198 protein-coding genes, 1 tRNA gene and 1 pseudogene (2 of these 200 only partly in view) are annotated in these 229,406 nt (G+C 65.9%); 109 read left to right on the top strand and 91 right to left on the bottom strand.

Features of this window, described 5'->3' with window-relative positions:
- On the bottom strand, positions 1-104 hold the 5' portion of the coding sequence (gene ykgO, locus ABE571_RS02375; RefSeq protein WP_057628212.1) for a type B 50S ribosomal protein L36. Its footprint begins 22 nt before the window's first position; only the first 104 of its 126 coding nucleotides appear in the window; the start codon lies at positions 102-104; its stop codon lies off the left edge, out of view.
- A gap of 194 nt (positions 105-298) precedes the next feature.
- On the opposite strand from ykgO, the gene cmk reads away from it, so the two are divergent.
- The 8 genes from cmk (at position 299) to galU (ending at position 8,603) form a co-directional block, all read left to right on the top strand.
- On the top strand, positions 299-979 hold the full coding sequence (cmk, locus tag ABE571_RS02370) for a (d)CMP kinase (protein WP_046273768.1): 681 nt from the start codon (positions 299-301) through the stop codon (positions 977-979).
- Between the two features lie 194 nt (positions 980-1,173).
- Positions 1,174-2,859, top strand: a complete 1,686-nt coding sequence (gene rpsA / locus ABE571_RS02365; protein ID WP_121042136.1) for a 30S ribosomal protein S1 — start codon at positions 1,174-1,176, stop codon at positions 2,857-2,859.
- An 87-nt stretch (positions 2,860-2,946) separates the two neighbouring features.
- Positions 2,947-3,252: an integration host factor subunit beta gene (locus tag ABE571_RS02360; RefSeq protein ID WP_019183098.1), complete on the top strand. Its 306-nt coding sequence runs from the start codon at positions 2,947-2,949 to the stop codon at positions 3,250-3,252.
- A 98-nt stretch (positions 3,253-3,350) separates the two neighbouring features.
- Positions 3,351-3,635 (top strand): LapA family protein, encoded by a 285-nt coding sequence (locus tag ABE571_RS02355; protein ID WP_313212332.1) that lies wholly within the window; start codon positions 3,351-3,353, stop codon positions 3,633-3,635.
- A 6-nt stretch (positions 3,636-3,641) separates the two neighbouring features.
- The gene (gene lapB / locus ABE571_RS02350) at positions 3,642-4,820 is read left to right on the top strand and encodes a lipopolysaccharide assembly protein LapB (protein WP_121042140.1); all 1,179 of its coding nucleotides are present in this window, start codon (positions 3,642-3,644) and stop codon (positions 4,818-4,820) included.
- Between the two features lie 3 nt (positions 4,821-4,823).
- Positions 4,824-5,798 (top strand): glycosyltransferase family 4 protein, encoded by a 975-nt coding sequence (locus ABE571_RS02345; RefSeq protein ID WP_313212330.1) that lies wholly within the window; start codon positions 4,824-4,826, stop codon positions 5,796-5,798.
- Positions 5,799-5,814: 16 nt separating this feature from the next.
- Positions 5,815-7,722 carry a nucleoside-diphosphate sugar epimerase/dehydratase gene (locus tag ABE571_RS02340; RefSeq protein ID WP_313212328.1) on the top strand — a complete coding sequence of 636 codons (1,908 nt, stop codon included), beginning with the start codon at positions 5,815-5,817 and terminating at the stop codon, positions 7,720-7,722.
- Positions 7,722-8,603, top strand: coding sequence for a UTP--glucose-1-phosphate uridylyltransferase GalU (gene galU / locus ABE571_RS02335; RefSeq protein WP_346465213.1), 882 nt, complete (start codon positions 7,722-7,724; stop codon positions 8,601-8,603). The genes ABE571_RS02340 and galU overlap by 1 nt, the downstream gene beginning before the upstream one ends.
- Before the next feature lie 359 nt (positions 8,604-8,962).
- Here galU and ABE571_RS02330 read toward each other — a convergent pair whose 3' ends face one another.
- Genes ABE571_RS02330 through ABE571_RS02320 form a run of 3 tightly spaced genes read right to left on the bottom strand, consistent with a single transcriptional unit; the run spans position 8,963 to position 13,273 of the window.
- The gene (locus ABE571_RS02330) at positions 8,963-10,171 is read right to left on the bottom strand and encodes an acetyl-CoA C-acyltransferase (RefSeq protein WP_121042146.1); all 1,209 of its coding nucleotides are present in this window, start codon (positions 10,169-10,171) and stop codon (positions 8,963-8,965) included.
- Between the two features lie 22 nt (positions 10,172-10,193).
- A complete protein-coding gene (locus tag ABE571_RS02325) occupies positions 10,194-12,566 on the bottom strand; it encodes a 3-hydroxyacyl-CoA dehydrogenase/enoyl-CoA hydratase family protein (protein ID WP_346493107.1) in 2,373 nt (790 codons plus the stop codon).
- Positions 12,567-12,610: 44 nt separating this feature from the next.
- Positions 12,611-13,273 (bottom strand): TetR family transcriptional regulator, encoded by a 663-nt coding sequence (locus ABE571_RS02320; RefSeq protein WP_313212322.1) that lies wholly within the window; start codon positions 13,271-13,273, stop codon positions 12,611-12,613.
- Positions 13,274-13,593: 320 nt separating this feature from the next.
- On the opposite strand from ABE571_RS02320, the gene ndk reads away from it, so the two are divergent.
- The 13 genes from ndk (at position 13,594) to guaA (ending at position 28,113) form a co-directional block, all read left to right on the top strand.
- A complete protein-coding gene (ndk, locus tag ABE571_RS02315; protein ID WP_008265389.1) occupies positions 13,594-14,019 on the top strand; it encodes a nucleoside-diphosphate kinase in 426 nt (141 codons plus the stop codon).
- A gap of 10 nt (positions 14,020-14,029) precedes the next feature.
- Positions 14,030-15,235, top strand: coding sequence for a 23S rRNA (adenine(2503)-C(2))-methyltransferase RlmN (gene rlmN / locus ABE571_RS02310; RefSeq protein ID WP_346465208.1), 1,206 nt, complete (start codon positions 14,030-14,032; stop codon positions 15,233-15,235).
- The gene (gene pilW / locus ABE571_RS02305) at positions 15,222-16,019 is read left to right on the top strand and encodes a type IV pilus biogenesis/stability protein PilW (RefSeq protein WP_313212319.1); all 798 of its coding nucleotides are present in this window, start codon (positions 15,222-15,224) and stop codon (positions 16,017-16,019) included. Before rlmN ends, pilW begins: the two co-directional genes overlap by 14 nt.
- 6 nt (positions 16,020-16,025) lie before the next feature.
- Positions 16,026-16,889: a RodZ domain-containing protein gene (locus ABE571_RS02300; protein ID WP_313218068.1), complete on the top strand. Its 864-nt coding sequence runs from the start codon at positions 16,026-16,028 to the stop codon at positions 16,887-16,889.
- Positions 16,890-16,948: 59 nt separating this feature from the next.
- Positions 16,949-17,587 (top strand): tetratricopeptide repeat protein, encoded by a 639-nt coding sequence (locus ABE571_RS02295; RefSeq protein WP_019183086.1) that lies wholly within the window; start codon positions 16,949-16,951, stop codon positions 17,585-17,587.
- The gene (gene bamB / locus ABE571_RS02290; RefSeq protein ID WP_313212316.1) at positions 17,587-18,795 is read left to right on the top strand and encodes an outer membrane protein assembly factor BamB; all 1,209 of its coding nucleotides are present in this window, start codon (positions 17,587-17,589) and stop codon (positions 18,793-18,795) included. Before ABE571_RS02295 ends, bamB begins: the two co-directional genes overlap by 1 nt.
- Positions 18,796-18,807: 12 nt before the next feature.
- Positions 18,808-20,199 carry a ribosome biogenesis GTPase Der gene (gene der, locus ABE571_RS02285; RefSeq protein ID WP_259261070.1) on the top strand — a complete coding sequence of 464 codons (1,392 nt, stop codon included), beginning with the start codon at positions 18,808-18,810 and terminating at the stop codon, positions 20,197-20,199.
- A gap of 136 nt (positions 20,200-20,335) precedes the next feature.
- Positions 20,336-21,475 (top strand): molybdopterin-synthase adenylyltransferase MoeB, encoded by a 1,140-nt coding sequence (moeB, locus tag ABE571_RS02280; RefSeq protein WP_346493106.1) that lies wholly within the window; start codon positions 20,336-20,338, stop codon positions 21,473-21,475.
- 251 nt (positions 21,476-21,726) lie between these two features.
- Complete coding sequence (locus ABE571_RS02275) at positions 21,727-23,553, top strand: monovalent cation:proton antiporter-2 (CPA2) family protein (protein WP_313212314.1); 1,827 nt, start codon at positions 21,727-21,729, stop codon at positions 23,551-23,553.
- A gap of 139 nt (positions 23,554-23,692) precedes the next feature.
- Positions 23,693-24,574, top strand: coding sequence for a bifunctional methylenetetrahydrofolate dehydrogenase/methenyltetrahydrofolate cyclohydrolase FolD (folD, locus tag ABE571_RS02270; protein ID WP_152150574.1), 882 nt, complete (start codon positions 23,693-23,695; stop codon positions 24,572-24,574).
- 127 nt (positions 24,575-24,701) lie between these two features.
- Positions 24,702-24,860 carry a hypothetical protein gene (locus ABE571_RS02265; protein WP_346493105.1) on the top strand — a complete coding sequence of 53 codons (159 nt, stop codon included), beginning with the start codon at positions 24,702-24,704 and terminating at the stop codon, positions 24,858-24,860.
- 118 nt (positions 24,861-24,978) lie between these two features.
- Positions 24,979-26,436, top strand: a complete 1,458-nt coding sequence (gene guaB / locus ABE571_RS02260; RefSeq protein ID WP_123729717.1) for an IMP dehydrogenase — start codon at positions 24,979-24,981, stop codon at positions 26,434-26,436.
- Between the two features lie 111 nt (positions 26,437-26,547).
- Positions 26,548-28,113, top strand: a complete 1,566-nt coding sequence (gene guaA, locus ABE571_RS02255) for a glutamine-hydrolyzing GMP synthase (RefSeq protein WP_346482202.1) — start codon at positions 26,548-26,550, stop codon at positions 28,111-28,113.
- 94 nt (positions 28,114-28,207) lie between these two features.
- Here guaA and ABE571_RS02250 read toward each other — a convergent pair whose 3' ends face one another.
- Positions 28,208-29,092, bottom strand: coding sequence for a LysR family transcriptional regulator (locus tag ABE571_RS02250; RefSeq protein WP_346463084.1), 885 nt, complete (start codon positions 29,090-29,092; stop codon positions 28,208-28,210).
- 96 nt (positions 29,093-29,188) lie between these two features.
- On the opposite strand from ABE571_RS02250, the gene ABE571_RS02245 reads away from it, so the two are divergent.
- On the top strand, positions 29,189-29,635 hold the full coding sequence (locus ABE571_RS02245) for a PACE efflux transporter (RefSeq protein WP_346463086.1): 447 nt from the start codon (positions 29,189-29,191) through the stop codon (positions 29,633-29,635).
- A 129-nt stretch (positions 29,636-29,764) separates the two neighbouring features.
- On the top strand, positions 29,765-32,230 hold the full coding sequence (locus tag ABE571_RS02240; RefSeq protein ID WP_346493104.1) for a M20/M25/M40 family metallo-hydrolase: 2,466 nt from the start codon (positions 29,765-29,767) through the stop codon (positions 32,228-32,230).
- A 162-nt stretch (positions 32,231-32,392) separates the two neighbouring features.
- Here the strand turns inward: ABE571_RS02240 and lpdA are convergent, their stop codons facing one another.
- The 4 genes from lpdA to ABE571_RS02220 are packed head-to-tail and all read right to left on the bottom strand — an operon-like array spanning position 32,393 to position 37,448.
- Complete coding sequence (gene lpdA, locus ABE571_RS02235) at positions 32,393-33,799, bottom strand: dihydrolipoyl dehydrogenase (protein ID WP_346493103.1); 1,407 nt, start codon at positions 33,797-33,799, stop codon at positions 32,393-32,395.
- A gap of 3 nt (positions 33,800-33,802) precedes the next feature.
- Positions 33,803-35,146, bottom strand: a complete 1,344-nt coding sequence (locus ABE571_RS02230; RefSeq protein ID WP_070427217.1) for a dihydrolipoamide acetyltransferase family protein — start codon at positions 35,144-35,146, stop codon at positions 33,803-33,805.
- A gap of 3 nt (positions 35,147-35,149) precedes the next feature.
- On the bottom strand, positions 35,150-36,193 hold the full coding sequence (locus tag ABE571_RS02225) for an alpha-ketoacid dehydrogenase subunit beta (RefSeq protein WP_070427218.1): 1,044 nt from the start codon (positions 36,191-36,193) through the stop codon (positions 35,150-35,152).
- A 4-nt stretch (positions 36,194-36,197) separates the two neighbouring features.
- The gene (locus ABE571_RS02220) at positions 36,198-37,448 is read right to left on the bottom strand and encodes a 3-methyl-2-oxobutanoate dehydrogenase (2-methylpropanoyl-transferring) subunit alpha (RefSeq protein ID WP_346493102.1); all 1,251 of its coding nucleotides are present in this window, start codon (positions 37,446-37,448) and stop codon (positions 36,198-36,200) included.
- Positions 37,449-37,710: 262 nt separating this feature from the next.
- Between ABE571_RS02220 and ABE571_RS02215 the strand changes: the two genes are divergently transcribed.
- On the top strand, positions 37,711-38,622 hold the full coding sequence (locus ABE571_RS02215) for a LysR substrate-binding domain-containing protein (protein WP_346493101.1): 912 nt from the start codon (positions 37,711-37,713) through the stop codon (positions 38,620-38,622).
- Here ABE571_RS02215 and ABE571_RS02210 read toward each other — a convergent pair.
- The 8 genes from ABE571_RS02210 to ABE571_RS02175 all read right to left on the bottom strand — a co-directional run bounded on the left by ABE571_RS02210 (position 38,592) and on the right by ABE571_RS02175 (position 50,998).
- Positions 38,592-39,788: a hypothetical protein gene (locus ABE571_RS02210; protein WP_313212687.1), complete on the bottom strand. Its 1,197-nt coding sequence runs from the start codon at positions 39,786-39,788 to the stop codon at positions 38,592-38,594. The genes ABE571_RS02215 and ABE571_RS02210 overlap by 31 nt on opposite strands.
- The gene (bla, locus tag ABE571_RS02205) at positions 39,785-40,789 is read right to left on the bottom strand and encodes a class A beta-lactamase (protein WP_313212688.1); all 1,005 of its coding nucleotides are present in this window, start codon (positions 40,787-40,789) and stop codon (positions 39,785-39,787) included. Before bla ends, ABE571_RS02210 begins: the two co-directional genes overlap by 4 nt.
- On the bottom strand, positions 40,786-41,829 hold the full coding sequence (locus ABE571_RS02200; protein WP_313212689.1) for a DUF1611 domain-containing protein: 1,044 nt from the start codon (positions 41,827-41,829) through the stop codon (positions 40,786-40,788). Before ABE571_RS02200 ends, bla begins: the two co-directional genes overlap by 4 nt.
- 192 nt (positions 41,830-42,021) lie before the next feature.
- A complete protein-coding gene (locus ABE571_RS02195) occupies positions 42,022-44,229 on the bottom strand; it encodes a TonB-dependent receptor (protein WP_346463096.1) in 2,208 nt (735 codons plus the stop codon).
- A 514-nt stretch (positions 44,230-44,743) separates the two neighbouring features.
- Complete coding sequence (locus ABE571_RS02190; protein ID WP_313212691.1) at positions 44,744-46,075, bottom strand: peptide MFS transporter; 1,332 nt, start codon at positions 46,073-46,075, stop codon at positions 44,744-44,746.
- A 19-nt stretch (positions 46,076-46,094) separates the two neighbouring features.
- Positions 46,095-48,095, bottom strand: coding sequence for a serine hydrolase domain-containing protein (locus tag ABE571_RS02185; protein WP_346493100.1), 2,001 nt, complete (start codon positions 48,093-48,095; stop codon positions 46,095-46,097).
- On the bottom strand, positions 48,092-49,090 hold the full coding sequence (locus ABE571_RS02180; protein ID WP_346481308.1) for a dipeptide epimerase: 999 nt from the start codon (positions 49,088-49,090) through the stop codon (positions 48,092-48,094). Before ABE571_RS02180 ends, ABE571_RS02185 begins: the two co-directional genes overlap by 4 nt.
- Before the next feature lie 33 nt (positions 49,091-49,123).
- Entirely contained in the window at positions 49,124-50,998 is a 1,875-nt protein-coding gene (locus ABE571_RS02175; RefSeq protein ID WP_346482210.1) for a serine hydrolase domain-containing protein, read from the bottom strand.
- A 389-nt stretch (positions 50,999-51,387) separates the two neighbouring features.
- Here ABE571_RS02175 and ABE571_RS02170 point away from each other — a divergent pair, with 389 nt between their 5' ends.
- Positions 51,388-52,023 carry a cupin domain-containing protein gene (locus tag ABE571_RS02170; protein WP_070427228.1) on the top strand — a complete coding sequence of 212 codons (636 nt, stop codon included), beginning with the start codon at positions 51,388-51,390 and terminating at the stop codon, positions 52,021-52,023.
- Between the two features lie 12 nt (positions 52,024-52,035).
- Here the strand turns inward: ABE571_RS02170 and ABE571_RS02165 are convergent, their stop codons facing one another.
- The 3 genes from ABE571_RS02165 to ABE571_RS02155 all read right to left on the bottom strand — a co-directional run bounded on the left by ABE571_RS02165 (position 52,036) and on the right by ABE571_RS02155 (position 56,945).
- Positions 52,036-55,155 carry a discoidin domain-containing protein gene (locus tag ABE571_RS02165; protein WP_346493099.1) on the bottom strand — a complete coding sequence of 1,040 codons (3,120 nt, stop codon included), beginning with the start codon at positions 55,153-55,155 and terminating at the stop codon, positions 52,036-52,038.
- A 135-nt stretch (positions 55,156-55,290) separates the two neighbouring features.
- The gene (locus tag ABE571_RS02160) at positions 55,291-56,598 is read right to left on the bottom strand and encodes a HipA domain-containing protein (protein ID WP_346493098.1); all 1,308 of its coding nucleotides are present in this window, start codon (positions 56,596-56,598) and stop codon (positions 55,291-55,293) included.
- The gene (locus tag ABE571_RS02155; protein ID WP_313218099.1) at positions 56,595-56,945 is read right to left on the bottom strand and encodes a helix-turn-helix transcriptional regulator; all 351 of its coding nucleotides are present in this window, start codon (positions 56,943-56,945) and stop codon (positions 56,595-56,597) included. The genes ABE571_RS02160 and ABE571_RS02155 overlap by 4 nt, the downstream gene beginning before the upstream one ends.
- Positions 56,946-57,277: 332 nt before the next feature.
- Here ABE571_RS02155 and ABE571_RS02150 point away from each other — a divergent pair, with 332 nt between their 5' ends.
- The gene (locus tag ABE571_RS02150) at positions 57,278-58,444 is read left to right on the top strand and encodes a nucleotide sugar dehydrogenase (RefSeq protein WP_346482212.1); all 1,167 of its coding nucleotides are present in this window, start codon (positions 57,278-57,280) and stop codon (positions 58,442-58,444) included.
- A 114-nt stretch (positions 58,445-58,558) separates the two neighbouring features.
- On the opposite strand, the gene ABE571_RS02145 is transcribed toward ABE571_RS02150, so the two are convergent.
- The 7 genes from ABE571_RS02145 to ABE571_RS02115 are packed head-to-tail and all read right to left on the bottom strand — an operon-like array spanning position 58,559 to position 65,020.
- A complete protein-coding gene (locus tag ABE571_RS02145; protein ID WP_313219175.1) occupies positions 58,559-59,446 on the bottom strand; it encodes a DMT family transporter in 888 nt (295 codons plus the stop codon).
- A 32-nt stretch (positions 59,447-59,478) separates the two neighbouring features.
- Positions 59,479-60,528: a UDP-N-acetylmuramate dehydrogenase gene (gene murB, locus ABE571_RS02140; protein WP_102788374.1), complete on the bottom strand. Its 1,050-nt coding sequence runs from the start codon at positions 60,526-60,528 to the stop codon at positions 59,479-59,481.
- Positions 60,525-61,580: a quinone-dependent dihydroorotate dehydrogenase gene (locus ABE571_RS02135; RefSeq protein WP_313212675.1), complete on the bottom strand. Its 1,056-nt coding sequence runs from the start codon at positions 61,578-61,580 to the stop codon at positions 60,525-60,527. The genes murB and ABE571_RS02135 overlap by 4 nt, the downstream gene beginning before the upstream one ends.
- A gap of 9 nt (positions 61,581-61,589) precedes the next feature.
- On the bottom strand, positions 61,590-62,360 hold the full coding sequence (locus ABE571_RS02130) for a class I SAM-dependent methyltransferase (RefSeq protein WP_346482213.1): 771 nt from the start codon (positions 62,358-62,360) through the stop codon (positions 61,590-61,592).
- A 7-nt stretch (positions 62,361-62,367) separates the two neighbouring features.
- Complete coding sequence (locus tag ABE571_RS02125; protein WP_313212673.1) at positions 62,368-62,652, bottom strand: DUF4190 domain-containing protein; 285 nt, start codon at positions 62,650-62,652, stop codon at positions 62,368-62,370.
- Between the two features lie 50 nt (positions 62,653-62,702).
- Positions 62,703-63,488 carry an SDR family oxidoreductase gene (locus ABE571_RS02120; protein WP_346493097.1) on the bottom strand — a complete coding sequence of 262 codons (786 nt, stop codon included), beginning with the start codon at positions 63,486-63,488 and terminating at the stop codon, positions 62,703-62,705.
- Positions 63,488-65,020 carry an aldehyde dehydrogenase family protein gene (locus tag ABE571_RS02115; protein ID WP_319623922.1) on the bottom strand — a complete coding sequence of 511 codons (1,533 nt, stop codon included), beginning with the start codon at positions 65,018-65,020 and terminating at the stop codon, positions 63,488-63,490. The genes ABE571_RS02120 and ABE571_RS02115 overlap by 1 nt, the downstream gene beginning before the upstream one ends.
- 322 nt (positions 65,021-65,342) lie before the next feature.
- Here ABE571_RS02115 and ABE571_RS02110 point away from each other — a divergent pair, with 322 nt between their 5' ends.
- The 12 genes from ABE571_RS02110 (at position 65,343) to ABE571_RS02055 (ending at position 80,460) form a co-directional block, all read left to right on the top strand.
- The gene (locus tag ABE571_RS02110) at positions 65,343-66,815 is read left to right on the top strand and encodes an undecaprenyl-phosphate glucose phosphotransferase (RefSeq protein WP_346493096.1); all 1,473 of its coding nucleotides are present in this window, start codon (positions 65,343-65,345) and stop codon (positions 66,813-66,815) included.
- A 141-nt stretch (positions 66,816-66,956) separates the two neighbouring features.
- Positions 66,957-67,391 carry a low molecular weight protein-tyrosine-phosphatase gene (locus tag ABE571_RS02105; protein ID WP_346493095.1) on the top strand — a complete coding sequence of 145 codons (435 nt, stop codon included), beginning with the start codon at positions 66,957-66,959 and terminating at the stop codon, positions 67,389-67,391.
- 58 nt (positions 67,392-67,449) lie between these two features.
- Positions 67,450-69,660 carry a polysaccharide biosynthesis tyrosine autokinase gene (locus ABE571_RS02100; RefSeq protein WP_346493094.1) on the top strand — a complete coding sequence of 737 codons (2,211 nt, stop codon included), beginning with the start codon at positions 67,450-67,452 and terminating at the stop codon, positions 69,658-69,660.
- A 286-nt stretch (positions 69,661-69,946) separates the two neighbouring features.
- The gene (locus ABE571_RS02095) at positions 69,947-71,212 is read left to right on the top strand and encodes a glycosyltransferase WbuB (protein WP_346493093.1); all 1,266 of its coding nucleotides are present in this window, start codon (positions 69,947-69,949) and stop codon (positions 71,210-71,212) included.
- Entirely contained in the window at positions 71,209-72,327 is a 1,119-nt protein-coding gene (gene gmd, locus ABE571_RS02090) for a GDP-mannose 4,6-dehydratase (RefSeq protein ID WP_346493092.1), read from the top strand. The genes ABE571_RS02095 and gmd overlap by 4 nt, the downstream gene beginning before the upstream one ends.
- Before the next feature lie 9 nt (positions 72,328-72,336).
- Positions 72,337-73,512 (top strand): hypothetical protein, encoded by a 1,176-nt coding sequence (locus ABE571_RS02085; RefSeq protein WP_346493091.1) that lies wholly within the window; start codon positions 72,337-72,339, stop codon positions 73,510-73,512.
- Entirely contained in the window at positions 73,502-74,722 is a 1,221-nt protein-coding gene (locus tag ABE571_RS02080; protein ID WP_346493090.1) for a glycosyltransferase, read from the top strand. The genes ABE571_RS02085 and ABE571_RS02080 overlap by 11 nt, the downstream gene beginning before the upstream one ends.
- 125 nt (positions 74,723-74,847) lie before the next feature.
- Positions 74,848-75,990: a hypothetical protein gene (locus tag ABE571_RS02075; RefSeq protein ID WP_346493089.1), complete on the top strand. Its 1,143-nt coding sequence runs from the start codon at positions 74,848-74,850 to the stop codon at positions 75,988-75,990.
- A gap of 34 nt (positions 75,991-76,024) precedes the next feature.
- Entirely contained in the window at positions 76,025-77,155 is a 1,131-nt protein-coding gene (locus ABE571_RS02070) for a glycosyltransferase (protein WP_346493088.1), read from the top strand.
- A 594-nt stretch (positions 77,156-77,749) separates the two neighbouring features.
- Complete coding sequence (locus tag ABE571_RS02065) at positions 77,750-78,334, top strand: putative colanic acid biosynthesis acetyltransferase (protein ID WP_346493087.1); 585 nt, start codon at positions 77,750-77,752, stop codon at positions 78,332-78,334.
- Entirely contained in the window at positions 78,327-79,262 is a 936-nt protein-coding gene (locus ABE571_RS02060; RefSeq protein ID WP_346493086.1) for a glycosyltransferase family 2 protein, read from the top strand. Before ABE571_RS02065 ends, ABE571_RS02060 begins: the two co-directional genes overlap by 8 nt.
- Before the next feature lie 253 nt (positions 79,263-79,515).
- On the top strand, positions 79,516-80,460 hold the full coding sequence (locus ABE571_RS02055; RefSeq protein ID WP_346493085.1) for a GDP-L-fucose synthase: 945 nt from the start codon (positions 79,516-79,518) through the stop codon (positions 80,458-80,460).
- A gap of 112 nt (positions 80,461-80,572) precedes the next feature.
- Here the strand turns inward: ABE571_RS02055 and ABE571_RS02050 are convergent, their stop codons facing one another.
- The 6 genes from ABE571_RS02050 to ABE571_RS02025 form a co-directional block, all read right to left on the bottom strand.
- On the bottom strand, positions 80,573-82,654 hold the full coding sequence (locus ABE571_RS02050; protein ID WP_346493084.1) for a YjbH domain-containing protein: 2,082 nt from the start codon (positions 82,652-82,654) through the stop codon (positions 80,573-80,575).
- 50 nt (positions 82,655-82,704) lie between these two features.
- Positions 82,705-83,484, bottom strand: coding sequence for a capsule biosynthesis GfcC family protein (locus ABE571_RS02045; protein WP_346493083.1), 780 nt, complete (start codon positions 83,482-83,484; stop codon positions 82,705-82,707).
- Positions 83,481-84,128, bottom strand: coding sequence for a YjbF family lipoprotein (locus tag ABE571_RS02040; protein ID WP_346493082.1), 648 nt, complete (start codon positions 84,126-84,128; stop codon positions 83,481-83,483). The genes ABE571_RS02045 and ABE571_RS02040 overlap by 4 nt, the downstream gene beginning before the upstream one ends.
- A 55-nt stretch (positions 84,129-84,183) precedes the next feature.
- Complete coding sequence (locus ABE571_RS02035) at positions 84,184-85,290, bottom strand: polysaccharide biosynthesis/export family protein (protein ID WP_346493081.1); 1,107 nt, start codon at positions 85,288-85,290, stop codon at positions 84,184-84,186.
- A 92-nt stretch (positions 85,291-85,382) separates the two neighbouring features.
- A complete protein-coding gene (locus ABE571_RS02030; RefSeq protein ID WP_346493080.1) occupies positions 85,383-85,721 on the bottom strand; it encodes a hypothetical protein in 339 nt (112 codons plus the stop codon).
- A gap of 117 nt (positions 85,722-85,838) precedes the next feature.
- Positions 85,839-86,441 carry a phosphatase PAP2 family protein gene (locus ABE571_RS02025; protein WP_346493079.1) on the bottom strand — a complete coding sequence of 201 codons (603 nt, stop codon included), beginning with the start codon at positions 86,439-86,441 and terminating at the stop codon, positions 85,839-85,841.
- Positions 86,442-86,565: 124 nt separating this feature from the next.
- On the opposite strand from ABE571_RS02025, the gene ABE571_RS02020 reads away from it, so the two are divergent.
- Positions 86,566-86,642 (top strand) — tRNA-Arg (locus ABE571_RS02020).
- A 266-nt stretch (positions 86,643-86,908) separates the two neighbouring features.
- Here ABE571_RS02020 and ABE571_RS02015 read toward each other — a convergent pair.
- Positions 86,909-87,280: a hypothetical protein gene (locus tag ABE571_RS02015; RefSeq protein ID WP_346493122.1), complete on the bottom strand. Its 372-nt coding sequence runs from the start codon at positions 87,278-87,280 to the stop codon at positions 86,909-86,911.
- A 156-nt stretch (positions 87,281-87,436) separates the two neighbouring features.
- Between ABE571_RS02015 and ABE571_RS02010 the strand changes: the two genes are divergently transcribed.
- The 10 genes from ABE571_RS02010 (at position 87,437) to ABE571_RS01965 (ending at position 94,024) form a co-directional block, all read left to right on the top strand.
- Positions 87,437-87,925, top strand: a complete 489-nt coding sequence (locus ABE571_RS02010) for a YetF domain-containing protein (RefSeq protein ID WP_313218138.1) — start codon at positions 87,437-87,439, stop codon at positions 87,923-87,925.
- Positions 87,926-88,017: 92 nt separating this feature from the next.
- Positions 88,018-88,257, top strand: coding sequence for a hypothetical protein (locus tag ABE571_RS02005; protein WP_313211837.1), 240 nt, complete (start codon positions 88,018-88,020; stop codon positions 88,255-88,257).
- Positions 88,258-88,449: 192 nt separating this feature from the next.
- On the top strand, positions 88,450-89,613 hold the full coding sequence (locus ABE571_RS02000; RefSeq protein ID WP_346463154.1) for a zinc-dependent alcohol dehydrogenase: 1,164 nt from the start codon (positions 88,450-88,452) through the stop codon (positions 89,611-89,613).
- A gap of 1 nt (position 89,614) precedes the next feature.
- Positions 89,615-90,607: an acyl-CoA dehydrogenase gene (locus tag ABE571_RS01995; protein WP_346493078.1), complete on the top strand. Its 993-nt coding sequence runs from the start codon at positions 89,615-89,617 to the stop codon at positions 90,605-90,607.
- Positions 90,595-91,353, top strand: coding sequence for a PIG-L family deacetylase (locus ABE571_RS01990; protein WP_346493077.1), 759 nt, complete (start codon positions 90,595-90,597; stop codon positions 91,351-91,353). Before ABE571_RS01995 ends, ABE571_RS01990 begins: the two co-directional genes overlap by 13 nt.
- Positions 91,341-91,937, top strand: a complete 597-nt coding sequence (locus tag ABE571_RS01985) for a class I SAM-dependent methyltransferase (RefSeq protein WP_346465232.1) — start codon at positions 91,341-91,343, stop codon at positions 91,935-91,937. The genes ABE571_RS01990 and ABE571_RS01985 overlap by 13 nt, the downstream gene beginning before the upstream one ends.
- Complete coding sequence (locus ABE571_RS01980) at positions 91,934-92,647, top strand: glycosyltransferase (RefSeq protein ID WP_346493076.1); 714 nt, start codon at positions 91,934-91,936, stop codon at positions 92,645-92,647. Before ABE571_RS01985 ends, ABE571_RS01980 begins: the two co-directional genes overlap by 4 nt.
- Positions 92,647-92,916, top strand: a complete 270-nt coding sequence (locus ABE571_RS01975) for a PQ-loop domain-containing transporter (protein ID WP_313218149.1) — start codon at positions 92,647-92,649, stop codon at positions 92,914-92,916. The genes ABE571_RS01980 and ABE571_RS01975 overlap by 1 nt, the downstream gene beginning before the upstream one ends.
- A 169-nt stretch (positions 92,917-93,085) precedes the next feature.
- A complete protein-coding gene (locus tag ABE571_RS01970) occupies positions 93,086-93,535 on the top strand; it encodes a PA2169 family four-helix-bundle protein (protein WP_019183020.1) in 450 nt (149 codons plus the stop codon).
- Between the two features lie 201 nt (positions 93,536-93,736).
- Entirely contained in the window at positions 93,737-94,024 is a 288-nt protein-coding gene (locus ABE571_RS01965) for a hypothetical protein (RefSeq protein WP_046272599.1), read from the top strand.
- A 54-nt stretch (positions 94,025-94,078) separates the two neighbouring features.
- Here the strand turns inward: ABE571_RS01965 and ABE571_RS01960 are convergent, their stop codons facing one another.
- Entirely contained in the window at positions 94,079-94,567 is a 489-nt protein-coding gene (locus ABE571_RS01960) for a GNAT family N-acetyltransferase (protein ID WP_346493075.1), read from the bottom strand.
- 103 nt (positions 94,568-94,670) lie between these two features.
- Between ABE571_RS01960 and ABE571_RS01955 the strand changes: the two genes are divergently transcribed.
- The 6 genes from ABE571_RS01955 (at position 94,671) to thrC (ending at position 101,498) form a co-directional block, all read left to right on the top strand.
- Positions 94,671-95,360 (top strand): AraC family transcriptional regulator, encoded by a 690-nt coding sequence (locus tag ABE571_RS01955; RefSeq protein ID WP_313218151.1) that lies wholly within the window; start codon positions 94,671-94,673, stop codon positions 95,358-95,360.
- Between the two features lie 67 nt (positions 95,361-95,427).
- Positions 95,428-96,375, top strand: coding sequence for a DMT family transporter (locus ABE571_RS01950; protein WP_313211821.1), 948 nt, complete (start codon positions 95,428-95,430; stop codon positions 96,373-96,375).
- Between the two features lie 129 nt (positions 96,376-96,504).
- The gene (locus tag ABE571_RS01945) at positions 96,505-96,633 is read left to right on the top strand and encodes a hypothetical protein (RefSeq protein WP_313211819.1); all 129 of its coding nucleotides are present in this window, start codon (positions 96,505-96,507) and stop codon (positions 96,631-96,633) included.
- A gap of 89 nt (positions 96,634-96,722) precedes the next feature.
- Positions 96,723-99,245, top strand: a complete 2,523-nt coding sequence (gene thrA, locus ABE571_RS01940; RefSeq protein ID WP_346493074.1) for a bifunctional aspartate kinase/homoserine dehydrogenase I — start codon at positions 96,723-96,725, stop codon at positions 99,243-99,245.
- Entirely contained in the window at positions 99,242-100,174 is a 933-nt protein-coding gene (locus tag ABE571_RS01935) for a homoserine kinase (protein ID WP_346493073.1), read from the top strand. Before thrA ends, ABE571_RS01935 begins: the two co-directional genes overlap by 4 nt.
- A gap of 31 nt (positions 100,175-100,205) precedes the next feature.
- A complete protein-coding gene (thrC, locus tag ABE571_RS01930) occupies positions 100,206-101,498 on the top strand; it encodes a threonine synthase (RefSeq protein WP_346481220.1) in 1,293 nt (430 codons plus the stop codon).
- A 7-nt stretch (positions 101,499-101,505) separates the two neighbouring features.
- On the opposite strand, the gene ABE571_RS01925 is transcribed toward thrC, so the two are convergent.
- Positions 101,506-102,267, bottom strand: a complete 762-nt coding sequence (locus tag ABE571_RS01925) for a helix-turn-helix domain-containing protein (RefSeq protein WP_019183011.1) — start codon at positions 102,265-102,267, stop codon at positions 101,506-101,508.
- 141 nt (positions 102,268-102,408) lie between these two features.
- Between ABE571_RS01925 and hisS the strand changes: the two genes are divergently transcribed.
- The 15 genes from hisS (at position 102,409) to ABE571_RS01850 (ending at position 116,284) form a co-directional block, all read left to right on the top strand.
- On the top strand, positions 102,409-103,806 hold the full coding sequence (gene hisS / locus ABE571_RS01920) for a histidine--tRNA ligase (protein ID WP_341986726.1): 1,398 nt from the start codon (positions 102,409-102,411) through the stop codon (positions 103,804-103,806).
- Positions 103,803-104,096, top strand: coding sequence for a hypothetical protein (locus ABE571_RS01915; protein WP_314404750.1), 294 nt, complete (start codon positions 103,803-103,805; stop codon positions 104,094-104,096). The genes hisS and ABE571_RS01915 overlap by 4 nt, the downstream gene beginning before the upstream one ends.
- Before the next feature lie 170 nt (positions 104,097-104,266).
- Positions 104,267-104,587: a YerC/YecD family TrpR-related protein gene (locus ABE571_RS01910; protein WP_346482241.1), complete on the top strand. Its 321-nt coding sequence runs from the start codon at positions 104,267-104,269 to the stop codon at positions 104,585-104,587.
- A gap of 12 nt (positions 104,588-104,599) precedes the next feature.
- Positions 104,600-105,511 (top strand): ATP phosphoribosyltransferase, encoded by a 912-nt coding sequence (hisG, locus tag ABE571_RS01905; protein ID WP_102788409.1) that lies wholly within the window; start codon positions 104,600-104,602, stop codon positions 105,509-105,511.
- Positions 105,508-106,803 carry a histidinol dehydrogenase gene (gene hisD / locus ABE571_RS01900; RefSeq protein ID WP_346465121.1) on the top strand — a complete coding sequence of 432 codons (1,296 nt, stop codon included), beginning with the start codon at positions 105,508-105,510 and terminating at the stop codon, positions 106,801-106,803. Before hisG ends, hisD begins: the two co-directional genes overlap by 4 nt.
- Positions 106,800-107,888, top strand: coding sequence for a histidinol-phosphate transaminase (hisC, locus tag ABE571_RS01895; RefSeq protein ID WP_346493072.1), 1,089 nt, complete (start codon positions 106,800-106,802; stop codon positions 107,886-107,888). Before hisD ends, hisC begins: the two co-directional genes overlap by 4 nt.
- Complete coding sequence (gene hisB / locus ABE571_RS01890) at positions 107,885-108,958, top strand: bifunctional histidinol-phosphatase/imidazoleglycerol-phosphate dehydratase HisB (protein ID WP_070472965.1); 1,074 nt, start codon at positions 107,885-107,887, stop codon at positions 108,956-108,958. Before hisC ends, hisB begins: the two co-directional genes overlap by 4 nt.
- Complete coding sequence (hisH, locus tag ABE571_RS01885) at positions 108,955-109,557, top strand: imidazole glycerol phosphate synthase subunit HisH (RefSeq protein ID WP_313211798.1); 603 nt, start codon at positions 108,955-108,957, stop codon at positions 109,555-109,557. Before hisB ends, hisH begins: the two co-directional genes overlap by 4 nt.
- Positions 109,554-110,288, top strand: a complete 735-nt coding sequence (gene hisA / locus ABE571_RS01880) for a 1-(5-phosphoribosyl)-5-[(5-phosphoribosylamino)methylideneamino]imidazole-4-carboxamide isomerase (RefSeq protein ID WP_313211796.1) — start codon at positions 109,554-109,556, stop codon at positions 110,286-110,288. The genes hisH and hisA overlap by 4 nt, the downstream gene beginning before the upstream one ends.
- On the top strand, positions 110,282-111,058 hold the full coding sequence (gene hisF, locus ABE571_RS01875) for an imidazole glycerol phosphate synthase subunit HisF (RefSeq protein ID WP_346465117.1): 777 nt from the start codon (positions 110,282-110,284) through the stop codon (positions 111,056-111,058). The genes hisA and hisF overlap by 7 nt, the downstream gene beginning before the upstream one ends.
- Before the next feature lies 1 nt (position 111,059).
- Entirely contained in the window at positions 111,060-111,686 is a 627-nt protein-coding gene (hisIE, locus tag ABE571_RS01870; RefSeq protein WP_346493121.1) for a bifunctional phosphoribosyl-AMP cyclohydrolase/phosphoribosyl-ATP diphosphatase HisIE, read from the top strand.
- A 92-nt stretch (positions 111,687-111,778) separates the two neighbouring features.
- The gene (locus ABE571_RS01865; RefSeq protein WP_319623952.1) at positions 111,779-113,377 is read left to right on the top strand and encodes a calcineurin-like phosphoesterase family protein; all 1,599 of its coding nucleotides are present in this window, start codon (positions 111,779-111,781) and stop codon (positions 113,375-113,377) included.
- Positions 113,378-113,522: 145 nt separating this feature from the next.
- Complete coding sequence (locus ABE571_RS01860; RefSeq protein ID WP_346465115.1) at positions 113,523-114,524, top strand: glucokinase; 1,002 nt, start codon at positions 113,523-113,525, stop codon at positions 114,522-114,524.
- Between the two features lie 33 nt (positions 114,525-114,557).
- Positions 114,558-115,556 (top strand): N(4)-(beta-N-acetylglucosaminyl)-L-asparaginase, encoded by a 999-nt coding sequence (locus ABE571_RS01855; protein WP_346465113.1) that lies wholly within the window; start codon positions 114,558-114,560, stop codon positions 115,554-115,556.
- Positions 115,553-116,284, top strand: a complete 732-nt coding sequence (locus tag ABE571_RS01850; protein ID WP_313211786.1) for a copper homeostasis protein CutC — start codon at positions 115,553-115,555, stop codon at positions 116,282-116,284. Before ABE571_RS01855 ends, ABE571_RS01850 begins: the two co-directional genes overlap by 4 nt.
- Positions 116,285-116,363: 79 nt before the next feature.
- Here the strand turns inward: ABE571_RS01850 and ABE571_RS01845 are convergent, their stop codons facing one another.
- A complete protein-coding gene (locus tag ABE571_RS01845; RefSeq protein WP_346493071.1) occupies positions 116,364-119,447 on the bottom strand; it encodes a TonB-dependent receptor in 3,084 nt (1,027 codons plus the stop codon).
- Positions 119,448-120,016: 569 nt separating this feature from the next.
- Here ABE571_RS01845 and ABE571_RS01840 point away from each other — a divergent pair.
- From ABE571_RS01840 to ABE571_RS01815, 6 genes are all read left to right on the top strand, one after another.
- Positions 120,017-122,503: a GH92 family glycosyl hydrolase gene (locus tag ABE571_RS01840; protein WP_346493070.1), complete on the top strand. Its 2,487-nt coding sequence runs from the start codon at positions 120,017-120,019 to the stop codon at positions 122,501-122,503.
- A gap of 118 nt (positions 122,504-122,621) precedes the next feature.
- Positions 122,622-123,665, top strand: a complete 1,044-nt coding sequence (locus ABE571_RS01835) for a LacI family DNA-binding transcriptional regulator (protein ID WP_346481334.1) — start codon at positions 122,622-122,624, stop codon at positions 123,663-123,665.
- 44 nt (positions 123,666-123,709) lie between these two features.
- Positions 123,710-125,020, top strand: coding sequence for an L-fucose:H+ symporter permease (gene fucP, locus ABE571_RS01830; RefSeq protein WP_346481209.1), 1,311 nt, complete (start codon positions 123,710-123,712; stop codon positions 125,018-125,020).
- 7 nt (positions 125,021-125,027) lie between these two features.
- Positions 125,028-126,023: a carbohydrate kinase gene (locus tag ABE571_RS01825; protein ID WP_346493069.1), complete on the top strand. Its 996-nt coding sequence runs from the start codon at positions 125,028-125,030 to the stop codon at positions 126,021-126,023.
- A complete protein-coding gene (locus ABE571_RS01820) occupies positions 126,020-127,213 on the top strand; it encodes an AGE family epimerase/isomerase (RefSeq protein ID WP_346493068.1) in 1,194 nt (397 codons plus the stop codon). The genes ABE571_RS01825 and ABE571_RS01820 overlap by 4 nt, the downstream gene beginning before the upstream one ends.
- A gap of 200 nt (positions 127,214-127,413) precedes the next feature.
- A complete protein-coding gene (locus ABE571_RS01815) occupies positions 127,414-130,083 on the top strand; it encodes a glycoside hydrolase family 2 protein (RefSeq protein WP_346493067.1) in 2,670 nt (889 codons plus the stop codon).
- A 303-nt stretch (positions 130,084-130,386) separates the two neighbouring features.
- On the opposite strand, the gene mtnC is transcribed toward ABE571_RS01815, so the two are convergent.
- The 5 genes from mtnC to ABE571_RS01790 all read right to left on the bottom strand — a co-directional run bounded on the left by mtnC (position 130,387) and on the right by ABE571_RS01790 (position 135,497).
- On the bottom strand, positions 130,387-131,085 hold the full coding sequence (mtnC, locus tag ABE571_RS01810) for an acireductone synthase (RefSeq protein ID WP_346493066.1): 699 nt from the start codon (positions 131,083-131,085) through the stop codon (positions 130,387-130,389).
- A 3-nt stretch (positions 131,086-131,088) separates the two neighbouring features.
- On the bottom strand, positions 131,089-131,652 hold the full coding sequence (locus ABE571_RS01805) for an acireductone dioxygenase (protein ID WP_313211777.1): 564 nt from the start codon (positions 131,650-131,652) through the stop codon (positions 131,089-131,091).
- A gap of 117 nt (positions 131,653-131,769) precedes the next feature.
- The gene (locus tag ABE571_RS01800) at positions 131,770-132,411 is read right to left on the bottom strand and encodes a methylthioribulose 1-phosphate dehydratase (protein WP_123729133.1); all 642 of its coding nucleotides are present in this window, start codon (positions 132,409-132,411) and stop codon (positions 131,770-131,772) included.
- Positions 132,412-132,524: 113 nt separating this feature from the next.
- Positions 132,525-133,949 (bottom strand): amino acid permease, encoded by a 1,425-nt coding sequence (locus ABE571_RS01795; RefSeq protein ID WP_313211775.1) that lies wholly within the window; start codon positions 133,947-133,949, stop codon positions 132,525-132,527.
- 69 nt (positions 133,950-134,018) lie between these two features.
- On the bottom strand, positions 134,019-135,497 hold the full coding sequence (locus tag ABE571_RS01790) for an amino acid permease (RefSeq protein ID WP_313218194.1): 1,479 nt from the start codon (positions 135,495-135,497) through the stop codon (positions 134,019-134,021).
- Between the two features lie 185 nt (positions 135,498-135,682).
- Here ABE571_RS01790 and ABE571_RS01785 point away from each other — a divergent pair, with 185 nt between their 5' ends.
- Positions 135,683-136,267, top strand: coding sequence for an NUDIX hydrolase (locus ABE571_RS01785; protein ID WP_346493065.1), 585 nt, complete (start codon positions 135,683-135,685; stop codon positions 136,265-136,267).
- Between the two features lie 126 nt (positions 136,268-136,393).
- Here the strand turns inward: ABE571_RS01785 and serA are convergent, their stop codons facing one another.
- Positions 136,394-137,635, bottom strand: a complete 1,242-nt coding sequence (gene serA / locus ABE571_RS01780) for a phosphoglycerate dehydrogenase (RefSeq protein ID WP_313212845.1) — start codon at positions 137,633-137,635, stop codon at positions 136,394-136,396.
- Positions 137,636-137,840: 205 nt separating this feature from the next.
- On the opposite strand from serA, the gene ABE571_RS01775 reads away from it, so the two are divergent.
- From ABE571_RS01775 to ABE571_RS01765, 3 genes are all read left to right on the top strand, one after another.
- Positions 137,841-139,229, top strand: coding sequence for an FAD-binding oxidoreductase (locus ABE571_RS01775; RefSeq protein WP_313218197.1), 1,389 nt, complete (start codon positions 137,841-137,843; stop codon positions 139,227-139,229).
- A 61-nt stretch (positions 139,230-139,290) separates the two neighbouring features.
- Positions 139,291-139,587: a DUF2388 domain-containing protein gene (locus tag ABE571_RS01770; protein WP_272713931.1), complete on the top strand. Its 297-nt coding sequence runs from the start codon at positions 139,291-139,293 to the stop codon at positions 139,585-139,587.
- On the top strand, positions 139,587-141,404 hold the full coding sequence (locus tag ABE571_RS01765; protein WP_346493064.1) for a DUF4105 domain-containing protein: 1,818 nt from the start codon (positions 139,587-139,589) through the stop codon (positions 141,402-141,404). Before ABE571_RS01770 ends, ABE571_RS01765 begins: the two co-directional genes overlap by 1 nt.
- On the opposite strand, the gene ABE571_RS01760 is transcribed toward ABE571_RS01765, so the two are convergent.
- Both ABE571_RS01760 and ABE571_RS01755 read right to left on the bottom strand, forming a co-directional pair.
- The gene (locus tag ABE571_RS01760; RefSeq protein ID WP_346493063.1) at positions 141,382-142,449 is read right to left on the bottom strand and encodes an ATP-binding protein; all 1,068 of its coding nucleotides are present in this window, start codon (positions 142,447-142,449) and stop codon (positions 141,382-141,384) included. The two genes, ABE571_RS01765 and ABE571_RS01760, sit on opposite strands and share 23 nt — an antisense overlap.
- Complete coding sequence (locus tag ABE571_RS01755; protein WP_313212835.1) at positions 142,449-143,198, bottom strand: response regulator; 750 nt, start codon at positions 143,196-143,198, stop codon at positions 142,449-142,451. Before ABE571_RS01755 ends, ABE571_RS01760 begins: the two co-directional genes overlap by 1 nt.
- 222 nt (positions 143,199-143,420) lie before the next feature.
- Here ABE571_RS01755 and ABE571_RS01750 point away from each other — a divergent pair, with 222 nt between their 5' ends.
- Together ABE571_RS01750 and ABE571_RS01745 are read left to right on the top strand one after the other, a co-directional pair.
- The gene (locus ABE571_RS01750; protein WP_313218204.1) at positions 143,421-143,816 is read left to right on the top strand and encodes a nuclear transport factor 2 family protein; all 396 of its coding nucleotides are present in this window, start codon (positions 143,421-143,423) and stop codon (positions 143,814-143,816) included.
- 103 nt (positions 143,817-143,919) lie between these two features.
- Complete coding sequence (locus ABE571_RS01745) at positions 143,920-144,663, top strand: MliC family protein (protein ID WP_346465093.1); 744 nt, start codon at positions 143,920-143,922, stop codon at positions 144,661-144,663.
- A gap of 60 nt (positions 144,664-144,723) precedes the next feature.
- On the opposite strand, the gene ABE571_RS01740 is transcribed toward ABE571_RS01745, so the two are convergent.
- From ABE571_RS01740 to ABE571_RS01710, 7 genes are all read right to left on the bottom strand, one after another.
- Complete coding sequence (locus ABE571_RS01740) at positions 144,724-145,185, bottom strand: hypothetical protein (protein WP_346462198.1); 462 nt, start codon at positions 145,183-145,185, stop codon at positions 144,724-144,726.
- Positions 145,175-145,741, bottom strand: a complete 567-nt coding sequence (yeiP, locus tag ABE571_RS01735) for an elongation factor P-like protein YeiP (RefSeq protein ID WP_121036675.1) — start codon at positions 145,739-145,741, stop codon at positions 145,175-145,177. The genes ABE571_RS01740 and yeiP overlap by 11 nt, the downstream gene beginning before the upstream one ends.
- Before the next feature lie 68 nt (positions 145,742-145,809).
- Positions 145,810-146,580 carry an SDR family NAD(P)-dependent oxidoreductase gene (locus ABE571_RS01730; RefSeq protein ID WP_102788428.1) on the bottom strand — a complete coding sequence of 257 codons (771 nt, stop codon included), beginning with the start codon at positions 146,578-146,580 and terminating at the stop codon, positions 145,810-145,812.
- A 52-nt stretch (positions 146,581-146,632) separates the two neighbouring features.
- Complete coding sequence (locus tag ABE571_RS01725; RefSeq protein WP_313218208.1) at positions 146,633-149,221, bottom strand: EAL domain-containing protein; 2,589 nt, start codon at positions 149,219-149,221, stop codon at positions 146,633-146,635.
- Positions 149,218-150,111 carry a hydroxymethylglutaryl-CoA lyase gene (locus tag ABE571_RS01720; protein ID WP_313212825.1) on the bottom strand — a complete coding sequence of 298 codons (894 nt, stop codon included), beginning with the start codon at positions 150,109-150,111 and terminating at the stop codon, positions 149,218-149,220. The genes ABE571_RS01725 and ABE571_RS01720 overlap by 4 nt, the downstream gene beginning before the upstream one ends.
- 168 nt (positions 150,112-150,279) lie before the next feature.
- Positions 150,280-150,666, bottom strand: coding sequence for a VOC family protein (locus ABE571_RS01715; protein ID WP_313212724.1), 387 nt, complete (start codon positions 150,664-150,666; stop codon positions 150,280-150,282).
- Between the two features lie 11 nt (positions 150,667-150,677).
- Positions 150,678-151,466 (bottom strand): enoyl-CoA hydratase-related protein, encoded by a 789-nt coding sequence (locus tag ABE571_RS01710; RefSeq protein ID WP_313218210.1) that lies wholly within the window; start codon positions 151,464-151,466, stop codon positions 150,678-150,680.
- Positions 151,467-151,580: 114 nt separating this feature from the next.
- Between ABE571_RS01710 and ABE571_RS01705 the strand changes: the two genes are divergently transcribed.
- Genes ABE571_RS01705 through ABE571_RS01695 form a run of 3 tightly spaced genes read left to right on the top strand, consistent with a single transcriptional unit; the run spans position 151,581 to position 153,948 of the window.
- Positions 151,581-151,838 carry a FeoA family protein gene (locus ABE571_RS01705; protein WP_313212722.1) on the top strand — a complete coding sequence of 86 codons (258 nt, stop codon included), beginning with the start codon at positions 151,581-151,583 and terminating at the stop codon, positions 151,836-151,838.
- On the top strand, positions 151,835-153,694 hold the full coding sequence (locus ABE571_RS01700; RefSeq protein ID WP_313212721.1) for a ferrous iron transporter B: 1,860 nt from the start codon (positions 151,835-151,837) through the stop codon (positions 153,692-153,694). The genes ABE571_RS01705 and ABE571_RS01700 overlap by 4 nt, the downstream gene beginning before the upstream one ends.
- Positions 153,694-153,948, top strand: a complete 255-nt coding sequence (locus ABE571_RS01695; protein WP_346462201.1) for a DUF6587 family protein — start codon at positions 153,694-153,696, stop codon at positions 153,946-153,948. Before ABE571_RS01700 ends, ABE571_RS01695 begins: the two co-directional genes overlap by 1 nt.
- A 45-nt stretch (positions 153,949-153,993) precedes the next feature.
- Here ABE571_RS01695 and ABE571_RS01690 read toward each other — a convergent pair whose 3' ends face one another.
- Both ABE571_RS01690 and ABE571_RS01685 read right to left on the bottom strand, forming a co-directional pair.
- Positions 153,994-154,575, bottom strand: coding sequence for an NAD(P)H-dependent oxidoreductase (locus ABE571_RS01690; protein WP_346462202.1), 582 nt, complete (start codon positions 154,573-154,575; stop codon positions 153,994-153,996).
- A 54-nt stretch (positions 154,576-154,629) separates the two neighbouring features.
- Complete coding sequence (locus tag ABE571_RS01685; RefSeq protein ID WP_346493062.1) at positions 154,630-155,031, bottom strand: MerR family transcriptional regulator; 402 nt, start codon at positions 155,029-155,031, stop codon at positions 154,630-154,632.
- 192 nt (positions 155,032-155,223) lie between these two features.
- On the opposite strand from ABE571_RS01685, the gene dapB reads away from it, so the two are divergent.
- The 8 genes from dapB (at position 155,224) to ABE571_RS01645 (ending at position 165,040) form a co-directional block, all read left to right on the top strand.
- Positions 155,224-155,961, top strand: a complete 738-nt coding sequence (gene dapB, locus ABE571_RS01680; protein ID WP_346493061.1) for a 4-hydroxy-tetrahydrodipicolinate reductase — start codon at positions 155,224-155,226, stop codon at positions 155,959-155,961.
- Positions 155,962-156,202: 241 nt separating this feature from the next.
- On the top strand, positions 156,203-157,333 hold the full coding sequence (gene carA, locus ABE571_RS01675) for a glutamine-hydrolyzing carbamoyl-phosphate synthase small subunit (protein WP_313212716.1): 1,131 nt from the start codon (positions 156,203-156,205) through the stop codon (positions 157,331-157,333).
- A complete protein-coding gene (locus ABE571_RS01670; RefSeq protein WP_346462690.1) occupies positions 157,333-157,887 on the top strand; it encodes a hypothetical protein in 555 nt (184 codons plus the stop codon). The genes carA and ABE571_RS01670 overlap by 1 nt, the downstream gene beginning before the upstream one ends.
- 54 nt (positions 157,888-157,941) lie before the next feature.
- Positions 157,942-161,184 carry a carbamoyl-phosphate synthase large subunit gene (gene carB / locus ABE571_RS01665; RefSeq protein ID WP_313218218.1) on the top strand — a complete coding sequence of 1,081 codons (3,243 nt, stop codon included), beginning with the start codon at positions 157,942-157,944 and terminating at the stop codon, positions 161,182-161,184.
- A gap of 8 nt (positions 161,185-161,192) precedes the next feature.
- Positions 161,193-161,657 (top strand): transcription elongation factor GreA, encoded by a 465-nt coding sequence (greA, locus tag ABE571_RS01660; RefSeq protein ID WP_026069738.1) that lies wholly within the window; start codon positions 161,193-161,195, stop codon positions 161,655-161,657.
- A gap of 5 nt (positions 161,658-161,662) precedes the next feature.
- Entirely contained in the window at positions 161,663-162,583 is a 921-nt protein-coding gene (locus ABE571_RS01655) for a phosphoglycerate mutase (protein WP_346493060.1), read from the top strand.
- Between the two features lie 155 nt (positions 162,584-162,738).
- A complete protein-coding gene (recJ, locus tag ABE571_RS01650; protein ID WP_313212712.1) occupies positions 162,739-164,403 on the top strand; it encodes a single-stranded-DNA-specific exonuclease RecJ in 1,665 nt (554 codons plus the stop codon).
- On the top strand, positions 164,396-165,040 hold the full coding sequence (locus tag ABE571_RS01645) for a hypothetical protein (protein WP_346462204.1): 645 nt from the start codon (positions 164,396-164,398) through the stop codon (positions 165,038-165,040). Before recJ ends, ABE571_RS01645 begins: the two co-directional genes overlap by 8 nt.
- Before the next feature lie 39 nt (positions 165,041-165,079).
- On the opposite strand, the gene ABE571_RS01640 is transcribed toward ABE571_RS01645, so the two are convergent.
- Complete coding sequence (locus ABE571_RS01640; protein WP_346493059.1) at positions 165,080-166,129, bottom strand: DUF1176 domain-containing protein; 1,050 nt, start codon at positions 166,127-166,129, stop codon at positions 165,080-165,082.
- Between the two features lie 148 nt (positions 166,130-166,277).
- Between ABE571_RS01640 and ABE571_RS01635 the strand changes: the two genes are divergently transcribed.
- Positions 166,278-169,157 (top strand): VIT domain-containing protein, encoded by a 2,880-nt coding sequence (locus tag ABE571_RS01635; RefSeq protein ID WP_346493058.1) that lies wholly within the window; start codon positions 166,278-166,280, stop codon positions 169,155-169,157.
- Here ABE571_RS01635 and ABE571_RS01630 read toward each other — a convergent pair.
- Positions 169,096-170,109 (bottom strand): phosphatase PAP2 family protein, encoded by a 1,014-nt coding sequence (locus ABE571_RS01630; RefSeq protein ID WP_346493057.1) that lies wholly within the window; start codon positions 170,107-170,109, stop codon positions 169,096-169,098. The genes ABE571_RS01635 and ABE571_RS01630 overlap by 62 nt on opposite strands.
- A 190-nt stretch (positions 170,110-170,299) precedes the next feature.
- Here ABE571_RS01630 and ABE571_RS01625 point away from each other — a divergent pair, with 190 nt between their 5' ends.
- Positions 170,300-171,169 carry a LytTR family DNA-binding domain-containing protein gene (locus ABE571_RS01625; protein ID WP_313218226.1) on the top strand — a complete coding sequence of 290 codons (870 nt, stop codon included), beginning with the start codon at positions 170,300-170,302 and terminating at the stop codon, positions 171,167-171,169.
- 50 nt (positions 171,170-171,219) lie between these two features.
- On the opposite strand, the gene ABE571_RS01620 is transcribed toward ABE571_RS01625, so the two are convergent.
- Positions 171,220-171,969, bottom strand: a complete 750-nt coding sequence (locus ABE571_RS01620) for a M48 family metallopeptidase (RefSeq protein WP_313212485.1) — start codon at positions 171,967-171,969, stop codon at positions 171,220-171,222.
- Positions 171,970-172,173: 204 nt separating this feature from the next.
- Between ABE571_RS01620 and prfB the strand changes: the two genes are divergently transcribed.
- From prfB to ABE571_RS01600, 4 genes are all read left to right on the top strand, one after another.
- Positions 172,174-173,299 (top strand): peptide chain release factor 2 gene (prfB, locus tag ABE571_RS01615; protein WP_346462210.1). Its coding sequence is split into 2 segments (ribosomal slippage): positions 172,174-172,248 and positions 172,250-173,299, totalling 1,125 coding nucleotides; the frame shifts between segments, so codons are not numbered across the junction.
- A 125-nt stretch (positions 173,300-173,424) separates the two neighbouring features.
- Complete coding sequence (lysS, locus tag ABE571_RS01610; protein ID WP_176989075.1) at positions 173,425-174,942, top strand: lysine--tRNA ligase; 1,518 nt, start codon at positions 173,425-173,427, stop codon at positions 174,940-174,942.
- A 201-nt stretch (positions 174,943-175,143) separates the two neighbouring features.
- Positions 175,144-176,283, top strand: coding sequence for a two-component system response regulator (locus tag ABE571_RS01605; RefSeq protein WP_313218230.1), 1,140 nt, complete (start codon positions 175,144-175,146; stop codon positions 176,281-176,283).
- Between the two features lies 1 nt (position 176,284).
- Complete coding sequence (locus ABE571_RS01600) at positions 176,285-178,459, top strand: ATP-binding protein (RefSeq protein WP_313212482.1); 2,175 nt, start codon at positions 176,285-176,287, stop codon at positions 178,457-178,459.
- A 50-nt stretch (positions 178,460-178,509) separates the two neighbouring features.
- Here ABE571_RS01600 and ABE571_RS01595 read toward each other — a convergent pair whose 3' ends face one another.
- The 6 genes from ABE571_RS01595 to bamE all read right to left on the bottom strand — a co-directional run bounded on the left by ABE571_RS01595 (position 178,510) and on the right by bamE (position 186,064).
- The gene (locus ABE571_RS01595) at positions 178,510-179,379 is read right to left on the bottom strand and encodes a crotonase/enoyl-CoA hydratase family protein (protein WP_313212481.1); all 870 of its coding nucleotides are present in this window, start codon (positions 179,377-179,379) and stop codon (positions 178,510-178,512) included.
- Between the two features lie 158 nt (positions 179,380-179,537).
- On the bottom strand, positions 179,538-181,214 hold the full coding sequence (locus ABE571_RS01590; RefSeq protein ID WP_346493056.1) for a long-chain fatty acid--CoA ligase: 1,677 nt from the start codon (positions 181,212-181,214) through the stop codon (positions 179,538-179,540).
- 199 nt (positions 181,215-181,413) lie between these two features.
- The gene (locus tag ABE571_RS01585) at positions 181,414-182,079 is read right to left on the bottom strand and encodes a hypothetical protein (RefSeq protein ID WP_346462211.1); all 666 of its coding nucleotides are present in this window, start codon (positions 182,077-182,079) and stop codon (positions 181,414-181,416) included.
- The gene (locus tag ABE571_RS01580; protein WP_313218235.1) at positions 182,079-182,450 is read right to left on the bottom strand and encodes a type II toxin-antitoxin system prevent-host-death family antitoxin; all 372 of its coding nucleotides are present in this window, start codon (positions 182,448-182,450) and stop codon (positions 182,079-182,081) included. Before ABE571_RS01580 ends, ABE571_RS01585 begins: the two co-directional genes overlap by 1 nt.
- Positions 182,451-182,682: 232 nt before the next feature.
- Positions 182,683-185,439: an aconitate hydratase AcnA gene (gene acnA, locus ABE571_RS01575; RefSeq protein WP_346462214.1), complete on the bottom strand. Its 2,757-nt coding sequence runs from the start codon at positions 185,437-185,439 to the stop codon at positions 182,683-182,685.
- A gap of 247 nt (positions 185,440-185,686) precedes the next feature.
- Complete coding sequence (bamE, locus tag ABE571_RS01570; RefSeq protein WP_346462216.1) at positions 185,687-186,064, bottom strand: outer membrane protein assembly factor BamE; 378 nt, start codon at positions 186,062-186,064, stop codon at positions 185,687-185,689.
- A gap of 200 nt (positions 186,065-186,264) precedes the next feature.
- Here bamE and ABE571_RS01565 point away from each other — a divergent pair, with 200 nt between their 5' ends.
- From ABE571_RS01565 to acnB, 3 genes are read left to right on the top strand one after another with little or no spacing between them, the layout of a single operon-like run.
- On the top strand, positions 186,265-186,489 hold the full coding sequence (locus ABE571_RS01565; protein WP_123729167.1) for an AbrB/MazE/SpoVT family DNA-binding domain-containing protein: 225 nt from the start codon (positions 186,265-186,267) through the stop codon (positions 186,487-186,489).
- A 7-nt stretch (positions 186,490-186,496) separates the two neighbouring features.
- The gene (locus tag ABE571_RS01560) at positions 186,497-186,895 is read left to right on the top strand and encodes a type II toxin-antitoxin system VapC family toxin (protein WP_313212487.1); all 399 of its coding nucleotides are present in this window, start codon (positions 186,497-186,499) and stop codon (positions 186,893-186,895) included.
- 49 nt (positions 186,896-186,944) lie between these two features.
- The gene (gene acnB / locus ABE571_RS01555; protein WP_346493055.1) at positions 186,945-189,530 is read left to right on the top strand and encodes a bifunctional aconitate hydratase 2/2-methylisocitrate dehydratase; all 2,586 of its coding nucleotides are present in this window, start codon (positions 186,945-186,947) and stop codon (positions 189,528-189,530) included.
- Between the two features lie 103 nt (positions 189,531-189,633).
- On the opposite strand, the gene ABE571_RS01550 is transcribed toward acnB, so the two are convergent.
- Entirely contained in the window at positions 189,634-190,887 is a 1,254-nt protein-coding gene (locus tag ABE571_RS01550; protein ID WP_346493054.1) for a LysR family transcriptional regulator, read from the bottom strand.
- Between the two features lie 101 nt (positions 190,888-190,988).
- Between ABE571_RS01550 and ABE571_RS01545 the strand changes: the two genes are divergently transcribed.
- The 6 genes from ABE571_RS01545 (at position 190,989) to ABE571_RS01520 (ending at position 197,369) form a co-directional block, all read left to right on the top strand.
- The gene (locus ABE571_RS01545) at positions 190,989-191,660 is read left to right on the top strand and encodes a 4-carboxy-4-hydroxy-2-oxoadipate aldolase/oxaloacetate decarboxylase (RefSeq protein WP_313212473.1); all 672 of its coding nucleotides are present in this window, start codon (positions 190,989-190,991) and stop codon (positions 191,658-191,660) included.
- The gene (locus tag ABE571_RS01540) at positions 191,653-192,708 is read left to right on the top strand and encodes a 4-oxalomesaconate tautomerase (RefSeq protein ID WP_313212472.1); all 1,056 of its coding nucleotides are present in this window, start codon (positions 191,653-191,655) and stop codon (positions 192,706-192,708) included. Before ABE571_RS01545 ends, ABE571_RS01540 begins: the two co-directional genes overlap by 8 nt.
- Positions 192,709-192,750: 42 nt before the next feature.
- A complete protein-coding gene (gene dctA, locus ABE571_RS01535) occupies positions 192,751-194,064 on the top strand; it encodes a C4-dicarboxylate transporter DctA (protein ID WP_313218241.1) in 1,314 nt (437 codons plus the stop codon).
- Positions 194,065-194,140: 76 nt separating this feature from the next.
- Positions 194,141-195,436: a carbohydrate porin gene (locus tag ABE571_RS01530; RefSeq protein WP_346493053.1), complete on the top strand. Its 1,296-nt coding sequence runs from the start codon at positions 194,141-194,143 to the stop codon at positions 195,434-195,436.
- A 23-nt stretch (positions 195,437-195,459) separates the two neighbouring features.
- Positions 195,460-196,482, top strand: coding sequence for an amidohydrolase family protein (locus ABE571_RS01525; protein WP_313212469.1), 1,023 nt, complete (start codon positions 195,460-195,462; stop codon positions 196,480-196,482).
- A gap of 11 nt (positions 196,483-196,493) precedes the next feature.
- On the top strand, positions 196,494-197,369 hold the full coding sequence (locus ABE571_RS01520) for an amidohydrolase family protein (protein WP_346462219.1): 876 nt from the start codon (positions 196,494-196,496) through the stop codon (positions 197,367-197,369).
- Positions 197,370-197,390: 21 nt separating this feature from the next.
- Here the strand turns inward: ABE571_RS01520 and ABE571_RS01515 are convergent, their stop codons facing one another.
- Genes ABE571_RS01515 through ABE571_RS01500 form a run of 4 tightly spaced genes read right to left on the bottom strand, consistent with a single transcriptional unit; the run spans position 197,391 to position 202,247 of the window.
- On the bottom strand, positions 197,391-198,461 hold the full coding sequence (locus ABE571_RS01515; protein ID WP_346462221.1) for a chemotaxis response regulator protein-glutamate methylesterase: 1,071 nt from the start codon (positions 198,459-198,461) through the stop codon (positions 197,391-197,393).
- The gene (gene cheD / locus ABE571_RS01510) at positions 198,458-199,054 is read right to left on the bottom strand and encodes a chemoreceptor glutamine deamidase CheD (RefSeq protein ID WP_121036713.1); all 597 of its coding nucleotides are present in this window, start codon (positions 199,052-199,054) and stop codon (positions 198,458-198,460) included. The genes ABE571_RS01515 and cheD overlap by 4 nt, the downstream gene beginning before the upstream one ends.
- Positions 199,051-199,911, bottom strand: a complete 861-nt coding sequence (locus ABE571_RS01505) for a CheR family methyltransferase (protein WP_313212465.1) — start codon at positions 199,909-199,911, stop codon at positions 199,051-199,053. Before ABE571_RS01505 ends, cheD begins: the two co-directional genes overlap by 4 nt.
- Before the next feature lie 53 nt (positions 199,912-199,964).
- The gene (locus tag ABE571_RS01500; protein WP_346493052.1) at positions 199,965-202,247 is read right to left on the bottom strand and encodes a methyl-accepting chemotaxis protein; all 2,283 of its coding nucleotides are present in this window, start codon (positions 202,245-202,247) and stop codon (positions 199,965-199,967) included.
- Positions 202,248-202,298: 51 nt separating this feature from the next.
- Here ABE571_RS01500 and ABE571_RS01495 point away from each other — a divergent pair, with 51 nt between their 5' ends.
- Entirely contained in the window at positions 202,299-202,469 is a 171-nt protein-coding gene (locus tag ABE571_RS01495; RefSeq protein ID WP_313211890.1) for a hypothetical protein, read from the top strand.
- Here the strand turns inward: ABE571_RS01495 and ABE571_RS01490 are convergent.
- The 23 genes and pseudogenes from ABE571_RS01490 to ABE571_RS01380 form a co-directional block, all read right to left on the bottom strand.
- On the bottom strand, positions 202,466-204,826 hold the full coding sequence (locus tag ABE571_RS01490; RefSeq protein ID WP_313211888.1) for a methyl-accepting chemotaxis protein: 2,361 nt from the start codon (positions 204,824-204,826) through the stop codon (positions 202,466-202,468). The genes ABE571_RS01495 and ABE571_RS01490 overlap by 4 nt on opposite strands.
- Positions 204,827-204,922: 96 nt before the next feature.
- Positions 204,923-205,306 carry a hypothetical protein gene (locus tag ABE571_RS01485; protein WP_088435034.1) on the bottom strand — a complete coding sequence of 128 codons (384 nt, stop codon included), beginning with the start codon at positions 205,304-205,306 and terminating at the stop codon, positions 204,923-204,925.
- Positions 205,307-205,479: 173 nt separating this feature from the next.
- Entirely contained in the window at positions 205,480-205,971 is a 492-nt protein-coding gene (locus ABE571_RS01480; RefSeq protein WP_121036718.1) for a chemotaxis protein CheW, read from the bottom strand.
- Between the two features lie 182 nt (positions 205,972-206,153).
- Positions 206,154-206,933 (bottom strand): flagellar regulator YcgR PilZN domain-containing protein, encoded by a 780-nt coding sequence (locus tag ABE571_RS01475; protein WP_346481186.1) that lies wholly within the window; start codon positions 206,931-206,933, stop codon positions 206,154-206,156.
- Between the two features lie 182 nt (positions 206,934-207,115).
- On the bottom strand, positions 207,116-209,359 hold the full coding sequence (locus ABE571_RS01470; protein WP_346481185.1) for a methyl-accepting chemotaxis protein: 2,244 nt from the start codon (positions 209,357-209,359) through the stop codon (positions 207,116-207,118).
- Between the two features lie 386 nt (positions 209,360-209,745).
- The gene (locus ABE571_RS01465) at positions 209,746-211,722 is read right to left on the bottom strand and encodes a chemotaxis protein CheA (RefSeq protein WP_313211879.1); all 1,977 of its coding nucleotides are present in this window, start codon (positions 211,720-211,722) and stop codon (positions 209,746-209,748) included.
- Between the two features lie 45 nt (positions 211,723-211,767).
- Complete coding sequence (locus ABE571_RS01460; protein WP_088435039.1) at positions 211,768-212,133, bottom strand: response regulator; 366 nt, start codon at positions 212,131-212,133, stop codon at positions 211,768-211,770.
- Complete coding sequence (locus tag ABE571_RS01455) at positions 212,130-212,438, bottom strand: STAS domain-containing protein (protein ID WP_313211878.1); 309 nt, start codon at positions 212,436-212,438, stop codon at positions 212,130-212,132. Before ABE571_RS01455 ends, ABE571_RS01460 begins: the two co-directional genes overlap by 4 nt.
- Positions 212,439-212,508: 70 nt before the next feature.
- On the bottom strand, positions 212,509-213,666 hold the full coding sequence (locus tag ABE571_RS01450; RefSeq protein ID WP_346493051.1) for a chemotaxis protein CheW: 1,158 nt from the start codon (positions 213,664-213,666) through the stop codon (positions 212,509-212,511).
- Entirely contained in the window at positions 213,663-214,445 is a 783-nt protein-coding gene (locus ABE571_RS01445) for a ParA family protein (RefSeq protein WP_313211876.1), read from the bottom strand. Before ABE571_RS01445 ends, ABE571_RS01450 begins: the two co-directional genes overlap by 4 nt.
- A gap of 161 nt (positions 214,446-214,606) precedes the next feature.
- Positions 214,607-215,452: pseudogene (motD, locus tag ABE571_RS01440) on the bottom strand (flagellar motor protein MotD); the annotation flags it as partial.
- A 1-nt stretch (position 215,453) separates the two neighbouring features.
- Positions 215,454-216,194 (bottom strand): flagellar motor protein, encoded by a 741-nt coding sequence (locus tag ABE571_RS01435; RefSeq protein WP_121036725.1) that lies wholly within the window; start codon positions 216,192-216,194, stop codon positions 215,454-215,456.
- Between the two features lie 113 nt (positions 216,195-216,307).
- Positions 216,308-218,140 (bottom strand): chemotaxis protein CheA, encoded by a 1,833-nt coding sequence (locus ABE571_RS01430; RefSeq protein ID WP_346493050.1) that lies wholly within the window; start codon positions 218,138-218,140, stop codon positions 216,308-216,310.
- Positions 218,141-218,145: 5 nt separating this feature from the next.
- The gene (locus ABE571_RS01425) at positions 218,146-218,760 is read right to left on the bottom strand and encodes a protein phosphatase CheZ (RefSeq protein WP_346465046.1); all 615 of its coding nucleotides are present in this window, start codon (positions 218,758-218,760) and stop codon (positions 218,146-218,148) included.
- Entirely contained in the window at positions 218,760-219,152 is a 393-nt protein-coding gene (cheY, locus tag ABE571_RS01420) for a chemotaxis response regulator CheY (protein WP_019182908.1), read from the bottom strand. Before cheY ends, ABE571_RS01425 begins: the two co-directional genes overlap by 1 nt.
- A gap of 16 nt (positions 219,153-219,168) precedes the next feature.
- Positions 219,169-219,915, bottom strand: coding sequence for an RNA polymerase sigma factor FliA (locus tag ABE571_RS01415; RefSeq protein ID WP_019182907.1), 747 nt, complete (start codon positions 219,913-219,915; stop codon positions 219,169-219,171).
- Positions 219,912-220,799, bottom strand: a complete 888-nt coding sequence (locus ABE571_RS01410; protein WP_313211874.1) for a MinD/ParA family protein — start codon at positions 220,797-220,799, stop codon at positions 219,912-219,914. The genes ABE571_RS01415 and ABE571_RS01410 overlap by 4 nt, the downstream gene beginning before the upstream one ends.
- A complete protein-coding gene (gene flhF, locus ABE571_RS01405; RefSeq protein WP_346465044.1) occupies positions 220,786-222,432 on the bottom strand; it encodes a flagellar biosynthesis protein FlhF in 1,647 nt (548 codons plus the stop codon). The genes ABE571_RS01410 and flhF overlap by 14 nt, the downstream gene beginning before the upstream one ends.
- A 149-nt stretch (positions 222,433-222,581) precedes the next feature.
- Entirely contained in the window at positions 222,582-224,663 is a 2,082-nt protein-coding gene (gene flhA, locus ABE571_RS01400; protein WP_183073735.1) for a flagellar biosynthesis protein FlhA, read from the bottom strand.
- A 17-nt stretch (positions 224,664-224,680) separates the two neighbouring features.
- Complete coding sequence (gene flhB / locus ABE571_RS01395; protein ID WP_313211872.1) at positions 224,681-225,811, bottom strand: flagellar biosynthesis protein FlhB; 1,131 nt, start codon at positions 225,809-225,811, stop codon at positions 224,681-224,683.
- A gap of 234 nt (positions 225,812-226,045) precedes the next feature.
- Entirely contained in the window at positions 226,046-228,190 is a 2,145-nt protein-coding gene (locus tag ABE571_RS01390; RefSeq protein WP_313211897.1) for an EAL domain-containing protein, read from the bottom strand.
- 205 nt (positions 228,191-228,395) lie between these two features.
- On the bottom strand, positions 228,396-229,187 hold the full coding sequence (fliR, locus tag ABE571_RS01385) for a flagellar biosynthetic protein FliR (RefSeq protein ID WP_313211871.1): 792 nt from the start codon (positions 229,185-229,187) through the stop codon (positions 228,396-228,398).
- 10 nt (positions 229,188-229,197) lie between these two features.
- Positions 229,198-229,406, bottom strand: the 3' portion of a protein-coding gene (locus tag ABE571_RS01380; protein WP_019184809.1) for a flagellar biosynthetic protein FliQ. It continues 61 nt past the right edge of the window; the window shows 209 of its 270 coding nt (coding positions 62-270); its start codon lies beyond the right edge, outside the window; it ends in the stop codon at positions 229,198-229,200.

The following is a 229,406-nucleotide window of genomic DNA, read 5'->3' as shown; positions in this document are numbered from 1 at the left end:
CGCGGGTTCGACTTGCAGATCACGAAGATCTTGCCGCGACGACGGACGACCTTGCAGTCGCGGTGACGGGTCTTGGCCGACTTCAGGGAAGACAGGACTTTCATTGCATACCTCGGCGTAAACGTTGGATTCGGTTGGAGCGCGGCCGCGATATGCAGATGACAATCGGCAGGTGACGCCCGTTCAAGCCCGCCATTCTACCGGCCTTTTTCCCATCCTTTCAAGTGGTTGGGCCAAAAAAGTCTCAGGGCGCCCCGGGCAGGGGCTAGAATGGGCGGTCACATCTACCGGGAAACCCATGAATCAGCTTCCATCCGTGCTCACCATCGACGGTCCTTCCGGGGCCGGCAAAGGCACTGTCAGCCGCATTGTCGCACGCCGCCTGGGCTGGCATTACCTGGATTCGGGCGCCCTGTACCGGGCGGTGGGCGTGGCCGCCAGCTGGGCTGATATCGATACCTCCGACGCCTCGGCGCTGGTGCGCTGCACCTTCGACACCCACGTGCGCTTCGTGGAATCGGCCGATGGCGGGCTGCGGGTGCTGGTCAACGAGACCGATGCCACCGACGAGCTGCGCCTGGAGACCACCGGCGCGCTGGCCTCGGCCATTGCCGCCATCCCGGAGGTCCGGGCGGCGCTGAAAGAGCGCCAGCGCGCATTCAGGATGGAGCCGGGGCTTGTCGCCGACGGACGGGACATGGGTACGGTCATCTTCCCGGACGCTCCATTCAAGGTGTTTTTGACCGCCAGCGCCGAGGAACGGGCCGAGCGGCGGCATAAGCAGTTGAAAGACAAGGGTGTTTCGGTTAACTTTGACGACCTCCTGCGCGAGATCATGGCCCGCGACGCCCGTGATGCACAGCGCACAGTGGCGCCCCTGAAGCCGGCAGACGATGCCGTCGTCATCGACACCAGTGGTATTGGCATCGACGCTGTCGTTGCCAAGGTATTGGATCTGCTTCCGGTTTCGGGTGCCTGATCCGTTGTAAAGGAGGGCCGTCAATCCATCGACGGTGTCGCACCATCGCAAGGCAACAAAAGCTCCGTCCCGCAATGATGCGTGGCGGTTTTCCTACTTAACACACGACCTGCCTTACCGGGGTCGACCAACAGGCGGGCAGTAAGCGGTTCCCTTCGGGGGCCAATGCCCATGTGTCCAACAGAGTAAATCTAATGACCGAATCATTTGCAGAGCTGTTCGAAGCCAGTCAGGCCAATCTGGCCAAGCTGAAGCCGGGCTCGATCGTCAGCGGTGTCGTTGTTGAAGTCCGCGGCGATGTCGTGGTGATCAACGCCGGCCTGAAGTCCGAAGGCATCGTGCCGATCGAACAGTTCCGTAACGACGCTGGCGAGATCGACGTTGCTGAAGGCGACGTCGTCAAGGTCGCCCTCGATTCCATCGAGAACGGCTTCGGTGAAACCGTTCTGTCGCGTGAGAAAGCCAAGCGCGCGATGGTGTGGGACGAGCTGGAAGAAGCGTTGGAAAAGAACGAAACCATCACCGGCCGCATCAGCGGCAAGGTCAAGGGTGGTTTCACCGTGGACATCAAGGATGTCCGCGCGTTCCTGCCCGGTTCGCTGGTGGATGTGCGCCCCGTGCGCGACCCGGCCTACCTGGAAGGCAAGGAGCTGGAATTCAAGCTCATCAAGCTGGACCGCAAGCGTAACAACGTCGTTGTGTCCCGTCGTGCAGTCGTCGAAAGCGAGCATTCGGAAGAGCGCGAGCAGCTGATGGACAAGCTGCAGGAAGGCGCGATCCTGAAGGGTGTCGTCAAGAACCTGACCGATTACGGCGCATTCGTGGACCTGGGCGGTATCGACGGCCTGCTGCACATCACCGACATGGCCTGGAAGCGCGTGCGCCATCCGTCCGAAGTCGTGAACGTCGGCGACGAGCTGGACGTGCGCGTGCTGAAGTTCGACCGCGAGCGCAACCGCGTTTCGCTGGGTCTGAAGCAGCTGGGTGAAGATCCGTGGGACAACATCGCCCGTCGTTACCCGGCCAACAGCCGCGTCTTCGGCAAGGTCTCCAACGTCACCGATTACGGCGCATTCGTCGAGATCGAGCCGGGCGTCGAAGGTCTGGTGCACGTCTCCGAAATGGATTGGACCAACAAGAACGTCAACCCGTCCAAGGTTGTGCAGGTCGGTGACGAAGTTGAAGTCATGGTCCTGGACGTCGACGAGGAGCGTCGCCGCATCTCGCTGGGCATGAAGCAGGTTGCCGCCAATCCGTGGGAAACCTTCGCTGCCATCCACAAGAAGGGCGACAAGGTGTCGGGCCAGATCAAGTCGATCACCGACTTCGGCATCTTCATCGGCCTGGACGGCGGTATCGATGGCCTGGTGCACCTGTCCGACATCAGCTGGAACACCACCGGCGAAGACGTGGTCCGCAACTACAAGAAGGGCGACAACCTGGACGCAGTGGTCCTGGCCGTCGATCCGGAGCGCGAGCGCATCAGCCTGGGCGTCAAGCAGCTGGAGCAGGATCCGTTCGGTCAGTACATGGCGGCCAACCCGAAGGGTTCCAAGGTCGAAGGCGTGGTCAAGGAAGTGGACGCCAAGGGCGCTACCATCGAACTGGCTGACGGCATCGAAGGCTACGTGGCCGCTCGCGACGTTGCGAACGAGCGCGTGGACGACGCGACCCAGTTCCTGAAGGTCGGCGACAAGGTGGAAGCCAAGTTCGTGGGCATGGATCGCAAGGGTCGTACCCTGCAGCTGTCGATCAAGGCCAAGGACGACGCGGAAATGCGCGAAGTGCTGGAGGAATACCAGTCCTCTTCGGCTTCCAGCGGCACCACCCAGCTCGGCGCGCTGCTGCGTGCACAGCTGAACGGCAACAAGTCCGAGTAATCGGTCTGTCGCTGTCGTAGTTTCCTGGGCGGCCCGGACATCAGTCCGGGCCGTTTCAGGGTCTGAGTTCCTCCCCAAGAGCCCGTAATGACCAAATCCGAGCTGATCGAAATCCTGGCGCGCCGACAGGCGCATTTGAAGTCGGACGATGTCGATCTGGCCGTGAAGTCGTTGCTGGAAATGATGGGTGGGGCGCTGGCCGGCGGGGATCGCATCGAGATCCGCGGGTTCGGCAGTTTTTCGTTGCACTACCGGCCCGCACGGCTGGGGCGCAATCCCAAGACCGGGGAATCGGTCGCGTTGCCGGGCAAGCATGTCCCGCACTTCAAGCCGGGCAAGGAACTGCGCGAGCGCGTCAGCGCCGTGGTGCCGCTGGAAAGCGATCCTGCGTAGAGCCGACCGTTGGTCCGCTGCTTTTTTCGTTCCGGGCCTCTTTGTCCCGCTGCTCTATATTCCGCTACTCTTGAATCTCCCGGAACTGGAGCTGCTGCATGAACATCGTACGTCTGCTGATCCTGCTGGCGGTTCTGGTCGTGGGTCTCATCATCGGCGCCCTCAACTCGCAGCCGATCATCATCAGCCTGGGCTTTACCCAGATCAATTCCACCACCGGCGTGGCGATCATCATCGCCCTGTTGTCCGGTGCAATCATCGGCGGCGGCCTCGTGCTCGCCAGTGTGGTGATCCCGTTGTACGCCAAACTGCGCCGTGCGCAGAAGGCCGCGCCTGCCGTGGTCGTGGCACCCCCTTCTTCTTCTACATTCGACGGACGCTGAGCGCCGATGGAATTTGTCTCCGAGTGGTTCTGGTTCTTCCTGTTCCTGCCCCTGGCCGCGTTGTCGGGCTGGGTGATCGGGCGTCGCGGCGGTCAACGCCATGGCGACAACCAGGTCAGCCATCTGTCCAGCACGTACTTCCGCGGCCTGAACTATCTGCTCAACGAGCAGCCGGACAAGGCGATCGAGCTGTTCCTGCACATCGCCGAACTGGACAAGGAAACCTTCGAGACCCAGGTCGCGCTGGGCCATCTGTTCCGCCGCCGCGGTGAGGTTGATCGTGCGATCCGCCTGCACCAGGGCCTGGTCAACCGCGCGGACCTGAGTGATCAGCAGCGTGTCCAGGCACTGCTGGCGCTGGGCGAGGACTACATGAAGTCCGGCCTGCTTGATCGCGCCGAAACCGTGTTCACCGAGCTCGCCCAGATCGACCAGCGCGCACCGCAGGCGCTCAAGCACCTGATCGGCATCTACCAGGCCGAGCGCGACTGGGAAAAGGCGATCGACAACGCCAGCCGCTTCGAAGAGGTCACCGGCGAGCCGATGGGCAAGCTGATCGGACAGTTCGAATGCGAGCTGGCCGAGCGTTACCGTGGCGCTGGCAAGATCGAAGAGGCCCGCGCGGCCATCGCGCGCGCCTACCAGGCCGATGCGATGTCGGTGCGGGCCGGCATCATCGAAGGGCGCCTGGAGAACGATGCGGGCAATGCCGAAGCCGCCGTGCGTGCCTTCGAGCGGGCCGCCCGCAACGATCCGGAGTACCTGCCGGAAGTGCTGCAGGCGCTGATGCAGAACTACCGCAAGGTCGGCGACCTCGGTGGCGCGCGCGCGTTCCTCTCGGAGATGACCGAGCACTATCGCGGCATCGCCCCGGTGCTGGCCCTGACCCAGCTGATGGAAGAGCAGGAGGGTGTCGCTCCGGCGCGCGCCTACCTCGGCCGCCAGCTCAAGGATCGTCCGTCGGTGCGTGGCGAGTCGGCCCTGATCGACCTGACCCTGGCCGAGGGCGCGGATTCCACCGCGACCCTGCACGACCTCAAGCACATCACCGACCAGTTGCTGGTCCGCAATCCGGCGTACCGCTGCACCCGCTGTGGCTTTGGGGCGCGCACGCATCACTGGCAGTGCCCGAGCTGCAAGGAATGGGGCACCGTCAAGCCGCTGCTCAACTACGCGGTGCTCTGAACCATGATGGTCGCCTGGATGGCGGGGCTGCTGGCGGTGCTGGCGGTATCGGCGGGCCTCACCTGGGGCGCACGCGCCTATGCGCTGCGCCGCAATCTACTGGATGAGCCCGGCGAGCGCCGCAGCCACGGGGTGGCGACGCCACGCGGCGGCGGCATCGCGATCGTGCTGACCCTGCTGCTGGCCTGCGTGGTCGCCGCGGTGATCTGGCCCACGGCCGGGCTCACCCTGGCGGTATTCGCGCTGGGGCTGGTGCTGGTCGCGGGCATCGGTTGGTGGGACGACCATCGGCCGCTGCCGGCGGTGCGTCGCCTGTTGGTCCATGTCATCGCGGCCGCGCTGCTGGCTGGGTTGGTCTGGCACGCCAGTGGCAATCCCTGGCAGGCGCTGCTGGCGCTGTTGTTTGCCACTTCGTTGATCAACATCTGGAACTTCATGGATGGGATCAACGGGATAGCCACCACGCAGGCGATCCTGGCCGGTCTCGCGTTCGCCCTTGTCCTGCCGCCACCTTACGGGCTGGCCGGCGTGGTGTTGGGGCTGGCCTGCCTGGGCTTCCTGCCGTTCAACTACCCGAAGGCGCGCATCTTCATGGGTGACGTGGGCAGCGGGGCGCTGGGCTATGCGATCGCGGCGCTGGTCTGTCTGGTCAGTGTGCGCACCGATATCCACTGGCTGCTGTTGCTGGTGCCGCTTTCGGCCTTTCTTGTGGACGCAGGCTTCACATTGCTTTCGCGCATCCTGTCCGGACAGCGCTGGATGGAACCCCACACGCAGCATCTCTATCAGCGCGCGGTGAAAGGTGGTGCAAGCCACACTTTCGTCACCGGGATGTATCTTGTTTTTGGAATATTCAGTGCGGCAGTGTTTAATGCATGCACGAATTTGCAGCCGAGGTGGGAGGCTGCCGTGGCCATCGCGTGGTTGATCTTCGCGTCCGGCCTTTGGCTGCTCCTGCGCAAGGGAATGCGCAACTAGAAGGATTACGTTGTTTATGACGCCTTGGCAGGACCGACTTACCGGCTTGATGCCCCGCGCGGCCATCGTCGCCCACGACCTGTTCATGGTCTGGGCGTGCTGGCAGTTGCTGCACGCCGGACGCTACTCGATGCTGGTCGACGCGCCGGCGTTGCCGCTGTGGAACATCGACACCTCGCTGGTGCTGGTCATCCAGGCCGTGGTGTTCTGGCGGGTGGGCCTGTACCGCGGCCTGTGGCGCTTTGCCAGCGTCGCCGATCTGCTCAATATTTTCAAAGCCAGCTTCATCGGCCTGCTCGCCATCGTGGTGGCCTTGGCGTACAAGCGCTTTGAAGGCGTGCCGATGTCGGTGCTGGTCATCTACCCCTTCGCGCTGTCCGCGCTGCTGGGCGCGCCGCGCCTGCTGTACCGCGCATGGAAGGACTATCAGGCGCTGCAGTCCGACGTCACCGCGCGCCGTGTGCTGATCCTGGGTGCCGGCCAGGCGGCCGAGGCCCTCGTCCGCGACCTGCGCCGCTCGGGTGATTTCGAGCCGGTCGGCCTGCTCGACGACGCCCCTCATCTGCAGGGCGCCAAGCTGCAGGGCCTGCCGATCCTGGGCACCCTGGAAGATGCCCCGGCCGTGGTCCGCGAGACCGCCGCCAAGCTGCTGGTGATCGCCATTCCCTCGCTGGATGCCGTGGGCATGCAGCGGGTGGTGGCCATCTGCGAAAGCACCGGCGTGCCGTTCCGGATGGTGCCCAAGCTCAACGACATCCTGCTGGGTCATTCCTTGCCGGGTGAGCTCAAGGAAGTGGCGATCGAGGACCTGCTCGGCCGCAAGCCGATCCTGCCGGACTGGGCGCTGATCCGTGGCTGGCTGGGCGGGCGCACCGTGCTGGTCACCGGCGCGGGCGGTTCGATCGGTTCGGAGCTGTGCCGCCAGTGTGCACGCCACGGGGCAGGGCGCATCGTCCTGGTGGAGATGAGCGAGCTGCTCCTGCTCACCATCGAGGCGGAGCTGCAGCGCAGCTTCCCGGATCTGGTGGTGGAAGCGGTGCTGGGTGACTGCGGCGACCCCGCGGTGATCCGCCATGCGCTGTCGCTGTCACGGGTGGACTCGGTCTTCCATGCCGCCGCCTACAAGCAGGTGCCGGTGCTGGAGCGCCAGCTCCGCGAGGCGGTGCGCAACAACATCCTCTCCACCGAAACGGTGGCGCGTGCCTGCGTCGAAGCGCGCATCGAGCATTTCGTCTTCATCTCCACCGACAAGGCGGTCGATCCGGTCAACGCCCTGGGTGCCAGCAAGCGCTACGCGGAGATGATCTGCCAGAGCCTGGACCAGAAGACCAGCCACACCCGTTTCGTGACCGTGCGCTTCGGCAACGTGCTGGCCTCGGCCGGCAGCGTGGTGCCGGTGTTCCGCGAGCAGATTCTCAAGGGTGGCCCGGTCACCGTGACCGACCCGGAAGTCACCCGCTACTTCATGACCATTCCCGAGGCCTGTCAGCTGATCCTGCAGGCGGCCGCGTCGGCCTCGCATGGGGCGATCTATACGCTGGACATGGGCGAGCCGGTGCCGATCCGCGTGCTGGCCGAGCAGATGATCCGCCTGGCCGGCAAGCAGCCGTACAAGGACATCGCCATCGTCTATACGGGCCTGCGCCCGGGCGAGAAACTGCACGAAACGCTGTTCTATTCCGACGAAGATTATCGTCCGACCGCGCACCCGAAGATTCTCGAGGCCGGCGTACGCACGTTCGCGCGCGAACAGGTATTGGCCAATGTGCCGAAACTGCGCGAGGCGATTGCCAGCTACGATACTGATGCGATCAACAGCATTCTGTTTGCGACCATGCCGGAATTTTCTCCGCTGCAACAGGACGATCACGTCAGCTCTGCTAAAGTGCTCGCCTTTCCGGCGCGTGAGGCCACTAGGTTCTGATGAGCAAGCGTATTCGCAAGGCGGTATTTCCTGTCGCAGGGTTGGGAACGCGATTCCTTCCGGCTACCAAAACCGTTCCGAAGGAAATGCTGCCGATCATTGATCGGCCGTTGATCCAATATGCCGTGGATGAGGCGATCGAGGCGGGCTGTGACACGCTGATCTTCATCACCAACCGCTACAAGCATGCGGTCGCGGATTATTTCGACAAGGCCTACGAGCTGGAGCAGAAACTCGAGCGCGCCGGCAAGCAGGAGCAGCTCGAACTGGTTCGCCATGTGCTGCCCAATGGCGTGCGCGCCGTGTTCGTGACCCAGGCTGAAGCGCTGGGCCTGGGCCATGCGGTGCTGTGCGCCAAGGCGATTGTCGGTGACGAGCCGTTCGCCGTGCTGCTGCCGGACGATCTGATCTGGAACCGCGGCAACGGTGCGCTCAAGCAGATGGCCGACGCCAACGAAGCCACCGGCGCCAGCATCATCGCGGTCGAAGACGTACCGCATGACAAGACCGGCAGCTACGGCATCGTGGCCACCGAAGCCTTCGACGGCCGCCAGGGCAGGATCAGTGCCATCGTCGAAAAGCCCAAGCCCGAAGATGCCCCGAGCGACCTGGCCGTGGTCGGCCGTTACGTGCTCAGCCCGAAGATCTTCGAGCTGCTCGAAGCAACCGGGACCGGTGCAGGTGGCGAGATCCAGCTGACCGACGCGATCGCCGAGCTGCTCAAGACCGAACGTGTCGACGCGTTCCGCTTTGAAGGCCGTCGCTTCGACTGCGGCACCCATCTGGGCCTGGTCGAAGCCACGATCCGCTTTGCGCTCGACAACGAGAAGCTGGCCGGTCCGGCGCGCGAAGTGCTGCAGAAGATGCTGGCTGAAGGCTGAGGACGAGCTGCCGCCGCGCGATGCAGCGGCGGTAGTGCCGGCCGCTGGCCGGCTCCTCAAGCAGCGGTGGTAGTGCCGGCCGCTGGCCGGCTCCTCAAGCAGCGGTGGTAGTGCCGGCCGCTGGCCGGCTCCCGGCAGAACAGAAAAGGGCAGCCGCGAGGCTGCCCTTTTCATTTCCGACCGTGCACCGACCAACGGTCGGTGCCTACCCGTTGCATTGGTGCCACCGGTTGGGCCGGTGATACCCGTTGCATTGGTGCCACCGGTTGGACCGGTGATACCCGTTGCATTGGTGCCACCGGTGGGGCCGGTTATCCGCCGCATCGGCGCCGACCCGTGGGCCGGCACCGATCAATGCCTTACAGCGATTCGAAGATACCCGCCGCGCCCATGCCGGTGCCGATGCACATGGTCACCATGCCGTACTTCTGCTGACGACGGCGCAGGCCGTGCAACAGGGTGGCGGTGCGGATCGCGCCGGTGGCGCCCAGCGGGTGGCCCAGGGCGATCGCGCCGCCCAGCGGGTTGACCTTGGACGGGTCCAGGCCGCAATCGCGGATCACCGCCAGCGACTGTGCGGCGAAGGCTTCGTTGAGCTCGATCCAGTCCAGCTGGTCCTGGGTCAGGCCGGCCTGCTTGAGCGCCTTGGGGATCGCGGCGATCGGGCCGATGCCCATCACTTCGGGGCGCACACCGGCGACCGAGAAGCTGACGAAGCGGGCCAGCGGGGTCAGGCCGTAGTCCTTGATCGCCTGCTCGGAGGCCAGCAGCACCGCACCGGCGCCATCGCTCATCTGCGAGGAGTTGCCGGCGGTGACCGTGCCGCCGAACTGGCCGTTGCGGAACACCGGGCGCAGCTTGGCCAGGCCTTCAGCGGAGGAATCCAGGCGCGGGCCTTCGTCGGTATCCACGATCTTGTCGCGGGTGATGATGCGGCGGCCGTCGGCCAGGTCCGGCTGGCGGGTGCGCACGTCGTACGGGCTGATCTCGTCCTTGAACTCGCCGTTCTGGATCGCGGCGATGGCCTTCTGGTGCGAGGCGAGGGCGAAGGCGTCCTGCTCCTCACGCGAGACCTTCCATTCTTCGGCGACCTTCTCGGCGGTGATGCCCATGCCGTAGGCGATGGCGACGTGGTCGTTGTCGAACACGCTCGGTGCCATGGCGATCTTGTTGCCCATCATCGGCACCATCGACATCGACTCGGTACCACCGGCCAGCATCAGGTCCGAATTGCCCAGACGGATCTGGTCGGCGGCCATGGCCACGGCCTGCAGGCCGGAGGAGCAGAAGCGGTTGACGGTCTGCGCGGCGATGGTGTCCGGCAGGCCGGCCAGCAGCACGCCGATGCGGGCCACGTTCATGCCCTGCTCGGCTTCCGGCATCGCGCAGCCGATGATCGCGTCATCGATGCGGTTGAGGTCGATGCCCGGCGCCTGTGCGACCACGGAGCGGAGCACATGGGCCAGCATGTCGTCGGGACGGGTATTGCGGAACACGCCCTTGGGCGCCTTGCCCACCGGGGTACGGGTGGCGGCGACGATGTAGGCGTCCTGGATTTGCTTGGTCATTGCAGTGATCTCTCTAAAAGGGTCAGTTGCGCAGCGGCTTGCCGGTCTTGAGCATGTGCGCGATGCGGGCCTGGGTCTTTTCCTGCTGGGCCAGTTCGACGAAGTGCTTGCGCTCCAGCGTCAGCAGCCACTCTTCGTCCACCAGCGTGCCGCGATCCACTTCGCCACCGCACAGCACGGTGGCGATGCGCACGGCGATCTCGTAGTCGTACGGGCTGATGAAGCGGCCTTCCAGCATGTTGACCAGCATCATCTTGAACGTGGCGATGCCGACGTCACCGGCGACCTGGATGCGGCGGGCCGGCATCGGCGGACGGTAGCCACCTTCGGCCAGCGCCAGCACTTCGGCCTTGGCGATGTGCAGCGTCTCGAAGCTGTTGAACGCCACCTTGTCGGTCGCGCGCATCAGGCCCAGTTCCTTGGCGTTGACCGCCGAGTTGGAGACCTTGGCCATCGCGACGGTTTCGAAGGTCTTCTTCAGCTCGGCGAACACGTCACCGCCTGGACCGGCGGCCTGCGAGGCGCGCACGGCCAGTTCCTTCAGGCCACCACCGGCCGGCAGCAGACCCACGCCCGCTTCAACCAGACCGATGTAGCTTTCCAGCGCGGCCACGCTCTTGGCGCTGTGCATCTGGAACTCGCAGCCACCGCCCAAGGCCAGGCCGCGCACCGCGGTCACCACCGGCACCAGCGAATACTTGATCGCCTGGCTGGTGCGCTGGAAGTTGTGCACCATCTCTTCGAACTGGTCCACCTTGCCGGCCTGCAGCAGGCCGAGCGCACCGGACAGATCGGCGCCGGCGGAGAAGGGTTCCTTCTGCTGCCAGATCACCAGGCCCTTGTAGTCCTGCTCGGCGCGCTTGATCGCTTCCTGCAGGCCGTTGAGCACGTGGTCGGACACGGTGTTCATCTTGGTCTTGAAGCTGACCACCGCGATGCCGTCGCCGTCGTGCCACATGCGCACGCCGTCGTTCTCGAACACGGTTTCGCCCGGGCTGAAGGTCTCGCCCAGCAGTGGATCCGGGAAGCGCTGGCGCTGGTACACCGGCAGCGCCGAACGCGGCAGCTTGGCATTGCGCGACGGGCTGTAGCTGCCTTCGGCGGCGTGCACGCCGTCGCGGCCATCAAACACCCAATCGGGCAGCGGTGCGCTGCTCATGCTCTTGCCGGCCACGATGTCATCGGCGATCCACTGCGCGACCTGCTTCCAGCCGGCGGCCTGCCAGGTTTCGAACGGGCCGAGCGACCAGCCGTAGCCCCAGCGGATGGCCAGATCGACGTCGCGCGCGGTTTCGGCGATGTCGGCCAGGTGGTAGGCGCTGTAGTGGAACAGGTCGCGGAAGGTCGCCCACAGGAACTGCGCCTGCGGGTGCTGGCTTTCGCGCAGCTTGGCGAACTTCTCGGCCGGGTTCTTGATCTTCAGGATCTCGACCACTTCCGGTGCGGCGGTGCGGTCGGCGGTGCGGTAGTCCTGCTTCTCCAGGTCCAGCACCACGATGTCCTTGCCGACCTTGCGGAAGATGCCGGCACCGGTCTTCTGGCCCAGCGCGCCCTTGGCGATCAGCGCGTCCAGCCACTTCGGCGACTTGAAGAATTCATGCCACGGATCGTTGGGCAGGGTGTCGCCCATGGTCTTGATCACGTGGGCCATGGTGTCCAGGCCGACCACGTCCGAGGTGCGGTAGGTGGCGGACTTCGGGCGGCCGACCAGCGGGCCGGTCAGGCCGTCCACTTCATCGAAGCCCAGTCCGAATTCCTGGGTATGGTGGATGGTGGACAGGATCGAGAACACGCCGATGCGGTTGCCGATGAAGTTCGGGGTGTCCTTGGCGTACACCACGCCCTTGCCCAGGGTGGTGACCAGGAACGCTTCCAGGCGTTCCAGCACGGCGGCGTCGGTGGTGGTCGCCGGGATCAGCTCGGCCAGGTGCATGTAGCGCGGCGGGTTGAAGAAATGCACACCGCAGAAGCGGTGGCGCAGCTGCTCTGGCAGCACGTCGGCGAGCTTGTTGATGCCCAGGCCCGAGGTGTTGGAGGCCAGCACGGCGTGATCGGCCACGAACGGGGCGATCTTCTTGTACAGGTCCTGCTTCCAGTCCATCCGTTCGGCGATGGCCTCGATGATCAGGTCGCAGTCCTTCAACTGCTCCAGGCCGGTTTCGTAGTTGGCCGGCGTGATCGCCTCGGCGTAGGACTTGCTGGCGAGCGGGGCAGGGCTGAGCTTGCCCAGGTTGGCAATCGCCTTGAGCACGATGCCATCGGCCGGACCTTCCTTGGCGGGCAGGTCGAACAGCACGGTGTCGACGCCGGCGTTGGTCAGGTGGGCCGCAATCTGGGCACCCATGACGCCGGCACCCAGCACGGCGGCACGGCGGACTAGCAGGGAGTTGGACATGTCGATAAGCCTTTGGTTGTCTGGAAGCCGGTCAACGCCCGGCTCTACGGGGTGGAAAGGGAGGTCGTCGAAGCGCTCGAGGCCGCGCTGGCGCGGAATCCGGCTTCGGCGAAATGAATCAGTTCCTGGGCGGCATGGGCACGATGCGCCGCTTCGGTGACACCGGCGGGTCGCTTGATCAGGCCGAAGTCGGCCATCGCGTAAGTCAGCGAGCCGGCGAGGAAATCCAGGCGCCAGTACAGCTCTTCCTTGCTCAGCTCCGGCACGCAGGCGGAGATCGCCTTGCCGAAGTCGCGCAGGACGTGGCCGTAATGGTCGGACAGGAACTTGCGCAGGTTGTCGTTCTTTTCGGCGTAGGCGCGGGCGATGACCCGCACGAACGCGCCGCCGGTCTGGCGGTCCTGGGCCATTGCCAGGGCCGGCTCGACGAAGGCGGCCAGCACCGGGCGCAGCGCGCCGGGGTGCTCACGGCGTGCAGCCTCCAGCTGGGCCAGGCGGGCCGAGGTCATCTCGTCCATCCGGCGGCGGAAGACCTCGTTGACGAGGTTCTCCTTGGAGCCGAAGTGGTAGTTGACCGCGGCGATGTTCACATCGGCCTGGCTGGTGACCTGGCGCAGCGAGGTGCCCGCGAACCCGTGCAGGGCGAACAGTTCTTCAGCGGCGCCGAGGATGCGGTCCTTGGTGGAGAAGTGGGCAGGTTTGGCCATGGGGCAGGGCAGTTCAATCAAACGATTGTTTGATATTAGACCTGCGGCTGCGGCATCGCATTGTGCGGCGCAGCAGAAATAGGCCTCCGTTCATCCGCCCGCTCGGTAGTGCCGGCCGCTGGCCGGCAACCCTTCATTCCCTGAACGGGGCGAGCGATCCCATGCGGTCCAAGCCTGCCACGCATGGCGTAGCACTACCGGAGATGGGGAGGACACGTTAGAATTGGCGCACGTATATCAGGCTAAGCCCGCGTTTTGACGCGGGTTTTTTTCATGTTAACCTCGGGCCGATCAAGTGGCCCGCCCAACGGAGTATTCCCATGGCGCTGGAGCGCACCCTTTCCATCATCAAGCCGGACGCCGTCGCCAAGAACGTCATCGGCGAAATCTACGCCCGCTTTGAAAAGGCCGGCCTGAAAGTCGTCGCCGCCAAGTACAAGCAGCTGTCGCGCCGTGAAGCCGAAGGCTTCTACGCCGTGCACCGCGAGCGTCCGTTCTTCAACGCGCTGGTCGAGTTCATGATCTCCGGCCCGGTGATGATCCAGGCGCTGGAAGGCGAGAACGCCGTGCTGGCCCACCGCGACCTGCTGGGCGCCACCAACCCGAAGGAAGCCGCCGCAGGCACCATCCGCGCCGACTTCGCTGAATCCATCGATGCCAATGCCGCCCACGGCTCGGACTCGGTTGAGAATGCCGCGATCGAAATCGCCTACTTCTTCGCCGCGACTGAAGTCGTCTCGCGCTGAGAGTGATGCCGTGAACGAGGTCGTACAGCCAACCGCCATCCCATCCGTGCTCGTCTCGAGCCCGGCTGTGGCCAAGCAGAACCTGCTCGACCTCGATCGCGAGGGTCTGGAGCGCTTCTTCGCCGAGACACTCGGCGAAGCGCGCTACCGTGCCCACCAGGTGATGAAGTGGATCCACCATCACTACGTCACCGATTTCGATGACATGACCGACCTCGGCAAGGCGTTGCGCGCCAAGCTCAAGCAGCATGCCGAGGTGCTGGTTCCGAACATCGTGTTCGACAAGCCCTCCGCCGATGGCACCCACAAGTGGCTGCTGGCCATGGGCACCGACGGCAAGAACGCGATTGAAGCGGTCTACATCCCGGACAAGAACCGCGGCACGCTGTGCGTATCGTCGCAGGTCGGCTGCGCGCTGAACTGCACCTTCTGTTCGACCGCCACCCAGGGCTTCAACCGCAACCTGTCCACCGCCGAGATCATCGGCCAGGTGTGGGTCGCGGCGCGCCATCTGGGCAACATCCCGCACAAGCAGCGTCGTCTCACCAATGTGGTGATGATGGGCATGGGCGAGCCGTTGATGAATTTCGACAACGTCGTGCGCGCCATGAGCGTGATGCGCGACGATCTGGGCTATGGCCTGGCCAACAAGCGCGTGACGCTGTCCACCTCCGGCCTGGTGCCGCAGATCGACCGCCTCTCCACCGAGAGTGACGTGTCGCTGGCGGTGTCGCTGCATGCGCCCAACGATGCACTGCGCGAGACCCTGGTCCCGCTCAACAAGAAGTACCCGATCGTCGAGCTGATGGCCTCGTGCGCACGTTACCTGCGCGCCAACAAGCGCCGCGAATCGGTCACCTTCGAATACACCCTGATGAAGGGCATCAATGACCAGCCAGAGCACGCCCGCCAGCTGGCGCGGCTGATGCGCCAGTTCGACAACGCCGTACAGGCCTCGAACTCGGGCAAGGTCAACCTGATTCCGTTCAATCCATTCCCGGGCACGCGCTATGAGCGCTCCGGCGAAACCGACATCCGCGCCTTCCAGAAGATCCTGCTCGATGCGAAGGTGCTGACGATGGTGCGACGCACCCGTGGCGACGACATCGATGCCGCCTGCGGCCAGCTCAAGGGCCAGGTCATGGATCGCACGCGCCGCCAGGCCGAGTTCAATAAAACGCTGCAGGACGGGAAAGGCCGGGATGCGGCTGCCTGATTGCCGATTGCCAGCCGTTGTTTTCCTCGCGCTGGCAGTGGTCGGCTGTGGCAAGCAAGGCATCAAACCGCCGTCCGGGCCCCTTGAGGTCGCGCCGACCTATGAGGCCCGGGACAACCCTGAGATCCGCAAGCGCGTGAACTACCAGGACCAGATGGTCCTGGCTGGCGAATCGCTGCGCGCAGGTGCCCCGGATGCCGCCGAGAAGCGGGTGCGGGCGGCCATGAAGATCGATGCGCGGCGTCCCGAGGCCTACATGCTGCTGGCGGCCATCGCCGCCCAGCGCGGCAACGAGGCCGAGGCCGGCCAGCTGTACGCCAAGGCCGCTGAGCTGGGCCCGGAGCGCGGCGACGTCCTCAACAATTATGGCGCGTGGCTATGTGCTCATGGCCGGCCGGCCGAGTCGCTGGTCTGGTTCGACCGGGCGCTGCAGGCCCCGGGCTACACCACGCCGGCGTCCGCCCTGGCCAATGCCGGTGGCTGTGCGCTGGACGCAGGCCAGCCCGAACGGGCCGTGCCGGACCTGCGACGGGCGCTTGAGATAGATCCCGTCAATGCCTATGCGCTGGAGTCGATGGCCCGCAACGAGTACGCCCAAGGGCGCTATTTCGAGGCGCGGGCCTTTTCGCAACGGCGTTTGACGGCTGCACCGGCCACACGTTCCGTGTTACAACTTGCCTCTCAAATCGAGGCGCGGCTTGGCGACAGCGTGGCATCCGGTCGCTATCTGCAGCGAATTCATGACGAATTTCCGCAGGATGCGGCACCTAATCCCCGGGGTTGAAGCATTGTGATTGATGACCAGACTGTGAACGCTTTTGATACTGCGGCCGGTTGCGGAGCTCGTCTTCGCCAGGCCCGGGAAGCGGCCGGACTGACCCTGGAGGCGGTGGGGCAGCAGCTGCATATGCCGGTTCAGGTACTCAAGTCCCTCGAAGAAGAACAGTGGCAGCGTCTCGGCGCGCCGGTCTTCGTCCGCGGCCAGCTGCGCAGTTATGCCCGCCTGCTCAAGGTGGACATCGGCGAGATCCTCGAGCAGGCGCATATCGGGCCGATCGTGCCGCCGCAGCTGGTCAGCCACACCCATACCCCGCGGGCCCGGCGCATTGCCGAGAGCCTGGGGCGTCGTGTCCTGTATGTCGGCATCACCGCCGTTCTGGCCGTGCCGGTCTGGTTCGCCACCCGCGGCCATTTCGATGGCACGGCGACCACCCCGAACACCGCCTCGCTGGATGTGATCCCGGCGGCGGTACCGGTGGCCGGTGGCGACACCCCGGACCCGGCCGCACCGGTGGCGGTCGAAGCGGCCAAGCCTTCGGCACCGGCGGCGCCGTATCTGGCATCGCTGACCCCGGTTCCGCGTCCGGCCGCTGCGCCGGCATCGCAGGCCGGCGCCCTGAGCCTGCAGTTCAAAGGCGACAGCTGGGTGGATATTTCCGGGCCCGACGGCACCACCGTCGAAAAGGCCCTGATCAAGTCGGGCGAGACCCGCAGCTTCGCGCCAGGCCAGGTGGCCCGCATGGTGCTGGGCAATGCATCGGCGGTCGAGGTTCAGCAGGCCGGCACTATCGTCGACCTTTCGCCGTACCAGCGAGCCAACGTGGCACGCTTTACGGTATCCTCTGACGGCTCCGTGGTCCCAGTTTCGCACTGAACCGCGTTTCCCCAATCCAATTCAAATAGCTCCTCCTCATGGGCGGGGCGAGAGTACGCATGGCGATCGACGACCTGCTCGACGAGCACGAACAAAGTGAACGCGTCCGCGGCTGGCTGCGGAAGAACGGTGTCAGCATCCTCGCTGGCGTAGCCATCGCGATTGGTGGCATCTGGGGCTGGAAAGAGTGGCAGACCCGGCACAGCAACAGCCTGGCCGGCGCCAACGTCCAATACCAGATCGTCCTCAAGAGCCTGGAAGAAAAGGATCTGGAGCAGGCCGCCAAGGGTGTGAAGGACCTGGAAAGCGGCAAGGCCAACATCTATGCCGATCTGGCCGCACTGCAGCTGGCCAAGGCCCAGGTCGATGCCGGCAAGAACGAAGATGCGCTGGCGACCCTGCGCGCGATCAAGGCCGACCCCGAATTCAAGCCGGTGATCGAGCAGCGCGTTGCGCGCCTGCTGGTGGCCACCGGCAAGACCGAGGATGCGATCAAGCAGCTCGGCACCGCAACCGACAGCGCCAGCCTGGAAATCCATGGCGACGCACTGATGGCGCAGGGCAAGCGTGATGCCGCCCGCGAGCAGTATGAGAAGGCGCTCAAGACGCTGGACGTGGCAGCGCCCCAGCGGCGCCTGCTGGAAACCAAGTTGACGGATGCCGGTGGCACCGTCACCGATCCTGCGGAGTCGGTGTAATGAATCAGATGGTCATGATCAAGCGCGTTGCCACGGTCGCCCTGTTGGGCATGGCCCTGACCGGCTGCAGCACGATGAAGGGCTGGTTCGCCGGCAAAGATGCGGCGGCCAAGAAGGCGCTGGAGCCGGCCGAGCTGGTCAAGTTCGATGCCACCGCCAAGGTCGACAAGATCTGGACGGCCAACGTCGGCAAGGGTGAGAAGCGCATCGGCGTCCGTCAGGGCCCGGTGGTCGCCGATGGTCGCGTGTACGCGGCCGCCATCTACGGTGGCGTGCATGCCATCGACCTGCAGACCGGCAAGAAGATCTGGACCTATGAACCGGCCAAGGTGAAGAAGCAGCCCAAGCTGCGTCTGTCCGGTGGCCCGGGCGTGGGTGACGGCCTGGTCGTCATCGGCACCCTGGATGGCGAAGTCATCGCGTTGAACGCGGCCGACGGCACTGAGAAGTGGCGTGCCAAGGTGCCGGGTGAAGTGATCTCCGCGCCGGCCGTGGGCCAGGGCATGGTGTTCGTGCGCAGCAACGACGGTCGCGTGACCGGCCTGGATGCCGAAAATGGCACCCAGCGCTGGTTCAACCCGCGCGAGCTGCCGGCACTGACCGTGCGTGGCAACGCGCCGGTCGTCGCCGGCCCGGGCGTCCTGTTCATCGGTAACGACGACGGTTCCATCGCCGCGCTGGCCATGCAGGACGGCCGCACGCTGTGGGACCAGATGGTCGGCACCGGCGAAGGCCGTACCGAGCTGGAGCGCATGGCCGATATCGATGGCGCCCCGGTGCTGGAAGGCAATACGCTGTTCGTCAGCAGTTTCAAGAACCAGACCATGGCGATCGAAGGCCCGACCGGCCGTCCGCTGTGGGCACGTGATCATGGTGGCGCCGGTGGCGTGGCCCTGACCTCGAGCAATGTGTTCGTCACCGACAACAAGGGCGGCGTGTTCGGCCTGGACAAGGCCAGCGGTTCGGCCATGTGGTCGCAGACGGGCCTGGCCCGTCGTTCGCTGACCGGTCCGGTCATCCACGGCGATTACGTTGTGGTCGGTGATTACAAGGGGTATCTGCACTGGTTGCGGACCGATAACGGTGAGTTCGCGGCGCGCGCCAAGAGTGGCGGCGACGCCCTCCTGGCACAGCCGGTAGCTGCCGATGGGATTCTGCTGGTGCAGAACGTTGATGGAAAGCTGACCGCGTTCCGGTTGGCACAATAAGGAGTTACCGCGATGCTGCCCTTGGTCGCCCTGGTTGGACGGCCGAATGTCGGCAAGTCCACGCTGTTCAATGCGTTTACCCGTACGCGCGACGCGCTGGTCCATGACCAGCCCGGCGTGACCCGGGACCGTAATTACGGTGTTTGTCGTCTTGATGAAGACCACCCGTTCCTGGTGGTCGATACCGGCGGTATCGCCGGTGAAGAAGAAGGTCTGGCCGGCGCTACTGCCCGCCAGGCCCGCGCCGCCGCCGCCGAGGCGGACCTGATCCTGTTCGTGGTCGATGCCCGTGAGGGCCCGATGGACGACGAGATCCTGTCCTGGCTGCGCAAACTGGCCCGTCCGACCCTGCTGCTGATCAACAAGATCGACGGCATGAACGAAGACACCGTGCGTTCGGAGTTTGCCCGTTACGGCTTCAGCGAAATGCTGACCGTCTCGGCCGCGCACCGTCAGGGCCTGGATGATCTGCTGGACGAGGTCGTGGAACGGTTGCCGGAAGAGGGCACCACCGAGACCCTGGACACCGATCCGAACCGCATTCGCATCGCCTTCGTCGGCCGCCCCAACGTGGGCAAGTCGACGCTGGTCAATCGTCTGCTCGGCGAAGAGCGCATGATCGCCTCCGAAGTGCCCGGTACCACCCGTGATTCGATCGCGGTGGACATGGAGCGTGACGGGCGCGAGTACCGCCTGATCGATACCGCGGGCCTGCGTCGCAAGGCGCGCGTCGAGGAAGTGGTCGAGAAGTTCAGCGTCATCAAGACCCTTCAGGCCATCGAGCAGTGCCAGGTCGCGGTGCTGATGCTCGATGCCTCTGAAGGTGTCACCGATCAGGACGCCAGCGTGCTGGGTGCGGTGCTCGATGCCGGCCGTGCGTTGGTGGTGGCGATCAACAAGTGGGATGGCCTGACCGATTACCAGCGCGAGCAGGCTGAAGCACTGGTGTCGCGCAAGCTCGGCTTCGTGCCGTGGGCCGAAGTGGTGCGCATCTCGGCCAAGCACGGCTCGGGCCTGCGTGAGCTGTTCCGCTGCATCCACGCCGCGCATGCCTCGGCGACGCATGAGTTCAGCACCAGCGAAGTCAACAAGGCGCTGGAAACGGCCTACGAGACCAACCCGCCGCCGGCGATCCGTGGTCACGTGTCCAAGCTGCGCTACGTGCATCCGGGCGGTTCCAACCCGCCGACCTTCATCGTCCACGGCACCCGTCTGAAAGACCTGCCGGAGTCGTACAAGCGCTATCTGGAGAACTTCTTCCGCAAGCGCTTCAAGCTGGTCGGCACGCCCGTGCAGTTCATCTTCCGCGAGGGTGTGAACCCGTACGAGGGCAAGAAGAACGTGCTCACCGAACGTCAGCTCAAGCGCAAGCGCCGCTTGATCAAGCACGTCAAGGGCAAGTGATGCAGAAAGAGCCGGCGCAAGCCGGCTCTTTTCATTGGAGCTGCCGGCCAGTGGCCGCACGTAGCGGTAGTGCCGGCCGCTGGCCGGCAACCCGGACGAACCGGCGGCCGGCGCGCCCGTGCGCGATAATCCCCGCATGAGCACGATCCCCGAACTCACCCCGGCGCAGGCCCGCGAACGTCTCGCCCAGGGCGCGCTGCTGATCGACGTCCGTGAGGCGCACGAGCGTGCCACCGGCATGGCCGAAGGCGCCCTCGGCATCGCCACGGGCGATCTCCAGGCCGAACCCGGCACGCACCTGCCGGCCATCGACCGCGAGGTCGTCCTGATCTGCCAGAGCGGCAAGCGCTCGATGGAGGCCGCGAACGTCCTGGCCGGTCTCGGCTATACGCATGTCGCCTCCGTCCACGGCGGGACGTCCGCGTGGCGCGCTGACGGGCTGCCGTTGGTGCAGCCGATGCAGAGCGACGCCGAGCGCGATTTCAACGAACGGTACTCGCGTCATCTGCTGTTGCCGCAGGTGGGTGTCCAGGGCCAGAAGACGCTGCTCGCCTCGCGCGTGCTGGTGCTCGGCGCCGGCGGTCTGGGCGCACCGGCCAGCTTCTATCTGGCCGCGGCCGGGGTAGGGCACCTGCGCATCGCCGACGACGACGTGGTGGATCGCAGCAACCTGCATCGGCAGATCATCCATACCGATGCCAGCGTCGGCGAGCCCAAGGTGCGCTCCGCCCGCGCGCGCCTGCTCGCGCTCAATCCTTCGCTGGATGTGGACGCCGTGCAGGCGCGGGTCACCTCGGACAACATCGATGCGCTGCTCGAGGGGGTCGACGTGGTGCTGGATGGCTCGGACAACTTCCCGCTGCGTTATCTGCTCAACGATGCCTGCCTCCAGCACGGCATCCCGCTGGTGTATGGCGCGGTGGAGCGCTTTACCGGCCAGGTCAGTGTGTTCGATGCCGGTCGCCAGCGTGGCACTGCGCCCTGCTACCGCTGCCTGTTCCCGGAGCCGCCGCCGCCCGAGTTCGCGCCCAACTGCTCGGAGGCCGGGGTCCTCGGCGTGCTGCCGGGCATGGTCGGTCTGCTGCAGGCCACCGAAGTGCTCAAGCTGCTGCTCGGCATCGGCGAGCCACTGATCGGGCGCCTGCTGACCTTCGATGCGCTGGGCATGCGCTTCCGCGAGACGCGGCTCAGGCCGGACCCGGCCTGTCCGCTCTGCGCGCCCGGGCGCGCGTTCCCTGGGTACATCGATTACGCCGCGTTCTGCAGCGGCGCGTAGATCCACGCCATGCGTGGATGCGGTTCGCCGGGACGCTATGCGTGGATGCCGTTGGCGAGGGGCCGCCGGGTGACCGCAGCCACGCGTGGCGTGGCTCTACCGGTGGGTTCGGTGGCGATTTCGGGACGATGCGGCATCCAGATTCAATATCGTTCTGAATTCAGCACGATAAAACGCATCATCCGCGCTATTGCCCTCCACCGCTTTGCCCTATCGTTGACCCATCTTGTGTAGTCCGGGGAAACAACCGCATGGCGGTGGAAGCAGGTGCCAGTGAACTGGTGAAAGTCGTCGCTCTGCTGGGCGCGGCAGTGGTCATGGTGCCGCTGTTCCGCCGGCTCGGGTTGGGCTCGGTGCTGGGCTATTTCGCCGCGGGCCTGGCCATCGGCCCGTTCGGGTTCGGCTGGTTCTCCGATCCGCAGGCCATCCTGCATACCGCCGAGCTCGGCGTGGTGATGTTCCTGTTCGTGATCGGCCTGGAGATGCGGCCCTCGCACCTGTGGAGTCTGCGCAACGAGATCTTCGGCCTGGGCACGCTGCAGATCGTGGTCTGCGGTGCGGTGCTGACCGGCGTGTGCATGCTGCTCGGCTTCCCCTTGCCGGTGGCCTTCATCGGCGCCGCCGGGTTCGTGTTGACCTCCACCGCGGTGGTGATGCAACTGCTCGCCGAACGCGGCGACATCGCGCTGCCGACCGGCCAGAAGATCGTCTCGATCCTGCTGTTCGAAGATCTGCTGATCGTGCCGCTGCTGGCGGTGGTCGCGTTCATGGCGCCGGTACACAGTGATGCGGGCGAGAGCTCGCGCTGGGTCACCGTGGGTATCGCTGCCGGTGCGATCGTCGGCCTGGTGCTGGTCGGCCGCTTCCTGCTCAATCCGTTGTTCCGCATCCTCGCCGCCGCCAAGGCGCGCGAGGTGATGACGGCCGCTGCCCTGCTGGTCGTGCTCGGCGCCGCGCTGCTGATGCAGCTGGGTGGGTTGTCGATGGCGATGGGCGCGTTCCTCGCGGGCGTGCTGCTCAGCGAATCCACCTTCCGCCACCAGATCGAAGCGGACATCGAGCCGTTCCGCGGCATCCTGCTCGGCCTGTTCTTCCTCAGCGTCGGCATGGCGTTGGACCTCACCGTCGTGGCCAACAACTGGCCGCTGATCGTCTCCGGCGTGTTCGCGCTGATGCTGGCCAAGGCGGTCTGCATCTACGTGGTCGCGCGCATCCTGGGCAGTGATCATCGGCAGGCGCTGGATCGTGGCGTGGTGATGGCGCAGGGCGGCGAGTTCGCCTTCGTGCTGTTCTCCGCCGCGGCGGTGGCCGGTGTGATCGACGTACAGGTCAATGCCAATCTGACCGCGATCGTGGTGCTTTCGATGGCACTGACGCCGCTGTTCGTGCTGCTGCACGACAAGCTGATGCCGGACCGGGAAGTCTCGCTCGATGGCGTCGAAGAAGCCGACGGTTTGTCCGGCAGCGTGCTGCTGATCGGCTTTGGTCGCTTCGGCCAGGTGGCGAGTCAGTCGCTGCTGGCGCGCGATGTGGATGTGACCATCATCGACAACGACGTGGACATGATCCACAACGCCGAGCGCTTCGGGTTCAAGATATACTACGGCGACGGTACCCGGCTGGATGTACTGCATGCGTCCGGCGCGGGGTCGGCGCGTGCGATCGCGGTGTGCGTCAACAGCGACCAGGATGCCGATCGCATCGTCGAGCTGGTCACCCACGAGTTCCCCCAGGCCAAGCTGCTGGTGCGCTCGTTCGATCGCGAGCATTCGCTGCGCCTGATCCATGCCGGCGTGGACTTCCAGATCCGCGAGACCTTCGAGTCGGCGCTGCAGTTCGGCCAGGCCGCGTTGATGGAGCTGGGTGCCGATCCGGACGATGCGCGTGAGATCGCCGAGCAGATCCGCGAGCGTGATGCGGAACGCTTCGAGCTGGAGATGGCGGGCGGAGACCTGCGCGCCGGGGCGCACATGGTGTTCGGCACGGCGCTGCCCGGCGTGCCCACGCCGACCCCGTTCACCGCGCCCAAGCGCAAAGCGCGCACGCTCAACGCGGACGAGGTGCCGGAAGAGGAATGAGGCTCCGGTAGTGCCGGCCGCTGGCCGGCACCCAGATGGGCCCATCCCACGCGCCGGCCAGCGGCCGGCACTACCGGTGGGCGGGGCGGGCCGAATCAGGGACAATAGCCGACCGTCGCCCCCACGCCTGCCGCCCTCGATGAGCTCACCGACTTCCGACACCGCTTCTTCCGCCCGCATTCTCGACGGCCGCCGCATCGCCGAAGACCTGCTGGACAGCCTCAAGGTCCGGGTGGACGCCCGCCTGGCTGCCGGTGGCAGCCGTCCGGGCCTGGCCGTGGTGCTGGTCGGTGGCGATCCGGCGTCGACCGTGTACGTGCGCAACAAGCGCCGCGCGGCCGAAAAAGTGGGCATCGAAGCTTTTGATTACGATCTGCCGGCCGGCACCACCGAGGCCGAGCTGCTGACGTTGATCGACCAGCTCAACGCCGATCCGAAGATCCACGGCATCCTGGTCCAGCTGCCGCTGCCGGGCATCCCGGACGCCAATCGCCTGATCCACCGCATCGACCCGCGCAAGGACGTGGACGGCTTCCACCCGGAAAACGTCGGCCATCTGGCCCTGCGCGAGTTCGGCCTGCGCCCGTGCACGCCGCGCGGCATCGTGACCCTGCTGGGCCATACCGACCAGCCGGTGCGCGGTCGCAACGCCACCATCGTCGGTGTCAGCAACCACGTCGGCCGCCCGATGGGCCTGGAGCTGCTGATCGCCGGCTGCACCGTGACCAGCTGCCACAAGTTCACCCCCAAGGACGTGCTGGAGCAGTCGGTGCGCAACGCCGACATCCTGGTGGTCGCCGTGGGCCGCCCCGGCATCGTCCCGGGCGAGTGGGTCAAGCCGGGCGCCGTGGTGATCGACGTGGGCATCAACCGCCTGGATGATGGCCGCCTGGTCGGCGATGTCGGCTTCGAGGCCGCCGCCCAGCGCGCCAGCTGGATCACCCCGGTCCCGGGCGGGGTAGGGCCGATGACCGTGGCCACGTTGATGCAGAACACGATCGAGGCAGCCGAGGCGTTCTGACCGCCCTGTGCGGCCCCACGGTCGGCGCCTGCTGCGGCCGCGATCCCGGGCCGACCGACACCTGCCGCCCCTGGTAGAGGCGAGGCGGGGGGGGGGGGGGGGGGGGGGGGGGGGGGGGGGGGGCCCCGTGGGGCGGCGACCAGCGGCGGAGACACCGCTCTACCCGATCCAGGCGCAGCCGACCAACGGTCGGCTCTACCCGATCCAGGCGCAGCCGACCAACGGTCGGCTCTACCCGATCCGGGCGCAGCCGACCAACGGTCGGCTCTACCCGATCCAGGCGTAGCCGACCAACGGTCGGCTCTACCGGGTTCGTCGGCGCGACACAGCGTCGCACCTGCCCCCTGCCAAAGACGCCCGAATCAGGGTAAAATGTCGCGCTTCCCCACATCTCGGGTATGCCGATGCTGCGCATCCAGGCTGAAGCTCTCACCTACGACGACGTCTCCCTCGTCCCCGCTCATTCCATCATCCTGCCCAAGGATGTCAGTCTGGAAACGCGCCTGACGCGCGACCTGCGGCTGAAGCTTCCGATCCTCTCGGCTGCCATGGATACCGTCACCGAAGCCCGCCTGGCCATCGCCATGGCCCAGCTCGGCGGCATGGGCATCATCCACAAGAATCTGAGCGTCGAGCAGCAGGCTGCCGAAGTGGCCAAGGTCAAGAAGTTCGAGGCCGGCGTCATCCGCGACCCGATCACCGTCGGCCCGGAGACCACCATCCGCGACGTGCTGGCCCTGACCCAGGCGCGCAACATCTCCGGCGTGCCGGTGGTGGACGGCGGCGGCCAGCTGGTCGGCATCGTCACCCACCGTGACATGCGCTTCGAGACCGAGCTGGACGATCCGGTCCGCCACATCATGACCAAGAAGGATCGGCTGATCACGGTCAAGGAAGGCGCGGCCTCCGATGAAGTGCTGCAGCTGCTGCACCGCAACCGCATCGAGAAGATCCTGGTCGTCAACGATGAGTTCGCCCTGCGCGGCCTGATCACCGTCAAGGACATCCAGAAGAACACCGATTACCCGAACGCCGCCAAGGACACCGCCACCCGCCTGCTGGTCGGCGCGGCCGTCGGCGTCGGTGGCGATACCGACCGCCGGGTCGAGGCGCTGGTCGCCGCCGGGGTGGACGTGCTGGTGGTGGACACCGCGCACGGCCACTCGCAGGGCGTGCTGGACCGCGTCAGCTGGGTCAAGAAGCACTTCCCGCAGGTGCAGGTTGTCGGTGGCAACATCTGCACCGGTGAAGCCGCACTGGCGCTGCTGGACAGCGGCGCGGACGCAGTCAAGGTCGGCATCGGCCCGGGCTCGATCTGCACCACGCGCGTCGTCGCCGGCGTTGGCGTGCCGCAGATCACCGCGATCGACCTGGTCGCCGAGGCGCTGCAGGACCGCATCCCGCTGATCGCCGACGGTGGCATCCGCTACTCCGGTGACATCGGCAAGGCGCTCGCCGCCGGTGCCTCCACCATCATGATCGGTGGCCTGCTGGCCGGTACCGAGGAATCGCCCGGCGAGACCGAGCTGTTCCAGGGCCGCTCCTACAAGAGCTACCGCGGCATGGGCTCGCTGGCCGCGATGGAGAAGGGCTCCAAGGACCGCTACTTCCAGGACGCCTCCAGCGCCGACAAGTTGGTGCCCGAAGGCATCGAAGGCCGCGTGCCGTATCGCGGCCCGGTCGGCGGCATCATCCACCAGCTGATGGGCGGCCTGCGCGCCACCATGGGTTACGTGGGCTGCGGCACCGTCGAAGACATGCGCAGCAAGCCGAAGTTCGTCAAGATCAGCGGCGCCGGCCAACGTGAGAGCCACGTCCACGACGTGCAGATCACCAAAGAGCCGCCGAACTACCGCGCCTGACGCGGCATGAGCAAAGAGGAACGAGGAAGCTGATTCCCGTTCCTCTTTCTCTATCGGCCGCCGGTAACGACGCTGTGTTTCCCGTATTTACTCCTGCATTGCCCGGGCACCATGACCAACATCCATAACGACAAGATCCTCATCCTCGATTTCGGCGCCCAGTACACCCAGCTGATCGCGCGCCGCATCCGCGAGCTCGGCGTGTACTGCGAAATCTGGGCGTGGGACCACAACCCGGCCGACATCGCCGCGTTCGGCGCCAAGGGCATCATCCTGTCCGGCGGCCCGGAATCGACCACGCTGCCGGGCGCGCCGGCCGCACCGCAGGAAGTGTTCGACAGCGGCCTGCCGATCTTCGGCATCTGCTACGGCATGCAGACCCTGGCCGCCCAGCTCGGTGGTGCCACCGAAGCGGCCGACCAGCGTGAGTTCGGCCATGCCGAAGTCAACGTCGTCGCCCCGGATGCGCTGTTCAAGGGCCTGAGCGACCACGGTGGCGAGCCGAAGTTGAATGTCTGGATGAGCCACGGCGACCACGTCTCCGTCGCGCCCCCGGGCTTCACCGTCACCGCCGTGACCGATCGCATCCCGGTGGCCGCGATGGCCAACGAAGAGAAGCGCTGGTACGGCGTGCAGTTCCACCCGGAAGTGACCCACACCCTGCAGGGCCAGGCGCTGCTGCGCCGCTTCGTGGTGGACGTGTGCGGCTGCGAAACCCTGTGGACCGCCGCCAACATCATCGACGACCAGATCGCCCGCGTGCGCGAGCAGGTCGGCGATGACGAAGTGATCCTGGGCTTGTCCGGCGGCGTCGATTCGTCCGTCGTGGCTGCGCTGCTGCACAAGGCGATCGGTGACAAGCTGACCTGCGTGTTCGTCGATACCGGCCTGCTGCGCTGGCAGGAAGGCGACCAGGTGATGGCGATGTTCGCCGAGCACATGGGCGTCAAGGTGATCCGCGTCAACGCGGCCGACCGTTACTTCAGCAAGCTCGAAGGCGTGAGCGATCCGGAAGCCAAGCGCAAGATCATCGGCAACCTGTTCGTGGACATCTTCGATGAAGAATCCACCAAGCTGAAGAATGCCAAGTGGCTGGCGCAGGGCACCATCTACCCCGACGTGATCGAGTCGGCCGGCAGCAAGACCGGCAAGGCCCACGTGATCAAGAGCCACCACAACGTCGGCGGCCTGCCGGAGCACATGAAGCTGGGCCTGGTCGAGCCGCTGCGTGAGCTGTTCAAGGACGAAGTGCGTCGCCTCGGCGTCGAGCTCGGCCTGCCGCGCAGCATGGTCTACCGCCATCCGTTCCCGGGTCCGGGCCTGGGCGTACGCATCCTCGGCGAAGTGAAGCGCGAATACGCCGAGCTGCTGGCCAAGGCCGATGCCATCTTCATCGACGAACTGCGCAAGGCCGATCTGTACGACAAGACCAGCCAGGCGTTTGCCGTGTTCCTGCCGGTGAAGTCGGTGGGCGTGGTCGGTGATGCGCGTGCGTATGAGTGGGTGATCGCACTGCGCGCGGTGGAGACGATTGATTTCATGACGGCGCATTGGGCGCATCTGCCGTATGAGTTCCTGGGCACGGTGAGCAACCGGATCATCAATGAGCTGCGGGGAGTGTCGCGGGTTGTTTATGACATCTCGGGGAAGCCGCCGGCGACGATCGAGTGGGAGTGAGTCAGCGTCCAGCCCTGGCTGGTATCTAGACACACGGACGTACACGGAAGCCCGCAGAAATGCGGGCTTTTCTGTTCTCCTCGGGTGTACGGGGTCAGAGGTGGTCGCGCATCAGCGCGATCACATCGCCAGCGGCACGTCGCACCGGCTTCCTGCGCAGCCACACCAGGTGCACCGGCATCGTCACGCCGTTCTCCAGGTTGTCGAACGCCAGCACTTTCACGCGTCCAGCAGAAACGGCGACCTCAACGACATCCGCCGGCAGGTTGGCCCAGCCAGCACCGCGTTCCACCAGCCCCAGCGCAGCCTCCACAGAGTCCACATGCCAGCGGGCGTCGGACACCAGCAGCCGACGATCTGCGACGTCGTCGTCTGGCCCAGCCACCACGATCTGGCGGCTGCCGCTGAGATCCTCCAGACGCCGAAGGCCCGCCGGGAGACCGGGCGTGTCCGCCGTGGCCGAAGCGACGGCGATGAAAAGAACGTTGGTGACATAGGTGAAGGCCTCTTCTCGATCCACCTCCGTGGAGACGGGCAGCAGGACCAGATCGGCCCGCTCCTGGTGCAGCATCTCGCGAACCTGGTCCTGGGGCAGTCGAAGCAGGTTCACCCGCAGCAGAGGGTACCGACAGCCCACCCGGGCGAGCGCCTCCAGCAACGTCTGGTCCGGAACGCCGGCGGCGACAGCGACGGTCAGAGTGCTCTCCAGATTCTGCGAAAGCTCCACGGCATGGATCTGCAACAGCCGCAACCTGCTGGCGACGGAGCGCGCGTGGGGCAGCAGGGCCAGTGCTTGTGCGGTCGGTAACGCCTCGCGGCGCGAGCGGTCAAACAGTGGATAACCCAATCCGGCCTCGATGTTTGCGATGCCCATGCTTACTGCGGAGGGCACCCGACGCAGCGCGCGGGCCGCGCCGGAGAAGGAGCCGTGGTCGACCACAGCGAGGAAGAGATCGATGTCATCGCTGGAGAGGGACATATATCTTTCAATAATTCTGAAAGGAGATGACTTTTTCAGTCAGTAATTCTGAATATAGCATCACACCCTTCGCCAGTGACCGAGCAGGAGGATGTGATGCAGGGCGTAAAGCGCAAGGTGATCTACGTCGGGGGCTATGAGCTTCTGGGACTCGCGGTGGGAACGATGGTCATGACGGTGCTGACCGGCAAGTCACCGGCCACGACCGGACTGCTGGCGCTGATGATCACGGGGATAGCCACGGTATGGAACGTGAGCTTCAACTACCTGTTCGAGGCATGGGAGCGGCGCCAGCGCGACCGCACCCGCACGGTACGCCGACGTGTGCTGCATGCCGTGGCGTTCCAGCTGACCCTGGTGTGCTTTCTGGTCCCGCTCATCGCATGGTGGCTGGGCATCACGCTGACGCAGGCGTTCGTACTGGACCTGGTGTTCATCGTCTACATCCCTTTTTATACGTTCGCCTACAACTGGGCGTTCGACCGGTGCTTCGGCGTTCCCAGTTCCGCAGTGAATCACGAGGGGAACCCGCATCTTGGCTGATCAGAAAATTGTTTGACATATCGGAAATTGCTTTGTAATCCTGTGAAGGTCCCCTTGCTGGATTGCCCCTGTGCTCCTTATCCCGCGCCTCTGCAGCCTGGCGAATGACCTAGACCACAGGGTGCGCGCATGAGCGCGCTCCGGTCATCCCGCGGCGTCGCACGCTACACGCTGCCACTGCTGCTCCTCAGCATCGTCATCGCCGCCTGGTCCGCCTGGAGCGCGCAGAAAACCCCGCCGCCAAAGCCAGCCACCATCGCCACCACCGAGTTCTCGGCCGCACGTGCGATGCAGCACTTGAGCTGGATCGCGGCCGAGCCGCATCCCACCGGCTCAGCGGCTGCGGCAAGGGTTCGCGACCAATTGGTGAACCACCTGCAGCAGGCCGGACTCCAGGTATCCGTGCAGCGTGGCCAGGCAGCCGCCGAGTACGGTTCGGGCGACGGACGTGGTGTGCGCGCCGCCAATGTCGAGAACGTGGTTGCGGTGCTGCCGGGCCGCGATCGCAGCCTGCCGGCGGTGCTGCTGATGGCGCACTACGATACCGTTCCCCATTCGCCCGGCGCAGCCGACGATGGCCTCGGCGTGGCGGTGATGCTGGAGATCTCGCGTGCGCTGCAGAACGATCTGCGGCAGCGTGACGTGGTCTTCCTGTTCACCGATGCGGAGGAGGCCGGCCTGCTTGGCGCGCGTGCGTTCTTCGCCTCGCATCCGCTGTCGTCGCGTATCGGCACGGTCGTCAATCTGGAAGCCCGCGGCAGCAGTGGCCGTGCGGTGCTGTTCGAAACCGGGCCGGGCAACGCGGCGCTGCTGGGCACGTTCGCCAAACTCGCGCCGCAGCCGCTGGGCAATTCGCTGACCGGTTTCGTCTACCGCTACATGCCCAACGGCACCGACTTCACGGTGCCGGCGCAGAAAGGTATTCCCGGCCTCAACTTCGCGATCATCGGCAGCCAGATCGACTACCACGCCGCCACCGCGAGCGTGGCCAATCTCGACCCGGGCAGCGTGCAGCACATGGGCGCGCAGGTGCTGCCGCTGGTGCGCCGGCTGGCGACCTCGGCGACACTGCCGACCTCCACCCAGGATGCGATCTACAGCGATCTTCCTGGTGGCTGGATGATCAGCGTGCCGGTGTGGTCAGGCTGGTGCGTGCTGGCGTTTGGGCTGCTGGTCCTTGTCGTGGTCGCACGGCGTGCCACGTTCAACCTGGGCGGATGGCGCGGCGTGGTCAGTGGTGTGGCGTGGTGGCCGCTGGCGCTGCTGTCGGTCGCGCTTGCGGTGCGTGTGTCGTACCGGCTGCTGGGCGGTGGCGATGCCACGCTGGTGAACAATCGCGACCTGCTGGCGGCATTCTCGACGCTGGCGGCGGGCGAGGGGCTGTTGTCCATCGGGGTGGTGGTGGCGTTGGGTGCATTGCTGGCCTGCCGGGCCGCGCGCAAACCGGCTGCCGCACTCGCGCTGCTGGCCGGTGCGTGCGCCTCACTGCGGGGTGGGTTCGATGTGATCGGGCTGGTGCTGGGCGTGCTGGTTGCGCTGCTGGCCTGGACAAGCGCGGGAACCGCTGCACGCGGTGAAAGCGTGCGGCTGGGCGCCTTGCTGGTGGCCTGGATCATCGGCGCGGTCGTGCAGGTGCTGGCGCCGGAGCTGGCACCGTTGCTGCTGTGGCCGCTGCTGGCGGTGGCCGCGGTGGTCTGGCTGCTGCCGGCGCATGCGCCGCTGTCCGCATTGCGTGTCCTTGCCGCGGCAGTGATCACCGCGTTTGCTCTGGCGCACGTCTTCCACTTTGCCCTGCAGCTGTTCGAGGCGATCGGCTTCGGCACGCCGGAGGTGCTGGCGTTGCCGTTCGCGTGGCTGGCCGTATTGCTGCTGCCGTGGGTACGTATAGCCGAGGGTGGACGCGGGTTCGCGATCGCTGCGCTCGTGACGCTGCTGGCGGCTGCGGGTGTACTGGCCGCCGCGTCATTCACCGAGGCGGACCGCACGCGCTACCCCGAGCTGTCCCAGGTGCTGTTCGTTGCGGACCCAGACAACCAGCACTACCACCGCGTCAGTTCACTGCCGCAGCTGTCTGACTGGAGCCGGCGTGCGTTGGGCGGCGCGCAGGCTGAACCTGCCCGCCTGCCGATTCCTGCGATGGATCTGACATCTGTCTGGGCAACGACGGCGGACGCCATTGCGGTGCCAGGGCCGGTGCGTTTCGAGCGCTCCTACGATGCCGATACGGGCCAGGCGATATTGCGCGTGCTGGCACCAGCAGGCACGCGCGAACTCCGTGTACGGCTCAAGAGCGGGGCAGTCGTGCGCAATGTGCAGCTGCAGGGCGAGGACGCGCCCCTGCTGGACGAGGCAGGTCGCTGGTCACGACTGCGTTGGCAGGCGCCGGGCCCGGACGGGATCGAGCTGCGCTGGCCGGCAGACAGTGGCCCGGTCGAGGTGCAGGCCGCAGCCGGGATCGATGGCTGGCCCAAGGATGCGGCGCCATTGCCTGCGCGGTCTGCGCACATCGTGCCGTGGTCGACCTCGGACATGACCTGGATTCTGGGCGCGACGCGCGTGAGCCGGGAGGGCGGCGCGCACCAGGGTGGGCGCTGACGCCCGACGGGATGGAGGGCGTGTGGCCCCTCCGTCACGGCCAGCCTCCACTGCTGCCCGTTGCGATCTACCAGAACCGATGCAAACAAACGGCCCGCAGTGCGGGCCGTTTGTTTTGGTGCTGCAAAGCGTCCGAGCATGGCTCGGACCTACAGACCTGCCTCAGATATGCAACGCATGCCCCAACGCACGCAGCGCCGCTTCCTGCACCGCCTCACCCAGGGTCGGGTGCGGATGGATCGTGCCGGCGATGTCTTCCAGCGTGGCGCCCATCTCGATGGACTGCACGAAGGCGACCGACAGTTCCGAGACCTGCACGCCCACGGCCTGCCAGCCGAGGATGCGGTGGTCGCTGCTGCGTGCGACCACGCGCACGAAGCCATCGGTGGATTCCAGCGACATCGCACGGCCATTGGCCGCGAACGGGAACAGCGCGACCTTGGTCTCGATGCCCTGTGCCTTGGCCTCGTCCGGCGACAGCCCGACCACCACGATTTCCGGATCAGTGAAGCACACCGCCGGAATCGCGGCCGGCACGAAGTGGCGCTTCCTGCCGCTGACGATCTCGGCCACCAGTTCGCCCTGCGCCATCGCCCGGTGCGCGAGCATCGGCTCGCCGGCGACATCGCCGATGGCCCACACGTTGCGCATCGAGGTCTTGCACTGGTCGTCGATCTTGATCGCCTTGCCGGTCAGATCCAGCTGCAGCGATTCCAGATTGAAGCCGTCGGTCTTCGGGCGACGGCCGACCGCAACCAGGATCTGGTCGGCGTCCAGCGCGATTTCGTTACCGTCCTTGTCGCGCACGCGCAGCTGGCCGTTGTCGGCCAGGCCAAGCACGCTGTGGCCGGTCAGCAGCTTCACGCCGGACTTCTCCAGGTGCGTGGCGACCGGCTTGGTCAGCTCGGCATCGTAGGCCGGCAGGATGCGTTCCTGGGCCTCGACCACCGTCACTTCGCAGCCCAGCTTGCGATACACCGTGCCCAGCTCCAGGCCGATGTAACCGCCACCGACGACGATCAGCTGCTTGGGCAGTGAGGTCGGCGAGAGGGCTTCGGTGGAGGAGATGACCTTGCCGCCGAACGGCAGGAACGGCAGTTCCACCGGCACCGAGCCGGTGGCCAGCAGCAGGTGCTCGCAGGTGATGCGCAGCGTGCCGCCGTCTTCGGCGGCACCGGCGATCTCGACGGTCTTGCCGTCGACGATCATGGCCCAGCCCTTGATCAGCTGCGCGCCGTTCTTCTTCAGCAGTGCGCTGACGCCGCCGGTCAGCTTCTTGACGATGCCGGCCTTCCACGCGACGGTCTTGGCCAGGTCCAGCGACGGCGCCTGCACGCTGATGCCCAGCGGCGAGGTACCTGCCGCATAGGCGGTGACCTTGGCGAACTCCTCGGCGGCATGGATCAGCGCCTTGGAGGGAATGCAGCCGATGTTGAGGCAGGTGCCACCCGGATTGACGCCCTCGACCACGACGGTCTTGACGCCGAGCTGGCCGGCGCGGATGCCGGCGATGTAACCGCCGGGGCCGCCGCCGATGATCAGCAACTGGGTTTGAAGGGTATTGGACATCGCTTACTCCACGAACAGCAGGGCCGGGGTTTCCAGGCGCGTACGGATCGCCTGCACGAACTCGGCCGCATCCATGCCATCGACGATGCGATGGTCGAACGAGGACGACAGATTCATCAGCTTGCGCGCCACCACCTGGCCCTCGCGGAACATCGGGCGTTCAATGATGCGGTTCACACCGACGATCGCCACTTCCGGATGGTTGATGATCGGGGTCGACACCACACCGCCCACCGCACCGAGGCTGCTGATGGTGATGGTCGAGCCGGACAGCTCCTCACGGGTCGCCTTGCCCACGCGCACGGCATTGGCCAGGCGCGCGATCTCGGTGGCGGTCTGCCACAGATCCAGCGACTCGGCATGCGCGACCACCGGCACCGACAGGCCGACCTCGCTCTGGGTCGCGATACCCAGCTGCACGCCCTCATAGCGGGTCACGATGTTGGCCTGGTCATCAAAGCGGGCGTTCATCTGCGGGAAGTCGCGTGCGGCCAGCACCACGGCGCGTGCCAGCAGCGGCAGCAGGGTCAGCTTGCCGCGCTCCTTGGCCCAACGTTCGTTGAGCTTGGCACGCAGGGCTTCCACTTCCGTGACGTCGATTTCTTCCACATAGGTGATGTGCGGAATGGTCGTCCAGGACTGCTGCATCTTCTGCGCGATCTTGCGGCGCAGGCCGATGATCGGCACCTGCTGCTCGCCGGTGCGGCGCGCGTAGCTGCTGCCGCCGGCACTGCCACCGACCGGCTGCGCCTTGCCACCGGCGGCGGCGTAGGCATCCAGATCGGCCTGCAGGATGCGGCCGCCCGGGCCGGTGGCCGGCACGTAGCGCAGCTCGATGCCCAGGTCCCAGGCGCGGCGACGCACGGCCGGCGAGGCCAGCGGGGCTTCACCGGCGTTGAGCACGCCGTTGGTGACCGCGCCACGCGCGTCCTGCTTGGCGGCGCAGGCAGGTGCGGAGGCAGCGGCGGCCTTGGCCGGCGTCGCAGCCGGTGCGGCCTCGGCGGCGGTGGCAGGTGCAGCGGCCGGTGCAGCCGCCTTGGGCGCAGCAACCGGTTCGGCCGGCGCGGCAGCAGCCGGTGCACTGGCAGCACTGGCATTGCCGGCGCCTTCCACTTCCAGGCGGATCAGCTCGCTGCCGACGGCCATCATCTGGCCGGGCGTGCCGCCCAGCGAGACCACGGTGCCTGACACCGGCGAGGGGATCTCGACCATGGCCTTGTCGGTCATGACCTCGGCCACGACCTGGTCTTCGGCGACCGGGCCGCCGACCTCGACCTTCCAGGTGATCAGTTCGACTTCGGCGATACCTTCACCGATGTCCGGCATCTTGATGACGTGATGTCCCATGGTTCAGTCCTCCAGCACGCGCTGCATTGCATCGATGACCCGGGACGGACCCGGGAAGTAGTCCCATTCCTGCGCGTGCGGATACGGGGTGTCCCAGCCGGTAACGCGTTCCACCGGGGCCTGCAGATGGTAGAAGCAGTGCTCCTGCACCAGCGCGACCAGCTCGGCGCCGAAGCCGCAGGTGCGGGTGGCTTCGTGCAGCACGATGCAGCGGCCGGTCTTCTTGACCGAATTGACGATGGCGTCCAGGTCCAGCGGCCACAGGCTGCGCAGGTCGATCACTTCAGCATCGATCCCGGCATCTTCAGCGGCGGCCTTGGCCACCCACACGGTGGTGCCGTAGGTGATGATCGTCAGTGCCTTGCCTTCGCGGGCGATGGCGGCCTTGTCCAGCGGCACGTTGTAGTAGCCCTCCGGCACCAGGTTGTCCGGGTACTTGGACCACGCGGTGACCGGGCGGTCGTGGTGACCGTCGAACGGGCCGTTGTACAGGCGCTTGGGCTCCAGGAAGATCACCGGATCGTCGTTCTCGATCGAGGCGATCAGCAGGCCCTTGGCGTCGTACGGGTTGGACGGCATGACCGTGCGCAGGCCGGTGGCGTGGGCGAAGATCGCTTCCGGGCTCTGGCTGTGGGTCTGGCCACCGTAGATGCCACCGCCGCACGGGGTGCGGAACACCAGCGAGGAGGTGAAGCTGCCGCCGGAGCGATAGCGCATGCGCGCCGCTTCGGACACGATCTGGTCGTAGGCCGGGTAGATGTAATCGGCGAACTGGATTTCGGCGACCGGGCGCAGGCCGTAGGCGGCCATGCCGATCGCCGCGCCGGCGATGCCGTTCTCGGAAATCGGCGCATCGAACACGCGCTGCTTGCCGTACTTGGTCTGCAGGCCGTCGGTGCAGCGGAACACGCCGCCGAAGTAGCCCACGTCCTGGCCGAAGACCACCACGTTGTCGTCGCGTTCCAGCATCACGTCCATCGCCGAGCGCAGCGCCTGGATCATGGTCATCGGCGTACCGCCGGTGTTGTTCTGTTCAATCCCGCTCATGTGTTCAGACTCCCAACTGCTGACGCTGGCGACGGAGGTGTTCGGGCATGTCCTTGTAGACGTCTTCGAACATGAGGGCCGCGCCGGGACGGTTGTCGCTGCCGAGCAACCCGTGGGTCTCGGCTTCCTTGAGGGCACGCAGGATCTCGGCATCCAGTTCGGTGCGCAGTTCGTCGTGCTGCTGCTCGCTCCACAGGCCGCGCTTGATCAGGTGCTGCTTCAGGCGGTCGATCGGATCGCCGAGCGGGAACTGCTGGGCATCATCGGCGGGGCGGTACTTGGACGGATCATCCGAGGTCGAATGCGGCCCGGCGCGGTAGGTCACCCACTCGATCAGGGTCGGGCCGAGATTGCTGCGGGCGCGTTCGGCGGCCCAGCGCGAGGCGGCGTACACGGCCAGAAGATCGTTGCCGTCCACACGCAGCGACGGAATGCCGTAGCCCACGCCGCGCGCGGCGAAGGTGGTGTTCTCACCGCCGGCAATCGCCTGGAAGGTGGAGATCGCCCACTGGTTGTTGACCACGTTGAGCACGACCGGCGCGCGGTACACGTGCGCGAAGGTCAGCGCGGCGTGGAAGTCGCCTTCGGCGGTCGCGCCATCACCCACCCATGCGGTGGCGATGCGGGTGTCGCCCTTGATCGCCGAGGCCATCGCCCAGCCCACTGCCTGGATGTACTGGGTGGTCAGGTTGCCGGAGATCGAGAAGAAGCCGTAGTCCTTGTACGAATACATGATCGGCAGCTGGCGGCCCTTCAGCGGGTCGGCCGCGTTGGACAGCACCTGGCAGATCATGTCGACCAGCGAGACTTCCTTGGTGATCAGGATGCCCTGCTGGCGGTACGTCGGAAACTGCATGTCGTCATCGCGCAGCGCCAGGGTCTGGCCGACCGCGATCGCTTCCTCACCCAGACACTGGATGTAGAACGAGGTCTTCTTCTGGCGCTGGGCGATCAGCAGGCGGGCGTCATAGGCGCGCGTCTTGAGCATGGCGTGCATCGCACGCAGCAGCACGGTGTCGTCGATGTCGGCGGCCCACGGGCCCACGGCGTCGCCGTTGTCATCCAGCACGCGGATCAGCTGGCCGGTCAGCGGTGCGGTCTGGCTGGCGCTCACATCCACGGGCGGTTTGTCGACCGCGCCGGCGGGGCTCAGCTTCAGATAGGAAAAGTCGGTGGCCTCGCCGGGACGGGCGCTGGGCTCGGGCACGTGCAAACGCAACGGTTCACGCGTGGCGGGGATCTGGGGTGATGACATGTCAGGGGCCTCGCTGGGCTTGGGTCATGGAGCTACAGGCATACCGCAGGCGGGGGGCAACGGTAATGGCGATGTTGGCGCGCCGACATCCGGGCGGGATCTCGTCGCGAAGCGGGTAAGGGCCAGCGCTTGCAAGGCGGCTGGGGCCATGGCGCATTGCACCCGGTGTGAAGTCTAGAGGCACAGCGGCTTATCGTAAATTTGTTTAATTGCGTATGAGGTATTGTTTATTCAGATATCCTCATTCTGCGGGAGCCCGTGCATGCAAATCCCAGCCAACATGACCCTGCGCCAGCTGCGGTACTTTGCCGAAGCGGCCGAGTTGGGGCAGTTTTCGCAGGCTGCGCGCAAGCTGCACGTCTCCCAGTCGGTCATCACCACCGCGGTCGCCCAGCTGGAAACCTCGCTGGGGCTGAAGCTGTTCGACCGCATGCCGCACGGGGTCGGATTGACCGCCGAGGGGCACCGCTTCCACCAGCATGTGCGGCACATCCTGGATACGTTGCAGGACGCGCTCAGCGAGCCGATGTTCCTGGCCAACACGCTGCCGGGCCGGGTGAGGATCGGCGCCTCCTACACGGTGCTGGGCTATTTCCTGCCGAGCCTGCTGGCGCGCTTCAAGCGCTCCTACCCGCAGGTGGAAGTGGACCTGGTCGACATGGACCGCGCGGCGATCGAACAGGGCGTCAGCAGTGGTGAGCTCGATTTCGGGCTGTGCATCATCTCCAACATGGCCGAGCCCTATGTGCTGCGGCGCCAGGTCCTGATCCGCTCGCGCCGCCAGCTGTGGCTGGCCGAGTCGCATCCGCTGCTGCAGCTGCCGGTGATCAGACCGGCCGACGTCGAGCCGTACCCGTACATCATGCTGATGGTCGACGAAGGGCAGGAGTCGGCGATGCGCTACTGGCGCTCGGTCGGGCGCGAACCCAACGTGGTGTTCCGCACCTCGTCGCTGGAAGCGCTGCGTGGCATGGTCGCCTACGGCTTCGGGGTCAGCATCCTGTCGGACATGGTCTATCGACCGTGGTCGCTGGAGGGGCGCCGGATCGACGTACGCACCCTCACCGATGCGGTACCGCCGATGGAAGTCGGCCTGGTCTGGCGCCCGGACGAAGACCTGTCCGCGCCGGCACGCGCACTGCATCAGTTCCTGGTCTTCGCCTGTGGCGGATGAGCGCCGATGGCATCGGCCAGCGCGGGGCGCGGATCGGGCAGTTCACCCACGGGCGCGGTGAAGGCCTGCCCGCGGCGTGACCAGATCTGCCACGCCGAATAGGCCAGCAACGGCACCACGTAGGTGGCCAGGATGGCGTAGGCCAGCAGTCGGTAGCCCTTTGCGATCAGTGCGACCAGGCCGATGCCATCGGCCATGAACACGGCCATCAGCAGGATCGCCACGATGATCGCCACGCGGACCCCGCGCTTCGGTGCGGTACCGGTGCGTTCCTTCCAGTTGACGCTGATGCGGCCGTCCACCGAGGCCATCAGGGTGACGCCGGTTTCGACCAGGGCCACCATGATCATCAGGCGGAACAACAGCTGGAACCACGGCAGGCCGAGCTGGCCAAGCATGAGGTCCGACGGCAGCGGCGCGTCGGCGATGTCCGGCAGGAACGCGATCATGCAGACGTAGAACACGATCGCCGGCAGGATCGCCAGCGGGCCGGCCAGGGCGCCTGCGATCACCGCATCGCGCCGACACAGCAGGTGGCGCACGACCAGCAGGATCGAGACCGCCGCGAACATGTTGTAGCCGGCGTAGGTCACGCCGTTGAGCACCCAGTCCTTGCCCAGTTCATGGGTGTTGGAGAGCTGTGCCATCGCGCCGCCACCGAAGCGGTACAGGATCAGGCACGCGGCAATGGCGTAGACCAGATACATGAAGGCCGACATCAGCTTGAACATACGTTCGACGGCATTGGTGCCGGCCTGCACCACGCCGGTGATGATCGCCACCAGCAGCAGGGTGCCCACGATGCGCGGCCAGCCGAACATGGTCGCGGCCAGTTCGCCGGCGGCGGCACCGAACACGGCCAGCACCACCACGATCAGCGCCAGGTAGGCCACCTCGAAGGTCCACCAGCCACGGCCGAGCAGATGCCGGAAGAAGGTGCGGTAGTCGTTGGCACGGATCGCCCGTGCCAACAGGAACGTCAGGATGCAGATCACGCTCCAGATCAGCATCGACAACACCATCGCCGCCAGGCCGCCCCAGGGGCCCGAGGGCAGGAAAAACTCCGCCAGCTCACGGCCGGTGGCGTAGCCGCCGCCGATCACGGCCGACTTGAACGCCAAACCGGGCAACAGATACCGCTGGAACCGGCTGGCGGCGGCGGTCACTTGCGGGCGGCCGTGGGCTGCAGCAGGTAGAAGTCACGCACGGTGCGGGCGATCTCGGCGATCACACGCTCACGTTCGCTGCGCGGGGCATTGCTGGCTTTGACGAACACGGAGATCGCGAACTGGCTGCCATCGGGCAGGGTGACCACGCCCACATCGTTGACGGTGCCGGCCACGGTGCCGCTCTTGTCGGCCACCTTGGTGCCCGGCGGCAGGCTGCCCCGCAGGCGTGCACTGCAGGTGCGGCAACGTTCCATGATCTGCACCAGCACCTCGGTGCTGGCCGGACTCAGCGCCTTGCCGGTGAACAGCTGGGTCAGCAGGGTCGACATCGCCCGCGGCGTGGAGGTGTCGCGCGGATCCTTGTCGAAGGCTTCATTGCCGGATTTGGTGCGCTTGACGACCTCGGGGTCGAGGGTCAGTTCGGCCACGCGCTCCTTGGTCAGCGGCTCGTCACCGAGGCCGAAGATATCGCTGAGCAGCTGCCGGGTGTTGCGATCCAGGCGCTGGCCTTCAATGCCCTGCGCACGCAGCCAGGCAGTGACCGCAGCCGGCCCGCCAGCCTGCGCCACCAGCACGTCGGTGGCGGTGTTGTCGCTCTGGGTCAGCATGACCTCCAGCAGGTTGTGCACCGACAGGCTCACGCCGTCGTGGATGAAACGATCGGCGATCACTTCCGAATCGACATAGAACGATTTCGGCACCGGCACCATCGTGGTCAACGCCAGTTCGCCGGCATCGACCTTGGTCAGGATCACGGCCGCCACGGCGACCTTGAACGTGCTGGCCATCGGGAATGCTTCGTCGGGATTGAGATGGACCTGCGCCCCCTTGCCATCCAGGCGCCACGCCGAGACACCCACCTTGCCGTCGACCAGGGTAGCCAGGCGCGCGACTTCGGTTTCCACCGGGCTGGTCTTGCTGGCGCTGAACGCGGCGAGCGGACTCAGGCCCAGCAACGCGGCAACGCACAGGCTCAAGGTACGGGATGTCATCTTCATGCGATGCAGGCCTCCAGCAAACGGTTGAATTCCCCATCTTGCCGCATCGGGTCGGCCACCGGCAGACCAAGACGCGCGCTGACCTCGGCACAGGCGGCCGATGCCGCGGCCTCGGTCATGCCATGGGTGTTGAGACTGACGCCGACGCAGCGGATATCAGGATTGGTACGGCGTCCCAGCTGTACGGTCAACGCGATCACCTCTTCGATGGAGGGCAGCGGATAGTCCGGATACCCCAGCACGTGCTTGCGCCCCGGCTGGTGGCAGACCACGAACACATCCGGCTGGCTGCCATGCAGCAGACCGAGGCTGACGCCGGCGTAGGCGGGATGGAACAGCGAACCCTGGCCTTCGATGACATCCCAGTGATTGTCGGCCGCATTCGGGCTGAGCAGTTCGGCGGCACCGGCCGAGAAATCGGCGACCACCGCGTCCATCGGAATGCCGCTGCCGGCGATCAGGATGCCGGTCTGGCCGCTGGCACGGAAGTCGGCATCCACGCCGAGTCCACGCAGGCCGCGTGCCAGCGCCAGCGCGGTGTACTTCTTGCCCAGCGCGCAGTCCGTGCCGACGGTCAGCACGCGCTTGCCGGTGCGCTTGCGGCCGTTGCCGACCGGGATGCCGCGCGGCGGCACGCGCACGTTGATCAGCTCGCGTCCGTGGCGTTCGGCCGCGGCAGCCAGTTCCGGAATGTCATCCAGCTTCTGGTGCATGCCACTGACCAGGTCCAGGCCGTTTTCCAGTGCGTCCACCAGCGCCGGCAGCCACTGCGAGGGAATCACCCCACCGCCGTTGGCCACGCCGATCACCATCGCACGGGCACCGGCGGCGCGCGCCTGCGCGGGGGTCATGCTCGGCAGGCCGGTGGTGATCGGGCAGCCGGGCAGGCTCCACTCGGCCACGCACACTTCCGGCGCCCAGTCGTGCAGGCCAATCGCGGTCTTGGCGAAGCCCGCTTCGGTGGTATCGCCCAGGAACAGCAGGTACGGCTGGGGGAGGGCGGCGAGAGCCTGTACGGCTGCGGTGGGCGTTGCGCTCATGAGGGATCCAGTAGTCGGCGGAGAGAAGAGAGGGGAGGCATTCACGACGAGGGGCTCGCAGTTGTTAGACCTGGTTGGATCTGTATAAGTCCTAATCAGAGAATATGCAACCCAATCAGGATAATCCTTTAGTCTCTTCCGACGGTGGGCCCGGCGACGGCGTGCGCGCCACCGGGCACGGCGCTACGGCACTCAGTAGCGATAGTCGATCGACATGCCGATCGTGCGGGGCTGCAGCGGCACGCCGGTCACCGCGACGTAGCGGTTGAGCGCGTCCCGCACCGAGCCGGTGGAGACGTAGGCACGCTCGTCGGTGGCATTGCGGGCGTACAGGCGGACCGTCCAGGTCATGTTGGTCAGCTCGGCATGCAGGTCCAGCGCGTTGTAGCTGTCGATGTCGTACGCGCCGGCCACGCGCTCGCCGGTGACCCGGTAGCCGGCGCCGACCCGGCCCTGCCACTGGTCGCTCACATCGAAGTCGTAGTCGATCGTGCTGGACCAGCTCAGGCGCGGCGTCATCGGCATCCGGCTGCCGGACACCAGTCCGCTGGACGGCGGTACATCACCGATCTTCGAATCGATGTAGGCGGCATTGAGGCCGATCGTCAGGCGCTCGGCCGGGCGGACCATGAAGCTCAGTTCCGCCCCCTGGCTGCGCGCGCTGCCGGCGTTGCCCATCCAGCTCAGGCCGTTCTCGGAAACGCGCACCTGGATGTCGTCCCAGTCGATCCGGAACAGCGCCAGGTCGATCATCGCGCGGCGGTCCCAGAAGTGCGATTTGAAGCCGAGCTCGAGGTTGTCCAGCGTGTCGGCCTTGGTCATCGGCACCACGCCGGAGGTCGATACGTTCGGTCCACCCGGGCGATAGCCGGTGGCGTAGCGCGCGTAGATCATCGAACTGTCGTTGAGGTGCCAGCGCGAGGCCAGCTTCCACGTGGTCACGCTGTCATCGGCGGAGTCGGCCAGATCGATCGGCCGCGGGCCGTACAGCAGCCCGGTGCTGTGCTGTTCGAAATCCTGCTGGTTGCGCGCGTGCCGCACACCGGCGGAGACATCGAAGCGTGGGCTGAACTTATACGTGACGTCGGCGAAGATCGCCTGCTCGTCATAGGTGCCGGGCAGGCTGGCGGCACCGGGGTTGAACGGCAGCGGGACGCCGTTCGCATCGTAGGCACTGACCTGCTGGCGGTTGGTGTTCTTCTCGCCGGTGAAGAAGGTGCCGAGCAACCATTCGAAGCGCTCGTTCTCCTTGGAGTTCAGGCGGAACTCCTGGGTCCACTTGCGCGTGCCGAGGAAGACATCGAACTGGGCCTGGCCGGCCGGGTACGGGGTCAGCAGCGGCCAGGCCACGCCATAGACCAGCGTGGAATCCTGCACTTCGTCCATGCGGGTTTCGGAGAAGCTGGTGGCGGAGACGAAATCGACGTTGCCCAGATCCCAGTCCAGGATCGCCGAGTAGTAGTCGGTTTCCATCCGGTACGGCGTGGCGCGCTGGAGGATGCCTTCGAGCGGGCCGCGGATCGGCTCCAGCGTGGGATAGGTCAAGCCCACCGCACTGGAGTTGTCGGCATCCACGATCTGCGACAACGCCTGCACGCGCAGGTTGGCGGTGTCGCTGATGCGCCAGGTCAGCGCCAGGCGGGAGGCCAGCTGGTAGTAGCCGTTGCTGTCCTTGGCGTCCTCGCCGGTGAGGTCGGGTTGATCCACATAGCCGGGCGTGCCCTGGCGCGAAAGGCTGGCGCGCAGGCCCAGCTTGCCTTCGATCAGCGGCACGTTGAACGAGGTGCGCACGCCAGTGCCCACGTCGCCCGCTTCCTTGGTGGCATTGACGTCCATGCCGGCGCGGAACTCGAAACCATCCGGATCAGCCGCCTTGGTGACGTACTTGAACAGGCCGCCCATCGAGCTGGCGCCGTACAGCGTGCCCTGCGGGCCGCGCAGCACTTCCACGCTCTGGATGTCATACGGCAGCAGATCCAGTGCATAGGTGGTCGCGCGCTGCTTGTTGCTGCTCGGGCCGATCGGGGTGTCATCGATGTAGGTGCCGATGATCGAGCCACCGCCGAGGGGCGCGACACCGCGCAGTGCCATCGTGGTCTGACCCGGTGCGCCGCCGCTGTCGACCTGGAAGCCCGGTACGTAGGCGGCGAAGTCGTTCAGGCGGGTGGCGCCGAACGCCTCGAGACGTTCTTCGCTGATCACGCTGACCCCGGCCGCCACCTCCATCACGTTCTCGGCGCGCTTCTGTGCGGTCGCCACCACGCGATCAAGCTCCACCACATCGGGTGTGCTGCGGCTGCCATCGGCGTCGGCATCCTGGGCCATCGCCGCGGTGGCAAGGCCCATGCAGCACAGGGTGACGGTGGAGGCGAGGATCGAACGTTTCATCGGCTTGCGCATGTGGCGGGCTCTCCGGAATCAGCAACGGGGTCAGGCAGGAAAAACGACGGCCGTGCACGGCGGTAACCGCCGTGCAGGGGTAGGGACGCGCGCGCTGTCGCAGCCGCGCCGGGTTGGCACGTCGGTAAGGGGAGGGGGCGTGGGGGAAGGAAACGGCAGGTAACGGGCGTTGGCAGGTGCAAGGCCGTGTTGCTGGCCAGCGGCGCGATGGGCGCGGAAGCCCGCGGTCAGTGCGGGCGCGCGGGCATACCGGCGGCTGGGGTCGTACGGAAACTGATCGGGCATTTCGACATCCCTACAAATCCTAGGCAAGGAATATTTAGCCTGATCAGGTATAAGTCAAGCGCAATCAGAAAACATCGTCCCATTGCGGACTATTGCGCTGCAACAATTCAGCGGGTGCCGAACGGCGTTGCCGGGCGGCCTGATCTGTCCCAGGGGCGTACGCCGGGAAACGGGTCGCTATCGACCGCGATCGTCGCTGCGGCCGATCGCCCTGCTCAATGCTGCCGGCTCAACCCGACGTCACCGCACCGTCGGCCGCGGCGGCACGCTGTGGTGCAGGTGCAGCATTGCCGGCGAGCAATGGTCGGGCACGTCGCTCCAGGCGCAGCATCAGCACCGCAACCAGCATGCAGGTGCCGGCCATCAGCGAGAAGAAGACGGCACTGGAGAGCGTTGACCACAGCGTGCCGACCGCGCCGGCCAGCAGATTGCCGCCGAACGAGGCCAGGAACCAGAACGCGATGATCGTGGCACCAAAACCGACCGGCGCCAGCCGTGCGAACAGGCCCAGTCCCACCGGCAGGATGAAGAGCTCGCCGAAGGTGAAGATCGCAAAGAACAGGACGGCCCACAGCCAGCCCACCTTGGCCGACGGTTCACCGCCCAGCATCGCCACCAGGGCAAAGGACAGGCCGACCACCGCAGCACCGATCGCCATCTTGGTCAGTGCGGCCGGCTCGCGGCCGTTGCGGGCCTGGCGGGTCCAGTGCTGCACCAGCATCGGCGTGATCAGGAACACCAGCAGCGGATTGAGCGAGAAGAACCAGGTCATCGGCAGGGTGAAATCGGCGGTGAGCACGCGGTCCACGCCGGTATCGAGCCAGATCGCGATGGTGTTGCCGATCTGCTCGTAGGCCAGGCGGAACACCACGATCAAGCCGGCAATCATCGCCATCACCTGCAGCAGCGGGCGGTAGGCTGGCTGCCACAGGGCGGAGAAGGGCAGCGTGGCGCGTTCGCTGCGCGGCGGATCCGGCGGCAGATGGCGGCGGCCGGTGATGTAGATCACCAGGCCGAGCAGCATGCCGATGCCGGCCGCGGAGAAGCCAACGTGCCAGCCATACACCTCACCCAGCGTGCCGCAGATCAGCGGGGCGAGAAACGCACCGAGGTTGATGCCCACGTAGTACACATTGAACGCCGAGCCACGGCGCGGATCATCGCGCTGGTACAGATCGCCGACCTGGCCGGGCAAGGTCGGCAGGAACAGCCCGTTGCCGAGCACGATCGCCAGCAATGCCGGATACAGCAGTGCATCGAAGGCCATCAGGAAGTGGCCGAACGCCATGATCGCGCCGCCCAGGATCACGGCCCGCCGCTTGCCCAGCCAGCGATCGGCGAGCATGCCGCCGAACACCGGGCTGAGGTAGGCCAGCGCCGTGTACAGGCCGTAGACCATCGAGGCCTGTTCCTGCGAGAACAGCAGCTGCTTGGTCATGTAATAGACCAGCAGCGCCCGCATGCCGTAATAGGAGAACTTCTCCCACATCTCGGTGAGGAACAGGATGGTCAGGCCTGGCGGTTGCCCGAACCAGGCCTTGCGCGGTGCATCGAGGGTCATCGGGCAGGGCGTCCGTAGGTCAGAGCTGCAGACCGGTGCTGATCAGGCGCTGGGTAATGGCGACGAACGCCACCACCACGCCTGCCAGTGCGACCACCCAGGCACCGTAGCGGCGCACGCGCGGCCAGCTGGCCGGCGCGCGGACGGCCACCCAGACCAGTGCGAGGGCGGCGATAACGCTGAGCCAGGACAACGCCTGCACCAGGATCAACGGCCCGTTGGTGTACGAGGAGATCGCGCCCGGACCAGCGATCGATTTCACGTACAGCGCCCAGGCGACGACGGTGCCCAGCTGCGTGGTGATCGACAACGTCTGCAGCCAGCGCAGGCCGCGGCGTTCTGCCGGCGCGCCGACACGGTAGTAGCGGCGCACGAACACGCCCCCGATGCGCAGCACGGCCGACAGCGTCAGCAACCCCAGCGCGACGAACAGCGCCGGGCGCAGCCACGCCGGCGAACGCCAGCCCGGAATCGGTTCAAAGCCGAACACCGAGGCGAACGGGCCACCGGAGAAGTACACCGGCCGGCCGTCCTTGACCTTCACTTCCAACAGGCCGCGGCCGTTTTCCTGCTGCCACAACCACGGCGACACCTCGCGCCAGCGCAGCAGCTGGCCGTTGAGGCCCTTCTGGCCATCCACGGTGATGGTGCCGTCATCCTGCGGGTGCACACGGATCGGTGCGAACAGCGTCAGCATGCGCAGATACGAACTGTCCGAACGGCGCGTGCTCTGCCAGCTCGTCCCGGCCAGCGCAGCGGCGTGCTCGCGGGCCGTGGCAGCATCCACGCCCGGGCCGGCGCGTTCGATCGGCAGGGTCGGCAGGAAATTCTCGACGAAGCGCTCCCACACCTGGGCGCGCAGGGCAGAACCGGCCGCATCACGCCCCACGCTGTTGGTGGAAACGAAGACGCCGATGTTGCGTTCCGGGATCATCCACAGCCACGAGTAGAAGAACAGCATCGTGCCGCCGTGCGAGCGCGTGTCGTAGCCCCCGGTGTCCGAGGCCATCCAGCCCAGGGCCATGCGCGGCAGATGCGGCAGGATCGCCGGCTGCGGGGTCAGCATCTGTGCGTTGGTCTCGGCGCGCATGATGCGCTGGCCGTCGAGCTCACCATGATTGAGCGTGGCCATCATGAAACGTGCCATCGCCGAGCCGGAGGCATACAGACCGCCCACGCCCGGCGCGGTGTTCTTCTCGGCCGGATAGCTTTTGCCCGAGCCCAGCAGATAGCCCTTGGCGGCATGCGGCAGCAGCTCGGCCGGCAGCTTCTGTTCGAAGCTGGCGTACTGCATGTCCAGCGGCTGCAGGATGTGCTGCCTGGCGTAGTCCTCGAAGCGCTGGCCGCTGACCCGCTCGACGATGTACGAGGCGATGCCGGTGGCGTAGTTGGAATACGCCGGCGTGGTGCCCGGTGCGGAGATCTGGTTGGGCACCCATTCCTTGAGGTAGTTGTCGCGGTTGGCCGGATGGTCCGGGCCGAGCACGATCAGGTAGCGCATGCGCTCTTCCAGACCGCTGGTGTGGGTCATGATCTGGCGCAACGTTATCGGCTCGCCCTTGGCCGGGACCTTGATGTCCAGGTAGGTGTTGATGTCGGTGTCCAGGTCCAGCTTGCCCTGTTCCACCAGCTGCATCACCGCGGTCCAGACGAACAGCTTGGAGATCGAGCCCGGGCGGAACAGGGTGGTCTTGGGATCCACCGGCGTGCGCTTTTCAACATCGGAGAAACCAAAGCCACGCTCGGTGACGACCTTGCCGTTCTCGACCACGGTGACCACGGCGCCGGCGAGATCGCCCTGCGCCATCAGATAGGGCACCAGGCCATCCAGGAACGTATCGACACGGGCCGCATCCAGCGTGCCGGTGGCAGCCGGTGCGGGCGTGAGGGTGTCCGGCGTCTCGGCAGCCACCGGTGCGGCGGGTGTCGCGACGGGCGTGGGTGCCTGCGCATGCAGCGGCGAGAACGCGGCGGTGGAGGCCAGCAGCAGGCCGCAGATCAGGGGGCGCCAGAGACTCATGCCTGCACTCCCTTGCCCCACACGGCATCTTCGCAATGCACCAGGCCCTCGTCGTAACGCAGGCCCGGCACGCGGTCGTCGCGCAGGAACAACGGGCCATCCAGATCCACCACGTCGCAATGCTGGCCCACGATGAAGGCCGGTCCCATCGCCCAGCTGCTGCCGATCATGTTGCCGACCATCACCTGCATGCCCAGCGAGCGTGCCTTGCCGACCATCGCCAGGCTTTCGGTGAGGCCGCCGGCCTTGTCGAGCTTGATGTTGATGACGTCGAACAGACCTGCGAGCGCTTCGATCTCTGAAACGTCCTGCACGCTCTCGTCGGCGGCGAACGGCAGCGGCCGCGCGAAGCCGTTGAGCTCGGCTTCGCGACCGCGCGGCAGGGGCTGTTCCAGCAGCTTGATGTCGTTCTCCAGCAGCACCGGAATCAGCGCATCGAGCACATCCACGCTGTAGCCCTGGTTGGCGTCCACGCCCATCCACACCTCCGGGCGCACCTTGCGCACCGCGCGCACGCGCTCGATGTCGATATCCAGGTCACCGCTGAGCTTGAGCTTGAGTGCCTTGGCCGGCGCATAGCGTCCGGTGGCGATCGACTGCATCGTCGCCGGGTCATCGGCGCCCAGCGTCCAGGTGGTCAGCAGCGGCCGGGTCTGTGAGAGTCCGGCCAGCGCCCAGGCATGCTTGCCGGTGCGGCTTGCTTCCAGATCCCATAGCGCGCAGTCCAGCGCGTTGCGCGCACCGCCGCGGGGCAGCAGCTGCTGCAGTTCGGCGCGGGTGATGCCGGCTTCGATCCGCGCACGCAGCAGTTCCAGCGTGGCCAGCATCTGCTCGGGCGTGTCATTGAAGTAGTACACGCCGCTGGCTTCGCCACGGCCGCGATGGCCGTCCTCTTCCAGTTCCACGCGCAGCACCGGCGCGTTTTCGAACACGTAACCGCTGATCCGGAACGGGGCCAGCAACGCAAGCGAGTCGATCTGCAGGGTCAGTTTCACAGGATGTCTCCAGCCCCAAGGCGGGGCCATGGGTCAGTAGTTGAGAGCGAAGTCGGCCAGGCCCATCAGGACCAGGGCGTAAGCGAGCACGCAGGCCGACAGCAGCAGCAGCGCGGCCCACAGGCGCGCCAGCCAGCCGCGTCCAGCGCGGACCGTCTGCACCAGGTTCCAGGCCGTTGCGCCGATTCCGCCGATGATCGCGATCACCGTGGCGATGCCCAGCCCGATCACCGCCGGATCCAGACGATCATCCAGGCGCGCGAAATCGGCCGACGCCCAGGCCATCACGGCCATCGCGGCGGCAGGCACCAGCAGCAGGAGCCAGCAGGCGGCGCGGCTCAGGCGATAGGCCAGCACGGTGCTGCGCGGCCAGCCCAGCACGCGACCATGGCGGCGGCGGACGAACGCGGCGATCGGCCACGCCAGCGCGGCCAGTGCCAACACCGCCACCGCAGCGGTCAGCAACGGCTTGAGCCACAGCGCCGAGCGGAAGCCTTCCGCGACCAGGAACACGTTGAACGGGGAGGAGGAATCCACCGCGAAGCCGACCGGCTTGCCGTCCTTGAGGATGGCGGCCAAGCGCAGTTCGCTGTTGTTCGCCTGCCACAGCCACGGTCCGATCGGCTTGAAGGTGGTCGGCTGCCCGTTGGGCTGCTTCAGGCGCGGCAAGCGCAGGCTGCCATCGTCGAGGGCTTCCAGGCGCGTCTGGGTGAGGATGCCGGTGCGGCCGATGCCGGTCTCGGCGCGACGCGAATCGAGATAGCTCGGTGCGGCCAGCTGGCGGGCCTGCGCCTTGGCCAGCGCCGCGTCGACGGCCGCTGCCGGGGCCGCGGTGCCCGCCGGGAAGTAGCGGTCAGCGAAGTTTTCCAGCAGTTCACGCCGGATCGGGCCGGTGATGCCATTGGCGCCGGCGCTGTTGAGCGAGACGAACAGGCCGACATCGTGATCGCGGAACAGGAACAGCTGTGAGTGGAACGAGTAGGTGTCACCGGCGTGTGACACCACGCGCTGGCCGTTGACATCGATCTCGTAGAAGCCGAGCGCCATGGTGTTCAGTGGCGGCGCGAAGCGGGTCTGCGGGGTCAGCATCAGCTGGCTGGTCGCGGCCTTCAGGATGGCGGTGTCGTGACCGCCGGCCGCACTGAGGTGCGCGATCATGAAGCGCGCCATGTCGCTGCCGGTGGCCGAGAGGGCGCCGGCCGGCGCGGACGGGGTCACTTCGAACTCACGCGGCTTGCCCGAGCCGAGGGCATAGCCCTTGGTGACCAGGGCGCGCAGCGCCGGCGGCAACGGCTGGCGGAAGCTGGCGTGCTGCATCTGCAGCGGCACGAAGATGTGCTGCTCGACATACTCGGCGAAGGGCTGGCCCGACACGCGCTCGACGATGTAGCCGGCCAGGCTGGTGCCGTAGTTCGAGTACGCGGGCACGGTACCGGGCGCGAAGATCTGCGCCGGCACGCGGCGCTTGAGGTACGGCCCCAGTTCAATGCCACCGGCTTCGGCCACGGCCTCGCTGGTCCACATGTACTTGATGTTGGCCTCGAAGCCGCCGGTATGCGTCATCAGCTGGCGCAGCGTGATCGGCAGGCCGCGTTCGGGCACCTTGAAATCCAGGTACTGGTTGATGTCCGCGTCCAGATCCAGCTTGCCCGCTTCCACCAGCTGCATCACCGCGGTCCAGGTCATCAGCTTGGAGACCGAGGCCATCCGGAACAGCGTGCGGTCCGGATCCACCGGCGTCTGCTTGGCCACATCGGAGACGCCGTAGCCGCGGCGGACCAGGATCTTGCCGTCCTTGACCACGGTGACCACCGCACCGGCGATATCGCCGCGTGCGATGGCATACGGCATGAAGCCATCCAGCCAGGTGGTCGCATCGTCGGCGGTCAGCCGGGCAACGGAATCCACGCCGGCAGGCGGTGTGGCCGCCTGGGGTGGGGAGGATGGCCGCTGTGCGTCGGCCTGGAAAGACAGCAACAGCCCACAGCACAAGCCGACAAGCCCTGACAACGCACGCATGTGACGATCCCCTTCAAACCATCTCAATCAGACAACAATATTCCTGATCAGAGAAATGTCAAATGCGCGTGATCGCGATTGGATCGCGCAAACCGGGCTGAATGTGACGATTGGATGCCCAGCGCAGGCCGTTTTTTGACCATTGAGAACGTTTTCAGGGCGCAGAGAAGCGCTTAACGCGGCGAACGCGACAAGAAAGCATCCTGATCAGGATGGCATTCATCTCTACGTAGTATCGTATCGGCAACTTCACCAGCAATAGCCCAAAGGTCCTGTCGATGAGCCCCAAAAGCCCGACGCTCGGAACCCTGCTGCGCGGTCTGCGCACCCGCCAGGGATGGACGCTCAAGGAAATGAGCGAGCACACCGAAATTCCGCTGTCCACGTTGTCCAAGATCGAGCATGACCGCTTGACCTTGACCTACGACAAGCTGCAGCACCTGTCCCAGCGCTTGAACCTGCGCATGTCCGAGCTGTTCTCCGAGCCGGAGACCGACAGCGCGCCCAAGCCGGTCACCGCGCGGCGCAGCCTCGGCTCGCTCGACAAAGCGCTGCGGGTGCAGACCGACAACTACGATTACTACTATCTGTGCACCGAACTGCGGCGCAAGCGGATGATCCCGATCCTCACCAAGGTGCGGGCCAAGACCACCGCCGAGTTCGGTGAGCTGGTCCGCCACCCGGGCGAGGAGTACGTGCATGTGATCGAAGGCCGCATCCAGGTCCACACCGAGTTCTACGATCCTGTGGTGCTGGAGACCGGGCAGGGCATCTACATCGACAGCCAGATGGGCCACGCCTACATTGTCGATACCGGCTGCGAGGAAGCGGTGCTGCTGGCCGTCTGTGCCAGTGCGGACGAGGATCTGATGGAATCGCTGATCACCCTGCATGAGCAGGAGGGCGGGGTCTGACCTTCCCCAGTCTCACCACGTCGCCTCCAGCCGGCGGAACGGCTGCGTGAGCAGTACACCGCGTGCGTCGTAGTCAGTGAGCTTGCGCCCATCCACCCGCACGGACGTCGGGCGTGTCCGGCTCGGCCACCACACCCGCACCGCGGTGTCCTTGCGCAGTCCCTTGCCCAGCGTGACCTGCAGCGCTCCGTCGCGCTGCCGGGCCTGCAGCGCCAAGGTGCCATAGGCGGTCGGCAGGCGATCCACGGCCAGCCCATCGCCGACCAGCCATGACGGCGGGGTGCCGGGCAGCAGTGACAGTGCGTCATCGTCCTCGCGCATCAGCATCCCGAACAGCGTGCGCCCGTATTCGGCACCGATCCAGGTATGCGGCATGTCGCCGAGGTAGCGCGGAAAGCGCAGCCGCGAGTGCACCACCTCGGCCAGTACCTGCCATTCCAGCGGGCGGCGGTCGTGCAGCAGGCCCTGCAGCAGTTCGTCGGCCGCCTCGGGCTGGTCCAGGTGCACGTAGCTCAGCACGTTGCGGATTTCATACGGCGTGTAGGCGTACAACGCGCCCGGCTCGCCGCGCTTGCGCACATCCTGCAGATACCGCGCGAACGTGGTGCGCAGTGCCTCCGCCGGCAACACATCCTGTGCGCCGGTCGGGTCGAGCGCGATCGACACACCGGTCGGGTCGCCATCGCCAAGGTCGGCCGAAGAGGGAATGAAGTCGATGCCCTTCCACGCCATCGTGGCGCGGATCGAGGCAGCCAGCGCATCGTGCAGGGCGGCGTACTGTTCGCGCGCCCATGCGGCGGTTTCGTGATCGCCGAGGGATTCGGCCAACCACGCGCCGTCATGCCAGCCCTTCAGGCCCCAGTAGTCGTCCCAGTAGCTGTGCGTGGGCGACGGGTAGCCCTCGTGGCTGATCGATGGCGCCAGGATGCCGGCGAAGCGTTCGGGCGCGGGCTGGCTGGCCATGTAGCCCGGCACCAGCGTGCGCTCGCGCAGTTCCTGCAGGAAGCGCATCGCTGCTTTCACCTTGGGCAGGTAGGCGCGCACCGATTCCGGGCCGCCATCCAGCCGCGCGACGTCGGCGACCAGACTGATGTACTGGCCTTGGCTGTCGTATTCGATATCCGAGCCGAAGCCGGTGTTGACGCTGCCGTCGTCGTTGAGGATCGGCGAGACCAGGCCGTTGGCGTGCACGCCGTGCTCGCTGTACCAGGCGAGGTAGTCGCGCGCGACCTGGGATTCGCCCATGCGCAGCAGCACCGCCGAGGTGGCCATGCCGTCGCGGATAAAGGAGCGGTTGTAGTTGCGCGGGCCGGGCTGCATCGCCGGGCCGGTCTGGTTGATCAGCATGTAAGCGGCCTGCGCGCGCAGCATGTCCACCAATGAGGGATCAGGCAGGCGCAGGCCGACCTGGCCCAGGCGCGCCTGCCAGTCGTCCGACGCACGTTTGGCCAGCGCCTCGTACGCGGCATCGGGTGCACGGGGTATGCCGGAGAGACCCAGCGCGGGCGCATCCGGCAGGGAGCCGTCTTTGGCTGCTGCCGCGGTGCCGAGCGGGAAAGCGACCACCACCGAGTGGCTGGCACCGGGCGCAAGCTGCACGCGGTAGGCCAGCGCCGCGGAGGCCAGGCCATCGGCATCGCGTGCATGCATGGCGGCGGGCAAGGTGCCGCTGGCGATCGCCGCGGTGATCTCGCTGCTGCCGTCCTGGCCGAACGGTGCCGCACCGGCCGCATCCACCGGCGTCAGCGATTGGAGAAGGGCGCGACCGTTGATGCGCACACGTTGCCCTTCGATGGCGACCTCGCGGATCGGTGAGAGGCCACCGTTCTGCCACGGCGGATTCATCTGCATCGGCCGTACCGCCAGGGTCAGGGTGCCGTCAACGGGCGCACTGCCGGTGTTGCGCAGGCGGTGACGCACGAAGGTGACCGGCTGGCCATCGAGCTCGACCGCAAACGCTTCGCTCTGCAGTTCCAGCCCGGGTTGTGGCGACCAGGTGGCCGAGGGCATCGGCTTCCAGCCGTCGCGCAGTGCGTGCTGCACCGGTTGGTCGGCGGCGCCTGCGGCAACACCGTCGGCATTGCGCCAGATCGGCTGCACCAGCGGTGCGCCCTTGAAGGCCTCGAGGTTGCCGTACTCGTCGAAGATCGATTTCTGCCGGCCGGCATGGATGCCGACTGCGGTCCAGTAGGTCTGCTGCAGGTGCAGCGAGGCCGGGAACAACGCGCGCTGCGCGCCACTGGCGGCAATCTGGTAACGCTTCATTGGCGTCATCACCGCCTTCGGCCCGAGCAGGCGCAGGCGGTCGACCTGCGGCGCGTCGCCCTCCACCGTCAGGCGCAGCGCCGTGGCGGTCACGGCCGCAGTGCCGGCCAGCCAACTCTGCTGGCGTGCAGCGGCCTGCGGATCGCGCGCAAGCTCCATCCAACTGCCCTGCGCATCACGCGCCTGCAGCCGTGCGGCGCCATGCGCGCCTGTCCAGTCCACGGCCAGGCCGGTGGTAGCCACGGCACGCGGCAAGGTGATCTCAAGCCTGTGCGTACCGTCCTTGCCACGTGGAATCGTGACCGCGCTGCCGCCTTGCCACAGCGCCGCGGCCTGGGCTGCATCCACCCCGGCCACACGCGCACGGGTGGTGCTGTCCAACGGCTCCAGTTCGAAGATCGACACGCCCCAGTCCGACGTGCGCTCCGGGCTCGCCAGGCGAAGGTAGCGGGCCTGGCGTGGCGCGAAGTAGAGCGTCTCGATACCGCCGAGTGAATCGCGCATGGTGTAGGCCGGCTGCCACTGCTGGCCGTCCAGCGAGGTCTGCAGGGTGTAGCCCTCGGGATTGGAAACGTCCCAGGTGATCTGCGCGCCGCTGAGCGTGCTCGGCGTGCCCAGGTCCACCTGGAACCAGTGGCCGGGGCTGAAGGCGCCGCCGGTGACTGTCTTCGGGTCGCCATCGATCAGGTGGCTGACCGCCATCGCCGGCACCTGCTGGGAGGAACTGCTGGCCTGCCACTGGCTGCGCGGCGGCAGGGTCTGGGCGGCAGCGCCTAAGCTCAGCGCGAGCGCAGAGAAGAGCAGGGTAGCGGCCATGACGCGGCGCGGCCGGTGCACAACAGTCGAACGGTCAGCATGCAGCCCCATCAACGTGCTCCTGATCTGAAACGACCCCGACGGCGGGGTAGAGGTCACGCTAGCAGGGGCTGTAACCGTTTACATGACGCGTCGCAATATCGAACGCGGCATCAGGTGAGTGGATTTGCGATCGGCTCGCGCGCGTCAGCGAATGTCCGTGCGCAGGCTGCCGCGGATCTGATCGCGCCAGACCCCGGCGACGCCGGCCTCGTCGGCAAAGTGCGGCCAGCGCAGCACGCTGTGCCGGACCTGCTCAATGATGTCCCGGGCGCGGCGGGCATTGATCGAGGCGGTGGCGGCGCATGCGGCCAGGTCGGCCACGTCGAACCCCTCGCGCTTGCCGTTGATCGACATCTGGTGCCGGGCCGTCCAGTCGCCGTCCGGGTTGTACGCCCAGGTGATGTCGAACGCCGGGGACAGCGACCATTGGCCCTGCCGGTCCATCAGGTAGGCGATGTTCTTGACGTGGTCGTCCTGGTTGCGCGCGATCACGTTGAACACCATCCGCCGGAACTGTTCCTCCAGCTGCGCCATGGGCAGGCGCAACTGACGCATGACCAGCAAGGCCTGCTCGTAGGAGTAGGCAGTGGGATCATTGAAGTCGAAGTGGGCCATCGCCGCCAACGACTGCATGTGGCGCTTGCCCCCTGCATCGGTGCGGTCGAAGCGCTGGGTCATGAAGTGGCGGCGGCCGCCTTCCTCGAGCAGTCGGCACTCGCTGATCTGGATGCCTGCATCACGCGCCATCAGTGCGTAGGCGTACTCGACCACGCCGTAGCCCTTGGGGTCCGCCAGTTCCTTGTCGCGGTTGTTCTGCACGCCATCGAACTTGAGCAGCCAGTAGCTGAAGCCTGGCGCCGCCGCGGCCTGGCCCGATCGGACTTCGCCGGTGCCTTCGTTCCAGGCAATCACAGCCTTGGCCCGTGCGCCACCGGCCGAGGTACCCACGCGCAGAATGTCGCGCAGCGCATCCGCACGGTCTTCATCGCCGAACGAGGCGCGCAGGTTGTCGCGGTTGCTCAGGACCTCGGTGGCCAGCGCAACCAGGGCATCGATCTGGATCTTGTGTGCCGTGCGGACGCGCGGCCCATGCACAGGCGAGAACTCCAACGCCCCCATGCCGCGTGTGCCGGTGTAGCAGAGCCGCTCCACCGCATTGAAGCTGTCCGGGGTGCGGCCCTGGGTGGCCAGCCACGCGTTGATCAGGGTATTGCCGTACTTGTCCGGCAGGGCGTCGGCGAGCAGGCCGGGCAGGCCATGGAAGCCGGAAGGGTTGAGGGAGGGGAAACCGTAGATCCGATCCGCCGCGAGCGGCATGGTCAATGGGGCGACCTCAATGCTGGAACGTGCGAAGGCCGGGTCGTAGGCAAATTGTGCGATCCGCTCGCCGTCGGCCAGCGTTACCGCGCCGATGCGGCTGCCCCACAGGCGCACCTCGGCCGTGGTGCTCATTGCTCATCGCCCCAGGTCCACGGCTTGGCCGGTGCCGCCGCGGCCGCCCCCGGTCGCGCGCGCTGGCGCGGGTGGCCGCGGCGCTTCAGCAGATCGAGCGGATTGGGGCCGTCGCTGGGCAGCATCACGTCCAGCGCATCCAGCCTGCCGAGGGCCCGCAGGCAACGGATCAGGTTGGCCAGCTGGGCGGGCGTGCCGTCTTCGAGCCGCTGCACGGTGCGCTTGGAGACGCCGGCCGCATCAGCGAGCTGTTCCTGGGTGATGCCCTGCGACAGGCGCATGCGGGCAAGGCGGTGCCCGAGCTCCACCAGGACAGCCTCGTCGGTCATCAGATGTGTGATCGTCATAAAGTGACCCTCTTGACGCTTTAGCATCCACTATTTGGATACGGCGTCAAGCATGACGCTTTGTGGCACTTAAATGATATTAATATAAAGCGTCACATATGGCTATTTAACTTGAAAAAATGGCATAAAGCGCCACCAATGACGTTTAACGATACATGTATTAACTGGGGCCATTGGGACCCCGAAACCCTGCGCTCGCACGATGGGCGCCGGCCAGGCAGCGCCAATCACAGGGATCGGGTCGAAATGCCGCCCACCTGCGCCGGCGTTCAGTGCACGGCGTTTGCTAAAATTCGCAGTTCACTCTGGACGCTGTAAAAGAAGGACCTTGAATGAAGATTGCCGTCGCCGGTACCGGGTACGTGGGCCTGTCCAACGCGGTGCTGCTCGCACAGCATCACGAGGTGGTGGCGCTGGACATCGATCCGGCCAAAGTGGCGATGATCAATGCCCGCCAGTCGCCCATCGAAGATGTCGAGATCGAAGACTTCCTAGCCAACCGCGCGCTGAATCTCACCGCGACGCTGGATCCGGCGCAGGCCTATGAGGGCGCAGATTTCGTCATCGTCGCCACGCCGACGGATTACGACCCCAAATCGAATTACTTCAACACCGGCTCCGTGGAGGCGGTGATCGGCGATGTGCTGCGGATCCATCCGTCTGCCGTCATCGTCATCAAGTCGACCGTGCCGGTCGGCTGCACGGCCGCGTTGCGGGCCAAGTTCAACACCGACGCCATCCTGTTCTCGCCGGAGTTCCTCCGCGAAGGCCGCGCGCTGCATGACAACCTGCACCCGAGCCGGATCATCGTCGGCGAGCGCTCCGAGCGCGCCGCGGTATTCGCCGAACTGCTGAAGGAAGGCGCGATCAAGAAGGACGTGCCGGTGCTGTTCACCGACGCGACCGAGGCGGAGGCGATCAAGCTGTTCTCCAACACCTACCTGGCAATGCGGGTGGCCTACTTCAACGAACTGGATACCTACGCCAGTTCGCACGGGCTGGATACGCGCCAGATGATCGAGGGCGTCAGCCTGGATCCGCGCATCGGCGGTCACTACAACAACCCGTCCTTCGGCTACGGCGGCTACTGCCTGCCCAAGGATACGAAGCAGTTGCTGGCGAACTACAGCAAGGTGCCGCAGAACCTGATCCACGCCATCGTCGAGTCCAACCGCACGCGCAAGGATTTCATCGCCGATGACATCGTGGCCCGCAATCCGAAGGTGGTGGGCATCTACCGGCTGGTGATGAAGGCCGGCTCGGACAATTTCCGCGCCTCGGCGGTGCAGGGCGTGATGAAGCGGGTCAAGGCAAAGGGCATCGAGGTCATCGTCCACGAGCCGGTGCTCACCGAGCCGACGTTCTATCGCTCCCGCGTGGTGAACGATTTCGCGGCGTTCCTTGCCGAGGCGGACATCATCGTCGCCAACCGGCTGACGCCGGAGCTGGAGGGCGTGGCGGACAAGGTGTACACGCGGGATCTGTTCGGTTCGGATTGAGCCTGGAGAGCATCCACGCATGGCGTGGATCTACCCGCAGGCGACCGTTTGTCGCGGGAGGGCCACGCCGTGCGTGGCCGACTGCTCCGGGCCCCGCATCACCCCATGCGGGGGCTATTCCCCCGGCTTGGCGGCCGCTGTGACTGCCTGTGATTTCGCCCGCCGTGCCAGCGTCGCTTCGCGGTGGGCGATGTAGGCGTTGGCGCCGAGGATGATGCCGGCGCCGATCACGGTCCAGCGGTCCAGCGCTTCATTGAACAGCAGCCAGCCCAACAGGCTCACCAGCGGCAGCTGCATGAAGCTGATCGGGGTCAATGCGGAGACCTCGCCCAGGCGCAGCGCACGGGTCCACAGCAGCTGGCCCAGCGTGCCGAGCACGCCGGTCGCGACCAGCCAGACCCACGCCAGGCCGGTCGGCCAGACCCATACAAACAGCGCGGGCACCAGCGACAGCGGCACCCAGAACACATAGGTGTAGAACACCACCGTATCGGCACTGTCCACGCGGGTGAGCTGCTTGATCTGGATCGCCACCAGCGAACTCAGCACCGCGGCGCCCACGGCGACCAGGGTGCCGGGGGTGAAGCTGGTCGAGCCCGGGCGCACGATGATCAGCACGCCGATGAAGCCGATGATCACCGCCGCCCAGCGGCGCATGCGCACGGTTTCGCCCAGCCACAACACGGCAGCGATGGTGACGAACAGCGGCGTGGAGTAGGAGAGCGAGATCGCCTGGGAGATCGGCAGATGCCCGATCGCCCAGAACGCGCACAGCATCGAGGCCAGCCCGATCGCACTGCGCAGGAAGTAGCGCGGCAGCTGCTGCGTCTTCAGCGGTGCACTGCCGGGACGGATCAGCATCGGCAGCAGCGCCAGCAGGCCGAAGGCGTTGCGGAAGAACGCAACTTCCTGGGTCGGCACGTACCGGGTGGCGTAGCGGATCGCAATCGCCATCAGGCCGAAGGCCAAGGTACTGCCGAGCATCAGCAAGGCGGCCCGCAGCGGCGTGGCCACCGGTAACGCGGGGGCGGGGTTCACCACTGTGCGCCGATCAGCCTGGGCTCGGGTTCGATCGGCACGCCGAACTTCTCCAGGACCGAGGCGGAGATCCGCCGCGCCAGCGCGAGCAGTTCTTCACCGGTGGCCTGGCCATGGTTGACCAGTACCAGCGCATGGCTTGGCGCCACGCCGGCATCGCCATCGCGATAGCCCTTCCAGCCGCAGCTTTCGATCATCCAGGCAGCGGAGATCTTGCGGCGGCTGTCGTCGTCGGCCGGGAACACCGGCAGCTCGGGGAAATGCTGCAGCAGCACCTCCACCTGTTCCAGTGGCAGGATCGGGTTCTTGAAGAAGCTGCCCGCATTGCCGAGCACGTCCGGATCGGGCAGCTTGCGGCGGCGGATGTTGATCACCGCGTTGGCCACATCGGCGGCCACCGGCAGTTCAACGCCCATCGCCTCCATTTCTTCGGCGATCCCGGCATAGCCCAGGCGCAGGCCATGCAGCAGCGGCAGCCGCAGTTCGATCGCGGTGATCAGGTAACGGTCCGGGTCGTGCTTGAAGATGCTGTCGCGGTAGGCGAACTGGCAGCCTTCCGCATCGAAGCGCACCCAGTCGTTTTCGTGTCGGTCCCAGGCATCCACGGCCTGGATGAACTCGCCGACCTGCGCGCCATAGGCGCCGATGTTCTGGATCGGTGAGGCGCCGGCAGTGCCGGGGATCAAGGCCAGGTTCTCCAGCCCGGAGAGGCCGTTCTGCAGCGACCACATCACCAGCCCATGCCAGTTCACGCCGGCACCGGCGCGCACGATGGTGTGGTCGGCGCGGTGCTCCAGGATCTCGATGCCGCGGTTGGCGAACACCAGCACGGTGCCTTCCACGTTGTCGGCGATCAGCACATTGCTGCCGCTGCCCAGCACCAGCAGCGGCTGCTCTGCGACGCGTGGCAGGGCCAGCACCTCCGGCAATACGGAGGGATCGAACACCTCCAGCAGCTGCGCTGCCGTGGCGTCGACATGGAAGGTGTTGAGCGCCTTCAGCGAGGCGTTTTCAGTGATGGCCCAGGCAGTCATGGCGTCGTTCACAGTGGTGCCACCGCGCCGCGGCTGGGCGCCTCTCTGCGGCGGCGGATCGCCTCCACGCAGTCATGCACCAGCTCCGGGCCACGGAAGATCAGGCCGCTGTAGCACTGCACCAGTGCGGCGCCGGCGGCCATCTTGGCCACCGCATCCGCGCCGGATTGAATGCCGCCCACGCCGATCAACGGCATCGACTCGGGCAGGCGTGCACGCAGGCGGCGCAGCACCAGGGTCGACTGGCCCAGCAGTGGCGCACCGGACAGGCCGCCGGCTTCGCTCGCTCGCGGGTCACCGGCCACCGCACTGCGGTCGATGGTGGTGTTGGTGGCGATCACGCCGTCCACCTTGAGCTCACCGAGCACGCGCGCGGCGGCATCGATGTCGCGGTCGCTCAGGTCCGGGGCCACCTTGACCAGCATCGGCACGCGCCTGCCGTGCTGGGCGGCCAGGCTTTCCTGGCTTTCGCGCAGCTGCGAAATCAGCTGGCGCAGCGCGGTCTCTTCCTGCAGCTCGCGCAGGCCGGCGGTGTTCGGCGAGGAGATGTTGACGGTGATGTAGTCGGCCAGCGGATACACCTTCTGCAGGCAGTGCTGGTAATCGTCGAACGCCTGCTCGTTGGGGGTGTCCTTGTTCTTGCCGATGTTGATGCCGAGCAGGCCGGTGCGGCGCTTGGCGCGCTCGACATTGCGGACCAGTGCATCCACGCCCAGGTTGTTGAAGCCCATGCGATTGATGATGGCCTGGTGGTCCGGCAGCCGGAACAGCCGCGGCTTCGGGTTGCCCGCCTGCGGGCGCGGGGTGATCGTGCCGATCTCCACGAAGCCGAAGCCCAGGGCCAGCAGCGCATCGATGTGCTCGCCGTTCTTGTCCAGGCCGGCGGCCAGGCCCACGGGATTCGGGAAACTCAATCCGAACGCGGTGGTCGGCAGCGGGTCGATGCGGCGGCCCATCAGCGGCGTGGTGCCGGTGCGATAGGCCAGGTCCAGCGCGCTCAGGCCAAGGCCGTGGGCGCGTTCTGCATCAAGGGCGAACAGGAAGGGGCGGGCAAGCGAGTACATGGCGTTCAATCAGTCCAGCGTGCCGACAAAGGCACGGGTTTGGTATTCAAAGGCAATCTGGCCGTCCACCGCATGGGCGTCGAACAGCTGTTGCAGTGCATCGAGCATCGCCGCGTGGCGCGGGTGGCCGGCCTGCGGTGCATAGGAAGAGGACAACAGGCGCCCGCGCAGGCCGTCGTAGTCCATGCGCTGCACGTTCGGCAGGCGGGCCATGCCGCGCAGGCCTTCGCCGAACCACGCGCGCATGGTGTCATCGTCCTGGTAGCGCTCGGCCACCTCGGTGTAGTCGGTGCCGAACTCCAGCAGCAACTGTTCGTAGCCGATCAGGAACGGCGAGGCATCGAGCAGACGCGAGTTCCAGAACACCAGCGCCATGCCTTCGGGCTGCAGGATGCGCGCCCATTCGCGGCGCACCGCGGTGGTGTCAAACCAGTGGAAGGCCTGCGCGGCGGCAACCAGGCCCACGCTGTTGTCGGCCAGGCCGGTCGCCTCGGCGGTGCCGTCGGCGACCTTCAGGCGCAGATAGTCCGGCGCAAGCAGCTGCTCGGCCGCCTCGCGCATGGCCGCGTTCGGCTCCACCGCGATGACCGGGTGGCCAGCGGCCAGGAACAGCCGGGTGGAAATGCCGGTGCCGGCGCCGATGTCGGCGACCAGGGTCTCGGTGGGTACACCGATGTCCTGGTGCAGCCAATCCAGCAATGCCGGGGGATAGTCGGGACGGTAGCGGACGTAGTCGGCCACCCGACTGCTGAAGCGTTCGGTCGAATCCGAGCGGCTCATGTGCACCTCACGATTGGGTAGCGGCAAACCAGGCCAGTCCGCCGAAGAACAACAGCACCACCACCAGGGCAAGCAGACTGCCGATCACGATGATCCAGCCCAGGATCAGGCCGGCCAAGGCCATGCCGTCGCCTTCCAGCTCCAGTGGGCGGCGGCGGATCTCGGCGCGGGCCAGGTGGCCGGTGATGATCGCCGCGACGCTGCCGATGAAGGGCAGGGCGGTCCAGCCGAGGATGCCCATGATCAGGCTGACCACGGCCATGGCGCTGGTTTGTCGGGGCGGAAGGCTCATGCAGGTCCTGGTCGCGGTGGGGTGGTTCGATGATAGGGCCAGCGGCGGGTTTATCCCATCAGGACCTGGCCACCATCGACATTCAAGGTGTGCCCGGTGATCCAGCCCGCCAGGGGCGAGCACAGGAACAACGCGGCGTTGGCGACGGCCGCCGGCTCGCCGAAGCGACCGAACGGAATCTTCGCCAGGGTGTTTCGATACAGCGCCGGGTCCTGTTCGCGCCGGCGCGCCCACAGCCCGTCCTCGAACTCGATCGAGCCCGGGGCGATGGCATTGACGCGGATTCGTTGCGGCGCAAGGGCCAGAGCCTGCGAGGTGGTGTAATGCATCAGCGCGGCCTTGGCCGCCGCATACGGTGCGCCACCCGGGCGCGGCTGCTGGGCGGCGATCGAAGCCAGGTTGAGAATGCAGGCATCGCTGGACTGTTGCAGCCAGGGCAGCGCCAGCCGCGAGGCACGCACCGCCGACATCAGGTCGACGTTCAAGCTGGCCTCCCAGCCCGCCTCATCGTCGGCCATGCCATAACCGGTCGCGTTGTTGACCAGTACGTCGATGCCGCCCAAGGCCTGCGCAGCATCGGCCAGCCAGCGGCCGATGTCGTCCAGCCGGGAGAGGTCGGCACTGACCGTATGCACGGCCAAGCCGAGCGCCCCGGCATCCTCACGCAGCGCGGCCAGACCGGCCTCACCGCGTGCGCAGACCGAGACGCGGGCGCCTGCCGAAGCAAACGCCAGCGCCATGGCGCGCCCCATGCCCTTGCTGCCACCGGCAATCAGCACCCGGCGCCCGGTGAACTCCAGGCGCGGGCCGGCCGGCAGGTGGGGCACGGGATCCATCACAGGTCGAACTTGATGCCCTGGGCCAGCGGCAGCGAGTCGGAGTAGTTGATGGTGTTGGTCTGGCGGCGCATGTAGACCTTCCAGGCATCCGAGCCGGACTCACGGCCACCGCCAGTGTCCTTCTCGCCGCCGAACGCACCGCCGATCTCCGCACCCGAGGTGCCGATGTTGACGTTGGCGATGCCGCAATCCGAACCGGCTGCCGACAGGAAGCGCTCGGCGGTTTTCAGGTTGGTGGTGAAGATCGAGGAAGACAGTCCCTGCGGCACGCCGTTCTGCATGTCGATCGCCTCGTCCAGCGTGCTGTACTTCATCACGTACAGGATCGGGGCGAAGGTCTCGTGCTGGACGACCTCGTCGCTGTTCTTCAGGCCGGTCACGATGGCCGGCAGCACGAAGTTGCCGGCGCGGTCGATGCGGGTACCGCCGGTCTGCACGGTGCCGCCGCTGGCCTTGGCCTTCTCGATCGATGCCAGGAACTGCTGCACGGCGCCGTCGCTGTTGAGCGGGCCCATCAGGTTGGCCGGGTCGGTCGGATCGCCGATCTTGCCTTCCACCTGCTTGTACGCCTTGATCAGCGTGGCCAGCACGTCGTCATGGATGGATTCGTGCACGATCAGCCGGCGCGTGGTGGTGCAGCGCTGGCCGGCGGTGCCGACCGCGCCGAACACGATGCCCGGGATCGCCAGCTTCAGATCGGCGGTTTCGTCCAGGATGATGGCGTTGTTGCCGCCCAGTTCCAGCAGGCAGCGGCCCAGACGGTGGGCGACCTTCTCGGCGACCTGGCGGCCCACCTGGGTGGAGCCGGTGAAGCTGATCAGCGGCACGCGCTTGTCGGCCACCATCTTCTGCGACAGCTCGGTGCCGGCATCGTTGATCAGGAAGAACAGGTCCGGGAAGCCACCGTCGCGCAGCGCCTCATTGCAGATGCGCATGGAGGCGATCGCGGTCAGCGGCGTCTTGTTGGACGGCTTCCACAGGCAGATGTCGCCGCAGATCGTGGCCAGGAACGAGTTCCAGGCCCACACCGCGACCGGGAAGTTGAACGCACTGATGATGCCGACCAGGCCCAGCGGCTGGTACTGCTCATACATGCGGTGGCCTGGGCGCTCGGAATGCATGGTGTAGCCATAGAGCATGCGGCTCTGGCCCACGGCGAAATCGGCGATGTCGATCATCTCCTGCACTTCGCCATCGCCTTCGGGCTTGCTCTTGCCCATTTCCAGCGCGACCAGCGAGCCCAGGGCGTCCTTGTTGGCGCGCAGGGCTTCGCCACACAGGCGCACGGCTTCGCCACGGCGCGGGGCCGGGGTGGTGCGCCAGACCTTGAAGGCCTCCTGGGCGCGGGCGACGATGGTTTCGTAGTCGGCGTCGGTGGTCGCGTAGACCTTGGCGATGGCTTCGCCGGTGGTCGGGTTCACCGGGGTGATCACACCGGCATCGGTGGCCGAGGACCACTCGCCGTTGCCAAGGTAGGTGCCAGCGTTGGTCGCGTCGAGGCCGAGGGCCTTGAGCAGGTCAGAGGACATGCAAACTCCTGTTGCGTTGCGTTTGTAAGGCGCTGGCCGCTGGCAGGGTGGGGGGGCGGCAAGCTGAACATTGAATGGTAACAGAGCCAGCAATGGGACCTGCCGGGACTTTGACGCGCAAGCGTACGGGCGACAATGGACCTTATGTCATTGATTTTAATGGGAGGGTGAATAAGTTCAGGTTGCCGGACGGTCATCTTTGTGAGAAGTCTGTAAGATTGGCGCCGGTTTAGTGACCAGACATTCGCTCAAGGTCTTGTGAAACGACGGGGAGGTCGGTTGCACAAGCCGGAACGGGAGGCCGTCCCGGCGGTCATCCCTGATGGAGAAATTGCCTTTGCTACATGGATCCGTAGAAGAGTTGACCGCGCGGCGTGGACGCCAGCGTGTGACTGCCGAGGCTAGGGCTGCACTCGATGTGTGGCTGCGAGTGGGAGATTTGCTGTTGGTGCCAGGCGCCGCGGCGTTAACCCATATCGTCACTTACGGCTGGCTGGTGCCTACGCATCCGCAGCGGGTGGTGTTCGGCGCAGTGCTGCTCTGTACCCTCGTCTCCTTCGGCGTGGCGCCGGTCTACCGCGATTGGCGTAACCGCGGGCTTCTCGCCGATTTGTGGACTCTGTTCCTTGGCTGGACGGGCGTATTCGCTCTGTTCTCCATGTACGCGGTCCTGATCGATATGGCAGACACGGTGCCCGCTTTATGGCTGGTCGGCTGGTACTCGTTGGCCCTCGTTGCCATGAGTGCCACCCGTATAGGCATCCGCTTCCGCTTGCATTGGTTGCGGGCGCGTGGGCTGGATCGTCAGCGTGTCCTCCTGGTTGGCCTGCGTGCACCGGCATTGAAAGTGCATCGTCTGTTACGCAGCCGCCCGGAAATTGGCAAAGAGGTAATCGGATACTTCGCGGGTCCGGACGACATTGCACTGCGTAGAGAGGGGGCGGATGCACCGAAACATTTGGGTGATCTGGATGGCCTCGAGGCCTATCTAGACGCCCATCGCGGCCAGATCGAGCAGATTTGGGTGTCGCTACCGCTAGGTGGCCGTGCACGGTTGAAAGACGTACTGCGCTTGCTGGAGCGCTATCCCGTGCAGGTACGGCTCGTGCCGGATATCACTGGCTTGGGTGCGCTCAATCCAGGCGTGCATCAGGTCGGCAACGTGCCGATGATTGGTGTGCGCCAAGGTGTGGTGGAGCCGCGTTTCATCATCATCAAGCGTGTTGAGGACTTTCTGGTCGCTGGCATTGCCGTCATCCTGCTGTCGCCCCTGTTGGGCGTCCTGGCCCTTGGAGTCAAGCTGAGTTCGCCTGGGCCGATACTGTTCCGGCAGAGGCGCCATGGGCTGGATGGCAAGGAATTCTGGATGCTCAAGTTCCGTTCGATGCGCGTGCATGCCGAAGCGCCCGACAAGGTGACGCAGGCTATTCGCAACGATCCGCGGGTCACCCGGTTTGGTGCATTTCTGCGTCGTAGCAGCCTTGATGAGCTGCCGCAGTTCTTCAATGTGTTGGGTGGAAGCATGTCGGTAGTTGGGCCGAGGCCGCATGCGGTCCAGCACAACAATCAATACGAGCGGCTGATCGAACGTTACATGCATCGTCACTACGTCAAGCCGGGCATCACGGGCTGGGCCCAGGTCCACGGGCTTCGAGGGGAGACGCCCCAGTTGCGGCAGATGAAAAAGCGCGTGCAGTACGACATCGACTACATCCGGCGGTGGAGTCCGTTGCTGGATGTGCGGATCATTGCGCTTACGGTGTTGAAGGTGTTGGGGCAGAGGACGGCCTATTGAGTGGTTTGTAGGGCGAATTTGCGAAGTCAATCAATGAATCAATGTTAAAGGCTGCTTTGTCAGCCCTTCCGTGCGGTATTCTGTGCGATTGGCGCTGCTTGGGTCTGGTCGCGGCTGCACAGGTGTCTACAGGATAGTGTGGTGTTCAAAAATATTCTTTTTGTATGTGTTGGAAATATTTGCAGAAGCCCTTCAGCTGAAGTGATGCTTCGAAGCGTCGTGGAAAATGGTGCTATCCAGGTGTCATCTGCAGGACTGGGTGCGTTAGTGGGGCATAGCATCGATCGTACTGCGCAGGCGCTGCTACTAGAGCAGGGCCTAGATGGTAGTGCGCACGCGGCCCGGCAGATCAGCCCGGAAATCTTGGCCCAAGCGGACCTTGTTCTAACTATGGAGCGAAAGCACGTGCGCCGTATCGCCGAAATTGCTCCAGAAGCATCTGGTAAGACATTTCTACTTGGAAAGTGGCAGGACGAACGCGAAGTGCCAGACCCCTATCGTCAGCAACGACCTGCCTTTGAACACGTCTACAGGCTAATGGCCGAAGGCGTCGAAAGCTGGCGCCGACATCTCTGACGTTTCTTCCTGAACTCTCGTCCCAACACTCATTACCTCTGCTGTGATATCTCCTGCCATGAATACTGATTCGCGTAATGCTGCATCGGACGTCAATGATGAGATAGATCTGCGCCAGATACTCGGTACGCTGATCGACCATCGCTGGTGGATAGCCATCATCACGGGGCTCTTCTTCGCTGCCGCCGCCGCGTATGCGCTTCTCTCTCAGCCCGTGTACCGTGCCGATGCCATAGTCCAGGTTGAGCCGAAAGCTCCTTCCCTGCCAGGCCTTGCTGATATTAGCCAATCGCTAGGTATGAGTGGTGGTGCTGCTGAGGCGACTACAGAGATAGCTCTGATCACCTCGCGAGCCGTGGTGGGAAGCGCGGTAAATGCACTTGGACTGGATGTAGTAGTTGAGCCTAATCGCTTTCCTCTGGTCGGTAGCTACTTGGCTCGCAAGGCGGAGGGGGCAGCCCCTGGCGAACTCGCCGATGCACGTTTCGGTATGAGCAGATTCGGCTGGGGCGGGGAAGAGCTCAAGATTTTTCAATTGGAAGTGCCCCCCAAACTCATTTCTCAAGACCTGACGTTGGTGGCAGGAAAAGGTGGCGAGTACGCGCTGTTGGACGATGGCGGAAGCCTGCTGCTGAAGGGGGTCGTTGGGGTGCCCGCGAAGAACGGTAGCGTTGTGATGCAGGTGGAAGAGTTGAAGGCGCATCCAGGAATGCGCTTCAACATCGTAAAACAACGCCATCTTCAGGTTGTTAGCCGGTATCAAAAATCCATCTCGGTCGGCGAGTCCGGCAAGGATTCAGGGATCTTGACTCTTGCCTATGAAAACGCCGATCCAGTTTTGGCTCAGACGTTCCTTCAGTATGTAGCGAAGGCGTATGTCCGGCAGAACGTGGAGCGTAATTCTGCGGAAGCGTCGGCTCAGCTGACTTTTGTGAAAGAAGCATTGCCCAACGTCCGCAATCAGGTGGACGCTGCGCAAAAGGCGCTAAGTGCGTATCAAACGAAGGCTAATTCCGTAGACCTGACTCTTCAGACTAAAGGGCTCCTGGATCAAGAGGTGGCGGTTGAGACCAGTATTCAGCAGTTAAGAATGCAACAGGCGGAAATGGATCGTAAGTTCACTCGCGATCATCCTGCATATCAGGCGTTAATGCGCCAAATTGGCGATCTCGAGGGTAGGAAGAGTGGGTTCCAAGGTCAGGTTAAACAACTTCCTGAGGCACAACAGCAGCTTCTTCGACTTACCCGCGATCTTCAGGTCAGCAACGAGATGTACACGGGAATGTTGAACCAAGCGCAGCAGTTGGACGTCGCGCGCGCGGGCACGGTAGGCAATGTGCGGATCGTCGATGCCGCTGAGGTCGATGCCTCCATGCCTGTCAAGCCTCGCAAAGCGATGATTGTTTTGATGGGCACTCTGCTAGGTGGATTCCTTTCCATTGCCCTGGTGCTGTTGAGGCAAATGCTAAATCGTGGCGTCGAGGACCCAGCTCAGATTGAAGAACTGGGCCTTCCGGTCTATGCCTCCATTCCCGTCAGCGTGCAGCAGAGCGCTGATTCAGTGCGAGGAAAATTTAGGGCGGACGGAAAGCTGCATCTGCTTGCGGTCAAAGACCCGGCCGACCTTGCGATTGAAGCAGTACGTAGTCTTCGCACCAGTCTTCATTTTGCTAGATTGGAGGCAAAGAACAACATTGTCCTCATCTCTGGCGCAAGTCCGAACGCAGGCAAGACGTTCGTATCCTCGAATCTTGCAGCTGTCATCGCACAGGCAGGGAAGCGAGTTTTGATAATCGATGCGGATATGCGTAAGGGCACGCTGCACAGGGCTTTTGGCGTTCCTCAAACGCCCGGATTATCCGACCTTCTTGTTGGAAAGGCGGAGCGATCTGACGTTATACGTGGCCTCCCTGGTTTGGATAATCTGAGCTTCATCTCGCGCGGCGATGTGCCTCCAAATCCGTCCGAGTTGCTAATGCATTCAAACTTCACTCGCCTACTCGACGAGGTGTCGTCCAACTATGATCTTGTGATCATTGACACGCCACCTATATTGGCCGTAACCGATGCGGCGATTATTGCCCATCATGCGGGGACATGTTTAATGGTGGCGCGATTTGGGCTTAATCAGGCAAAAGAATTGGCATTGGCTAAGCATCGGTTTGAACAGAATAATGTTCGCATCAAGGGTGCTATTTTCAATGCAGTTGAGCGTCGCGCCACCGGATATTATAGTTACGGATACTACGAATATAAATCAACCCAATAATTTATAGGTAATGTTGTCGCATGCTCGGAAGCGGCATTTAGTTCATTGAAATGTGGTGGATGCTTCTTTCCGCGACGATATGGTTGAGATTTGTAGCAGGCGCCCAGTTTATTTGGTTGCCGACTAGATCTAAGACTGCCCTCTTGCATCGTTATGAGCGCTTAGTGGAATAGTGGTATTCGTTATAAGCGCAACGCGAGCTGCAGTGACCTTGTAGTATTTGTACGCAAGGCCAACGTCTCCTCGATGGTCGAGCGGCTTGGCCTGTTTCCAGTATGGAGGCCTCTTGGCAAAGATTCTGATTGCGGGAATTAATTTCGCCCCTGAGAACATCGGAACAGGGAAGTACACGGGCGAGATGGCGGCGTGGTTGGCCGGGGAAGGACATAAAGTGCGCGTAGTAACCGCGCCTCCATACTATCCTGCCTGGAAGGTTGTGGCCGGCTATCGACGGTTTTGGTGGTCGCGAGAAATCATTGACGGCGTCGAAGTGTTTCGCTGTCCTATCTGGGTGCCAGCCAAACCGAGCGGCCTAACTCGCATCATCCATTTGGCTAGTTTTGGCGTTTCATCACTACCGATACTGCTCGCGTCTGTGTCATTTCGTCCGGACGTGATCATAAACATCGCGCCGACGCTAGTTAGCGCTCCTGGAGTTCTGGCGGCAGCCAAGTTATGCCGCTCAAGGACGTGGTTGCACGTGCAAGATTTCGAGCTGGATGCGGCCCTAGACATGGGCATCGTTGAAGTGGGTGCGGCAAAGAAAGCAGCCCTAGCGATTGAGCGCTTGCTGCTGCGCCAGTTTGATCGGGTTTCCACGATTTCCGATAAAATGCTTGAACGAATCCTGGCGAAGGGTGTTGCGAAAGGCGCATCAGAGTATTTCCCCAACTGGGCCGATATCGACGGTATTCATCCGCTTGTGAAAGTTAGCTCGTATCGTGCTGAGCTAGGGATCCCGCTGGATGACGTGGTAGCACTTTATTCCGGGAATATGGGGCTGAAGCAGGGTCTGGAGCAATTAGGTGAACTTGCCCATGCAACTGCAGACCTCACTAAACTCCACTTCGTGTTCGGCGGCCAAGGGCCGGGGCGTGCAGTTCTAGAAAACATGTGTTCGGGCCTGAAAAACGTACACTTTCTTGATTTGCAGCCTGTCAGTCGGCTAAACGACTGGCTCGGGCTTGCAGACATTCATTTGCTACCTCAGCGCGCAGACGTCGCCGATCTTGTTATGCCATCTAAGTTGACTGGCATGCTGGCAAGCGGCCGCCCGATTCTGGCAACGGCCCATCCCGGCACAGGCGTTGCGGATGCACTGCGATGTAGCGGCATAGCTGTGCCGCCTGGCAATACAGAAGCGCTTGCATACTCATTGCGTTCATTAGTCTCTTCGGCTGAAACTAGAAAGCAACTCGGGCAGGCGGCGCGTGCTCAGGCAGAGAGTACACTGGCGCGCGGCGCCATTCTCGGGCGCTTTCAACAAAAGATGCTCTCCCTGCTGGCGCAAGATGCGACCAGCGAAACTTCGACTGACACGGATCCAGCATGACCAAGCGCGCACTAATCACCGGAATCACTGGCCAGGACGGCTCATACTTGGCAGAGCTGCTTCTTGAAAAGGGATATGAGGTCCATGGTATCAAGCGACGCTCATCTTCATTCAATACTCAGCGCGTAGATCACATTTACCAAGACCCCCACGATTCCGGGGCGCAAATGCATCTGCATTACGGGGATCTAACGGACAGTAGCAATCTGACCCGCATCATCGCGGAGGTCGAACCGGACGAAGTATACAACTTGGGCGCCCAAAGCCACGTTGCTGTCAGTTTCGAGGCGCCCGAATACACCGCCGATGTCGACGGAATGGGTACTCTGAGGCTATTGGAAGCTATTCGCTTTCTGGGTCGCGGAGACAAGACCAGGTTCTACCAGGCCTCCACCAGTGAACTGTACGGGTTGGTGCAACAAGTCCCCCAGACTGAATCGACGCCCTTCTATCCGCGTAGCCCTTATGCCGTGGCTAAGCTTTATGCGTACTGGATCACGGTTAACTATCGCGAAGCCTACGGAATGTACGCATGCAACGGAATTCTCTTCAATCATGAGAGCCCCCGGCGCGGTGAGACTTTCGTTACACGTAAAATCACTCGAGGATTGGCAAACATTGCCCATGGACTCGAGAGCTGTCTCTACCTAGGCAACTTAGACGCGCTTCGCGACTGGGGCCATGCTAAAGACTACGTCCGCATGCAGTGGATGATGCTGCAGCAGGACTCACCACAGGACTATGTAATCGCAACTGGAGTACAGTACAGCGTTCGCCAGTTCATCGAGCTCTCAGCAAAAGAGTTGGGCATTACCCTCGTGTTTGAGGGCAGCGGTGTAAACGAGCGTGCCGTAGTTTCCTCGGTTGATGGCTCTAGGGCTCCAGCAGTTCGGCCCGGTGATGTCCTTGTACAAGTGGATCCACGATACTTCCGCCCTGCCGAAGTCGAAACTCTCTTGGGCGACCCTGCTAAGGCCAAAGACGAACTCGGCTGGGTCCCGCAGATATCGTTGCAAGAAATGGTCCGTGAGATGGTTGATAACGATTGGTCGCTGGCCGCGCAACAGGTGGTGCTCCGTGCGAACGGGTATCGCGTGAATTCTAGTAAAGAGTAGCGCCGGCTTATGCTCGGTAAGAACAGTGGTCCAGCCTTTTCTCTATTCGCAAGGGTAGCTGCAGCGGGGTGCCAAGGTGTTTTTCTCGTGCTCCTTGCCCGGTCGGCTAGCCTTGCAGAGTTCGGCATATACTCGACCATTTGCGCGGCGGGGGCAATTGTTATCGGGCTGGTCGGACTGGGCCTGCCAATCCGAGCACTTCAGCTCAGGGCTGATCAAGCAGACCTGGGTGGCAGCTATCTGGGCGCGGCAGCAATTCTATCTGCCACATCTTGTCTAGTCTGCCTGGTTATTAGCACGGCCATTGCGGGCCATATCTCATGGATTGGATTCGCAGCATCTTGTTTTACCGCTGCTGAGCTGCAGAACAACATTGCCCAGTCTTATCTTTACGGAATGAAGAGAAACCGAGACGCTGATGTGTTCACTATGTTTCGACGGTTGCTGCCCCTCGGTGCTCTGGTGGTTGGGTGCTCCTATTCAGATAGCGGCCTGATTTTCCCCCTCGTATCGTTCAGTTTCGTTGCGGCGTGGCTATGGGGCGTGTTCAGGTTCGCCGGGCGATACCATTTTTCTAATATACGAAAAGATGTGTTCAGAGGCGGCAGTGATTACTGGTTGATAAACGTGTGGGCGATGCTGCAGCAATTGGATGTGATACTAATAAATACATTCTTTGGTTCGTATCTTTCTGGTTTGTATGCGAGTGCGGTGAGGCTGGCAAGTCCTGTTCATATTGTCACTTCGGTGGTGACTTCCCGACTCGTTCCAAATCTTACGCACGCACCGGATCCGACTGCCCGAAGTATCGCGTGGCGGCAGGTATATGTGCCGTTGCGGGCATTGCTGGCATTAGCACTGATATGCTCGCCAGTGCTGTTTTGGCTCGCCCCCTTAATCTTCGGGTTGCCGAGCTCGGCGCTCAATCTGATGTACGTTGCAGCGTTCGGGGCCGCCATACTGAGCCTGTACTCGCAGGTGATGTCCTCAGCTCTCTACACTCAGGGGATGGCTTCCGTTGTGCAGCGCTATACGAAAATTGCCGTACTCTTCGGACTATCGCTGGTTGCAGTTGGTGGATTCTTCGAAAACTACGCTGTGGCTGGAGCGGGAATCCTGTGTTCACAACTTGTTCTGTCCTTGTTGCTACTGAAAGCAAAGAATGAATTCGAACATGCGAAATAAGCTTGGGAAAGTCTTAGTAGTTTTCTCTGATGATGGCTTGGGAGGCACCAGCCGGAGCGCGCTTACCTCATGCGACTCCTGGCTTTCGCTGGGATATGGCGTAGCCATATATGCTGCGAAGGGTGTCGCTGAGTCGAGACAAGCTTCTTTCGAATCAAAGGGGGCAATGCTTGGCCACCTCTCTGATGTCTGTTGGAGCGAGATAAAAGTCGTCCACTTTCACTATTCGAGTTATTCCGCCGGTCAGCAGGCAGCTATTGATGCACTAATAGAAAGTGTTAGCGCGTACAGTGGCCCCTCACCAATTCTGATTGTAAACAACATATTTGCAATCCCCGACAATGCCTTCAATCGCTGGCCTGGACGCTGGTGCACAACCGTCCTTGGTCGGTGGGCTGCAGTCCAGTATGAGCTCAGCAGCCTTCGGCTGGGCAGCATTCCATTTGTAGTTGGAAATGGCCAAGACGCAGAATTTTTCCGACGGCCATCCATGATTGAGCGTATTGAGGCGAGGCTCGCGCTTGGTATCAACGACAATGAGCGCGTGGTCCTCCGTATCGGCTCCCCGCATGAGGGGAAGTGGTCGCAATCATACTTGGCTCTTGCGGACGCTTGTGCCGAGGTGGGGAGCACGCTAATTCTTGTAGGCGCGCCCGTCTCGCTGCAGCTCGCTCTGCGAGATCGGGCGAGCTGCCGCTTAGTTAATCGCGTCGATGACGACACTCATCTTCGTGACTTTTACTGGGCTAGTGATTGCTTTGCTCTCGATGCACAGCGCGGCGAGTCTTTCGGGAACGTGATTCTCGAAGCACTCTGCACCGGATTGCCAGTGGTATATCGCGCGCGAGAATTCAGAGACAATACTCCGTGGGAATTTCGCTCTATCCAAGGCTTTTCATATGCTGGGAGAAAGCAGGCTTTTATTCGCGAGGTGATCGATGTCCACCTGGCCAGTAGCGCGCGTGGCGATCGAGCTTTCGACGTGGCGCATACTTCTATAAGTGATCGATATTCTGTTTCAGCCGTATCTCGAATACTGGGATCAATTGTTAACCAAATTAAATCACATCCGCACGATGGAAAAATCTCCGGAGCACGTGATTCCAATATCTCAGTGTTGCAACTTGGTAAAGTCTCGGTGCTCCACAATCCAATAATCTCTTACTTAAAGCAACTCCGATTGAAGGTCCGCGGCAAATGGAGATTCTAAACTACCTACTGTCGACAATCATAGTGCTTGTGTCCGCGATGATGTCGGTGAGGGTGTTCCGATCAGGACGTTTAACATACTGGTCGGGTGTCCAATTCGGATACTCATACTTTGTAGGAGCTCCCGTGCTCCTTTCTGCTTTGTTTGGATCCATTAAGCAGATTGACGTCCCAATTGCCAACATGTCTATTTCGGGTGGATCCGGCATCTATCTCGTTTGCGCACTCGTCGCATGCATAATCTTCATTATTCCTGACAAGTATATAAAGTTTAAGACCTGGCGCTTTAGTGCTCCGGTTGATTCGCTGAGGTTTCTTTATTCCTACTCGATTTTCTATATCATATTCACGGCGTACGGCTTTGTGTCATCGGGAAAGCTGTCCGGTGGGCACTGGTATAGTAGTCACGGCGAGGCCATGCAGGGTGATGCAGTAGCGGTCGCATTGTTGCAGATTAAGAACGTAATGCGATTCACGCTCCCATTTCTTCTCCTTTTCTATCGAAAGAATTATCGAATATCACATGCGGTGTTTGCTTGTTCTCTTCTCGCGATATCGGTCCTTGAGTTGATCGTGTCGGGCAATAGAATTATTACGTTGACATGCATTATTGCCTACGCGCTTGCCTATCGCACCATACCTGCTAGGAGTTACGTCATCCTTCTGCTTGCAGCCCCAATCATTATCCAGGCGAACTCGATCTTTCCCATCGTCCGAGGCATGATGTGGAGTGATGGGTTAAACTATCAGCAAATGAGTTACGCAGTTAAGGCTGCCAATGGGCATTTGGGTACTGCGGAGGGTCGGGATATTCAGTTGATGCTATCCTCTTCATTTGAGGCGAGCAATCTCAATATGGCTAATATGGTCGTTGACAGCTACCCGTCAAAATACGACTACTTGATGGGTGATACCTTCATAGTTCGTCCTCTCACCTTCTATCTCCCAAAGGCTATATGGCCAGATAGACCGGAGGGCTTCGGTCTAACCCTAGGTCGGTTGTCTGGATTGAACGTCGATGGAATTGCACTTAACTCGACGTATATCGGTGAGGCGTATGCAAATTTTGGCCCACTATCCGTGTTCCTTCTTCCTCTGATCCTCTGGGGTCTGTCAAACATCTTTAGAGCATTCGACTCTGAGGCGGTTCAGTCCATGGCGTTCGCCGTCGGCTTTGCGGGCTGGAGATTTGATTTGGTTTTTTCCGTAGTGGCGTTTTTGACGTTTCTCGCTATCTGGCAAATCTCAAAGCTGAGGGTGCGCCGGTGAGTTCTGCGGAATATAAAGGGGATCTAGGACGATCATGAATGTAGCAATAATCTATCACCAGTTTCCACATTATCGAGCTCCCGTGATGCGGGAGTTGGCGTTGCGTGGCCACCACGACTATGTCTTTTATGGTTCTGAGAAAGATTTTGACGGGATAAAGGCGTTTAAGGGTGACGAGGCGGTAGCAGTTTCATTCTTGGACGTGTCCCGTACAAAGAGGGGATTCAGGTTTAAAAATTATGTTCACATTGCCACGGATAAATCCACCGAAGTTCTGGTGATCTTGGGGAATCCGAACATCTTCGCCACTTGGGTGCTAGCGATCTTGGGTCGAATGAATGGGAAGAAGGTGGTCTTCTGGGCACATGGCTGGCTTGCGCAGGAGTCTTTGTCTAAAAGATGGCTTAGGCGGATGTATTATCAGCTGTCCCACTCATTGTTGGTTTACGGGGATCGGTCTAAAGCTATAGGTGTTTCGCAGGGTTACAACCCTGATCGCGTTCGTGTTGTTTACAACAGCCTCGATTACGAGACTTCCACGCGGGTTTTTGAACATATTGAAAGTGGTGCTGATGGAGACGTTAGCTGCGCTCGGCAGCTATTTAGTGATCCACTTCGTCCGCTTATCATTTGCACTGCTCGTTTAACTGAACTGTGTCGGTTCGATGTTCTTCTCCAGGCTGCGGAGCAGCTTAGACATATGGGGCACGAGGTAAATGTGTTGTTGGTCGGCGACGGCCCTTCGCGCCATGAGCTTGAGCAGCTAGCGCTTCAACTCGAGCTCAGCGTGCATTTCTATGGCGCTTGCTATGATGAGGCAGTTCTCGGGCGATTGATATATTACGCGGATGCAACTGTTTCTCCCGGTAAGATAGGATTAACGGCCATTCATAGCCTTTCGTACGGTACGCCGGCATTCACACATGGAGATATGGACCGTCAAATGCCTGAGGTTGAAGCTATCACTCCGGGGGTGACTGGCGACTTCTTTTGTCGAAATAGTGTCGACGATCTAGCGCTTGTGCTGAAGCGCTGGTTCGAAAGTGGAAACGATCGCGCGCAAGTCAGAAGAGAGTGCCGATCAACTATCTCTCAGAGGTGGAACCCCGCTAAGCAAAGAGAGTTGATTGAGAGTGCACTGGACTCCATTCGGTGGGGGGCGTAGCAGCCATGGTCATGGACAAAAGAGGGCAGGTTCCTGAGGTTCCTTCACCTGCTCGGGTAGGCGTGGATGCTCTCCGTATGTGCGATCGTGAAATTGATACGCGGATTAAGAAGCTTGCTAGGAAGCCGCTCAATGCGCTGAAGAAGATGCGGCTTCAATTGGCTGAGGTGGGGCGTGGCGTGCAGTTTGGAAGTGGAGTTAGGATTCCACGGGGGAGTCGTCTTGGTCACTTCTGCTACGTTGGAAGCGGATTTGACTCTCCTAGTCCGGTATCGATAGGAGATCTTTGTATGGTGTCCACGTCGGTGAAAATTGTGGGAAACGATCATGGCGTGGGTAATCCAGCGCTCCCTACGCGGTTGGACTTTCAATGGCGTCATAGGGTAACTACCATTGGCGCCGACGTCTGGATAGGCCATGGTGTAATCCTCAGGTCCGGGATCAGCATCGGTACTGGGTCTGTGATTGCGGCGGGTGCGGTTGTGGTCAAGGATGTACTCCCTAATTCCGTAGTAGGCGGAAACCCTTGTAAAATCATTAGAAGAAGGTTTTCGGATGCGGATTGGTCCCTATATCTTGCAACCATGGGCGTAGATGATGCCACTTGACTATGCAGTTTCGAACGCGACCTCTGGAGGTCCCTCATTCTCATTGGCGAATAGGGCTCGACGTGTCCTTTGGAACCTGAGTTGGATCCTGCTAGCGAGTTGGACGCCGGCTCCGCTTCACCGCTGGCGTGTTCTTCTGCTGAACATCGCTGGAGCGAGAGTGCATCGGACTGCCCATGTGTATGGGTCTGCCCGGGTCTGGTATCCGCCGTACCTGCGATTGGACGCTCATTCGTGTCTTGGGCCCCAGGTGAAGTGCTACAACATGGCGCCCATCGAGCTCGGTGTAAGAGCAGTTGTAAGTCAAGGTGCGTACTTGTGTGCCGGCACTCACGACATTGATGATCCAACCCATCAGTTGATAGCCAAAGAGATTTCAATTGGTGAAGGTGCTTGGGTGGCCGCGGAGGCGTTCATCGGTCCAGGGGTAAGGATCGATAGCGGTGCGGTAATTGGAGCTCGCGCCGTTCTCTTCAAAGATGCTGTATCACTCGGTGTATATGCGGGTAACCCGGCACAGCTAGTTAGACGTCGTAGAGTTGCGAAGGAATCGGAGAGCTCGCGTGAGTGACGTCACCGTAATTATCTTGACATTCAACGAGGAAATGCATATCGCGCGTGCGCTGGCTTCGGTCGCGCCGTTTGCTTCTCAAGTACTCGTTGTTGATTCAATGTCTACCGATCGAACCGCAGAGATCGCCCGAAGCCACGGCGCCAAGGTGCTTTTCCACGCGTTTGAGAACCAGGCGAAGCAATTCCAATGGGCATTGGAAAATGGGGGCGCCGCAACCGAATGGATAATGCGCCTTGATGCGGACGAAGTGATCGAGCCTGGTCTGTGTGCAGAGATCGTGGAGAGACTTCCGTCTCTGCCCGAGTCGGTGACCGGAGTAAATCTTAAGCGCAAGCATATATTCATGGGAGCTTGGATAAGATACGGAGGCCGTTATCCGTTGCTGATGATGCGGTTATTTAGAAGGGGCAAGGCTCGAATCGAGGATCGTTGGATGGACGAACACATTGCTGTGACAGAGGGCGTCACAGTGACATTTGACGGGTGCTTTGCTGATCACAATCTAAATAACGTAAACTATTTTATTGATAAGCACAACAAGTATGCGACGCGCGAGGCTGTGGAGGTGTTAAATCATCGATACGGGCTATTTACTCGTGAAGATGTAATCACGTTGCGTGGCTCTTCGTACCAGGCGTTCTTCAAGAGGCTGTTGAAGGAGCGAGTGTACAATCGCGTCAGTTATCCGCTAAGTTCGCTATGCTATTTCGTCTGGCGTTATTTTGTGCAGCTTGGCTTCCTGGATGGTCGGTCTGGCTTGGTTTATCATTTTCTTCAGGGTTACTGGTACCGGTTCCTGGTAGGTGCGAAAGTGGACGAACTTGATGCTGCGATCGCAGGTCTTGACGATCCCGACGAGATCAGGAACGAGCTAGGTCGGCTGACCGGACTTCGACTTGACGTCGATCGCGCTGGCGCACCCTAATCGCCAGGATGGAATCTAGTTTCGAGAATAAAAGCGAGCAAGCTGCGGGCCTTGCCGCGCTCGCTACCTATTCCGTGAAAAAGAGCTCAACCTAGCTCGGGACTTGGTGTGTTAACCATAATATATGCGTGGCAGTGCCTGGTGGATCCATATGGCGGCGCATGATGGAATTCGTGGGTTTCTTCTTTTCCGCTCTGTCGCCGGTTAGGTACTCCTGCGTACGAAGCTTTTCAAAATATAGGTCAATTTAGAAATGAATAGAGAATGTCGAATTTTCGTTGCGGGTCATCGCGGATTGGTGGGTTCAGCGATTGTTCGCAGGCTTGGGGCTCTCGGATTCGAAAATATTCTGCTGGCAGGGCGCGACATACTCGATCTGCGTGATCGCCAACAGGTGGATGATTATTTTCGAAAGCAGAAGCCCGAAGTTGTATTCCTTGCGGCTGCTAAGGTCGGTGGCATTCAAGCCAACAGCACCTATCCGGCTGAGTTCCTGTTGGAGAACCTTCAGATTCAGAACAACGTGATTGATTCTGCTTATCGAAGCGGTGCGAGCAAGCTGACGTTCTTGGGGTCTTCCTGTATCTATCCGAAGTTCGCGGAGCAGCCCATCCGGGAGGAATCGTTGCTGACCGGTGCATTGGAGCCGACCAACGAGTGGTATGCGGTTGCTAAGATCGCGGGTATCAAGCTCTGTCAAGCCTATCGTCGTCAATATGGCTTCAATGCTATTAGTCTCATGCCGACCAATCTGTATGGGCCGGGAGACAACTTTGATCTTAGTAATTCTCATGTGCTGCCGGCACTCATCCGGAAATTCCACGAGGCCAAGTTAACGGGTGCTGCAGAGGTGGTCGTGTGGGGCTCGGGCACCCCCCGCCGAGAATTCCTACACGTTGACGATATGGCCGCTGCTGCAGTTTTCTTGACGGAGTCCTACGACGGGGAGGAAATCGTCAATGTCGGGGTCGGTGAAGATGTCAGCATTGGCGAGCTTGCGGAGATGGTGAGGGATGTTACAGGTTACGCAGGGAATATCATCAACGACAAAAGTAAGCCTGACGGTACGCCCCGGAAGCTGCTCGATGTTACGCGGCTTCGGTCACTTGGGTGGGAAGCCTCGGTTGAGCTGAAGACCGGTATTGCTGAAACGTACCGGTGGTATCTCGAGAATGAGAATTCCATTCGCTCTTTTTGATTGAAACTACATTAACGAAATGTGCTGAGCGACGAGAGGGGGGGGGGGCACCCCCTCCTCTGCCGGAAGATGTCACCTGCTGATGTGCAGCGCATTCCTTTGTTGTTTGGGATCAATTGCCAATGGTGCTGAGGTTATCGAAGAAGAAATCTGGGTCGCGCTCAGATGTCATTTGATAAAGGCCATAGCTTCTTGCCAACCTGGCGCCACCGTCGCGGTAGAGCGGATTCCACGTGAAGTTCGCGCGTGCACGAGTAGACCTCGGTAGCATGAAGTCGAAGGGAACTGATACAAAGATCCCTTTGTCAAAACTCCCTTCTCCGAAATCGGCTGACGACACATCTGTCTTCGTGGCGTATGCGCCCATGCTTACCCCATTAGTAAATGCTCTGGATATTGCAAAAGTTGCGCCGACATCTTTTGCTAAATATCGACCAACACTCACCGTGGATACAATTTTCTGCTCGCGCCCCCAAGAGTAGTAGAAGCTCGCATGCCCGGTGGCGACGCTGTAGTCGCGAAAACTCAATCGTTGGTCGAAGCCACGTTGCTTCACCCAGTTGAGTTCTGCGCCAATCGCCCATCGCTCATTTAGTGGGCGATAGAGGATCTCTGCTCCCAGGCCTCCGTACATCGGCTCCAACAAGCCACCATATGCACTTCCATAGAGATCTCGAGACAACTGTCGAGTTGCTGTGAGCTGTAACGAGGGCAGTGTGAGATCTTCGGTGGTCAAGTACTGGCGGACATACGTGCGAACCCGGGGAAGGTTACTTGGGGCGTCATACCGAAACTTATCGTAATTGTTGTAAGCGTTATAGCTAACGGTGCCATTTAGCCAAACGTTGTGAGTGAACTGAAGGTTCGCTGTGTACGTTGCGGCGACTTGGTACAGAATGAACCCGTCCGGGCCACCTAAAGACTGCCTATATCCAAGATTCGCTGCGCCTTCAAAATGCTTAATAGGAGCTTGGTATAAGAGAGTGCGGGGCGTAGAGGACGGTGCGGCCATTTCGATATGTCGTGCAAGATCGCTTGCTGCCAAGCGTTGATCTACATAGCTGGCAAACGCCGCGCGTTCTACGCTAACGTCTACTATGGGCGCGCCTAGGCGAGTGCTGCGAAGCGTCACCCAATCGATGGAATCGTCCAGGTGCGCATCCATTACACGAACCGTGCGGCCCACTCCCTGGGCCGGATAGAAGAACCGGCGCTGTTCGCCAGACACGAGCACCTCGCTCCCGCGCTGTGAAATGGTCTGGACCCTCACTCCGGCGTTGGATTCTAGATCTGCCGCAACTGCTTGCCAGTTGACTGGATCATTCTTATCGTCAACGGAGTAATCAAGTTGAGCGCGGGCACGCATAGGAGACGCTGCTGGATCCAGCGACTTAGATACCGACCGTGCACGCGCTAGGTTCGAGTGAAGTGTCAGCCCAAGCATGGCGGTGTTGCCCCGTTCCCAGCCCACATGAACTTGAAGACTATTGTTGAGTCTATAAGACGCTCCAATATTGATCGGCGTACGCTGTGCCAGATTGTTCTTCTGAGGCTCGTGTCTATAATCGTTGCCGTCGTACTCAAGCTTTAGCTGCAGTGGCTGCCAAGGGGTCTGATATGACACACCTCCGAAAACTCCGACGGGCCCTCTAAATAGGCCCTGGCTATTGATCTTGCCGGCGCGCGAACCTTCTCTGCGATCTTCAAAGTCATCGCTTAGCACCGTCAGCGGGTTTCGGAAATCTCCGCGATTGCCGATGTATCCAGTAGCTAGCCCGACACTGACGTCGACCGCGCCCAGTCGCTTGTTGGCCACTAGGTACTCACTAGAGAATAAACCAGTGCCGCCGATGTCTCGAAATCCCGCAGAGATTTCTGGCATCCGCGATCCCTCCTGCGCCAGGCGGATCTTCAGATCAATTGATTTATCTTTGTTGTTCTGGTCTCCGCTCAGCCACTCCGGCCCGTATCGACGATTAGCGACAGATACGTAGCGAAATCCACCTTCCAGCCAAGGCAATGGCTGTAGTACCACGCTGTAGCGGCTGTTTGGTGATGTGTGACTTGCTGTGAAGCTTAACTCGCCCTCATCGGCCATCCGGGCAGTCGGGGTCTGCAGCAGGCCGATGCCACCCCAATCACTGGCAGTAGGAGCGGGTGCGCTCTGTGCGTAAAGGGCGGAAGTGATGCTCATGCTTAGCAACGCAAGACCCATTCGGGCTGTCCGTGTTCTGGAAGAGCGGTTCACTTTGTTGCTCCGGGCGCATCAAGCACCTGGGTGGCGAGGAATCGGGCGGCATCCTCGTTAAAAGTGGAATTTACGTCGCGCAGAGATTTAGCGTCGAGCGGAACATAGAGGAGGGCCCCCGGCGCGAGCGCGGATGCAGGGCTGCGGTTCCAAAGAGCGATACCGAGCTTCTCCACGTGGCCGTCTGGTTGAATAACAAACAGGTGATCCTGGCTTGCGGCGGGCATGGTTGTGCACTGCCTCGCGTAACTGAGGGGCGGCATTAGCGGTCGATGCGGGATCGTGCAAGGCTGCTCCACTGCACCCAGCACGGTTACTGTGTCGGGTCTGGCTGGGTAGTACAGCTTGTCCCCTTCATTCAATGGGCGATTGCCGCTAAGGTCCATCTCCAGAGCACGCGGCCCAAGCGCTTGGATTACGCGACCGGTCACTGGCATCGCCGAGAGTTCCTTGGCTATAGCCAGTGCTGCTGAGGCCGCGTCCGGATCGAGATTCTCCCGGCTTTCAAGTACTTCCAGATCAAATAGTATCCCCGCTTTGAGCCGAGTCTGGGCGACGATTTCGCTACGCCTCAGCAAAGCAGTTCCGAGGATGTAGCTATCTTTGTCTGGCGCGCCTGCAAGTGCCGCATCAGACAGACGGGAACCACTGGCACACGTGACTGAGCCCGGATTGCGGACTTTGCCGAGCACTTCGACAGTGATTAGCTGCGCGGCAGACACAGGAACAGAAGTGGCCGCGCAAAAGGCGAGGACGGCCAGACGCAATGTGATCAACGTTTCAGATCCGGGGAGTAAGGTTTGAGCTGGATGATTTCGAGGCTCGCATCGGGCGCAAGCGCCTGCACACTCTTCCAGATGAACCCGTTTGACGGGTCAACCCAGTACTGGTTGTCGTGTTTCCAGCCTTGCCCTATCAGGCGCTCGCGAATATGTAGCAACAGTAGAGATCTGCCGAGAATTTGGACGTTCTCGGTGCCGATGCGTTCGAGGGTGCCGCTAATCTGCACCCCAAAGCGGTAGCCGGGCATCATGTCGTAGCGGCGCTGGACCTTAATGGGTGATTGAATGCGGTGAAGATTACGGAAGGGATTCTCACCCTCAATGCGCATAGACTGTAGCTGAGGCGTGCCGCCGTGTGTGCCCACAAGCAGGCCATCTTCAAGGAACACAATGCTACGGTCATTGCTGTACCAAGCTTGTCGATCGCCATCAAGGTTGCCCAAGACCAGTACTGCACCTCCACGAGGGCCGGTGACCTTGATCTGGGGATAGCGGTTTGCGGCCACGTCCGCGACGGTTGGCTCTACATCTGGCATACCCTGCATGGCTATCTGCACCGTCTTGACGCTGGTGCGGCCGACAACGCCGCAACCTGGCAACGCGATTGCAATCACCAAGATCGCGGCGAGGCCGCGCACACCATGATTCCGTTGCAACGCAACGAGAGCGCTCCTGCTCATCATTCGCCTGCCGTTAATTGTCGAGATCGTTGCGCGCGCTTGCGGCGTTGCTGATGATCGAGGTGAAGGGAAGCAGTTGATTCACAAATCGGCTCCAACGGGTCACGCCGGCGGCGCCGACGAAAACCACGTCTCCAGGCAGAAGTTCAAATTGGCTGGCAACGGCGAAGGCGCTTGGAGATTTTGCTTCCAGCTGAAAAACACTGGAGGGAGCACTTTGCAGGTCGCTTGAGCCCCGAATGACGTAGACTGCGTTTCCGTTGGAGGTGGATTGCTGCAGGCCGCGCGCCCGACCAAGCGCTTGGCTCAGCGAGATGTCACTAGTCTTGAAATTGACGGCACCAGGTTGGTTGACCTCACCAACTACAAAAATCTCTTTGCGATCAAGATAAGGGACGTACAAATGATCGTTTGCTTTTAGGAAGACGTTTGTTGCGCCGCCGCCCTGGCGACCAAGACGGTCGAGGTCAATGGTATAGGTCGTACCGTCGCGAGTAAGGCGAACGCCCGATAAATCGGCTTGGATCGGGTCGAGACCTGATTGACTGATCGCGTCACCCAGCGTTAGAGCGGTAATGGTCAGGGGGACCGTGGCAGCTTGGCGGGACGCCCCTGTGACCCAGACGCGTTGGCTGCCGTAACTGAGCATAGATACGTCCACCTGTGGTGCTTCGATATAGCGCGCCAGCTTGGTTGTGATCTCTTCGCGCAGCTCAACTGGAGTCTTGCCGGCAGCCGCAATCTTCCCTATGTAAGGGTAGAAGAGGGTGCCGTCGGATTGCACGGGCCGCCCTGCGGCGTTGAGTTGTTGCTGAGCTCCTGCTGGAACAGTCAACTCAGGATGATCCCATACTGTGATGTACAGGCTATCGCCAGCGCCGATCCGATATGGCCCTGGTTGATACTCGGTAAGGGCCTTTGGTAGCGACGGAACGTCGCGCGCAGCCCGATCCATGGCGATTAACTTGGGAGTGATTGCGATCAGCTCGATCTGATCATTCCCGACTGGTTGGTCATCGCGAGCCACCGAGCTGGAGCGCATGTGCTGGCCGGGGGCCCAAACGCAGCCGGACAGGGTGAGGGCGAGTGCCAGAGTGGCGCCGAAACGCTTGCAGTCCATCGATGATTCTTCCTGGCCCTATCGGGCAAAAGAAAAACCCCCGCCGGACCTGCGCCCGGCGAGGGCGTAATGACCTAATGCCCGCTAAGGGATCAGTTGGTGGTGCCGGTGGTGCCGGTGGTGCCCGTCGTGCCGGTGGTGCCGGTCGGCGGCGGGGTGGTGCCACCGCCATTGTTGTTGCCAGCGTCGTCGCTGCTGCTATCTGACGCAACACTGTAGACAACTGCAGCTACCGCAACGCCGGCGCCAATCATGGCGGCAGTAGTGAGGGCGCCCGTAGCGGCGCTGGTGGCGCCGCCAGTCCCCGCAACTTCTGCGCTGGTGGCAGCGGTGGTGCCTTCAGCACCAGCAGACTGCTCAACCTGGGCTTCCTGAGCCAGAGCCATCGGGGAGAAAGCCACGAGGGCGAGAGCGGCAAAGATCTTCTTCATAACGGGGTTTCCTACTCCGTGAGGTAAATTTTCGCCGTCATCTTCGCGCTGAACGCTATTCAGTGTCAAGTCGGTTTGAGCGCCTGGGCTGGGTTCGTTGCACTCAATATTTGACGCCTATCGCACAAAATGATGTCGATTGAAGACTTGGTCGCGGCCTGAGAGCTCGGTCGCAAGGCGTATGACGACATCGTGGGTGCGGACCGTGGGCATCAGCATGGGAACTGCCAGACCCACTACAACTGACGCGGCAAGAGTGGGTAGGGGTGTTGTCCAGCCTGTGGCGCGCGCCGAGAGGGCGAAAACCGTCGCCGCCGTGCCCAGCAGCCACCCACTCACCACCTCAGATGCGGAGTGGGCGTTAAGGGGTAGACGCGAATAGGCGACCATGGCGGCAAGCAGCGACCCGAGCAGTGCCCAAAAAAGGGGTTTCGGGAGCCGACCAAATGCGGCGAGATAAAGCGCGACCGGATAAACCACTGCCGTCATGGTGGCGTGACCGCTGAATCCAGTGAAGTCCAGCCGGGCCCAACCAATACCCCAACCCAGAAAGGCCAGTTTAGAAGCCAGCGTAAGCCCAGCGGCAACGGTCAAGCCGACCGCCCAGCGAAACCTGAGCGCGCGGGCCGCTTCGGGGCCAAGCATAATAAGCACCAGACTCAGGGGCAACAGCCAGCGGCTGTCGCCGAGTTGGGAGAGGGTGACCCAAAGAGGATGCATCCATGTCACTCGTCGCAGGGGACGGAGGAGCATAGGGCAGTTGCCGCTGTCGGGGATGAGTGGCGGGCAACCGGACGAGCATGGATGAGGCCCCTCGTTTGCCTGTATCCTTTACGCCCTCCGTGGCCCCGTAGCTCAGCTGGATAGAGCGTCCCCCTCCTAAGGGGAAGGTCGCCCGTTCGAATCGGGCCGGGGTCACCATCCACCTCCGTTGAGACACGCGATGCCGGCGGCGGATTGCTCCACAGCCGTGCGAATCCGGTGGGGCCGATAGGCCACTGGCGCTCACACCTTCCCCGGCCGCTCATAATCCTCAGGCGTAGCCCCATGCTCCGCCTCCGGCATGTCCTTGTCCTTCCACCGGGCGTCATCGTTCCTCAGCTTGTCCGGCGTGTGGCTCTTCTGCTGGTCGTCTTCTTTCGTAGCGGGCGCTCGCGGTGCAGTAGTCATGACATGTCCCCGTTTGGTCAGCGATCCAACGTCTGCTTGCCAGACGTACCACCCTGCCCAAAGTTCGGCTGGGTGATGCCGTCATCCTCGCGGACGCCATCCGGTTCCCCTTCACCCGCCGTGCCACCCTTGCCGTGGCCGCGCTGGTTGTAGCCCTCGTTCTCCGTCTTCAGCCGCGCTGCATCCGGATCTTTCTCGTCCTTGTCATCCGTCGGCGGCTTGGCCGCAACGAACGGAGAGATCGGGTCACTGGCCGGGAACGTCTCTTCCAGCGCTTCGTCATGGTTCTCCGAGGTGCGCTGCTTGTCGACCGTGCCTTCCGCCGGCGGGCAGTTGTGCGCGGCGTGAGCGTCTTCGGTGGAGGCGGGCGGGGTTTTGTCGTGCTGCATGGTGTGTCTCCTGCGCGAACGGGTAGGGCGGTGATGCCTCGACGCTAGCCCTGCCGCTGTTACGAAGGAGCGGGGGTGCCGTGAAGGGCGGGTGCTCCCATCGGCTTCACCCGGGAGTTCCTATCGTCCAGACCTCGCCACACGGAGGCTGCCGCGATGCATGAGATGTTCGAGCTGGGAATGGAATGGTGGGAGTTCGTGGTCCGCGCGGTTGCGGTGTATGTGGTGGTCCTGTTGCTGACCCGCATGAGCGGCAAGCGTTCGATGGGGCAGTCCACCCCGTTCGACATCCTGGTGATCGTGCTGCTGGGCACGGCCGTGCAGAACTCGCTGATCGGTGAGGACACCTCGCTGCCCGGCGGGCTCATTCTGGCCGCGACGCTGATCGGTCTGAACTGGTTCGTCGGCTTTCTGGGGGCGCGCAGCAAGCGCCTCAACGAGATCGTGGAAGGCGTGCCGGTGGTGCTGGCGCGGCACGGCACGATCTACTGGGAGCAGGTGAAACGCTGCAATGTCAGCCCGGCGGATCTGGAAGTGGCGATGCGCGCCAACGGCTGTGAAGGTTTCGGGCAGGTCGACCTGGCAGTGCTGGAAACCTCCGGCGAGATCACGGTGAACAAGCGCCGCGCCGACGGCGATGACTGAGCGGGAGCGCTCGTCGGTCACGCTCGCCCTCGCTGGATGTTGACGGTGCGCCGCGTAGCGTCGGGCGCAGTCCCACAACAGGAACACACGCGATGTACATGGCACTGGACAGTGAAACGATGGCCCCATTCGATGATGTGATCGCCCAGGTGCCGGACCCGACCCCGGAACCCGTGCCGCCCGCGCCGCCGGTGGAAGAGCCCGGCCGTGGCGATCCGCCTGCGCAGGAGCCGCCGCAGGAAATCCCACCGGAGGGCGACCCCGCACCCGCATCGCCGCCGCAGGAACTGCCGCCGGACCCGGAGACGCCTTCGGCGCCCTCGGTGGAGTAAGCGACCGTCGCGTGCGGCGCTCGCCGCGCGCGCAGAATGAATGATTCAGTCCTCATGCGCTGCGCAGCGCCATGCGCGCCAGCCTCTGCAGGGCGGCGCGCTGATCCGGATAGACACGCCGCACACGGTGCGGTCACGACGCTGCCACGCCGTACCACGTACCACAGAGGTACTTGGATAACGGAGTCTGCTATGCGCGCACTGACTTACCACGGCAGCAAGGATGTACGGGTCGATACCGTGCCCGATCCCGCGCTGGCCGCCCCGGATGACATCCTCCTGCGCGTGACCGCCACGGCGATCTGCGGCTCGGACCTGCATCTGTATCGCGGCAAGATCCCGGATCTGCATACCGGCGACGTGCTCGGCCATGAGTTCATGGGCGTGGTGGAGGAGGTGGGTGCGGGCGTGATCGATCTGCGCCCGGGCGACCGCGTGGTGATTCCGTTCGTGATTGCGTGTGGTGAGTGCTTCCATTGCCGGCTCGCCGAGTTCGCGGCCTGCGAGACCACCAACACCGGCAAGGGCGCCGCGGTGAACCAGAAGGGCATCCGCCCGCCGGCAGCGCTGTTCGGCTACAGCCATCTCTATGGTGGTGTATCCGGCGGGCAGGCGGAGTTCGTGCGCGTACCGAAGGCCAATGTCGGGCCGTTGCGTATTCCGGATGCGCTGTCCGATGAGCAGGTACTGTTCCTCTCCGACATCCTGCCGACCGGCTACCAGGCCGCGATCAACGCAGGCGTGAAGCCGGGTTCCACGGTGGCGATCTTCGGTGCCGGCCCGGTCGGGCTGATGAGTGCGGCCTGCTGCCGCCTGCTGGGGGCGGAGACGATTTTCATGGTCGACCACCTGCCGTATCGCCTGGCCTTCGCGCAGCAGACCTACGGCGTGACCCCGATCGATTTCACCCAGGTGGAGGATCCGGCGGAATACATCATCACCCAGACAAACGGCCGCGGCGTGGATGCCACGATCGAAGCGGTCGGCTTCGAGGCCGAGGGCAGTGCGCTGGAATCGGCGCTGACGACGCTCAAGGTGGAAGGCAGCAGCGGCGTGGCGATCCGCCAGTGCATCGCTGCGACCCGTCGGGGTGGCACGGTGAGCATCCCGGGCGTGTATGCCGGCTTCATTCACGGCTTCCTGCTCGGCGATGCGTTCGACAAGGGCCTCACCTTCAAGATGGGGCAGACCCATGTGCAGAAGCTGATGCCAGAGCTGCTCGACCATATCGGCGAAGGCCGGCTGGATCCGGGCGTGATCGTGACCCACCGGCTGTCGCTGGAAGACGCGGTGCGTGGCTACGAGATCTTCGACCGCAAAGAGGAGGATTGCCGCAAGGTGATCCTGACGCCCTGACATGAATGCCGTGGCTTCTCTTGTACCGCCGGCGGCACCGCCGCCGGTGACCGATGGCGACGACCTGCAGGCGCAGGCCCGCGCCTGGATCGAGCATCAAGCCTCGTTGCCACGCCCTGGCAGCGGGGACACGCTGTTGCGCTGGCAGGCGCTGGCGCATATCGCCGCGCGGGATCTCTGCCTGGCCAAGGTGCTGGAAGCACATTACGACGCGCAGGCGATCCTGGAAGAACTGGGCGCCGCGATGCCGGACCACGATCGGCTGGGCGCGGTATGGGCGGCAGAAGGGCCGGCGGCGACCCTGCGCTTTGATCGCGCCAGCGGCACGCTGTCCGGTGACAAGCCGTGGTGCTCCGGTGCCGGCTGGGTGGACCATGCGCTGGTGACGGTGCGCGATGACGGGCGCTCGCGGCTGTTCCTGGTGCCGGTGCGCCGGGCCAACGTGCGTTTCCTGCCGCAGTCGTGGCAGGCCACGGGCATGGGGCGGGTGCCGAGTGGGACCGCCTGTTTCGACCAGGTGCCCGCCGTCGAGATCGGCGCGGCGGATGCCTATCTGCAGCGTCCGGGGTTCTGGCATGGTGGCGCAGGCATCGCGGCGTGCTGGTTCGGCGGGGCGAGCGCGTTGGCCGAGCCATTGCTGCACAGCGCGCGCGCCGACGAACCGGGCACGGCGGCCGGCCTGCTGGGTGAGATCGATCTGGCGCTGTCGCCATGCGCCTCACTGCTGCGCGAGCTGGCCGCGCTGATCGATGCACAGCCCGACCAACCCCATCAGCGTGAGATCGTGCGGGCCCGCAGTGCGGTGGAGCGCGCCGCCTCCCTGACGCTGGATCGGGTCGGTAGGGCGCTTGGGCCGGGCCCGATGTGCATGGACCCGGGGCACGCCCGGCGCTGGGCTGACCTGACCGTCTTCATCCGCCAGAGCCATGCCGACCGCGACTGGCAGCATCTTGGCAACCTGATGCATCGCGAGGGGCGTACGTGGACGCTGTGAACCGTCAGATCGAAGGCGGCGGCGTGACCGAGGCGCAGTGGGCAGCATCGCCGTGGTTGCAGTCGCTGCCGCTTGCGTCCCCTGCTGCGCTGTTCGGCGATGCGCGTCGGCTGGTGGTGGTGTCGCCGCACCCGGACGATGAAGTGCTCGCCTGCGGCGGCCTGATGTCGCTTGCGCACCAGACAGGGCTGGCGGTCACGGTGGTCTCGGTGACGGACGGCGAAGCCTGCTATCCCGATCAGCCTGCGTGGTCGCCCGAGCGGCTGCGCGTGGCCCGTGCCGCTGAGCTGGACGATGCGCTGCGTTGTCTGGGCTTGGCGAGCGCAGCGCGGATTGCCTGGCACATCGGCGATGGCGCCGTGACGGCCAGCGAGGCATGGATGGGCGAGCAGCTGGCGGCTTTGCTGCAGCCGGACGATCTGGTGCTGGCGCCGTGGCGCCTCGATGGGCACCCGGACCATGAAGCGGTCGCGCGTGGCTGCGTGCAGGCCTGCACCGCGCGCGGCGCCGCGTTGAAGGAATACCCGGTGTGGGGCTGGCATTGGCTGGACCCGCAGGCGGCACCGTCCGCTTGGGCGCCGGCGACGCGCTATGCGTTGGAGGACGACCTGCTGGACCGCAAGCGCAACGCGATCCAGCAATTCGTGACCCAGACCGGCGCGGTGGCGGGGCTCGAGTGCGAGCCCATCCTGCCTGCCGCTGTGCTGCAGCGGTTTGAACGGAACTACGAGGTATTGATCGGATGAGTGATGTCGCCTACTTCAACGCGTTGTATGAGAAGGAGGACCCCTTCCAGTACCGGACCCGCTGGTACGAGCAGCGCAAGCGCGCGCTCACCTTGGCCAGCCTGCCGCGCGAGCGCTTTGGCCGTGGCTGGGAGCTGGGGTGCTCCAACGGCGTGCTGACCGCGGCCCTGGCCGAGCGCTGCGATCACCTGCTCGCCACCGACCTGAGCGAAGGCGCTGTCGCCGCGGCGCGCGCGATGACCCGCCGCCACGCGCACGTTTCCGTCGAGCAGGCGCGTCATCCACACGACTGGCCAGCAGGCAGGTTCGACCTGATCGTGGTGGGTGAAATGGGTTACTACCTCTCACAAGACGACATGCGTCAGCTGGCGGCGCAGGTGGTTCAATCGCTCACGCCGCAGGGCGTGGTGATCGCCTGCCATTGGCGCGTGCCGTTCGAGCAGGCGCGCTGCAGCGCCGCGTTCGTGCACGCGCAGTTTGATGACAGCCTGCCACGCCTGTTCTCGTATCGCGACGAGGACATGCTGCTGGAAGGCTGGTCGGCCGAGACCACCTCGGTGGCCGAACGCGAGGGCCTGCGATGATTGCCGTGACCGTTCCCGCGCACAACGAAGAGCAAATGATCGCGGCCTGCCTGCAGTCGCTGCAGGTGGCGGCGCTGCATCCGGCCCTGCGCAACGAGCCGGTGGTGATCGTGGTGGCGCTGGATCGGTGCCGTGATGCCACGGAATGGATCTGCCAGCGCATGGGCGTGGAAGCGGTCAGCGTGGACGCCGGGTGTGTCGGTGTCGCACGGGCGGCGGCGAGTGAGCGCGCGTTGGCGCTGGGGGCCCGCTGGATCGGCTGCACCGACGCGGACAGCGTGGTGCCGCCGGACTGGCTTGCGCGCCAGCTGCAGTGTGGTGCGAATGCCTTCTGTGGCGTGGTGGCGGTGGGTGACTGGTTGGACTACCCGCAGGCCGTGCGCGAGCAGTTCCTGCAGGGCGAGCATGCGGTGGATGGGCACCCGCACGTACACGGCGCGAACATGGGCTTCAGCGCAGTGGCGTATCGGCAGTCCGGCGGCTTTGCGCCGCTGGCCACCGGTGAGGACGTCGCGCTGATCCAGGCCATGCACGGGGCCGGCATGCAGGTGGCGCGGCTGGCCAGCCCACGGGTGATGACCAGCGCACGCCGTCACGCGCGTGCACCGCACGGTTTCAGTGACTTCCTGCGCCGCCTGGAACAGCGCGTTGGCTTGGCGGCAGATGAGGTGGCGGGCGACGTGGCGCCGCTGTCACTGCTGGCGCGCTGATGGCCCCCATTGATCTGCTCGGCTGGGCGGCGACCGCCGTGCTGATCGCCACGCTGTGGCGGCAGATATGGAAGCAGTGGACGGCCGAGGATGCACAGGCGGTATCGACGTGGTTGTTCGTTGGCCAGATCACGGCCTCGGTGTTGTTCATTGCGTACAGCGCGGCGACCGGCTCGATCGTTTTCGTGGTGACCAATTCGCTGATTCTGCTCACGGCGATTGCCGGGCAATGTCTGGCCTGGATCAAGCGCAGACGGGCAGGGAAGTAACACGCATTTCGCGCCTCGACGACGCGCCGTGCACATCTGTCGCGCAGTGCGTTGAGCTCGCTGAACACTCGCATTTCAGTGTCACGCCGACTTCATGGCCGATGCGGAAAAGTCGACTCACCCCGACAACAACACACGGGCCAAACCGGACCAACAGGAGTACATCGCAGTGAATACCGAATCGAAGACCGCGCATAACTTGAACGACCTGATCGAAATCGCCCGCGATGGCCAGGAGTTCTACACCGAGGCCGCAGGCAAGGTCGAAGATGCCGAGTTGGCGGCGCTCTTCACCCGTATCGCCGGTGTCAAGAATGAGATCGTCCGCTCGCTGAGCGCCACCGTTGTCGCCGCGGGCGGCAAGCCGGCCGACCATGGCACCTTCGTCGGTTCCATGCAGCAGTTCTACGGCAAGGTGCGCGCCACCCTGGGCGACAAGCAGTACGGCTACGTGGCCGAGCTGGAAGAATCCGAAGATCGCCTGCTGAAGGCGTTCAAGGACACCCTGACCGACGCCGACACCTCGCCGGCCGCGCGCCAGGAAGTCCAGCGTCTGCTGCCGCAGGTGCAGGAATGCCATGCCGTCATGCGCGACCGCAAGCACGCCATGAAGCACTGAGTTTCAGACAGGCGGTGCGCTGGCGATTCCCCACGGTTGCCAGTAGTCCGCTTCCTGGAGCGGTACCCGAACAGCCCCGGCCCCGCCGGGGCTGTTCGTTTTTGCCCGACACTGCCGGGTGGCTGCCAGCGTACCGGACGGCCCCGAACGGTAGTGGGGGAATTGGTGCATACTCGGGACAAAGAGCCGCTTGGATTTGTCATGGAACACATGCGTTGGCTGACGCTTCGTCTCAGCAACAATCAATCCATCGGCCCGAAGGTGCTGATGGACCTGTGGGCCAACGCGTGCGAGACCAATCAGTCCTCGGTGACCCGCGAAACGCTGCCCGGGAAATCGACCTCCTACGCCCTGCACGCACCGACCTCGCTGGCCTATCCCAAGCGCGCGGAGCTGCGCATGCGCAAGCTGCTGGAAGAGGCCGGATACACGTTCACGCTCGGCTCGCTGGCCGACCGCCCGGCACCGCAGCCGGTGCGCTTCCGCTGACGCCGTTCACCGGCGTCGCATTCATTCTTCAACCAAGGTGCCGCAACCGCGCGTTCAGTCGACGCGGTCGGCGGCCACGCTGCGGACCATGATCCGGACCGGCATGCCCGCGGCATGCTGCAGTGATTCCAGCGGTGCCCAGCCCAGCCGGCGATACAGGCCCCCATCATCGGCTTCGGTCTGCAGGTAGAGATCGCGTACGCCAAGCGCGCGACCGCGCACCAGCAGTTCTTCGATGACTTTCTCGGCCAGGCCGCGCCCGCGGTGCGCCGGATGGACATAGACGCCGCCCAGCCAGTGCAGTCGTTCGGGGCGCTCGGTCCGCTCATGGAACTTGAGCTGCGCTGCGGCGACCGGCACCGCGTTATCCAGTGCGATCAGCAGCAGGGGCAACTCGTCGTCCTGCAGGAACACTTCCAGCCGCTGCTGCTGATCGAGCAGGGTCAGGTCCGGCACGTGGCGTCCCCATTCCTGGAAATACCACTCGGCCAGGATCGGCAGCAGGTCGGGGCGGTCACTGAGAGGAACGATGGTGCAGGCCACGGTGAACGCTCCATGTTGGACGGGTCGGCTGCCATGGTACGCGGATGCGCGGGCGTTTCGCCGCCGCTTGCAGCGGCCTTCACCCAGCGCGCAGACTATCCCCATGCACGCCAGCGCCTGCCACCTGCGGTGTTACGGAACGTCCACCGATGTGGACCGGCATGACTTTGCGCAATGGGTGCTGCCGCTGCGCGGCGATCTGGAGGTCGAGGTCGATGCGTTTGGCGGCCGCCTGGATGTGCTGCAGGGGGCCTTCGTGGCGCCCGGCGAGGGACATGCCCAGACCGGCGATGGCGATCATCTGATGGTGATCGTCGATTGCCCGGCGGGGGTGATCGATGACCACACCCTGGAGCACCTGCGCCGGCAGCGTTGGCTGGCACTGCCGAAGGGAGTGCGCCAGCGCCTGGCCGGTGCGCCCGCACACGGCAGTGAGGGTCTGCTCGCGACCCTGCTGCAACAGTACGCGCCCGCTGGCAGCGCGGCACGCCTGCATGCCCTGTGTACCCGGCTCTCGGCCAACCCCGGCGCGGACTGGAACGTGGCCCGCATGGCCGCGCTGGTCGGCATCAGCGGCAGCCGCCTGCATGCGGCCTTCGTCCAGGAATTCGGGGTGCCTCCCCAGGCGTGGCTGAGTGCCTGCCGGTTGCGCTGGGCCAAGCACCGGCTGCTCACCAGCAGCGACAGCATCGCCACGATCGCGCTGGATGCCGGCTATTCCGAGCACAGTGCGCTGACCCGAGCCCTGCGCCGGGAAACCGGGCTGACCCCGCAGGCCTTCCGGCGGCAGTAGCCTCGGTCAAGACGTCGCGGTGCGCGGCTTCTACACTGCGCGGCCAATGCATACCGCGTGAGCCGCAATGAAACGATCGATGGGAGTGGGCATCGCCAACGGCATTGCCGCCGGCGCGCTGTGGGGCGTGGTGTTCCTGGCCCCGGCGATGCTGCACAGCTTCAACGCGGTACAGCTCTCCGCCGGCCGCTATCTGGTCTACGGCCTGATTGCCGTCGTTCTGCTTGCGCCGCGCTGGCGGCAGCTCAAGGAGCGGCTGGCCTGGGCCGAGTGGCGGGGTCTGTTGTGGCTGAGCCTGGCCGGCAACCTGGTCTACTTCCTGCTGCTGGCCAATGCCGTGCAATGGGCCGGTGGTGCGGCCGCCTCGCTGATCGTGGGATTGATCCCGGTGGTGGTGACCCTGGCCGGCGTACGCGAGGAAGGCGCGGTGCCACTGCGTCGCCTGGCCCCGGCGCTGCTGCTGTGCCTGCTTGGCGTGGCGCTGGTGGGCTATGAAGCCTTGATGGCCGAACATGCGCAGGGCTCGGCCGGGCGCCGGTTGCTCGGGCTGCTGTGCGCGGTCGGCGCGTTGCTGTCCTGGGCGGTGTACTCCATCGGCAACAGCCGCTGGCTGGCGCGCCGGCCGGATCTGTCCGGGCATGACTGGTCGCTGCTGACCGGCATCACCACCGGCGGGCTCGCGCTCGTGCTGGTGCCCAGTGCGTTTTTGACCAGCGCGACGGTGCATCCGCCGGGCGAGTGGCTGAACTTCTGGCTGATCAGCGCGGGCGTGGCGGTGGTCGCCTCGGTGCTCGGCAATGCCTGCTGGAACCGCGCCAGCCGCAACCTGCCACTGACCCTCACCGGGCAGATGATCGTCTTCGAAACCCTGTTCGCCCTGCTGTATGGCTTTGCCTGGCAGCAACGCTGGCCGACGCTGATGGAAACGGTGGCCATCGTCTGCCTGGTGTCGGGCGTGCTGATGTGCGCGCACGCGCATCGGCCCCCTGCGGCGGTGGCGGAGCATGTGGGGTAGGGCAGGCCTTGCCCCGGCTGGATGGTCACAATCGCAACTTGTTGGCCGACGATGGCCGCGATTTACGTGCCGCGATCTTTTGCAGCGCAGCACTTGACAAGCAGGGCGGTGGCGTAGTTTTCTTGATCCATGGTCATCACCGCTGCCCACGCCTACCTGCTCGTTCCCGCCTCCGCGGGCGGCCAGGCCGTGTCGACCGGTACCACCATCATTACCACCGCCACCACTCGCCCGGTGCGGCCCGTCGTCTTCGCGTAATTTCCGAAAACCACGGCCCCGCACCCAGATCAGGTGGCGGGGGAAACTCTCAAACCTGATGTGACGCGGGGCCTCCCATCGAGGTCAGCATGTCTTCTGTCGCCGCTTCCGCTCCACCTTCCGCCCAGCCCGCCGTCTCCGTCGCCGCGCGGGCCGGCGTGACCACCGTGGTCCACAAGTTCGGCGGCACCTCGGTGGCCGATGCCGAGCGCTATCGTCATGTGGCGCAGCTGCTGCTGGCGCGTGAGGAGACGATGCAGGTCACCGTGGTCTCGGCGATGAAGGGCGTTACCGATGCACTGATCGGGGTGGCCACGTTGGCCGCGGAAGACGGCTCGGCCTGGCGCGAACAGTGGCACGCCTTGCGGGCACGTCATCGCGGTGCCGCCGTTGCCTTGCTCGGCGAGCACGCCGGGGCGACGGTGGAGTGGCTGGACCAGCGCTTCGATCAGTTGGCCGAGGTGCTGGGTGCGCTGGCGGTGATCGGCGGCCTGCCCACCGAAGTGCTGGACCGCGTGCAGGGCATGGGCGAGGTGTATTCGGCGCAACTGCTCGGGACGTACCTGCAGACGCTGGGCGAAGACTGCGCGGTGCTGGATGCGCGCGATGTGCTGGTGATCGAGCGCGGTGAACTGGGCGTGGACGTGGACTGGGCGCGCAGCGCCGAGCGCCTGGCCCAGTGGCGCCTGCAGCATCCGCAATCGCGCATCGTGGCCACCGGCTTCGTCGCCCGCGACCGCCAGGACCGCATCACCACGCTGGGCCGCAACGGCAGCGATTACTCCGGGGCGATCTTCGCCGCCTTGTTCAACGCCGACGAGCTGCACATCTGGACCGATGTGGACGGCGTGCTCTCGGCCGACCCGCGGGTGGTGCCCGAGGCGGTCCAGCTCGAAGCGCTTAGCTACGACGAAGCCTGCGAGCTGGCCTACTTCGGCGCCAAAGTGGTGCACCCGCAGACGATGTCGCCGGCGATCGAGCGTGGCCTGCCGATCATCATCCGCAACACCTTCCACCCGGATCATCCAGGCACGCGCATCACTGCCGAGCGCACCGCGTCCGGTCCGATCAAGGGGCTGACCCTGAGCCCGGACCTGGCCGTGATCAACCTGGAAGGCACCGGCCTGATCGGCGTGCCCGGCACGGCCGAGCGCGTCTTCGCGGCGCTGCGCAATGCGCATGTGTCGGTGGTGATGATCTCGCAGGGCTCCTCCGAGCACTCGATCTGCTGCGTGGTGAAGCAGGCCGAGGCGGTGCGGGCGCGCGAATCGCTGCTGCAGGCCTTTGCCCATGAGCTGAGTCTGGGCCAGGTGCAGCGCGTGCAGCTGACCGACAACGTGAGTGTGCTGGCCGCCGTGGGCGATGGCATGGCCGGCCAGCCCGGCGTGGCCGCGCGCCTGTTCGAGTCGCTGGGCCGCGCGCAGGTGAACATCCTGGCGATCGCGCAGGGCTCCTCGGAGCGCAACATCTCGGTGGCGGTCGACAGCCGCCATGCGACCAAGGCGCTGCGCGCGGCGCATGCCGGGTTCTGGCTGTCGCCGCAGACGTTCTCGGTCGGTGTGATCGGCCCGGGCAATGTGGGTGCGGCGCTGCTGGACCAGCTGCAGGCCGCCCAGGTACAGCTGCTCGGCCGCGCCAATGTGGATCTGCGCCTGCGTGCGGTCGCCTCGCGCAGCCGCATGGTCCTGGACGAGCGCGGCCTGAAAGGTGACTGGCGCGCGGCGCTGTCCGGCCCGGCGCAGCCGAGCGATCTGGACGCATTCACCGAACACCTGGTCTCCGCCCATCTGCCGCACGCCCTGATCATCGATTGCAGCGGCAGCGCCGACGTGGCCGACCGCTATGCCGGCTGGCTGGCCGCAGGCATCCACGTGGTCACCCCGAACAAACAGGCCGGTGCCGGCCCGCTGGAGCGCTATCACGCGATCCGCGAGGCAGCGGCTGGCAGTGGCGCGCGCTTCCGCTACGAAGCCACGGTCGGTGCGGGCCTGCCGGTGATCACCACGCTGCGCGACCTGGTCGACACCGGCGATGAGGTGCTGGCGATCGACGGTATTTTCTCCGGCACGCTGGCGTGGCTGTTCAACAAATACGACGGCCAGGTGCCGTTCTCCGCGCTGGTCAGCCAGGCGCGTGGCATGGGCTATACCGAGCCGGACCCGCGCGATGATCTTTCCGGCGTGGATGTCGCGCGCAAGCTGGTGATCCTGGCGCGTGAGGCGGGCCGTGAGCTCAGCCTGGCGCAGGTGCGCGTGGAAAGCCTGGTGCCCGAAGCACTGCGCCAGGCCAGTGTGGACGACTTCATGGCGGGCCTGCCGCAGATCGATGCGGTGTTCGCCGAGCGCCTGGCAGTCGCCAAGGCGGACGGCGCGGTGCTGCGCTATGTGGCGCGCCTGACGCCGGACGGGGCTGAGGTCGGCCTGGTCGCGCTGCCGGCCGGGCATGCCTTCGCGAACCTGCGCCTGACCGACAACGTGGTGCAGTTCACCACGCGCCGCTACTGCAACAATCCGCTGGTGGTGCAGGGCCCGGGCGCCGGGCCGGAGGTGACCGCCGCCGGCGTGTTCGCCGATGTGCTGCGCGTGGCGGTGGGCGAAGGAGCACGTCTGTGAGTGAGGGCAGGAGGACGGAAGCACGCGCGTTTGCGCCGGCCTCGGTCGGCAACGTGGGGGTCGGGTTCGACATCCTTGGGCACGCCATCGAGGGCGTTGGCGATACTGTGACAGTGCGGTGGATCGACGAGCCCGTGGTTCGCATCCACGCGATCCGCGGCACCACGGTGGATCTGCCACGGGTGGCCGAGGACAACACCGCCGGTGCGGCGTTGATTGCGCTGCGTGCCGCGCTGGATCTGCCGTTCGGCTTCGAGGTGGAGATCGACAAGGGCATCGCGCTGGGCTCGGGCATGGGCGGTTCGGCCGCGTCGTGTGTGGCCGCGCTGGTCGCGGCCAATGCGCTGTTGCCGCAGCCGTTGTCGCGCGAAGCGCTGTATCCGTTCGCGCTGACCGGCGAGGCGGTGGCCAGTGGTGGCCGCCATGGCGACAACCTCGGGCCGATGCTGCTGGGCGGGCTGGTACTGAGCACGGCGGACCGGCTGGTACCGGTGCCGGTTCCGGCGGCGTGGCACAGCCTGCTGGTGCATCCGGACGCGGTGCTGGAGACGCGCCGCGCGCGCGCCGCGCTGCAGGGGCATTACGCGTTGGGCGAGTTCGTCGCGCAGAGCGCGAATCTGGCGCTGGTGCTCAGTGGCTGCTTCACCTCCGATGCCGCACTGGTCCGTGCCGGCCTGCGTGACGTGCTGGTCGAGCCGCGTCGGGCCGGTCTGATCGCCGGGTTTGCGGCGGCCCGCGATGCTGCGTTGAATGCCGGGGCGATGGGCGCCAGCATCTCCGGTGCGGGGCCGAGCGTGTTTGCCTGGTTCGAGCAGCGCGATGCCGCGCTTGCCGCGCAGGCGGCAGTCCAGCAGGCGTTCGCGGACGCGGGCTTCGACAGCCAAGGCTGGGTGTCACCCTTGAATGCGCCCGCCGCGCGCGTGCTGTGACACGTCCACTCTTTCTACTTTGGGATATCCGATGAAGTTCGTTTCCACGCGTCACGCCGCGCCCGCCGCCTCGCTCAGCCAGGCGCTCGCCGCCGGCCTTGCCCCCGACGGTGGTCTATACGTTCCCGAACACCGCCCGCAACTGCAGAGCTGGTCAGCGCAGGGTTCCTTCGCGCAGACCGCCGCGGCGGTACTGGCCCCGTATTTCCATGACGATGCCCTGGAGAGAGCACTGCCCGAACTGTGCGAGCAGGCCTTCGATTTCGATGCGCCACTGCGCCCCCTGGCGACCGCCGATGATCATGTGCTGGAGTTGTTCCATGGCCCGACGGCGGCATTCAAGGATTTCGGTGCGCGCTTTCTCGCGGCGTGTCTTGCCCGCCTGCAGCAGGGCCGTGAGCGACCGTTGACGATCGTGGTGGCGACCTCGGGCGATACCGGGGCGGCCGTTGCCGCGGCCTTTCATCGGCAGCCGGGGATCCGCGTCGTGGTGCTGTACCCGGATGGCCGCGTCTCGCCGCGCCAGGCGCATCAGCTGGGGTGCTTCGGCGACAACATCCACACACTGCGCGTCGCCGGGTCGTTCGACGATTGCCAGGCGATGGTGAAACAGGCGCTGGGCGATCGCGAGCTGCAGCACGCAGTGCCGTTGAGCTCGGCCAACAGCATCAGCCTGGGTCGCTGGCTGCCGCAGATGAGCTATTACGCCAATGCGGCCCTGGTGCATCAAGCGCAGACCGGCCACGTGCTCAATCTGGTGATTCCGACCGGCAACCTGGGCAATGCGATGGCGGCGATCCTGGCGCGGGCGATGGGCCTGCCGCTGGGGCAGATCGCGCTGGCGACCAATGCCAATGAGGTGTTGCCGCGCTATTTCCATGGCGAGGCCTACCAGGCACAAACCAGCGTGGCGACGATTGCCAACGCGATGGACGTGGGGGCGCCCAGCAATTTCGAGCGGCTGCGCTGGCTCTACAACGACGATGACGTGGCACTGCGGGGCGCGTTCACGGCCGAGGCCGTGGATGATGCGGCGATCCGCGAAGTGATCAAGCGGCGCCATGACCTGCATGGCGAGGTGTTCTGCCCGCATACGGCGACGGCGGTGGCGCGCCTGGAGCACCTGCGGGCCGCGGGCGCACAGGGGCATTGGGCGGTGGCGGCGACTGCGCACCCGGCCAAGTTCGAATCGGTGGTGGAGCCGTTGATCGGGCAGGTGCTGGACGTGCCGCCGGCCTTGGCCGCGCTGCTGGAGCGGCCCGCGCAGGCCGAAGCGTGCGCACCGGAGTATGGGGCGCTGCGTGAGGTGCTGTTACGCGGGTGAGGCGGGGTCAGTACGACTCGTCGGCCGACAGCTTCTGCAGGCCGGCTTCGTCCAGGATCTCGACGGTGTTCAGATGGGGCAGGGCGATCAGGCCCTGCTGGCGCAGCTTGGTGAAGGTGCGGCTGACGGTTTCCATGGTCAGGCCGAGATGGTCGGCGATGTCGCCGCGGCCCATCGGCAGGGTCACGCGCAGGCCCGGCTCACCGAGCAGCGCTTCGCGCGCGGCCAGGCGCAGCAGGAAATCGGCGACCTTCTCGGCCGGCTGCAGCCGGCCCAGCGCCATGGCGGCATCCTGCGCGGCATCCAGCTCCTGGCAGGCGCGTTGCAGCAGCTTGCGCTCCAGGTGCGGGAAGCGCGAGCGCAGGTCCTTCATCTGCGGCAGGGCCACGCGGCAGACCCGGCTGTCGGCGATGGCCTCGATGTCATAGCGGTGGTGATCGCTGCCGCTCAAGCCCAGGAAGTCGCCGGGCAGTACGAAGCCGCTGATCTGGCGGCGGCCATCGGCCAGCGTGCGGACCAGGCGCAGCGCACCGGCCGTAATCGTATAGACATGTTGGCGCGGCTCACCCGCACGGGCCAGGGTGGACCCCAGCGGCAGTGCCTGGGACACGGTGACCCGCTCCAGCGCCTGCACTTCATCCGGCGACAGCGCCGAGCAGACCGCCAGGTGCCGTACCGAGCAATGCAGGCAGTCCCGCAGCGGCGAGCAACCGGGGGCGGCGGGGTCTTCAACAGCGGAAAGCGCGGTACCGGAGTGGGGCCGGGTCATGTCAGGTCAGCAAGCGGGACCTGCCTATGATACGTCATGCCGCCATTGGCCCGGTCCCGATGCCCGGATGCGGCTCGTTGCGCTGGCTGCGGCTAGAATATGCCGCTCGCTCATCCCCCCGTTTCCGCAGGAGTCCCGCAAGTGATCAAGCCCCGTACGCCGCCCGGCATCATGGAATTGCTGCCGCGCGAGCAGATCGCGTTCCAGCGCATGCTGGACGTCATCCGCCGCAACTACGAGCGGTTCGGGTTCCTGCCGGTGGAAACCCCGGTGTTCGAGCTGTCCGATGTGCTGTTGACCAAGTCCGGCGGTGAAACCGAGCGCCAGGTGTATTTCGTGCAGTCCACCGGCGCATTGGCAAACGCGGCCGAAGCCGGCGACAAAACGCTGCCCGAGCTGGCCCTGCGCTTCGACCTGACCGTGCCGCTGGCCCGCTACGTGGCCGAGCACGAGCACGACCTGACCTTCCCGTTCCGTCGTTACCAGATGCAGCGCGTGTACCGCGGCGAGCGTGCCCAGCGCGGTCGCTTCCGCGAGTTCTACCAGTGCGACATCGATGTGATCGGCAAGGACGCGCTGAGCATCCGCTATGACGCCGAAGTCCTGGCGGTGATCCATGCGGTCTTCGCCGAGCTCAGCATCGGCGCCTTTAGTATCCAGCTCAACAACCGCAAGCTGCTGCGCGGCTTCTTTGAAAGCCTGGGCGTGGCTGATGGCGAGCGCCAGCTGGCGGTGCTGCGCGAAGTGGACAAGCTGGACAAGCGCGGCCCCGACTACGTGCGCGAGACGCTGGTGGGCGAAGGCTTTGAGATCCCGGCCGAGCAGGTCGAGCGGATCCTGGCCTTCGTGGCGGTCCGCTCCAGCAGCCACGCCGACGCGTTGGCGCAGCTGGACGCGCTGCTGGCCGATCCGGCTGCCAGCGAGACGCTGAAGGTGGGCGTGGCCGAACTGCGCGAAGTGCTGGAGCTGGTCAAGGCGCTGGGCGTGCCGGAAACCGCGTACTGCCTGAATTTCTCCATCGCGCGCGGCCTGGATTACTACACCGGCACCGTGTACGAAACCACGCTGACCGACCACCCGCAGATCGGCTCGATCTGCTCCGGTGGCCGTTACGAAGACCTGGCCAGCCACTACAGCAAGTCCAAGCTGCCGGGCGTGGGCATTTCCATCGGCCTGACCCGTCTGTTCTGGCAGCTGCGCGAAGCCGGCCTGATCGCCGGGATTGAAGACAGCAGCGTGCACGCGCTGGTGGCGCTGATGGACGACGCCAGCCTGCCGCAGTCGCTGGATATCGCCCGCCGCCTGCGCGCCGGTGGCATCAACGCCGAAGTGCAGATGGAGCCGAAGAAGATCGGCAAGCAGTTCCAGTACGCGGCCAAGGCCGGCATTCGTTTCGTCGTGCTGGCCGGTGACGACGAGCTGGCGCGTGGCGTGGTCGCGGTCAAGGATCTGCTGCGCGAGCAGCAGTTCGAGGTCTCGCGCGAGGAACTGGCCAGCACCCTGCAGGTGGAACTGGAGCAGGCCAAGGTCATGCCGTGAGGCGGCTGGGGGTGGCGGCAACGCTGCTGCTCCTGCTGACCGCGTGCCGGACCGATCCTGCGCTGCATGGCCAGCGGATCGGTCCGGGCCAGTACCGGCTGACGGTCGACCGCTGCCACGTGATCGACCGGGAGCAGCTGCAGCGTGACCTGCGCGGATTGGCCGGGAAGAAGTGCCCGGACGGGGCAGGGGAGCTGCAGGCCGTCCAGTCCATCCCGAGCCGCCAGGGCAGCCTGTTCGGCGAGTGCCTGCGCAGCGGCGCCCTCCGCGCCGAGGTAACGTGCCGGTAGGTACCGACCGTTGGTCGGTACGCCGATGAACGCCCGATACCCAAAACAAACGCCCGCTCCGCGGGCGTTTTTCGTTCCCGCCCCTGAACCAACCTGATCCGAGCAGCCACCCGGTTTGACCCTGGAGCTTCGTTTGCGCTAATGTAATAGCACGCTATTACATTGATACGATGAAACTACGCCCCGTCCCCCGAGAAAAAGACGCCCAGGCCGATCTGGCCTGCCTGGCTGCGGCCTTCGCCGCGCTGTCCAGCGCCGAGCAGGTCACCGCGTTCCTGCGCGACCTGTGCACCCCGGCCGAACTGGAGGCGCTGTCGGACCGCTGGAAGGTGGTGCCGCTGCTGCAGCAGGGCGTGCCGTATCGCGAAATCCACGAACTGACCGGCGTCAGCGTGACCACCACCGGGCGCGTGGCGCGTTCGCTGGAGCATGGCCACGGCGGCTATGCCGCCGCCATTGCCGCCACGCCGTCCTCTCCCGAATCCGAGTAAGTGAGCCTCCCCATGAGTGCAACCCAGACCGCCCCGGCACGTGACCGGCTGCGTATCGCCATCCAGAAGAACGGGCGGCTGGCCGAGCCCGCCCGCAGCCTGCTGACCGCCTGCGGGCTGAGCTGGCGGCAGAGCCGCGACAAGCTGTTCTGCTACGGCGAGTCGCTGCCGGTGGACCTGCTGCTGGTCCGCGATGACGACATCCCTGGCCTGATCGCCGATGGCGTCTGCGATTTCGGCATCGTCGGCCGCAACGAGCTGGACGAGCAGGGCGCCGCCCGCCGCCGGATCGGCCTGCCGGATGCCTACCAGGCGCTGCGCGGGCTGAACTTCGGCCAGTGCCGGCTGATGCTGGCGGTGCCGGAGGAGTGGGAATGGACGGGCGTGGAGCAGCTGGCCGGCAAGCGCATCGCCACCAGCTACCCCGCGATCCTGGCCGACTGGCTGGCCGCGCGCGGCGTGGATGCCCAGGTGGTCGAGCTGTCGGGTTCGGTCGAAATCGCCCCGCGCCTGGGCACCGCCGACCTGATCTGCGATCTGGTGTCCAGCGGCGCCACCCTGGCCGCCAACCAGCTCAAGCCGGTCGAAACCCTGCTGGAAAGCGAGGCGGTGCTGGCCGGCCCGGTCCGCACGCCTGATGACGCCCGCGCCGGTCTGATGGCGATGCTGCTGCGTCGCCTTGATGGCGTGGTGAACGTGCAGGACAGCAAGCTGCTGATGTTCCGCGCCGCGCTGGACCGGGTCTCCGAGTTGACCCGCCTGCTGCCCGACGCCGATCCGCTGGTGCAGTTGCCCGATGACGGCGGCCACCTGCGCTTGCAGACCATGTGCCACGGTGCGTTGACCTGGCAGCGGTTGGAGGACCTGGAGCGCGCGGGTGCGCAGGGCTTGATGGTATTGAGTGTGGAGCGGTCGCTGGCATGAATCGTTTGACGTGGTCCCAATTGGATGCCGGCGCCCAGGCGCAGGCGCTGCAACGCCCGGTCCAGGCCGTGGCGGCGCGCACCCGTGAGTCCGTTGCCGCGTTGATCGCGGCAGTGCGCCAGGGCGGTGATGCCGCACTGCGTGAGATCACCCTGCGCTTCGACGGCGTGGCACCGGCGACCTTCGAGGTCAGCGAGGCGGAGTTCGCCGCCGCCGAGCAGGCCGTCTCGGCCGAGCTGCGCCAGGCGATGATCGATGCGGCCGCGCGCATCCGTACCTTCCACCAGGCCGGAATGACCCAGGGCTATGCGGTCGAGACCGCGCCCGGCGTGCGTTGCGAACGCGTGGTGCGGCCGATCGGTCGGGTGGGTCTGTATGTGCCGGCCGGCAGCGCGCCGTTGCCGTCCACCGCGCTGATGCTGGGGGTGCCCGCACAGCTGGCCGGCTGCCGGGAAGTCGTGTTGTGCACGCCGCCACGCAAGGACGGCAGTGCCGATCCGGCCGTGCTGGTGGCCGCACGCCTGACCGGCGTGCACCGCGTGTTCAAGCTGGGCGGTGCCCAGGCGATCGCGGCGATGGCGTATGGCACTGACAGCGTGCCGGCGTGCGACAAGCTCTATGGCCCGGGCAATAGTTACGTGACCGAAGCCAAGCAGCAGGTCGCCCAGGACGGTGCCGCGGCGATCGACATGCCGGCCGGGCCGTCCGAAGTGCTGGTGATTGCCGATGCGGGTGCCACGCCGGCGTTCGTCGCCGCCGATCTGCTCTCGCAGGCCGAGCACGGCCCGGATTCGCAGGTACTGCTGCTGACCGACGACGCGGCGATGGTGGACCGGGTCGAGGCGGCGGTTGAAGCGCAGCTGGCGCAGCTGTCGCGTGCGGAAATCGCCGCGCAGGCGCTGGCGTCCTCGCGCCTGATCCTGGTCGATTCGCTGGACGACGCCTTCGCGATCAGCAACCGGTATGCGCCGGAGCACCTGATCCTGGCGCTGCGCGAGCCGCGCGCGTGGTTGGACAAGGTTGACGCGGCCGGGTCGGTGTTCCTGGGCGACTACACCCCCGAAGCGCTCGGCGATTACTGCAGTGGCACCAACCACGTGCTGCCGACCGCCGGCGCTGCCCGCGCCTACAGCGGCGTCAGCGTGGCCAGCTTCCAGAACCTGATCAGCGTGCAGTCGGCCACGGCCGCTGGCATCGCGGCGATCGGCGAGTGTGCCCGCGTGCTGGCCCGCGCCGAAGGCCTGGACGCCCACGAAAACGCGGTGACCCTGCGCATGGAGGCGGCCGCATGAGCACTGCCTCCATCCTGTCCCTGGCCCGTGCCGACCTGCAGGCGTTTGCCGGCTATTCCTCGGCGCGCAGCAGTGCGCTGGTCGGGGATGTCTGGCTCAACGCGAATGAATCGGCCTGGGCCAATCCGGCCGACGTCGCCGGTGGCGCGCGCCGCTATCCCGACCCGCAGCCAGCGGCGCTGCGTGATCGGCTGGCCGAGCTGTACGGCTGCTCGTCCGAACAACTGCTGATCGGCCGCGGCAGCGACGAGGCCATCGATCTGCTGGTACGCGTGCTGTGCGAGCCGGGCCGCGATGCGGTGGTGACCACGCCGCCGGTGTTCGGCATGTATGCCGTCTGCGCGCGCCTGCAGAACGCGCCGTTGATCGAGGTGCCGCTGGTCGATCAGGGCGATGCGCTGGTCGCCGATATCGATGCCGTCATTGCCGCGGCGCTGTCGGGCAACGCCAAGCTGGTGTTCCTGTGCTCGCCGTCCAATCCCGCGGGCAGCGTGATCACCCTGGCCGAGATCGAGCGGGTGGCCACGGCATTGCAGGGCAGGGCGCTGGTGGTGGTGGATGAGGCCTACGGGGAGTACGCCGAGCAGCCGTCCGCGACCACGCTGTTGAGCCATTACGAGAACATCGCCGTGCTGCGCACGCTGTCCAAGGCGCATGCGCTGGCGGCCGCCCGCATTGGCACACTGATCGCCGATGCCGCGCTGATCCAGCTGCTGCGCCGCTGCCAGGCGCCGTACCCGGTACCCGCGCCCTGTGCCGAGTTGGCATTGGCCGGTCTCGGCGCCGAGAGTCTGGCCGTCACCACCCAGCGCATCGCACAGATCAAAGCCGAACGTACCCGCCTGCAGTCCGGCCTGGCCGCGTTGCCCGGTGTGATGCGTGTCTATCCCTCGCAGGGCAACTACCTGCTGGTCCGTTTTGCCGACGCCCAAGGCGCGTTTGATGCGCTGCTCGCGGCCGGCGTGGTGGTGCGTGACCAGCGTGCCGCGCCGCAGCTGGCCGATGCACTGCGCATCACCCTCGGCAGTCCGGAACAGAACGACCGCGTACTCGCCGCCCTGATGGCCCGGAGGGCTGCCGCATGACCCCGATTCTGTTCGTCGACCGCGACGGCACCCTGATCGAAGAGCCCGCCGATTTCCAGATCGACGCCTACGAGAAGCTGCGCTTCGTGCGCGATGTGATCCCGGCGATGCTCAAGCTGCGCGATGCGGGCTATCAGTTCGTGATCGTCAGCAACCAGGATGGCCTGGGCAGCGAAGGCTATCCGCAGGCCAGCTTCGATGGCCCCAACGACCTGATGCTGCAGATCTTCGCCAGCCAGGGCATCACCTTCCGTGACGTACTGATCGACGGCACCTGGCCGCAGGACAACGCACCGACCCGCAAGCCGGGCATCGGCCTGATGCTGCCGTATCTGCAGGACCGCAGCATCGACTGGGCACGCTCGGCGATGGTGGGCGACCGCCTGACCGATATCCAGTTCGCCGAGAACATGAAGATCCGCGGTTTCCAGCTGCGCACCGAGCAGTTCGGCGGCGACTGGGACTGGACCTCGATCGCGCATGAGCTGGCCGATGCGCCGCGCCGCGCCACCGTGCAGCGCAATACCAAGGAAACGAAGATCCGGGTTGACGTCGATCTGGACCGCACCGCCGAGCCGCAGACCCACACCGGGCTGCCGTTCTTCGATCACATGCTGGAGCAGATCGGCAAGCACGGCGGCTTCGCGCTGAGTGTGCAGGCCGAGGGCGACCTGCACATCGATGAGCACCACACCATTGAAGACACCGGCCTGGCGCTGGGCCAGGCCCTGCGCGAGGCACTCGGCGACAAGCGTGGCATCGGCCGTTACGGCTTCACCCTGCCGATGGACGAGACCCTGGCCAGTGCCGCGCTGGATTTCAGCGGCCGCCCGTATTTCGTGTTCGAAGGCGAGTTCAAGCGCGAGCGCGTGGGTGACATGCCGACCGAGCTGGTGCCGCACTTCTTCCGCTCGCTGTGTGATGCGGCCGGGTTGAATCTGCACCTGAGCGTGCGCGGCGACAACGACCACCACAAGGTCGAGGCCTGCTTCAAGGCGCTGGCGCGCGCGCTGCGCCAGGCCTTGCCGCGGCAGGGCACCGCGCTGCCGAGCACCAAGGGGGCACTGTGACCGAGGTTGCGCTGATCGATGCGGGTGGAGCCAACCTCGGTTCGGTCCGCTATGCGCTGGAACGGCTGGGCGTGCAGGTGCGGCTGGTGCGCGATGCGCAGGGGCTCGAAGGTGTCTCGCGGGTGATCCTGCCCGGCGTCGGCGCGGCCCCGCACGGCATGGCGCGTCTGCATGCGCAGGGTCTGGTGCAGCCGCTGCGCGAGCTGCAGGTACCGCTGCTTGGGATCTGCCTGGGCATGCAACTGCTGTTCGATGGCTCTGAAGAGGGCCATGTCGAATGCCTGGGCCTGTTGCCCGGGGTCGTTCGCCACCTGCGTCCTGCCACCGGCATCCGTGTGCCGCACATGGGCTGGAACCGGCTGCTGCCCCTGCGCGCGTCGCCGCTGCTGGCGGGCGTGCCGGCCCGGGCCAGCGCGTACTTCGTCCACAGCTACGCCGCCCCCCTGGGCGAAGACACCGTGGCGGCGTGCGATCACGGCGGGCTGTTCGCGGCCGTCGTGCAGCGCGGCCGGCACAGTGGCGCCCAGTTCCACCCGGAGCGCTCGGCCGATACCGGCGCGCGCATCCTGCGCAATTTCATCGAGAACGAACCGACATGAGTTTCATCGTCTATCCCGCCCTGGATATCCGCGAAGGCCGCGTGGTACGGCTGCTGCAGGGTGACTACGCGCAACAGACCACCTACGGCGATGACCCGCTGCCGCGCGCGCAGGCCTTTGCCGCGGCGGGCGCGGGCTGGATGCACCTGGTGGATCTGGATGCGGCCCGTGCCGGTGGTTACACGCTGGCACCGCTGCTCTCCTCGATCGCGTCGCAGACCGGCCTGAAGGTGCAGACCGGCGGCGGTGTGCGCTCGCGCGATGACGTCGCGCGCATCCTCGACGCCGGTGCCACCCGCGTGGTGGTCGGCTCGGTGTCGGTGCGCGAACCGGCGACGGTGATCGGCTGGCTGCGCGAGTTCGGCCCGGACCGGCTGACCATCGCGCTTGACGCGCGCCAGGCCGAGGATGGCCGCTGGCTGCTACCGGTGCATGGCTGGACCGAGACCGCCGAGGACACGCTGGACGTGTTGGCCCAGCGCTACGCCGAGGCCGGCATGCAGCACCTGCTGTGCACGGATATCGCGCGCGACGGCATGCTGTCCGGGCCGAACATCGATCTCTACCAGCATCTGGCCACACTGCTTCCCGGCGTGGCGGTGCAGGCCTCTGGCGGCGTGCGTGATGCCGACGATGTCGCCCAGGCCAAGGCGGTCGGCTGCGGCGGGGCGATCCTCGGCAAGGCATTGCTGGAGGGGCGCATGACCCTGGAAGGAGCGCTGGCATGTTGAGCCGCCGCCTGATTCCGTGCCTGGATGTGCGCGATGGTCGCGTGGTCAAGGGCGTGCGCTTCCGCGATCACGTGGACATGGGCGATATCGCCGAGCTGGCGATGCGTTACCGCGACCAGGGCGCCGATGAACTCGTGTTCTACGACATCGGCGCCAGCCCGGAAGGGCGCGCGGTGGACGTGGCCTGGATCGAGCGCATCGCGCGCCTGATCGACATTCCGTTCTGCGTGGCCGGCGGCATCAGCGATGTGGAGACCGCACGGCGCGTACTGCATGCCGGCGCCGACAAAATCTCGATCAACTCGCCGGCCCTCGGTCGGCCCGAGCTGATCGAGGAGCTGGCCGATGCCTTCGGCGTCCAGTGCGTGGTGGTCGGTATCGATTCGGTGCGCGAGGCGGACGGCGAATGGCGGGTGCGCCGCTTCAGCGGCGATCCGGACAAGACCCAGGCGGTGGCGGTCCGTACCCTGGACTGGGTGGTGGAGGCACAGCACCGGGGGGCCGGCGAGATCGTGCTCAACTGCATGGACAGCGATGGCGTGCGTCGCGGCTATGACGTGGCCCAGCTGCGCCAGGCCCGTGCTCTGTGCCAGGTGCCGCTGATCGCCTCCGGCGGCGCGGGCGAGATGCAGCACTTCGCCGATGTGTTCGACCAGGCCGACGTTGACGGCGCATTGGCCGCCAGCGTGTTCCACAGTGGGGCCATCGCCATTCCCGCGCTCAAACAGTTCCTGCGCGAGCAGCAGATCGAGGTTCGAGATGTCTATTGAAGTGGGTTTGATTGACGTGCAGCCGTCGCGCGAGGCGCTGGCGCAGCTGGACTGGGGCAAGGGCGATGGCCTGCTGCCGGTGGTGGTGCAGGACACCGACACGTTGCGCGTGCTGATGCTCGGCTATGCCAATGCGGCGTCGCTGGAGCAGACCCTGGCCACGGGCCATATGACCTTCTTCAGCCGCAGCAAGCAACGGCTGTGGACCAAGGGTGAATCCTCCGGCAAGGTGCTGGCGGTGACCGCCGTGCGGATCGACTGCGACAACGACACCCTGCTGGTGAGTGCGCGCCCGGCCGGGCCGACCTGCCACACCGGCAGCGAGAGCTGCTTCCCGCAGGCACCGGGCAACTTCCTGGGCCGCTTGGATACCGTGGTGCGCGAGCGCGAACAGCAGCGCCCGGCCGGCAGCTACACCACCTCCCTGTTCGAGGGTGATATCCGCCGGATCGCACAGAAGGTGGGCGAGGAAGGGGTGGAGACCGCGCTGGCCGGCGTGGTGCAGGACGATGAGGCGCTGCTGGGCGAGTCGGCCGATCTGCTGTTCCATCTGACCGTGCTGCTGCGTGCGCGTGGGCTGTCGATGGATGATGCGGTCGCGGTGCTGGCGGCGCGCCACGCCGGGTAGGGCAGGGCTGCACATCGTTTAACGTCGGTGAAACGCGGTGCAGGCGATGATGTGCGGCTCTACAATTCCCCACCCCCACCGGACCGCCCCCGATGACCCGTACTGCCGCCTGGCTGGCTTGCCTGCTGTTGATGACTTCGCCTGCCTGGGCTGCTGAAACGACCGTCACCGGCAAGGTGTATCAGGAGCGCGACGGCAAGCCCGGGCGCGGCCCGACCGATCCCGGCCTGGCCGGTGTGCAGGTCTCCAACGGCGAAAGGATCGTGCGCACCGCCGCCGATGGCAGCTACAGCCTGCCGGTGCGCGAGGGCCAGACCGTGTTCGTGATCAAGCCCGACGAGTACCGCTTCCCGGCCGCCGCCAACGGGTTGCCCTCGTACTGGCGCCACTACGCGCCGCAGGGATCGCCGAAGCTGAAGTACGACGGCATCCGCGCCACCGGCGGCGCCACCCGCAACTGGGATTTCGCGCTGGAACCGGCCAAGGGCACCGATGCGGCACGCAACGGTTTCGAGATGCTGGTGTTCACCGATTCGCAGACCGCCAGCCGCCAGGACATCGGCTACTACCAGCGCGCCATCGTCGAGCCGATCATCGGCAAACACCCGGCGCGACTGGGCACGACCCTGGGCGACATCGTCAATGACGACCTGAGCCTGTACCCGGACATCAACAAGGTCACCGCGCAGCTGCAGGTGCCGTGGTTCCACGTGCCGGGCAACCATGACCTGGACATGGACGCCGGCAACGATGCGCACTCGCTGGACAGCTGGCGCGCCGTGTACGGCCCGGATACCTATGCGGTCGAAGAGGGGGGCGCGAGTTTCGTGTTCCTCGATGACGTGGTCTACGACCCCAAGGCCAAGCCGAGCTACGTGGGCGGCCTGCGCGCGGACCAGTTCACCTTCCTCGGCAATTACCTCAAGGGCCTGCCGCGTGATCGCCTGATCGTGCTCGGCATGCACATCCCGCTGTTCGATGCGGCACCCGGCCGGGAGACGTTCCGCCATGCCGATCGCACGCGCCTGTTCGCGCTGCTGAAGGACTTCCCGAACGTGCTGGTGCTCAGCGGCCACAGCCACACCCAGCAGCACTACTACCACGGCGCGGCCGAAGGCTGGCAGGGCAGCAAGCCGCTGCACGAGTACAACGTGGGCGCGGCCTGCGGGGCATTCTGGTCGGGCGTGAAGGACAGCAGCGGCATCCCCGATGCAACCATGAGCGATGGCACCCCGAACGGCTATGCGGTGCTGTCGGTCAAGCCCGGTGGCGACTACGGCCTGCGCTATTACGTGGCGCGTGCACCGGACGATTACCAGATCGCCCTGCATGCGCCGAAGGTGCTGCGCCAGGGCGCGTATCCGGCGTGGGGCGTGTACGCCAACGTGTTCATGGGCCAGGCCGATTCGCTGGTGGAGTACCGCGTGGACGATGGCGCCTGGCAGCCGATGAAGCGTGTCGAGCAGCCCGATCCGCGGCTGCTGCAGGAGAACGTCGCCGACGATACCGCCGAGCGCCTGCGCGGTTTCGACCGCTCGCCGGAAGCCACGCCGTCGCCGCACCTGTGGCGCGGCGCGCTGCCGACCAACCTGCCGGTAGGCGAGCACAAGGTGGAGGTGCGTGCCGTGCAGGGCGATGGCCCGACGGCCACGGCCAGCACCAGCTACCGCCTGCAGACCGCCAAGCCCTGATCACGGCGCCGTGGGTTCAGTACGGCGCTGTATGGCGGAGGCGGCTTTGCATTCCCCCGGCGATGCCTGAGAATCGCCGGGATTCAATCGATTCAACCAAGGCAAGCGAGTGAGCGCAGCGGTACCGGTTCCGGCTCAACCTGATGTGGCGCGGACCGCGGCCCACCGGGATTCCTCCCCTGATACGCTGATCGTGGCCGATGTGGGCGGCACGTTCGCCCGCGTCGCGTTGGCCACCGTGCGGGCGGGCGCTGCGCCACAGCTGAGCGGCCTGCAGCGCTATACCTGCGCCGAGCACCCCAGCCTGGCCGCGATCCTGGCCGCTTTCATCGCCAGACTGCCGGCAGCGCCGGACAGTGCCGTGGTCGCGATCGCTGGCCTGCTGGATGGTGACCACCTGGTCAACACCAATCTGCCGTGGCCGGTCTCGGTCGCCCGGACCCGTCACGATTCCGGGCTGGCGTCGCTGGCGCTGATCAACGATTTCGAAGCGGTGGCCTATGCGATTCCGCACGTGGCGCCGGACACGCTGGTGGCCCTCAACGGGGACGCCGATGCTACCCCGCGCTGGCCGGCGCTGGTGCTCGGCCCGGGCACCGGCCTGGGCGCAGCGCTGCGCTTCGAGGGCGGCGAGCGGCCGGTGCTGGCCAGCGAGGCCGGCCATGCCGCATTGAACGCGTGCAACGGGCTGGAACTGGAGGTGCTCTCGCGCCTGCTGCAGCGCTGGGAGCACGTGGACAACGAGCGCGTGCTGTCCGGTGGCGGGCTGATGAACCTGTATCCCTGCCTGTGTGACATCCGTGGGGTCACACCGCACTGGACCAGCACCGAGGCCCTGATCGCGGCCGCCCACGAGGGCGTGGATCCGGTGGCGGTCGAGACGCTGGAGGTGTTCTGCGCCTGGCTCGGCAGTCTGGCCGGCGACCTGGCCACGACCTTCGGTGCGCGCTCGGTCTACCTGGCCGGCGGGATCTCCACGCGGGTGGACCGGTTCCTGCGCGATGGCCGTTTCCGCGCGCGGTTCCTGGCCAAGGGCGTGATGCACGATGTGCTGCGCCAGGTGCCGATCTGGCGGGTGGACCACGGCGAGCTCGGTGTTCTTGGCGCGGCGGTCTGGCATGCGGAGCATCGCTGTATCGTCGTGTAATTCCCTCTTTGTCCGTTCACTGGAGACGTACCCATGACTGACCGCAGGCGATTTCTCCAGGCCAGTGCCCTGGCCGCTGGCGCCCTCGTGCTGCCGACGTTGCAGGCGCGTTCCGCCTCCGGTGCGCGCGTGGTGTCCACCTGGGATTTCGGCGTAGGGGCCAACCAGGTCGCCTGGAAGACCCTCTCAACCGGCGGCTCCGCGCTGGATGCGGTGGAAGCCGGTGCGCGCTGGGCCGAGAGCGACCTGTGCAATCCCACCGTCGGGCGCTGCGGCAATCCGGACCGTGACGGTGTGCTGAGCCTGGATGCCAGCATCATGGACGGCGATGGCCGCTGCGGTTCGGTGGCAGCGCTCAGCGATATCGCGCACCCTGTCTCGGTGGCGCGTCGCGTGATGGAGCAGACCCCGCACGTGATGCTGGTGGGCGAGGGCGCGCAGCAGTTCGCGGTGCAGCAGGGCTTCGAGCGCAGGAAGCTGCTCACCCCGGAAGCCGAGAAGGCCTGGCGCGAGTGGCTCAAGACCGCGCAGTACACCCCCGAGATCAATGCCGAGCGGCGCAGCCGTCCCGGTGACAGCAGCAACCACGACACGCTGGGCATGCTCGCCATCGATGCCCAGGGGCGTCTGGCCGGTGCCTGCACCACCAGTGGCATGGCCTGGAAGATGCACGGCCGCGTGGGCGACAGCCCGATCATCGGTGCGGGCCTGTACGTGGACAACGAGGTCGGTGCGGCGACGGCCTCGGGCGTGGGTGAGGAAATGATCCGCAACGCGGCCTCCTTCCTGGTGGTCGAGCTGATGCGCCAGGGCCGCTCGCCGGCCGAGGCCTGCCGCGAGGCGATCGCCCGGGTCGTGCGCAAGCGCCCTGAGGCAAGCAAGACCCTGCAGGTGTGTTTCCTCGCGTTGAACAAGCACGGTGAGGTCGGCGCCTACGCGCTGCATCGCGGTTTCGTCTACGCGGTCTGCGACAAGGACCGTCAGGACGACCTGCGCGATTCCGCTTCGGTGTACACGAGCGAACAGACGTGAGCGCGCCGCGCCGGGTGCTGGAGATCGCGTCGAATTCGGTGGCCTCTGCGTTGGCCGCCCAGCAGGGCGGCGCGGATCGGATCGAACTGTTCGACAACCTCGCCGAGGGCGGCACCACGCCGTCGCAGGGCAGCATCGCGGTCGCCCGTGAGCGCCTGCAGATTCCCCTGTTCGTGCTGATCCGGCCGCGTCCCGGCGATTTCCTCTACACCGCGCTGGAGGCCGAGATCATGCTGCGCGATATCGCGTACTGCCGTGCGCTCGGCTGCGACGGTGTGGTGATCGGCGCTCTGGATGCCGACGGTGGCATCGACATGGCGTTGTGCCGGGAACTGGTGTCCGCAGCAGGCCCACTCGGCATCACCTTCCACCGTGCCTTCGATGCGGCGCGTGATCTGCCGGCGGCACTGGAGCAGATCGTGACGCTGGGCTGCCAGCGCATCCTGAGTTCGGGCGGGCAGGCCAGTGCACTGGCCGGTGCCGATGTGCTGGCCGCCCTGGTGGCGCAGGCAGGCAACCGCATCTCACTGATGGCCGGTGCGGGAATCACGGCGGCCAACGCCGTGGAGGTCGCCGAGCGCAGTGGGTGCACCGAACTTCACGCCTCAGCGAAGACGACGCAGCCCTCGGCGATGCGTCACCACAATCCCGCCCTGATGGGACTGTCACCGGACTGGACCGCCACCGACGTGGCGCAGGTCAACGCACTGCGCGCGGCGCTGGATTAAAAAAAAACGGCAGCCGCCTGTACAAGCGCAGCTGCCGTGGAGGACCGTTGCCCCGCCCGGAGGCGGGGGCGGGTGACGCTTAGAACTTCCAGTTCACGCCGAAGTACAACTGGCGGCCGGTATAGGTGTTGGACACCAGGCGGGCCTTGGTGTCGTTGCCCAGATGGATGCGCTGCTCGGACTTGGTCGCGTTCAGCACCGAGGCGGTGAAGGTCAGCGCTTCGGTGAAGTTGTAGGCCACGTTGAGATCCAGCTGGTCGTACGGTTCGGAGTACTGGCTCATGCCATTGACCGGACCGCCCACGACTTCACCGCGGCGGTTGTACGACGCGCGTGCCAGGAACGTCTCGTTCTCGTAGAAGATGGTGACGTTGGCCTGGTTCTTGGCGCTGCCCACCAGCGGCGAGGAACCAATCTCTTCGCCATCGAGCACGATGGCGGCCAGGTTGGTGTCGTTGTAGGTGTAGTTGGCCTGGATACCGAAGCCCATGTCGAAGGTGTACTGACCGTACAGCTCCACGCCCTGGGAGACGCCATCACGACCATTGGCCTGGGTCTCGTACTTCTGCACCGTGACCGTTTCGCCACCGACATTCATCTGCTGGTCGCGGACCACCGGGACCGTGAAGTTGTCCACGTTCTTGCGGAACAGGCCCAGGCCCGCCACCGCGCCGGGCTTGAAGTACCACTCCAGGCCGACGTCGAACTGGGTCGCTTCGAACGGCTCCAGGTTCTTGTTGCTGCCATAGCCGTACCAGCCGGGCGTGTCCGTGCCGCCGGCAACGCGACGGTCGTTGCTGTACTCCTCGCTGATGTAGTTCAGCGCGCCGGGGGCGGCGATGCTGGTGTAGCTCGGGCGTGCGATGACCTTGGAGGCCGCACCACGCAGCACCAGCGTATCGGTGATGTCCCAGGCGATGTTGAAGCTCGGCAGGAAGTCCGTGTAGGTCTTGTCCATCGAGGTGAACGCGTACGTTTTCTCACGCGCCAGGCCGTCCGGCAGGCGCACGAAGCCGCTCTGGCAGACGTAGCCGGTGTTGGAGGCGATCAGCGGCGCTGCAGCAGGATCGTTGCAGCCCATCGGCGAGCCGGCGGCGTTGTCCTGGAAGTAGTCGTTGAACTTCTCCACCGAGTCGCTGGATTCGGCGAACTGCTTGGTCCGGACCACGCGCACGCCGACGTTGCCGCGCAGGCGCTCGGTACGGAAGTTGGCCTGGAAGTAGCCCGAGTAGATCTTCTCGTTGACGTTGTAGACGAAGTCCTCTTCCTTGCGGCTGTGCGACCCGCCGTACTTCTCGTTGAGGTAGTTGATGTAGGCGGGATAGTTGATGCCCGGGAACACGTTGGCGTTGAAGCCGCCTGCGATGTTGCTGATCGGGTTGGACAGGAAGAAGCCCGGCTGGGCGACACCGGCGGTGGCATCGCAACCGGCCTGGTAACGGTTGTTGTCGTAGTCGGCCGGATCCTTGCCCTGGCACACCCAGTAGGTGTTGCCGGTATTGCGGTGCACATCGCCGTCGCGGTACTTGGCACCGAACTGGATGGAGTCCAGCCAGCCGCTTTCAAACAGCTTGGTGAAGTCGGCCTGGAAGTAGTTCTGCTTGACCTCGGTCTGCATCCACGACGAGCCGGTCGAGCCGGTGTCGATCTCGGCGATGCCGGCCATCAACTGGTCCTGCAGGTTCGGCGAGAAGGTGGCGCTCGGCGTACCGGTCAGATCCCACGCGCTGTACGAGTTGCCGGACTGCCAGACCCCGTCGACCTGGCGGCGCGGCTTGGCGGACATGCCGAAGTTCATCGACGGGCCGCCTTCGGACCAGGTGCGGCCACCGGTGAAGGAGGCTTTCCACAGCGGGCTGATATCCCACTCGACGGTCAGGTCGCCGGTCTGCGAGAGCGCCTTTTCCTTGCTGTAGGTACCGGTCAGCTGCGGGGTGGGGATGGTGCAGTCGTCCGGACCCCAGCCGCCCGGTGCCATGCCAGCGGCCGCGGCCTGTTCTTCGCTGCAGTAATACGTCTTGCCGGCCAGCTTTTCGTACTGCGCGCCGGTCACGATGCTGCCGGAGGGGTCGAAGCTCAGCCCGTTGAGCAGGCGGCCACCGTCCCAGTTGCCATCGCCGTTGAAGCGGGCGAGGTTCCATTCCGGGATCTTCAACATGTTCTGGGTGTAATTGCCTTCCAGCTCGAAGCGGAAGTAATTGGCGGTCAGCGTCAGGTTGTCGGTCGGCTTGAACTGGAAGGTCAACTGGCCGCCGGTGCGCTCGCGCTTCTCTTCCTTCACGGCGAAGTTCACCGAGGTCGGCATGAAGAACTCGCTGTAGTTGCGGCCGCTCTGGTCATTGAAGCCGGACTGGCCCCACCAGTAGTGGATACCGTCCTGCAGCTGCGGATTGCCGTACGCATCCACCGCGTCGGTGCCGTTGCCGTACCACTGGTAGTCCTCGGTGCTCGCCTGCATGGTGCGGCTGGTGCGGGTCTGCTTGGTCGCGCCGACCAGCACGCCGAAGCGCTCATCCTTGCTGTGCCAGGAGTACAGCGCCGACGCCTGCGGATCCACGTCGTGGCTGCTGTCCGAGGAAGTGCCCTCCAGGTTCACGTAACCGGAGTTGGCTTCCATGTCGAGCGGACGACGGGTGTGCAGGATCACGGTGCCGCCGATGCCGCCTTCATCCAGGCGCGCCTCCGGCGATTTGAACAGCTCGGCGCTGGAGAGCATGTTGGCCGGCAGCAGCGTGTAGTTGAACGAACGGGTGGCCTCGTTGTTGGTTTCCGAGGTCGCCACGTAGTTGCCGTTCAACTGGGTCAGGGTCAGGTCCGGGGCCAGGCCGCGGACACTGACGGTCTTGCCTTCGCCGCCGCTGCGCTCGATGACCACGCCCGGCACGCGCTGCAGCGCGTCGGCCACGTTCTTGTCGGGGAACTTGCCCACGTCTTCGGCGGTGATCACTTCCACCACGGCGTTGGCGTCGCGCTTCTGTTGCAGACTTTTTTCGATGGCGTAGCGGTAGCCGGTGACGGTCACGCTGTCGAGCGTGGTGGCATCGGGTGTGCCGGTGGCCGGGGTGGCTTGTTGCGCGAACGCGGCCGGCACGACGGCCGTGGCCAAGGCGCTGGCAATGGCCGCGGACAACGCAACGCGGCGGTGCATGCGTGACATCTTCATTCCACTCTCTCCCTCTCCTGGATTGAAACGGTGGCGATACGAATTCTTTGAATCGATCTAATGGGTGGAGCCAAATTCTCTCGAGCGTCGAGTTGCCTGGCGCGTCCCGCATGCATCGCGTGGGCAGTCCCCCGGCTCCCCACTTCCGGCAATCGTGACCGTTTTAAGTTGGATCGATCTAAACGATTGGCGGGGGATTTTTAGCACGACCGCGCAACGGAGGCATGCTGCTCCGCAATATGGACACGGGGCGTGCTTTCGGTTGACCCCGGCCGATCCCGCGACGTTGCTGGGTCCGGGGCTTTAGCCCGGTATATCGACCGATGAGGCGGGTTGTCGGCTGTCGGCAGCGGGCACTGCCAGGCACTGCGCAGCTTGGGGCAGGGTCGGGTACTGGCGATCAGCCATCGATGTTGCAGCGCAGAATGCATCCGTTGAAATCTCCGTGCTTTACTTAAATCGATCTAAATTCACCGGGGTGTGGATTGGGTCGCCCCAGTCCAGGGAACCAGCGGCGCCCGCCGCCACTGGTTCGCGCTGCCGCCACGTCCGCCAAGGAGTCCGTGTCCGTGACCCGTTTTTCTCAACGTCTTTCCGTTGTTCCCGCCGCCGGTGCCGTCCGGGCCCGCCGCCGCCCGCTGGCTGGGCTGGTCTGCCTGCTGGCGCTGAGCTGCGCGCCGCTGTTGCTTCAGGCCGCGCCTGCGGCGCTGGAGCGCGAGGTCAACACCTTCATCGGCAGCAAGGACGATGGCAATACGTTCCCGGGTGCCTCGGCGCCGTTCGGCCTGATCCAGGTCAGCCCGATCGGTGAGCACTACGCTGGCTGGCGCTACGACGATCCCAAGATCCGCGGTTTCGGGCATTCGTTCCTGTCCGGTGCCGGCTGCTGGGAGCAGGGCGGCCAGGTCTCGGTCCTGCCGGTGACCGGCAGCATCGGCCCGGGCGGTGACTTCAATACCGACGACGCCAAGAGCTTCGACCACAAGCGCTACGCCTCCAGCTACACCCACGAGGGTGAAGTCGGGCAGGCGGGCTACTACAAGGTGCGCCTGACCAACTACGGCGGCATCGATGCCGAGGCCACCGCACGCACCCGTGCCGCGGCCGAGCGTTACACCTTCGCCGCCGATGCGGGTACCGGCCACGTGCTGGTCAACCTCGGCCAGGCCAACGAGCGCCATTCGGTGATCGGCAGCGTGGTCGATGTCGTCGGCGACCGTGCGGTGGAAGGCAAGCTGGTCACCAAGAGCTTCTGTGGCGGGCATCAGTACACCACCTGGTTCCGCATCGAGTTCGACCTCCCGTTCAAGGCGTTCGGGACCTGGGGCGAGGGCGGCGGCCTGCCGGGTGCACGCCATGGCATGGAAGGCGAGCTCAAGCCCAGCGGCGCCTGGCTCAGCTTCGACCTGGCCAAGGGCCGTGCGGTGACCGCGGTCAGCGCGATCTCCCACGTGGATGCCGAAGGTGCGCGCGCCAATCTGCGCAGCGATGGCATGCAGGGTGAGCGCCTGCTCGGCTTCGATCAGATGCGCCAGATGGCCCAGCAGCAGTGGCGCAAGGAATTGGCGGCCGTGCGTGTCCAGGGCGGCAGCAGCGACGACCGCACCGTGCTGTACACCGCGCTTTACCACGCGTTGCTGCAGCCGCTGACCGGCAGCGATGCCGACGGCCGTTACCGTGGCTACGACGACACCATCCATCGCGCTGACGGCTGGACCTACTACGAGTACTTCTCGCTGTGGGATACCTACCGGGCGCAGAACCAGTGGCTGGCCCTGACCAAGCCGGAGGTCGCGCGCGACATTGGCCGGACGCTGCTGGCCATCGAGGAGCAGGGCGGTTGGCTGCCGCGCTGGGGGTACGCCAACTTCGAAACCAACGTGATGACCGGCGACCCGGTGACGCCGTTCCTGGTCGACCTGTGGCGTTTCGGTGCGCTCGCCGGCCGCGAGGGCGAGGCCTACACCGCGCTGCGCAAGAACGCCTTCGAAGTGCCGCCGATGAACTCGCGTCACGCGGGTCGTTCGGGCAACCCGAGCTACCTGGCCAACGGCTACGTGCAGTACGACCGCGCCTTCCCCTCCAAGGGCATGGACGTGGACCCGCACCACGGTGGCTCGGCGACGCTGGAGTACGCACTGGCCGACTGCGCGCTGGCACAGATGGCCGATGGCCTCGGCCATGCCGCCGATGCCGGCGTGCTGCGTGAGCGTGGCCGCAACTGGCACAAGGTATGGGACCCGTCGGTGCGTGACGAGGAGGGCGATTTCAACGGCTTCCCGCGGCCGCGCATGGACGATGGCGCGTGGTACCTGCCCGCCGATGGCAGCTACAGCCCGCGCTCGCACCATGGCTTCCATGAAGGCACCGCGTGGCAGTACCAGTGGCTGGTGCAGCAGGACGTGCCGGGCCTGGTCCAGGCCATGCACGGCCGCGACCAGACCGCGCGGCGTCTGGACACCTTCTTCGCATACGACGCCCTCGTGACATCGCCGCTGACCGCCGCGCGCAAGGAGTGGGTGGTCGGGCCGTACAGCTATTACAACCAGTTCCGCTACAACCCCAACAACGAGCCGGACCTGCACGCGCCGTGGATGTACACGCTGATCGGGCAGCCGTGGAAGACCGCCACCGTGGTGCGCGCCGCGCAGCAGCTGTTCACCAATGCGCCCAACGGCGTCACCGGCAACGATGACCTGGGCACGATGTCGGCCTGGTACCTGTTCAGTGCGCTGGGCCTGTACCCGGCGGTGCCGGGCAGTGGCGAGTTCCTGTTGCATACGCCGCGCTTCGCCCGCGCCGAGATCGATCTGGGCCAGGGCAGGACGCTCACCCTGAAGGCGCCGGGCGCCGACGGCCGCCAGCTGCAGTATGTCCAGAACGTGCAGGTGGATGGCCGCGCGCATGCGCCGGTGTGGCTGGACTGGGCGCAGCTGCAGCGCGGTGGCACCATCGCCTTCGCCCTGGGCAGCACCGCGCAGGAGAACGGCTGGGGTACGCAGGCCGAGGCACTGCCGGCGTCCTTCTGCGCCACCCCCGGCGCGGTACTGGAATGAGCCACGCGCCGGCCCGCGCCGTGGCCAGCCCACCGGGGTTGACCGTCGGCACGGGCACGGACCGCTGGTCAATGCGATCGTTTAGGCTTGCACCTTGCTTGAGGAACCCGACGACCCGATGAAAGACAAGGCCACCCCCGCCGGCAAAGGCACGCGCGCGGTCACCGTGACCGACATCGCCGAAGCGATCGGCGTGTCGCGCGCGACCGTTTCGCTGGTGCTGCGTGGCAGCCCGCTGGTGAACGTCGACACCCGTGCCAAGGTGGAGGCCGAACTGCGACGCCAACGCTACGTGTACAACCGCGGCGCGGCCAATCTGCGTCGCCGCACGTCCTCAAGCGTGGCCCTGGTCATCAACGACCTGTCCAACCCGTTCTTCGCCGAGTTCGCCTCCGGGGTGGACGAAGCGCTGGGCGGCAAGGGCTTCGTGACCCTGCTAGGCAGCACCGGTGAATCGCCGGAGCGGCAGCAGGCGGTGCTGACCACGTTGATGGAGCACATGCCTGCCGGGCTGATCCTGTCGCCCGCCGAAGGCAGCGATGCCGGGCAGCTGCGCCAGGTGCTCGGGCACGCCAACGTGCTGCTGTTCAACCGCGAGCTGCCCGGTGCCGACTGGGACTTCCTGACCCTGGACAACCAGCAGGGCGCTTACCTGGCCACGCGTCATCTGATCGAGCAGGGCCACCGCCGCATCGCGTTCTATGGCGGCCATGCGGTCTCCAGTTCCTGCCATCAGCGCCGTACCGGCTATGCGCAGGCCCTGGTGGAAGCTGGCATGCCGGTGCAACCGGAGTGGCTGATTGAAACCTCGCCCAGCCGCCTGGATGCGGCCGCGCGCACCGGGGAGCTGTTCGCCCTGGATGCCGTCCCGACCGCAGCGGTCTGCTACAACGACAGCGTCGCGCTGGGTCTGATGCTGGGCCTGGCCTCGCGTGGCGTGCAGCCGGGCCGCGACTTCGCGGTGACCGGTTTCGATGATATTTCCGAGGCTTCGGTGGCATCGCCGCCGCTGACCACGCTGACCGTCAACCCGCGCGAGCGCGGGCGACAGGCGGCCGAACTGCTGTTGCTGCGTCTGGATCATCCCGACGCGGCGCCGGCCCGTACCGTTGCACCGGTCCAGCTCCGCGTTCGCGAGAGCAGTGGCTCGATGACCGTCTGATGGCTCCCACAATCACCTGCTCGCGCACTGAGGCGCGTACCTGAATGCCCATCTCTCCTACGCCCCGCCTCCCATCCTCATCCGCCGCCGCGCCCGTGGTGAACACACGCGTTGCGCTGGCCGTGGCGACCACGATCTTCTTCATGTGGGGCTTCCTCACCTGCCTCAATGACATCCTGATCCCGCATCTGAAGGCCGTCTTCGATCTGACCTACGCCCGCGCGATGCTGGTGCAGTTCACCTTCTTCGGCGCGTACTTCCTGATGTCGGTGCCGGCCAGTCGCCTGGTCGCACGGCTGGGCTACAAGAACGGCATCGTGGCCGGTCTTGCCATCGCCGCAGTGGGCGCGCTCGGCTTCTGGCCCGCGGCCGAGCTGCGCGTGTATGAAGCCTTCCTGGGTGCGCTGTTCGTGCTGGCCACGGGTATCACTGTCCTGCAGGTGGCGGCCAATCCCTACGTGGCGCTGCTCGGTCCGGAACAGACGGCGTCGAGCCGACTGACCCTGGCCCAGGCGCTGAACTCGCTGGGGACCGCGATCGCGCCGATCTTCGGTGGCCTGCTCATCCTGGGCAACACCGTCAAGAGTGCGGACGAGATCAATGTGCTGCCGATAGCCGAACAGCTGGCCTATCGCACCCAGGAAGCCCAGTCGGTGCAGGGCCCGTATGTCGGCCTGGCGATCGCGCTGGTCCTGCTTGCCGTGTTCGTCTATCTGTTCCGCCTGCCGGCACTGAATGAGACGACCGAGCAGAACAGCGGCGACAAGCACACCCTGATGGAGGCGCTGCGTCACCGCCACGTCCGGTTCGGCGTGCTCGGCATCTTCTTCTACGTGGGTGCGGAAGTGGCGGTCGGCAGCGTGCTGGTGAACTACCTGTCGCTGCCGAACATCGGCGGCTTCAGCGAACAGCAGGCCACGCATTACGTCTCTGCGTACTGGACGATGGCGATGATCGGCCGCTTTGCCGGTTCGGCCATCATGACCCGCTTCTCGCCGCGCCTGCTGCTGACCCTGTTCGCCAGCATGAACGTGGCGCTGCTGGCGCTGACCATGCTCACCCAGGGGCAGGTGGCGCTGTACTCGGTGGTGGCGATTGGCCTGTTCAACTCGATCATGTTCCCGACGATCTTCGCGCTGAGCATCGAACGCCTGGGCACGCTGACCACCAAGGCCTCGAGCCTGCTGATCATGGCGATCGTCGGCGGGGCGCTGATCCCGGTCCTGCAGGGCAAGCTGGCCGACCATATCGGCCTGCAGCCGTCCTTCATCCTGCCGCTGCTGTGCTACGGCTACATCATCTTCTACGGCCTGTGGGGCTCGCGCCCGGCCGCTGGAATCCGCCAGGGAGCTTGAGGCCACGATGTCCAAGATTGTTTGTTTCGGCGAGATTTTGATCGATCTACTTGCCCAACCGCCGGCCACCCCGGACACCCCGCGTGCCTTCCTGCAGTATGCCGGCGGTGCGCCCGCCAACGTCGCCGTTGCGGCGGCGCGGCTTGGTGCGGACACCCATTTTGCCGGGATGCTCGGCCAGGACATGTTCGGCGATTTCCTCGCCGAGAGCCTGGCCAGTGCCGGCGTGGCGACCGACTGCATCGTGCGTACCGACGCGGCCAAAACCGCGCTGGCGTTCGTGGCACTGGATGCCAGCGGCGAACGCAGCTTCAGCTTCTACCGCCCGCCGGCGGCCGATCTGCTGTTCCGCAGTGCGCACTTCCACCCGAACTGCTTTGAAGGCACGCGCAGCTTCCATGTGTGCTCCAACAGCCTGACCGAGGCCGAGATCGCACAGGCCACGTTGGAGGGCATGCGCCGCGCCCATCAGGCCGGTGCGATGGTCAGCATTGATCTCAACCTGCGCCCGGCGCTGTGGCCGACCGGTGTCGACCCGTTGCCGCGGTTGTGGGAAGCGCTGTCGCTGGCCGACCTGGTCAAGCTCTCGCGCGAAGAACTGGAGTACCTGACGGCCGCGGTGCCGGGCGGCGACGCGGCCGTGATCGAGCGGCTGCTGGGTGCGCAGGCGCAGGCGGTGGTGATCACCGACGGCGCCGCGCCGATCCGCTGGCATACCCGCCACACCCACGGCGTACTGACCGGTTTCCGCGTGACCACGGTCGATTCCACCGCGGCGGGCGATGCCTTTGTCGGCGGCCTGCTGTTCGGCATCGGCGAGCGCGGCGGTGACGGCACCGGATTTGCCGCGTTCTGCCAGGACCCCACGGCGCTGGTGGATGCGATCCGTTTCGGTGCGGCCGTCGGTGCATTGGCCGTGACCCGCAAGGGTGCCTTCGCCGCGATGCCCAGCCTTCATGAAGTCCAGCAACTGCTGCAGCAACAACAGGATGACGCCGCATGACCACGCCGGTTCCGCCGACCCCCGACTTCCGCTCGCCCGCGTTCCTGCGCGCCCACATCGCCCAGACGATGGCGTTCTACCAGCCGCATGAAATCGACCCCAACGGCGGTTTCTTCCACTACTACCGTGACGATGGCAGCGTGTACGACGCCAGCCACCGCCATCTGGTCAGCAGCACCCGGTTCGTGTTCAACCACGCCATGGCCTACCGCGAGTTTGGCAAGCCGGAAGATCTGGCCGCAGCCGAACACGGCATCCGCTACCTGCGCGAGGTGCACCGCAATCCGGCGACCGGCGGTTATGCCTGGACGCTGCGCGATGGTGTGGTCGAAGACGCGACCAACCACTGCTACGGCGTGGCGTTCGTGCTGCTGGCCTACAGCTGCGCGCTGAAGGCCGGCATCAACGACGCCCGTGCGTGGATGGACGAGACCTGGCAGCTGCTGGAGACGCGCTTCTGGGAGCCGGCGTTCGGCCTGTACAAGGACGAAGCCGACGCCGATTGGAACTTCAGCGATTACCGCGGCCAGAACGCCAACATGCACATGTGCGAGGCGATGCTGGCCGCGTTCGAGGCCAGTGGCGAGCAGCGCTACCTGGATCGTGCGCTGCTGCTGGCCGACCACATGACCCGCCGCCAGGCGGCGCAGGGCGATGGCCTGGTGTGGGAGCACTACGACACCCAGTGGCAGATCGATTGGAACTACAACCGCGACAACCCCAAACATCTGTTCCGTCCGTGGGGTTTCCAGCCCGGGCATCAGACCGAGTGGGCCAAGCTGCTGCTGATCCTGGATCGCCACGTACAGGCCGACTGGCTGGTGCCGACCGCGCGGCATCTGTTCGATGTGGCGGTGGAACGCAGCTGGGATGCCGAGCGTGGCGGACTGTATTACGGCTTCGCGCCGGATGGCAGCGTCTGCGATGACGACAAGTACTTCTGGGTGCAGGCCGAATCGCTGGCCACCGCCGCGCTGCTGGCCAAGCGCACCGGCGATGCCGTGTACTGGGGCTGGTACGACAAGCTGTGGGGCTACGCCTGGCAGCACATGATCGACCATCGCTACGGTGCCTGGTATCGCATCCTGGATGCGGACAACCGCACGTACAGCGACGAGAAGAGCCCGGCCGGCAAGACCGATTACCACACCATGGGCGCGTGCTACGAAGTGCTCAACGTGGTGCGTTGAATCCGGTAGCGCCGACCGTTGGTCGGCTACCCCAAAACCCCGGTAGAGCCGACCGTTGGTCGGCTACCCCAAAACCCCGGTAGAGCCGACCGGTGGTCGGCTGCCCCAAAACCCCGGTAGAGCCGACCGTTGGTCGGCTGCCCCAAAACCCCGGTAGCGCCGACCGTTGGTCGGCGGCTCCCGCAGCCAGGCAGGTCCCCATGCGCGCGCACAGCCGTCTCCATGTCGTTGCACCGGCCAGCTGGCTGTTGCTGGTCCTGCTGGCAGCATGGGCACTGCCCGTGGCCGCCGCCCCGCTGGCGGCGGAGTGGTCATTCCGCCTGCTGCCCGGTGACGCGCGCGGTGCCGCGCACCCTGACCTGCAGCAGTGGCGCCCGGCGCAGGTGCCCGGGGCCGTGCATACCGATCTGCTGGCGCAGGGGCAGATTCCCGATCCTTACGTGGGTGCGCCGGAAGCCGGGCTGCAGTGGATCGGCTTGGCGGACTGGGAGTACCGCGCACGATTCGATGTGGATGCGGCAACCTTGGCACGCGCGCACGCCGAGCTGGCGTTCGAAGGCCTGGATACGTTCGCCACCGTCACGCTCAACGGCCAGCCGCTGCTGCAGGCCAACAACAGTCATCGCACCTGGCGTGCACGGGTGGACGGCAAGCTGCGGCCTCGCGGCAATGACCTCCGGATCGTGCTGCGTTCGCCGATCCGCAGCCTGCTGCCGGACGTGCAGGCGATGCCGCACAAGATCGCCGGCAACTACCCCTCGCCGTATGGCGATGAGCCCAAAGACGCGATGGTCGGCAATTTCGTGCGCAAGCCGGGCTACCACTTCGGCTGGGACTGGGGCCCGCGTTACGTGACCGCGGGCATCTGGCGGCCAGTGACACTGGAGAGCTGGGACGCGCAGCGGCTGACCGCGCTGGCCGTGCAGACCCGTACGCTGGATGCAACCCGGGCGGATCTGGAGATCACGGTCGAGATCGAGAGTGCCGCGGTCGGCAGCGCTGCGGTGCAGATCGAGGTGCTGGATCCGGAGGGCAGGCGCGTGGCGCGCATCGACCGCAAGCCGATGTTCAAGGCCGGGGACAACCGCATCGCGGTGCCGGTGGCGCTGCAGAAGCCGCGGCGCTGGTGGCCGGCCGGGCAGGGCGAGCAGGCCCGCTATACCGTGCGTGCCACCCTGGCGCCTGAGACAGCGGAGGCGACGCACATCGAGCAGCGCACCGGCCTGCGTACCGTCGAGCTGCGCCGCGAAGTGGATCGCAACGGCGGACAGGGCTTCGCGTTCGTGATCAACGGTGTGCCGATCTTCGCCAAGGGCGCCAACGTGATCCCGTTCGACATGTTTCCCGCGCGCGTGGACGCGGCGCGGATCCGGCGCGAGCTGACCGCTGCGCGCGATGCCAACATGAACATGCTGCGCAACTGGGGCGGCGGCTATTACGAAGATGACGTGTTCTTCGACATCGCCGACGAACTCGGCCTGCTGATCTGGCAGGACTTCATGTTCGGGGGCGGCATGCAGCCCGGCTACGATCCGGGGTTCCGCGCGAATGTGGTGCATGAGGCACGCGACAATGTGCGCCGCCTGCGCCATCACCCCAGCGTGGTGCTGTGGTGTGGCAACAACGAAGAAGAGACCGCGTGGAAGGACTGGGGCCATGGCCGTGACCTGACCGCCGCCGATCCCGCGTTCGCCGCGAAGGTCTGGCAGGGCTATGTGGACCTGTTCGGCAACGATCTGCGCCAGGTGGTGGCCGACGAAGGGCTGGGCGTGCCGTACTGGTCCAGCTCGCCGAGCAATGATCTGGACGAGAAGGCCAACGATTCCACCCGCGGCGACAAGCACTACTGGCAGGTGTGGGGCAATCCGGCGCTGCCGGTGACGGCGTACCTGCGCGAGACCCCGCGCTTCATGTCCGAGTACGGCCTGCAGGCCTGGCCGGTGCTGCGCACGCTGGACGGCATCATTCCGGCCGCCGAGCAGCAGGTGGACAGCGCCACGGTGCGCGCCCACCAGAAGTTCATGGCGGGCGAGGGCAACCAGCGCCTGCTCAAGTACATCGAGGAGGAGTACGGCACGCCGCGTGACTTCCACACGTTCGTCTACCTGAGCCAGGTCATGCAGGCCGACGGCATCCAGCTCGCCGCCCTGCATCACCGGGCCTCGCGCCCGTACACGATGGGCTCGCTGTACTGGCAGCTCAACGATGTGTGGCCGGGTGCGTCGTGGTCCAGCATCGACTACGCCGGCCGTTGGAAGGCGCTACATTTCCACGCCAAACGTTTCTTCGCCGATCACGCGGTGGCGGCGTTGCGCGACGATGGGGTCACCCGAGTGAGCCTGCTCAATGATCGTCAGCAGGGCCTGAAGGCCACATGGCGGCTGCGCGTGATGGATCTCGATGGCGCGCTGCGCAGTGAGCAGCGGCACACCGTGGCCTTGCCGCCGCTGTCCGCACTGGAGGTGGGCCGGTTCGCCGATGCGGACCTGTTGAAGGGGGCCGATCCTGCGCGGACCGTGGCGGTGCTCGAGCTGTTCGATGGCGCGACGCTGTTGTCGCAGCAGGTGGTGTATTTCGTCCCGGCCAAGGCGCTGGCGCTGTCACCTGCGACGATTGATGCTGAGCTGCGCGCCGACGGCAACGGCAACGGCAACGGCAACGGCGACGGCTACGTGTTGACGCTGCGCGCGCCGAAGCTGGTGCGTGCGCTGTGGATCGACTTCGACGGCGTGGATGCCACCCTGGACGACAACGCGCTGGACCTGGTGCCGGGCGAGACCGTCACCATCCGCCTGCGCAGTGAGGCGGACCTGGACACGCTGCGTGATGCGCTGCGCTTCACCTCGCTTGCGGATACGAAGGTAAGGTAACGCGACCGGCGACCGGCATGGCGTCAGCCGATGGGGGTACAGGCGACCGATAGAGCCGACGGTAGAGCCGACGGTAGAGCCGACTGTTAGTCGGCTGCTTTTCTTCGATCGGCATGGCGTTAGCCGACGGTAGAGCCGACTGTTAGTCGGCTGCTCTTCTTCGATCGGCATGGCGTTAGCCGACGGTAGAGCCGACTGTTAGTCGGCTGCTCTTCTTCGATCGGCATGGCGTTAGCCGACTAACAGTCGGCTCTACCGTCGGCTCTACCCTTCGGCTCTACCGGTCGGGTTTACCCATCGGCTCTACAGCGTGATCTGCTGGAAATTCTCGACGCGGTCGTGCCCGTGTGTGGCCTCGCCGCTGCGCGGCAGCGGGTAATCGTCCAGGCGGTCGATCAGGTGCGTCTGCAGACCGGCGTCGCGCGCGGCATCCAGCTCTTCCACCACATCGGACAGGAACAGAATCTGCGCGGCCGGTACGCCGATCGCCTCGACAATACGGCGGTAGCTGTCGGCCTCACGCTTGCCGCCCACTTCGGTATCGAACCAGCCCGAGACCAGCCCGGTCAGGTCACCGGCTTCGCTGAAGCCGAAGAACAGCTTCTGCGACGGCACCGAGCCGGAGGAATACACGTACAGCGGCTTGCCCTCGGCATGCCAGCCCTTCAGTACGGCGGCCACTTCCGGATAGAAATGCGCCTTGTAATCGCCGTTGCGGTAGCCGGCTTCCCAGATCATGCCCTGCAGCGCCTTGAGCGCGGTGTGCTTGCGATCCTGGTCGATCCAGCCCTGCAGCGTCTCCACGATCAGGCTGTCCTGGCAGGCGCCACCGATCTCCACCGCTACCGCGTCCAGCCAGCGGCGCACCTGCGGCTCCTGGCCATGCGCGGCGACAAACGCCGGCAGTGCCTTGCGCGCATACGGGAACAGCACGTTCTTGACGAACGAAATGCTGCTGGTGGTGCCCTCGATATCGGTGAGGATGACGGTCGGTTGCGGCATGGATCAGTCGGCCTGGTGCTGTGCGGGGTGGTAACGCGGGAAGGTCTGGGCGATGTCGCTGCCGGTGAAATGGCCGACCCAGCCATCCGGCTCGGTGAAGAAGCGGATCGCCACGAAACTCGGCTCCTCGCCCATGTCGAACCAATGCGTGATGCCATCGGGCACGGCGATCAGGTCGTTCTTGACGCACTCGATCTCGTAGACCTTGCCGTCCACGTGCAGGGTGAACAGCCCGGAGCCGGCGACGAAGAAGCGGACTTCATCTTCCTTGTGGAAGTGCTCGTCCAGGAACTTCCTGCGCAGCTCGGCGCGGTTCGGGTTGTCCGGCGCGATCGAGGCGACATCCACGCTCTTGAAACCGTGCGTGGCGACGAGACGGTCGATATCGACCTTGTAGGCGGCGAAGACCTCGTCCTGGCTGGCGCCCGGCGCGACGTCATGGGCCGCCTGCCAGCGCTCGAACGTGACGCCGATCCGCTTGAGTTCGGCAGCGATCGCCTCGCCATCCCGGCTGTCGAACAGCGGGACATCCGGGGCGGTGTCATCAAAGATACGGAGTCGGCTCATGGCGGCGGCATCGAGGCGAAGAGGGGAAGGAAAGGGTACCAGTGCGGCGCCGGGGTGGGGGCGACGCACTGATGCCGATGCGCGGAATACAGATTCTCTTCAGGAATCTGAGCGCGATCAGCCACGCAGCTTGCGCAGCTCCAGCTCACAGTGCAGCAGGAATTCGAACGCTTCCATGTGGCGGCGCGCCTCGGCCATGGTGCGGCCCCACGCGTACAGGCCGTGGCCGTCGATCAGATAGCCCCACAGCGGCTGGGTGTCGAGCAGGGCATCGACCTGGGCCGAGAGCACATCCATGTCCTGGGTATTGGCGAACACCGGCACATCGACCGCCATCTCGTGCGTGCTGTTGCCGTGGAAGGCCTTCAGCAGCTCGTAGCCCTCCAGACGGATATGACCCTGCGGCGCATACAGGCGCGAGGCGATGGTCTGCACCGGCGAATGGGTGTGCAGCACGCAGCCGATCTCGGGGAAACGGCGGTACAGCTGGGTGTGCAGCAGCGTCTCGGCGGACGGGCGCAGCGGGCGGCCGACGGCCTGGCCGTCGAAATCCACCACCATGATGTCGTCTTCCACCAGCCGGCCCTTGTCCTTGCCGGACACGGTGATCGCCGCATGGCGGTCATCCAGGCGGTGGGAGAAGTTGCTGCTGGTGGCCGGGGTCCAGCCGGCGTGGGCCAGCTCACGGACGTTGTCGATCAGCAGCTGGGCCAGTTCGCTCAGGCGCGCGGTGTCGTACGGGAAGGTGGGGGTGTTCATGGGGGCTATTTTACGGCGCTTCCATCGATTTCGCGCGGTCCGTGGTCGTGCCGGCCGCTGGCCGGCTCCGCATGAGCGTCCAGGGGGTACGTGGCGCCGGCCAGCGGCCGGCACTACTTGCGCAGGCGGCTATGGCGATACCCATAACTGAAGTAGATCGCGAAACCGCCCAGCGTCCAGAAGCCCATGAGCATCCAGTTGTGCGCCGTCATCGCCGTCAGCAGCGCGATGCAGCTGAGCACGCCCAGGCTGCAGATCAGCCACGCCATCGGCATCCGGAACGGACGCGGCAGGTCCGGCTGGGTGCGGCGCAGGATCAGTACGCCCGCGCAGACCGCCGCGAACGCGATCAGCGTGCCCATCGAGGTCAGTTCACCGAGGACATCGAGCGGGAACACCGCCGCCAGCAGCGCGATGCCGATGCCGGTGATCACGGTGTTGATGTGGGGGGTGCGGTACTTGGGATGGATCTTGGTGAACAGCGGCGGCAGCAGGCCATCGCGGCCCATGATCATGAAGATGCGCGGCTGCGCGATCACCATCACCAGCACCACCGAGGACAGCCCGATCAGCGCGCCGATTTCCACGACCACGCGCAGCCAGCCCAGCTGCGGATGCGCCGCCACGGCGGTCACCACCGGCTCATCGGTCCCCAGCAGCTGGTACGGCACCAGTCCGGTCATCACCGCGGCCATGGCGATGTACAGCACGGTGCAGATCACCAGCGAGAGCATCATGCCGATCGGCATGTCGCGCTGCGGCTTGTGCGATTCCTGCGCGGCCACCGAGACCGCCTCGAAACCGATGTAGGCGAAGAACACCATCGCCGCACCGCGCAGCACGCCATCGAAGCCGTACTTGCCCGGGCCTTCGTTCTCCGGAATGAACGGGGTCCAGTTGGCCGGATCCACGTACTTCCAACCCACCACGATCACCAGCAGGATCAGCGCGGTCTTGAGCACCACCATCGCCATGTTCATGGCCGAGGATTTGCTGATACCCACGTAGCACAGCCAGGTCAGCAGCAGTACCAGCACGGCGGCCGGGATGTTGGCGATGGCGCCGGTCGGGCGCAGCTGGCCATCCAGTGGCGCGCTGACCAGCGCGGCCGGGAGATGGATGTCGAAATGGCTGAGCAGACTCAGGAAATAGCCGGTCCAGCTGACCGCCACGGCCGAGGCGGAGACGCCATATTCGAGCACCAGCATCCAGCCGATGAACCAGGCCGAGAGCTCGCCGAAGGTGGCATAGGTATAGGTGTAGGCACTGCCGGAGACCGGCACCATCGCCGCGAATTCGGCGTAGGCCATCGCGCAGAACGCGCAGCAGATCGCGGCCAGCACGAACGACAGCATGATCGCCGGGCCGGCGTGGTTGGCCGCGGCCTGGCCGGTGATCACGAAGATGCCGCCGCCGATCACCGCACCGATGCCCAGCGCGGTCAGGCCCCAGGGGCCGAGTGTACGGCGCAGGCTCAGGCCGTTGGCGTCTTCATGGGCGGCGTGCGGATGCTTGGTGGCCCACAGTTGCTTGAACATGGTTTGATTTTTCTTCTCAGGCGCGACGTATCAAACGACCGGGCCGGCACTGGGCCGGCCCGGCAGCACTCAGGCGTTCTTCTTGTTCAGCTTGCTGTGGCGGATGCCGTAGCCGAAGTAGATGCACAGACCCAGCAGGGTCCAGGCCACGAACAGGTGCCAATGCACCACGAACGCCTGGTAGAACAGGAACAGACAGGCGATCGCGCCCAGCGGGCAGATCACCCACACCAGCGGCACGCGGAACGGTCGCTCCAGTTCCGGGCGCGTGTAGCGCAGGACAAGCACGCCGATGCAGACGGTGGCGAAGGCCAGCAGGGTGCCCATCGAAACCAGCTCGCCGAGCACGTTCAGCGGCACGGTACCGGCCAGGGTGGCGGCGATGGCGCCGACGACGATCGTGCTCCAGTACGGGGTACGGAAGCGCTTGTGCACCTTGCCGAAGATCTTGGGCAGCAGGCCGTCGCGGGAGATCGTGTAGGCGATGCGGGTCTGGCCCATCATCATCACCAGCACCACCGAGGAGAGGCCGGCGATCGCCCCGATTTCCACGGCGGTCTTCAACCAGGACAGGGTCGGGTAGGGCTCCAGCGCGGTGGCGACAGGCTTGTCCGTGCCCAGCAGGTGGTACGGCATCATGCCGGTCAGCACGGCGCAGACGATGATGTAGACGATGGTGCACACGGCCAGCGAGCCGAGCAGGCCGATCGGCATGTTGCGCTGCGGGTCCTTGGTTTCGCCGGCGGCGGTGGAAACTGCATCGAAGCCGATGTAGGCGAAGAACACGATGGTTGCCGCACGGAACACGCCGCTCCAGCCGAACTCGCCAGGCACGCCGGTGTTCTCCGGGATGAAGGGAGTCCAGTTGGCCGGATCCAGGTGCGCTGCGCCGAAGCCGATGAACAGGCAGATCACGGTGACCTTGATCGCCACGATGATCGCGTTGACGAAGGCCGACTGTGTCACGCCGACGTACAGCAGGCCCGAGACAGCTGCCACGATCAGCACCGCCGGCAGGTTGAACAGCTTGCCGGAGGAGATGAACTCATGGCCGGTCCAGGCGATGGGTGCGGCGCTGAGCGCGTCCGGGAAGGGCATGTTCAGCGTGGTGGTGATGAAGCTGATCAGGTATGCCGACCAACCCACCGCGACCGAGGCCGAGGCGAACAGGTATTCCAGCACCAGGCACCAGCCGATGAACCAGGCCATGCCTTCGCCGAGGGTGGCGTACGAATAGGAATAGGCGCTGCCGGAGACCGGCATCATCGCCGCGAATTCGGCGTAGCACAGGCCGGCCAGCGCGCAGGCGAAGCCGGCGAACACGAACGACAGCATCACCGCCGGGCCGGCATGGTTCGCTGCGGCCTGGCCGGTGAGCACGAAGATACCCGCACCGATCACCGCGCCGATACCCAGCAGGATCAGGTGTTTCGCTGTGAGGGTCCGCCTCAGTGTGGGCTCGCCGTCCAGGCTGCCTTCGATGGGCTCGCCGGCATCGACGTGCGGTGCCGGTGCGACCGGTTTGACCCTCAACAGAGACTTCAGCATGCAGTGCTTCCCTAAATGAACAAAGGTGAGGCGCGCGGTACATTGCCGCACGCCCTGATGGCGACTGGGCGCCCCAGCGGTGCGGGGCCCGCTGTACCTTAGCCAAAGCTGAAGCCGCTGTACAAGCACAATTGCAGCATGGCCGAGCGATAATCGGCCAAATCCGCACGATGCCTGCACCTGCCATGCCGCTGAACCCCGAATCCGTTGCCATTCCTGACGCCGCCCTGCGCAGTCAGCTGGATGCTTACGCTCGCCGGCACCCCGAGCACGCGGCATTGGCTGACGAATTCAGCACATTGCTGGCCGATCCTGAAAACCCGTTCCTGCGCGAGCGCCTGGCCGGGCACTTCACCGGCAGCGCGTGGCTGGTGAGCGCCGACGGGCAGCGCGTGCTACTGACCCACCACCGCAAACTGGATCGCTGGCTGCAGTTGGGCGGCCACGCCGATGGCGAGCGCGATCTGGCCCAGGTGGCGCTGAAGGAGGCCGAGGAGGAATCCGGGCTGACCGCGCTGGTGCTGGAGGATGGCGAGTTGTTCGACATCGACAAGCACTGGATTCCCGAACGCAAGGACGTCCCGGGACATTGGCACTACGACGCCCGCTACGTCGTGCGGGCGCTGGGCAGTGAGCAGTTCGCGATCAGCGAGGAATCGCTGGCGTTGGCCTGGCGCGAGATCCGTGACGTGGCCAACGCGGCGATCGAGACCCCCGATGGGGATGACTCCCTCCCGCGCATGGCCAAGCGCTGGCTGGCGCGGCGATAGCGCATTCGCGCTTCCGCCCCCGCGCCGTTGGCGCGCCCCCTTGACTCAAGGGGGGCTCCACACCAGATGTATGGCGCCGTGGAGCCGCACCATCAACTGATGACGCACGTTGTCAGCGAAGCTGAATCAGTACAGCACGCGGGTGCGCAACGTGCCCGGGATGGCCGCCAGTTCGTCGCGGACCGCGCCGGCCTGGGCTTCGCTGGCGGTGATGTCGATCACCACGTAGCCGACCTTGGGGTCCGTACGCAGGAACTGGCCGTCGATGTTGACGTTGTGGCGCGAGAAGATCTCGTTGACCTTGGAGAGCACGCCCGGCACGTTCTGGTGGATGTGCAGCAGGCGCAGGCTCTCGGCGTGCTCGGGCAGGGTCACTTCCGGGAAGTTGACCGCCGACAGGGTGCTGCCGTTGTCGCTGTAGCGCACCAGTTTGGCCGCCACTTCCACGCCGATGTTGTCCTGCGCTTCCAGCGTGCTGCCGCCCACGTGGGGGGTCAGGATCACGTTGTCGTGTGCGGTGAGCGGGGAGACGAACGCATCGCCGTTGCCCTTGGGCTCGACCGGGAACACGTCCAGCGCCGCACCGCCCAGGTGGCCCGAGCGCAGCGCTGCATCCAGCGCGTCGATGTCGACCACGGTGCCGCGCGCGGCGTTGATCAGGTGCGCGCCGGGGCGCATCCGGGCCAGTTCATCGGCGCCGATCATCCATTGGGTGGCGGGCGTCTCGGGCACATGCACGGTGACGATGTCCGCACGTGCAAGCAGGTCGTCCAGGCTGATCGCCGCACGGGCATTGCCCAGCGACAGCTTGGTTTCCACGTCGTGGAAGATCACCTGCATGCCCATCGCCTCGGCCATCACGCCGACCTGGGTGCCGATGTGGCCATACCCGATGATGCCCAGCGTCTTGCCGCGCACCTCATGGCTGCCGGCGGCCGACTTGGACCAGCCGCCGCGATGGCATTCGGCGTTCTTCTGCGGGATGCCGCGGGTCAGCATGATCGCCTCGGCGATCACCAGCTCGGCCACGCTGCGGGTATTGGAGTAGGGCGCGTTGAACACCGGGATGCCGGCCAGTTCCGCTGCCTCCAGGTCCACCTGGTTGGTGCCGATGCAGAAGCAGCCGACCGCCATCAGGCGCTTGGCGTTGGCCAGCACGTCCGCGCTGAGCTGCGTGCGCGAGCGGATGCCCACGATATGCGCCTCTGCGATGCGCGCCTTCAGTTCATCTTCCGGCAGCGCCTTGCTGTGCAGTTCGATCTGCGAATAGCCGGCCGCGGTGAACACGTCGATCGCGGTCTGGCTGACCCCCTCGAGCAACAGTACGCGGATATCCTGCTTCGGGAACGAGGTCTTTTTCGGCGACATGGGCGGCGTGCGACGTGTGGCGGCGGGAGCCCTCAACTATGCCAGAAGCCGGCCGCGATGGTGCGGTGCGCCAATCGATGTTCAAACGGTTTCAGATGCACCTATTTGGGCGAGGCCGACGCGCCGCGAGAACAGCGCCCGCTACTGGACGCGGCCCGGAGGGGCTGGCAGGCTTGCGGGCTCCCCCGGCACCGCCAGACGCCCCATGACCGATCCGCGCCTCGATTCGCTATTGCTCGCTTGCCCCGGGCTGCGCCTGAAGACCGATCCAGCCGATCTGGAGCACTACGGCCGCGATTGGACCCGGCGCTGGACCCCGGCACCGTTGGCGATCGCCTTGCCGGGCACGGTGGAGGAGGTGCAGGCGATCCTGCGCTGGGCGAGCGCCCAGGGCGTGGCCGTGGTGCCCTCCGGTGGCCGCACCGGCCTCTCCGGTGGCGCGGTGGCAGCGCACGGCGAGCTGGTGCTCAGCCTGGAGCGGATGAACAAGCCGCTGGCCTTCGATGCGGTCGACCGCACGCTGACCGTCCAGGCGGGCATGGCGCTGGAGGCGGTGCACAACGCGGCGCTCGAGCATGGCCTGATCTACCCGGTGGATTTCGCCGCGCGTGGTTCGTGCTCGATCGGCGGCAACATCGCCACCAATGCCGGTGGCATCCGCGTGATCCGCTACGGCAATACCCGCGAGTGGATCGCCGGCCTGAAAGTGGTGACGATGGCCGGTGAGCTGGTCGAGCTCAACAAGGGCCTGATCAAGAATTCCAGCGGGTATGACTTCCGCCAGCTGCTGATCGGCTCGGAAGGCACGCTCGGCGTGATCGTCGAAGCCACCTTGAAGCTCACCGATCCGCCGCCGGCCAGCAATGTGATGCTGCTGGCGCTGCCCTCGTTCGAGGTGTTGATGCAGGTATTCGCCGCCTTCCGCGAGCGGCTGCAGCTGCAGGCCTTCGAATTCTTCACCGACCGGGCGCTCGAGCACGTGCTGGCGCATGGCGCGCAGGCACCGTTCGACGAGGTCCATCCGTATTACGTGGTGACCGAATTCGCGGCCGGCGACGAGGCGCAGGAAGCCGCCGCGATGGCTGCCTTCGAAGACTGCATGGAGCACGGCTGGGTCAGCGATGGCGTGGTCAGCCAGAGCGATGCCCAGGCCGCGCAGCTGTGGCGCCTGCGCGAGGGCATCACCGAAGCGGTGGCGCGCTACAAGCCCTACAAGAACGATGTCTCGGTGCGGATTTCGGCGATGCCAGCCTTCCTCGCCGAAACCCAGGCGCTGATCGGGCAGGCGTACCCGCAGTTCGAAGTGGTCTGGTTCGGCCATATCGGCGACGGCAACCTGCATATCAACGTGCTCAAGCCGGACGAGACCGCCGACGCCGAGTTCCTGACCCAGTGCGAGCACGTCACCAAGCTGCTGGCCGGTGTGCTGGCCCGCTTTGACGGCAGCATCTCGGCTGAACACGGGATCGGCCTGGTCAAGAAGGGCTATCTGGACAGCACGCGCAGCGCGCCGGAAATCGCCCTGATGAAGGCGGTCAAACGTGCGTTTGATCCCCAAGCGCTGCTGAATCCCGGCAAGGTCTTTGACCTCTGAGACAAGACAGGATTTCACGCAGCCTATACGCTCTGTGTTTTCCACCGCGAACGACACTCCGATGATGCGTCCGATCCTGCTTGTTGCCGTGCTCGCCCTGCCGTTGTCGGCGATGGCCTCCAGTTTTGCCGGCAGCTCTGCCGGCTCCGCGTCCGGTGCGTCCTCGGCCGGTTCGTCCAGCTCGGGCGATGACAAGATCGTGCTTGATGCGCGCGATGATGCTGCCGCCTTCGTGGCCAGCGACGGTGCGATCCGTGGCGCCCGTCTGGAAGCGGCGCTGCTGCACCTGCGCGAGCAGGGTGTCGCGCAGCAGCAGGCCAGTGACATGGCGCTGGCCAGGACCCTGCTGGCCCGCTGATGCAGCCCTCTGGTCAGGTCCGCCGCTGGCGCTGGGCGGTCCTGATCGCGTGGCTTGCCGCGCCCTTCGCACAGGCGGCCCTGCAGCTGGAGTTGCAGCCGCAGGGATTGAACGCAGCGCAGATCGTGGCCGCCGAGCGTGTCCTGAAGCAGGTGCACACGCGCCTGCCGGCGGCGTGGCAGGCACGTTTCCAGCACCCGGTGCAGGTGCGCTGGTCGGACACGCTGCCCGCGCACGTGCATGGCCGGGCCCGCAACGGCACGATCACCCTGCAGCGCGCGTTGCTGGGCGCCGTGCAGGACGATCAACCGCTGCCACGCCCGCTCGAAGCCGCGCTGATCCATGAATTGACCCATGTGCTGGACCGTTCGCCGCAGGGTGGCTGGTCGCGCGATGCACGTCTTCGCGATCTGGCCGGCTGGCAGCGACGCCCGTGGAAGCTGGGTCGCACGGCGAACGCCTTCCGCGAGCGCAGTCCGGACGATTACGAACGCACGCGACCGGCCGAGTTCCTGGCGGTCAACGCCGAGCACCTCCTGCTCGATCCGGATTACGCCTGCCGCCGGCCGGCCGTCGCTGCGTGGTTTGCCGCGAACCTCGGGCCGAGCGACCAGGCCGTGGGATGCGACAGCCGCCTGCCGTTGATGCAGGCCGAAGAGGAGGTCGGCGCGGCGACGCTGCTCGAGCTGGATCCGGCCCGGATCTACGCGGTGGACTACCTGCTTGCCGAAGGCAATGACCAGCTGATGAGCCGCTGGGGCCACAGCATGCTGCGCCTGGTGATCTGCGCGCCCGGCCGGCCGCGTGGGCCGGCCTGCCGGATGGATCTGTCCCATCACCGCGTGCTGTCCTACCGTGCCTTCGTCGGCGATGTACAGATCTCCAGTTGGCGGGGGTTGACCGGCGCCTATCCTTCGCGCCTGTTCGTGCTGCCACTCAACCAGGTCATCAACGAATACACCCAGGTGGAACTGCGGGGGCTCTCTTCAGTGCCGTTGGCACTGGATCCGCCGGACATCGCCAGCCTGCTGGAGCGTGTCGCGCAGGTGCACTGGAGCTATGACGGGCGCTATCTGTTCGTCAGCAACAACTGCGCGGTGGAGACCGGCAAGCTGCTGCAGGAAGGCGTGCCACGGCTGGCGTCGCCGGGGTTGAACCGGCTCACGCCGCGCGGGCTGCTGACCCGCCTGGCGCGCCAGGGCGTGGCGGACGCCAGCGTGCTGGCCGATCGCGGGCAGGCGACGCGACAGGGCTACTACTTTGCCTCCGCCGAGGATCACTACCAGCAGTTGTTCGATGCGGCGCGCCAGCAGCTGCCGCTGGGCACGACATCGGTCGGCGAGTGGTTGCGGCAGCGGGCCAGCGAGCGTGCACGCTGGGTAGAGCAGGGTGATCTGCGCGCCACCGCCGCCCTGCTGTTGCTGGAACAGGCCGCCCTGCGTCGCGAAGAGCTGCGCGCACGCGACGTGTTGAAACGGCTGCTGGGCGATCCGGCCAGGGACGATGCGGCGGCGCGCGACGCGCTGCGCGCGTTGCTGGAGGACACCGGCCAGCTGATCAGCCCGGCGGCACTGGTGACGGGGGCCGGCTACGGGCTGCCTTCGGCGGACGAGCGGGTGCAGGCCAGCGAGGCGGCGGCGCGGCTCAGCGCACAGGGGGTGCCGGCCTGGCAGGCGTTGCAGCTGCAGCTCAAACACCGCCTGCCGCAGGCACAGCAACGCGAACTGGCCACGATCGACCGCAATCTGGCCCGGCTGGGTGTGCGGATGCGCGAACTGGCCCGGCAGGACGGTGTTACTGCCGGGGCAGCTCGATGACGAAGCGCGCTCCGCCCAAGGTGCTGGCGCCGCAGGCGACTTGGCCGCCATGCGCATCGGCGATTGCCTTGACCACCGCCAGCCCCAGCCCGCTGCCACCCCGCTGACGCGAGCGCGAGCCGTCGCCGCGCAGGAAGGGATCGAAGATCTGCTCGCGCAGCGCCGCATCGATGCCGGGGCCTTCATCGTCGATGGCGATCTGCACATGGGTGGCGGTGTCGTGCACGGCAATGCGGACCCGGCCGGGCGTTGCATAGCGGCGCGCATTTTCCAACAGCGCCATCAGTGCCTGGCGTACCCGGGTCGGGTCGCAATGCGCGGGATGTTCCTCGCGGGAGGTCTCCAGTTCCAGCACGAAGCCGCTGCTGCGGAAACCCGGATCCACCAGGCTCATCACCGAGTGCACTTCCTGCACTACGTCATTGCGGGCACGGCGGACATCCAGGCGCGCGCTGTCGGCCAGGCTGAGCACGCGCAGGTCCTCGATCAGCCGCGACAGCCCCTCGACCTGCGCCAGCAGGCTGCGGAACTGGCCTTCGTCCGGCGCAAACACGCCTTCGGCCAGGCCCTGCAGCCGACCGCGCAGGATGGTGACCGGCGTGCGCAGTTCATGCGCGATCGCCGCGTGCCACATCACCCGGTCGGCCTCGATGTTCTGCAGCCGCCGCGCCATCGCGTTGAAGTCGTCCACCAGCAGCGCGACTTCGCCGAGCGAGCGGTCACTCACTGCCGCACGTGCGCCGAGATCGCCATCGGCCAGCCGGCCAATGCTGTCCACCACCGCGTTGAGCGGGGTCAGGATACGCTGGGACAGACGCACGGACGCGGCGACCGCCAGCGTCAACCCGATCAGGGTCACGCCGACCATCCAGACCAGTTCCGGGCCACTGGGCACCCAGCTGACCGGCTCGTCCACGCCGCCGGGATAGAAGGCCACCAGCACCGCGTACAGCAGGTAGGAGCTGAGGATCACCATCACGATGACCGCCAGCACCATCATCGACATCGACAGCACGATGTGCCGGCTCAGGCCCGAGCGGCGCATCAGTGGTCCGCCGCCAGCCGGTAGCCGACGCCGCGGACGCTGGCCGGGACATTGGCCAGGCCCACATCATCGAGTTTGCGGCGCAGCTTGCTGACGTGGCTGTCCACGGTGCGCTCCAGTGCTTCGCTTTCCGGCAGGCACTCGTGCATCAGTTCGCTGCGGCTGAAGATGCGCATCGGCGCCAGCGCCATGCAGTGCAGCAGCTTGTATTCGGTCAGGGTGAGCAGGAGCTCGTGACTGTAGCCATCGCCTTCGACATGCACCGTGTGGTGTTCCGGATCGATCACCAGGCTGCCCACGCGCAGGATCTCCGGTGCGCTCTGGCGCGGCGCATTCAAGGTGCGCCGCAGTACCGCACGCACCCGTGCGGCCACTTCCGCCGGGTTGAACGGTTTGACCACGTAGTCGTCCGCGCCCATCCGCAGGGCGGTGAGCTTGTCCAGGTCCTGGTCCAGCGCGGTCAGCATGATCACCGGCGTATCGCCGCGCTGGCGCAGGGTGTTGAGCACGGTCCAGCCGTCCATGCCCGGCATCTGCACGTCAAGCAGGACCAGGTCCGGCCGTGCGCTGCGGTGCAGGGCCAGGGCGTTCAGGCCATCCTGCGCGCGCAGCGTGCGCAGGCCCTCGCGGGCCAGGTAGGCCGCGACGATATCGGCGATCTCGGGTTCGTCCTCGACGATCAGGACCAGGGCGTTGAGCGAATGATCCCAGCGCGCGGTGGGGGCGCCGGGTGAATCGGAGGCGGGCATGCAGGGCAGGGCCGTAAGGTGCTTGAGCTCCATCGTATCTCCACACTTCCTCCATCGAAACCCCACCGAGGCCGCGCAGACTGCCGCCATCGTGATTTCGGCCGGTATCCCGGCAGCTGTGCTGCAGATGAAGAGCAAGAACAGGCATGCCGCCCCGGTGGCGGTGATCCAGGCGCTGCGCGCGCACAGCGAAGTGCCGCAGCGACGATGGCAGGTGCGCACATGAGCGCGGTACTGCAACCGGCACACGTCGAGGCGGCCGAGGCACGGCTGTGGGATGCGCTGATCCAGTGGCAGCCGCAGCAGCTGAGCGCACTGCTGTCACCGGCACTGTTCCTGACCGACCTCGACGGCCAGCGTCAGGATGCCTCCCCGTTGCTGGCGGGCTGGAACGCGCGGCGCATCCGCATCGCCGCGATCGAGCGGCAGCAGACCGAGCAGCTGGCCTGCGGCGCGATGGTGCTGGTCACCGGCGAGCTGCGCATCCACCTCGATGGCGAGCACGGCAGGCAGCTGCATGCGATGCGCCTGCTGCGGGTCTGGGCGCGCTGCACGGGCGCGCCGGGCGTCCATCTGCTCTCGCTGTGCATGCTGCCGGCGGCGCCGCGTCCGCACTGAACCGCGTGTTCAGCGATGCCTGCGAGGTCAGCATCGCTTCACCTGTTCTCACGGCGCGGCAGGTACGATCAAGTGTTGTCGACGTTATCGCAAGGAGTACCTCATGCGCGCATCTCCCTGGTTGTTGAGCCTGGCCATTACCGGCGCACTCGCCGCCTGCCAACCGGCCAGCCAGAGCAGCCCCGCCGCCAATGGCAGCGAAGCGCCGCCCCCGAGCGATGCCTCCACCACCGATGAGCGCAGCTATGCGTTCCGCTGTGGCGAGCATGAAGTGCATGCCACTTACCGCGGACAGGATTCGGCGACGGTGGTGGTCGATGACCGCACCTTCGCGATGTCCTCGCAGCCGGCGGCGTCGGGCGCGAAGTATGGCGATGGGCAGGGCAACGAATTCTGGACCAAGGGCACCACCGACGGGATCCTGATCCTGAAGGGCGAGCCGGACCGTACCTGCACCGGCACCGGCGAACAGGGCGGCGAAGCACCGCCGGCCAATGCGACCGCCAATGCGGCTGCGCAGGCCGATGCCGCAGGCGGATTCCGCGCGACCGGCAATGAGCCCGGCTGGCTGGCCCAGGTCGGGGCGGGTGCCACGCCGGCGCTGCACATCGAGATGGACTACGGCGAGCGCACGCTCGAGATTGCCAGCCCCACGCAGGGCCGTGACGGTTGGTCCGGTACCGCCGCCGATGGCACCCCGGTCAAGCTGACCTTCCAGCGTACGGTGTGCCAGGACGACATGAGCGGCCAGGCCTTCGGTGCCACGGCCATGCTCACGGTCGGCGCGCGCCAGTACCACGGCTGTGGTGATTTTGCCGGCGCGCCATCGTTGGCGGCCAAGCCCTGATCCAGCAAGCTCGGATCCCGTTGAAGGCACCGGATGCGCGCATGCGCGTCCGGTGAATCATCACATGCCGCGCGGGCAGGGGTTGGGCAGCGCCCGGCTGTCGGCATCCAGGATCAGCTCATTGCGGGTGCCCAGCAGCATCAGCTCGGTGTGCACCAGGCAGTTGTCGGCATGACGGTGCAGGAGCTGATTGAAGAGCCTGGCACGGTCGTCGCAGCTCTCGTGGATCGCGTACGCCAACTCGCGCGCACGGTCTTCGTCGTACGCTTCTTCGCCAGCGAAGTGCTGGCAGGCGCTTTCCCGCGCCAGGAAGGCCTGCACATCGCCGGGCATCGCGCAGTACATGCGGATGTCCTCGGCCACGAACACCTCCGCTGGCACGTCGCAACGCGCCCCGCTGGCGGTATCAGCCAACGTGGCAGGTGCGCGCGGGGTACCCGATGTCTCACGCTCCACTGCCCGCGGCGAGCACGCCGCGAGCAGCAGGAACAGGACGATCAGTGCGGACCGTTTAGTCGGCACGGCCGGCGAATTCACCGGTGGTGGTGTTGACCAGCACACGTTCGCCGTTGGCGATGTACTCCGGCACCATGATTTCGATGCCGGTGCTGAGCTTGGCCGGTTTCGGGCGCTTGGTGGCGGTGCCGCCCTTGAGCTCCGGCGGCGTCTCGACCACTTCCAGCACCACGCTGGTCGGCAACTGCACGCCCACCGGGGTTTCGTCGATCACCTGCACGTAGATGCCGGTCAGGCCATCGGTGATGTAGCCGGCGTCATCGCCGAGCACATCCGCATCGACCATGTACGGGGTGTAGTCCTCGTCATCCAGGAAGACGAAGGCGTCGCCATCCATGTACGAGTAGGTCGCCTGGCGGCGCAGCAGCTCGACTTCCGGCAGGTTGTCGTCGGCATCGAAGCTGGAATCGAGCTTGTTGCCGCCCGGCACGCTGTACATGATGAAACGGAAACGGACATTGCCGCCGCGGCCCTGCGGGGAGCTGCGTTCGATGTCGCGGATCTGGTAGACGCCGTTGTTGAATTCGACGACGTTGCCTTTCTTGATGTCGCTGGCTTTCATGGGAATGAAGGTCGGTTCGTGGAGGTGGCGGGTGCCGGAACCGGGCACCCAGCGGGTTGCGTGCTCGCTTACTTCGGCGCCAGACGCACGGCGCCGTCAAGGCGGATGGTCTCGCCGTTGAGATAGGTGTTGCCCAGGATATAGGCGACCAGGCCGGCGAAATCTTCCGGCTTGCCCAGGCGCGGCGGGAACGGGATGGAGGCGGCCAGCGATTCCTGCACGGCCGGCGGCATGCCATCGACCATCGGGGTCCAGAAGATGCCCGGGGCGATGGTCATCACGCGGATGCCGAACCGCGACAGTTCGCGGGCCATCGGCAGGGTCATGCTGACCACGCCGCCCTTGGAGGCGGCATAGGCGGCCTGGCCGATCTGGCCTTCATAGGCCGCCACGCTGGCGGTGTTGATGATCACGCCGCGCTCGCCATCCTCGCCCGGGGTGTTGTGCTGCATGCGGTTGGCGGCGGCCTTGGCGACGTTGAAGCTGCCGACCAGGTTGACCATCACCGTGCCCTGGAAGTTGGCCAGCGGCATCGGCGCTTCCTTGCCAAGCACGCGGCCTGCGCCCAGGATGCCGGCGCAGTTGATCGCGGTGTTCAGCCCGCCCAGGAAGTCGCAGGCGGCATCGATCTGCGCGGCCACGGCGGCTTCGTCGCTGACATTGGTGCTGTAGTAGCGCGCGTTGGACTCGCCAAGCGCGGCCACGGCGGCCGCGCCCTTGTCGTCATTGAGATCGAACAGGGCCACCTTGGCGCCGTGGGCGACCAGGTGCTGGGCCACGGACAGGCCAAGGCCGGAAACACCGCCGGTGATGACGGCGCGGACAGAAGACAGCTGCATTGCACGATCCCGCTGGTTCAAGAACCGCCGATTCTAGCGGAAGCGGCCGCCATCACCGTTGTGCACTGCCCACGGCGACCTTGGCACGCAGCGCCAGCCGCCGGGCGAACTCGTCCGCCGCCAGCCCCGGCGCGAACAGGAAGCCCTGGCCGACCGAGACCCCCAGCGTGGTCAGGAACTGGCGCTGGGCCTCCGATTCGATGCCCTCGGCGACCAGCCCGAGGCCAAGGCTGCGCGCGATGCCGCAGACGGCCTCGCAGACCGCCACGTCCGAACGGTTGGTCGGCACGCCCTCCACGAACAGCTGGCTCAGCTTGAGGCCATGGATCGGCAGCCGGCGCAGATAGTTCAGCGCGCTGTAGCCTTCGCCGAAGTCGTCGATGGTCAACAGCACACCCATCTCGCGCAGCTGCGCGAAGGTACGCAGGGTATCCGGGGCATCTTCGATCAAGACCCGCTCGGTGAACTCCAGCTCCAGTGCGCTGCCGGGCAGGTGGAATTCGTCCAGTACGGCGCGCACGTTCCGGGCCAGATCCTCGCCAACGAACTGCCGGTAGGACACATTGACGGCCACCCGCACGATGCCCAGCCCGTCGTCCTGCCACTGGCGCACCTGTCGGCAGGCCTCGCGCAGCACCCACAGGCCGATCCGGACGATGTCGCCGGTACTCTCGGCATGGCCGATGAAGATGTCCGGGCGCAGTTCGCCCAGCTGCGTGTTGCGCCAACGAATCAGCGCCTCGGCGGCGATCAGCTGGCCGCTGTGCAGGTTGACCTGCGGCTGATAGACCAGGTGGAACTCGTCGTCGTCCAGCGCCCGGTGCAGCCGGCTCTCGATCTGCAGCCGATCATGCTGGCGCTGCGCCAGCGCGGGCGAGAACACCTGCCAGCCATTGCGGGTGCGCCGCTTGCAGTCGTACATGGCGATGTCCGCGTTCTGGATCAGCTGTTGCGGGCGCAGCCCATCCTGAGGCGCACGCGCGATGCCGATGCTGGTGGTCACCGGGAATTCGTCGGCACCGAAGCGGAACGGGGTGCTGAACGCACGGGTGATCGCATCGGCCAGCCGCTCGGGCTGATCGGCCTGGTCGCGGGTATCGCAGACCACCAGGAACTCATCGCCGCCGAACCGGGCCAGCAGCCCCTCGGTACCGATCGCAGTGGCGATGCGGCGGGTGGCATCGATCAGCAGCTCATCGCCGGCGTTGTGGCCGAGCAGGTCGTTGACGATCTTGAAGCGGTCCAGGTCGATGTACAGCACGGCCACCCGGCAATGGGTGGGGTTGGCCATGCGTGTGGCCAGGTCATTGAGCACCGCATCGCGGTTCATGATGCCGGTGAGCGGATCGGTGCGCGCCTGGATGCGCAGCGTCTCTTCGGCCTGCTTGCGCGCGGTGATGTCCTGCACGGTGCCAGCGATGCGGGCGGCATCGACATCACCGGCCTCGGCTTCGCCGATCATGCGCACCCAGAACGAGTGGCCGTCGCTGCGCTGGCCCTGCAGCTCCAGTTCGAAGGACACCTGCCGGTCGATCACCTCCAGCAGCGCCTGCTGCAGCAGCGCGCGATCATCCAGGCGCAGGCACTCCAGCAGCTCGGCCATGTCGTGCATCGGCAGGTTCTGGCCAAGGATGCGGGTCGCTTCGTCGGTGAGGTACAGGCGCTGCAGGCCGCGGTCCCACTCCCAGCCGCCGATGTGCGCCAGCGACTGCGCGCGGTCGAACAGGGTGTTGTTGCGCTTGAGCTCGGTGATGTCGCTGAACAGCCCGAACACGTGGTCCGGCGCATCGCGCCCGTTGCCGTACACCGGCACGTTGGTGGTGGAGATCCAGATCATCCGGCCGCGCGGGCGGTGGTAGAGGCCGACGATGGTGCTGCGCACGATGCGCCCGGTCTGCAGCGAGACACTGGCGGGCCATTGGTCGCGGGTGAGCGGGTGGCCGTGCTCGTCCACGCTGATCCAGTCCTCCGGCGCCAGCATCGCCTGCAGGCTGCCGCCATTGCCGGCGGTGCCCAGAATGCGGTGCGCGGCCGGGTTGGCCGAGACCACCCGCAACTGGCGGTCAAACAGGATCACGCCCTTGTCGATGGATTCCATCAGCAGCCGGTAACGCGATTCGGCCTGCCAGCGGCTGCTCAGGTCGCGCGCCACCGCCACGATGCAGTGCTCGCCCTGGTGCTCGAAGCCGGCCGAATGCACCTCCACCGGGAAGCGGCTGCCATCGCCGCGCATGTTGGTGACTTCGATGACGTAGGTCTCGCCCCGATGCAGGGCTTCCCAGACCGGGTCCAGGTGGTCGCCGGGCAGGTCCGGGTTCAACAGTTCGATCGGCTGGCCGACGATCTCCTCGCGGGGGCGGCCATAGGCACGCACGCCCGCCTTGTTGAGGTCCAGTACCACGCCGCGTTCGCTGAGGATGCTGACCGGGTCGGGGACGGCATCGAACAAGGCGGCATAGCGACGCAGGGCCAGCTGCCGCTCGTCCATCGCTTCCTGCAGGGCCTGCTGGACCTCCTCCAGCAGGCCGCGCAGGTCGCCCGGCGAGTGGGCCAGGGCGCGTTCCAGGGCAGCCAGCGCGTGGACGTGGGGGGTGAGGTGATCACCCACCGCAGCGTCCTTGCGCGGGCCGCCACTTTTCATGTCGCCGCCAGCGCCCTGCCGGTCTTGCTGCCGGTCTCGCGCCCCAGCCGTGCGGCCAGCCAGCGCCCGGTGGCGGCCAGCGCCGGCAGATCGATGCCGGTGCGCATGCCGATGCCATGCAGCATGTAGACCACGTCTTCGCTGGCGACGTTGCCGCTGGCGCCCTTGGCATACGGGCAGCCACCCGCACCGGACACCGCCGAATCGACCACGCGCACGCCTTCTTCCAGGCAGGCATCGATGTTGGCCAGCGCCTGGCCATAGGTGTCATGGAAGTGCACGGCCAGCGCGGCCATCGGCAGTTCGCTGGCGACCGCGTTGAGCATCGCGCGTGCCTTGCGCGGCGTGCCGACGCCGATGGTGTCGCCGAGCGAGATTTCGTAACAGCCCATGTCATGCAGCGCGCGCGCGACACGGACCACCTCGCTCACCGCGACCTCGCCCTGGTAGGGGCAGCCGAGCACGGTGGACACATAGCCACGCACCTTGACCCCGTCGGCTTTGGCCCGCGCCAGGATGGGCGCGAAGCGCGCCAGCGACTCGTCGATGCCGGCATTGGTGTTGGTGCGGTTGAAGGTTTCCGAGGCGGCAGTGAACACCGCCACCTCCTGCACGCCCACCGCGCGTGCGCGGTCGTAACCCTGTTCGTTGGGCACCAGCACCGGGTAGTCGATGCCCGGGCGGCGCTCGATGCCGGTGTAGACCTCGGCGGCGTCGGCCAGTTGCGGCACCCAGCGCGGGCTGACGAAGCTGGTCGCCTCGATGGTGCGCAGGCCGGTCAGCGAAAGCTGGCGGATCAGTTCGATCTTGTCGGCGGTGGCCACCGGCTGGGCTTCGTTCTGCAGCCCGTCACGCGGGCCGACCTCGACGATGCGGACGAAGTCATCCATGTGCCAGCCCTCCGCGAACGGAGCGACGGACGACCAGCAGGGGGCGGGGCGGGGTAGAGATCACGGAGATTCCTGTCAGACGAAAGGCGGCCCACGTTCCCCGGCGGGCCACGAAAGGGGGATACGCGGGATGGGCGACAAAGCGGCCATCCCGCCGGCGATGGGCGGTCAGCCCGGGAGGTGGCAGACCGCTTCGATGTTGTTGCCATCCGGGTCAAGCACGAACGCCCCGTAATAGTGGGGGTGGTAATGCTCGCGGATGCCCGGGGCGCCGTTGTCCGTGCCGCCGGCTGCCAGTGCGGCGCGGTGGAAAGCGTCCACATCGGCCCGGCTGCCCGCGCTGAAGGCGACGTGCACGCCGCCATGGGCGCCCGGGGCGTTGCCGATCCAGAAGTCCGGCTTGCCGCTGCGGCCAAAGCCGGCATGGTCATGGTCGCCGGTCTGCGCGGCCGAGACCTGCATCACCACCGAGATGCCCAGCGGGGCCAGGGCCTGCTGGAAGAACGACAGGCTGCGCGCGAAATCGCCGCAGCGGATGCCAACGTGGTCGAGCATGGTACGTCTCCTCAGTCCTGGGTGACCCAGTGCGGGGCACGCTTGTCCAGGAAGGCGCCGAGGCCTTCCTGACCTTCGGCCGAGACCCGCAGGCGGGCGATCAGGGCGGCGTTGTCGCGGTCGGTGGCGTCGCGGTCGCGGCCCAGTGCGACCCGTCGGACCAGCGCCTTGGCAGACGAAGCGGCCACCGGACCGGCCTTGTCGAGCAGGCCGAGCTGGCGCTGGACGGCCTCGTCGATCCGTTCAGGCTCGATCAGCTGGTGGACCAGGCCGATGCGCAGGGCGGTCTCGGCGTCGAAATGCTCGCCAGTGGCGAACCAGCGCCGCGACTGGCGTGGGCCGATCGCGTCGATGACATAGGGCGAGATCACGGCGGGCAGCAGGCCCAGGCGGCTCTCGGTCAGGCCGAAGCGGGCGCTGGTGCTGGCGATGGCGATATCGCAGCAGGCCACCAGGCCGACCCCGCCACCGAAGGCGGCGCCCTGGACACGGGCGATGGTCGGCTTGGGCAGCTCATCCAGGGTCCGCATCAGGCGGGCCAGGGCGAGGGAGTCCTGGCGGTTGTCCTCCTCGCTGGCGGCGGCCATGCCACGCATCCACTGCATGTCCGCGCCCGCCGAGAACGAGGCGCCTTCGCCGGCCAGCACCACCGCCCGGACGTGGTCGTCGCGGCCGGCGGCCTCCAGGGCGGCCGTCAGCTGGGCGATCAACGAGGCGTCGAAAGCGTTGTGCAGGGCCGGGCGGTTCAGCCACAGGGTCAGCACCGAGGCGCTGCGTTCAATCCGTAGTGCATCACTCATGGGTCGGCTTGCTCCAGTACATGTACAGATCATAGCGGGCCATCGGTCACGGGCAATGGCGCGGCGCGTCGATGGTAGAATTGATAACCATTCCTATCATCGAGAAGGCGCTCCGTGACGTTGTCCGATCTGGCGCTGTACAGCTCCGCCGTGGTGGAGTCCGTGCAGGAAACACACGCAAACGATGCGATCGCCCGCCGACTGAAGGAGCTTGGCTTCGTCAAAGGGGAAGAGGTGCGTCTGGTCGCCCGTGGTCCAGTCGGCGCCGAGCCGCTGCTGGTGCAGGTAGGGTTCACGCGCTTCGCGCTGCGCCGCAGTGAAGCCGCCCGCATCGTGGTGACCGCGCTGCAGGCCCAGCAGGCCCGCGCATGAGTACCGCCAGCAACGCCCTGCGCATCGCCCTGGTCGGGAACCCGAACAGCGGCAAGACCGCGCTGTTCAACCAGCTCACCGGCAGCCGCCAGAAAGTGGCCAACTACACCGGCGTCACCGTTGAGCGCAAGGAAGGCCGCCTGCGTGCACCGTCCGGGCGCGAGTTCGCCGTGCTCGATCTGCCGGGCGCCTACAGCCTGCAGCCGGCCAGCCTGGACGAAGCCATCACCCGTGATCTGTGCCGGGGCTTCTACCCGGGCGAGGCCGCGCCGGACGTGCTGCTGTGCGTGATCGATGCGACCAACCTGCGCCTGCACCTGCGCTTCGCGCTGGAGCTGCGTGAGCTGGGCAAGCCGATGATCGTGGCGCTGAACATGGTCGACGCGGCGCAGCGCCGCGGCATCAAGATCGACGTGCAGGCGCTGGAACAGGCCCTGGGCGTGCCCGTGGTGGAGACCGTGGCCGTGCGCCGCAACGGCGCGGCCCAGCTGGTCGAGCGCCTGGATGCGATGGTGCCGCACCTGCAGGCCCCGGTGGTGGTGCCTGCCGCCGAGGCCGATTACCACGCCCAGGTGCGCGACATCCTGGCCGCTTCGGTGAGCATGCCGACACGTACGGCGAAGATCGACGACGCGCTGGATCGCTGGCTGCTGCATCCGGTGTTCGGTCTGCTGACCCTGGCCGTGGTGATGTTCCTGATCTTCCAGGCGGTGTATGCCTGGGCGACGCCGGTCATGGACCTGATCGAGGCCGGTACGGCGGCACTGGGCGGCTGGATCGGTGGCGCGCTGCCGGAAGGCCCGCTCAACAGCCTGCTTACCGACGGCATCATTGCCGGCGTGGGGGGCGTGATCGTGTTCCTGCCGCAGATCCTGATCCTGTTCGCCTTCATCCTGGCGTTGGAAGAATCCGGTTACCTGCCGCGCGCGGCTTTCCTGCTGGATCGCATGATGGCCGCGGCCGGTCTGTCCGGGCGCTCGTTCATCCCGTTGCTGTCCAGCTTCGCCTGCGCGGTGCCGGGCATCATGTCCACCCGCAGCATCCAGGACCCGCGCGACCGGCTCGCCACGATCCTGGTGGCCCCGCTGATGACCTGTTCGGCGCGCCTGCCGGTGTATGCGCTGCTGATCGGCGCCTTCATCCCGCAGAAGCAGATCTGGGGCGTCTTCAACCAGCAGGGCCTGGTCCTGTTCGGCCTGTACGCGGCCGGCATCCTCAGCGCGCTGCTGATGTCCTGGACGATGAAGAAGTGGCGCCGCGACAAGAGCGAGCATCCGTTGATGCTGGAACTGCCGTCCTACCGCATCCCGCACCCGCGCGATCTGGCGGTCGGGCTGTACGAGCGCGGCATGATCTTCCTCAAGCGTGTGGGCGGCATCATTCTGGCGCTGACCATCCTGCTGTGGGTACTGCTGTCGTTCCCGGGGGCGCCGGAGAACGCGACCATGCCGGCGATCGACTACAGCTTCGCCGGTCAGATCGGCCATGCCATGGCGGTGTTTTTCGCGCCGCTGGGCTTCAACTGGCAGATCTGCATCGCATTGATCCCGGGCCTGGCCGCGCGTGAAGTGGCGGTGGCCTCGCTGGCCACGGTGTACGCGCTGTCCGCCGCCGATGACGATGCCGCCAGCCAGGCGCTGACCCCGCTGATCAGCGACGGCTGGTCGCTGGCCACCGCGCTGTCGCTGCTGGTCTGGTACATCTACGCCCCGATGTGCATCTCCACGCTGGCCACGATCAAGCGTGAGACCAACTCGTGGAAGCAGATGGGCTTTGCCACGTTCTACCTGTTCGCGGCCGCCTACATCGCCTCGCTGATCACCTATCAGGTGACTGTGGCACTGGGCGGCGGCTGATGGAGACCGGCCTGCTGCTGCAGTACATCGTGATCGCGCTGGCCGTGCTGGTCAGCGCGTGGGTGGTGATGAAGAAGCAGTTCCCGGGTACCGTGCGCAAGGCACGCGGGGCGATCGCGCTGGGGCTGGTGAAACCGCACCGCGCCGCCTGGTTGCAGGCGCTGGGCCGCAGGATCGCGCCACCTGCCACGGGTGGCGGTGGTGCGTGTGGCGGCTGCGACAGTTGTGGGCCGACGCCGCCGAAGCAGCACTGAGGGGCGGGATCCACGCCTTGCGTGGATTCCCCTGCAGGAACACAGTCAGCGGCCCTGGTTGCCCAGTCGCTCCACCTGCCGCAACCAGGCCTCACGCTGCGCCAGCGTGGTGCTGCGCACCGGGCCAAATCCGCTGATCCTGACCGGCTTGATCCCGCAGAATTCCAGGATCGTGCGGCGGATCTGCTGATATCCCGGCATGCGGTACACCCAGCGGTAGTACCAGGGCGGGGTGTCCAGGGTAGTGATCACCCGCGCGCTGCGCCCACTGAGCAACCGGTCCCACCACACCGAATCCTGGCGATAGCGGAACGCGACGCCAGGCAGGAAGGCACGGTCAAAGAAGCCCTTCAACAGTGCCGGCATGCCGCCCCACCAGGTCGGGTAGACCAGCACCAGGTGGTTGCACTGGGCAATGGCGGCCATGATCTCCTGCAGGTCCGGCTCCAGCGGCTGGATCTGCCGGTAGCCATGGCGCAGGACAGGATCGAAATCGGCCTCGCCCAGGGCGAACAGGTGGACGCAGTGCCCGGCCGCCTGCGCGGCGTCCCGGTAGCGCTCGGCGATTGTGCCGCACAGGCTGTCACGGTCGGGGTGGCCAAGCAGGATGACGATGGAGCGGGACATGGGCGAACTCGCAGGAGGGGAGCGCAAGCCTGCGGTCTGCCCCATGGGGCAGAGTCAAGCGGCCCGGCAGTCGCCAGCAGCCATGCAGCTTTCCAGTGCGCCGGTATCCCCGTGGACGACGAGTTCGGCCACCTCATCGCGTAGAACGGTGAGTGCCTGGTCAAGCTGGTGGAGGCGCTCCATGTCTGCGCGTACCGCCAGTTGGCGCGTGACCAGCAGTGTCTGTACGCGTGGCCAATCGATGCCGCCATCGGCACGACGCAGGCAGACCACGTCGGCAAGGCGGAACCCCAGCGTCAGCGCCTGGCGGATCAGCTGGACCAGGTGGAGATCCTGTTCGCTGTAGTCGCGGTAGCGATTGACCCGCGGGATCGGCGCCAGCAGGCCCCGTGCTTCATACAGGCGGATGGCCTTCTGGCTCGCGCCGCTGCGTCGGGCGATGTCGGAGATGCGCATGGATCAATCCCGCATCAGCCCGCCATGCACCGCCAGGTGATGACCGAGGTCGGGTGCGCTGCGGGTGACGGGAAGGCGCTGCTTCAAACGCTGCATGGAGAGGCTGCCAGAGACGGACCGGTCGGCCAGCGTAGCAAGCCGTGGGTGGTTTTCCTCTTGTACATCGTCGCTGCCACCCGCTAGCCTGCATGCATGACTACCACTCCCCTACGTTTGCTCATCCACGGTGCCTCCGGCCGCATGGGCCAGGCGCTGCTCCGCCTTGCCGCTGACAATCCCGCCCTGCAGGTGGTGGCCGCGGTCACCCGCCGCTCGCCGGCCCAGCGCGTGGTCGAGGGCGTGCCGCATTTCGCCAGCAGTGAGCTGGCGGGTGCCCCCCAGTTCGATGTCGCCATCGATTTCAGCCTGCCCGAGGGATTCGATCCGGTGCTGGCGCTGTGCGTGGAGCGCGGTGCCGGCTTCGTGTCCGGCACCACCGGCATCAGCGAGGCGCAGCGCCAGGCGCTGATCCAGGCGGCGGGCCGGATTCCGCTGGTCTGGGCCTCCAACTTCAGCCTGGGCGTGGCGGTGCTGGACGAGCTGGTCGAGCGGGCTGCCGCTGCACTGGCCGGCTGGGACTGCGACATCGTCGAATCCCATCACACCCAGAAGAAGGACGCGCCCTCCGGCACGGCCTTGACCCTGGGCGCGGCGGCGGAGAAGGGCGGGGCGCACCCGCACTACGCCAGCCTGCGCGCCGGCGACATCGTCGGTGAGCACCTGGTCCAGTTCACCGGGCTGGGCGAGCGCATCGAGCTGACCCACCGTGCCACCAATCGGGACATTTTTGCCCGTGGGGCCCTGTTTGCGGCCAGCCAGCTGCCGGGCCGCGCGCCGGGCAGCTACCGGGTCCGGGATCTGCTGGATGGGGCCACGCCGCCCGCCGTCTGAATTGGGGGCCTCCGGGCAGGATGGGCGCGCGCCTGAACCGGCGCTGCGCCCTCCGTCGGCCTGAACAGGGCAATTGCACGCGGATACTGGCGTCGCACCCGGCTTGCCTTTACAATTCCCGCTCGCCGAATCACGACAGCCGGACCGGTCCAGAACCGCAGTCCGCGCTTTTTTGCAGCCGCTTTTTCGTGAAGCGCAGGCGTGACTTCGGCGACCCCTCGGTAGCCAAAGTGAGATTTCCGTGACCCAAGCCGCAATCCTCGTCCTCGAAGACGGCACCGTATTCGAGGGCGAATCCGTAGGCGCGCCCGGCCTGTCCGTTGGTGAGGTGGTGTTCAACACCGCCATGACCGGCTATCAGGAAGTGTTGACCGATCCTTCCTACGCCCGGCAGATGGTCACGCTGACCTACCCGCATATCGGCAACACCGGCATGACCGACCAGGACGATGAAGCGGCCAAGGTGTGGTCGGCCGGCCTGATCGTGCGCGATGTGCCGCGCCGCCCGAGCAACTGGCGCAGCCAGGTGTCGCTGCAGGATTGGCTGATCCAGCGCGGCGTGGTTGCCATCTCCGGTATCGATACCCGCAAGCTGACGCGCATCCTGCGCGAGCGCGGCGCCCAGAACGGTGCGCTGATGGCCGGCGAAGGCCTGAGCGTGGACACCGCGCTGGAAGCGGCACGCAAGTTCCCCGGCCTCAAGGGCATGGATCTGGCCAAAGTCGTCAGCACCGACAAGCGCTACACCTGGACCGAGGGCCAGCTGGATCTGGACAGCAATGCCTTCGTCAACGCCGCACCGCGTTTCAAGGTGGTGGCCTATGACTTCGGCGCCAAGCTGAACATCCTGCGCATGCTGGCCGAGCGCGGCTGCGAGCTGACGGTGGTGCCGGCGCAGACCCCGGCCGCCGAAGTGCTGGCGATGCATCCGGATGGCGTGTTCCTGTCCAACGGTCCGGGCGATCCGGAACCGTGCGATTACGCGATCGCCGCGATCAAGACCTTCCTCGAGAAGAAAGTGCCGGTCTTCGGCATCTGCCTGGGCCACCAGCTGCTGGCGCTGGCCTCCGGCGCAAAGACGGTCAAGATGGGCCATGGCCACCACGGCGCCAACCACCCGGTCCAGGATCTGGACGGCGGCCGCGTGATGATCACCTCGCAGAACCATGGCTTCGCGGTCGATGAGGCGTCGCTGCCGGCCAACCTGCGCGTGACCCACCGTTCGCTGTTCGATGGCACCAACCAGGGTATCGCCCGCACCGACGTGCCGGCGTTCTCGTTCCAGGGCCATCCGGAAGCCTCGCCGGGCCCGCACGACGTCGGCCCGCTGTTCGATCGCTTCGTGACCCTGATGGCCGAGGCCAAGGCGTGATGCGCAGCCCCGCGCTGCTGCTGTCGCTGTTGTGCCTCACCGGTGTGGCCCAGGCCGCGCCGGCCACGGATGCCGAGGTGCGGGCGGTGGTCCAGTCGCTGGGCCTGGGCACGCTGGGCACGGACATGGCCAAACTGATGGTCGAGAACGTGCCGGCGCTCAATGCGCTGCCCGAGACCGATCGCCAGTGCGCGTATGCGCCGATCAAGGGCCTGCTCGACGCGCAGTTCCGTCGCTCGGTGATCAGCGGCCTCGGCAACGACGGCGACCAGGTGATCGCGGAGTGGTCGCGCTTCCTGGGGACCCCGGGCGGCAAGAGCCTCGCCTCGGCCTTCGCCGGTGCCAATCCATCGACGATTGCCGCCAAGGCCAACGCCGACCTGAGTGAAAAGGAACGCGCCGACGTGGCGGCGTTTCTGACCAGCCCGGCCTACACCCGCTTCATCGCCACGCTCGACATCGAATCGGAGCTGCCCGACGACATCGGCGTGCAGCTGGCGAAAGGACTGCAGGACCAGTGCCGGATCGCGCTGAACCCCGACGATATTTCCTGATCGACAGCGTGCGATCACCCCCATCTGCCTCGCTGTCCAGACTTAGAGAAGACAATGCCCAAGCGCACTGACCTTAAAACCATCCTCATCATCGGTGCAGGCCCGATCGTCATCGGCCAGGCCTGTGAGTTCGACTACTCTGGCGCGCAGGCCTGCAAGGCACTGCGCGACGAGGGTTACCGCGTGGTGCTGGTCAACAGCAATCCGGCCACCATCATGACCGACCCGGAGATGGCCGACGCCGTCTACATCGAGCCGATCAACTGGCAGACGGTCGAGAAGATCATCGCCAAGGAAAAGCCCGACGCGCTGCTGCCGACCATGGGCGGCCAGACCGCGCTGAACTGCGCGCTGGACCTGGCCGACAACGGCGTGCTGGAGAAGTACAACGTCGAGCTGATCGGCGCCAAGCGCGATGCGATCCGCATGGCCGAAGACCGCGAGCTGTTCCGCGTGGCCATGGGTGAGATCGGCCTGGAGTGCCCGTCCGCTGCGGTCGCGCACACGCTGGAAGAAGCGATCGACATCCAGACCCGCGTCGGCTACCCGACCATCATCCGTCCCAGCTTCACCCTGGGCGGCAGCGGTGGCGGTATCGCCTACAACCGCGAAGAGCTGGTCGATATCGTGACCCGCGGCCTGGAACTGTCGCCGACCACCGAAGTGCTGGTGGAAGAGTCGGTGCTGGGCTGGAAGGAATTCGAGATGGAGGTGGTGCGCGACACCGCCGACAACTGCATCATCGTCTGCTCGATCGAGAACCTGGACCCGATGGGCGTGCACACCGGTGACTCGATCACCGTGGCCCCGGCCCAGACCCTGACCGACAAGGAATACCAGCGCCTGCGCGATGCCTCCATCGCCGTGCTGCGCAAGATCGGCGTGGATACCGGCGGTTCGAACGTGCAGTTCGGCATCAGCCCGACCACCGGCCGTGTGGTCGTGATCGAAATGAACCCGCGCGTGTCGCGTTCCTCGGCGCTGGCCTCCAAGGCCACCGGCTTCCCGATCGCCAAGGTCGCGGCCAAGCTGGCCGTGGGTTACACCCTGGACGAATTGAAGAATGAGATCACCGGCGGCCTGACCCCGGCCTCGTTCGAGCCGTCGATCGATTACGTCGTCACCAAGATCCCGCGCTTCGCCTTCGAGAAGTTCCCGGCGGCCGATGCGCGCCTGACCACCCAGATGAAGTCGGTGGGCGAGGTGATGGCGATGGGCCGCACCTTCCAGGAGTCGCTGCAGAAGGCGCTGCGTGGTCTGGAAACCGGCAAGATCGGCCTGGACCCGACCGGCCTGGACCTGTCCAACGAAGACGACATCACCACCATCAAGCGCGAGCTCAAGGCCCCGGGCCCGGAGCGCCTGTTCTTCGTGGGTGATGCGTTCCGCGCCGGTTTCAGCGTGGAAGAAGTGTTCGCGCTCTCGCACATCGACCCGTGGTTCCTGGACCAGATCGAAGAGATCATCCAGGCCGAAGCCGAGGTGGCCGCCGACGGCATCGACGCGCTGGATGCGGCACGTCTGCGCAAGCTCAAGCGCGCTGGTTTCTCCGATGCCCGCCTGGCCGAACTGACCGGTACCAACGAAGCGGCCGTGCGCGCGCTGCGTCGTGCCCACAAGGTGCGCCCGGTGTACAAGCGCGTGGATTCCTGCGCCGCCGAGTTCGCCACCAGCACCGCGTACCTGTACTCGACCTATGAGGACGAGTGCGAAGCGGCGCCGAGCAACCGCGACAAGATCATGATCCTGGGCGGCGGTCCGAACCGCATCGGCCAGGGCATCGAGTTCGACTACTGCTGCGTGCACGCCGCGCTGGCGCTGCGCGAGGATGGTTATGAAACCATCATGGTCAACTGCAACCCGGAAACCGTGTCCACCGATTACGACACCTCCGACCGCCTGTACTTTGAGCCGCTGACGCTGGAAGACGTGCTGGAGATCGTCGAGCTGGAACAGCCCAAGGGCGTGATCGTCCAGTACGGTGGCCAGACCCCGCTGAAGCTGGCGCGCGCGCTGGAAGCCAACGGTGTGCCGGTGATCGGCACCTCGCCGGACTCCATCGATCTGGCGGAAGACCGCGAGCGCTTCCAGCAGCTGGTCGACAAGCTCGGCCTGAAGCAGCCGCCGAACCGCATCGCCCGCAACGACCAGGAAGCCCTGCTGCTGGCGCGCGAGATCGGCTACCCGCTGGTGGTGCGCCCGAGCTACGTGCTGGGCGGCCGCGCGATGGAAATCGTCTACGGCGAATCCGATCTGGCCCGCTACGTGCGCGACGCGGTGAAGGTCTCCAACGATTCGCCGGTGCTGCTGGACCGCTTCCTGGACAACGCGGTGGAAGTGGACGTGGACATCATTGCCGACAAGGACGGCAACGTGCTGATCGGCGGCGTGATGGAGCACATCGAAGAAGCCGGCGTGCATTCGGGCGATTCGTCCTGCTCGCTGCCGCCGTACTCGCTGTCGGCCGAGACCCAGGCCGAGCTGCGTCGCCAGGTGGTGGAGCTGGCCAAGGCCCTGAACGTGGTCGGCCTGATGAACACCCAGTTCGCGATCCAGGCGGGCGAGAACGGCGAAGACATCGTCTACCTGCTGGAAGTGAACCCGCGTGCCTCGCGCACCGTGCCGTTCGTCTCCAAGGCCACCGGCATGCCGCTGGCCAAGATCGCCGCGCGCTGCATGGCCGGCAAGACGCTGGCCGAGCAGGGCGCGACCAAGGAAATCGTGCCGGGCTACTACTCGGTCAAGGAAGCGATCTTCCCGTTCGCCAAGTTCCAGGGCGTCGATCCGATCCTCGGGCCGGAGATGCGCTCCACCGGTGAGGTGATGGGCGTGGGCCGCAGCTTCAGCGCCGCCTTCGCGCGTGCGCAGGAAGCCGGTGGCATCAAGGCACCGCCGCTGGGCAAGGCCTTCGTTTCGGTCCGTGACCCGGACAAGAAGCGCGTGCTGCCGGTCGCCAAGGCACTGCTCGAGCGCGGCTACACCCTGGTGGCCACCCGTGGCACCGGCGCGTGGCTGCAGGAGCACGGCATGGCCTGCGAGATCGTCAACAAGGTGGTCGAAGGCCGTCCGCACATCGTCGATTCGATCAAGAACGGCGAGATCGTCTACATCGTCAACACGACCGAGGGTCGCGCGGCGATCAATGACTCCTTCTCGATCCGTCGCGAAGCGCTGCAGCATCGCGTGACCTATTCGACCACCATCGCCGGCGCCATGGCGCTGGTGCAATCACTGGAATTCCGCGGTACCGGCCCCGTCTGGTCGCTGCAGGAACTGCACAAGGAGTTGAACGCATGAGAGCACCGATCACCCTGAAGGGCGCGCAGCGTCTGCGCGAAGAGCTTGACCACCTGAAGTCGGTCAAGCGCCCGAAGGTCATCGCGGCGATCGCCGAGGCACGCGAGCACGGCGATCTCAAGGAGAACGCCGAGTATCACGCCGCGCGCGAGGAGCAGGGCTTCATCGAAGGCCGCATCAAGCAGCTGGAAGGTGAGCTGTCGCATGCCGAGATCATCGACATCACCAAGCTCAACGCCGGCAGCAAGGTGGTGTTCGGCGCCACCGTCGAGCTGTCGGACGTGGAAAGCGATGAAGAAAAGCGCTACCAGATCGTGGGTGACCTGGAAGCGGACATCAAGCTGGGCCTGATCGCGATCTCCTCGCCGCTGGCGCGTGCCTTGATCGGCAAGTTGGAAGGCGATGCGGTCACCATCGACGCACCGGCCGGCCAGCGCGAGTACGAAATCGTCAGCGTCCAGTACCTGGACTGACGGCGATGGCCACGGCGACGTTGTTGCTGCCGGCACGCAGCCGGTTTCCGGCGGCGCCGTTGCCCGATGACGTCGCCAACGCGCTGGGGCGTGCGCAGCGCCGCAGCGCCGAGGCAGGCGAACGCGCCCAGCTGCGTCGGCATTTCCAGACGCAGCCGGACGCGTGGTCTGCCGCCGCCCTGACCCGCCAGCTGGATGTCGGCGATGCCGACGGGGCGGTGTGGCTGCGGGCCGATCCGGCCAACGTGGTGCCGGACATGCACGGTGCTCGCCTGATGGGGCACGGGGATACCCTGCGTCCCGATCTGGCCGATGTCATGCACCTGCTTCCGGCGTTGCAGCCGTTGTTTGCCGGGTTCGGTTTCGTGCTGGATGCCCCGGTGCCGTCACGCTGGTACCTGCGCCTGCCGCCAGGCACCACGCTGCCCGTCTTCGCCGAGCCCGATGAAGTGCTCGGCGATGATCTGTTTGCCCATCTGCCTGAAGGCGATGCGGGCCGCCGCTGGCGCGCCCTGCTGACCGAAGCGCAGGTGGTGTTGCACCAGCACGAGTGGAACCAGCAGCGCGTGGCTGACGGCAAACGTGCGATCAACTCGTTGTGGTTCTGGGGCGGCGGTGAGCTGCCGGAGCGCGTGACCACCGCGCATGCCCAGGTCCGCAGCCGCGATGCGCTGCTGCAGGCGCTGGCCAAGGCCGCGGGTCTGCAGGCCGATGGCGAGCAGACCGTGGATGCCCTGGTGGACCTGCGTCAGCTGCGTTCACTGGAACAGTTGGGCAATGAGGCGATCCGCCCGTTGCTGGCGGCGATCGCCCGTGGGGAATTGAAGCGGCTGGTGCTGGATTTCGAGGACGGCGCCCGCGTGGAGATCGACAAGACCCAGCGCTGGCGGTTCTGGAAGAAGCCGGTGCAGTTGCACGACCTCTGAGTGCGACGATCGGCAGCCGGCCAGCGGCCGGCTCTACCCATGGCAGGGCGGTATCATGGTCACGCACGTCATCGATCGAGCCCGTTTTGACCCAGTCTGAAGCACCCCGTATCCAGCGCCGTCCTGCCGCCGCCGTCGGCGAGTGGCCGTCCTCCATGTTGCCGCTGCTGCAGCGCCTGTACGCCGCGCGCGGGGTGACCGATGCCGCGCAGGCCCAGCCGAAGCTGGCCCAGCTGCATGCGCCGGATCTGCTGGGCAGCATGCAGGCCGCGGTAGCGCTGCTGGCCGATGCGATCGCCACCAACGAACGCATCCTGATCGTCGGCGATTTCGACTGCGATGGCGCCACCGCCTGTGCGGTCGGGGTGCGCGGCCTGCGCATGCTCGGCGCGCGCGATGTGGTGCACGCGGTGCCCAACCGCATGCTGCATGGCTATGGGCTGTCGCCATCGCTGGTGGCCGAGCTGGCCCCGCTCAATCCGGGTCTGCTGGTCACGGTCGACCATGGCATCGCCTGCCACGCTGGCGTCAATGCGGCCAAGGCACTCGGCTGGAAGGTGCTGGTCACCGACCACCATCTGCCGGGCGAACATCTGCCGCCGGCCGATGCCATCGTCGACCCCAACATCAGCGGCGATGCCTTCCCGAGCAAGGCGTTGGCCGGCGTCGGGGTGATCTTCTATGTATTGATGGCCCTGCGCCGCCACCTGCGCGAGCAGGGCGCGTTTGCCACGACGCCAGAGCCGGATCTGCTGACCCTGCTGGACCTGGTCGCGGTGGGTACGGTCGCCGATCTGGTCGCGCTGGATGACAACAACCGCGCCCTGGTCTCGGCCGGCCTGCGCCGGCTGCGCAACGGGCAGGGGTGCGTGGGGCTGCAGGCGTTGATCGAGGCCAGCGGGCGTGACGCCTCGCGGCTGACCGGCAGTGACATCGGTTTCGCGCTCGGCCCACGTTTGAACGCGGCCGGCCGGCTGGAAGACATGGCGCTGGGCATCGAGCTGTTGCTCACCGAAGACCGTGCCCACGCGCGTGAGATCGCCACGACGCTGGAATCGATCAACACCGAGCGCCGCGCCGTCCAGCAGCTGATGACCGACGACGCCGAACTGGCGGTGTCGCGGGCGGTGCTCAGTGCCGAGGGCGTGCGCCCGGTCGCCGCCTGCCTGTTCGATGCCGAATGGCATCCCGGCGTGGTCGGGCTGGTGGCTTCCAAGATGAAGGATCGCCTGCACCGGCCGGTGATCGCGTTCGCACCTTCAGAGCCCGGCGGCGACTCGCTGCGTGGCTCGGCGCGCTCGATCCCCGGCTTCCATATCCGTGACGCGCTGGCCTTGGTCAACGCGGCGCACCCGGGCCTGATCGATAAATTCGGTGGCCACGCCATGGCCGCCGGCCTCAGTCTGCCGCACGCGCAGTTGGCCGCGTTCGAGCAGGCCTTCGTGGAGGTGGTGGAGCGCACGCTCGATCCGCTGTCGTTGCAGCAGCTGCTGCTGACCGATGGCGAGCTGTTGCCGCAGGAACTGGATTTCGCCCATGCCGAGGCGCTGCGCCTGGCCGGGCCGTGGGGGCAGGGCTTCCCCGAGCCACTGTTCGATGGTCACTTCCAGGTGGCGCGCTGGCAGGTGCTCAAAGAGAAACATCTCAAGCTGAGCCTGCGCGTGCCGGGCCGCCCCGAGCCGGTCAGCGCCATCCACTTCAGCGGCTGGACCGGCAATGCGCCGGCCAACCACGTCCATATCGCCTACCGGCTGGTCAGCGATGACTACCGGGGCGGTGGCGCGATCCAGCTGATCGTGGAGCACTGCGCGGATGCCTGACCTGAGCCGCACCGCGCAGACCCACATGCGCCTGTCGCCTACCGAACGCTTCGATCTGCAGAGTCGCATCGTGCTGCAGGGTGACGAGACCGCACGCACCGAACTCTCCGCCCGCGAGGGCTTCGAATTCCCGGACCTGGAAGGCTCGCGCCAAAGTGTGGCGTGGCTGCTGCGGCAGGAACTGGCCGCACGGATCGAGGGCGGAGACGGCGCGTCCACCGGTCCGATCACCGTCGACGATGCGGTTGCCGCGGTGATGGCGCGGCTACGCCGGACCCGCTGCGTGGCCACGGCCTACCAGCCCTCGGACGACCCGGATGACTACCGGGATGCCGACGATCAGACCGGTACGCTGGCCTACACCTGCCACCTGCCCGATGCCGCCGCGTTGCGTCCCGCGCATGCAGCGCTGCGCGCGGCCCAGGACGGCCCGGATCGGCATCAGGCCGCGCAACGTCTGCTTGTCGCTTACGTCGAACACCTCTCCAGCGCACCGGACAGGCCTGTGCACGCACATCACGCCGTAGTCTCGCGCCCGTACTCGGCCGACCACGCCGTGATGCAGAGCATGGCGGTCATGGAGACGATCCTGCCCGCGCTGTTCCCGTTCGACGGCTGGGAAGACGGCGACGACTGAGCATCGCCGGGCCAACGGTGATCGCGTCGATCGAGTGGTTCATTCCTGCACCTTGGTCACCAGTGTCGGCATCTCCCAGGCGCCGCCAGCGGCGACCAGGCGGCACAGCCCGGTGCTGCTCTCTTCCGTCTTGACGAACTGCGTGCCGGTCCAGCCCCAGGTGGTGGAGTACCAGCAATCGCCAAGGCCACGGCCTTTGTGCGCCTCCTGGATGGTGCGCACCTCATCACCGACCGCTGCCGTGGTGACCAGCCGCGGCTGGTACGGCGCGCGGTCGTTGATCACCCAGTAGCCGTCACCGGTGTTGTACGCGCCGCGCCAGCAGCTCAGCGAGACCAGCAGTTTGTCGGCACTGAGCCGCTGCACCGTCAGCGCTTCGGGTTCCTCGCCGGGCGACACGCTGCCGCTGGGTCCCAGCGCTTCGCAATCGTCGGTTGAAGTCACTGCTGCGAGGGCGGCACGCAGCGCCGGCGATGCGGCCAGCGCGGTATCCGCCGGGCGGGTGGCCACCGGCTTGCCCAGCTGCACGACCGGCACCGGCAGTGCGGGCGGCACCGAGGATTCGGCGAGCGTGCCCTTGCGCATCAACGCGCCGGGTGTGCCAAGGCGACCCTGGAACGCATCCATCTTCAACAGCACGGCCGAGGCGCCCTGATCAGAGACCGTCCAGCGCGCGCCATCGTCGCCGATCAGCTCGATGCGGCTGTTGCGTGTCAGTGAGGCGAGCAGGGCAGCGAGCTGCTTGGCGGAAAAAGTAGCGGTGCCATCGGCGGCATCGAACTGCATCGGGCCCAGCGAAGTGCCGTTGATCTGCAGGCTGAGCCGCTGGGTGGCGGTGTTGTCGTCGTACTGGCCCAGCATCAGTTCGGCCTGCACCGGCTGGTCCGGCCCGCCGGGACGGGTGAGCAGGATCGAGACCGGGTCGCCGCCATTGTCATCGGCCTGGTAACCGGCGGCGCGACAGGCACGGGTGTTGTCGCAGGCCAGCGTCCAGTCGTGGTGGGTGAACGTCACGCCCTCGACGGGCGCGGCGGCGTAACCGGGCAGGGCGAGCCCCATCAACAGCGGGGCGGTCAACAACAGGCGCATGCGGCAACCTTGGTCCATCAATCCGTGGAGGGCGATCTTGGCCCAGCGCGGGTGAGGCGTCCATGACCGGAACAGGCGATTGCCGCCGCTCAACCCCGTTCTCTTGTGCCGTGCGTTCAATGGAGTGTCATCGGATCAGGAGCGTCACATGGGACTCGCACTGCGCAGTATCGGTCTGCTTGCGCTGCTGTGCTGGCAGCTGCCCAGCGCCCACGCACAGGCGCGGCGTTTCCCGCCGCCACGGCCGCCGATCCTGCAGGTCGCTGGCGCCGAGGTGCCGGTGCGGCTGACCGAGGCCCGTATCGACAGCCGTGTCATGGCGGGGCTGGGTGAAACCACGATCGAGCTGACCTTCCACAATCCCAATGCGCGGGTGCTGGAAGGGCAGTTGGCGTTCCCGCTGGCTGGGGGCCAACAGGTGGCCGGGTTCGCACTGGATATCGATGGTGAGCTGCGCGACGCGGTGCCAGTCCCCAAGGCGCAGGGTCGCCAGGTATTCGAGGCGATCGAACGCGGCCAGGTTGACCCAGGGCTGCTGGAACAGACCGCCGGCAATCAGTTCCGGCTGCGGCTCTATCCCATCCCGGCGCGTGGTGAGCGTCGCGTCCGTCTGGTGCTGCGCGACAGCCTGCCGACCGTCCCGCAGGGCCTGCAGTGGTCACTGCCCGTGTTCTTTGCGCGCCAGGCCGAGCAGGTAACGGTGACGCTGGAGGCCACCGGGACGGGCAAGCCGGTCGCCGTGGGCATCAATCCACTCGCGTTCACGTTGAAGGCCGGTGCCTACGCGGCGCAGTGGCAGGGGCGGGGCGCCGATCTGCCTGCCCAACTGCAATGGAGCCTGCCGCTCGCGCGCAGCACTGACGTGGTCACCGGCCTGCATGAGGGGCAGCGCTATCTGCTGGCCAGCGTGCCGGTGCGTGCATCCACCGCGCCACGTGTCCTGCCTCGGCGCATCGGCCTGCTCTGGGATGCATCGGGCTCGGCAGGGTCACGCGACCGCGCGGTCGAACTGGCGGTACTGGATCGGTACTTCCAGGCCCTCGGCACTGGCCAGGTCCAATTGACGGTGCTGCGTGACCGCAGCGAAACGCCGCGGCAGTTCCCGGTGTCCCAAGGCGACTGGTCAGCACTGCGCGAGTACCTGCGGGCACTGCCCAACGATGGCGCCAGTGCACTGGGCGACTGGACCCCCAACCCGGCCATCGGCGAGTACCTTCTGGTCAGCGATGGCCTGGCCAACTACGGCAGCCAGACGCTGCCCACGCTGTCGCCCGATCAACGCCTGTATGCGCTGAGCAGCGCCGGCGCGAAGACCGACACACCGCGCCTGCGCGCGTGGACCAGCGCCCATCATGGCCAGCTGCTGCAGGTGAGCAGCGAGGCGGAGGTGCCAGGCGTGATGCCGCTGCTGCTCCAGCAGCCGGTCGAGGTTGCCGAGGTGCGGGCACGTGGCGTGGAGGACGTGAACGTGGATGCCTCCAGCGCAACGCAGGGTTGGATCCGCGTCACCGGCCGCGTGCTGCGTCCCGATGCGACGGTGCTGCTGTCTCTTCGCGGTGGCGGCAGCGATCCGCAGCCGATCACCCTCAGCGTCGCGAACGCACGTGGGGTGGAAGGCGGCCTGGTCGCCCACGCATGGGCGAATGCCCGCTTGGCCGCACTGGCGGCGGACCCGGGCGGGGCGCAGGCATCCAAGGCGTTGTCGCAGCAGTTCGGAGTGGTGACCGCCGATACCTCGCTGCTGGTTCTTGAAACGCTGGAGGACTACCTGCGTTACGGTATCCGGCCGCCTGCACCCTTGCGTGCGGCCTACGACCAGCGCCATGCAGTGACGGTGGCGGACCTGGCAAGCGAGCGGAAACGCCGCCTGGATGGCATCGCCCGCCAGTTCGCCGAACGCGAGCAGTGGTGGAATACCCGCTGGCCCAAGGATGCGCCACCGCGGCCCAAGCCGGACGTGCACGCCGTCGCCGCGCCAGTCGCCATGGCGATGGCCGCGCCACCGCCGGCACCTGCGGCGCCGATGGCGCTGGACCGTGTCGAGCTGACTGCCTCGGCGGTTGCCGATCAGGCAGAGGCCACCACTGAACGTCGCGCCAAGTCGGCACCCAAGGCCAACAGCGGCCAGATCACACTGACGCTGGCGCCGTGGGCACCGGATTCGGCCTATGCACGCCGCCTGCGCGATGCCAAGCCGGCGCAGCTGTATCCGCTGTATCTGCAGGAGCGCGAACAGCACGCCGGCAGCAGCGCCTTCTATCTGGACGTGGCCGATCTCCTGCTGGCCAGCGGACAGCGCGACCTGGCCCTGCGCGTGCTCTCCAACCTGGCCGAGATGGAACTGGAAAACCGACACGTGCTGCGCGTGCTCGGCTACCGCCTGATGCAGGCCAAGGCGCCGGCACTGGCCGTGCCGGTGTTCCGCCAGGTGCTGGCGATGGGCGAGGAGGAGCCGCAGAGTTTCCGTGACCTGGGTCTGGCGCTCGAAGCGGCGGGGGAGTACCAGGCGGCGGTGGCATCGCTGTATGAAGTGGTGGTGCGTCCGTGGGATGGCCGCTTCGACGGCATCTCGCTGATCGCGCTGGATGAACTGACCCGGCTGATCGCGCGCGAGCGCGTCGACGCCTCGGCCATCGATCCGCGCTTGCGCCGTGCGATGCCGCTGGACCTGCGCGTGGTGCTGAGCTGGGACAGCGACAACAGCGACATGGACCTGTGGGTCACCGATCCCAATGGCGAGCGCGCCTACTACGGCAACCGGCTGACCTACCAGGGCGGGCAGATGTCGCAGGACTTCACCGGCGGCTATGGCCCGGAGCAGTTTTCGTTGCGTGATGCCAAGCCCGGCACCTACAAGATCGAAGCGAACTACTTCGGCAGCCGCGAGCAGCTGGTCACCGGCGCCACCACGTTGATGCTGCGCTTGAGCACCAAGTGGGGCAGCCGCGACCAGCGCGACCAGCAGGTCACGTTGCGCTTGAAGGACCAGGCGGAGACGGTGCTGGTCGGGGAGTTCGAGGTGAAGTGAGCGGCCAATACCCCGCCAAGGCGATGCCGCCGATGAAGATCGCCGCGTTGCCGATGGCGTTCAACACTACCTCCACCACCGCCGTGTCCGGCAGTGCCAGTGCAGTGGCAACCGCCTCCAGTACCGGGCTGATGACGAGATACAGCCCGATCACGGCGAGTACCCGCCCGATCCGCTGCCACGGTGTCTGCGGATTCACCGGCCAGCCGCGCGAGTCCAGGAAGGCGAAGACCAGCAGCAGCCCCAGATACCGCCCCGCGCTGTCTGGCGGGACGAATTCGGTCGTCAGCGCCGCTGCCGTCACGCCGACGCCGAGGGCGGCGAGGATGAGGTGGCGGGTTCGATTGCGGCGCGCGGGCGCTGGCAGGCACTGCCAGGCAAGCCAGCCCAAGGCCATCCCGACCAGCCAGCCGCCCAGCACATCGGACAGGAAATGCCGCCCCAGGTACATCCGAGACAGCGCCATCAGTAACGGCCAGCCGATCAGCAGCGCGAGCCGCCAGCCGCGGCTGCGGATGCCGAAGCACAGCACGAGAGCCGTCATCGCCGCTGTGGCTACGCCCACATGCCCGCTGATGAACCCATAGTCCGGCTCCGGCTGCGCACGCAACGCTGCAATGGCTTCATCGGTCGGCAGCGACCAGAACGCTCCGGCAGCGCCATCGGCCACCAGCGCCTGGCCCGGGCGGCCCTTGTCCAGCACGTGGATGTCGACATCGCTGGGACGGGGCAGCGCAGCACCCTGCTTGATCGCGTGCGTGGCCATCGACATCAGCAGTACCGCCATCATGATGCCCAACCCCGCGCGCAGACGTATCCCGAAGCTGCAGACCACGATCAACAGCACGTACGCCCACTCGTAGCCCAGCGTGCTGACGACGCGCATCAGCGGCAACATCCACGCCGCATCGAAGAACGACTGCAGCCACACATGCCAATGGGTCTGGAACATCCGTATTCCTCAGTGCCGGGCCACCGCCCGCGGGACCGGCAACGATACCGGCTGCCGGCGCAGTCCGAACAGTGGGCGCAACCAGCCGACGCCGCGCCAAGTGACGAATGGCGGTCGCCAGGGGACGGGTGGGGCGCACTACCATGGCCTGATGAGTCAGGCTGACGACCCTTTGCAAATGGATGATTCAATGGCGAACGGACGTGCCGCGCGGTGGCGGCCGGGTGCGCGGATGCTGGTGTGGTCGGTGATCCTGCTGACTACCGCGGTGGCCAATGCGCTGGTGGAAGTGATGGATGCGGGCCGCCGTGGCGAAGACCTGGGCCTGTGGCAGCCGATGATCTGGGAGTTGAGCAGCGTCGCGATGATCCTGCTGACGTTGCCGGTCCTGTGGTGGGGCTGCCAGCGTTGGCCGCTGCACGCCGATACCTGGAAGCGACGGCTGCCGCTGTATCTGCTGGCCAGCGTGGCGTGGTCGCTGGTGCATGTGACCGGGATGATGGGGCTGCGCCATCTCGCCTATGCCGCGCTCGGCTACCACTATCAGGACGATGCCACCTGGCCGGTACGCCTGATGTACGAGTACCTCAAGGATGTCCGTGCCTTCTTCAGCTTCGTGGCGATCGAGCACTTCTTCAGTTGGTTCGGGCGACGCCGGCAGGGCGAAGCGCATCTGCTGGCCGCGCCGGACGATGCGCCCCCGGTGGACGCGGTGGAGCGTCCGGAGCGGTTCCTGGTGCGCAAGCTGGGCCGCGACTTCCTGGTCGCCACCGGTGATATCGAGTACGCGCAGGCGGCGGGCAACTACGTCAATCTGCGGGTGCGCGGGCACGACTACCCGCTGCGCAGCACCATGGCGGCGCTGGAAGAGCGATTGGATCCGGGGATCTTCGTGCGTGCCCACCGCAGCTGGCTGGTGAACGTGCGGCACCTGGTCTCGATCGAGCCGCTGGAGGGGGGTGAGGCCCTGCTGCACATGGACGATGGCGGCCGGGTGCCGTGCAGCCGCCGGCAGCTGCCCTCATTCCGGCAGGCGCTGGCCGTGCAGGCACCGGCCTGACCTTGCCTGGCTGACCGGCACCCGGGCGGACCCGGGTGCCGGCAGGGCACTCAGCGCTTGCTGTCTTTCTTGATCATCGCGTCGATGCGCCCGGCGCGGGCTTCCGAGCCCGGGTGCGAGGACATCAGGCCGCCATCGCTGGACAGCTTGCGGAACATGCTGGCCAATGCGGCCGGGTCGTACTGGTGGCGCTTCATGAAGCGGTAGCCGTACTCGTCGGCAGCGCTCTCTTCCTTCTGCGAGAACTGCGCGTTGACGAAGCCTTCAGCCAGTTCGCCGAGCTGGCCCTGGGTCAGGGTGGCGACATTGGCATTGCCCGAGGCGGCCAGCGTGTCACGACCGGCCGAGGCCAGCAGCGCGGTGCGCATCTTGGTCTTGGAATGGCCCAGCTTGACGTGGCCGATCTCGTGACCGATCACGCCGCGCACTTCATCGTCCGAGGCCATGTCCATCAGGCCGGAGTACACGCGAACGCAGCCGTTGGCCATGGCCCAGGCGTTGACGTCTTCGGTCAGGTAGACCTTGAAGCTCAGGCTCATGCCGTCTTCATTGGCCAGGCCCTGGGTGATCTTGGCCAGACGCTGGGCATACGGGTTGTTGGCCGGGGCCACCTTGTTCTGCTGGTCCATGTAGACGCAGGCTTCGTCGGCGGCCTTGGCCACGTCCTGGTCGGACAGGGTCAACGCCTGGCCGGCCTTCAGGCCGGTGCTGGCCAGCTGCTTGAGGTCCAGGGCCGAGGCGGTGGTGGAAGCGGTCAGGCAGGCGAGAGCCAGCAGCAGGGCGGAGGATGACGTCCTCATCGGGGTAGTGCTCCATGTAGTGCGTTGGGGGACGCCGCGGGCAGGGGGCCGCGCAGCGGGGCGGAAGTCTACCGTCTGCCCGGGCGCCCGTGTTCAGCGATGTCGTTTTCCTGGCCGGAACAGGGCGATTCCCACCCCGGCCACCGCCGGAAAGCCCCGGATAGGCTATGATGGACAGTCTTTTCGCACGCATTAATCGCCGACATGATCGAGCTCAATCCTGTCCGCCAGCGCATCACCGATCTCACCGATCGCGTGCTCTCGCTCAGGGGGTATCTTTGACTACGACGCCAAGAAAGAGCGTCTGGAAGAAGTAACCCGGGAACTGGAAAACCCGGATATCTGGAACAACGCCGAGTACGCCCAGAATCTTGGCCGCGAACGCGCCAATCTGGACAAGACCGTCGGCGGCATCGCCACGATCCTCGACGGCCTGGCCGAGTCGGGCGAACTGCTGGAACTGGCCGAAAGCGAACAGGACGAAGAAACCGCCCTGGCCGTGGTCAGCGACCTGGACAAGTACCAGAAGCACGTGGAGCAGCTGGAGTTCCAGCGCATGTTCTCCGGGCAGATGGATACCGCGGCGGCCTTCGTCGACATCCAGGCCGGTGCCGGTGGTACCGAAGCCCAGGACTGGGCCGAAATCCTGCTGCGCATGTACCTGCGCTGGTGCGAATCGCGCGGCTGGAAGACCGAGCTGATGGAAGTCTCCGGCGGCGACGTCGCGGGCATCAAGTCGGCCACGCTGCGCGTGGAAGGCGATTACGCGTATGGCTGGTTGAAGACCGAAACCGGCGTGCACCGCCTGGTACGCAAGTCGCCGTTCGATTCGGACAACCGCCGCCATACCAGCTTCACCTCGGTGTTCGTGTCGCCGGAAGTCGATGACAACATCGAGATCGACATCAACCCGGCCGACCTGCGTACCGACGTGTACCGCTCCTCCGGCGCGGGTGGTCAGCACGTGAACAAGACCGAATCGGCGGTGCGTATCACGCACATCCCGACCAACACGGTCGTGGCCTGCCAGACCGGCCGCAGCCAGCACCAGAACCGCGACAACGCGATGAAGATGCTGGCCGCCAAGCTGTACGAGCTGGAAATCCAGAAGCGCAACGCCGAGCGTGACGCGGTGGAAGCCACCAAGTCCGACATCGGCTGGGGCAGCCAGATCCGCAACTACGTGCTCGACCAGAGCCGTATCAAGGACCTGCGCACCGGCATCGAACGCTCCGATACGCAGAAGGTGCTGGATGGCGACCTCGACGAATTCGTCGAAGCCAGCCTGAAGTCCGGCCTGGCCGTGGGTGCCAAACGCACCGACGCCTGACCGTCGGGGCCGCCACGCGCGGCCCCGATCCGTTGTGCCCGGGCCGCGCCCGGTTTCGCAATCCGCCCCGACCATCGGCATGATGGCGGGGACCGTACCCCCCCCGACATACATAGACCCACGCCATGAACGATCAGACCGCCGCGCCGCAGCCCCCCGTCGACGAGAACAGCCTCATCGCCGAGCGCCGCGCGAAACTGACCGCCCTGCGCGGGCAGGGCATTGCCTACCCGAACGATTTCCGCCGCGAGCACTTCGCCGGCACCCTGCAGGCCGAGTTCGCCGACGCCGAACAGTGGACCGCCGAAGCGCTGGAAGCCAGTGACCGCCAGGTCAAAATGGCCGGCCGCCTGATGGCCAAGCGCGTGATGGGCAAGGCCAGCTTCGCCCAGATCCAGGACGAGTCCGGCCGCATCCAGCTGTTCCTGCAGGGCAGCACCCTGGGCGATGCCTACACCGCCTTCAAGGGCTGGGACGTGGGCGACATCATCGCCGTCGAGGGCGGGCTGACCCGGACCAAGACCGGCGAGCTGTCGGTCAAGGCCACCAGCCTGCGCCTGCTGACCAAGTCGCTGCGCCCGCTGCCGGACAAGTGGCACGGCCTGGCCGACGTGGAGCAGCGCTATCGCCAGCGGTATGTCGACCTGATCGTGACCCCGGAGTCGCGCGAGGTGTTCATCAAGCGCTCGCGGATCATCCGCGCCATGCGCGCCTGGCTGGACAACCGCGACTTCCTGGAAGTCGAAACGCCGATGATGCATTACATCCCCGGCGGCGCCACGGCCAAGCCGTTCACCACCCACCACAACGCGCTGGACCTGGACCTGTACCTGCGCGTGGCCCCGGAGCTGTACCTCAAGCGCCTGGTCGTGGGTGGGCTGGAGCGCGTGTACGAGATCAACCGCAACTTCCGCAATGAAGGCGTCAGCACCCGCCACAACCCGGAATTCACCATGATGGAGCTGTACGAGGCCTACGCCACGTACACCGAAGTGATGGACCTGACCGAAGGCGTGATCCGTGACGTGGCCAGCAAGGTGCTGGGCACCACCACGGTGGAGTGGGATGGCGCCACCATCGACCTGGCCCCGGCCTTCCGCCGCTGGCGCATGGACGAGGCGGTGCGCCACCACAACCCGGAAATCAGTGCGGCCGACTGTACCGACCGCGATGCGCTGGTCGCCCATTGCGAGCGCCTGAAGATCCGCATCAAGCCGTCCTACGGCTGGGGCAAGCTGCTGCTGGAGATCTTCGAAGCCACCGTCGAGCACACCCTGATCCAGCCGACCTTCATCACCGACCACCCGGTCGAGGTGTCCCCGCTGGCCCGGGCCAACGATGACCAGCCGGGCTATACCGACCGCTTCGAGCTGTTCATCAACGGCAAGGAGCTGGCCAACGGGTTCTCCGAGCTGAACGATCCGGAAGACCAGGCCGCCCGTTTCCAGGCCCAGGTCACGGCGAAGGAGGGCGGTGATGACGAAGCCATGCATTACGACGCCGATTACATCCGCGCGCTGGAGTACGGCATGGCGCCGACCGGCGGCTTGGGCATCGGCATCGACCGGCTGGTGATGCTGCTGACCGGCAGCAGCTCGATCCGTGACGTGCTGCTGTTCCCGTATATGCGTCCCGAGAACTGAGACCTGGGTCCGGACGTGCTTGGGGCACGTCCGCATGGGGGTTCCGCTCCCGTGGCCGCGCGAGTATGGTTTCTGCGTGGCCTTAGCAAGGTGCTATGGCGTGATGGCCACGGACCATGACGGGTTGCAGCGGGTGCTTACATTGGCATCACACTGTGACGACGATCATGAACTGGGGTGTTCATGACGGGAGGCGGACCCATGCAAGGTGCCAGTGTGCTGAGCGGCGGAGTATCCTCTCCGCAGCATGTTCCAGTGTGGTCAAGGAAGAAGGCAGAAGCAGCCTTGAATATTGTCATCGTTGACGACCAGACGTCCGCGCGAACCATGCTGCGCCATGTCATCGAAGACATCGCGCCGGAACTGTCCGTGCACGACTTCGGCGATCCACTGACGGCGCTCGCCTGGTGCGAGTCGCATGCCGTGGATCTGCTGCTGCTCGATTACCGCATGCCGGAGATGGATGGGCTGGAGTTCGCCCGCCGGTTCCGCCGCCTGCCCAAACACCGCGACATCCCCGTGATCCTGATCACCGTGGTCGGCGATGAGCCGATCCGTCAGGCCGCGCTGGAAGCGGGGGTGATCGATTTCCTGGTCAAGCCGATCCGCCCGCGCGAACTGCGCGCGCGCTGCTACAACCTGTTGCAGCTGCGCCAGCAGTCGGAGAACGTGAAGCAGCGCGCGCTCTCGCTGGAGCAGCGGCTGCTGGCCAGCATGCATGAGGTGGAAGAGCGCGAGCGTGAGACGCTTTCGCGCCTGGCGCGTGCGATCGAGTTCCGTGATGCCGGCACCAGCGCCTACCTGGAGCGCATGGCGCACGTGGCGGGCCTGATCGCCGAGCAGCTCGGGCTGCCGGAGGAAGAGGTCAAGCTGATCGAGATGGCCGCGCCCCTGCACGACATGGGCAAGATCGCCATTCCCGATGCCGTGCTGCTCAAGCAGGGCAAGCTGAGCGAAGAGGAGCAGGCGATCATGCGCCGGCACCCGCGCATCGGTTATGAACTGTTGAGTGGCAGCCAGAACCGTTTCATCCAGGTCGGTGCGCTGATCGCGCTGCGCCACCACGAGCGCTACGACGGCAGCGGCTACCCGGATGGGCTGGTCGGCGATGCCATTCCGCTGGAAGCGCGGATCGTGGCGGTGGCCGATGTGTTCGATGCCCTGATCTCACCCCGTCCGTACAAGGAAGCATGGACCATGGAAGCCACGCTGGCTTATCTGTACGCCCAGCGTGGCCGGTTGTTCGACCCGCGTTGCGTTGATGCCCTGCTGCGCGGCCGCCTCCAGCTTGATGAGATCTGCGCACAGCACTCCACTGCGTCATCCCGCCCGGGGATGTGATATGCGTCGTCTGTACCCGCGGCTGAAGCAACGTCTGGCGCAGCGCCCGGATACCGAGCACGGCCAGGCGATCGTGCGCATCGTGCTGATCACCCTGATCCTGCTGTACGTACTGATGCCGGGGCCGCGGCACGATCTGCCGCCGGCGCAGTACCACGGCGTGCTGGCGATCGTGCTGACCGGCCTGACGCTGTCGCTGGGGCTGTTCGGCTGGCTGCTGTGGCGGCCGGGGCGCTCGGACCCGCGCCGGGTGGCCGGCATGCTGGCCGACTACGGGCTGATTGCCGCCGGGATGGTGCAGATGGGCGAGCCGCTGGCCTGGGTCTACATCGTGGTGATGTGGGTGACGGTCGGCAACGGCATGCGCTATGGCAACAACTATCTCTATGTGGCCGTGGCGATGGCCATGGTCAGCTTCGGCAGCACCGCGCTGCTGACGCCGTACTGGGAACGCAATGCCCGGCTGGCGTTCGGGCTGTGGCTGGGCCTGGCCGCGGTGCCGCTGTATTTCTCCACGCTGCTGCGCCAGTTGACCCGGGCGATGGCCGAAGCGCGCCGTGCGAGCGAGGCCAAGAGCCGCTTCCTGGCCAACATGAGTCATGAATTCCGCACGCCGCTCAACGGGCTGTCGGGCATGACCGAGTTGCTGGCCACGACCAAGCTCGATGAAGAGCAGCGCGAGTGCGTCAATACCATCCAGGCCTCCTCGCGCAGTCTGCTGGCGCTGGTGGAAGAGGTGCTGGACATCTCCGCGATCGAAGCGGGCAAGCTGCGCGTGACCGCCGAAGACTTCGCCCTGACCGATGTCATCCAGGCGATCGGGCTGATCCTGCTGCCACAGGCCAAGGCCAAGCGGCTGGATTACCGGGTCAAGGTGGCCGACACCGTGCCGCCGTTGCTGCGCGGCGATCTGGGTCACCTGCGCCAGATCCTGCTCAACATCGCCGGCAACGCGGTCAAGTTCACCGACCATGGCCGGGTCGAGATCCGCGTCGCCGTGCTCAATGCCGAATCCGATGGCGGGGTGCGCCTGCGCTTTGACATCCTCGATACCGGCATCGGCGTCGCGCCGGAAATGCGCCCACGTCTGTTCGAAGCCTTCGAGCAGGCCGATGTCAGCATGGCCCGCCGGCACGAAGGCACCGGCCTGGGTACGACCATCGCCAAAGGCCTCGTCGAGGCGATGGGCGGCGACATCGGCTATGAAGAGAATCCGCCGCAGGGCAGTCATTTCTGGTTCGAGCTGCCGTTTGCGCCGCCGCGCGTGCCGTTGGGCACGGTCACCCCGGCCCTGGTCGGCGACGGGCTGCCGGACCGCAACGGCAATGTCATCGCCTTCGCCGATCCGTTCCTGCGGCACCGCGCGCGCGTGCGCAGCATGCACATCCTGGTCGCCGATGATCACGAGGCCAACCGGATGGTACTGCAGCGCCTGCTGCAGAAAGCCGGTCACAAGGTGCTGTGCGTCAACGGCGGCGAAGCGGTGCTGGATGCGATGGCCGAGAGCGATTTCGATGCCGCCATCGTCGATCTGCACATGCCCGGCATGAGTGGCCTGGACATGCTCAAGGAGCTGCGCGTGATGCAGGCCGGGGGCGGTCCGCGCACGCCGGTGCTGGTGCTCAGCGCCGATGTCACCCCAGAGGCGATCCAGCGCTGTACCCAGGCCGGTGCGCATACTTTCCTGGCCAAGCCAGTGGTGGCCGTGCGGCTGCTGGACGTGCTGGCCGACATCGCCTCCAACGGTCAGCTCAAGGCGAGCGCGCCGATCGTGCGCACCGCCACCGTGCTCGATGGGGTGCTCGATCCAGGCGTGCTGGACGAGTTGGCCTCGCTCGGCATGGGCGATGGCTTCGAACGCGAGTTCATCCGCCAATGCCTGGCCGATGCCGAGCAATGCGTCGGCGTCGCACTGGCCGACGGCGAGCGCGCCGACTGGGTGCATTTCCGTGAGCAGGCGCATGCGATCAAGGGCGTGGCCAGCAATCTGGGCCTGGTCCGCGTGGCGAACCGTGCGGGCGACCTGATGCGCATGGCCGATTGGCAGCTCAAGAGCGAATGGCGGCAGCGCGTGACCCTGCTGCAGGCGGGCATCAAGGAAGGCCGGCAGGCACTGGATGCGCGTGCGCAGCGCAAGGCGCAGGGGCAGGCCGACGACGGCGGCGACATGCGCTGAAAAAAAGCCCGGCGGCAGCCGGGCTTGAACAACACAGGGGAGGGGAGGACTCAGGCCACGTCGAGGGTGGCGCGGCGGGTCTGGGCCTTGATCAGGCGGTCCATGGTGCGCAGCGACTTGTCGCCCAGGGCGAGTGCGGAATCGACCCACACCTTGGTGATCTCCAGCAGTTCGTCATAGCGCACGGCCTGGGCCAGGTTGCGCGCGGCATTCATCGCCAGATACGAATGCGGAATGCGCTGGTGCTGGCGGATCAGATCCTCGACCGCCTTGACGCCGTGGCCCTTGGGCACCAATACGTCGACCACGCCCATGGCATGCATCTCTTCGGAGGAGTACACGCGGCCGTCGAGGATGATCTTCTCGGCCAGCTGCGGTGCCACGCGCTTGCACAGGAACGAGTACGCGCCCATGCCCGGGAACAGGCCGAACAGCACCTCCGGCAGGCCCATGCCGCAGCCTTCTTCGGCCACGATGGTGTGGCAGGCCAGCGCCATCTCCAGGCCGCCGCCGAGCGCGTCGCCCTGGATCAGCGCGATCGAGCGCACGTCGCCACCGAAGCCGGTGTGCAGGTGGTGCACGCCTTCCACGCAGCGCTGTGCGTAGGTCAGCAGGCGGTCGCGGTTGCCCTCGCGGATCAGGCGGGTGAACAGGTCCAGATCGCCGCCCAGGTTGTAGGCGTTCGCATCGGAGGCGAGCACGAAATGCCGCAGCTTGCCGCTGTTGCGCTCGGCCGGGGTGCGGGTGATGGCGCTCATGAAATTCCACATTTCATCGAGCATGTCCTTCCGGCAGCACGGGCGGATGCCGCTGGCGGCATCGGCGTGCATGTACAGCCAATGGGCATCGTCGTTACCCGTGGTTTCGGTGCGGATGGTGGCGTAGCGGTGGTTGACGGGCAGCTTTTCAATGGTGCTCATGGCGATTTCCTCGGAGGCTGGCCCGCTGGGAGGACGGTGGGCGGCGGGCCTGACGGGTCCACACGCCGCGATCCTACACCCCCGGCATCTCACGCAATGCAAAAGGCCCCCGCCGTTGCCGGCAGGGGCCCTGTGAAGATGCAGCCGTTGGGGAACCGTTACGGCGCGGGCGTATCGCGCAGTTCGCGGCGCAGGATCTTGCCGACGTTGGTCTTCGGCAGCTCCTTGCGGAACTCCACGATGCGCGGATGCTTGTAACCGGTCAGGTTGGCACGCGCATGCTCCTTGACCATCTCGGCGGTGAGGTTGGGGTCTTTCTTGACGATGACCACCTTGACCACTTCGCCGGACTTCTCGTCGGGCACGCCGACCGCGGCGACTTCGAGCACGCCGGGCATCATCGCGATGACGTCTTCAACCTCGTTGGGATACACGTTGAAGCCGGACACCAGGATCATGTCCTTCTTGCGATCCACGATGTAGAAGAAGCCCTGCTCATCCATGCGCGCCATGTCGCCGGTGTGCAGCCAGCCCTCGGCATCGACCGCCTGTGCGGTGTCCTCCGGGCGCTGCCAGTAGCCCTTCATCACCTGCGGGCCCTTGATGCACAGCTCGCCCACTTCGCCGGCGGCCAGCGTCTTGCCGGCGTCATCCTTCACGCAGGCATCGGTGGACGGGATCGGCAGGCCGATCGCGCCGTTGTACTCGGCCAGGCTGAGCGGATTGATGCAGGCGGCCGGCGAGGTCTCGGTCAGGCCGTAGGCCTCGACCAGGGTCACGCCGGTGACCTTCTTCCAGCGCTCGGCGACGGCGCGCTGCACCGCCATGCCGCCACCCAGGGTGACCTTCAGCGAGGAGAAATCGATCTCGTCGAAGCCGGGGGTGTTGAGCAGGCCGTTGAACAGCGTGTTGACGCCGGTGATCGCGGTGAAACGGGTTGCCTTGAGCTCCTTGACGAAGCCCTTCATGTCGCGCGGGTTGGTGATCAGGTAATTGCAGCCACCGAACTTCATGAAGACCAGGCCGTTCGCCGTCAACGCGAAGATGTGGTACAGCGGCAGGGCGGTGATGATCACCTCCTTGCCCATCTCGATCCCCGAGGCGGAGATCCAGGCCGAGGCCTGCTGCATGTTGGCGACCAGGTTGCGGTTGGTCAGCATCGCGCCCTTGGCCACGCCGGTGGTGCCGCCGGTGTACTGCAGGAAGGCGACGTCGTCGTGATCGATCTCGACCTTGGGCAGGGTGTGGCGGCTGCCCAGCTTGAGCGCCTGGTTGAAGCGGATCGCGCCGCGCAGGCTGTAGTTGGGCACCATCTTCTTGATGTACTTCAGCACGAAGTTCACCACGATGCCCTTGGCGCCGAGCATGTCGCCCAGGCCGGTGGTCACCACCTGCTTGATCGGGGTGTCGGTGATGACCTGCTGCACGGTGTCGCAGAAGTTGTCGACCACCACCAGCACGGCCGCGCCGGAATCCACCAGCTGATGCTTGAGCTCGCGGGCGGTGTACAGCGGATTGACGTTGACCACGGTCAGGCCGGCCCGCAGCACGCCGAAGGTCGCGATCGGGTACTGCAGGCAGTTGGGCATCATCAGGGCAACGCGGTCGCCCTTCTTGAGCTGCAGCTCACCGAGCAGGTAGGCGGCGAACTGTTCGACCAGTGCGTCCGTTTCCCCGTAGGTCAGAACCTTGCCGAAACTGGAGTAGGCGGGGCGGTCGCGGAACTTGGCCACCGAGGTGTCGAAGACGGCCGAGACCGAATGGAACTCGTTGACGTCGATCTCGGCGGGTACGCCTTTGGGATAACTCTGCAGCCAGGGTCGTTCCAGACTCATATTCCCCCTCCAGGAAACGTGGATGATGTGATGCGATGACGGAGAGTATCCGTCGTTTCATGCCTCGGCAGCATACCGTCCCGAATGGGAAACGCGAAGGGCCGGTGAACAAAGGTGGACGCGGGGCAGCGGGGCAGGGTCGCGCCGACGATGGATGACGTTTGCAGCCGCATGTGTTCGCTCATCCGCCTATGCTCGCTCATCGCGGCGGCTCGCCAGCGCAGGCGTCGTGACACTGCAGTGCAGCTTCCAGCACCGGCACGGCCCAGTCGGGTGCCTGCCGCAATTGAGCGGCGTCATCGGCGGCGGGCCAGGTCAAACGGCCACCGTCCATCTGCAGCACAGGCTGCGGGTCGGCAACGGGCTGGCCAGGACCGGCCTCTGCACTGTTGTCGTACACCTGCAGCTGTGCCAGTGCTGGCAACAGGGTGATCAGGTTCTGCAGCGCCAACGGATAGCGGCGGTGGATGTCCGCATCGCTGATGGGGTGTCCACCGGCCGCAACGCATGCGCGCACCCGTGCGATGTGCTGCTCGGGAGAGGCCAGGCCGCAGTACCAGACCAGAACGTCATGCGTGGCGCATGCCTCGGCCAGGGTCGCGGCGATGGATTGTCCGCCCAGGGTGGTTTCGAAGGCGTGGTTGCGACGTTCGGCGATCGCGGCCTGCAATCGGGAGAAGCCTTCCTGCCACGCCTGACCATTGGCCTCGCGCTGGCTCATGCCCAGTCCGCGGCACAGCTGCCGGGCCCAGTCGTCCGGATCGAACCAGTCCAGCCCGGCCTCGCGGAGCAGGTGCCCCCCGATGGAACTCTTGCCTGCGCCGTTGACCCCTGCCAGGACGAACAGGAAGGGGCGCGCCGCCATCAGTACCCGCTGCCTGCGACTACCTTGCCCTTGAGCCCTGCCGGCTTGCGCAGCAGCGCGCGCGCGTTGGTGCCCGCCGCAGCACTGTCCAGCACGGCAAGGCGATCATCGAAGCGCTGCCGCAGGTGCTGGAGGGCCGGGGTCTGCTCGCGCAGGGAGGCCAGATCACGCTGCAGCGATACCACTTCGGCCTGCATGGCCTGGTATTGCTCGGCGGAGAGGATGACGGCCTGGGGCTCGTTGTGATTGGTCACCAGCACGGCCTGTTGTTCGCGGACGTCCTGCATGACCTTTCGCCAGTGCTCCTTCACCGTCGAGGCGGTGGTGCGGGTCAGCTCGGTGATCGGGTCGAACTTGAGCGCGTGCCGCATGCCGGTGGCTCCCTGACGGATGCCTCCAGCCTAGCTCATTGCGTACGAAATGGGATAAATATGTGATTTATGAAATTTATGAAAAATAAGATGGGGCGTTGGGACGCCTGTCCGGGGCACGCCCAAGACGCAGATTCGCGAGGATCCGGAAAGCAGCAAGGGGGCGTTGTGCCCCCTTGCTGTCACGTCATCCCCTGGATGGAGACGGCGTACTTCGCCAAGTGGCTGACGCTTACTTCTTCCCCGCCAGCTGGCGCAGCACGTACTGCAGCAGGCCGCCGTGCTTGAAGTACTCCACTTCCTTCGGGGTCAGCAGCATCACATGGACCTCGAAGGTCTTCTTCGTGCCATCGGCCCGGGTCGCGGTGAGGGTGGCCGATTTGCTGGCGCCATCCTCCAGGCCGGTGATGTCGACGACTTCCGAGCCATCCAGGCCCAGGCTCTGTGCGTTCTCGCCGTTCTTGAACTGCAGCGGCAGCACGCCCATGCCAACCAGGTTGGAGCGGTGGATGCGCTCGAAACTCTCGGCGATCACCGCCTTGACGCCCAGCAGGTTGGTGCCCTTGGCTGCCCAGTCGCGGGAGGAGCCGGTGCCGTATTCCTTGCCGGCGAACACCACCAGCGGGACGCCCTCGGCCTTGTACTTGACGGCCGCGTCGTAGATCGCCAGCTTCTGCGGCTCGCCGCCGTCCTTCGGGAAGTACAGCGTGTTGCCGCCTTCTTCGCCGCCGAACATCAGGTTCTTGATCCGGATGTTGGCGAAGGTGCCGCGCACCATGACGTCATCGTTGCCGCGGCGACTGCCGTAGCTGTTGAAGTCAGCCGGCTGCACGCCACGCTCCTGCAGGAAGCGGCCCGCCGGGGAATCCTTCTTGATGTTGCCGGCCGGGGAGATGTGATCGGTGGTGATCGAGTCGCCGAACAGGCCCATCACACGCGCGCCATGCACATCCTCGATGTGGCCGACGTCCATCGTCATGCCGTCGAAGTAGGGCGGGTTCTTGATGTAGGTCGAGTTGCCATCCCACTCGTACAGATCGCCATCGGGCGACTGGATGGTGTTCCAGCGGGTGTCGCCCTTGAACACGTCGGCATAGTTCTTCTTGAACATCTCCGGCCCGATGGTCGCGGCGATCACGTCGCCGATTTCCTTGTTGCTCGGCCAGATATCGCGCAGGTACACCGGCTGGCCATCGCTGCCCGTGCCCAGCGGCTCGGTGGTCAGGTCGATATCGGTGGTGCCGGCGATGGCGTAGGCGACGACCAGCGGCGGGCTGGCCAGATAGTTCATTTTGACTTCCGGGTGCACGCGACCTTCGAAGTTGCGGTTGCCCGACAACACCGAGGCCACCACCAGGTCACCGGCGGCGATGCCCGCACTGACTTCGGTCGGCAGCGGGCCGGAGTTGCCGATGCAGGTGGTGCAGCCATAGCCGACCACGTAGAACCCGATCTTTTCCAGCTCGGTAAGCACACCGGCTTTTTCCAGGTAATCGGTGACCACGCGCGAGCCCGGGCCGAGCGAGGTCTTCACCCACGGCTTGCGGTCCAGCCCCTTGGCGGCCGCGTTGCGGGCGAGCAGGCCGGCACCGATCATCACCGCCGGGTTGGAGGTGTTGGTGCACGAGGTGATCGCGGCGATCACCACCGCGCCATCCTTCAGGCGGAATCTGTGACCCTCCAGCTCGACATCGCTGTAGCCCTTGGCCAGCTGTTCGTTGCCGACCGCCGCACCGCCGCCTTCGTTGACGAACTTGGAGACGTCATCGTTGCGCTTGTCGCGGTTGGTGGTCAGGCCGACCAGGTTCTCGCGGTAGTTCTGCTTGACGTCTTCCAGCAGCACGCGGTCCTGCGGGCGCTTGGGGCCGGCCAGCGACGGCTTGACCTCGCCCATGTCCAGTTCCAGCGTGGCGCTGTAGCTGGCGTGCGCGGTGTTGGCGTCGTGCCACAGGCCCTGGGCCTTGGCATAGGCTTCGACGAGATCGATCTGTGCTTCGCTGCGGCCGGACAGGCGCAGGTAGGTCAATGATTCTTCGTCGATCGGGAAGATGCCGCAGGTGGCGCCATATTCCGGTGCCATGTTGCCGATCGTGGCACGGTCGGCCAGCGGCAGGTGCTGCAGGCCCTCACCGAAGAACTCCACGAACTTGCCGACCACGCCGTGCTTGCGCAGCATCTGGGTGACGGTCAGCACCAGATCGGTGGCGGTGGCGCCTTCGGGCATGCGGCCGGTCAGCTTGAAGCCGACTACCTGCGGGATCAGCATCGAGGACGGCTGGCCGAGCATCGCGGCCTCGGCTTCGATACCGCCCACGCCCCAGCCGAGCACGCCGATGCCATTGATCATGGTGGTGTGGCTGTCGGTCCCGAACACGGTGTCCGGGTACGCCACCGCCTTGCCATCCTTGTCCGCGGTCATGACGACGCGGGCCAGGTTTTCCAGGTTCACCTGGTGGACGATGCCGGTGTTGGGCGGCACCACCTTGAAATCATCGAAGGCCTTCTGGCCCCAGCGCAGGAAGCCATAGCGTTCCTGATTGCGCTGGAATTCGATCTTGCCGTTGAGATCCAGCGCGTCGGGCGTGCCGAACACATCGACCTGCACCGAGTGATCGATCACCAGCTCGGACGGAATCTGCGGATTGATCTGCTCCGGTCGACCGCCGAGCTTGACCACCGCATCGCGCATCGCGGCCAGGTCGACGACGCAGGGCACGCCGGTGAAATCCTGCAGCACCACGCGCGCGGGCATGAAGGCGATCTCGATGTCGGGCTCGGCCTTGGGGTCCCACTGGGCCACGGCCTGGATGTGGTCCTTGCCGACGGTGACGCCACCATCCTCGTGCCGGAGCAGATTCTCCAGCAGGATCTTCATCGAATAGGGCAGGTGGGAGATGTCGAACGTCTGTCCGAGCTTGGGCAGGCTGAAGTAGTCGTAGGTGGTGCCGCCGACGTCCAGCTGGCTGCGGGTGGAGAACGAATCGCTCATTGCAGATGACTCCTTTGCTGATGGCTTGCAACGGCTGCGCCGGAACGCGCGCCTGCTTGCGGCTGCCGTCGGGCTCGCTGCGCCCGCCGATCCCTCGCAGTATGCGACAGCGGCCGGGGCGTGCCAGCCCTTGGGCTCAGGACGCAAGGTTACACAGGCATGTGTAGTGCCGATGTCATCGCCTGCATCCCGAATGCAGACGGGGCGCCATGGGCGCCCCGTCTGGAAGTAGCTCGGCCGCGGCCGCTTACTTGCCGTTGGCGGCGTCGATCAGGGGGTTGCCGGTCTTGCCCACCGCATTGGTCTTGGACTTGGCGGACAACACGCCGGTCTTGCCGAACTCGAACACGGTGGCTTCCTGGATGTTCTTGCCGAACGACTTGATCTTGACGAAGTCGTAGTACCAGACCTGCGTGTCGCCGAGCTGTTCGCGGCGGCTGGGGGCGCCGAAGGCGCCACGCACATCATCCTGGGTGGTTTTGCCCACTTCGGCGGCATCCAGTTGCTGCTGGGTGATCTCGGTGCCGGTGGTGTAGGCGCCAAACGGGTTGGCATGCGCCGATGGGGCAGCCAGGGCCAGCGGGGCGGCAATCAGCAGGGCAAAAGCGAGGGTGGTGGCGCGCATCGTGGGATGTCCTTGTCTATCGATGGGGGTGCGGGTCGCCAGGAGGGCGGCAAGCGTCCGGGTCCAGGCGGCAGCGGTTGCTGCTCGTTCAGTCTAGCCTTCTTGCCGGGCCCGGGACGCCCGAAAGGCGGGCGCCGCCTGGATTTGCCCCTGAACGTCAAAGTACGTACAATTTATACATACTTTTCGAGGCGTACCCCATGGAAGCTACTGTTGCTGAACGCGGACAGATCACGCTGCCCAAGGCCGTGCGTGACGCCCTGGGGCTGACCAAGGGCACCCAGTTGACCGTGGAGCTGGAAGGCGGCCGCATCATCCTGCGCAAGAGCGTGGACGATGCGATCTCCCGCGCCCGCGGCAAATTCGCACTGGATGGCTTCGAGTCGTCCGAGGCCGCCGTGAAGGCTGTCCGTGACGAAGACTGAGCCCGCGATGATCGCCGTCGATTCGCCGGTGCTGATCGAACTGCTCAGCAACGGCCCGCAGGCCGATGCCGTCGAGGCCTGCCTGCGCCAGAGCCTGGTCGGCGGGCGCGTGGTGGTCTGCGGCGCGACCTTGGCCGAGCTGTGCGCCTCGCTGCGCGGCGGCGCCGAAGTGCTCGAAGCGCTGGAGGAAATGGGTGTCCATTTCAACGCGCTGGAGGCCAAATCGGCCCTGCGCGCCGGCGAGATGCAGCGCCGCCACCGGCAGCGTGGCCAAGGCCGGCGCAGCCTGGACGACTTCATGGTGGGGGCCCATGCACTGCTGCAGTGCGATGGCCTGATCACCTGGAACGACACGTTTTACCGCGACTACTTCAAGGGCCTGAAGCTGATCGTGCCGCAAGCCTGAGCCCATTCTTTAAACCGCATTCTTTCAAAAGAATCACCCGGGAGTTGTCATGTTGGAAGCCTACCGCCACCACGTAGCCGAGCGCGCCGCGCTTGGCATCCCGCCGCTGCCGCTGAGCGCCCAGCAGACGGCCGACGTCATCGAACTGCTGAAGAACCCGCCCGCCGGCGAAGCCGAGTTCCTGCTTGACCTGCTGACCCACCGCGTGCCGGCCGGCGTCGATGACGCTGCCAAGGTCAAGGCCTCGTACCTGGCCGCGATCGCCCTGGGCAGCGAAGTCAATCCGCTGATCACGCGCGAGCGCGCCACCGAACTGCTGGGCAGCATGCTCGGCGGTTACAACGTCGCCCCGCTGGTCCAGCTGCTGGACGACGCTGCCGTCGGTGCGATCGCCGCCGATGCGCTGAAAAACACCCTGCTGGTGTTCGATGCCTTCCACGACGTGCAGGAAAAGGCCAAGGCCGGCAATGCCAACGCCCAGGGCGTGCTGCAGAGCTGGGCCGATGCGGAGTGGTTCACCAGCCGTCCGCAGGTGCCCGAAAGCCTGACCATCACCGTGCTCAAGGTGACCGGCGAAACCAACACCGATGACCTGTCGCCGGCCCCGGATGCCACCACCCGCCCGGACATCCCGCTGCACGCCCTGGCGATGCTGAAGAACAAGCGTGATGGCATCGAGCCGGAAGAAGACGGCAAGCGCGGCCCGGTCACGTTCATCGAATCGCTGAAGGACAAGGGTCACCTGGTCGCCTACGTGGGCGACGTGGTCGGTACCGGTTCCAGCCGCAAGTCGGCCACCAACTCGGTGCTGTGGTTCACCGGTGAAGATATTCCGTTCATCCCGAACAAGCGCTTCGGCGGCGTGTGCCTGGGTTCGAAGATCGCCCCGATCTTCTACAACACCATGGAAGACGCCGGTGCGCTGCCGATCGAACTCGACGTGTCGCAGATGAACATGGGCGATGTGATCGAGCTGCGTCCGTACGACGGCAAGGCCCTGAAGGACGGCGCCGTCATTGCCGAGTTCAAGGTCAAGTCCGATGTGCTGTTCGACGAAGTGCGCGCCGGTGGCCGCATTCCGCTGATCATCGGCCGCGGCCTGACCGCCAAGGCGCGTGAAGCGCTGGGCCTGGCCCCGACCGATCTGTTCCGCCTGCCGATGGACCCGCCGGATACCGGCAAGGGCTTCTCGCTGGCGCAGAAGATGGTCGGCCGCGCCTGCGGTCTGCCGGAAGGCCAGGGCATGCGCCCGGGCACCTACTGCGAACCGAAGATGACCTCGGTGGGCTCGCAGGACACCACCGGTCCGATGACCCGTGACGAACTGAAGGACCTGGCCTGCCTGGGCTTCTCGGCCGACCTGGTGATGCAGTCGTTCTGCCACACCGCCGCGTACCCGAAGCCGGTGGACGTCAAGACCCACCACACCCTGCCGGAGTTCATCTCCACCCGTGGCGGCATCTCGCTGCGCCCGGGCGACGGCGTGATCCACAGCTGGCTCAACCGCATGCTGCTGCCCGACACCGTCGGCACCGGCGGCGACTCGCACACCCGTTTCCCGGTGGGCATTTCGTTCCCGGCCGGCTCGGGCCTGGTCGCCTTTGCGGCGGCCACCGGCGTGATGCCGCTGGACATGCCCGAATCGGTGCTGGTGCGCTTCAAGGGCACGATGCAGCCGGGCGTGACCCTGCGTGACCTGGTCAACGCGATCCCGCTGTACGCGATCAAGTCCGGTCTGCTGACCGTGGCCAAGGCCGGCAAGAAGAACATCTTCTCCGGTCGCATCCTGGAAATCGAAGGTCTGCCGGAGCTGAAGGTCGAACAGGCGTTCGAACTGTCCGATGCCTCGGCCGAACGTTCGGCCGCCGGTTGCTCGGTGCACCTGAACAAGGAGCCGATCATCGAGTACCTCACCAGCAACATCACGCTGCTGAAGTGGATGATCGCCGAGGGTTACCAGGACGCCCGTTCGCTGGCGCGGCGCATCGAGAAGATGGAGGCCTGGCTGGCCAACCCGGAGCTGCTGGCCCCGGATGCCGACGCCGAGTACGCCGCCGTCATCGAGATCGACCTGGCCGACATCCACGAGCCGATCGTGGCCTGCCCGAACGATCCGGATGACGTCAAGACGCTGTCGGACGTGGCCGGCGCGGCCATCGATGAAGTCTTCATCGGTTCGTGCATGACCAACATCGGTCACTTCCGTGCGGCGGCCAAGCTGCTGGAAGGCAAGCGCGACATCCCGACCAAGCTGTGGGTGGCCCCGCCGACCAAGATGGATGCCTCGGAGCTGACCAAGGAAGGCCATTACGGCACCTTCGGCACCGCCGGCGCACGCATGGAAATGCCGGGCTGCTCGCTGTGCATGGGCAACCAGGCACAGGTGCGTGAGGGTGCGACGGTGTTCTCGACCTCGACCCGCAACTTCCCGAACCGTCTGGGCCGCAACTCCAACGTGTACCTGGGGTCGGCCGAACTGGCCGCGATCTGCTCGCGTCTGGGTCGCATCCCGACCAAGGAAGAGTACATGGCCGACATCGGCGTGCTGGATGCCAGCAGCAAGGACATCTACCGCTACATGAACTTCGACCAGATCGAGGATTATCAGGAAGTCGCCGGTACGGTGGCTGCCTGATCCGGTGCCGGGCGCTGCCCGGCCTCGGTAGCCATCGACCGTGGGTCGATGGATGAACACAAGAACCCCCGGTGAACGCCGGGGGTTTTTTCATGCGCGACGCTCAGGGTGTCGGAAACCGGAACGGCCAGGCCTCGTCGCCTGCATCGTTGCGTTCGGTACAGACCTGCCGGAACGTCTCCACGAACGCCTGCTGCAGCCGGGTAGGGTGCCAGTCAGCGCGGGTGGTCAGGCCGATACGGCGGCGCAGGTCATCGCCGGCCCGGCCGATCTCGCAGAGCAGGCCGGCCCGACGTTCGAACACGAACTGATCGCGCGACATCAGCGTGAGCCAGTCGTCTTCGAGCAGCAGGCCGCGGGTGATCAACACCGAACCACACTCGATGCGCAGCCGCGGGGGTTCGTGGCCATGCTGGCGGAACATCCGCTCCCAGCGCGCCCGGACCGGGGCCCCCGTCGCGGCGATCACCCAGGGGTAGTCGAGCAGCTGTGGAAAGTGGATCCCTTGGGTGGCAGCCAGTGGATGTCCGCTGCGCGCGACAATGACCGGGTCGTCGTCGAACAGTCCTTCCTGCGCGATGTCGCGTACCGGCAGCTTGTCGCGCATCGCGCCGATCAACAGGTCCAGGCTGCCTTCGCGCAGGTCACCGAGCAGCTCGGCGTAGGGGCCTTCGATCACGTTCATCGTCGCCCCCGGATGCGCGCGCGCAAAGCGGGCAAGCACCTGGGGCAACAGGATGGCCCGGGCCAACGGCATGACGCCGAGCGCGACCCGGCCGCCCTGTTGCGAGCGTAGTGAGGCAAGTTCATCGACGCCGGCGCTCAGCTCGGACAGCGCCAGGCGGACCAGACGGAGCATGCGTGTGGCCGCGGGAGTCGGCTGCACGGTTTTCCCGCGGCGCACCATCAACGGTGTCTCAATCACCTCGGCGAGCTCGTGCACCGCGCGATAGATGGCCGGTTGGGACACGCCCGCGCGGCTCGCCGCGAGCGTGAAGCTGCCGGCGGTATCCACTGCGGCCAAGGCGCGCAGCTGGCCCAAGGTGACCCGCCGCTCCACAGCGGGCATCGCCGGCAGGCGCTGGGCCCGGCGGGCCCCGCGGACACCGTGCGCGATGTAGGCAAGCGCGCGTTCGATCCGCGGCACCAGCAGCCCGGCCGCCTCGGTCGGCGACATGCCGCCGGGCTGGCGATCGAACAGCGGCGCGTCCAACTGTTTCTCCAGCCGCGCGATGGCCTGCGTCAACGCCGGCTGGGACAGATTCACGTGCGGTGCGGCCGCGCTGATGCCGCCGTGGTGGTAGACCGCGGCGAGGGCATGCAGATGCTTAAGGTTCAGGTCCAGAGGTGTGCTCATGGATCAACTATAACCAAACCCAATGGCTGTTTCGAAAAACGATCTTGAGGGGTTGGGCGGCGCAAGGACAGACTGCGCCATCGTCAACGAAGGATGGATGGATGTCCCGGGTAGTCTCTTCTATCGAACGCGCCGATGCGGCGGTGATCCAGGTGCTTGCGCAGGCCGGTGTTGCCACCGCGCATGAAGCGCAGGGCCGCAGCGGTCTGCTGCATCCGCGGCTGCGCCCGATCTATGGCGGTGGGCGCATCGCCGGTAGCGCGATCACCGTGTCGGTGCCGCCGGGCGACAACTGGATGATGCACGTGGCCATCGAGCAGCTCCGCGAGGGCGACGTGCTGGTGGTGGCGCCGACCAGCGACTGCACCGACGGCTACTTCGGCGATCTGCTGGCGACCTCGGCCCAGGTGCGTGGCTGCCGCGGGCTGGTGATCGATGCCGGCGTACGCGACGTGCGTGACCTCACCGCGATGGGCTTCCCGGTCTGGAGCCGCGCGATCCACGCGCAGGGCACGGTCAAGGAAACGCTGGGGTCGGTCAATGTGCCGGTGGTCTGTGGCGGGGCACTGGTCCGGCCGGGCGATGTGGTGATCGCCGACGACGACGGGGTCTGCATCGTGCCGCGTGCGGATGCGGCGCATGTGGCCCGCGAGGCACAGGCCCGCGAGGCCCGTGAAGCGGACAAGCGCGAACGGTTGGCCAAGGGCGAGCTGGGCCTGGACATCTACCAGATGCGCGAGCGCCTGGCGGCCAAGGGCCTGCGCTATGAGTAAGGCCGTGCGCGCGATGTGGATGCGCGGCGGCACCTCCAAGGGCGGGTTCTTTCTCGCTTCGGAGCTGCCGGCCGAGCCGGCCACGCGCGATGCCTTCCTGCTACGTGCGTTCGGCTCGCCCGATCCGCGCCAGATCGATGGCATGGGCGGCGCTGATCCGCTGACCTCCAAGGTCGCGGTCGTGGCGCCCTCCCGCCATGCGGATGCCGACGTGGACTATCTGTTCCTGCAGGTGTTCGTGGACCAGGCCGTGGTCAGCGATGCGCAGAACTGCGGCAACATGCTGGCCGCCGTCGGCCCGTTCGCCATCGAGCGTGGATTGGTTGCAGCCACGGGCGAGCAGACCGACGTACGCATCTTCATGTGCAACACCGGCACGCTCGCCTCGGCGACCGTGCAGACGCCGCAGGGCACGGTGGCGTATGACGGCCAGGCACGCATCGACGGCGTGCCCGGCAGCGCCGCCCCGGTTCCATTGGCGTTCGCCGACATCGCCGGCTCCAGCTGTGGCGCGCTGCTGCCGACCGGCCATGCTGTCGATGTCATCGACGGGGTGGAGACCACCCTGATCGACAACGGCATGCCGTGCGTCGTGCTGCGCGCCTCCGATGTGGGCATCACCGGCCATGAGGACCGCGCCACGCTGGACGCTGATGAGGCGCTCAAGGCCACGTTGGAGGCGATCCGCCTGCAGGCCGGCCCGCTGATGCGGTTGGGTGATGTCAGTGCCCAGTCCGTCCCCAAGATGATGCTGGTGGCGGCGCCTCGCGCAGGCGGGGCGATCAGCGTCCGTTCGTTCATTCCGCATCGCTGCCACGCCTCCATCGGGGTGCTTGGGGCAGTGACGGTCGCCACGGCCTGTCTGCTGCCAGATTCCCCCGCGCATGCCCTCGCGGCGCTGCCCGGCGGCCCGCATCAGACGCTGGAGATCGAGCACCCCAGTGGAAGCACCGCTGCCGTGCTGGATCTGGACGCGGCCGGGCAGGTGACCCGCGCCGCGGTACTGCGCACCGCGCGAAAGCTCTTCGACGGCGTGCTGTTCGACTGAATACGCACGACGTCCTTATTCTTGTGACCTGGGAGGGTTGATATGACCGTTGTAGAGAAGCGGCCGAGCCGCTTCGGCATTGTGGGCCAGCTCTGGTTCCAGGTGCTGGCAGGTACCGTGATCGGCGTGCTGTTGGGGTGGCTGCAGCCGGACATCGGCTCGGCGATGAAGCCCTTCGGCGACGCGTTCATCAAGCTGATCCGGATGATGATCGGTCCGATCATCTTCGTCACGGTGGTGCATGGCATCGCCGGCATGCGCGACATGCGCAGCGTGGGCCGCCTGGCCCTGAAATCGCTGATCTACTTCGAAGTCATCACGATCCTGGCGCTGATCGTGGGCCTGGTGGTGGTGGATGTCTGGAAGCCGGGCGCGGGGATGAACATCGACCCGGCCACTATCGACATGGCCAGCATCCAGGGCTACGTGCACAGCGCGCATGACCAGTCGATCGTGTCCTACATCATGGCGATCATCCCCAACACGCTGGTGAGCGCCTTCACCGAAGCGCACGTGCTGCAGGTGCTCTTCGTGGCGGTGCTGTTCGGTGTGGCGCTGGCCTCGATCGGCGAGCGTGGGGCGCCGGTGATGAAGGTGATCGAGTCCACCTCGGGCGCGCTGTTCAAGATCATCGGCTACATCATGTACTTCGCCCCGATCGGCGCCTTCGGTGCAATCGCCTTCACCGTTGGCCAGTTCGGTGCGGGCTCGCTGCTGTCGCTGGGCGAGCTGATCATCGAGTTCTTCGTGGTCTGCGGGCTGTTCACCGTGCTGGTGCTGGGCAGCGTGTGCTGGTGGACCGGTGCCAGCTTGTGGCGGCTGCTGGGCTACCTGCGCGATGAGATCGTCATCGTCGCGGCGACCACCTCCACCGAAACCGTCCTGCCGCGCCTGATCGAAAAAATGAAGAAGCTGGGCTGCGAAGAAGGTGTGGTGGGTTTCGTGATCCCGGCCGGCTACTCGTTCAACCTCGACGGCACCTGCCTGTACCTGACCACCGTCGCGCTGTTCCTGGCCCAGGCGACCAACACCGAGCTGACCGTCTGGCACCAGCTGGGCCTGATCGCGGTGCTGCTGCTGACCTCCAAGGGAGCGGCCGGTGTGGCCGGCGCGGCATTCGTGGTGCTGGCGGCGACGCTGGGTACCACCGGCACGATTCCGGTGGCGAGCATCGCGTTGATCCTGGGCATCCACCGGATCCTGGCAGAGGGCCTGACCTTCGTGAACCTGATCGGCAATGCGATCGCGGTGCTGGTCATCGCCAAGTGGGAAGGCAAGCTCGACGAGAAGGTGCTGGCCGAGCAGATCGGCACTCGGCGGCTGAGACGCCGCGTGCTGACTGCCGCCACCGTCTGATCCTGCCGCCGCGGCGCTGCCGCGGCCTCCCGACATCCATCCGTTGCGCGGCTGCGGCCGCGCACAGGAGGCGCTTGTGTCCCGTTTTCCCCGCAATACCCTTTGCCTGCTGGTGGCTACCAGCCTGGCGGCGCCGGCGTTCGCCGCGTCCGCTTCACCCAAGGGCAGTCTGCCCGATGGCGTCGATCTCACGTTGGACCTGGTCGGCAACGTCGCCTCCAATCCGGTCGGTGGTGTCGAGCAGGGCACCGAAGGCTCGTACTGGGTGATGGCCCAGTCCAAGTTTGATCTGGACACGCTGTGGGGTATCCACAACACCGACGTCGATGCGCAGTGGGCCTGGTTCGCCGGCCGCAACCTGGCGCGCGAGAAAATCGGCAATTCGATCAGTGCCCAGCAGACCTGGCGGCCGGTGGCCGGCGGGCGCCTGACCCGGCTGACCCTGCGCCACCGCTTCGACAACGGCCTGAGCATCATTGCCGGGCGTGCCCCGGTGAACAGCTACTTCAACAGCTCCGCGCTCAACTGCGTGTTCATGAGCAACGCGATGTGCCTGACCCCGTATGGGGCGATCACCGATCTGGGCATCACTGCCTACCCGAACGCGTCCTGGGCCGGGATCGTGCGCTACGACGTGAATGACCGCTGGTATGCGCAGGCCGGTGCCTTCGACTACAACAACGCCTTGAACAAGGCCGGCAAGAACGGCCTGGACTTCTCGGTGGGCGAGGGTACCGGGACCATCACCGCGTATGAAGTCGGCTACCAGACCAGCTTCGCCAATGACCGTCTGCCGCGGACCTTCCGGCTGGGCATGTACCGCAACAGCGATGGTGGCAAGAGCTCCTACTACGATGCCAACGGCACCTCCGCAGCGCTGACCGGCAGGCCGACCGCGGTGCAGGACGGTGCGCGGTCGGGCGGGTATGCCATGGCCGATCAGACGGTCTGGCGGGGTACAGGCAAGCGCAACCTCGCGCTGTTTGCGCGCGCGTACGTGAACACGGGCAACGAAGCGCCGGTCGACACCTTCGTCTCGGCCGGCTTCGTCAAGACCGGCACCTTCGCCGGCCGCGAGCAGGACACGTTGGCGATGTTTGTCTCCAACACCCACTTCAGTGACGAACAGATCGACTTCCTGCGCGACCGGCGTACCCGCAATGGCGGCAACGGTGCGCCGCATGCGGACGAGATCATCGCCGAGCTCAGCTATGGCTGGGCCGTGCACAAGGGCATCCGCCTGATGCCCAACCTGCAGTACGTCATCAACCCCGATCCCCTCTACGCGCCTACCCGTACCACCGACATTCCCGATGCGCTGATTGTCGGGCTGCGCATGGACATCCACTTCGCCCAGCTGTTCGGCTGGTGATTGATCCCCCACGAGGCCCCTGCATGATCATCGATTGCCACGGTCATTACACGACCGCCCCCGCCAGCCACGACGCCTTCCGCAAACAGCAGATCGCGCATTACCACGACCCCTCGCTGCCGGCGCCGGTCTACCCGGAGATCAGCGATGCGGAGTTGCGCGAGAGCGTGGAGGCCAACCAGTTGCGCCTGCTGCGCGAGCGTGGTGCCGACATGACCATATTCTCCCCGCGTGCCAGCACCATGGCCCATCACATCGGCGACGAACGGGTCAGCGCGGAATGGACACGCCGCTGCAACGACCTGATCGCCCGCGTGGTGGCGCTGTATCCGGAGACCTTCATCGGCGTGTGCCAGCTGCCGCAGTCGCCGGGCGTGCCGATCGCCCATTCGATCGCCGAGCTGGAGCGCTGCGTCAACGAGCTCGGCTTCGTGGGCTGCAACCTCAACCCGGACCCGTCCGGCGGCCACTGGACCGGCCTGCCGCTCACCGACAAGGCCTGGTATCCGTTCTTCGAGAAGATGGTGGAACTGGACGTTCCGGCGATGGTGCATGTCTCGGGCAGCTGCAACGCCAACTTCCATGCCACCGGCGCGCACTACCTCAACGCCGATACCACCGCGTTCATGCAGTTCCTGCAGGGCGACCTGTTCCGTGACTTCCCTGCGTTGCGTTTCATCATTCCGCACGGCGGCGGTGCGGTTCCCTATCACTGGGGGCGTTTCCGTGGCCTGGCCGACATGCTGGGCAAGCCGCCGCTGAACGAGCACGTCATGAAGAACGTGTTCTTCGATACCTGCGTCTATCATCAACCGGGCATTGATCTTCTTTTCAAGGTCATCGACATCGACAACATCCTGTTCGGTTCGGAAATGGTCGGCGCGGTCCGCGGCATCGATCCGGAAACGGGGCAGTTCTTCGACGACACGCTGCGGTATGTGAACGCGCTGGGCCTGTCCGAGAGCGATCGCCGCAAGGTGTGCGAAGGCAACGCGCGGCGGGTCTATCCGCGTCTGGATGCGCAGCTGAAGGCGAGGGGCCTGTGATGAGTGATTTCGTGAAAGACGCCGATTGGCTGGATTTCTGCCCCACACCGAGCGTGCCGCGCTTCGTGCCGCCCATGGGCGCCGTGGACGCGCATTGCCATGTCTTCGGGCCGGGCGACCGCTTCCCCTACGCACCCGAGCGCAAGTACACCCCATGCGACGCCGGCAAGGAACAGCTGTTCGCGCTGCGTGACCTGCTGGGATTCGAGCGCAGCGTGATCGTCCAGGCCACCTGCCATGGCGCCGACAACAGTGCCCTGGTCGATGCCCTGCGCAGTGCGGGCGGCCGCGCCCGTGGCGTGGCGACCGTGCGTGACAGCGTGACCGATGCTGAACTGCGTGAGCTGCACGCGGCGGGCGTGCGCGGGGTCCGCTTCAATTTCGTGAAGCGGCTGGTCGATCCCAAGCCGGATGCGTACTACCGCGCGATCATCGAGCGCATTGCGCCGCTGGGCTGGCACGTGGTGGTCTACTTCGAGGCGGCCGATCTGGCCGAGCGCTGGGACTTTTTCACCTCACTGCCGACCACCGTGGTGGTGGACCACATGGGCCGACCGGACGTGACCCAGCCCGTGGAAGGTCCGGCGTTCCAGCAGTTCGTGCGGCTGATGGATGAGCACGCCAATGTGTGGAGCAAGGTCAGCTGCCCGGAGCGCCTCTCGCGCAGTGGGCCGCCGCATTACGACGACGTGGTGCCGTTCGCGCGCCACCTGGTGGAGAGATTCCCGGACCGGGTCTTGTGGGGGACGGACTGGCCGCACCCCAATCTGACCTCGCATATGCCCGACGACGGTACGCTGGTGGACGTCATTCCGCGTATCGCAGTGACCGCGGATCTGCAGCGCAGGCTGCTGGTGGACAACCCGATGCGGCTGTACTGGGCGTAGGTGTCGACCGGCCCGCCGCCGCTAGCTGCGGGCCAACGCCATCAACCGCTCCGCAATCCGCTCCAGCGGCACCATTTCCTCGGCCGCGCCGATCCTCACCGCGCTGCCCGGCATGCCCCAGACCACGCTGGTGGCTTCATCCTGCACCAGGGTCGGGGCACCGGCGTTGCGAAGATCCAGCAAGCCGCGCGCACCATCGTCGCCCATACCGGTCAGGATCGCGCCGATGGCATTGGCGCCCGCGCTTTCGGCCACCGAGCGGAACAGCACGTCCACCGCCGGCTTGTGCCGGTTGATCGGCGGACCGTCGTCGATCCGGCACCGCCAGCGCGCACCGTCCCGGATCACGCGCAGGTGCTTGCCACCGGGCGGCAGGTAGGCATGGCCGGGCAGGACCGCTTCGCCGTCGGTGGCTTCGCGCACCGACATTGCCGAATGGCGGTCCAGGCGCTCGGCGAACGGGGTGCTGAACTGCGCCGGCAGGTGCTGGGTCATCACCACGGCCGGGGCATCGGCCGGCAGGCCTTCGAGCACCACGCGCAGGGCTTCGGTGCCCCCGGCGGAGGCGCCGATGGCGATCAGGCGGTCGGTGGTGCGGAACTGGATGGAGCGCGGTGTCGCCACCGGCGCCACGGCACCCAGGGTGATCCGCGGGGGATTGGGCCGGGACAGCGGGCGCACGCGCGAGCGCGCGGCCATCTTGACCTTGGCGATGATCTCGTCGGCGTAGCCCTGCAGGCCACGGGCGACATCCAGCTTCGGCTTGGAGACAAAGTCCACCGCGCCCAGCGCCAGCGCCTGCAGGGTGGTGTCGGCACCGCGCTCGGTGAGCGAGGAGATCATCACCACCGGCAGCGGATGCAGGCGCATCAGGTTTTCCAGGAAGGCCAGGCCATCCATCCGTGGCATTTCCACGTCCAGCGTGATCACGTCCGGCGCCAGGCGCTTGATCTTCTCGCGCGCCAGCAGGGGATCGGCAGCGGTGCCGACGACCTCGATGCCGGGATCGCTGGCGAGGATCTCGCTCAGCATCTGGCGGACGACCGCCGAGTCGTCGACGATCAGGACTTTGCAGGGCACGCCGTGGGTCATTCGAACAGCTCCACGCCACCGGTGACCGGGGCCTTGGACAGGCGGGCGCGCACGGCCGATTCGGTCGCGGCCACTTCAGCTTCATGGGCGTGCGGCAGGCGCTGCACCACCACGCGGCCGGTATCGGCGAAGAACCACACCTTGCGTGGATGGATGCCGCACAGGTCCTCGGCGATGATCGGAATGTGCTCGGCCTGCAGGTACTGGCGCACGAACTCGGCGTTGCGGGTGCCAACCGGGTTGCTGGTGAAGCCCTTGAGCACGTTGGCCCCGCCGAACACCTTGGCCTCCAGCCGCTTGCGGTGCGCGCCGCGCTTGAGCAGATCGTTGATCAGCAGTTCCATCGCGTAGCTGCCGTAGCGCGCGGGCGCGCCATCACCGACGTTGCCTTCGGGCAGCAGGAAATGGTTCATGCCACCGATCTTGAGCACCGGATCGCGCAGGCAGGCGGCCACGCAGGAGCCCAGCGTGGTGGTCAGTGCGGTGTTGTCATCCACGGCGAGGTACTGGGTCGGCAGCAGCTTGGCGGCGGTCACCTGGAAGCGGCTGTCGAAATAGCGCATCACCTCGTCGTTACGGATCGGCAGACTCATACCGGTGCTCCCGGCGCGCGCTTGTACAGCGTGCGGCCGCAGGGTTGGATCAGGTCGGCGGCGTGCAGGTAGTTCTCCGAGTGGCCGGTATAGAGCAGGCCGTCATCGCCCATGTGCTGGATGAGACGCGAGAGGATCCCGCGCTGGGTCGGTTTGTCGAAATAGATCATCACGTTGCGGCAGAACAGGGCATCGAACGGGCCACCGACGTCGTAACGGCTGGCGAGCAGGTTGAGCGGACGGTAGTCGATGAGGTCACGCAGGGCTGGATTGACCCGGCAATGCCCTTCGTTGGGGCCGGTACCGCGCTGGAAGTAGCGCTTGCGGATCGCCGGATCCAGTCCGGCGACCCGGTCGATCGCGTACACGCCGCGGCTGGCGGTGGCCAGCACCTGGGTGTCCACGTCGGTCGCCAGGATGCGCACCGGCGGTTTGAGCGTGCCGAAGGTCTCGCAGGCCGTGATCGCCATCGAGTAGGGTTCTTCGCCGGTCGAGGCCGCGCACGACCACAGCTGCAGCGTGCCATGGCCGGCGCGAAGGCGCAGTTCCTCGGCGAGCTTCTCGAAGTGGTGAGGTTCGCGGAAGAACGCGGTGAGGTTGGTGGTCAGGGCGTTGGTGAACGCCTGCCATTCGTCACCGCCGTGGGCTTCGAGCTGGTCCAGGTAGTCGCTGAAGCTGCGCATGCCGAGCGCACGCAGCCGCCGCGACAGCCGTCCATAGACCATGTCGCGCTTGGCCGGGGCCAGCGAGATGCCGACGCGCTGGTAGATCAGCTCGCAGACGCGGCGGAAGTCACGGTCGGCGAACTCGAATTCGCGAGCGTTCGGTGAAGCGGCGTTGGCTGGGGGCGTGGACACGGGCGGACTCGCAGGGGAAGGGGGCGCGGCGATCGTGGGATCGCCGCGGGAACTCAGAACACTTGCCAGTTGCCGTCATCGGCCGACGTGCTGCGCGGGGTGCGCACCGGGGCGGTGGCACGCGGGGCAGGGGATGCCGGCGGTGCCGGGCGGCTGGGGCGGCGCATCGGGGCCAGCTCGGCAACCGCACGGGCGGTCACGGCACTGACCGCCTGGGCGACCTGGTTGTCGAGGCGGAAGATCGCCACCGCATCGGCCAGCTGGGTGGCCTGTTCTTCCATCGCACGGGCGGCGGCCGTGGCTTCTTCCACCAGGGCGGCGTTCTGCTGGGTGGTCTCGTCCATCTGCACCACGGTCTGGTTGACCTGGTCGATGCCGGCGGACTGCTCCTGCGAGGCCGCCGAGATCTCGGCCATGATGTCGGTCACGCGCTGCACCGAGGCCACGATCTCGCCCATGGTGGCACCGGCCTGGTTGACCAGCTGGGAGCCCTCGGCGACCTTGCCGACGGAGTCGTCGATCAGGCCCTTGATCTCCTTGGCCGCGCCGGCTGAACGCTGGGCCAGCGTGCGCACTTCGGAGGCGACCACCGCAAAGCCGCGGCCCTGCTCGCCGGCACGGGCGGCTTCCACCGCGGCGTTCAGCGCCAGGATATTGGTCTGGAAGGCGATGCCGTCGATGACCGAGATGATCTCGGCGATCTTCTTCGAGGAGGTCTGGATCGCGGCCATGGTGGTCACCACTTCGCCGACGACATTGCCGCCCTGGGAGGCCACCGTGTGTGCGCCGATCGCCAGCTGGTTGGCCTGGCGGGCATGTTCGGCATTCTGGCGCACCGTGGAGGTGAGTTCCTCCATCGAGGCGGCGGTCTCTTCCAGGTTGGCGGCCTGCTGCTCGGTGCGGCGCGAGAGGTCGCTGTTGCCGGTGGCGATTTCACCGGCGGCCAGGTTGATGCTGCTGGCGGCCTCCTGGATCTGGCCGACGATCTGGGTCAGCTGCGCGACGGTGGCGTTGGCATCGTCGCGCATGGTGGCGAAGACGCCCTGGAAATCGCCGTGCATGCGCGCGGTCAGATCGCCCTCGGCAATGGCCGACAGGAGCTGCGAGAGCTTGCCCAGGTTCTCATCGCTGACCTGCATCATCGCGTTGAGGTGACCGATCATCCGGCGGAAATCGTGATCGAAGCGGGCGGTGTCGCCCCGCTGGCTGAAATCGCCGGCGGCGGCGGCCGCAGCCAGGCGCTGGATCTCGCCATTGATGCTGCCCAGGTTCTGCTTGACCGCATCGACGGTGCCGGTGATGGCGGCCTTTTCGCCCGGGTAGCGCGCGATATCGGCGCTGAGGTCGCCCTGTGCGTAACGCTGCACCACCGCCAGCACCTCGTCCATGGTCTGCACGTGCGCGCCGACCAGGCTGTTGGTCTCGTGCACCATCAGGCCGTACTCGCCGGGGAAGGCGGTTTCATCCATCCGGTAGCCGGTGTTGCCGGCGTCGTGGCGGCTGGCCATCTCGCGCTGGCCGCTGATCACCGCGTGCAGCTGTTCCTGCATGCGCGCCATGCTCTCCAGCAGGCGGCCGGGTTCGTCATGGGCCTGTTCGCCGATGCGGCTGTCCAGCTTGCCGCGGGCGATGCTCTCGGCCACATGGGTGGCCTGGCGCAGGGGCAGGGTGATGCGGTTGCCGATCAGCCAGCTCAGCGCCAGCACGATCAGCACCACGCCGCCGCCGGTCGCCGCCATGATCGCGGTGAACACCAGTGCCTGCTGCTGCACATCGTCCATGTAGACGCCGCTGCTGACCACCCAGTTCCACGGTGCGTACATCCCGGCATAGGCCACCTTCTCGACCACCTTCTCGGTGCCCGGCTTGGCCCACTGGTAGGAAACGAAGCCACCGCCGAGGCGGGCCATGCCGATCTGGTCGTAGTACACGCGCACCCCGTCATCGGTGCGGTAATCCTTCATGTCCTGCCCGATCAGCTCCTTGCGGAACGGATGCATGAGCATCCGGTAGTTCGTGTCGTACACGTTGAAGTAGTAGGTATCGCCGTCGGCACGCATGCTCTCCAGCGCCGTCAGCGCGGCCTGCTTGGCCGCAGCGTCGGTCAGTTCACCGCTGTCCGCCAGCCGGTGGTAGTGCTCCAGGATGCCGTAGGTGAGCTCGACCTGGGTCTTCAGGCTGTCCTTGCGGGTGTCGGTCAGATCCAGGTACTGCATGCGCGCAGCGACCACCGACAGGGCGATGACACCCAGGGCGATCAGCACGGTCAGCAGGTTGAGCTTGCGCCTGACGGACAGGTTGGAGAAATACGGGTTCCAGCGGCGGAATAGATTCATGGGCAGGGCATCTGAGCGGGCAAAAGCACGTGGCGATGCCAGGAGCACGCGGTGGCGATCACCATCCTGGCTGGCCGCGACGAAGTGTCGGGCAATGCTGTTATCGGCCGGATCCGGCGAGTATTGAGTGCGTTGCCCATCGGCCATTCAGCCGGACAACAAAAAACCCCGGTGCCGAAGCACCGGGGCCTGTCATTCACAGCACGCCGCAGGGCGGCTTAGAACTCCTGCCAGTCGCCGTCGGCCAGTTCGGTGGCCACCGGGCGCGAGGCCGGGCGACGCACTGCCGCCTGCGCCAGCGGCGCGCGGGCGGCACGCGGCGGTGCGACCACGGCCGGGGCGGGCGCGATGTCCTGCTCATCTAGCTTGAAGATCGACACGGCATCGGTCAGATGGCCGGCCTGCTCTTCCATGGCACGGGCGGCGGCGGTGGCTTCTTCCACCAGCGCGGCGTTCTGCTGGGTGGTCTCGTCCATCTGCACCACGGTCTGGTTGACCTGCTCGATGCCGGCGGACTGCTCCTGCGAGGCGGCGGAGATCTCGGCCATGATGTCGGTCACGCGCTGCACCGAGGCCACGATCTCGCCCATGGTGGCGCCCGCCTTCTGCACCAGCGCCGAGCCATCATTGACCTTGCCAACGGAGTCGTCGATCAGGCCCTTGATCTCCTTGGCCGCGCCGGCCGAACGCTGGGCCAGGGTGCGTACTTCGGAGGCCACGACCGCGAAGCCACGACCCTGTTCACCGGCACGCGCCGCTTCGACGGCCGCGTTCAACGCGAGGATATTGGTCTGGAAGGCGATGCCGTCGATGACCGAGATGATCTCGGCGATCTTCTTGGACGAGGTCTGGATCGCGCTCATGGTCGTGACGACCTGGCCGACCACATCCCCCCCCTGCGAGGCGACGGTGTGCGCGCCGATGGCGAGCTGGTTGGCCTGGCGGGCATGCTCGGCGTTCTGGCGCACGGTGGAGGTCAGTTCCTCCATCGAGGCCGCGGTTTCTTCCAGGTTGGCGGCCTGCTGTTCGGTACGGCGCGACAGGTCGCTGTTGCCGGTGGCGATCTCGCTGGCGGCCGAGTTGATCTGCTGGCTGGAGTGCTTGATCCGGGTGACGATGCCGCTGAGCTGCTCGGCGGTGGCGTTGGCGTCGTCGCGCATCCGGGCGAACACGCCCTGGAAGTCGCCGTGCATGCGCACGGTCAGGTCGCCCTGGGACAGCGCGGCGAGCAGGTTGGAAACCTGTTCGATGCTGGCCGAGTTGGCATCCAGCAGGCCGTTGAGCTGCTGGGCCAGCTGCAGGAAGAAGCCTTCCTTGCCATCGCTGTCGATGCGGCCGGAGAGATCGCCGGCCGCAGCCTGGGCGATCACGCGGGCCACTTCGGCTTCCACCAGGGCTTCCGGGGTGCGGTCACGCCATTCGATGACGTGGCCGACGGTCTCACCCTGTTCGTTGGCGATCGAGGAGATGACCTGGGCGAACTGGGCCTCGCCGAACTGCATCGGGCGGCGGCTGACGCCGTGCTGCTGCAGCTGGGCCAGGGTCTTGGGATCCATTTCGCTGCCGTGCTCCAGCGCGGCGGCCGACTTGCCGATCAGCGAGGCGGCGGCGTCGAAGTCCGGCAGGTCCTTGCGGATGTCGGCTTCGTACTGGCTCAGGGTCTGCTGCAGGGCGCGGTTGCTGTACACGATGGTGTGCTGCGCATCGGTCAGGTAGACGCCGGTGGAGCTGTAATCCAGCGCGGTACGGATGCGCAGGTTCTCGCGGGCAATGGCCTGGTCGGTTTCGGTACGCTCCCGCAGATCACGCTGCATGCGCTGCATGGCCTGCAGCAGATCGCCGACTTCATCCTTGCGGCTGACATCGATATGGCCGTCCAGCTTGCCGCTGGCGACATCGTTGGCGACCGAGACGGCGCCGCGCATGCTGCCCACCAGCGAACGGGCAAACAGATACACCAGCACCAGGCCCAGGGCGGCGCCGCCGAGCAGGGTGATGACGGTCAGCATGGCCGAGGCGGCGTAGGTGGATTCGGCTTCTTCGCGCGAGGCGCGCGAGAGACGGTTGTCTTCGGCGATCAGGGCTTCGAGCGCGGCCGAGGCCTTGCGATGCTTGGCGCGGGTTTCACCAACGAAGGTGTCCACGGCATCGTCGGGCAGGTCCAGCTCGAGCATTTCGGTGACGGCGTCGTAGGACGCCAGCGAGTCGGTCCAATCCTTGGCGAAGGTGTCAAACAGCTTCTTCTGCTGGGGATTGTCGATCAGCGCGGGGTATTTTTTGATCGAGGCGTCGATCTGGGTGCGAAGCTCCGCCGCGCGGGACTTGGCTTCGGCCTTGACGTCATCGCTGGCGCGGATGAGGCCCTGGTAAGCGGAGTTGCGGTACTCGCCGACCATGCCACGCAGTTCGCCGGCCATGCGGATGCTGTCCATCCGGGGGCCAGCCAGTTCAGTGGTGACGTTGTTGAGTGAGTGCAGGCCACGATAGGCCACGATGCCCTGCAGCAGCATCACCAGCAGGAGGACGCCGAAAGTCAGCATCAACTTGGGCATCAGTTTGAGGTTGTTGATCCACGGCATGGCAGGTGCGGTCTCCAGTGGCAAACGCGTCCGGCCGTCGGGGCCGGTTGCAGCGACCACGCCGGCCTGGGCCGGCGTGGCAGGGCGTACGGGCAATTACTTGATGTTGGCGAGCTTGAGGCCGGCCGGCGAGCTGACTTCGATTTCAGCGCGCGATGCATCGCGGGCGATCTTGCCGATCACGCAGACGGTCTTGCCTTCCAACGATTCCAGCGGGAAGCTGAACTTGTCGCGGTTGGCGCCGGCGATGCGGGCCGAGAAGGTGTGGCGCGGGAACGCGCCGCCCATGTACAGGAAGGTCGGCTGACCTTCAGAGCCTTCGGCGTAGCGGGCCTTCTCGACCTTGCCGCAGACCATGCCGTCCTTGCCGACCGAGCGCGGGGCCATTTCCGGCGGAATCATTTCACCGGACTGGGCGAATGCAGTAGAGGCGGAAGAGGCGATCACGGCGACCGAGAACAGGGCAAGCAGGGACTTCATCGGGAAAATTCTCCGGGGATATGGGCAAGGTGGCCCGGCCATGGGCGATCCAGTGCAGCCGGGTTCTGAAACCAGCTATCGGCCGGTCAGCGGGGAACTGAAGCATTTTTTTCGACGGTGGCCGTTGCCGGTGGCGACAGCGGCGTGACGGCCGTTTTTCTGTGACGGATGTCTCAGGCGGCGACGTCGTCGATGACCGGGGCCTGGCCCATGTCGGCGCTGTCGAGCAGGGTTTCGATATCCAGCAGGATCAGCATGCGATCGTCCTGGGTGCCGATGCCGGAGATGAAGCGGGTATCGACGGCGGCGCCGAACTCGGGCGTCGGGCGGATCTGGTCGGCAGCCAACGGGATGACGTCGGAGACGCTGTCAACGACGATGCCGACGACGCGGTCTTCGACGTTGAGGACGATCATGACGGTGAAGGCGTCGTAGGTGGCATTTTCCAGGCGCAGTTTGAGGCGCAGGTCGATGACGGGGACGATGGTGCCGCGCAGGTTGATGACGCCTTTGATGTAATCCGGGGCATCGGGGACGCGGGTGACGGAGTCGTAGCCGCGGATTTCCTGGACTTTGAGGATGTCCACGCCGTAGTGCTCGGCGCCGAGGGTGAAGCTGAGGTATTCGCCGCCGTCGCTGGCGGCGTTGGTGTTCTTGTCGTTCATCGAGGGGTCCTGGGTCGGGCGTGGCGGTCGAATAACCGGGGGTCACGCTGGATATCGGCCTGCTCGGGGGCGACTTTAGCTCCCACACCAACCCTGCCTTCAACTCGGGCCCAGCCAACTGTCCATGGGGCGGCGCGCTGACCCAACCACGCATCAACTGAGCCACGCAGTTGAAGCAGCCATCAACTCTCCCCGTTCTTCCTCGCACTGCGCTGCCGGTCGATACGGAAGATGTAGCGCTGGATCGCGCTGTCGCCACCGCGCGGGAGGTTGTCGAAGCGCATGCCGATGCGCTTCATCTCGACACCGTTGGGCAGCTTGACCGCCAACTGGTTGCAGACGATCAGCGAGACGTGCAGCGGGCTGCCATCGGGGAGATCGAGCTGGGCGGCGTAGCGTTTCTGCAGGGAGAATACGTTGCAGTCCACCGGTACCGTGACGGCCAGACCGCCGCCGCTGATGTCGACCACGCGCAGCTGCAGCACCTCACCGCGGTCTTCGTTGATCGGGAACTGCAGGTGGGGCGAATCGGTGATCGGCGTTTCCAGCCGGTACAGTTCGCGGCGCTGCAGGTGCACCAGCTCGTCGGGGAAAGGCACGCGGAAGGCAACATGGCCTTCGTTGCGCACGCGTTGCAGGCCATCCAGGCGGAAGCGCACCATCACCCGGTCCAGCTGGGCGAAGCACAGCAGGTGGCCGGCGTCTTCGGCGGCGCGGTTGGAGGGCTCGGACGGGCTGCCGTCCAGGAGCAGCCAATCGTCGTCTTCGTCCAGTTCCAGCACCGCGGTGGGGAAGGATTGATCGCGGCCGCCCAGATGGGCGTTGATCAACGAACGCTGGTCGATCAGCGCCTGCAGCAACTGCCGGATCTGTCGGGGGTTGCGGACCAGGTACCTGTCATCCGTGGCATCGTCGTGGATGCCATGGGGACGGTCGTGTGCGTCGAGGCTGCCTTCGGACATGGAATCTACTGGGTTGGGCGGGTGCCGGCGTGCGGAGATGCCGGGGCTCAGTCCGTTTATCGGCAGCAGTTCACATTTATGTAGGGGAATTGTGCCGCGGTGGCGTGGCATGGCACCGGCGAAACGACGACACCCCGCCGGAGCGGGGTGTCGAAGGTCGACCGATCACGTGTCGAACGCGATCAGAATTCCTGCCACTCGGTATCGTTGGCCAGGGCCGGTTCACGACTCATGACACGGCGGGGCGCGGCCGCCACGCTGCGCGGCTTGGCCGGTGCCGCCGCGCGCGGCAGGGCGGGTGCGCGGAGCACGGCTGCCGGTGCCGCGTGCGCCTGGCCCTCCAGCTTGAACAGCGCGACCGCATCGGTCAGATGGCCGGCCTGTTCTTCCATGGCACGGGCGGCGGCGGTGGCTTCTTCCACCAGCGCGGCGTTCTGCTGGGTGGTCTCATCCATCTGCACCACGGTCTGGTTGACCTGCTCGATACCGGCGGACTGCTCCTGCGAGGCGGCGGAGATCTCGGCCATGATGTCGGTCACGCGCTGCACCGAGGCCACGATCTCACCCATGGTGGCACCGGCCTGGTTGACCAGCTGCGAGCCTTCGGCAACCTTGCCGACCGACGCATCGATCAAGCCCTTGATCTCCTTGGCCGCGCCGGCCGAGCGCTGGGCCAGGGTGCGCACTTCAGAGGCGACGACCGCGAAGCCGCGACCCTGCTCGCCGGCGCGGGCGGCTTCCACCGCGGCGTTCAGCGCCAGGATGTTGGTCTGGAAAGCGATGCCGTCGATCACGGTGATGATGTCGGCGATGCGGCGCGAGGATGCGTCGATCTCGTGCATGGTGCTGACCACGCGGCCCACCACATCACCGCCCTGCGAGGCGACCGAGTGGGCGCCGATGGCCAGCTGGTTGGCCTGGCGGGCGTGTTCCGCGTTCTGGCGCACGGTGGAGGTCAGTTCCTCCATCGAGGCGGCGGTCTCTTCCAGATTGGCGGCCTGCTGCTCGGTACGACGCGACAGATCGTTGTTGCCCGAAGCGATTTCGCCGGCGGCGGTGCTGATGCTGGAGGACGCCTGCTGGATGCGGCCGACGATCTGGGTCAGCTGGGCGACGGTGGTGTTGGCATCGTCGCGCATCGAGGCGAACACCCCGTGGAACTGGCCCTGCATGCGCGCGGTGAGATCGCCGTTGGCGATGGACTGCAGCAGGTGCGAGAGCTGGGACAGATTGCCGTCGGCGACCTGCATCATCGTGTTGAGGTGCTCGATCATGACCCGGAAGTCGTGGTCGAAGCGTGTCGCATCGCCACGCTGGGTGAAGTCACCGGCGGCGGCGGCCTGGGCCAGCGACTGGATCTGCGTGTTGATCGCCAGCAGGCTCGCCTTGGCCGCATCCATCGATTCGTGCAGGATCGCGCGGGTGCCGGGGAGGCGGCGGGCGTTCGGCGAGAGATCGCCGGCGGCGTACTGGTTCAGGACGTTGATCGCGTCTTTGATCGAATCCAGGTGCTCGAAGATCACCGTGTTGATGCCGACGGCCAGCTGGCCATACACGCCCGGGAAATCTTCCGGAATGCGGTGGCTGATGTCCGGACCGGCGTGCATTTCCACCATCTGCTGGGTCTGCTCGGAGAAGCGGCGCAGCATCACGGTCATGTCGCGGGTGGCGGTCAGCATCTTGCCGGCTTCATCCTTGCTGGTGGCCTGGATGTTGACCGACAGATCGCCACGGGCGACCGACTGGATGGCGTGCACGGCCTGGCCAAGCGGGCGGGTGATGGCGCGCGAGATCACGACGCCCATCACGGCAGCCAGCAGCGACAGCAGCACGATGCAGCCGATGATCGCGTAGACGCTGTTCTGGTGCGTGGCGTTGGCGCTTTCGATGCGGCTGGCCATCACGCCGTTGCTGAACTCGCCCAGGTCCTTGAGTGCGGCGAACAGCGCGCGGCGTGCCGGGCGCGACTGTTCATCGGAGATCTGCTGGGCAGTGACGCCGTCGCCGGCGGCGATGGCGTCCTTGATCTGGCCGTTGGCCTTGAAGTAGTCGGCAGTGCGCGCGGCCACCACGTCGTACAACTGACGTTCCTTGTCGCCGGCCGGCAGCAGCGCGTAGGCGGCCAGCTCGGCGTTGACGATCTTGCCGGTGTCGGCCATGCGCTTGTCGTAGTCGGCGACCGACTCCGGCTTGTCCAGCACGGTCAGCTGGGCCATTTCGTAAGTGCGGAACTCGCCGAGCTGCGCGCGCACTTCGCCCAGGTGCTGGACCGAGGGAATGTCGTTGGTGCTCATCGCGCGCAGCTGGGCGTTGGCCTCGCCCAGGCGGACCAGGGCGAAGCTGCCCAGGGCCAGCGTCATCAACGTGGTGAGCGTGAAGCCTACCGCCAGCTTGCGGGCGATGGGCAGGTCGTGGAACCACTTCATGATTGAAACTCCGGGCAGGGCAGTGACGCACAGCCGTGGGGTGCTGGGCGGAATCAGCGGGATGGGAGAGAGTGGAGCGGAGGAGCGCGACGGTTGCCGTGGTCGCTACTTCGGATAGCGGCGCTGATCGACCGCAACTTGATAGTGCCGCGTCACATTTTTTTCACATTCGCCATCACGGCGCGATGGGCGGCGATGCTTGCTGTTGCAAGGGGTTGAGCGGTTTCTTCCGTACGCACGCGGACGGTGGGAGGGGGTGCTCGCCGCCTTGCGCGCTGACGGAGTTCACAGTTCGATGCGCCCTGATCAACACCCACGCACGCCCACGAAACAACGCCGCCGCTCCGGGGGAGCGGCGGCGTGGGGGACAGCATGATGGAGCCGCGTTATGCGGCCTGTGGCACCTTGAGCGAACGCACCAGGCCGCCGATGTCCACGATGAGGGCAACCCGGCCGTCGCCGAGAATGGTCGCACCGGAAACCCCGCTGATACGGCGGTAATTGTTCTCGATGTTCTTGACCACGACCTGCTGCTGGCCGACCAGTTCGTCCACTTCCAGCGCGATCTTCTGGCCATCGCCTTCAACGACCACCACCAGCGGATCGTCCATGGCACGGCCACCGTAGCCGTAGTACTCGCTGAGCGAGAGGATCGGCAGATACTCGCCGCGCACCCGCAGCACCCGGCCTTCGCCAGCCATGGTGCGCACATCGTCGGCCTGCGGCTGCAGGGCTTCGAGCACATAGGCCAGGGGCAGGATCAACGTTTCGCCGGCGACCGAAACGGTCATGCCATCCAGGATCGCCAACGTCAGCGGCAGGCGGATCAGCACGCGGGTGCCGTTGCCGGCCTGGCTTTCCAGCTGTACTTCGCCACCCAGCGCCTGGATGTTGCGGCGGACCACATCCATGCCGACGCCACGACCGGACAGATCCGTGACGGCATCAGCGGTGGAGAAGCCGGGCTGGAAGATGAGATCCCAGACCTGCGCGTCGGTGGGGTTGTCCGGCACGCTCAGGCCGCGTTCGAGCGCCTTGGACAGGATCTTGTCGCGGTTCAGGCCGCGGCCGTCATCGCTGACTTCGATCACGATGTGCCCGCCCTGGTGCGAGGCCGCCAAGGTGATCGTACCGGTTTCGTCCTTGCCCGCCTCGCGACGCACGTCCGGCATTTCCAGACCATGGTCGATCGAGTTGCGGACCAGGTGCACGAGCGGATCGGCGATCTTCTCGATCAGGCCCTTGTCCAGTTCGGTGCCTTCGCCGATGGTGCGCAGGCGCACGTGCTTGCCCAGGCGCGAGGACAGATCGCGGACCAGGCGCGGGAAGCGGCGGAACACCGCGTCCACCGGCAGCATGCGCACGCCGATGACCGCTTCCTGCAGATCGCGGGTATTGCGTTCCAGCAGATCCAGGCCGGTCAGCAGCTGCTCGGCCTGCGCCGGATCCAGCGCGTGCGAGACCTGCTTGAGCATGGCCTGGGTGATGACCAGTTCGCCGACCAGATTGATCAGCGCATCGACTTTGTCCACGCTGACGCGGATCGAGGTCTCGGCTTCATGAGCGGCGGCGGCGGGCGGTGCGGCCGCCGCCGGTGCCGCAGGGGCGACGACGGCGGGTTTGGCCTCGACCGGCGCGCTGGTGGCCAGGCTCGGCGGCGCGGCCGGACGGATGTCCAGTTCGCAGTCGTCCACGACCCAGGCGAAGGTATCTTCGATCTTGCTGCGCGGTACCTTGCCGACCAGGCCGAGGTCCCATGCAAGGTGAGCTTCGAGCGGATCAAGCTGGTCGAAACCGGGCAGGCGATCCAGACGTGCGGCGACCTGCAGCGAGCCCAGGTGCTCGAGCTCGCGGATGATGCGCAGTGGGTCGTTGCCGCTCATGAACAGCGATGGCGCCGGCACGAAACCGATCTGCCACGCCTCCGGGGTGTCATCGACCTTGGCGGCCGCGACCGGTGCCGCCGCGGCTGCGTGGCCGGACAGCACCGCTTCCAGGCGCGCCTTGACCTCGGCGACCGCCTGCGGATCTGCAGCCTGGCCGTGTTCGGCTTCGCGCAGCAGCGCGCGCAGCACGTCCACCGACGCCAGCATCGCATCAACCGCGGCCGGCTCCAGCGCCCGCTTGCCGGCGCGCAGTTCGTCCAGCAGCGTTTCCAGCACGTGGGTCAGCGCGGCGATCGCATCGAAGCCGAAGGTGCCGGCGCCGCCCTTGATCGAGTGCGCGGCGCGGAACACCGAGTTGATGATCTCCGGGTCCTGCTGCCCCGATTCGAGCGCCAGCAGGCCAGCTTCCATCGCATCCAGCCCCTCGCGGCTTTCTTCGAAGAAGGTGGCGTGGAAACGTTGCAGATCCATGCTCATGGTGCGGGGTGTCCAGTTGCGAGGGGAGGGAAGGGTGAAGCGGGATCAGCCCAGGACTTTCTGGACGGTGGCGACCAGCTGTTCCGGGTTGAACGGCTTGACCAGCCAGCCGGTCGCGCCGGCGGCCTTGCCTTCGGACTTCTTGTCCGCGGCCGATTCGGTGGTCAGCATCAGCATCGGGGTGAACTTGTAGTCCGGCAGCTGGCGCAGCTCACGGATCAGCGCGATGCCATCCATGTTGGGCATGTTGACGTCGGTGACCACCGCGTTGAAGCGTTGGCCCTTGGCACGACCGAGGGCGACCGCGCCGTCTTCGGCTTCCTCGACGGAAAAGCCGGCCGAGGTGAGGGCGAAAGAGACCATCTGGCGCATCGACGCCGAATCGTCCACCACCAAGATACGTGCGCTCATGCAGCGTTCTCCACAGATTTCAGGTTGTCATGGGGTGCATCCAGGCCGAGGGCCTGGGTGACGCCGAGCAGGCGCGCGGCATCACGGAAGGTTGCGGTGCAACCGTGGAATCCGGTGGGATGCCCGGCCTTGCGGCGGGCCTCGACGAATGCGCACAGCACCTGCACCGAGGCGGTATGGATACGGCCGACCTGGCTGGCATCCAGCATCAGATCGCCGGCCTGATCCACCAGGGGGGCCAAACGTGTTTTCAGCTCGGTGCTGGTCTCGATACCGAGATCATCACCCAGGGCCACAGTGCTCATCATTGCTCCGGACAAACGGTTCCGAGGTCTATAACGGCAATAACCCGGGAAGCTTTAGCCGTTGCGGCGGTCAGTTCAGCAGCTGGGTTGCATCCAGCAGGATCATCGGCTGGGCGCCGCCGCGGGCCACGCCGCGGAAGAGGTCGTTGGAGATCTGGCAGATGCGGGCGGTATCGGGGGGTTCGATCTGCGAATCGGTGAGGTTGGCGACATCCTCCACGGCCGAAACGCGCAGCCCCATCGTCTCGCCGTTCTCCTCCAGCACCACGATGCGGGTATTGGCGTCGTTGCCGGCCGCGCTGCTGCCCAGGTGGATCCCCAGGTCCATCACCGGCACCACCTGGCCGCGCAGGTTCATGATGCCCAGCATTGCCGGCGAGGTGCCGCGCAGCGGCAGCAACGGCACCGGCAGGACCACTTCCTGGACCTTGAGCAGCTCCAGTGCGTAGGCCTGGGCGCCGCAGCGCAGACGCAGCCAGCGCGAGGTGCGCTCGCTGGCGCGGCGGCTCTCGCGCGGGCTGGAGGCCGGGTCGCGTGCCTGGCGTTGTAGTTCCTCCCAGCTGCCAGGGCGACTCTGCGCCAGTGAGGGGGTAGCGGCGCGGACGCTGGTGGCGGCCGGCATCGGCGGCATCGGCGTCATGGAAGGCATCGGCCGGGCGATCGGTGCGCGGGCGGTTGGCAGCGCGGCGACCGGTGCCGGGGCGGGCGCCACCGCCGGCGAGGGTGCCGTCGCAGGCGCGTCGGTGCCTGCATCCACGGGATCGGTTTCGTAGACGACCTCGGCTGGCAGGTCGTCCCAGCTTGGGCGGGATTCGTCCACGGGCGCGGGCATCGCGCCGCTGAGGAGGGGGTCGTTGCGCAGCTCATCGAGCAGGTCGTCGAAGCCTGGCGCAGGCGCCGCGAGGGCAGCCTGCACAGGCGCGGCGTCCAGCGCCTGCACCTCCGTGGGGAGCGTCATCGCGCCGCTCAGCAGCGGATCGTTGCGCAGTTCATCCAGCAGGTCGTCGAAGCCTGGCGCGACGGCACTCGCTTCAGCCGCCGGGGCTGCTTTGGTGACGCCCGCGTTGCCGGGGGCAGACTCGGCGTGGACTGCTTCGACTGCGTCGACTGCGGCGAGCGCATCAACCACCTCGACCCCTGCGACGGACACCGGCGCCTCGGCCGGCGCCGGCATCGCGTCGCCGAGCAGCTGCTCCAGGTAGTCGTCGAGGACCCCCGCGGTGTTCATGCCGCGCGCTCCATCTGCTGCGCGTCATCGGCCAGGATCCATTCCAGGGCGCGGCGATAGGCGGCCAGGCCACGCCCGGGGTAATCCTCCGATTGCGGCGGCACGGTGAGGCTGGCGGCGTTGCAGATGCGGGTGTCGACCGGGATCGCGTCTTCCCAGACGCGGTGGCCGTGCTTGTCCTGCATCAGCTTGACGGTTTCGTTGCCGGCGCGGGTGCGGCGGTCGAACAGGGTCGGCAGGATCGACATCGGCAGCGGGCGGCGGCGCGAGCGCTCGACCATTTCGCCGGTGCGGACCATGCCATCCAGGCCGTGCAGGGCCAGCGGCTCGGCCTGGGTCGGGATGATCAGGCGGTCGGCCGCAGCCAGTGCGTTGATCATCAACAGGCCCAGGGTGGGGGCGCAATCGAGCAGGATGTAATCGTGCTGGCCCTGATGGCGGCCCAACGCATTCTGCAGGGCCAGGCCGAGGCCGGGCTGGTTAGCGCTCCGGCGCTCCAGCGTGGCCAGCGCGGCCTGCGCGCAGACGTAGTCCAGGCCCGGGATGTCGCTGCGGTGGGCGAGGGTGGAGAGCTCGGCCGGTGGTGCGGCGAACAGTTCCAGCACGCCCTGCGGCGGCGGATCCAGCGGCACGCCGAAGGCGCGGGTCAGCGACGAATGCGGATCCAGATCGATCAACAGTACGCGGTGGCCCTGCGTGGCCAGACCGCGGCCGAGCGCAAGCGTCGTGGTGGTCTTGCCCACGCCGCCCTTCTGATTGGCAACAGCCCAGATACGCATGCGGTTCACTCCTTCATTGCGGGCGGAACGGCGGCGCCAACGCGGCTGCCGGCCGGCACCGGTGGCAACTGCACCGGTGCGATGGGGGTAACAGGGGTGCCGGCGGCGGTTGCCTGGGTGGCATCGGCCGCCTCGGCATCGGCGCTGAGCCGGTCGGTGATCGGATCGATGCTCTGCGCGGTGTCGGCCAGGATGATCACCATCACCCGCCGGTTGCGGTTGCGGCCTTCGGCGCTGGCATTGTCTTCGCGCGGGCGGAACTGGCCGTAGCCGACCATCGCCAGCCGTGCCGGCTGCAGGCCCTGATCAGCGAACAGATGCACCACGCTGGCCGCGCGCCCGGCCGACAGCTCCCAGTTGGAGGGGAACAGCGAGGTGGCGATCGGGATGTTGTCGGTGTGGCCTTCCACGCGCACGCCATTGGGCGCATCGCGCAGCACTTCGGCCAGTTTGGAGAGGGTGTCGCGCGCGTGCACATCCAGCGTGGCCGAGCCGGTCGGGAACAGGATGTCGCTGTTGATCTCCACTTCGATCCACAGCTCGGTGCGGCGCACGGTGATCATGCCGCGTTCGATCAGCGGCGCCAGCGTGGCGGTGAGCTTGTCGGCGATGCCGTTGAGCTGGCGCTCGGCTCGCTGCAGCTGTGCCTGGTTGCGGATCGAGACCGGCATGCGCATCTGCGAGGCCATCGCCGGCAGCAGCGTCGGGTCGTTGCTGGGGGCGGGGGCGGAGGGGCCGATCTTGGTCCCGGCCCTGATCACCGAGGGGCTGTCCCAGCCGCCGCCCTGGACCTGCTGGTTGCCGACCTGCACCGGGTTGATGGTGCGCGGCGCGCCACCAAAGGCGGTGGTCAGCGCGTCGGCCATGATCCGGTACTTGCCCTCGTTGAGCGAGGAGATGGCGTACATCACCACGAAGAAGGCGAGCAGCAGCGTCATGAGGTCGGCGTAAGGGATCGCCCAGGCCTCATGGTTGGCATGTTCTTCGTGGTGCTTGCGGCGGGCCATGTCAGTGCAGGAACCCGGACAGGTTGGTTTCGATGTTGCGCGGGTTCTCACCCTGGGCGATCGAGATCAGGCCCTCGATGATCATCTCGCGGTCGCGGCTGTTGTGGTGGATCACGCTCTTGAGCTTGGCCGAGACCGGCAGGAACAGCAGGTTGGCCGAGGCGATGCCGTAGATGGTGGCGGTGAAGGCCGCCGCGATGCCGTGGCCGAGCTTGCTCGGATCGGCAAGATTCTTCATCACCGCGATCAGTCCGAGCACCGCGCCGATGATGCCCAGCGTCGGCGCATAGATGCCCATGCCCTCGAACACCTTGGAGGCGGCCAGGTCCTGGCTCTCCTGGCTGCTCAGCTCGATCTCCATCATGTGCCGGATGGTTTCCGGCTCCACGCCGTCCACCAGCAGCTGCAGCCCCTTGCGCAGGAACGGATCGTCCTGGGCGTCGACCTGCGCTTCCAGACCGAGCAGGCCCTGGCGGCGGGCGATGTTGCTCCACTCCACGATCTGCTGGATCAGGTGGCGGCGGTCGCTGCTCGGCGGCAGGATCACCCACTTCACGATCTTGAAGGCGTGCTTGAACACGGCCGGCGAGGTGTGCAGCAGGATCGAGGCGATGGTGCCGACGATGACGATCACGAAGGCGGCCGGCGACCACAGCGACGCCAGACCAGCCCCCTTGAGGATGCTGCCGCCGACCAGTGAGGCCAACGCGAGGAAAAGTCCAATGAGGCTGAGTCTGTCCATGGGTCCGTTATCGGCTTGTGTGAATGGGACTTGAGATGCCGAAGGAATCCGGTGGGGCGGCGGTCACAGTTTTTGGGGGTAAAGCAGCCGACCAACGGTCGGCTCTACCGGCGTCAGCGGAGGCCGTCTACGTCGAGGATCAGCGACATGCGGCCGTCGCCGATCAGGGTGGCACCGGCGTAGCCGCGCAGGCCGCGCAGGGCCTTGGGCAGCGGCTTGATCACCACTTCCTCGCGGCCGCGGACCTGGTCGACCACGAGGCCGAAGCGGGCTTCACCGGCCTGCAGCACCACGATGGTCAGCAGTGAGGACGGCATCGGCTCCACATCCAGCCAGTGACGCAGATCCACCAGGGCCAGCGTGTGCGATTTGCGGTCCAGCACGGCGCGGCCGTCGAACCAGCCCAGGGACGTGTTGGGGGCGTGCAGCACCTCCATCACGCGGGCCAGGGGCAGGGCGTAGACGTCTTCGCCGGCCTGCACCAGCAGGGTCGGCAGGATCGCCAGGGTCAGCGGCACGCGGATCATGAAGCGGCTGCCGCGGCCCAGCTCGGACTGGATCTGGATCTGGCCGCTGAGCTCGCGGATGCGGGACTGGACCACGTCCATGCCCACGCCGCGGCCGGAGATGTCGGTGACCTGCTGCTTGGTCGAGAAGCCGGGCAGGAACACCAGGTGCAGGCATTCCTCGCTGCTCAGGCGGGCGGCGGCCTCCGGATCGATCAAGCCCTTCTCGCGTGCTTTCTGACGCAGGCGTTCCGGGTCGATACCCGCGCCGTCGTCCTGCACTTCGATGCTGACGTAGTCGCCTTCCTGCTGGGCCGACAGGCGCACGTGGCCACTGCGTGGCTTGCCCTGGGCCTCGCGCAGGTCCGGCATTTCCACGCCGTGGTCGATCGCGTTGCGGACCAGATGGACCAGCGGATCGGCCAGCGCTTCGACCAGGTTGCGGTCCAGCTCGGTTTCCGCGCCGATCAGCTCAAGCTCGACCTCCTTCTTCAGCGACCGCGCGACATCGCGTGCCACCTTGGGGAAGCGCGAGAACACCTTGCCGACCGGCTGCATGCGGGTGCGCATGACCGCCGACTGCAGGCGTGCGGTGGCGATGTCCAGCGTGGAGACCGCGCGGTCCAGTTCTTCATCGTGCAGGCGCGCACGCAGAGTCTTGAGCCGGTTGCGCGAGAGCACCAGCTCGCCGATCAGGTTGACGATCGCATCCAGGCGCTTGGTATCCACGCGCACGGTGTGTTCGGCTTCGGCGAGCGGCTTGGCCGGGGCCGGCTTGGCGCTCGGGGCGGCCGGCGCAGCCACGGCGCGCGGTGCAGCCACCGGCGCGGCGGCAATGGCCTTGGCACCAGGAACGGCGCCACCGTGCAGCTGGTCCAGCAGGGCTTCGAACTCGTCCTCGCCGATCAGGCCGTCATCTCTTTTCGGGGCCGCGATGGCGGTCGGTGCGGCGCCGCCGTGCAACTGGTCGAGCAGCGCCTCGAACTCATCATCGGTGATCATCTCGCCGCCGCCGCCGCCGCTGCTGGCCGTGGCGGTGGCCGCAGGCGCCGGCGAGGCCGGCCCGTTGACGTCGAACTGGGCGATCAGCTCCGGCGGGGCATAGCCGGGCTCGGTTCCGGCCGAGACCGAATCCAGCATCGACTGCAGGTAATCCAGCGATTGCTGGGCTGCATCGAAGTGGTGAGCCTGCAGCGTGGCCTGGCCGGAGCGGGCCATGCCGAGGGTTTCCTCGGCCGCGTGGCACAGCTCGACCATCGCCTGGATGCCGAGGAAGCCGGCACCGCCCTTGAGCGTGTGGAAGCCACGGAACACGGCGTTGAGCTGGTCGGCATCCTGGGGCGCCTGCTCCAGCGACACCAGCTGTTCGCCGAGGCGATCCAGGATTTCCTGGGCCTCGAGGATGAAGTCGGCAGCGATATCGTCTGGCACAGCACTCATGAGCGTTACAGTCCCAGGTCCGAGAGCAGGTCGTCGGCGTCGTTCTGTGACACCGCATGGCGATCCAGGCCGTTCACGGCCGGGCCGGCCAGGCCGTTGGTGTCGCGCTTCTTCTCATCTTCCTGCGGGGGCAGGCCCAGCGCACCGAAGCCCTCATGCACGCGACGCACGATCCCGACCACGCGGCGGATGATCTGCCCGGTCAGGTCCTGGTAGCTCTGGGTCAGCGCGATTTCGGTGAGGTTGTGGCGGATCCGGTCCAGCTGCTGGCCCTGATCGGGCGTCAGCCCGTTGGCGCGCAGCTGTTCGGTGAGCGAGCGACATTCCTCGGCCAGGTCCAGGGTGCGGTGGGTGGCCTGTTCGGTCATCGCCACCACGTGGTCCAGGCGCGCGCAGGCATCATCCAGCTCGCCGGCTTCGCTGGGCAGGCTGGGCAGTTCGCCCAGGGCCTGGCCAAGCTCGCGGGCCAGGCGGTTCAGGCCGGCCATCATCGGCTGCGTGCGCAGCGCGGCGAGGGCGTCGATTTCCCGGCGCCAACCGGCTTCGTCACCGCTTTCCAGCGCGGCCAGGGCGTCCTGCAGGCGCTGCACCAGCGCGGATTTGTCGCTCAGGGTGTCCATCAGGCGCTCGCCGCCAGGCGTTCGAAGATCTTGCCGAGCTTTTCTTCCAGGGTCTGGGCGGTGAACGGCTTGATGATGTAGCCGTTCACGCCGGCCTGGGCCGCTTCGATGATCTGCTCGCGCTTGGCTTCGGCGGTCACCATCAGCACCGGCAGCGTCTTGAGTTTGGCGTCGGCACGCACCGCCTTGAGCAGGTCGATGCCGGTCATCACCGGCATGTTCCAGTCGGTGACCACGAAATCGAACGGCTGGCTCTGCAACATCGCCAGCGCCGCATGCCCGTCCTCGGCTTCGGCCGTGTTGGTGAAGCCCAGATCGCCCAGCAGGTTCTTGACGATACGACGCATGGTCGAGAAGTCGTCGACGATCAGGATACGCATGTTCTTGTTCAAAGCACTTTCCTCGATTTCAATGGTTCTCGAGGCCGGCGTCTGCCGCCTCGAAGATCTTCAGCCGGCCCCGCAGGCGCAGCACGGCCTGGCCATGGATCTGGCACACGCGCGATTCGCTGACACCCAACACGGCGCCGATCTCTTTCAGGTTCAGTTCCTGCTCGTAGTACAGCGACAGCACCAGCTGTTCGCGCTCGGGCAACAGGCCGATCGCATTGCCCAGCTCACGCCCGAACTCACCGCGTTCCAGCACCTGCTGCGGGGTCGGGCCGCCCTGGGCGACGGTGTCCAGTTCTCCCTGGTCCTCGATCCGCGATTCCAGGCTCAGCACCTGGCCCCGCGATGCGTCTTCCATCAGGCGCAGGTAATCGGGTAGCGGCATGTCCATCGCGGCGGCCACTTCGGTGGCGCTGGCGGCACGACCGGTGCTCTGCTCCAGGCGACGGATGGTCGCGGCGGCATCGCGGGCGCGGCGGTGCACCGAGCGCGGCACCCAGTCGCCACGGCGGATCTCGTCGATCATCGAACCGCGGATGCGGATCGAGGCGTAGGTTTCGAACGAGGCGCCCTGGTCGGCGTCGTAGCTGCGCGAGGCCTCGATCAGGCCCATCATGCCGGCCTGGATCAGGTCGTCGACCTCCACGCTCGCTGGCAGACGTGCCGCCAGATGGTGGGCGATGCGGCGGACCAGATCCGAGTGCTGGGCAATGCACTCGTTGGCCGCGGTGCGCTGGACCTCTTTGTATTGTGCTGCGCCCTTCATACCGTCACCCCGCGTTGCTTGAGGATGCGTTCCAGGAAGAACTCGACCCCGCCACGCGGCTCGGTCGGGGCCTGCCAGCGGGCAGTGCGGCGCGCGATCTCGGTCAGCGCCAGGGCGGCCGGGCTGGACGGGTAGGCCTTCACCACCGGCTGCTGGCGCTGTACCGACAGGCGCAGCCAGTCATCCTGCGGCACGCAGCCCAGGTAGTTCAGCGAGACATCGGCGAGGAACTTCTCGCAGACGCGGCTCAGCTTTTCGTACAGCACGCGGCCTTCGTTCGGGTCGCGGACCATGTTGGCCACCACCTGGATGCGGTCCACGCCGCGCTCGCGCGAGAGCACCTTGATCAGCGCGTAGGCGTCGGTGATCGACGCCGGCTCATCGCAGACCACCACCACGGTGTCCTGTGCGGCCTGGCAGAAGGTCAGCACGCCATCGGTGATGCCGGCGGCGGTATCCACGATCATGATGTCCAGCTCGCGCTCGAGCTCGGAGAACACGTTGACCAGGCCGACGTGCTCGGCCGGCTGCAGCTCGGCCATGTGGCGACGGCCGGAGGCGGCCGGGACCACCAGCACGCCGCCGGGGCCTTCGATGATCACTTCTTCCAGCGTGCAGCGCCCGGCGACGAGGTCGGCCAGGGTCACCTTCGGCTGCAGGCCGAGGATCACATCGATGTTGGCCAGGCCGAGGTCGGCGTCCAGCAGCAGCGTGCGCTTGCCCATGTCTGCCAGCGCCACGGCCAGATTGGCCGAAACGTTCGTTTTGCCCACGCCGCCCTTGCCGCCGGTGACGGCGATGGTGCGGACCGGGCCCAGCGGCTGGCTTCGGGTAGCCGACAACGGGAAGGTCTTGGTCAGCTTGGCATACTCACGCGACGGCATGGTTCAACTCCGGGTTGCAGGGCATATCGGCCGCGCGGCGCAAATCTTCAAGGCGAAGTACAAGATTGGCCGCACTGGCACGGTGCAGGTCTTCAGGAACGTCCTGGCCATCGGTGACCCAGGTGATCGGCAGGCGGTGATCCACGGCCACCGAAAGGGCGGTACCGAAGCGGCCGGTTTCGTCCAGCTTGCTCAACACCACGCCCTGCGGGTTGGCGGCGCTGAAGCGGCGCACCACCTCGTCCATGTCGCCGAAGCTGGTGTTGGCCGGCAGCACCAGCAGTGTGCGGATCTGCTCGGCGGCGCGCAGCCACTGCAGCTGGGCGGCCAGGGCGCGGTCGCGCGGGCCCAGGCCAGCGGTGTCGATCAGGACCAGCTTGTAGTCCTTCAGCCGCTCCAGCAGCTGGTTCAGATCACTGCCGCTGCTGGCCTCGTGGACGGCGATGCCGAGCTGGCGGCCGAAGCCGTACAGCTGCTCGCGGGCGCCGATGCGGCCGGTATCGGTGGTGACCAGGGCCACGTCGCGGGCGGCATGCGCCTCGGCGAAACGCGAGGCCAGCTTGGCGATGGTGGTGGTCTTGCCGGCGCCGGTCGGGCCGACCAGGGCGATCACGCCGCCGGCTTCAAGCGGGTCGACCGGGGCGATCGGCAGCTTCTTGGAGAGCAGGCCGAGCATCAGGCCGCGGCCACGGTGGGCCTCGGTATCCAGCGGAATCTGCATGGCCACGTCGCGGCTGATGCCGGCGTCGAAGCCGTATTCGTCCATCAGGTCCAGCGCGGCGGCGCGGACCGGCGAGCCGCGCAGGCGCTCATCGGTGAACCGGTGCATCTCACGCTCGATGACATGGCGCATGCCGGCCACTTCATGGCGCAGCTGGCGGATTTCTTCGTCGTCGCGCTGGATGACCGTCAGTTCCGGCACGCTCGCCACGACCGGTGCCGGTTCATTGGCGGCGGCGATGACGGTCTCGGCGATCGGCAGCGGGAGTGCCGGCGGCAGGGCAGCAGCGACGACCGGCACCGGCACGGCGGCGCCCTGCAGTACGGTCTCGTCCGTCTCCTCCAACGGCGGATCGATCACGAAGCGGGCGCGGTTGATCGGGGCCGGCGCGGCGACGGCATCCACCGGTGCGGCAGGCGAGGCGGCCGCGGCCTGCTCGACATTGAACGGCGCGAAGATCTGCTCCGGCAGCGACGGTTCATTGACGGCAGGACTGACGCTGGCGCGGGCCAGGGTGGCAGCGAAACCGTCGCTGCCCGGCGGCGGCACGATTTCGTTGGCGGTATCCAGCGTGCGACCGGTCGCGCCGACGGCGGCGCGGGCCAGTGCGGCCACGGCCGAGGTGGTCGCGGCCACCGGCTCGGGCGTGGCGACCGGGGCCTTGCGGCGGGTCACGGCGGCAATCACGGCATCGGCGGCGCTGCGCGGGCGCGGTGCCGGCGGCGCGACGTCCTTGCGGGCCGCTTCCAGCGCACGCTGCACGGCGCTTTCGTCGTAGTTGGCCGCCGCCACGATTTCGACACCTTCCTCGATCCGGCGGTTGGACAGGATCACTGCGTCCGGACCGTGTTCCTTGCGCACCAGGTTCATGGCCGAGCGCATATCGGAGGCGACGAAGCGTTTGATTTTCATGCTGTGATACCGGGACTGGGGCGGCGGAGTGGTGGAAGGGAAACGCTGGTTGTCGGTGGTCTGCACGGTCAGGGAGTCCCTTTATTTCCTGCTGCGGTGAAATCGAATGAGGTGTCTGTTTTCTGTCGCGGTGCCGTTGGGTGTCCGGCTCAACTGATCGTGCCGACCAGCTTCAACCGTTTGTCCTCGGGCACCTCGCTGTAGGCGAGTACGGACAGCGAGGGCACGCTGTGGCGTACCAGCCGTGCCAGCGCGGCACGAACCGGGCCAGGCACCAGCACGACCGCCGGCTCGTTCTTCGCTTCCTGCTTGCCGACACATTCGGCCAGGCTTTGATGCAGTCGCTCGGCGAGTCCGGGTTCCAGCGCGGCGCCGTTGCCCTGCGTGGACTCCTGCAAGACCCGTTCCAGTTGCGGGTTGAGGGTGAAGACCGGCAGCTCCGGCGACATCCCGGCGATCTCCTGCACGATGAAGCGGCCCAGCGCGTTGCGCACGGCAGCGGTGAGCACGGCCGGGTCCTGGCTGGTCGGCGCGCTTTCCACCAGCGATTCGACGATCTTGCGCAGCTGGCGGATCGGAATGCGCTCGATCAGCAGGTTCTGCAGCACGCGCACCACGGCCGACAGCGGCAGCGACTTGGGCGTCAGATCTTCGACCAGCTTCGGCGCGCTCTTGGCCAGGTTGGCCAGCAGCTGCTGCACTTCTTCATGGCCAAGCAGCTCCGGGGCGTGCTCACGGATCAGGTGCGACAGATGGGTGGCGACCACGGTGGCCGGATCGACCACGGTGTAGCCCATCGATTCGGCATTGGCGCGCTGGTGCGGCTGGATCCAGGTCGCATCCAGGCCGAAGGCGGGATCCTTGCCGGCGATGCCTTCCAGGGTCCCCAGGGCGCTGCCCGGGTCCAACGCGAGTTCGCGGTCGGGGTGGATTTCGGCGGTGGCCACCGGCACGCCGTGGATCAGCAGACGGTAGGCGGTGGCCGGCAGTTCCAGGTTGTCGCGGATATGGACGGAGGGAATCAGGAAGCCGATGTCGTGGGTGAGCTTGCGGCGCACCCCCTTGATCCGCGCCATCAGCTCGCCGCCCTGGTTCTTGTCCACCAACGGGATCAACCGGTAGCCGACTTCCAGGCCGAGCGGATCGACCGGGCGCAGTTCATCCCAGGTCAGCTCGGCGGTGGGCGAGGGCGCGGCGCCGGGCAGGCCGAGGGTATCGGGACGGTTGGCGGCGGGAGATTCGGCGGCGCGGGCTTCGGCCGTGCTCTTCTTCCAGGCCTTCCACGCGATGAAGAAGAGGATCGCGGCCAGCGTCAAGAAGGCGACGTTGGGCATGCCCGGCACCAGGCCGACCACCGCCAGAATCGCGGCGGCGATGGTCAGCGCACGGTACTGGCCGAACACCTGGCCCATCATGGCCTGAGCCATGTCTTGCGAGCGCGAGGCGCGGGTGACCAGCATGGCGACTGCCGAGGACACCAGCAGCGCCGGGAGCTGGGCGACCAGGCCGTCACCGATGGAGAGCAGGGTGTAGGTCGCGGCGGCATCCCCAAACGGCATGCCGTGCTGGAGCACGCCGACCGCCAGGCCACCGACCAGGTTGATGAACAGGATCAGGATGCCGGCGATCGCATCGCCGCGGATGAACTTGCTGGCACCGTCCATCGCGCCGTAGAAGTCGGCTTCCTCGCGGACCTCCTCACGACGGGCCTTGGCCTCTTCACGCGTCAGCAAACCGGCGTTGAGATCGGCGTCGATCGCCATCTGCTTGCCGGGCATGGCATCGAGGATGAAGCGTGCGGTCACTTCGGAGACGCGCCCGGCACCCTTGGTGATCACCACGAAGTTGATGATGGTCAGGATCGCGAACACCACGATGCCGACCGCGTAGTTGCCGCCGATCACGAACTCACCGAACGAGGCGATCACCTTGCCGGCCGCTTCGTGGCCGTTCTGGCCGTTGAGCAGGATCACGCGGGTGGAGGCCACGTTCAATGCCAGCCGCAGCATCGTGGTGACCAGCAGCACGATCGGGAAGATGGTGAAATCCAGCGGGCGCTTCACGTAGACCACCGCCAGCAGCACCATCAGCGAGATGGCGATGTTGAAGGTGAACAGTGCATCGAGCACCGGCGGCGCCAGCGGCACCACCACCATGGCCAGCAGGGCCAGCACGATCAGCGGGGCCCCCAGGCCGTGGCGGATCATGTCCAGCGCGCGGCGCACGTTCATCCCGGCAGGTTGCGCGCTCATGGGCGGCCTCCCTTGCCGAATTCATCGATATCGATGCTCGGTGCCGCCGGCATCGGGCCGGTCCCCCAGCTGCGCAGCTGGTAGACGTAGGAGAGCACCTGGGCCACGGCCGAATACAGTCTCACGGGAATTTCCTTTCCAAGTTGACCTTCCCGATACAAGGCGCGTGCCAAAGGCGGGGCGGAGACGATGGCGACCTTGTTGCCGTCGGCCACTTCACGGATGCGCAGGGCGGTTTCATCCACGCCCAGGGCGACCACGGTGGGCGCCCCCATCTTTCCGCCTTCGTACTTCAGGGCGACCGCGTAATGGGTGGGATTGACCACCACGACATCGGCGGTGGGCACCGCCTCCATCATCCGGCGGTTGGACATCTGCTGCTGCAGCTGGCGGATGCGGCCCTTGACCTCAGGGCTGCCTTCGCTTTCCTTCATTTCCCGGCGCAGCTCTTCACGGGTCATCTTCAGCTTGCGCATCCAGTTCCAGCGCTGGTACGGCGCATCGATGGCGGCCAACAGCATCATCGCGCCGCCGGTGGCCAGCATCAGCTTCAGGGTGAAGCCCAGGCCATGCACCATCGCCGCTTCCAGGGGCTGGTTGAGCAGGTCGCGCAGCGAGCGGGTGCCGTGCCACACCACCAGCCCCGCAGCGGTGCCGACGAAGGCGATGCGCAGCAGCGACTTGGTGAACTCGGCAATCGCTTCAGGCCCGTACAGGCGCTTCATGCCGGCCATCGGGCTGAGCCGTTTGAAATCGGGCATCAGCGATTTGTTCGACCAGCGCAGCCCGCCCATCGCCACCGGCGACAGGAAACAGGCCAGCAGACAGATCACGAGTAGCGGCCACATGGCCAGCATCAAGCGCAGCATCAATTCGCCGAAGTGGCCGAACAGCGCCTGTGGGTGCAGGCGCAGGCCCGGCTCGGGGCTGAGCGCGAACTGCATCCAGCTCTTGGCGTTGCGGGCGATGGTGCCGGAGAACGCCATCAACGCCAGTACGCCGGCACCGAACACGGCCGCCGTCGCCAGCTCCCGCGAGCGCGGGATGTTGCCCTGTTCCCGGGCATCGCGCAGGCGTTTTTCGGTCGGTAATTCGGTCTTTTCGCCGGCTTGTTCGTTTTCGGACATCAGGGCACGACACGGGAGGAGATACCCGGGTCCGTGCAAGAACCGTTCCGCGAGCCGCGAGCCGCGAGCCGGGAGCCGGGAGCCGGGAGCCGGGAGCCGGGAGCCAAGGTAGTGCCGGCCGCTGGCCGGCTCAAGGTGATGCCTGCTGGCCTTCGAGGAGCCGGCCAGCGGCCGGCACTACCTCACCGGGCCGGCACTACCTCACCGGGCCTGCATCACCCCGCCGGGCCGGCATCACCCCGCCGAGGCCCCTGGCCGCGCCTGGGCCTTCCAGCCTGCCGCAACCTCCACTCTGGGGCGGGGCACATCATGCAGCTGCATGAAGCGCAGGGCGTCTACCGGTCTGCCGAGCAGATAGCCCTGCAGGTAATCACAGCCCAGCCGTTCCAGGTAGGCGCGCTGACCGGCGGTCTCGACCCCCTCGGCGACGATGTCCATGTCCAGGGCATGCCCCAGGGCCACGATCGCCGAGACGATCACCACATCCTCGGAGCTGTTTTCCAGGTCGCGCACGAATGCATGGTCGATCTTGATCTCGGTGGCGGGAAGGCGCTTGAGGTACAACAGGCTGGAGTAGCCGGTACCGAAGTCATCGATGGAGATGCCCACCCCCAACGCCGCCATGGCCTGCAACAGGGTCAGGCTGGCCTCGGTATCGCGCATCACCGTGTTTTCGGTGATCTCCAGGATCAGCCGGCGCGGCTCGATGCGATGGGTCTGCAGCGCCTCGCGGACTTCCTTCAGCAGGTTGGGCGAGGCGAACTGGATCGGCGAGAGATTCACCGACACCGTCCAGGCGTCATGCCCGGCGTCGTGCCACACGCGCAGCTGGCGGCAGGCTTCATCCAGTGCCCAGCGCCCGATCTCGTTGATCACGCCGCTGCGTTCGGCCAGCCGGATGAAGCGGTCCGGCGGAATCAGGCCCTGTTGCGGATGCCGCCAGCGGATCAACGCTTCGGCGCCGCTGATCGATTGCCCGGCGACGCGGGTCTTGGGCTGGTAGTGCAGGAACAGCTGCTCGCTGCCGATGGCGCGGCGCAGGTCGGCCAGCAGCTGGAACTGCTGCTCGGCGCTGTCATTCATCCAGTCCGCAAACAGCACGTAGGCGTTGCGGCCGGCTTCCTTGGCCTGGTACATCGCCGCATCGGCGAAGGCCATCAGCTGGCGCTCGCTGGCGGCGTGGTCCGGGCAGATCGCGATGCCGATGCTGGCGGTCACCTGCAGGTCGTGGCGCGGCAGCAGTGGCTCGTTGCCGACGGTCTGGATGAGGCGGCTGGCCAGTGTCGCCACGTCCTCGTCGTTCTCGATCGGCACCACCAGCACGAACTCATCGCCGCCCAGCCGTGCCAGCATGTCCGCCGGCCGCAGCAGCTTGCGGGTGCGGTCGGCGACGGCCACCAGCAGCGCATCGCCGGTCTGGTGGCCGTAGGCATCGTTGACCTGCTTGAAGCCGTCCAGATCCATGAACATCACCGCGAAGCGGCTGCCGCGCTGCTCGGCCTCGGCCAGGGCCTGCTCGATGCGCTGCTGCAGCAGCCGGCGGTTCGGCAGGCGGGTCAGGGGATCGTGCAGGGCCGCCTGGGTCAACTCCGCCTGCGCATCATCCAGCGAGCTGCTCAGGTCGGTGTTGCGCAGCCGCAGCAGCTGCGCCTCCATGCGCTGGTCCAGCCAGGACACGATCAGGACCACCGCCAGGATCGCGATGGTCAGGGCCAGCACCACCAGTGCCAGCCATTGCGCCTGCAGGCCATCACCGGCCGCAGCACCGCAGATGCTGTCCGCCGGAAAGCGGGCGGCGGCCATGCCGGTGTAATGCATGCCCACGATCGCGGTGCCCAGCACCAGTGCCGGTGCGGCGCGGTCGCGCAGGCGGCGGTGCGTGCTGCGCAGGCGGAAGGCAATGAACAGGGCCGTCCACGAGGCCGCCACTGCAATCAGCAGCGACAGCGCCACCCAGCCGGCGTGGTAGTCGATGCCGGGCTGCATGTGCAGCGCGGCCATGCCCAGGTAATGCATCGAGGCGATGCCACTGCCCATCAGCACGGCGCCAAGCGCCAGCCGCCCGTGCGGCAGGGTCGGCTGCGAGACCAGCCACAGCGCGAAGATGGAAGAGGCCATGGCGGCCAGCAGCGAGACGGTGGTCAGGCCAAGCGCATAGCCGAGGGGGATCGGCAACTGGAAGGCGAGCATGCCGATGAAGTGCATTGACCAGATGCCCAGCCCCATCGCGCAGCCGCCGCCGACCAACCACAACCAGGTGGTGCGGCGCGTGGTGGCGGTCGTCACCCGGCTGGACATATCCAGCGCGGTAAAGGAGGCCAGTACTGCGACAAGGAACGAAATCACCACCAACCACGGGGTATAGCTGCCGATCAGCATGGAAGACACTCTCCCTGGTCAACATCTGAGCGATACGACAGGACGCACGGCCATCACCGCAAAGATACGGTGAAGATTCTGTCGTTGCGTTGCAAAGGCACTGCCGTCGAGCGGTCAAGACTACCGTCAGGCCCCCGGTGCCCCGCAAGTGGCGTGAGTGCCCCCAACCCATGGCGGCAGGAGGTGTCCCGCCGCGTGTCCCGGGTCAGCGGCTGACACTGTCGGCGGCATCGAAGGCCGCATCGAACAGGCGTTGCACCGGCGGCCCCATCTCGCCGGCCAGCACGGTCAGCAGGAACAGGCCCAGCAGCAGTGCGACCGGCAGGCCGAGCTGGATCGGGTTCAACGCAGGCGCCGCACGGGCCAGCACGCCGAAGGCCAGGTTGATCGCCAGCATCGCCACGGTCAGCGGCAGTGCCAGCGTGAGCGCGCCACGGAACACCTGCAGCAGGAAGGTCGGGGCGATGCTCAGGAATGCCTGCGGATCGGGCAGCGAGGTGCCGATCGGCAAGGCCTTGTAGCTGTCCATCAACAGCGAGATCAGCGCCAGGTGGCCGTTGACGGTGAAGAACAGCAACCCGAACAGCAGATAGAACCACTGCCCGATCACGCCGGAACTGCCGCCACGCAGCGGGTCGCTCATCTGCGCGAAGGCCAGGCCGGTACCCTGCGCGACCAGCTCGCCGGCCATCGCGCCGGCTTCGAAGACCAGCCTCAGCAGGAAGCCGATCGATACGCCGATCGCCAGTTCGCGGGCAATGGTCAGCACCGTGGCCGCATCGAAGCCGGTCCATTCCGGCACCGGCGGCAGCATCGGCGACAGCGCGATCGCCAATGCGCCGGCAAGCAGCACGCGGATCCGTGACGGCACCGCGCGTGTACCGATCAGCGGCATGGCCATCAGCATCGCGCCGATCCGCAGCATGGTCCACAGGATCGTGCCGATCATGCCGAAGGCCTGCAGGCCATCGGCGGCCATCTGGGTCGCGGAATCCACGGCGGCTGCCTCAGCCGATCAGATGGGGAATGCGCTGGAACAGCAGCGTGGTGTACTCGACCAGGTGGCCGATCAGCAGGCTGCCCAGCGCGAACAACACCACGGTCAACGCCGCGGCCTTGGCGACGAAGGCGATGGTGGGTTCGTTGAGCTGGGTCGCGGCCTGGACCACGCCGACCACCACGCCGACGATCAGCACGGTGAGCAGCAGCGGGCCGG

Origin of the sequence: Stenotrophomonas sp. TWI273 (assembly GCF_039674765.1) — a bacterium.
Taxonomy (GTDB): Bacteria; Pseudomonadota; Gammaproteobacteria; order Xanthomonadales; family Xanthomonadaceae; genus Stenotrophomonas.
This window is presented reverse-complemented; position numbering and strand designations above follow the sequence as displayed.

What these genes read in the sequence shown, in the direction of transcription:
- ABE571_RS01865 (WP_319623952.1), top strand. Translation starts at nt 111,779, where the DNA reads ATGACCCGTACTGCCGCCTGGCTGGCTTGCCTGCTGTTGATGACTTCG.
- ABE571_RS01720 (WP_313212825.1), bottom strand. Translation starts at nt 150,111, where the DNA reads ATGGATGACTTCGTCCGCATCGTCGAGGTCGGCCCGCGTGACGGGCTG.
- ABE571_RS02195 (WP_346463096.1), bottom strand. Translation starts at nt 44,229, where the DNA reads ATGCGCAAGCCGATGAAACGTTCGATCCTCGCCTCCACCGTCACCCTG.
- dctA (WP_313218241.1), top strand. Translation starts at nt 192,751, where the DNA reads ATGACCGTTGTAGAGAAGCGGCCGAGCCGCTTCGGCATTGTGGGCCAG.
- ABE571_RS01590 (WP_346493056.1), bottom strand. Translation starts at nt 181,214, where the DNA reads ATGAGTCTGGAACGACCCTGGCTGCAGAGTTATCCCAAAGGCGTACCC.
- ABE571_RS02120 (WP_346493097.1), bottom strand. Translation starts at nt 63,488, where the DNA reads ATGGATCCCGTGCCCCACCTGCCGGCCGGCCCGCGCCTGGAGTTCACC.
- ABE571_RS01565 (WP_123729167.1), top strand. Translation starts at nt 186,265, where the DNA reads ATGGAAGCTACTGTTGCTGAACGCGGACAGATCACGCTGCCCAAGGCC.
- gmd (WP_346493092.1), top strand. Translation starts at nt 71,209, where the DNA reads ATGACCAAGCGCGCACTAATCACCGGAATCACTGGCCAGGACGGCTCA.
- ABE571_RS01540 (WP_313212472.1), top strand. Translation starts at nt 191,653, where the DNA reads ATGAGTAAGGCCGTGCGCGCGATGTGGATGCGCGGCGGCACCTCCAAG.
- ABE571_RS01640 (WP_346493059.1), bottom strand. Translation starts at nt 166,129, where the DNA reads ATGCGCCTGTTGTTGACCGCCCCGCTGTTGATGGGGCTCGCCCTGCCC.
- ABE571_RS01550 (WP_346493054.1), bottom strand. Translation starts at nt 190,887, where the DNA reads ATGAGCACACCTCTGGACCTGAACCTTAAGCATCTGCATGCCCTCGCC.
- ABE571_RS01645 (WP_346462204.1), top strand. Translation starts at nt 164,396, where the DNA reads ATGCCTGACCTGAGCCGCACCGCGCAGACCCACATGCGCCTGTCGCCT.
- folD (WP_152150574.1), top strand. Translation starts at nt 23,693, where the DNA reads ATGAGCTCACCGACTTCCGACACCGCTTCTTCCGCCCGCATTCTCGAC.
- ABE571_RS01695 (WP_346462201.1), top strand. Translation starts at nt 153,694, where the DNA reads ATGGAGACCGGCCTGCTGCTGCAGTACATCGTGATCGCGCTGGCCGTG.
- hisA (WP_313211796.1), top strand. Translation starts at nt 109,554, where the DNA reads ATGAGTTTCATCGTCTATCCCGCCCTGGATATCCGCGAAGGCCGCGTG.
- ABE571_RS01980 (WP_346493076.1), top strand. Translation starts at nt 91,934, where the DNA reads ATGATTGCCGTGACCGTTCCCGCGCACAACGAAGAGCAAATGATCGCG.
- ABE571_RS02345 (WP_313212330.1), top strand. Translation starts at nt 4,824, where the DNA reads ATGATGGTCGCCTGGATGGCGGGGCTGCTGGCGGTGCTGGCGGTATCG.
- acnA (WP_346462214.1), bottom strand. Translation starts at nt 185,439, where the DNA reads ATGAGCGATTCGTTCTCCACCCGCAGCCAGCTGGACGTCGGCGGCACC.
- ABE571_RS02170 (WP_070427228.1), top strand. Translation starts at nt 51,388, where the DNA reads ATGAGCCCCAAAAGCCCGACGCTCGGAACCCTGCTGCGCGGTCTGCGC.
- hisF (WP_346465117.1), top strand. Translation starts at nt 110,282, where the DNA reads ATGTTGAGCCGCCGCCTGATTCCGTGCCTGGATGTGCGCGATGGTCGC.
- carB (WP_313218218.1), top strand. Translation starts at nt 157,942, where the DNA reads ATGCCCAAGCGCACTGACCTTAAAACCATCCTCATCATCGGTGCAGGC.
- ABE571_RS01760 (WP_346493063.1), bottom strand. Translation starts at nt 142,449, where the DNA reads ATGCGCCGCTCGGGCCTGAGCCGGCACATCGTGCTGTCGATGTCGATG.
- ABE571_RS01800 (WP_123729133.1), bottom strand. Translation starts at nt 132,411, where the DNA reads ATGAACACCCCCACCTTCCCGTACGACACCGCGCGCCTGAGCGAACTG.
- ABE571_RS01485 (WP_088435034.1), bottom strand. Translation starts at nt 205,306, where the DNA reads ATGAAGTCCCTGCTTGCCCTGTTCTCGGTCGCCGTGATCGCCTCTTCC.
- ABE571_RS01745 (WP_346465093.1), top strand. Translation starts at nt 143,920, where the DNA reads ATGCGCGCATCTCCCTGGTTGTTGAGCCTGGCCATTACCGGCGCACTC.
- yeiP (WP_121036675.1), bottom strand. Translation starts at nt 145,741, where the DNA reads ATGAAAGCCAGCGACATCAAGAAAGGCAACGTCGTCGAATTCAACAAC.
- ABE571_RS02240 (WP_346493104.1), top strand. Translation starts at nt 29,765, where the DNA reads ATGAGCGCGCTCCGGTCATCCCGCGGCGTCGCACGCTACACGCTGCCA.
- fucP (WP_346481209.1), top strand. Translation starts at nt 123,710, where the DNA reads ATGCCCATCTCTCCTACGCCCCGCCTCCCATCCTCATCCGCCGCCGCG.
- ABE571_RS02340 (WP_313212328.1), top strand. Translation starts at nt 5,815, where the DNA reads ATGACGCCTTGGCAGGACCGACTTACCGGCTTGATGCCCCGCGCGGCC.
- ABE571_RS01465 (WP_313211879.1), bottom strand. Translation starts at nt 211,722, where the DNA reads ATGAGCATGGATCTGCAACGTTTCCACGCCACCTTCTTCGAAGAAAGC.
- ABE571_RS01560 (WP_313212487.1), top strand. Translation starts at nt 186,497, where the DNA reads ATGATCGCCGTCGATTCGCCGGTGCTGATCGAACTGCTCAGCAACGGC.
- ABE571_RS01445 (WP_313211876.1), bottom strand. Translation starts at nt 214,445, where the DNA reads ATGCGTATCTGGGCTGTTGCCAATCAGAAGGGCGGCGTGGGCAAGACC.
- der (WP_259261070.1), top strand. Translation starts at nt 18,808, where the DNA reads ATGCTGCCCTTGGTCGCCCTGGTTGGACGGCCGAATGTCGGCAAGTCC.
- ABE571_RS02005 (WP_313211837.1), top strand. Translation starts at nt 88,018, where the DNA reads ATGTACATGGCACTGGACAGTGAAACGATGGCCCCATTCGATGATGTG.
- ABE571_RS01975 (WP_313218149.1), top strand. Translation starts at nt 92,647, where the DNA reads ATGGCCCCCATTGATCTGCTCGGCTGGGCGGCGACCGCCGTGCTGATC.
- ABE571_RS01480 (WP_121036718.1), bottom strand. Translation starts at nt 205,971, where the DNA reads ATGAACGACAAGAACACCAACGCCGCCAGCGACGGCGGCGAATACCTC.
- ABE571_RS02245 (WP_346463086.1), top strand. Translation starts at nt 29,189, where the DNA reads ATGCAGGGCGTAAAGCGCAAGGTGATCTACGTCGGGGGCTATGAGCTT.
- serA (WP_313212845.1), bottom strand. Translation starts at nt 137,635, where the DNA reads ATGTCGCCGAAAAAGACCTCGTTCCCGAAGCAGGATATCCGCGTACTG.
- ABE571_RS02135 (WP_313212675.1), bottom strand. Translation starts at nt 61,580, where the DNA reads ATGTACTCGCTTGCCCGCCCCTTCCTGTTCGCCCTTGATGCAGAACGC.
- ABE571_RS01545 (WP_313212473.1), top strand. Translation starts at nt 190,989, where the DNA reads ATGTCCCGGGTAGTCTCTTCTATCGAACGCGCCGATGCGGCGGTGATC.
- ABE571_RS02080 (WP_346493090.1), top strand. Translation starts at nt 73,502, where the DNA reads ATGCGAAATAAGCTTGGGAAAGTCTTAGTAGTTTTCTCTGATGATGGC.
- galU (WP_346465213.1), top strand. Translation starts at nt 7,722, where the DNA reads ATGAGCAAGCGTATTCGCAAGGCGGTATTTCCTGTCGCAGGGTTGGGA.
- ABE571_RS01450 (WP_346493051.1), bottom strand. Translation starts at nt 213,666, where the DNA reads ATGAACACCGCGGGGGTCCTCGACGACTACCTGGAGCAGCTGCTCGGC.
- ABE571_RS02360 (WP_019183098.1), top strand. Translation starts at nt 2,947, where the DNA reads ATGACCAAATCCGAGCTGATCGAAATCCTGGCGCGCCGACAGGCGCAT.
- ABE571_RS01965 (WP_046272599.1), top strand. Translation starts at nt 93,737, where the DNA reads ATGGAACACATGCGTTGGCTGACGCTTCGTCTCAGCAACAATCAATCC.
- ABE571_RS01910 (WP_346482241.1), top strand. Translation starts at nt 104,267, where the DNA reads ATGAAACTACGCCCCGTCCCCCGAGAAAAAGACGCCCAGGCCGATCTG.
- lpdA (WP_346493103.1), bottom strand. Translation starts at nt 33,799, where the DNA reads ATGTCCAATACCCTTCAAACCCAGTTGCTGATCATCGGCGGCGGCCCC.
- hisD (WP_346465121.1), top strand. Translation starts at nt 105,508, where the DNA reads ATGAATCGTTTGACGTGGTCCCAATTGGATGCCGGCGCCCAGGCGCAG.
- lysS (WP_176989075.1), top strand. Translation starts at nt 173,425, where the DNA reads ATGAACGATCAGACCGCCGCGCCGCAGCCCCCCGTCGACGAGAACAGC.
- ABE571_RS01630 (WP_346493057.1), bottom strand. Translation starts at nt 170,109, where the DNA reads ATGTTCCAGACCCATTGGCATGTGTGGCTGCAGTCGTTCTTCGATGCG.
- ABE571_RS01750 (WP_313218204.1), top strand. Translation starts at nt 143,421, where the DNA reads ATGAGCGCGGTACTGCAACCGGCACACGTCGAGGCGGCCGAGGCACGG.
- ABE571_RS02165 (WP_346493099.1), bottom strand. Translation starts at nt 55,155, where the DNA reads ATGGGGCTGCATGCTGACCGTTCGACTGTTGTGCACCGGCCGCGCCGC.
- ABE571_RS01595 (WP_313212481.1), bottom strand. Translation starts at nt 179,379, where the DNA reads ATGAGCACCATTGAAAAGCTGCCCGTCAACCACCGCTACGCCACCATC.
- ABE571_RS01685 (WP_346493062.1), bottom strand. Translation starts at nt 155,031, where the DNA reads ATGCGCATCTCCGACATCGCCCGACGCAGCGGCGCGAGCCAGAAGGCC.
- lapB (WP_121042140.1), top strand. Translation starts at nt 3,642, where the DNA reads ATGGAATTTGTCTCCGAGTGGTTCTGGTTCTTCCTGTTCCTGCCCCTG.
- ABE571_RS01995 (WP_346493078.1), top strand. Translation starts at nt 89,615, where the DNA reads ATGAATGCCGTGGCTTCTCTTGTACCGCCGGCGGCACCGCCGCCGGTG.
- hisB (WP_070472965.1), top strand. Translation starts at nt 107,885, where the DNA reads ATGACCCCGATTCTGTTCGTCGACCGCGACGGCACCCTGATCGAAGAG.
- ABE571_RS02115 (WP_319623922.1), bottom strand. Translation starts at nt 65,020, where the DNA reads ATGTCCTCTGACCTGCTCAAGGCCCTCGGCCTCGACGCGACCAACGCT.
- ABE571_RS02185 (WP_346493100.1), bottom strand. Translation starts at nt 48,095, where the DNA reads ATGAGTCTCTGGCGCCCCCTGATCTGCGGCCTGCTGCTGGCCTCCACC.
- ABE571_RS01945 (WP_313211819.1), top strand. Translation starts at nt 96,505, where the DNA reads ATGGTCATCACCGCTGCCCACGCCTACCTGCTCGTTCCCGCCTCCGCG.
- ABE571_RS01585 (WP_346462211.1), bottom strand. Translation starts at nt 182,079, where the DNA reads ATGGCGGCGCGCCCCTTCCTGTTCGTCCTGGCAGGGGTCAACGGCGCA.
- ABE571_RS01625 (WP_313218226.1), top strand. Translation starts at nt 170,300, where the DNA reads ATGGCGAACGGACGTGCCGCGCGGTGGCGGCCGGGTGCGCGGATGCTG.
- ABE571_RS02295 (WP_019183086.1), top strand. Translation starts at nt 16,949, where the DNA reads ATGGCGATCGACGACCTGCTCGACGAGCACGAACAAAGTGAACGCGTC.
- cmk (WP_046273768.1), top strand. Translation starts at nt 299, where the DNA reads ATGAATCAGCTTCCATCCGTGCTCACCATCGACGGTCCTTCCGGGGCC.
- ABE571_RS01490 (WP_313211888.1), bottom strand. Translation starts at nt 204,826, where the DNA reads ATGCCGTGGATCAACAACCTCAAACTGATGCCCAAGTTGATGCTGACT.
- bla (WP_313212688.1), bottom strand. Translation starts at nt 40,789, where the DNA reads ATGAAGATGACATCCCGTACCTTGAGCCTGTGCGTTGCCGCGTTGCTG.
- flhA (WP_183073735.1), bottom strand. Translation starts at nt 224,663, where the DNA reads ATGAACGTGCGCCGCGCGCTGGACATGATCCGCCACGGCCTGGGGGCC.
- ABE571_RS01835 (WP_346481334.1), top strand. Translation starts at nt 122,622, where the DNA reads ATGAAAGACAAGGCCACCCCCGCCGGCAAAGGCACGCGCGCGGTCACC.
- ABE571_RS01855 (WP_346465113.1), top strand. Translation starts at nt 114,558, where the DNA reads ATGACTGACCGCAGGCGATTTCTCCAGGCCAGTGCCCTGGCCGCTGGC.
- ABE571_RS01955 (WP_313218151.1), top strand. Translation starts at nt 94,671, where the DNA reads ATGCACGCCAGCGCCTGCCACCTGCGGTGTTACGGAACGTCCACCGAT.
- thrC (WP_346481220.1), top strand. Translation starts at nt 100,206, where the DNA reads ATGAAGTTCGTTTCCACGCGTCACGCCGCGCCCGCCGCCTCGCTCAGC.
- ABE571_RS02010 (WP_313218138.1), top strand. Translation starts at nt 87,437, where the DNA reads ATGCATGAGATGTTCGAGCTGGGAATGGAATGGTGGGAGTTCGTGGTC.
- ABE571_RS01620 (WP_313212485.1), bottom strand. Translation starts at nt 171,969, where the DNA reads ATGAGGACGTCATCCTCCGCCCTGCTGCTGGCTCTCGCCTGCCTGACC.
- hisC (WP_346493072.1), top strand. Translation starts at nt 106,800, where the DNA reads ATGAGCACTGCCTCCATCCTGTCCCTGGCCCGTGCCGACCTGCAGGCG.
- mtnC (WP_346493066.1), bottom strand. Translation starts at nt 131,085, where the DNA reads ATGCCGCAACCGACCGTCATCCTCACCGATATCGAGGGCACCACCAGC.
- ABE571_RS02065 (WP_346493087.1), top strand. Translation starts at nt 77,750, where the DNA reads ATGATGCCACTTGACTATGCAGTTTCGAACGCGACCTCTGGAGGTCCC.
- ABE571_RS01725 (WP_313218208.1), bottom strand. Translation starts at nt 149,221, where the DNA reads ATGAAAAGTGGCGGCCCGCGCAAGGACGCTGCGGTGGGTGATCACCTC.
- ABE571_RS02015 (WP_346493122.1), bottom strand. Translation starts at nt 87,280, where the DNA reads ATGCAGCACGACAAAACCCCGCCCGCCTCCACCGAAGACGCTCACGCC.
- guaA (WP_346482202.1), top strand. Translation starts at nt 26,548, where the DNA reads ATGACCAACATCCATAACGACAAGATCCTCATCCTCGATTTCGGCGCC.
- ABE571_RS01670 (WP_346462690.1), top strand. Translation starts at nt 157,333, where the DNA reads ATGCGCAGCCCCGCGCTGCTGCTGTCGCTGTTGTGCCTCACCGGTGTG.
- flhF (WP_346465044.1), bottom strand. Translation starts at nt 222,432, where the DNA reads ATGAAAATCAAACGCTTCGTCGCCTCCGATATGCGCTCGGCCATGAAC.
- thrA (WP_346493074.1), top strand. Translation starts at nt 96,723, where the DNA reads ATGTCTTCTGTCGCCGCTTCCGCTCCACCTTCCGCCCAGCCCGCCGTC.
- acnB (WP_346493055.1), top strand. Translation starts at nt 186,945, where the DNA reads ATGTTGGAAGCCTACCGCCACCACGTAGCCGAGCGCGCCGCGCTTGGC.
- ABE571_RS01785 (WP_346493065.1), top strand. Translation starts at nt 135,683, where the DNA reads ATGCCGCTGAACCCCGAATCCGTTGCCATTCCTGACGCCGCCCTGCGC.
- hisG (WP_102788409.1), top strand. Translation starts at nt 104,600, where the DNA reads ATGAGTGCAACCCAGACCGCCCCGGCACGTGACCGGCTGCGTATCGCC.
- pilW (WP_313212319.1), top strand. Translation starts at nt 15,222, where the DNA reads ATGCGGCTGCCTGATTGCCGATTGCCAGCCGTTGTTTTCCTCGCGCTG.
- ABE571_RS02025 (WP_346493079.1), bottom strand. Translation starts at nt 86,441, where the DNA reads ATGCATCCTCTTTGGGTCACCCTCTCCCAACTCGGCGACAGCCGCTGG.
- ABE571_RS02050 (WP_346493084.1), bottom strand. Translation starts at nt 82,654, where the DNA reads ATGAGCATCACTTCCGCCCTTTACGCACAGAGCGCACCCGCTCCTACT.
- ABE571_RS01635 (WP_346493058.1), top strand. Translation starts at nt 166,278, where the DNA reads ATGGGACTCGCACTGCGCAGTATCGGTCTGCTTGCGCTGCTGTGCTGG.
- ABE571_RS02320 (WP_313212322.1), bottom strand. Translation starts at nt 13,273, where the DNA reads ATGGCCAAACCTGCCCACTTCTCCACCAAGGACCGCATCCTCGGCGCC.
- rpsA (WP_121042136.1), top strand. Translation starts at nt 1,174, where the DNA reads ATGACCGAATCATTTGCAGAGCTGTTCGAAGCCAGTCAGGCCAATCTG.
- ABE571_RS01825 (WP_346493069.1), top strand. Translation starts at nt 125,028, where the DNA reads ATGTCCAAGATTGTTTGTTTCGGCGAGATTTTGATCGATCTACTTGCC.
- ABE571_RS01470 (WP_346481185.1), bottom strand. Translation starts at nt 209,359, where the DNA reads ATGAAGTGGTTCCACGACCTGCCCATCGCCCGCAAGCTGGCGGTAGGC.
- ABE571_RS01715 (WP_313212724.1), bottom strand. Translation starts at nt 150,666, where the DNA reads ATGCTCGACCACGTTGGCATCCGCTGCGGCGATTTCGCGCGCAGCCTG.
- bamE (WP_346462216.1), bottom strand. Translation starts at nt 186,064, where the DNA reads ATGCGCGCCACCACCCTCGCTTTTGCCCTGCTGATTGCCGCCCCGCTG.
- ABE571_RS02085 (WP_346493091.1), top strand. Translation starts at nt 72,337, where the DNA reads ATGCTCGGTAAGAACAGTGGTCCAGCCTTTTCTCTATTCGCAAGGGTA.
- ABE571_RS01525 (WP_313212469.1), top strand. Translation starts at nt 195,460, where the DNA reads ATGATCATCGATTGCCACGGTCATTACACGACCGCCCCCGCCAGCCAC.
- ABE571_RS02000 (WP_346463154.1), top strand. Translation starts at nt 88,450, where the DNA reads ATGCGCGCACTGACTTACCACGGCAGCAAGGATGTACGGGTCGATACC.
- ABE571_RS01730 (WP_102788428.1), bottom strand. Translation starts at nt 146,580, where the DNA reads ATGCAGCTGTCTTCTGTCCGCGCCGTCATCACCGGCGGTGTTTCCGGC.
- ABE571_RS02225 (WP_070427218.1), bottom strand. Translation starts at nt 36,193, where the DNA reads ATGAGCGGGATTGAACAGAACAACACCGGCGGTACGCCGATGACCATG.
- ndk (WP_008265389.1), top strand. Translation starts at nt 13,594, where the DNA reads ATGGCGCTGGAGCGCACCCTTTCCATCATCAAGCCGGACGCCGTCGCC.
- ABE571_RS01580 (WP_313218235.1), bottom strand. Translation starts at nt 182,450, where the DNA reads ATGCGGCACGCGCTCAAGTTCGACCCGATCACCGAGCTGACCCGCACC.
- ABE571_RS01770 (WP_272713931.1), top strand. Translation starts at nt 139,291, where the DNA reads ATGATGCGTCCGATCCTGCTTGTTGCCGTGCTCGCCCTGCCGTTGTCG.
- ABE571_RS02220 (WP_346493102.1), bottom strand. Translation starts at nt 37,448, where the DNA reads ATGTCATCACCCCAGATCCCCGCCACGCGTGAACCGTTGCGTTTGCAC.
- ABE571_RS02215 (WP_346493101.1), top strand. Translation starts at nt 37,711, where the DNA reads ATGCAAATCCCAGCCAACATGACCCTGCGCCAGCTGCGGTACTTTGCC.
- ABE571_RS01925 (WP_019183011.1), bottom strand. Translation starts at nt 102,267, where the DNA reads ATGACCCGGCCCCACTCCGGTACCGCGCTTTCCGCTGTTGAAGACCCC.
- ABE571_RS02155 (WP_313218099.1), bottom strand. Translation starts at nt 56,945, where the DNA reads ATGACGATCACACATCTGATGACCGACGAGGCTGTCCTGGTGGAGCTC.
- ABE571_RS01710 (WP_313218210.1), bottom strand. Translation starts at nt 151,466, where the DNA reads ATGAGTGATGCACTACGGATTGAACGCAGCGCCTCGGTGCTGACCCTG.
- cheD (WP_121036713.1), bottom strand. Translation starts at nt 199,054, where the DNA reads ATGAGTCTGCCGATCCGTAACGACGAGGTGATGCGCTATTTCGACAGC.
- ABE571_RS01605 (WP_313218230.1), top strand. Translation starts at nt 175,144, where the DNA reads ATGCAAGGTGCCAGTGTGCTGAGCGGCGGAGTATCCTCTCCGCAGCAT.
- ABE571_RS02150 (WP_346482212.1), top strand. Translation starts at nt 57,278, where the DNA reads ATGAAGATTGCCGTCGCCGGTACCGGGTACGTGGGCCTGTCCAACGCG.
- ABE571_RS01390 (WP_313211897.1), bottom strand. Translation starts at nt 228,190, where the DNA reads ATGCTGATCGGCAGCTATACCCCGTGGTTGGTGGTGATTTCGTTCCTT.
- ABE571_RS01515 (WP_346462221.1), bottom strand. Translation starts at nt 198,461, where the DNA reads ATGACCCACGGCGTGCCCTGCAAAGTCCTGATCGTCGACGACTCGGCG.
- ABE571_RS01700 (WP_313212721.1), top strand. Translation starts at nt 151,835, where the DNA reads ATGAGTACCGCCAGCAACGCCCTGCGCATCGCCCTGGTCGGGAACCCG.
- ABE571_RS01455 (WP_313211878.1), bottom strand. Translation starts at nt 212,438, where the DNA reads ATGAGCACTGTGGCCCTGGGTGATGATCTCGGTATCGAGACCAGCACC.
- ABE571_RS01415 (WP_019182907.1), bottom strand. Translation starts at nt 219,915, where the DNA reads ATGAAGGGCGCAGCACAATACAAAGAGGTCCAGCGCACCGCGGCCAAC.
- ABE571_RS02355 (WP_313212332.1), top strand. Translation starts at nt 3,351, where the DNA reads ATGAACATCGTACGTCTGCTGATCCTGCTGGCGGTTCTGGTCGTGGGT.
- ABE571_RS01845 (WP_346493071.1), bottom strand. Translation starts at nt 119,447, where the DNA reads ATGAAGATGTCACGCATGCACCGCCGCGTTGCGTTGTCCGCGGCCATT.
- ABE571_RS02055 (WP_346493085.1), top strand. Translation starts at nt 79,516, where the DNA reads ATGAATAGAGAATGTCGAATTTTCGTTGCGGGTCATCGCGGATTGGTG.
- ABE571_RS02160 (WP_346493098.1), bottom strand. Translation starts at nt 56,598, where the DNA reads ATGAGCACCACGGCCGAGGTGCGCCTGTGGGGCAGCCGCATCGGCGCG.
- ABE571_RS02110 (WP_346493096.1), top strand. Translation starts at nt 65,343, where the DNA reads ATGGAGAAATTGCCTTTGCTACATGGATCCGTAGAAGAGTTGACCGCG.
- moeB (WP_346493106.1), top strand. Translation starts at nt 20,336, where the DNA reads ATGAGCACGATCCCCGAACTCACCCCGGCGCAGGCCCGCGAACGTCTC.
- bamB (WP_313212316.1), top strand. Translation starts at nt 17,587, where the DNA reads ATGAATCAGATGGTCATGATCAAGCGCGTTGCCACGGTCGCCCTGTTG.
- ABE571_RS02100 (WP_346493094.1), top strand. Translation starts at nt 67,450, where the DNA reads ATGAATACTGATTCGCGTAATGCTGCATCGGACGTCAATGATGAGATA.
- ABE571_RS01475 (WP_346481186.1), bottom strand. Translation starts at nt 206,933, where the DNA reads ATGTCCGAAGGCAGCCTCGACGCACACGACCGTCCCCATGGCATCCAC.
- recJ (WP_313212712.1), top strand. Translation starts at nt 162,739, where the DNA reads ATGTTGCCGCTGCTGCAGCGCCTGTACGCCGCGCGCGGGGTGACCGAT.
- ABE571_RS01460 (WP_088435039.1), bottom strand. Translation starts at nt 212,133, where the DNA reads ATGAGCGCACGTATCTTGGTGGTGGACGATTCGGCGTCGATGCGCCAG.
- ABE571_RS02325 (WP_346493107.1), bottom strand. Translation starts at nt 12,566, where the DNA reads ATGTCCAACTCCCTGCTAGTCCGCCGTGCCGCCGTGCTGGGTGCCGGC.
- ABE571_RS01410 (WP_313211874.1), bottom strand. Translation starts at nt 220,799, where the DNA reads ATGCCGTCGCGTGAGTATGCCAAGCTGACCAAGACCTTCCCGTTGTCG.
- ABE571_RS02030 (WP_346493080.1), bottom strand. Translation starts at nt 85,721, where the DNA reads ATGAAGAAGATCTTTGCCGCTCTCGCCCTCGTGGCTTTCTCCCCGATG.
- ABE571_RS02035 (WP_346493081.1), bottom strand. Translation starts at nt 85,290, where the DNA reads ATGGACTGCAAGCGTTTCGGCGCCACTCTGGCACTCGCCCTCACCCTG.
- ABE571_RS01600 (WP_313212482.1), top strand. Translation starts at nt 176,285, where the DNA reads ATGCGTCGTCTGTACCCGCGGCTGAAGCAACGTCTGGCGCAGCGCCCG.
- ABE571_RS01435 (WP_121036725.1), bottom strand. Translation starts at nt 216,194, where the DNA reads ATGGACAGACTCAGCCTCATTGGACTTTTCCTCGCGTTGGCCTCACTG.
- ABE571_RS01795 (WP_313211775.1), bottom strand. Translation starts at nt 133,949, where the DNA reads ATGTTCAAGCAACTGTGGGCCACCAAGCATCCGCACGCCGCCCATGAA.
- ABE571_RS01765 (WP_346493064.1), top strand. Translation starts at nt 139,587, where the DNA reads ATGCAGCCCTCTGGTCAGGTCCGCCGCTGGCGCTGGGCGGTCCTGATC.
- ABE571_RS01430 (WP_346493050.1), bottom strand. Translation starts at nt 218,140, where the DNA reads ATGAGTGCTGTGCCAGACGATATCGCTGCCGACTTCATCCTCGAGGCC.
- flhB (WP_313211872.1), bottom strand. Translation starts at nt 225,811, where the DNA reads ATGTCCGAAAACGAACAAGCCGGCGAAAAGACCGAATTACCGACCGAA.
- ABE571_RS01815 (WP_346493067.1), top strand. Translation starts at nt 127,414, where the DNA reads ATGCGCGCGCACAGCCGTCTCCATGTCGTTGCACCGGCCAGCTGGCTG.
- ABE571_RS01755 (WP_313212835.1), bottom strand. Translation starts at nt 143,198, where the DNA reads ATGCCCGCCTCCGATTCACCCGGCGCCCCCACCGCGCGCTGGGATCAT.
- ABE571_RS02250 (WP_346463084.1), bottom strand. Translation starts at nt 29,092, where the DNA reads ATGTCCCTCTCCAGCGATGACATCGATCTCTTCCTCGCTGTGGTCGAC.
- ABE571_RS02070 (WP_346493088.1), top strand. Translation starts at nt 76,025, where the DNA reads ATGAATGTAGCAATAATCTATCACCAGTTTCCACATTATCGAGCTCCC.
- ABE571_RS01790 (WP_313218194.1), bottom strand. Translation starts at nt 135,497, where the DNA reads ATGCTGAAGTCTCTGTTGAGGGTCAAACCGGTCGCACCGGCACCGCAC.
- ABE571_RS01500 (WP_346493052.1), bottom strand. Translation starts at nt 202,247, where the DNA reads ATGAATCTATTCCGCCGCTGGAACCCGTATTTCTCCAACCTGTCCGTC.
- ABE571_RS02130 (WP_346482213.1), bottom strand. Translation starts at nt 62,360, where the DNA reads ATGAGCCGCTCGGATTCGACCGAACGCTTCAGCAGTCGGGTGGCCGAC.
- ABE571_RS01950 (WP_313211821.1), top strand. Translation starts at nt 95,428, where the DNA reads ATGAAACGATCGATGGGAGTGGGCATCGCCAACGGCATTGCCGCCGGC.
- ABE571_RS02200 (WP_313212689.1), bottom strand. Translation starts at nt 41,829, where the DNA reads ATGAGCGCAACGCCCACCGCAGCCGTACAGGCTCTCGCCGCCCTCCCC.
- ABE571_RS02330 (WP_121042146.1), bottom strand. Translation starts at nt 10,171, where the DNA reads ATGACCAAGCAAATCCAGGACGCCTACATCGTCGCCGCCACCCGTACC.
- ABE571_RS02275 (WP_313212314.1), top strand. Translation starts at nt 21,727, where the DNA reads ATGGCGGTGGAAGCAGGTGCCAGTGAACTGGTGAAAGTCGTCGCTCTG.
- ABE571_RS02125 (WP_313212673.1), bottom strand. Translation starts at nt 62,652, where the DNA reads ATGAGCCTTCCGCCCCGACAAACCAGCGCCATGGCCGTGGTCAGCCTG.
- ABE571_RS01425 (WP_346465046.1), bottom strand. Translation starts at nt 218,760, where the DNA reads ATGGACACCCTGAGCGACAAATCCGCGCTGGTGCAGCGCCTGCAGGAC.
- ABE571_RS01690 (WP_346462202.1), bottom strand. Translation starts at nt 154,575, where the DNA reads ATGTCCCGCTCCATCGTCATCCTGCTTGGCCACCCCGACCGTGACAGC.
- ABE571_RS02230 (WP_070427217.1), bottom strand. Translation starts at nt 35,146, where the DNA reads ATGGGACATCACGTCATCAAGATGCCGGACATCGGTGAAGGTATCGCC.
- guaB (WP_123729717.1), top strand. Translation starts at nt 24,979, where the DNA reads ATGCTGCGCATCCAGGCTGAAGCTCTCACCTACGACGACGTCTCCCTC.
- dapB (WP_346493061.1), top strand. Translation starts at nt 155,224, where the DNA reads ATGACTACCACTCCCCTACGTTTGCTCATCCACGGTGCCTCCGGCCGC.
- ABE571_RS01805 (WP_313211777.1), bottom strand. Translation starts at nt 131,652, where the DNA reads ATGAGCCGACTCCGTATCTTTGATGACACCGCCCCGGATGTCCCGCTG.
- ABE571_RS01820 (WP_346493068.1), top strand. Translation starts at nt 126,020, where the DNA reads ATGACCACGCCGGTTCCGCCGACCCCCGACTTCCGCTCGCCCGCGTTC.
- ABE571_RS01655 (WP_346493060.1), top strand. Translation starts at nt 161,663, where the DNA reads ATGGCCACGGCGACGTTGTTGCTGCCGGCACGCAGCCGGTTTCCGGCG.
- ABE571_RS02190 (WP_313212691.1), bottom strand. Translation starts at nt 46,075, where the DNA reads ATGACCCTCGATGCACCGCGCAAGGCCTGGTTCGGGCAACCGCCAGGC.
- ABE571_RS01775 (WP_313218197.1), top strand. Translation starts at nt 137,841, where the DNA reads ATGACCGATCCGCGCCTCGATTCGCTATTGCTCGCTTGCCCCGGGCTG.